This is a genomic window from Kribbibacterium absianum (genome assembly GCF_030067705.1).
Lineage (GTDB): Bacteria > Actinomycetota > Coriobacteriia > Coriobacteriales > Atopobiaceae > Kribbibacterium > Kribbibacterium absianum.
The window spans coordinates 1-230,686 of record NZ_JASJEX010000002.1 but is presented as its reverse complement, the minus strand read 5'-3'; the positions used below and the strand labels follow the sequence as shown (position 1 = coordinate 230,686).

Annotated in this window: 199 protein-coding genes, 8 tRNA genes, 1 other RNA gene and 1 pseudogene (1 of these 209 cut by a window edge); 142 read left to right on the top strand and 67 right to left on the bottom strand. The window is 67.3% G+C overall.

All coding sequences use genetic code 11. The features are described 5' to 3' along the window. A protein-coding gene (locus tag QJ043_RS04020) for a Fic family protein (RefSeq protein WP_283713942.1) crosses the window boundary here: on the top strand, positions 1–692 show its 3' portion. Its footprint begins 181 nt before the window's first position; the window shows 692 of its 873 coding nt (coding positions 182–873); its start codon lies off the left edge, out of view; the stop codon is at positions 690–692. After that, complete coding sequence (locus tag QJ043_RS04015) at positions 689–979, top strand: MarR family transcriptional regulator (RefSeq protein ID WP_283713943.1); 291 nt, start codon at positions 689–691, stop codon at positions 977–979. The genes QJ043_RS04020 and QJ043_RS04015 overlap by 4 nt, the downstream gene beginning before the upstream one ends. Positions 980–1,109: 130 nt before the next feature. On the opposite strand, the gene typA is transcribed toward QJ043_RS04015, so the two are convergent. The 11 genes and pseudogenes from typA to QJ043_RS03960 form a co-directional block, all read right to left on the bottom strand. Next, positions 1,110–2,948, bottom strand: coding sequence for a translational GTPase TypA (gene typA / locus QJ043_RS04010; RefSeq protein WP_283713944.1), 1,839 nt, complete (start codon positions 2,946–2,948; stop codon positions 1,110–1,112). Between the two features lie 94 nt (positions 2,949–3,042). Beyond that, positions 3,043–3,489: a hypothetical protein gene (locus tag QJ043_RS04005; RefSeq protein ID WP_283713945.1), complete on the bottom strand. Its 447-nt coding sequence runs from the start codon at positions 3,487–3,489 to the stop codon at positions 3,043–3,045. Positions 3,490–3,707: 218 nt separating this feature from the next. Further along, the gene (locus QJ043_RS04000; RefSeq protein ID WP_283713946.1) at positions 3,708–4,241 is read right to left on the bottom strand and encodes a PTS cellobiose transporter subunit IIC; all 534 of its coding nucleotides are present in this window, start codon (positions 4,239–4,241) and stop codon (positions 3,708–3,710) included. A 53-nt stretch (positions 4,242–4,294) separates the two neighbouring features. Further along, on the bottom strand, positions 4,295–6,793 hold the full coding sequence (locus QJ043_RS03995) for a beta-glucosidase (RefSeq protein WP_283713947.1): 2,499 nt from the start codon (positions 6,791–6,793) through the stop codon (positions 4,295–4,297). A 288-nt stretch (positions 6,794–7,081) separates the two neighbouring features. Next, complete coding sequence (locus QJ043_RS03990; RefSeq protein WP_283713948.1) at positions 7,082–9,562, bottom strand: glycoside hydrolase family 3 N-terminal domain-containing protein; 2,481 nt, start codon at positions 9,560–9,562, stop codon at positions 7,082–7,084. A gap of 222 nt (positions 9,563–9,784) precedes the next feature. Next, on the bottom strand, positions 9,785–10,258 hold the full coding sequence (locus QJ043_RS03985; RefSeq protein ID WP_283713949.1) for a hypothetical protein: 474 nt from the start codon (positions 10,256–10,258) through the stop codon (positions 9,785–9,787). Positions 10,259–10,625: 367 nt separating this feature from the next. After that, entirely contained in the window at positions 10,626–11,294 is a 669-nt protein-coding gene (locus QJ043_RS03980) for a glycoside hydrolase family 3 C-terminal domain-containing protein (RefSeq protein ID WP_347177803.1), read from the bottom strand. 477 nt (positions 11,295–11,771) lie between these two features. Next, positions 11,772–12,654: pseudogene (locus QJ043_RS03975) on the bottom strand (glycoside hydrolase family 3 N-terminal domain-containing protein); the annotation flags it as partial. Positions 12,655–12,723: 69 nt separating this feature from the next. Continuing rightward, the gene (locus QJ043_RS03970) at positions 12,724–13,020 is read right to left on the bottom strand and encodes a twin-arginine translocation signal domain-containing protein (protein WP_283713951.1); all 297 of its coding nucleotides are present in this window, start codon (positions 13,018–13,020) and stop codon (positions 12,724–12,726) included. A gap of 325 nt (positions 13,021–13,345) precedes the next feature. Next, positions 13,346–13,807 carry a HEPN domain-containing protein gene (locus tag QJ043_RS03965; protein ID WP_283713952.1) on the bottom strand — a complete coding sequence of 154 codons (462 nt, stop codon included), beginning with the start codon at positions 13,805–13,807 and terminating at the stop codon, positions 13,346–13,348. Further along, entirely contained in the window at positions 13,800–14,144 is a 345-nt protein-coding gene (locus QJ043_RS03960; RefSeq protein ID WP_283713953.1) for a nucleotidyltransferase domain-containing protein, read from the bottom strand. Before QJ043_RS03960 ends, QJ043_RS03965 begins: the two co-directional genes overlap by 8 nt. 396 nt (positions 14,145–14,540) lie before the next feature. Here QJ043_RS03960 and QJ043_RS03955 point away from each other — a divergent pair, with 396 nt between their 5' ends. From QJ043_RS03955 to QJ043_RS03945, 3 genes are read left to right on the top strand one after another with little or no spacing between them, the layout of a single operon-like run. Then, a complete protein-coding gene (locus QJ043_RS03955; RefSeq protein WP_283713954.1) occupies positions 14,541–15,089 on the top strand; it encodes a LytR/AlgR family response regulator transcription factor in 549 nt (182 codons plus the stop codon). Then, complete coding sequence (locus tag QJ043_RS03950) at positions 15,077–15,205, top strand: hypothetical protein (RefSeq protein ID WP_283713955.1); 129 nt, start codon at positions 15,077–15,079, stop codon at positions 15,203–15,205. The genes QJ043_RS03955 and QJ043_RS03950 overlap by 13 nt, the downstream gene beginning before the upstream one ends. After that, positions 15,205–16,668 (top strand): ATP-binding protein, encoded by a 1,464-nt coding sequence (locus QJ043_RS03945; protein ID WP_283713956.1) that lies wholly within the window; start codon positions 15,205–15,207, stop codon positions 16,666–16,668. The genes QJ043_RS03950 and QJ043_RS03945 overlap by 1 nt, the downstream gene beginning before the upstream one ends. Here the strand turns inward: QJ043_RS03945 and QJ043_RS03940 are convergent. The 13 genes from QJ043_RS03940 to QJ043_RS03880 all read right to left on the bottom strand — a co-directional run bounded on the left by QJ043_RS03940 (position 16,616) and on the right by QJ043_RS03880 (position 31,901). Continuing rightward, on the bottom strand, positions 16,616–17,260 hold the full coding sequence (locus tag QJ043_RS03940) for an HAD family hydrolase (protein ID WP_283713957.1): 645 nt from the start codon (positions 17,258–17,260) through the stop codon (positions 16,616–16,618). The two genes, QJ043_RS03945 and QJ043_RS03940, sit on opposite strands and share 53 nt — an antisense overlap. A 21-nt stretch (positions 17,261–17,281) precedes the next feature. Then, on the bottom strand, positions 17,282–18,028 hold the full coding sequence (locus QJ043_RS03935; RefSeq protein WP_283713958.1) for an amino acid ABC transporter ATP-binding protein: 747 nt from the start codon (positions 18,026–18,028) through the stop codon (positions 17,282–17,284). After that, on the bottom strand, positions 18,025–19,500 hold the full coding sequence (locus QJ043_RS03930; protein WP_283722738.1) for an ABC transporter substrate-binding protein/permease: 1,476 nt from the start codon (positions 19,498–19,500) through the stop codon (positions 18,025–18,027). The genes QJ043_RS03935 and QJ043_RS03930 overlap by 4 nt, the downstream gene beginning before the upstream one ends. 294 nt (positions 19,501–19,794) lie before the next feature. Beyond that, positions 19,795–19,870: transfer RNA gene (locus tag QJ043_RS03925), tRNA-Ala, on the bottom strand. A gap of 76 nt (positions 19,871–19,946) precedes the next feature. After that, positions 19,947–20,023: transfer RNA gene (locus QJ043_RS03920), tRNA-Ile, on the bottom strand. Between the two features lie 268 nt (positions 20,024–20,291). Then, positions 20,292–20,816: a bifunctional nuclease family protein gene (locus tag QJ043_RS03915; RefSeq protein ID WP_283713960.1), complete on the bottom strand. Its 525-nt coding sequence runs from the start codon at positions 20,814–20,816 to the stop codon at positions 20,292–20,294. A 241-nt stretch (positions 20,817–21,057) separates the two neighbouring features. After that, complete coding sequence (gyrA, locus tag QJ043_RS03910) at positions 21,058–23,853, bottom strand: DNA gyrase subunit A (protein ID WP_283713961.1); 2,796 nt, start codon at positions 23,851–23,853, stop codon at positions 21,058–21,060. 72 nt (positions 23,854–23,925) lie between these two features. Then, on the bottom strand, positions 23,926–25,878 hold the full coding sequence (gene gyrB / locus QJ043_RS03905; protein WP_283713962.1) for a DNA topoisomerase (ATP-hydrolyzing) subunit B: 1,953 nt from the start codon (positions 25,876–25,878) through the stop codon (positions 23,926–23,928). A 230-nt stretch (positions 25,879–26,108) separates the two neighbouring features. Then, positions 26,109–26,651: a hypothetical protein gene (locus QJ043_RS03900; RefSeq protein ID WP_283713963.1), complete on the bottom strand. Its 543-nt coding sequence runs from the start codon at positions 26,649–26,651 to the stop codon at positions 26,109–26,111. Further along, positions 26,635–27,744 (bottom strand): DNA replication/repair protein RecF, encoded by a 1,110-nt coding sequence (gene recF, locus QJ043_RS03895; protein WP_283713964.1) that lies wholly within the window; start codon positions 27,742–27,744, stop codon positions 26,635–26,637. Before recF ends, QJ043_RS03900 begins: the two co-directional genes overlap by 17 nt. Positions 27,745–27,746: 2 nt before the next feature. Next, the gene (gene dnaN / locus QJ043_RS03890; RefSeq protein ID WP_283713965.1) at positions 27,747–28,853 is read right to left on the bottom strand and encodes a DNA polymerase III subunit beta; all 1,107 of its coding nucleotides are present in this window, start codon (positions 28,851–28,853) and stop codon (positions 27,747–27,749) included. 219 nt (positions 28,854–29,072) lie between these two features. Beyond that, complete coding sequence (locus tag QJ043_RS03885; protein ID WP_283713966.1) at positions 29,073–30,671, bottom strand: chromosomal replication initiator protein DnaA; 1,599 nt, start codon at positions 30,669–30,671, stop codon at positions 29,073–29,075. 117 nt (positions 30,672–30,788) lie between these two features. Then, positions 30,789–31,901, bottom strand: a complete 1,113-nt coding sequence (locus tag QJ043_RS03880) for an ATP-binding protein (RefSeq protein ID WP_283722737.1) — start codon at positions 31,899–31,901, stop codon at positions 30,789–30,791. Positions 31,902–32,340: 439 nt separating this feature from the next. Here QJ043_RS03880 and rpmH point away from each other — a divergent pair, with 439 nt between their 5' ends. From rpmH to QJ043_RS03855, 5 genes are all read left to right on the top strand, one after another. Next, positions 32,341–32,487, top strand: a complete 147-nt coding sequence (gene rpmH, locus QJ043_RS03875; RefSeq protein ID WP_283713968.1) for a 50S ribosomal protein L34 — start codon at positions 32,341–32,343, stop codon at positions 32,485–32,487. 1 nt (position 32,488) lies between these two features. Further along, on the top strand, positions 32,489–32,818 hold the full coding sequence (gene rnpA, locus QJ043_RS03870) for a ribonuclease P protein component (RefSeq protein WP_283713969.1): 330 nt from the start codon (positions 32,489–32,491) through the stop codon (positions 32,816–32,818). Further along, the gene (gene yidD / locus QJ043_RS03865; RefSeq protein ID WP_283713970.1) at positions 32,815–33,060 is read left to right on the top strand and encodes a membrane protein insertion efficiency factor YidD; all 246 of its coding nucleotides are present in this window, start codon (positions 32,815–32,817) and stop codon (positions 33,058–33,060) included. Before rnpA ends, yidD begins: the two co-directional genes overlap by 4 nt. A gap of 48 nt (positions 33,061–33,108) precedes the next feature. Then, the gene (locus tag QJ043_RS03860; protein WP_283713971.1) at positions 33,109–33,870 is read left to right on the top strand and encodes a YidC/Oxa1 family membrane protein insertase; all 762 of its coding nucleotides are present in this window, start codon (positions 33,109–33,111) and stop codon (positions 33,868–33,870) included. A gap of 75 nt (positions 33,871–33,945) precedes the next feature. Continuing rightward, entirely contained in the window at positions 33,946–34,530 is a 585-nt protein-coding gene (locus tag QJ043_RS03855) for a Jag family protein (protein WP_283713972.1), read from the top strand. Positions 34,531–34,822: 292 nt separating this feature from the next. Here the strand turns inward: QJ043_RS03855 and QJ043_RS03850 are convergent, their stop codons facing one another. Further along, positions 34,823–35,287, bottom strand: a complete 465-nt coding sequence (locus tag QJ043_RS03850; RefSeq protein WP_283713973.1) for a GNAT family N-acetyltransferase — start codon at positions 35,285–35,287, stop codon at positions 34,823–34,825. A gap of 195 nt (positions 35,288–35,482) precedes the next feature. Between QJ043_RS03850 and rsmG the strand changes: the two genes are divergently transcribed. From rsmG to QJ043_RS03830, 4 genes are all read left to right on the top strand, one after another. Next, positions 35,483–36,286 carry a 16S rRNA (guanine(527)-N(7))-methyltransferase RsmG gene (gene rsmG, locus QJ043_RS03845; protein ID WP_283713974.1) on the top strand — a complete coding sequence of 268 codons (804 nt, stop codon included), beginning with the start codon at positions 35,483–35,485 and terminating at the stop codon, positions 36,284–36,286. 107 nt (positions 36,287–36,393) lie between these two features. Beyond that, positions 36,394–37,194 carry a ParA family protein gene (locus QJ043_RS03840; RefSeq protein WP_283713975.1) on the top strand — a complete coding sequence of 267 codons (801 nt, stop codon included), beginning with the start codon at positions 36,394–36,396 and terminating at the stop codon, positions 37,192–37,194. Then, positions 37,187–38,050, top strand: coding sequence for a ParB/RepB/Spo0J family partition protein (locus QJ043_RS03835; RefSeq protein ID WP_283713976.1), 864 nt, complete (start codon positions 37,187–37,189; stop codon positions 38,048–38,050). Before QJ043_RS03840 ends, QJ043_RS03835 begins: the two co-directional genes overlap by 8 nt. Positions 38,051–38,058: 8 nt before the next feature. Continuing rightward, on the top strand, positions 38,059–38,307 hold the full coding sequence (locus QJ043_RS03830; RefSeq protein WP_283713977.1) for a hypothetical protein: 249 nt from the start codon (positions 38,059–38,061) through the stop codon (positions 38,305–38,307). A gap of 85 nt (positions 38,308–38,392) precedes the next feature. On the opposite strand, the gene rlmN is transcribed toward QJ043_RS03830, so the two are convergent. After that, on the bottom strand, positions 38,393–39,427 hold the full coding sequence (gene rlmN, locus QJ043_RS03825; RefSeq protein WP_283713978.1) for a dual-specificity RNA methyltransferase RlmN: 1,035 nt from the start codon (positions 39,425–39,427) through the stop codon (positions 38,393–38,395). Between the two features lie 277 nt (positions 39,428–39,704). Here rlmN and QJ043_RS03820 point away from each other — a divergent pair, with 277 nt between their 5' ends. The 3 genes from QJ043_RS03820 (at position 39,705) to QJ043_RS03810 (ending at position 46,246) form a co-directional block, all read left to right on the top strand. Further along, positions 39,705–40,664, top strand: coding sequence for a D-alanine--D-alanine ligase family protein (locus tag QJ043_RS03820; protein WP_283713979.1), 960 nt, complete (start codon positions 39,705–39,707; stop codon positions 40,662–40,664). Positions 40,665–40,673: 9 nt separating this feature from the next. After that, a complete protein-coding gene (locus QJ043_RS03815; protein ID WP_283713980.1) occupies positions 40,674–43,655 on the top strand; it encodes a helicase C-terminal domain-containing protein in 2,982 nt (993 codons plus the stop codon). A gap of 218 nt (positions 43,656–43,873) precedes the next feature. Beyond that, positions 43,874–46,246, top strand: coding sequence for a M28 family peptidase (locus tag QJ043_RS03810; RefSeq protein WP_283722736.1), 2,373 nt, complete (start codon positions 43,874–43,876; stop codon positions 46,244–46,246). A gap of 87 nt (positions 46,247–46,333) precedes the next feature. Here the strand turns inward: QJ043_RS03810 and QJ043_RS03805 are convergent, their stop codons facing one another. Further along, the gene (locus QJ043_RS03805) at positions 46,334–46,570 is read right to left on the bottom strand and encodes a glutaredoxin family protein (RefSeq protein ID WP_283713982.1); all 237 of its coding nucleotides are present in this window, start codon (positions 46,568–46,570) and stop codon (positions 46,334–46,336) included. 24 nt (positions 46,571–46,594) lie between these two features. Next, a complete protein-coding gene (locus QJ043_RS03800; protein WP_283713983.1) occupies positions 46,595–46,873 on the bottom strand; it encodes a glutaredoxin family protein in 279 nt (92 codons plus the stop codon). Between the two features lie 133 nt (positions 46,874–47,006). Here QJ043_RS03800 and QJ043_RS03795 point away from each other — a divergent pair. The 4 genes from QJ043_RS03795 to QJ043_RS03780 all read left to right on the top strand — a co-directional run bounded on the left by QJ043_RS03795 (position 47,007) and on the right by QJ043_RS03780 (position 49,327). Next, a tRNA-Gly gene (locus QJ043_RS03795) sits at positions 47,007–47,081 on the top strand. A gap of 255 nt (positions 47,082–47,336) precedes the next feature. Continuing rightward, on the top strand, positions 47,337–47,849 hold the full coding sequence (locus QJ043_RS03790; RefSeq protein ID WP_283713984.1) for a hypothetical protein: 513 nt from the start codon (positions 47,337–47,339) through the stop codon (positions 47,847–47,849). Between the two features lie 100 nt (positions 47,850–47,949). Then, the gene (locus QJ043_RS03785) at positions 47,950–49,224 is read left to right on the top strand and encodes an aminopeptidase (protein ID WP_283713985.1); all 1,275 of its coding nucleotides are present in this window, start codon (positions 47,950–47,952) and stop codon (positions 49,222–49,224) included. Between the two features lie 27 nt (positions 49,225–49,251). Further along, positions 49,252–49,327: transfer RNA gene (locus tag QJ043_RS03780), tRNA-Lys, on the top strand. A gap of 644 nt (positions 49,328–49,971) precedes the next feature. Here QJ043_RS03780 and QJ043_RS03775 read toward each other — a convergent pair. Further along, the gene (locus QJ043_RS03775) at positions 49,972–51,168 is read right to left on the bottom strand and encodes an IS110 family RNA-guided transposase (RefSeq protein ID WP_283713987.1); all 1,197 of its coding nucleotides are present in this window, start codon (positions 51,166–51,168) and stop codon (positions 49,972–49,974) included. A 263-nt stretch (positions 51,169–51,431) separates the two neighbouring features. Between QJ043_RS03775 and QJ043_RS03770 the strand changes: the two genes are divergently transcribed. Beyond that, positions 51,432–51,698, top strand: a complete 267-nt coding sequence (locus QJ043_RS03770; protein ID WP_283713988.1) for a hypothetical protein — start codon at positions 51,432–51,434, stop codon at positions 51,696–51,698. A gap of 132 nt (positions 51,699–51,830) precedes the next feature. On the opposite strand, the gene QJ043_RS03765 is transcribed toward QJ043_RS03770, so the two are convergent. Together QJ043_RS03765 and purB are read right to left on the bottom strand one after the other, a co-directional pair. Further along, on the bottom strand, positions 51,831–52,754 hold the full coding sequence (locus tag QJ043_RS03765; protein ID WP_283713989.1) for an Ltp family lipoprotein: 924 nt from the start codon (positions 52,752–52,754) through the stop codon (positions 51,831–51,833). A 258-nt stretch (positions 52,755–53,012) separates the two neighbouring features. Continuing rightward, positions 53,013–54,356: an adenylosuccinate lyase gene (gene purB, locus QJ043_RS03760; RefSeq protein ID WP_283713990.1), complete on the bottom strand. Its 1,344-nt coding sequence runs from the start codon at positions 54,354–54,356 to the stop codon at positions 53,013–53,015. A 138-nt stretch (positions 54,357–54,494) separates the two neighbouring features. On the opposite strand from purB, the gene QJ043_RS03755 reads away from it, so the two are divergent. From QJ043_RS03755 to QJ043_RS03720, 8 genes are all read left to right on the top strand, one after another. After that, positions 54,495–55,409 (top strand): hypothetical protein, encoded by a 915-nt coding sequence (locus tag QJ043_RS03755; protein ID WP_283713991.1) that lies wholly within the window; start codon positions 54,495–54,497, stop codon positions 55,407–55,409. A 148-nt stretch (positions 55,410–55,557) separates the two neighbouring features. Next, entirely contained in the window at positions 55,558–56,958 is a 1,401-nt protein-coding gene (locus QJ043_RS03750) for a Sapep family Mn(2+)-dependent dipeptidase (RefSeq protein WP_283713992.1), read from the top strand. Positions 56,959–57,087: 129 nt separating this feature from the next. Further along, complete coding sequence (locus tag QJ043_RS03745; protein ID WP_283713993.1) at positions 57,088–57,360, top strand: TIGR03905 family TSCPD domain-containing protein; 273 nt, start codon at positions 57,088–57,090, stop codon at positions 57,358–57,360. A 2-nt stretch (positions 57,361–57,362) separates the two neighbouring features. Further along, positions 57,363–58,802 carry a Tat pathway signal protein gene (locus tag QJ043_RS03740; protein WP_283713994.1) on the top strand — a complete coding sequence of 480 codons (1,440 nt, stop codon included), beginning with the start codon at positions 57,363–57,365 and terminating at the stop codon, positions 58,800–58,802. 243 nt (positions 58,803–59,045) lie between these two features. Beyond that, on the top strand, positions 59,046–59,765 hold the full coding sequence (locus QJ043_RS03735) for a response regulator transcription factor (protein ID WP_283713995.1): 720 nt from the start codon (positions 59,046–59,048) through the stop codon (positions 59,763–59,765). A 4-nt stretch (positions 59,766–59,769) separates the two neighbouring features. Further along, positions 59,770–61,368, top strand: a complete 1,599-nt coding sequence (locus QJ043_RS03730) for a HAMP domain-containing sensor histidine kinase (protein WP_283713996.1) — start codon at positions 59,770–59,772, stop codon at positions 61,366–61,368. A 124-nt stretch (positions 61,369–61,492) separates the two neighbouring features. Then, positions 61,493–62,374 carry a phosphoribosylaminoimidazolesuccinocarboxamide synthase gene (locus QJ043_RS03725; protein ID WP_283714019.1) on the top strand — a complete coding sequence of 294 codons (882 nt, stop codon included), beginning with the start codon at positions 61,493–61,495 and terminating at the stop codon, positions 62,372–62,374. A 25-nt stretch (positions 62,375–62,399) separates the two neighbouring features. Further along, positions 62,400–63,011, top strand: a complete 612-nt coding sequence (locus QJ043_RS03720; protein WP_283713997.1) for an acyltransferase family protein — start codon at positions 62,400–62,402, stop codon at positions 63,009–63,011. Between the two features lie 94 nt (positions 63,012–63,105). Here QJ043_RS03720 and QJ043_RS03715 read toward each other — a convergent pair whose 3' ends face one another. From QJ043_RS03715 to QJ043_RS03680, 8 genes are all read right to left on the bottom strand, one after another. Then, complete coding sequence (locus QJ043_RS03715) at positions 63,106–63,783, bottom strand: alpha/beta hydrolase (protein WP_283713998.1); 678 nt, start codon at positions 63,781–63,783, stop codon at positions 63,106–63,108. A 447-nt stretch (positions 63,784–64,230) separates the two neighbouring features. Next, a tRNA-Arg gene (locus QJ043_RS03710) sits at positions 64,231–64,306 on the bottom strand. A 30-nt stretch (positions 64,307–64,336) separates the two neighbouring features. Then, positions 64,337–66,262 (bottom strand): Stk1 family PASTA domain-containing Ser/Thr kinase, encoded by a 1,926-nt coding sequence (gene pknB / locus QJ043_RS03705; protein ID WP_283713999.1) that lies wholly within the window; start codon positions 66,260–66,262, stop codon positions 64,337–64,339. A gap of 120 nt (positions 66,263–66,382) precedes the next feature. Next, positions 66,383–69,274: an FtsW/RodA/SpoVE family cell cycle protein gene (locus QJ043_RS03700; protein WP_283714000.1), complete on the bottom strand. Its 2,892-nt coding sequence runs from the start codon at positions 69,272–69,274 to the stop codon at positions 66,383–66,385. Beyond that, positions 69,271–70,491 carry a Stp1/IreP family PP2C-type Ser/Thr phosphatase gene (locus tag QJ043_RS03695; protein ID WP_283714001.1) on the bottom strand — a complete coding sequence of 407 codons (1,221 nt, stop codon included), beginning with the start codon at positions 70,489–70,491 and terminating at the stop codon, positions 69,271–69,273. The genes QJ043_RS03700 and QJ043_RS03695 overlap by 4 nt, the downstream gene beginning before the upstream one ends. 146 nt (positions 70,492–70,637) lie before the next feature. After that, positions 70,638–71,051 (bottom strand): FHA domain-containing protein, encoded by a 414-nt coding sequence (locus tag QJ043_RS03690; protein ID WP_283714002.1) that lies wholly within the window; start codon positions 71,049–71,051, stop codon positions 70,638–70,640. Then, complete coding sequence (locus QJ043_RS03685; protein ID WP_283714003.1) at positions 71,051–72,205, bottom strand: FHA domain-containing protein; 1,155 nt, start codon at positions 72,203–72,205, stop codon at positions 71,051–71,053. Before QJ043_RS03685 ends, QJ043_RS03690 begins: the two co-directional genes overlap by 1 nt. A gap of 3 nt (positions 72,206–72,208) precedes the next feature. After that, on the bottom strand, positions 72,209–73,945 hold the full coding sequence (locus QJ043_RS03680) for a serine/threonine-protein kinase (protein WP_283714004.1): 1,737 nt from the start codon (positions 73,943–73,945) through the stop codon (positions 72,209–72,211). Positions 73,946–74,070: 125 nt separating this feature from the next. Here QJ043_RS03680 and QJ043_RS03675 point away from each other — a divergent pair. Then, positions 74,071–74,157 (top strand) — tRNA-Leu (locus tag QJ043_RS03675). Positions 74,158–74,419: 262 nt separating this feature from the next. Here QJ043_RS03675 and QJ043_RS03670 read toward each other — a convergent pair. Next, positions 74,420–75,460 (bottom strand): hypothetical protein, encoded by a 1,041-nt coding sequence (locus QJ043_RS03670; RefSeq protein WP_283714005.1) that lies wholly within the window; start codon positions 75,458–75,460, stop codon positions 74,420–74,422. Positions 75,461–76,013: 553 nt separating this feature from the next. Here QJ043_RS03670 and pgi point away from each other — a divergent pair. The 10 genes from pgi (at position 76,014) to QJ043_RS03620 (ending at position 86,559) form a co-directional block, all read left to right on the top strand. Further along, entirely contained in the window at positions 76,014–77,711 is a 1,698-nt protein-coding gene (gene pgi / locus QJ043_RS03665; RefSeq protein WP_283714006.1) for a glucose-6-phosphate isomerase, read from the top strand. A gap of 454 nt (positions 77,712–78,165) precedes the next feature. Next, a complete protein-coding gene (locus QJ043_RS03660; RefSeq protein WP_283714007.1) occupies positions 78,166–78,777 on the top strand; it encodes a helix-turn-helix transcriptional regulator in 612 nt (203 codons plus the stop codon). Positions 78,778–78,951: 174 nt separating this feature from the next. Next, positions 78,952–79,554 carry a hypothetical protein gene (locus tag QJ043_RS03655; protein ID WP_283714008.1) on the top strand — a complete coding sequence of 201 codons (603 nt, stop codon included), beginning with the start codon at positions 78,952–78,954 and terminating at the stop codon, positions 79,552–79,554. A gap of 206 nt (positions 79,555–79,760) precedes the next feature. Next, on the top strand, positions 79,761–81,023 hold the full coding sequence (locus QJ043_RS03650; protein WP_283714009.1) for a DNA cytosine methyltransferase: 1,263 nt from the start codon (positions 79,761–79,763) through the stop codon (positions 81,021–81,023). Positions 81,024–81,122: 99 nt separating this feature from the next. Continuing rightward, positions 81,123–81,692, top strand: a complete 570-nt coding sequence (locus QJ043_RS03645; RefSeq protein ID WP_283714010.1) for a YcxB family protein — start codon at positions 81,123–81,125, stop codon at positions 81,690–81,692. 46 nt (positions 81,693–81,738) lie between these two features. Then, positions 81,739–82,485, top strand: a complete 747-nt coding sequence (locus QJ043_RS03640; protein ID WP_283714011.1) for a hypothetical protein — start codon at positions 81,739–81,741, stop codon at positions 82,483–82,485. Further along, on the top strand, positions 82,482–83,180 hold the full coding sequence (locus QJ043_RS03635) for a hypothetical protein (protein ID WP_283714012.1): 699 nt from the start codon (positions 82,482–82,484) through the stop codon (positions 83,178–83,180). The genes QJ043_RS03640 and QJ043_RS03635 overlap by 4 nt, the downstream gene beginning before the upstream one ends. 441 nt (positions 83,181–83,621) lie before the next feature. Then, on the top strand, positions 83,622–84,647 hold the full coding sequence (locus QJ043_RS03630; protein ID WP_283714013.1) for an ABC transporter substrate-binding protein: 1,026 nt from the start codon (positions 83,622–83,624) through the stop codon (positions 84,645–84,647). A 123-nt stretch (positions 84,648–84,770) separates the two neighbouring features. Then, complete coding sequence (locus QJ043_RS03625; RefSeq protein WP_283714014.1) at positions 84,771–85,745, top strand: ABC transporter permease; 975 nt, start codon at positions 84,771–84,773, stop codon at positions 85,743–85,745. Beyond that, complete coding sequence (locus QJ043_RS03620) at positions 85,735–86,559, top strand: ABC transporter ATP-binding protein (protein WP_283714015.1); 825 nt, start codon at positions 85,735–85,737, stop codon at positions 86,557–86,559. The genes QJ043_RS03625 and QJ043_RS03620 overlap by 11 nt, the downstream gene beginning before the upstream one ends. A 98-nt stretch (positions 86,560–86,657) precedes the next feature. On the opposite strand, the gene ade is transcribed toward QJ043_RS03620, so the two are convergent. Then, positions 86,658–88,475, bottom strand: coding sequence for an adenine deaminase (ade, locus tag QJ043_RS03615; protein WP_283714016.1), 1,818 nt, complete (start codon positions 88,473–88,475; stop codon positions 86,658–86,660). A gap of 208 nt (positions 88,476–88,683) precedes the next feature. Here ade and ffs point away from each other — a divergent pair. Together ffs and QJ043_RS03605 are read left to right on the top strand one after the other, a co-directional pair. Then, an RNA gene (ffs, locus tag QJ043_RS03610) (signal recognition particle sRNA small type) lies at positions 88,684–88,779 on the top strand. Positions 88,780–88,838: 59 nt separating this feature from the next. Continuing rightward, on the top strand, positions 88,839–89,522 hold the full coding sequence (locus tag QJ043_RS03605; protein ID WP_283714017.1) for a DedA family protein: 684 nt from the start codon (positions 88,839–88,841) through the stop codon (positions 89,520–89,522). Between the two features lie 324 nt (positions 89,523–89,846). Here QJ043_RS03605 and QJ043_RS03600 read toward each other — a convergent pair whose 3' ends face one another. Further along, on the bottom strand, positions 89,847–91,220 hold the full coding sequence (locus QJ043_RS03600) for an ISL3 family transposase (RefSeq protein ID WP_283722735.1): 1,374 nt from the start codon (positions 91,218–91,220) through the stop codon (positions 89,847–89,849). A 253-nt stretch (positions 91,221–91,473) separates the two neighbouring features. On the opposite strand from QJ043_RS03600, the gene dnaX reads away from it, so the two are divergent. Beyond that, positions 91,474–93,624 carry a DNA polymerase III subunit gamma/tau gene (gene dnaX, locus QJ043_RS03595; protein ID WP_283713900.1) on the top strand — a complete coding sequence of 717 codons (2,151 nt, stop codon included), beginning with the start codon at positions 91,474–91,476 and terminating at the stop codon, positions 93,622–93,624. 94 nt (positions 93,625–93,718) lie between these two features. After that, positions 93,719–94,096, top strand: coding sequence for a YbaB/EbfC family nucleoid-associated protein (locus QJ043_RS03590; RefSeq protein WP_347177750.1), 378 nt, complete (start codon positions 93,719–93,721; stop codon positions 94,094–94,096). A 580-nt stretch (positions 94,097–94,676) separates the two neighbouring features. Here QJ043_RS03590 and recR read toward each other — a convergent pair. Further along, on the bottom strand, positions 94,677–95,294 hold the full coding sequence (recR, locus tag QJ043_RS03585) for a recombination mediator RecR (protein ID WP_283713899.1): 618 nt from the start codon (positions 95,292–95,294) through the stop codon (positions 94,677–94,679). Between the two features lie 179 nt (positions 95,295–95,473). Here recR and QJ043_RS03580 point away from each other — a divergent pair, with 179 nt between their 5' ends. Beyond that, positions 95,474–98,212: a phosphoenolpyruvate carboxylase gene (locus QJ043_RS03580; RefSeq protein WP_283713898.1), complete on the top strand. Its 2,739-nt coding sequence runs from the start codon at positions 95,474–95,476 to the stop codon at positions 98,210–98,212. Between the two features lie 105 nt (positions 98,213–98,317). On the opposite strand, the gene QJ043_RS03575 is transcribed toward QJ043_RS03580, so the two are convergent. Both QJ043_RS03575 and QJ043_RS03570 read right to left on the bottom strand, forming a co-directional pair. Next, positions 98,318–98,776: a PIN domain-containing protein gene (locus QJ043_RS03575; protein ID WP_283713897.1), complete on the bottom strand. Its 459-nt coding sequence runs from the start codon at positions 98,774–98,776 to the stop codon at positions 98,318–98,320. Next, a complete protein-coding gene (locus QJ043_RS03570; protein ID WP_283713896.1) occupies positions 98,769–99,062 on the bottom strand; it encodes a hypothetical protein in 294 nt (97 codons plus the stop codon). Before QJ043_RS03570 ends, QJ043_RS03575 begins: the two co-directional genes overlap by 8 nt. Positions 99,063–99,736: 674 nt before the next feature. Between QJ043_RS03570 and QJ043_RS03565 the strand changes: the two genes are divergently transcribed. The 5 genes from QJ043_RS03565 to QJ043_RS03545 all read left to right on the top strand — a co-directional run bounded on the left by QJ043_RS03565 (position 99,737) and on the right by QJ043_RS03545 (position 109,254). Continuing rightward, positions 99,737–102,004 (top strand): InlB B-repeat-containing protein, encoded by a 2,268-nt coding sequence (locus QJ043_RS03565; RefSeq protein ID WP_283713895.1) that lies wholly within the window; start codon positions 99,737–99,739, stop codon positions 102,002–102,004. Continuing rightward, on the top strand, positions 102,001–105,864 hold the full coding sequence (locus QJ043_RS03560) for an MBG domain-containing protein (RefSeq protein WP_283713894.1): 3,864 nt from the start codon (positions 102,001–102,003) through the stop codon (positions 105,862–105,864). Before QJ043_RS03565 ends, QJ043_RS03560 begins: the two co-directional genes overlap by 4 nt. A gap of 60 nt (positions 105,865–105,924) precedes the next feature. Then, positions 105,925–106,437 carry a hypothetical protein gene (locus tag QJ043_RS03555; RefSeq protein ID WP_283713893.1) on the top strand — a complete coding sequence of 171 codons (513 nt, stop codon included), beginning with the start codon at positions 105,925–105,927 and terminating at the stop codon, positions 106,435–106,437. Between the two features lie 294 nt (positions 106,438–106,731). Next, the gene (locus QJ043_RS03550; protein ID WP_283713892.1) at positions 106,732–107,583 is read left to right on the top strand and encodes a PD-(D/E)XK nuclease family transposase; all 852 of its coding nucleotides are present in this window, start codon (positions 106,732–106,734) and stop codon (positions 107,581–107,583) included. A gap of 891 nt (positions 107,584–108,474) precedes the next feature. Beyond that, complete coding sequence (locus tag QJ043_RS03545) at positions 108,475–109,254, top strand: PD-(D/E)XK nuclease family transposase (RefSeq protein ID WP_283722734.1); 780 nt, start codon at positions 108,475–108,477, stop codon at positions 109,252–109,254. A gap of 102 nt (positions 109,255–109,356) precedes the next feature. Here the strand turns inward: QJ043_RS03545 and QJ043_RS03540 are convergent, their stop codons facing one another. Together QJ043_RS03540 and QJ043_RS03535 are read right to left on the bottom strand one after the other, a co-directional pair. Then, a complete protein-coding gene (locus tag QJ043_RS03540; protein WP_283713891.1) occupies positions 109,357–111,501 on the bottom strand; it encodes a lipase family protein in 2,145 nt (714 codons plus the stop codon). Between the two features lie 116 nt (positions 111,502–111,617). Next, positions 111,618–113,264: an alpha-amylase family glycosyl hydrolase gene (locus QJ043_RS03535; protein WP_283713890.1), complete on the bottom strand. Its 1,647-nt coding sequence runs from the start codon at positions 113,262–113,264 to the stop codon at positions 111,618–111,620. Positions 113,265–113,502: 238 nt separating this feature from the next. Between QJ043_RS03535 and QJ043_RS03530 the strand changes: the two genes are divergently transcribed. From QJ043_RS03530 to QJ043_RS03490, 9 genes are all read left to right on the top strand, one after another. Next, the gene (locus QJ043_RS03530) at positions 113,503–113,754 is read left to right on the top strand and encodes a nucleotidyltransferase domain-containing protein (protein ID WP_283713889.1); all 252 of its coding nucleotides are present in this window, start codon (positions 113,503–113,505) and stop codon (positions 113,752–113,754) included. After that, a complete protein-coding gene (locus QJ043_RS03525; RefSeq protein WP_283713888.1) occupies positions 113,747–114,133 on the top strand; it encodes an HI0074 family nucleotidyltransferase substrate-binding subunit in 387 nt (128 codons plus the stop codon). Before QJ043_RS03530 ends, QJ043_RS03525 begins: the two co-directional genes overlap by 8 nt. A 2-nt stretch (positions 114,134–114,135) precedes the next feature. Further along, the gene (locus tag QJ043_RS03520) at positions 114,136–115,008 is read left to right on the top strand and encodes a spermidine synthase (protein ID WP_283713887.1); all 873 of its coding nucleotides are present in this window, start codon (positions 114,136–114,138) and stop codon (positions 115,006–115,008) included. A gap of 50 nt (positions 115,009–115,058) precedes the next feature. Further along, complete coding sequence (locus QJ043_RS03515) at positions 115,059–115,334, top strand: AbrB/MazE/SpoVT family DNA-binding domain-containing protein (RefSeq protein WP_283713886.1); 276 nt, start codon at positions 115,059–115,061, stop codon at positions 115,332–115,334. Positions 115,335–115,413: 79 nt separating this feature from the next. After that, on the top strand, positions 115,414–115,641 hold the full coding sequence (locus QJ043_RS03510) for a hypothetical protein (RefSeq protein WP_283713885.1): 228 nt from the start codon (positions 115,414–115,416) through the stop codon (positions 115,639–115,641). Positions 115,642–115,748: 107 nt separating this feature from the next. After that, positions 115,749–117,161, top strand: coding sequence for an FtsX-like permease family protein (locus tag QJ043_RS03505; protein ID WP_283713884.1), 1,413 nt, complete (start codon positions 115,749–115,751; stop codon positions 117,159–117,161). Positions 117,162–117,230: 69 nt separating this feature from the next. Further along, entirely contained in the window at positions 117,231–118,910 is a 1,680-nt protein-coding gene (gene ettA, locus QJ043_RS03500; protein WP_283713883.1) for an energy-dependent translational throttle protein EttA, read from the top strand. 77 nt (positions 118,911–118,987) lie between these two features. Continuing rightward, positions 118,988–119,257, top strand: a complete 270-nt coding sequence (locus QJ043_RS03495) for a hypothetical protein (protein WP_283713882.1) — start codon at positions 118,988–118,990, stop codon at positions 119,255–119,257. Then, the gene (locus tag QJ043_RS03490) at positions 119,254–119,457 is read left to right on the top strand and encodes a hypothetical protein (protein WP_283713881.1); all 204 of its coding nucleotides are present in this window, start codon (positions 119,254–119,256) and stop codon (positions 119,455–119,457) included. The genes QJ043_RS03495 and QJ043_RS03490 overlap by 4 nt, the downstream gene beginning before the upstream one ends. Positions 119,458–119,605: 148 nt before the next feature. Here QJ043_RS03490 and QJ043_RS03485 read toward each other — a convergent pair whose 3' ends face one another. Together QJ043_RS03485 and QJ043_RS03480 are read right to left on the bottom strand one after the other, a co-directional pair. Beyond that, positions 119,606–120,094, bottom strand: coding sequence for a flavodoxin (locus QJ043_RS03485; RefSeq protein WP_283713880.1), 489 nt, complete (start codon positions 120,092–120,094; stop codon positions 119,606–119,608). A 103-nt stretch (positions 120,095–120,197) separates the two neighbouring features. Continuing rightward, positions 120,198–120,944, bottom strand: a complete 747-nt coding sequence (locus QJ043_RS03480) for a carboxymuconolactone decarboxylase family protein (protein WP_283713879.1) — start codon at positions 120,942–120,944, stop codon at positions 120,198–120,200. Between the two features lie 139 nt (positions 120,945–121,083). Between QJ043_RS03480 and QJ043_RS03475 the strand changes: the two genes are divergently transcribed. Beyond that, a complete protein-coding gene (locus tag QJ043_RS03475) occupies positions 121,084–121,965 on the top strand; it encodes a LysR family transcriptional regulator (RefSeq protein ID WP_283713878.1) in 882 nt (293 codons plus the stop codon). A gap of 99 nt (positions 121,966–122,064) precedes the next feature. Here the strand turns inward: QJ043_RS03475 and QJ043_RS03470 are convergent, their stop codons facing one another. Together QJ043_RS03470 and QJ043_RS03465 are read right to left on the bottom strand one after the other, a co-directional pair. Next, positions 122,065–123,285: a cation diffusion facilitator family transporter gene (locus QJ043_RS03470; protein ID WP_283713877.1), complete on the bottom strand. Its 1,221-nt coding sequence runs from the start codon at positions 123,283–123,285 to the stop codon at positions 122,065–122,067. Between the two features lie 78 nt (positions 123,286–123,363). Beyond that, positions 123,364–123,627 (bottom strand): hypothetical protein, encoded by a 264-nt coding sequence (locus tag QJ043_RS03465; protein ID WP_283713876.1) that lies wholly within the window; start codon positions 123,625–123,627, stop codon positions 123,364–123,366. A gap of 205 nt (positions 123,628–123,832) precedes the next feature. Here QJ043_RS03465 and QJ043_RS03460 point away from each other — a divergent pair, with 205 nt between their 5' ends. Together QJ043_RS03460 and QJ043_RS03455 are read left to right on the top strand one after the other, a co-directional pair. Continuing rightward, a complete protein-coding gene (locus QJ043_RS03460; RefSeq protein WP_283713875.1) occupies positions 123,833–124,573 on the top strand; it encodes a YaaA family protein in 741 nt (246 codons plus the stop codon). A 31-nt stretch (positions 124,574–124,604) separates the two neighbouring features. Then, on the top strand, positions 124,605–125,789 hold the full coding sequence (locus tag QJ043_RS03455) for an iron-containing alcohol dehydrogenase (protein WP_283713874.1): 1,185 nt from the start codon (positions 124,605–124,607) through the stop codon (positions 125,787–125,789). Between the two features lie 276 nt (positions 125,790–126,065). Here the strand turns inward: QJ043_RS03455 and carB are convergent, their stop codons facing one another. From carB to QJ043_RS03435, 4 genes are all read right to left on the bottom strand, one after another. Beyond that, complete coding sequence (gene carB, locus QJ043_RS03450; protein WP_283713873.1) at positions 126,066–129,269, bottom strand: carbamoyl-phosphate synthase large subunit; 3,204 nt, start codon at positions 129,267–129,269, stop codon at positions 126,066–126,068. Next, positions 129,270–130,514 carry a glutamine-hydrolyzing carbamoyl-phosphate synthase small subunit gene (carA, locus tag QJ043_RS03445; RefSeq protein ID WP_283713872.1) on the bottom strand — a complete coding sequence of 415 codons (1,245 nt, stop codon included), beginning with the start codon at positions 130,512–130,514 and terminating at the stop codon, positions 129,270–129,272. 178 nt (positions 130,515–130,692) lie between these two features. Further along, positions 130,693–131,337, bottom strand: a complete 645-nt coding sequence (locus QJ043_RS03440) for a GPP34 family phosphoprotein (RefSeq protein WP_283713871.1) — start codon at positions 131,335–131,337, stop codon at positions 130,693–130,695. A 136-nt stretch (positions 131,338–131,473) separates the two neighbouring features. Further along, a complete protein-coding gene (locus tag QJ043_RS03435) occupies positions 131,474–132,133 on the bottom strand; it encodes a hypothetical protein (protein ID WP_283713870.1) in 660 nt (219 codons plus the stop codon). A 236-nt stretch (positions 132,134–132,369) separates the two neighbouring features. Between QJ043_RS03435 and QJ043_RS03430 the strand changes: the two genes are divergently transcribed. The 13 genes from QJ043_RS03430 (at position 132,370) to QJ043_RS03370 (ending at position 143,506) form a co-directional block, all read left to right on the top strand. Further along, the gene (locus QJ043_RS03430) at positions 132,370–133,041 is read left to right on the top strand and encodes a nitroreductase family protein (protein WP_283713869.1); all 672 of its coding nucleotides are present in this window, start codon (positions 132,370–132,372) and stop codon (positions 133,039–133,041) included. 135 nt (positions 133,042–133,176) lie between these two features. Next, positions 133,177–133,662, top strand: a complete 486-nt coding sequence (locus QJ043_RS03425; protein ID WP_283713868.1) for a MarR family winged helix-turn-helix transcriptional regulator — start codon at positions 133,177–133,179, stop codon at positions 133,660–133,662. Positions 133,663–133,816: 154 nt separating this feature from the next. Continuing rightward, complete coding sequence (locus QJ043_RS03420; protein WP_283713867.1) at positions 133,817–135,643, top strand: magnesium transporter; 1,827 nt, start codon at positions 133,817–133,819, stop codon at positions 135,641–135,643. 205 nt (positions 135,644–135,848) lie between these two features. Next, positions 135,849–137,066 (top strand): Nramp family divalent metal transporter, encoded by a 1,218-nt coding sequence (locus QJ043_RS03415; protein WP_283713902.1) that lies wholly within the window; start codon positions 135,849–135,851, stop codon positions 137,064–137,066. Positions 137,067–137,228: 162 nt separating this feature from the next. Next, positions 137,229–138,104, top strand: coding sequence for a hypothetical protein (locus QJ043_RS03410; RefSeq protein ID WP_283713866.1), 876 nt, complete (start codon positions 137,229–137,231; stop codon positions 138,102–138,104). Between the two features lie 242 nt (positions 138,105–138,346). Then, a complete protein-coding gene (locus QJ043_RS03405; RefSeq protein WP_283713865.1) occupies positions 138,347–139,399 on the top strand; it encodes a type II secretion system F family protein in 1,053 nt (350 codons plus the stop codon). Between the two features lie 29 nt (positions 139,400–139,428). After that, on the top strand, positions 139,429–139,773 hold the full coding sequence (locus tag QJ043_RS03400) for a hypothetical protein (protein WP_283713864.1): 345 nt from the start codon (positions 139,429–139,431) through the stop codon (positions 139,771–139,773). Continuing rightward, positions 139,770–140,315, top strand: a complete 546-nt coding sequence (locus tag QJ043_RS03395) for a DUF4860 domain-containing protein (RefSeq protein ID WP_283713863.1) — start codon at positions 139,770–139,772, stop codon at positions 140,313–140,315. Before QJ043_RS03400 ends, QJ043_RS03395 begins: the two co-directional genes overlap by 4 nt. Then, positions 140,312–140,743: a hypothetical protein gene (locus QJ043_RS03390; RefSeq protein ID WP_283713862.1), complete on the top strand. Its 432-nt coding sequence runs from the start codon at positions 140,312–140,314 to the stop codon at positions 140,741–140,743. Before QJ043_RS03395 ends, QJ043_RS03390 begins: the two co-directional genes overlap by 4 nt. Then, entirely contained in the window at positions 140,740–141,240 is a 501-nt protein-coding gene (locus QJ043_RS03385) for a hypothetical protein (RefSeq protein WP_283713861.1), read from the top strand. Before QJ043_RS03390 ends, QJ043_RS03385 begins: the two co-directional genes overlap by 4 nt. A gap of 38 nt (positions 141,241–141,278) precedes the next feature. Further along, positions 141,279–142,352 (top strand): type IV pilus twitching motility protein PilT, encoded by a 1,074-nt coding sequence (locus tag QJ043_RS03380; RefSeq protein WP_283713860.1) that lies wholly within the window; start codon positions 141,279–141,281, stop codon positions 142,350–142,352. A 99-nt stretch (positions 142,353–142,451) separates the two neighbouring features. Further along, positions 142,452–143,009: a PAS domain-containing protein gene (locus QJ043_RS03375; protein WP_283713859.1), complete on the top strand. Its 558-nt coding sequence runs from the start codon at positions 142,452–142,454 to the stop codon at positions 143,007–143,009. 65 nt (positions 143,010–143,074) lie between these two features. Next, positions 143,075–143,506 carry a GGDEF domain-containing protein gene (locus tag QJ043_RS03370; protein WP_283722733.1) on the top strand — a complete coding sequence of 144 codons (432 nt, stop codon included), beginning with the start codon at positions 143,075–143,077 and terminating at the stop codon, positions 143,504–143,506. A gap of 20 nt (positions 143,507–143,526) precedes the next feature. Here QJ043_RS03370 and QJ043_RS03365 read toward each other — a convergent pair whose 3' ends face one another. Continuing rightward, positions 143,527–144,315 carry a ZIP family metal transporter gene (locus tag QJ043_RS03365; RefSeq protein ID WP_283713857.1) on the bottom strand — a complete coding sequence of 263 codons (789 nt, stop codon included), beginning with the start codon at positions 144,313–144,315 and terminating at the stop codon, positions 143,527–143,529. A 118-nt stretch (positions 144,316–144,433) separates the two neighbouring features. Here QJ043_RS03365 and QJ043_RS03360 point away from each other — a divergent pair, with 118 nt between their 5' ends. From QJ043_RS03360 to nifJ, 5 genes are all read left to right on the top strand, one after another. After that, positions 144,434–145,195 (top strand): DeoR/GlpR family DNA-binding transcription regulator, encoded by a 762-nt coding sequence (locus QJ043_RS03360; RefSeq protein WP_283713856.1) that lies wholly within the window; start codon positions 144,434–144,436, stop codon positions 145,193–145,195. A 340-nt stretch (positions 145,196–145,535) separates the two neighbouring features. Further along, the gene (locus QJ043_RS03355) at positions 145,536–146,414 is read left to right on the top strand and encodes a radical SAM protein (RefSeq protein WP_283713855.1); all 879 of its coding nucleotides are present in this window, start codon (positions 145,536–145,538) and stop codon (positions 146,412–146,414) included. Between the two features lie 289 nt (positions 146,415–146,703). Then, positions 146,704–149,007 (top strand): formate C-acetyltransferase/glycerol dehydratase family glycyl radical enzyme, encoded by a 2,304-nt coding sequence (locus tag QJ043_RS03350; RefSeq protein ID WP_283713854.1) that lies wholly within the window; start codon positions 146,704–146,706, stop codon positions 149,005–149,007. A 92-nt stretch (positions 149,008–149,099) separates the two neighbouring features. Further along, the gene (locus QJ043_RS03345; protein WP_283713853.1) at positions 149,100–149,762 is read left to right on the top strand and encodes a transaldolase family protein; all 663 of its coding nucleotides are present in this window, start codon (positions 149,100–149,102) and stop codon (positions 149,760–149,762) included. A 638-nt stretch (positions 149,763–150,400) separates the two neighbouring features. Continuing rightward, complete coding sequence (gene nifJ, locus QJ043_RS03340) at positions 150,401–153,964, top strand: pyruvate:ferredoxin (flavodoxin) oxidoreductase (RefSeq protein ID WP_283713852.1); 3,564 nt, start codon at positions 150,401–150,403, stop codon at positions 153,962–153,964. Between the two features lie 111 nt (positions 153,965–154,075). Here the strand turns inward: nifJ and QJ043_RS03335 are convergent, their stop codons facing one another. Then, complete coding sequence (locus QJ043_RS03335; RefSeq protein ID WP_283713851.1) at positions 154,076–154,252, bottom strand: hypothetical protein; 177 nt, start codon at positions 154,250–154,252, stop codon at positions 154,076–154,078. A 126-nt stretch (positions 154,253–154,378) separates the two neighbouring features. Between QJ043_RS03335 and QJ043_RS03330 the strand changes: the two genes are divergently transcribed. Further along, entirely contained in the window at positions 154,379–155,113 is a 735-nt protein-coding gene (locus QJ043_RS03330) for an NAD-dependent protein deacylase (protein WP_283713850.1), read from the top strand. Positions 155,114–155,283: 170 nt separating this feature from the next. Here QJ043_RS03330 and QJ043_RS03325 read toward each other — a convergent pair whose 3' ends face one another. Then, positions 155,284–156,780 (bottom strand): C69 family dipeptidase, encoded by a 1,497-nt coding sequence (locus QJ043_RS03325; RefSeq protein ID WP_283713849.1) that lies wholly within the window; start codon positions 156,778–156,780, stop codon positions 155,284–155,286. Between the two features lie 140 nt (positions 156,781–156,920). On the opposite strand from QJ043_RS03325, the gene QJ043_RS03320 reads away from it, so the two are divergent. After that, positions 156,921–157,943, top strand: a complete 1,023-nt coding sequence (locus QJ043_RS03320) for a YitT family protein (RefSeq protein ID WP_283713848.1) — start codon at positions 156,921–156,923, stop codon at positions 157,941–157,943. Between the two features lie 97 nt (positions 157,944–158,040). Here QJ043_RS03320 and QJ043_RS03315 read toward each other — a convergent pair whose 3' ends face one another. Beyond that, a complete protein-coding gene (locus QJ043_RS03315; protein WP_283713847.1) occupies positions 158,041–159,606 on the bottom strand; it encodes a C69 family dipeptidase in 1,566 nt (521 codons plus the stop codon). Between the two features lie 219 nt (positions 159,607–159,825). Between QJ043_RS03315 and QJ043_RS03310 the strand changes: the two genes are divergently transcribed. The 6 genes from QJ043_RS03310 (at position 159,826) to QJ043_RS03285 (ending at position 165,555) form a co-directional block, all read left to right on the top strand. After that, complete coding sequence (locus tag QJ043_RS03310) at positions 159,826–160,434, top strand: QueT transporter family protein (protein ID WP_283713846.1); 609 nt, start codon at positions 159,826–159,828, stop codon at positions 160,432–160,434. After that, the gene (locus QJ043_RS03305) at positions 160,431–161,780 is read left to right on the top strand and encodes a glycosyltransferase family 2 protein (protein ID WP_283713845.1); all 1,350 of its coding nucleotides are present in this window, start codon (positions 160,431–160,433) and stop codon (positions 161,778–161,780) included. Before QJ043_RS03310 ends, QJ043_RS03305 begins: the two co-directional genes overlap by 4 nt. A gap of 3 nt (positions 161,781–161,783) precedes the next feature. Next, complete coding sequence (locus QJ043_RS03300) at positions 161,784–163,133, top strand: histidine kinase (RefSeq protein WP_283713844.1); 1,350 nt, start codon at positions 161,784–161,786, stop codon at positions 163,131–163,133. Between the two features lie 92 nt (positions 163,134–163,225). Further along, complete coding sequence (locus tag QJ043_RS03295) at positions 163,226–163,945, top strand: LytR/AlgR family response regulator transcription factor (protein ID WP_283713843.1); 720 nt, start codon at positions 163,226–163,228, stop codon at positions 163,943–163,945. A 56-nt stretch (positions 163,946–164,001) separates the two neighbouring features. Further along, complete coding sequence (locus QJ043_RS03290; protein ID WP_283713842.1) at positions 164,002–164,619, top strand: metallophosphoesterase family protein; 618 nt, start codon at positions 164,002–164,004, stop codon at positions 164,617–164,619. A gap of 159 nt (positions 164,620–164,778) precedes the next feature. Next, positions 164,779–165,555: a phosphatase PAP2 family protein gene (locus tag QJ043_RS03285; protein WP_283713841.1), complete on the top strand. Its 777-nt coding sequence runs from the start codon at positions 164,779–164,781 to the stop codon at positions 165,553–165,555. Positions 165,556–165,575: 20 nt separating this feature from the next. Here QJ043_RS03285 and QJ043_RS03280 read toward each other — a convergent pair whose 3' ends face one another. Next, a complete protein-coding gene (locus tag QJ043_RS03280; protein WP_283722732.1) occupies positions 165,576–167,462 on the bottom strand; it encodes a BglG family transcription antiterminator in 1,887 nt (628 codons plus the stop codon). A gap of 365 nt (positions 167,463–167,827) precedes the next feature. Here QJ043_RS03280 and QJ043_RS03275 point away from each other — a divergent pair, with 365 nt between their 5' ends. From QJ043_RS03275 to QJ043_RS03250, 6 genes are all read left to right on the top strand, one after another. Next, positions 167,828–168,148, top strand: coding sequence for a PTS sugar transporter subunit IIB (locus QJ043_RS03275; RefSeq protein WP_283713839.1), 321 nt, complete (start codon positions 167,828–167,830; stop codon positions 168,146–168,148). Positions 168,149–168,247: 99 nt separating this feature from the next. Further along, positions 168,248–169,561, top strand: a complete 1,314-nt coding sequence (locus QJ043_RS03270) for a PTS sugar transporter subunit IIC (protein WP_283713838.1) — start codon at positions 168,248–168,250, stop codon at positions 169,559–169,561. A gap of 143 nt (positions 169,562–169,704) precedes the next feature. Next, the gene (locus QJ043_RS03265; RefSeq protein WP_283713837.1) at positions 169,705–170,034 is read left to right on the top strand and encodes a PTS lactose/cellobiose transporter subunit IIA; all 330 of its coding nucleotides are present in this window, start codon (positions 169,705–169,707) and stop codon (positions 170,032–170,034) included. Positions 170,035–170,110: 76 nt separating this feature from the next. Next, complete coding sequence (locus tag QJ043_RS03260) at positions 170,111–171,655, top strand: glycoside hydrolase family 1 protein (protein ID WP_283713836.1); 1,545 nt, start codon at positions 170,111–170,113, stop codon at positions 171,653–171,655. Between the two features lie 9 nt (positions 171,656–171,664). Then, positions 171,665–171,940 carry an HPr family phosphocarrier protein gene (locus tag QJ043_RS03255; RefSeq protein WP_283713835.1) on the top strand — a complete coding sequence of 92 codons (276 nt, stop codon included), beginning with the start codon at positions 171,665–171,667 and terminating at the stop codon, positions 171,938–171,940. Positions 171,941–172,154: 214 nt separating this feature from the next. Continuing rightward, positions 172,155–173,324, top strand: coding sequence for an ATP-binding protein (locus QJ043_RS03250; protein WP_283713834.1), 1,170 nt, complete (start codon positions 172,155–172,157; stop codon positions 173,322–173,324). A gap of 82 nt (positions 173,325–173,406) precedes the next feature. On the opposite strand, the gene tadA is transcribed toward QJ043_RS03250, so the two are convergent. Then, on the bottom strand, positions 173,407–173,919 hold the full coding sequence (gene tadA / locus QJ043_RS03245; RefSeq protein WP_283713833.1) for a tRNA adenosine(34) deaminase TadA: 513 nt from the start codon (positions 173,917–173,919) through the stop codon (positions 173,407–173,409). A gap of 57 nt (positions 173,920–173,976) precedes the next feature. Between tadA and QJ043_RS03240 the strand changes: the two genes are divergently transcribed. Beyond that, positions 173,977–174,066: transfer RNA gene (locus tag QJ043_RS03240), tRNA-Ser, on the top strand. Positions 174,067–174,098: 32 nt separating this feature from the next. Continuing rightward, on the top strand, positions 174,099–174,653 hold the full coding sequence (locus QJ043_RS03235) for a LemA family protein (protein WP_283713832.1): 555 nt from the start codon (positions 174,099–174,101) through the stop codon (positions 174,651–174,653). Positions 174,654–174,677: 24 nt separating this feature from the next. On the opposite strand, the gene QJ043_RS03230 is transcribed toward QJ043_RS03235, so the two are convergent. From QJ043_RS03230 to QJ043_RS03215, 4 genes are all read right to left on the bottom strand, one after another. Beyond that, positions 174,678–175,970, bottom strand: coding sequence for a DUF3825 domain-containing protein (locus QJ043_RS03230; RefSeq protein ID WP_283713831.1), 1,293 nt, complete (start codon positions 175,968–175,970; stop codon positions 174,678–174,680). 27 nt (positions 175,971–175,997) lie between these two features. Continuing rightward, positions 175,998–177,650, bottom strand: coding sequence for a protein kinase domain-containing protein (locus tag QJ043_RS03225; RefSeq protein WP_283713830.1), 1,653 nt, complete (start codon positions 177,648–177,650; stop codon positions 175,998–176,000). Further along, positions 177,647–178,480: a protein phosphatase 2C domain-containing protein gene (locus QJ043_RS03220; RefSeq protein WP_283713829.1), complete on the bottom strand. Its 834-nt coding sequence runs from the start codon at positions 178,478–178,480 to the stop codon at positions 177,647–177,649. The genes QJ043_RS03225 and QJ043_RS03220 overlap by 4 nt, the downstream gene beginning before the upstream one ends. Positions 178,481–178,556: 76 nt before the next feature. Beyond that, positions 178,557–179,273, bottom strand: coding sequence for a vWA domain-containing protein (locus QJ043_RS03215; RefSeq protein ID WP_283713828.1), 717 nt, complete (start codon positions 179,271–179,273; stop codon positions 178,557–178,559). Between the two features lie 319 nt (positions 179,274–179,592). Here QJ043_RS03215 and QJ043_RS03210 point away from each other — a divergent pair, with 319 nt between their 5' ends. From QJ043_RS03210 to QJ043_RS03115, 20 genes are all read left to right on the top strand, one after another. Continuing rightward, the gene (locus tag QJ043_RS03210; protein WP_283713827.1) at positions 179,593–180,975 is read left to right on the top strand and encodes a DEAD/DEAH box helicase; all 1,383 of its coding nucleotides are present in this window, start codon (positions 179,593–179,595) and stop codon (positions 180,973–180,975) included. Positions 180,976–181,030: 55 nt separating this feature from the next. Next, a complete protein-coding gene (locus QJ043_RS03205; RefSeq protein WP_283713826.1) occupies positions 181,031–182,329 on the top strand; it encodes a class I SAM-dependent rRNA methyltransferase in 1,299 nt (432 codons plus the stop codon). Between the two features lie 171 nt (positions 182,330–182,500). Beyond that, complete coding sequence (locus tag QJ043_RS03200; protein WP_283713825.1) at positions 182,501–183,286, top strand: hypothetical protein; 786 nt, start codon at positions 182,501–182,503, stop codon at positions 183,284–183,286. Next, a complete protein-coding gene (locus QJ043_RS03195) occupies positions 183,180–184,709 on the top strand; it encodes an SHIRT domain-containing protein (RefSeq protein ID WP_283722731.1) in 1,530 nt (509 codons plus the stop codon). The genes QJ043_RS03200 and QJ043_RS03195 overlap by 107 nt, the downstream gene beginning before the upstream one ends. A 93-nt stretch (positions 184,710–184,802) precedes the next feature. Next, a complete protein-coding gene (locus QJ043_RS03190) occupies positions 184,803–185,750 on the top strand; it encodes a transglutaminase-like domain-containing protein (protein ID WP_283713823.1) in 948 nt (315 codons plus the stop codon). 156 nt (positions 185,751–185,906) lie between these two features. Beyond that, the gene (locus QJ043_RS03185; protein WP_283722730.1) at positions 185,907–187,055 is read left to right on the top strand and encodes an HD-GYP domain-containing protein; all 1,149 of its coding nucleotides are present in this window, start codon (positions 185,907–185,909) and stop codon (positions 187,053–187,055) included. A 12-nt stretch (positions 187,056–187,067) separates the two neighbouring features. Next, a complete protein-coding gene (locus tag QJ043_RS03180; protein ID WP_283713821.1) occupies positions 187,068–187,418 on the top strand; it encodes an Hpt domain-containing protein in 351 nt (116 codons plus the stop codon). A 91-nt stretch (positions 187,419–187,509) separates the two neighbouring features. Then, positions 187,510–187,586: transfer RNA gene (locus tag QJ043_RS03175), tRNA-Asp, on the top strand. A gap of 171 nt (positions 187,587–187,757) precedes the next feature. After that, complete coding sequence (locus QJ043_RS03170) at positions 187,758–188,489, top strand: HAD family hydrolase (protein WP_283713820.1); 732 nt, start codon at positions 187,758–187,760, stop codon at positions 188,487–188,489. Between the two features lies 1 nt (position 188,490). Beyond that, positions 188,491–189,348 (top strand): HhH-GPD family protein, encoded by an 858-nt coding sequence (locus QJ043_RS03165; protein WP_283713819.1) that lies wholly within the window; start codon positions 188,491–188,493, stop codon positions 189,346–189,348. A 132-nt stretch (positions 189,349–189,480) separates the two neighbouring features. Then, on the top strand, positions 189,481–190,029 hold the full coding sequence (rbr, locus tag QJ043_RS03160) for a rubrerythrin (protein ID WP_283713818.1): 549 nt from the start codon (positions 189,481–189,483) through the stop codon (positions 190,027–190,029). Positions 190,030–190,537: 508 nt separating this feature from the next. Further along, positions 190,538–193,276, top strand: a complete 2,739-nt coding sequence (gene glgB, locus QJ043_RS03155) for a 1,4-alpha-glucan branching protein GlgB (protein WP_430538504.1) — start codon at positions 190,538–190,540, stop codon at positions 193,274–193,276. A 141-nt stretch (positions 193,277–193,417) separates the two neighbouring features. Continuing rightward, entirely contained in the window at positions 193,418–195,856 is a 2,439-nt protein-coding gene (locus tag QJ043_RS03150) for a glycogen/starch/alpha-glucan phosphorylase (protein ID WP_283722729.1), read from the top strand. A 75-nt stretch (positions 195,857–195,931) separates the two neighbouring features. After that, on the top strand, positions 195,932–197,080 hold the full coding sequence (locus QJ043_RS03145; protein ID WP_283713816.1) for a glucose-1-phosphate adenylyltransferase: 1,149 nt from the start codon (positions 195,932–195,934) through the stop codon (positions 197,078–197,080). A 2-nt stretch (positions 197,081–197,082) separates the two neighbouring features. Then, a complete protein-coding gene (gene glgD, locus QJ043_RS03140) occupies positions 197,083–198,180 on the top strand; it encodes a glucose-1-phosphate adenylyltransferase subunit GlgD (RefSeq protein ID WP_283713815.1) in 1,098 nt (365 codons plus the stop codon). After that, complete coding sequence (gene glgA, locus QJ043_RS03135; RefSeq protein ID WP_283713814.1) at positions 198,180–199,655, top strand: glycogen synthase GlgA; 1,476 nt, start codon at positions 198,180–198,182, stop codon at positions 199,653–199,655. Before glgD ends, glgA begins: the two co-directional genes overlap by 1 nt. A 30-nt stretch (positions 199,656–199,685) precedes the next feature. Next, on the top strand, positions 199,686–203,108 hold the full coding sequence (locus QJ043_RS03130) for a 4-alpha-glucanotransferase (RefSeq protein WP_283713813.1): 3,423 nt from the start codon (positions 199,686–199,688) through the stop codon (positions 203,106–203,108). Between the two features lie 353 nt (positions 203,109–203,461). Then, a complete protein-coding gene (locus QJ043_RS03125; RefSeq protein WP_283713812.1) occupies positions 203,462–203,839 on the top strand; it encodes a GntR family transcriptional regulator in 378 nt (125 codons plus the stop codon). 20 nt (positions 203,840–203,859) lie between these two features. Beyond that, complete coding sequence (locus QJ043_RS03120) at positions 203,860–204,747, top strand: ABC transporter ATP-binding protein (RefSeq protein WP_283713811.1); 888 nt, start codon at positions 203,860–203,862, stop codon at positions 204,745–204,747. Next, complete coding sequence (locus tag QJ043_RS03115; protein ID WP_283713810.1) at positions 204,744–205,457, top strand: ABC-2 transporter permease; 714 nt, start codon at positions 204,744–204,746, stop codon at positions 205,455–205,457. Before QJ043_RS03120 ends, QJ043_RS03115 begins: the two co-directional genes overlap by 4 nt. A gap of 83 nt (positions 205,458–205,540) precedes the next feature. Here QJ043_RS03115 and QJ043_RS03110 read toward each other — a convergent pair whose 3' ends face one another. Continuing rightward, the gene (locus QJ043_RS03110) at positions 205,541–206,392 is read right to left on the bottom strand and encodes a SurA N-terminal domain-containing protein (RefSeq protein WP_283713809.1); all 852 of its coding nucleotides are present in this window, start codon (positions 206,390–206,392) and stop codon (positions 205,541–205,543) included. 169 nt (positions 206,393–206,561) lie between these two features. Here QJ043_RS03110 and prfA point away from each other — a divergent pair, with 169 nt between their 5' ends. From prfA to QJ043_RS03075, 7 genes are all read left to right on the top strand, one after another. Next, a complete protein-coding gene (gene prfA / locus QJ043_RS03105; protein WP_283713808.1) occupies positions 206,562–207,629 on the top strand; it encodes a peptide chain release factor 1 in 1,068 nt (355 codons plus the stop codon). Between the two features lie 44 nt (positions 207,630–207,673). Next, the gene (locus QJ043_RS03100; RefSeq protein ID WP_283713807.1) at positions 207,674–207,925 is read left to right on the top strand and encodes a hypothetical protein; all 252 of its coding nucleotides are present in this window, start codon (positions 207,674–207,676) and stop codon (positions 207,923–207,925) included. Next, complete coding sequence (locus tag QJ043_RS03095; protein WP_283713806.1) at positions 207,912–208,232, top strand: type II toxin-antitoxin system PemK/MazF family toxin; 321 nt, start codon at positions 207,912–207,914, stop codon at positions 208,230–208,232. Before QJ043_RS03100 ends, QJ043_RS03095 begins: the two co-directional genes overlap by 14 nt. Before the next feature lie 88 nt (positions 208,233–208,320). Beyond that, positions 208,321–208,476 carry a hypothetical protein gene (locus QJ043_RS03090; RefSeq protein ID WP_283713805.1) on the top strand — a complete coding sequence of 52 codons (156 nt, stop codon included), beginning with the start codon at positions 208,321–208,323 and terminating at the stop codon, positions 208,474–208,476. Between the two features lie 42 nt (positions 208,477–208,518). Beyond that, complete coding sequence (locus QJ043_RS03085; RefSeq protein WP_283713804.1) at positions 208,519–209,583, top strand: N5-glutamine methyltransferase family protein; 1,065 nt, start codon at positions 208,519–208,521, stop codon at positions 209,581–209,583. Between the two features lie 95 nt (positions 209,584–209,678). Beyond that, positions 209,679–211,028: an ATP-binding protein gene (locus tag QJ043_RS03080; protein WP_283722728.1), complete on the top strand. Its 1,350-nt coding sequence runs from the start codon at positions 209,679–209,681 to the stop codon at positions 211,026–211,028. Positions 211,029–211,030: 2 nt separating this feature from the next. Beyond that, positions 211,031–211,660, top strand: coding sequence for an L-threonylcarbamoyladenylate synthase (locus QJ043_RS03075; protein WP_283713802.1), 630 nt, complete (start codon positions 211,031–211,033; stop codon positions 211,658–211,660). Positions 211,661–211,809: 149 nt separating this feature from the next. Here QJ043_RS03075 and QJ043_RS03070 read toward each other — a convergent pair whose 3' ends face one another. Then, positions 211,810–212,286 (bottom strand): hypothetical protein, encoded by a 477-nt coding sequence (locus QJ043_RS03070; RefSeq protein WP_283713801.1) that lies wholly within the window; start codon positions 212,284–212,286, stop codon positions 211,810–211,812. 109 nt (positions 212,287–212,395) lie between these two features. Here QJ043_RS03070 and QJ043_RS03065 point away from each other — a divergent pair, with 109 nt between their 5' ends. The 18 genes from QJ043_RS03065 to QJ043_RS02980 all read left to right on the top strand — a co-directional run bounded on the left by QJ043_RS03065 (position 212,396) and on the right by QJ043_RS02980 (position 230,400). After that, positions 212,396–213,280, top strand: coding sequence for a LysR family transcriptional regulator (locus QJ043_RS03065; RefSeq protein WP_283713800.1), 885 nt, complete (start codon positions 212,396–212,398; stop codon positions 213,278–213,280). A 225-nt stretch (positions 213,281–213,505) separates the two neighbouring features. Beyond that, entirely contained in the window at positions 213,506–214,987 is a 1,482-nt protein-coding gene (locus QJ043_RS03060) for an APC family permease (RefSeq protein ID WP_283713799.1), read from the top strand. 106 nt (positions 214,988–215,093) lie between these two features. Further along, complete coding sequence (locus QJ043_RS03055; protein ID WP_283713798.1) at positions 215,094–216,383, top strand: metal-dependent hydrolase family protein; 1,290 nt, start codon at positions 215,094–215,096, stop codon at positions 216,381–216,383. Between the two features lie 160 nt (positions 216,384–216,543). Next, the gene (rpiB, locus tag QJ043_RS03050; RefSeq protein WP_283713797.1) at positions 216,544–216,984 is read left to right on the top strand and encodes a ribose 5-phosphate isomerase B; all 441 of its coding nucleotides are present in this window, start codon (positions 216,544–216,546) and stop codon (positions 216,982–216,984) included. Positions 216,985–217,012: 28 nt separating this feature from the next. After that, positions 217,013–217,663, top strand: coding sequence for a uracil phosphoribosyltransferase (gene upp, locus QJ043_RS03045; protein ID WP_430538503.1), 651 nt, complete (start codon positions 217,013–217,015; stop codon positions 217,661–217,663). Between the two features lie 473 nt (positions 217,664–218,136). Next, complete coding sequence (gene atpB, locus QJ043_RS03040; RefSeq protein WP_283713795.1) at positions 218,137–218,937, top strand: F0F1 ATP synthase subunit A; 801 nt, start codon at positions 218,137–218,139, stop codon at positions 218,935–218,937. A 123-nt stretch (positions 218,938–219,060) separates the two neighbouring features. Beyond that, positions 219,061–219,252 carry an ATP synthase F0 subunit C gene (gene atpE / locus QJ043_RS03035; RefSeq protein ID WP_283713794.1) on the top strand — a complete coding sequence of 64 codons (192 nt, stop codon included), beginning with the start codon at positions 219,061–219,063 and terminating at the stop codon, positions 219,250–219,252. Between the two features lie 187 nt (positions 219,253–219,439). Continuing rightward, positions 219,440–219,985 (top strand): F0F1 ATP synthase subunit B, encoded by a 546-nt coding sequence (gene atpF / locus QJ043_RS03030; protein ID WP_283722727.1) that lies wholly within the window; start codon positions 219,440–219,442, stop codon positions 219,983–219,985. After that, positions 219,972–220,436, top strand: a complete 465-nt coding sequence (locus QJ043_RS03025) for a F0F1 ATP synthase subunit delta (RefSeq protein ID WP_283713792.1) — start codon at positions 219,972–219,974, stop codon at positions 220,434–220,436. The genes atpF and QJ043_RS03025 overlap by 14 nt, the downstream gene beginning before the upstream one ends. A gap of 66 nt (positions 220,437–220,502) precedes the next feature. Then, positions 220,503–222,125 (top strand): F0F1 ATP synthase subunit alpha, encoded by a 1,623-nt coding sequence (atpA, locus tag QJ043_RS03020; RefSeq protein ID WP_430538508.1) that lies wholly within the window; start codon positions 220,503–220,505, stop codon positions 222,123–222,125. 3 nt (positions 222,126–222,128) lie between these two features. Continuing rightward, the gene (gene atpG, locus QJ043_RS03015; protein WP_283713790.1) at positions 222,129–223,049 is read left to right on the top strand and encodes an ATP synthase F1 subunit gamma; all 921 of its coding nucleotides are present in this window, start codon (positions 222,129–222,131) and stop codon (positions 223,047–223,049) included. Continuing rightward, the gene (gene atpD / locus QJ043_RS03010; RefSeq protein WP_283713789.1) at positions 223,042–224,544 is read left to right on the top strand and encodes a F0F1 ATP synthase subunit beta; all 1,503 of its coding nucleotides are present in this window, start codon (positions 223,042–223,044) and stop codon (positions 224,542–224,544) included. Before atpG ends, atpD begins: the two co-directional genes overlap by 8 nt. A gap of 6 nt (positions 224,545–224,550) precedes the next feature. Beyond that, positions 224,551–224,982: an ATP synthase F1 subunit epsilon gene (atpC, locus tag QJ043_RS03005; protein WP_283713788.1), complete on the top strand. Its 432-nt coding sequence runs from the start codon at positions 224,551–224,553 to the stop codon at positions 224,980–224,982. Positions 224,983–225,258: 276 nt separating this feature from the next. Then, positions 225,259–226,527, top strand: a complete 1,269-nt coding sequence (gene murA, locus QJ043_RS03000) for a UDP-N-acetylglucosamine 1-carboxyvinyltransferase (RefSeq protein WP_283713787.1) — start codon at positions 225,259–225,261, stop codon at positions 226,525–226,527. A 57-nt stretch (positions 226,528–226,584) separates the two neighbouring features. Further along, the gene (locus QJ043_RS02995; protein WP_283713901.1) at positions 226,585–226,971 is read left to right on the top strand and encodes a metal-dependent transcriptional regulator; all 387 of its coding nucleotides are present in this window, start codon (positions 226,585–226,587) and stop codon (positions 226,969–226,971) included. Beyond that, entirely contained in the window at positions 226,961–227,830 is an 870-nt protein-coding gene (locus tag QJ043_RS02990) for a hypothetical protein (RefSeq protein WP_283713786.1), read from the top strand. Before QJ043_RS02995 ends, QJ043_RS02990 begins: the two co-directional genes overlap by 11 nt. Positions 227,831–227,992: 162 nt before the next feature. After that, positions 227,993–228,892, top strand: a complete 900-nt coding sequence (locus QJ043_RS02985; RefSeq protein WP_283713785.1) for a UTP--glucose-1-phosphate uridylyltransferase — start codon at positions 227,993–227,995, stop codon at positions 228,890–228,892. A gap of 107 nt (positions 228,893–228,999) precedes the next feature. Beyond that, positions 229,000–230,400, top strand: a complete 1,401-nt coding sequence (locus QJ043_RS02980; RefSeq protein ID WP_283713784.1) for a phosphohexomutase domain-containing protein — start codon at positions 229,000–229,002, stop codon at positions 230,398–230,400. Positions 230,401–230,686 lie beyond the last annotated feature (286 nt).

Below are 230,686 nucleotides of genomic sequence, written 5' to 3'. Positions count from 1 at the left end.
TCGTGCCCAGCGCGGACATGTACCTGACCATGTACGTGCGCAAGGAGGCGTTGCTCTCTTCCCAGATCGAAGGGACCCAATGCACCTTTGACGACATCCTCGACCCCGAGCGGGGCGAGGCAGAGGAGGTCGGGGAGGTCGTGCGCTACGTGGCCGCCTCCGATCGCGCCGTGGAGCTGATAGGGTCGCTCCCCCTCTCCACCCGCTTCTTCCGGGAGGTGCACCGGGTGTTGCTTGAGGGCGTGCGGGGCCAGGACAAGTCGCCAGGCGAGGTTCGCACGTCGCAAAACTGGATTGGCAGCGGAGCGAGCACCATTGCCCATGCTCCCTACGTGCCGCCAAACCCCGAGGACATGCAGCAGTCCCTTCGCGACCTGGAGGAGTTCATCAACGGGCCCACCGAGATGGATCCCATCGTGAGGGCGGCGCTCATCCACTACCAGTTCGAGACCATCCACCCCTTCTTGGACGGCAACGGGCGCATGGGGCGGTTGCTCATCACCCTCTCGCTCATGAACGACGGTGTGCTCACCAAACCGATCCTTTACCCCTCCTACCAGCTGAAACTGCAACGCGCCGACTACTCTATCGGCACCTCATGGACGTGCGCCTCAACGGGGACTACGAGGGCTGGGTGCGGTTCTTCTGCGAGAGCATCACGGCCTCCGCAGAGGACGCCGAGCGTTCCATGACGGCATTGGTGCGACTCAAGGAGACCAACGAGGGACGCGTGCGCGGCCTCGGAATCTCCGCCGCCAACGCCCTGCAGCTGCTGGCGCTCCTCGAGGGCCACCCCATCGTGAGCATCGGCTTTGTGACCAAGAAGCTGGGCGTGAGCCGGTCGACCGCGAGCGGGCTCGTGCAGCGGTTCGTGGACTTGGGCATCTTGGTGCAGCGCGGTGAGAAACAGCGCTATCGCACCTTTGCCTACGAGGACTATCTGGCGATCCTTCGCGAGGACGCGGAGCCACTGGAATAGGGTCGCGAACGAGACCGTCACGCCCCATCATCCGATCGGTGGGACGATCTTGTCTCTTTGATCTGTCTCACGGCAGAATCTCAGGCACCGTCGAGAAGGCCCCGGGCGTCGCGCTCGGGGCCTTTTTCGCCTACTTCTTCACGACGCCGCGACGGACGTTGTCCTTCTTGCGGTCGATCGCGTTCAAGATGCGCTTGCGCATGCGGATGTTCTTGGGCGTCACTTCCACCAGCTCGTCGTCCATGATGTACTCGAGCGCCTCTTCCAGCGTGAACTCGCGCGGCGGCGTGAGCTGCACGGCGATGTCCGCAGTCGAGGAGCGCTGGTTGCCCAGCGACTTCGTGCGCGCGATGTTCACCACCATGTCGCCCGGCTTGGACCGCTCGCCCACGAGCATGCCCTCGTAGCACTCGGTGCCCGGGCCCACGAACATCTGCCCGCGCTCCTGCAGCGTGCCGAGCGCGTAGCCCACGGCCTTCTCGGTGGACATGGAGATCATCGCGCCGTTGGGGCGCACGCCCAGCTCGCCGGCGTAGGGGCCGTACTCGGAGAACGTGTGGTAGAACACGCCCTCGCCGTGGGTGACGTTCAGGATGCGGTTCTTGAGGCCCATGATGCCGCGGGTCGGGATCTTGAACTCCAGGTGCGTGATGGTCTCGCCGGCATGCATCGAGACGAGCGTGCCGCCGGACTCGCCGAAGACCTCGATGACCTTGCCCGAGTACTCGTTGGGGCACTCGACCACGGCCAGCTCCACCGGCTCCAGCTTGTGGCCGCGCTCGTCCTCCTTGAAGAGCACGCGCGGACGACCCACCTGGAACTCGAAGCCCTCGCGGCGCATGCTCTCCATCAGCACCGAGAGGTGCAGGATGCCGCGGCCGGACACCTCGATGCCGGTCTTGTCGGGCAGCTCCTCGATGCGCATGGTCACGTTGTTCTCGGCCTCGCGCATCAGGCGCTCCTTGAGCTGGCGACCGCCGACGATGTCGCCGTCGCGGCCCACGAGCGGGCTGGTGGAAGGCTCGAAGACCACGGCGAGCGTCGGCGGGTCGATCTCGATGGGGTCCAGCTCCACAGGGTTCTCGGGGTCGGTGTAGACGTCGCCGATGTCGGTGCGATCGATGCCCACAACGGCGCCGATGTCGCCGGCGCGGATCTCGTCGCACTCGGTGCGGCCGAGGTAGTCGAAGGTGTAGAGCTGCTTGGCCTGCGCCATCGCACGGGAGCCGTCGTTCTTGACCACGAGGATCTTCTCGCCGGTGTGGATCGTGCCGGAGTACACGCGGCCGATGCCGATGCGCCCCACGTAGCTGGAGTGGTCCACGGTCACGCACTGCATGGCGAGAGGGCCGTCCGGGTCGCAGTCCGGCGCGGGCAGGCAGTCCACGATCATGTCGAGCAGCGGGAACATGTCGTCGTTGTCGTCGGCGGGGTCGAGGCGGGCGAAGCCGTTGACGGCGCTCGCGTAGACCACGTGCTCCATCGCGAACTCGAGCTGGTCGTCGGTGGCGCCGAGGTCCATCATCAGGTCGAGCGAGTCGTTCACGACCTCTTCCGGGCGCGCGCCGGGGCGGTCGATCTTGTTGACCACGATCATGATGGCAAGCCCGGCGTCGATGGCGTGGCGCAGCACGAAGCGCGTCTGGGGCATCGGGCCCTCGAAGGCGTCCACGAGCAGGAGCGCCGAGTCGGCCATGCGCAGCACGCGCTCCACCTCGCCGCCGAAGTCGGCGTGGCCCGGGGTGTCAATGACGTTGATCTTGATGCCCTTGTACTCGATGGAGATGTTCTTGGCCAGGATCGTGATGCCGCGCTCGCGCTCCTGGTCGTTGGAGTCGAGCACGCGGTCCTCCACCTGCTGGTTGGCCCGGAAGGCGTCGGTGGCGCGCAAGAGCTTGTCGACCAGCGTGGTCTTGCCGTGGTCGACATGGGCGATGATGGCGACGTTTCGCAGGTTCTCTTGCAGCATGGGGCTCTCTTTCCGAACGATCATGTGAGCGGGGCTCATGGCTCGCGGCGCTTTATACCCGCGCGGCGTGCGGAGCATCTCTATAGGGGACTTCTCAGAGCAACGGGTCGAGCTCTCCCGCCGGGGCCGGGTCGGTCCAGCGGAGGCGGTCGCCTCGACCGATGCCCTGCAGTTCCAGGTGCGCGGAGTAGTCGGTCTGGTTGCCGCGCTCACCGAACTCGACGATGAGGGCGTCCGCGTAGCCGCTGCCGAGGTCGACGGCGCCCTGGTAGGCCAGCGCGTAGCAGCGCGGCGCGCCGACCCCGTCCTGCTTCTTGGCGCCACGGCCAAGATCCGCGACCCATTGGCGCGCGCCATCGAGGCACTCCTCGGGGGAGTCTTCCTCGAAGGAGCAGGTGAAACGGGTGCGGTCGTCGTCCAGCACGGTGGCCACGACGCCCTCCAGGGGCCCTGCGGCCAGCACGTCGAGCGCCTCGCCGATAAGGTCGCAGGTCAACATGTCGAGGTCGGCCGATACCTGGCCTTGCGGCTCGCGCGCCATGACGCCTCCTTTGCACGACCCTTGAGGATAGACCCGCGCACGGCTCCGCACGGCCCCACTCCCTCAGATCCACAAGGACGCTGGCCAGCTGCAAAGTGAGACAGATCAAAGAGACAGAACTGTCTCACTCAGCCCGATGGGACACTTTCGTCTCTTTAGATTGTCTCACCCGGCATGAAAAAGCGCCCCGGAGGGCGCTGAGGGGCGGAGCCGTGGGGCTAGGCCGCAGCGGCGGTTCCGGCATCGTCCTTGCCCTGCGTGCTCGGTGTGATCCAGAACTTGAGCACCGGGAAGCTCACGATGACGGCGAGCACCGTGTTCACCACAGAGGCGACGGTGGCGGCAAGCTCGGCGCCCATGCCCCAGCCGATGCACCAGCTGGTCACGTAGCCTGGTAGCACCAGGTTCACGACCACGATCAGCACGGCGAGCACGGCGTACTTGGGCGCGGCGGTGGAGAAGCTGGCGTCGCTCTTGAACACGAACTTCATCTGCACGAAGAAGTTCACCACCTGGGCCAGCACCTCGGCCAACAGGAAGGTCAGAAAGCCGCCGAGGCCGTTGGAGCCGTCGCTCGTGTAGTTGAAGATCAAAAACGAGAACGGCTGCGTCATGGCCAGTGCGTTCACAAAGATCGCGGTGCCCACCCACGTGACGACGAAGCGCGTGGCGGTCGAGATGTTGGACAGAACATTGAACTTGATGAACTCCCAGAGGCTCTGGTGCTCTTCGGTCCAGGTTTTGAAGCTCATGGGGCGGCCTTTCTACGCGGCGATTTCGATGGTTGTGGCATGGAACGGGAGGGTCACGCGGGCACGGCGCCGCTCGGGGTGGGCGCGTCGCTCGGAGCGCCCGGCGTGGCTGCGGCCTGGAGCTTCCGGGCCATCGCGTTGTTGGCGAGCACGTTCTGTACGAAGCGCACGAGGCAGAGCACGAGGCCGATGACCCAGAAGCCGCGGAGCTCGAGCACCAGGGCGTCGACCATCCTCTGGTCCACCCAGCCGCCGGCGCCCTTGACGAGCACGTGAAGCGGCATGTTGTAGATGAACAGGGCGTTGAGGTTCGGGCGCCCCTTCTTGGTGGACGACTTCACGATCTGCGTCAGCACGAGCCACACGAGCCAGAAGATGGGGCTGCGCCCGTGGTTGAGGTCTCGGAAGCAGAGGTTGTCGTCGATCTTGAGGTCCGCCTTGGGCACCGGGCGCCCGAGGATGGCGGCCCACTGGACGTCGGGCACGTCCTGCACGTTGCCCGAGCGATAGCAGCCGAGGTCCTGGCCCGCATAGGGGTTCGCGGCGGCGGTGCCGGCCAGCGTCACGGTGGCGACCGAGCGCACGTCCTCGCAGCTGGCGGCCGCGCGCAGCTCGTAGGCGCCGTGCTCGATCTCCCAGCCGTCGGTGGCGATGTTGAAGTACGCGAAGGCGCGGCTACCGAGGTCGAAGGTCACCGTTGTCGTCTCACCGGGCTCGAGCCGCACCTTCTCGTAGGCGCGGAGCTCCTGGGCGGGACGGAAGACCTCCCCGTCGGGTTTCGCCACATAGAGCTGCACGACCTCGGCGCCGGCACGCTCGCCGGTGTTGGCGATGGCGACCGAGCAGCGCACGGAAACGTCGCTGCCGGCGTCCTTGACCACCTCGGCCTGCAGCGGCCCGTACTCGAACGTGGTGTAGCTGAGGCCGAAACCGAATGGGAACGCCACGTCCACGCCGGCCGTCTGGTAATAGCGGTAGCCGACAAAGAGGCCCTCGCGGTACTCGGCGATACGGCCGTCGGCCGGGAAGCGACCGGCGGTGGGGGTGTCGGCGAGCCTGCGCGCCCAGGTCTCGGTGAGCTTGCCGGAGGGGTTCACCGCGCCGGTCACGACGTCGAGCGCCGCGGACGCGCCCGCCTGGCCGCCGAGCGCTAGGTACAGCACGGCCTTGGCGTTCGCGACCCAGTCGCACTCCACCGCGGACCCGGCGGAGAGCAGCACCACGACGTTGGGGTTGGCCTCGGCCACGAGCTCGAGCGCGTGGACCTGCGCCGGGTCCATGGACATGTCGAGACGCTCGGCGCCCTCGGACTCGCGGGACTCGTCGAGGCCGAGGCACATGAGCACGACATCGGCGCGCCGGGCGAGGTCGGCGGCAGCCTGGGCCATCGCCTCGGTGGAACCGCCGTCGCGATTGAAGGCCGGCTCGTACCCCACGTACTCGAGCTCCGTGTCGGCAATGACACCGGTGAGCTTCTCGAGCTTCGTGCAGTTGACGAGCGAGGAGCCGGCGCCCTGGTAGCGGGGGTTGTCGGCGAAGTCGCCGACAAGGGCCACGCGCGTCGCGGGCGCGAGCGGGAGGATGTGGTCCTCGTTCTTGAGCATGACGATGGACTGTGCCGCGATGTCGTGGGCAATCTGGTGATGCGCCAGACGGTCGAAGGAATTGCCGGCGGCGCGCGTGGCGGCCGTGGTCGTGAGGATCAGCTCGAGGGCCTCGTCCACCTGAGCGTCCACCTCGGCCTCGCTGATGCGGCCCTCCCGCACCGCGCCCACGAGTTCGCGCACGGCGGGCATGCCGTGAGCCGGCATCTCGAAGTCTGAGCCGGCCTTGACGCCGGCCACGTGGTCCACGGAGCCCTGCCAGTCGGTGACGACGGCGCCGTCGTAGCCCCACTCGTCGCGCAGGACCTCGCGGAGCAGGTGCTGGTTCTCGTTGGCATAGGTGCCGTTGACCATGTTGTAGCTGCTCATGAGGCACTTGGGGCGCGCGTTCTTGACCACGCGCTCGAACCCGGCGAGGTAGAGCTCGCGGAGCGTGCGCTCGTCCACCTGAGAGTCGGACCCCTGGCGACGGGTCTCCTGGCTGTTGACGGCGAAGTGCTTGGGGCAGGCGCTCACGCCCTGGCTCTGGATGCCGCGCACGTAGCCGGCGGCCATGTCACCGGCCACCAGCGGGTCCTCGGAGAAGTACTCGAAGTTGCGGCCGCAGAGCGGGCTGCGCTTGATGTTGAGGCCGGGGCCGAGCACGACGTCCACCTTCTCGGCCAGGGCCTCCTCGCCGAGGGCGGTGCCCAACCTCTCCCCCAGGGACGGATCCCAGGAGTTGGCGACCGTGGCCGCCGTCGGGAAGCAGGTGGCCGGCACGGAGCCGCCGATGCCCAGGTGGTTGGCGCCGGCGGCTTGCAGGCGCAGGCCGTGGGGGCCGTCGGAGAACTGCATCGCAGGGATGCCATGGTGCGGGTACGCGCGGGTGGTGAAGGCAGTGTCGCCCGAGAGGAGCGCGCACTTCTCCTCGAGGGTCAGACGGTTGATGAGGTCTTGATGCTTCATCGCATCCTCCCGGAGCGGTGCCGATCGGTCGTTGCTGCCACCTTACGGGGCGGGAATTGGTTTCAGGACGCTTTGACGCAAACTGTCGCGTCGCTTGCGTGGATTGCGAACAGGGCCCGGAGTCTGGACGCTTCGGTCTGGACGCTTCGGTCAAAGCCATTTGTCCACGCTCCACCGGGCGACAGCGTGGACAAATGGCTCTCTCCCAAGCGTCCAGCGCAAAAAGGCGCAGGACCCCGCCACCGTCGGGTCCTGCGCCTTGCTCCGAAAGGGAAGCCGTGCTCGTAGCTAAGAGATGTAGGGAACCACCTCGGTCTCGGGCTCGGTCAGCGCCGGCACGTTGTAGGTGGCCACACGCTCGTCGTCAATCTGCCCGGACCAGTTGAGGCCGAACGTGAAGTCATAGGTGTTGCCTTCAGAGTCCGTGTGGCAGGTCATGTCACGCGGCACGTCGGCGTACTGCTCGTTGTAGACCGTCTCCATCGAGGCCGGCATCTGGAACGGCAGAAGACCACTCGGCTCCACCTCGCCGGTGATGATGCGGGCAAAGGGCTCGTCGCTCGTCTTGGAGAACGTGAGCAGGATCACGTCCGCCACATCCTCGAACTCCGAGAAAACCATCGGCTTGCTTGCGTCGATGCACACGATGAGCTTGGCGTCATCGGGAATCCGATCCTTGACGGCGAGCACGAGGTCGAGGTCGCTCTCGTTGGTGGCGTGGGTGCTCTCGCCGTTGACGGAGCGATCCTCGAGCACACCGTACTCGTCCTCCGGATTAAGGGACTTGAACCCGGACCAGTCCTGATCGGCCGTGAACGGACGGTACTGCAATGTGACGGGCTTGTAGTAGGGGCCGGGTTCCTGCTCGGCGCCCATAATCATCGAGGCAATGGACACGCCGCCCTGCGCACCGTCATAGGCGTCGGCGGGACTCTTGATTCCCACCACCGCATACTTGACACCGGCAGCCGTGAGCTCGTCCTTGATCTTGGCCGTGATGTCGTCCGCAGTAACCTCCTCGACGGTGGCCACGTCGTCAGTCACCACCTCCGAGAAGTACTGGGACGCAACCTCTTCGTCAAAAGCCATGGACACGGAGCCGCCGGCACCGCCCATCGCGTAGGAGGCCATACCTCCCTCGGAGTAGGACTGAGGGATGTACACGGGACCCTCGATGCCGGTCTCAGAGATCACGCCGCCCTTGTTCTTGAGCATGACAACGCACTTCACGGCCGCCTCGCGCCCGAACTCCACCGGCGCATCGCTGTCGAAGACCTTGGCACAATCGTCAACAGAACTGTACGGGTTATCCAGCAGGTCGACGTTGACCATGAGCTTGAACAGGCGCCGCACGTTGTCCTGCAGCTGCGCCAACGCCGCTTCCTCGCCCATCTCATCGCACATGAGGCCGTAGGTCTCCTCCGCCACGTCCGGTTGGAACGTGCCGCCGTGCATCGTCACCGTGTTGTTCATCATGATCTGGAAGCGCTCGGCCTCGGTCTTGTCGGACACGCCGTTGCACTGGTAGACCAGCACGGTCCAGTCAGTGCAGAGCATGCCATCCCACCCGGCGTTGCGCAGAATGCCCATGTTGTGGGAGCTGTAGGCGCTTCCCACGTGCTCACCGAGACCCTCAGGGTCGCTCGGGTCGTAGGCGATGCCGCAGCAGGGCATGATCGATGCCATCTGTTCGGTCTTCGAGTCCAGGTGCAGACCGCCATCCAGGAACGGGATCAGATGCGCCTTGAAGTTTGATCCCGGGAACACGTTCCACTTGCCCTGGGGAAGATGGTCGTTGCGGCCGCCGTCGGGCGCGCCCTCGCCCACGAAGTGCTTGAACATCACACCGCAGGACTGCTTGCCCCAGCCGAGGTCCTCGGTGGCCTCGTCGTCGCCCCACGTGGACCGCATGCCGCCACCGAAGGCCGCCGTGAAGTCACGGTTGACCGCAGGGTCCTCGCACACGGAGCCGCTGGTGCGGGTGCCGATGTTGCTGGAGTACACGTCAACCTGCGGCCCCAGCTCGCAGCGCACGCCGCTCGCGCGCCAGGCGCGGGCCTGCCACATGCCGGCCTTGCGCCAGATGTCCTTGTCCATGGTGGCCGCGAGGCCGATGGAGCTCGGGACGTTGAACAGGACGTACGGGTCGGAGTAGTTGAAGTACGGGATGCCCAGCTCGGACTCCTCGCACACCTGCTGCACGTTGTTGATCCACTCGACGTCCGTGGCATAGGAGTCGGCCGAGGAGGCGAGACGAGAGACGCCCGCGCGGGAGCCCCGCTCGATCCAATCGAAGGCGCTCGTGTCGGTGGAGGTGGAATCGGACTGCGTGCCACCGGCGAACATCAGCGGGAAGCACTGCTCGGCGGTGAGGGTCTTGGCCAGCTCGGCGGCGCGGGTGTCGGCGTCCTGGCGCCAGTCCTCCCAAGCGTCCAGCTTGCCGTTGCCGTTCATGTCGCGGAAGGCGAGGCCGTCCACCTGGATGATACGGGAGGCGTCCATCGCGCCCACCGTCGTGTGGCCGTCGGGGTTGGTGGCCTTCGTCCACTTGTCCTTGCGCATGGTCTCGGTGGTGTAGAGGGCCTCGACCCCCTCACCGTCGGGGTCGATGGGGTAGCTGGACAGGTCCGGCGCTGCGTAGATGTCGCCCGAGCCGGCCTCCGCCTGCGCGGTGGGCTCAGAGCCCGTGCTGCAACCGGCGAGGGCCACAGAAGCGGCAGCGACACCGGAGCCGGCGATGAAGCCCCTACGTGTGATCGGTTTGGTCATGGTCTCTTCTCTCTCCTCGCGGCGCAGAGCTGCGCCGAACAACTGGCTTCCCTTCATCGACCGGGCTCCGGCAGGAGGGCCCGATGGCCTTGGCCATGGGTCACCACCCGACGGGTTCTGACTCATGGCTGCGCGGCACGTCTCCCGACACCGCCGCCATGGCGCACAAAACCGTCGGGGCCCGGGGGTGCAGGCCCCAGGCCCCGACAGAGACAGGAGGGCTTAGTAGAGGACGAAGGTCATCTCGTCGAAGCCGTCGATGCCGAACTGCTTCGGGTCATCGGTGCGGAGCGTGGCGGAGTCCACGGTCTCCAGCGTGATGTCGCCGCTCTCGAGGTGAACGGTCACGGACTTGTCGTCGGAGGCCTCCCAGGTGCCGGTCTCGGTGAGCAGGTCCTCATGGTTCTTGCAGGGCTTGGTCTCGGCGGTGCCGTCCTCGTTGAGGATCACGTCGATCATCTGCTCGGAGCCGCCAGCGGTGCCGTAGATGGTCTCGCCGGTGGTCTCGACGGAGCCGCGCCACGTGCCGTAGTAGAAGGCCACGGCGTCGAAGTCGCTGCTGCTCTTGTCGTCAGCAGCCGTGGTGCCGGTCTCGGCCTCAGCGGCCGGAGCGGAGGTGTTGGTGCCACCGCAACCCACAAGGGGGCCGGCCAGCGCGAGCATCAGGGCAGAGGCGATAACGAGCTGCTTCTTCATGGTGGACATCCTTTCTTGCATCTTCCTGTCTCTTCAAGGGGCACCGGTCCGGGGCGCCCGTTTGTTCAGCCAGAACTCTACGGGGCAAAAACACCCTGAAGTATCAATTGACGTAGATTGCGCCCGCTTTGACGTGAACTGACACCCAACCGCTCACCGGCGGTTGAGCGGGCGGTGGCAAGCATCGCAACCAGTTACCAAAACCGCAGCTAGAAACTGCAGTCCGAGCTGGCGGGAAGCGCTCGACAGACGACTTGGGATCGCAATCCCGCGGCGCGAGCGGGCGCGCGAGAAGCGCGAGCGGCGAAGGCCCCGGGCCTTTTGCGCGCCCAGGGCCTTCGCCGTCACATCGAGACCGCCGTCTGCCTTACCACTCGGGCTTCGTGAGCACCGGCACCTTGTACGCGGTGACGCGGTCGTCGTCGATCACGCCGGACCAGTTGAGGCCGAACGCGAAATCGTAGGTGTTGCCGTCGGCGTCCGTGTAGCAGGTCATGTCGCGGCTCGTGTCCTCGGGGGACGCCTCGACGTCGAGCATGTCCTTCGGCATCTGCATCGGCAGCAGGCCGCTCGGCTCGTCCAGGCCGGCGACGATGCGGCAGGCGGCCTCGGTGCTCCCGGACATGGAGACCACGATGGCGTCCACCTGATCCTCGAACTCATGGACGCACATGGGCTGCATGATGTCGAGAACCACGACGCACGGGATGCCCACCTCTTTGGCCAGCGCCGCCGCTTCGAGAATCTGGTCGAGCTGGTACTCGTTGGTGACCTGCGAGGTGCGACCGTAGTAGCTGCGGTTCTCGCGGGTGCCGTCCTCAAGCAGATCGCCGGCCAGCGACACCTGCCGCACGTGCTCGTTGTCGGCGGTGTAGGGGCGGTACTGCACGGACAGCGGCACGAACGTGCCCTCTTCGCTCTTGCCGCCGCGGGCGCTCGCGTTGAACGGGGCGGCCGCACAGACCAGCACCAGGTCGCAGTCCTTGATGTCGTCGACGGTGCAGCGGGTGAGATCCTCGAGCGCCGGGGTCGCCATCGGCACGTCGCCGGACTCGTCGACCGGCCCGGTGAGCTCCTCGGCCAAGGTGTCGGTCACCACGTCGAAGTACTGGGACAGGATGCCCTCGGAGAGCGGCAGCGAGCAGCTGGCCGGGGTGTCCGTCCACGGAGCCGTGTCCATCGTGCCGGACTGACGGAAGGCCTTGATGAAGCGCATCGGCACGTAGGCCTTGAGCTTGCTGTCCTCGGCGCCGGCCTTGATCACGTTGCCGTGGTTCTTGAGCATGACGATGCCCTTGACCTGCATCGCAAGGGCCTCGGCCTCGATGGCCTCGTCCGCGAGGTCCACGGTCTTCTTCGCGACGTTCGGGTCCACGTAGGGGTCCTCGAAGAGCCCCGTGTTGAAGTAGCCGAGCAGCAGGCGCTTGGCCACCGCGCGGAAGTTGGCATCGGCCTCGGACTCGCCCACGCTCGCGACCTGGTCCTCGTAGGCGCTCATCAGCTGGTCGGGCTCATTGCAACCGCCCATCTGATCCACGCCCACCGCCACGGCCTTGGCGGCACGCTTGGCCGGGTTCCAATCGGAGCCCTCGAGGCCCCAGCAGCGATAGCTCTTGGAGCCGTCCTCGTACACGTCGCGGAGCACCGACCAGTCGGTGCAAGCGTCGCCCTCGAAGCCGTAGCGGTCGCGCAGCAGCTCCTTGACCTTGTACTCGGAGAACCCCGAGCCCACCGGCTCGCCGTACTTCCCGTCCTCAGACCAGGCAATGGTGTAAGAGGTCATGACGGCGCCGGTGCACCCCGTCTTGCCGTCCAGCTTGAAGGCGCCGTCCACGAACGGGATCATGCAGGCCTCGAAGTTGTCGTTGGGGTACACGGCGTACTTGCCGCCGTCCTGGTGCGCCTCGCGGCCGCCCTCGCCCGGGCCCTCGGCCGGCCAGTGCTTGACCATCGCGACGACGGAGCCCGTGCCCCAGCCCTGGTCCTCGCCGTTCTCGTCGTACGTGGACTGCACGCCGTCGACGAACGCGCGGGTCGGTGGCCACGTCGATCTGGGGGCCGAGGAACGTCGCGACGCCCATCTTGCGCAGGTCCTCCGCCTGGCCTTGTCCGGCGCGCTTGGCGTTCTCGGGGTCAAAGGTCGCGGCGAGGGCCAGGTTGCCCGGCCAGTCGTAGCAGTTGGAGCCTTGGCGCGGGTCCGAGGCGATATTGCACGGGATCTTGTTGTCGGAGGCCTCAACGAAGGCTTGGAGGTTGTTGGCCCAGCCCGCCTGCTTATAGGCGGGGTAGCCGGAAGCGGCGTTCAGCACGGCGCGCACGTGCTGGCCGAGGAACTCCTTCTGCTCGTCGGCGATCTCGGTGTCCTCGAGTGCGAACACGTGAGCGGAATAGCACATGAGGCCGGCGATCTGCTCGATGGAGAGACGCCCGGCGAGGTCCTCGGCGCGCTCGTCGGCCGAGAGGCGCTAGTCCTCGTAGGGCACCAGCTCGCCCGTGCCCTCAAAGTCCTTGAAGGGAAGGCCGTCCACGTCGATGATCTTCAGGCCGGAATCCGGCGAGTAGGAGAGCTGGGGGCCGTCCGGGTTCTCCACCACCACGTAGCCGTCCATCTCGGTCTCCGTGAAACCGGAGGTTTGATCGGCGGTCTCGGCATCGGCGGTGGGCTGGGAGCCCGCGTTGCAGCCGACAAGGGCCACAGAAGCGGCGGCGACGCCGGCCCCCGCCGTCGTCAAGAACTGGCGGCGGTTCACATTCATGCTCATGCTCTCTCCTTCGCGGCGCGACCCTGTGGCTCCTGGGCAGGAGAAACCTCAGGTCTGACGTCCGGACCTCGTCCAACGTCAGGTTTCTTTAAAGGCCGCTTTAGCGTACGAAAGAGAACGTCAGATTAATCTCAGGGAATCGCACATTGGCGCAAGCGCGGCGTAAACTGCGGGACATTGCCGTTCACCACCCCCCTCCGCGCCGGACGCTTCGGAGAGAGCCGTTTGTCCACGGTTGGACGCTTCGGAGAGAGCCGTTTGTCCACGCTGTCGCGGACTGGAGCGTGGACAAATGGCTTTGACCGAAGCGTCCAGACGGGCTTGGTCACTCCGACTCTTCGATCACCTTCGGACCCTCTGCAGCATTAGTGCCAAGTTCAATGCGCACACCCTCATAACCGGCTGCAATGAGCACATCGGCGATTTGATTGGCGTAGTCCACGGCCAAAGCGATATCGCCAACCGTCAGATCATGAGCCGTGTCATAGCGGGCCTCGGCCTCATAGCGGGTCAGGCGTCCGCCAGCGCGGAACACGTCGTCAGAGGGCTCAAAGAGACCCTCCCTTTTGCAAACACCAAGAAGAAGATCAATGTTGTGACGCGCAGGATACGTCAAACCCCGATACGCCAGTGCCGATTTGATCGATTTCTCCGCCGCTTGTTGTGCAAAAAAGCAAATATGGGATGCGTAGTATTCGCGATCTATATTATTAAGATCCTTCAAAGCTCGGGCGTCCTTCTGTGCCTGCTCGATGAGTGCCCGCGCCTCGCTCATTTCTTCACCCACTGATCAGCACCCCCTCGCGAGCCACACGCGCCTCGACAGCGTTAACTCCTTGGCTGCGATGAGCGAACTCGGACGCATGGGAGGACAACACATCCACGGGAATAGGCATGCAAATGAGTTCATCGCCAACGAGCATCGCGTTCTCTATGGCACGCCTCCCGTCGTTGTCCCTTGTGACCACATACAAATCGACGTCGCTGTCCTGCGCCTGCTCACCGCGGGCGTAAGAACCAAAAACGTAGGCCGAGACCGTCGAAACCGCTGAAAGAGATTCCACAAGACGGTCGAACACACCATCAGGTAGTGCCTGCTTCAAATGCTCAATGGTAACTGCCATGCTGCCCTCCCTTGCACTCACGGGACTCCATCATACTGGGCGCTGCGCCCTAGACCCCAAAGTGGACGCTTGAGAGAGAGCCATTTGTCCACGGTTGGACGCTTCGGAGAGAGCGATTTGTCCAACCCCGGACATTTGGCTTTGACCGAAGCGTCCAGACGGAGAGCGGGACACCAGAGCCCGCTGTCGCCTTCTGCAAACGAAACGACGCGGATCGCACCCACTGGCGCCGAGCGGTCAAAAACCACCGTTCGTCGCCGGCGTTTGCCTCATCGGCCCAGATGGATCACCGTTGGCCGGTTATCCATGAAGGTTCGGCACGTTTCCACCTATCCTCTATCAGGAAATCTTAAGATAGGCACAGGTGGATTTATGCTCGTGGCAGAGGGAGGGTCCATGCGCCGCATCGCCGTGGTTGAAGACAGTCCCGTGGAGCGCGACTCGCTGCTGCGCTTCCTTGACCGCTACGCAACCGACACCGGCGCCACCTTCGACGTGACCCCCTTTGAGAGCGGCGAGGAGTTCCTCACCGCCCACAAGGCCTTCGACCTCGTGTTCCTCGACATCGAGATGCCCGGTCTCGATGGCATGGAAACGGCGGCCATGTGGCGCAGCTACTGCCCCGACACGCCGCTCATATTCGTGACCAACCTGGCCCAGTACGCGCTGCGCGGCTACGAGGTGGACGCGTTCGGGTTCCTCGTGAAACCGGTGAGCTACCGAGCCTTCGCCCGGAACATGGACAAAATCTCCCGCCTGATGAACCTCCAGGACATGGAAGCGGTCCTCGTTCCCACCAAGAGCGGCGTGCACTCGATCCTGCGTCGGTCGCTTGTGTACATCGAGGTCTTCGACCACGACCTCATCTACCACCTGTCCGACGGACAAGAGGACATCCGCGCACGCGGATATCGAGCGGGTGCCTCGTCAACATGGACCACGTGACGCGGCTGTCGGGCAACGAGGTGACCATGTCCACCGGCGACGTCGTGTACTTCAGTCGCCCCCGGAAGAAAGAGGCCACCGAGCGCATCGTGTCGTACCTGGCCGGTGACGACTGATGGGGAGCCTGTTCTGGGAGACGGCCCTCACCGTCGCGCAGATTTGGATCGCCATCGCGATGTTCGTGTCGCGCATGCCGAGAAGACCCTCGTTCGGGCCTCGCGTCGCGGTGGTCGCCACGCTGTTGCTCGCAATCTGCACCGCGACCGATTGGTTCAACGCCACGCCGAGCGGTGCCTCCCTCTCCGAGCGCCTGCCCATCGAAGTGGAGTTCTGGCCGTTTGTGGCACTGCTCTGTTTTGCGATCCTCGCGGTGTGGTTCCTGTTCGAGGGCACGCTCTGGAACGCCGTCTTTTGCGCGACGATGGGCTACACGGTGCAGAACCTCTGGGTGGGCACCGACCGGCTCGTGACGGTCTCCCTGTTGCCCTTGGGCGTGTTCAACGTCATCGACGGTTGGGGCTCCGCGCTCATCGGCCTTGCGCTGATGACGTTCATCTATTCCGGTTGCTACTGGTTCTTCGCGCGGCGGGTCGATCGATACGGCCTTGCCCTCGTCAACGACCCGCGGCTCTTCCTGGCCGCAGTTCTCGTCGTGGTGTTCGACATCGCCTTCAACAGCGTGATCAACAGCCTTCCCCAGATCGGGCTGGCGAGCGCGTCGACGGGCGACTCGTTGATGCTCTTCTTCTCGCTGAGCCACGTGGTGATCTGCCTGCTCCTCCTGTTCTTTGAGCTGACGCTGCTCTCGTCGACGCGCCTGCAGGAGGAAGTGGAGACCATCAGTCGCGTGTTGGAGGGCGAGCGCCGCCAATACGAGCGGTCCCGCGAGAACATCGAGGCCATCAACCTCAAGTGCCACGACCTGCGGCACCAGATCCGCCACCTACAGGACGTCGGGCGCGTGGTGGACGACGCCGTGCTCCAGGACATCGCCAACGAGGTGAACGTCTACGACTGCACCTACCAGACCGGCAACGAGGCCCTCGACGTGATTCTCACCGAGAAGGCCCTGCTCGCGAGCAAACAGGGCGTGAGCCTCCAGTGCATTGTGGACGGGGCGGCCGTGGGCTTTATGGCCCAGAGCGATCTGTACTCGCTCTTTGGCAACGCCATCGACAACGCGCTCGAGGCCATGGCGAGGATCCCGGACGACGACAAGGGCGCCATCTCGATCAAGGTGCGGCACCGCGGCTCCATGGCCGCGATCCACGTGTGCAACCCCTACGTGGGGGACATCGTGTTCGTGAACGGGCTGCCGCGGACGAGCAAAAGGGACACACGCAGCCATGGGTTCGGCACGCTCTCCATGCGTGTGCTGGCGGAGCGCTACGGCGGGTCATTGGCCATCAAGGCCGACGACGGCAACTACCGGCTCAACATCCTGATCCCCGTGCCCGAGCCGGACCCTCCCCAGGTGCCACGCACCACAGGCGAAAACCTCCCAGGGTGCGTGGCACCACAGGAGGTCAGAGGCGTGCCAGCAAGTCCCGTTCCAGCTCCTCGGGAGTTCGCACGATAGCGCTGACCCGCTGGTTCTGCGTGTCCCAGGCCGGGTTCACCGAGTACTGCACCGTCGTGAGACCCGCCGCCACGGCCGCGTCGACGCCCACGGGCGAGTCGTCAACCGCAATCAGCCGCTCCGGCGCGATGCCCAACCGGTCGGCCGCCGCCACATATGCGTCCGGGGCGGGCTTCGCGTGCTCGATGTCATCGCCGGTGACAACCACGGTGAACACATCGTCCATGCCGGTCTCGTCGAGCATCCGCTCGACGTTGGCGCGAGCCGAGGAGGACGCGATCGCGCACCGGATGCCCCGGCACCGCAACGCCCGGGCAAGCTGCAGGTTCCCCTCGATGGCCAACTCGCCATAGCCAAACTGGTGCGCCGCGCACCACTGTTCCTTGAGGGGGGCGACCTCCTCCGGCGTCATGTCCAGCACGCGGCCGAGCACCACGTTCTCACGGGCGTCGCTGCAGCCGAACAGCTCCGTGCGGTCCTTTTCCGATAGCGTCTCGCCGTAGACGCCCACCATCTCATCGAAAAGCGCGATCCATGCCTGCTCCGTGTCTGTGAGCACGCCGTCCATGTCAAAGACCACGCCGTCGATCATCCAATCGCCTCCCTCGCTCGATCACAGCACTTTCGAGAGGAACGCCTTCAAGCGCTCGCTCTGGGGGTGGTTGAAGACCCGGTCGGGCATGCCCTCTTCCTCGATCACCCCCGCGTCGGTGAAGATCACCCGGTCCGAGACCTCGCGCGCGAAGCCCATCTCGTGCGTGACCACGAGCATCGTCATGCCCTCGTCGGCCAGGCGGCGCATGACGTCGAGCACGTCCTTCACCATCTCCGGGTCGAGCGCGCTCGTGGCCTCGTCGAAGAGCATCACGTCCGGTTGCATCGCGAGCGCACGGGCGATGGCCACGCGCTGCTTCTGGCCGCCGGAGAGGCTCTTGGGGCTCGCGTCGCCCTTGTCCGAGAGGCCCATCGTCCCCAGCAGCTTGTCCGCCAACGCGTCGGCGTCGGAGGCCGCGAGCCCCAGGTTGTTCATCGGCGCGAACGTGATGTTCTCCCGCACCGACATGTGCGGGAACAGGTTGAAGTGCTGGAACACCATGCCGATGCGCCGGCGGATCGCGTCGATGTCCTTGGCCGTCGCGATGTCCTGGCCCTCGAACAGCACCTGTCCGGTCGTGGGGGTCTCGAGACCGTTGCAGCAGCGCAGGAGCGTCGACTTGCCGGAACCGGAGGGGCCGATGATCGTGATGACCTCGCCCTTGCGCACGTCCATCGAGATGCCCTTGAGCACCTCGGTGTCCCCGAAGGTCTTGGTGACGTCCTTGACCTCGAGAATAATCTGGCTGCGCTCTTCGTCTGTCATTCCGCGAACCTCCTCGTGGCCCAGTTGGCCAGCATCGTGAGCAGGGAAATCGTGACCAGGTAGAACAGGGCCACGATGAAGAGCACCTCGGCCACGCGCAGGTTGGCCGCATAGATCTGCTGCGCCTGGTAGAGCAGCTCGCCAAAGCCGATGGCAAGGAGGATCGAGGAGTCCTTGACCATGATGATCAGCTGGTTGATGAGCGAGGGCGTGGCGATCTTGGCCGCCTGCGGCAGCACGATGGAGCGCATGGTGAGCCCCGCTGAGCACCCGAGGCAGCGAGCGGCCTCGGTCTGGCCCGGGTCGACGGACTGGATGGCGCCGCGGACGATCTCGGTGATGTACGCGCCCGCGTTGAGGGCCAGCGCGATGGCGCCCACGGCGAACACCGACAGTTTGATGCCGAACATCTGCGGCACCGCGAAGTAGAAGAAGAACGCCCAGATCAGGAGCGGCGTGCCGCGGAAGAGCCACACGTAAAAGCCCGCGATGGCCTTGAGCACCTTGCTATGGGCCACCTTGAAGAGACCGAAGACGATGCCGAGCACCATGGCGCCCGCGAAGGCGACCACCGTCACCAGGAGGGTGTTCTTCACGCCCTCGAGCAGCGCCGGCGCGGACTGGACGAGCAGCCCGATGAAGCCCGGCTGCTCGCTCTGGACGATGGCACTCGTGTCCAGGCTGTCCGACGTCCAGTTGTCGCCCAGGTACTGGGTCATGATCCGGTCGTAGGTGCCGTCGGCCTGTAGCTCGGCCAGGCCAACGTTGAAGGCGATGAGCAGGTCGCGGTTCTCGCCCTTCTTGACCACGGCGCCGTAGGAGTTGCCGGCCTCCTTCTCGGTCACGGCCTTCATGCCGTTCCCCTGGGCGATGCCGTAGGCCACGATGGGGTAGTCGTCGAACATGGCCTCGGCCTGGCCCGCCTGCACCATCTGCACCATCGTCGAGCTCTGGTCCACGGAGACCGTGCGGAAGCCGTACTTCTCGGCGATGGACTTGGCGAAGGTCTCGCCCTCGGTGCCGGTCTTCACAACCACGGTCTTGTCCGCCAGGTCCTCGTACCCGGTGATGTCCGAGGACTCCGACACCGCCATCAGCACGCCCGAGTCGAAGTAGGGGTCCGTGAAGTCGTAGGTCTGCTTGCGCTCGTCGGTGATGGACGCGCCGGCGATGCACAGGTCGGCGTTGCCCGAGTCCACAGCCAGCATGGCCGCGTTGAAGCCCAGGGAATCGATCTTGACCGAGAAGCCCATCTTGTCCGCGACGTCGCGGATCAGGTCCATGTCGATGCCCACCAGGTTGCCGGCCGTGTCGCGGTACTCGAAGGGCGCGAAGGTGGTGTCCGTGGCGACCACGTAGGTCTTGCCCCGGACGGCCTCGCAGGCCTCGCGCACCTCTTCCAGGGAAATGCCCATGGACCCAGCCACCTGCTGCTGAGCCGTCGCCTGCGCGTCGGTACTCTCGTCAGCCATAGCAGGGGACGGGGCGGAGAACAGGACAGCCGCGAACGCCAGAAGAACGGCGACAACGGCCATAGCACCGCGCACGGCGGATCGCCCGTCGCACGACGGCGACGGAGCCGGACGATTGAACGTCATAGCCTCACCTCGTTTGTAAACAGCGTCAGTCCATCGTAGGTGACGCGGCGGACACCTCGGTTTTTGTTAGCAACACGGAAAACCGGCTGCACGAGGGCGCCACAAGTGAAGAGGGGCGCCCACAACGCACAAGGCCCCCGCCGAGCTGGCGAGGGCCACCGTGAGTCCTGGTGGAGACAATGGGGTTCGAACCCACGACCTCAGGCTTGCAAAGCCCGCGCTCTCCCAGCTGAGCTATGTCCCCGTGCGCAAAGGCCATTCTAACGAATAATCGCCCCAGCGGCGACTCGGCTCACGCTGGGGCGACTATTGTCAAAAAGTGGTGGGCCCAACAAGGTTCGAACTTGTGACCTCCCGGTTATCAGCCGGACGCTCTGACCAACTGAGCTATGGGCCCAACGCGAAAACCAATACTACCAGCGTCGCCGAGCAAGTCAAGCAGAAAATGGCGGCGATTTCGGCCGCCTCTGCAGGAGGGCTGGCGGCTCGCGCACCCGACGGGTCGCTTCGGGGCAAGGACTCAAAAAGTTTGCACCTTATCGCCCAAAACACGGCACATCCGACAGGTTTTGCCGCGTTCAGGGTGATTGTGAGGCAAATCGCGCAACAGTTTACCCCGTATCGACAACCCGGCGCGAACCACCCGATGCGGGGCAGCCAGAGCGTCAGCCCTCGATGTCCCCCGTCAGGAAGTCCCCGGGAGAGAGCGTCTCGACGAACTTGCCGAACTCCTCGATGCTCTCCTCTTCCTCCTGGTGCCGCACGGCGCCGAAGTCCGGGCAGCCGGCCACCTCGAGCACACCGTCGTCGACAAAAACGGGGGACTTGGTGCGCACCGCCAGCGCCACGGCGTCGCTCGGCCGCGCGTCGAGCACCACGTGGCGCCCGGTGTTGGACGTGAGGTTCACCTGCGCGAAGAACGTCGTGCCCTCCACGCCGGTGATCACCACGCTCGTCACCGTGGCGCCGAGCACGGAGAGCGCCTGTTGCAGCAGGTCATGGGTCATCGGCCGCTCGGGCTTGCGCGCCTCGACGCCCATGCCGATGGAGGAGGCCTCAACGGCACCGAGGCGGATCGGGAGGCTCACCGCCGGCACACCGACGCGCGGACGGGGGCGTAGAACCAGAAGCGACGCGACCGGGCCCCCTCCGATCACGATGGTCTCGATATCGACGCGAGCCAATCCCACGGCGCCCTCCTTCCGCGCGTTCCTGAGCCGTTCCTTGAAAAACCCTCCGGTGCCCGGCATATACCCACGCACCACGCCCTCTGCCGGCACATCCCCGGTCATCTCGCCACCACACACCGCTGTGTTCCCTGAGTTTGGGCTGCAAGCATAGACCAAGCCCTCGCGAGAACTGTCGAGAACGAGGGCCGTCCGGGGAGCGTCCCGAACGGCCCTCGTCAAAGGCGCGGCTGTGTTGGGAGGGTTACTCCTCGTCGTCGAGCACCGTCTCGTCGAAGAGCTCCTCGCCGCCGATGTCGAGGGTCTCCTCCTCCGGCTCCGCACCAAAGTCGAGCATGCCCTGGCCGTCGGCCGGCTTCTTGGCCGCTGTGGGCTTCTTGGCCACCATGCGCGCCACCGAGGTGATCTTGTCGCCGTCGGTGACGTTCATGATCTTGACGCCCTGGGTGTTGCGGCCGAGGCGCGAGACCTCGGAGCTCTTGAGGCGGATCGTGGTGCCGTCCTGGCTCATAATCATGAGCTCGTGCTGCGGTCCCACCACCTTGACGGCCACGATCTCGCCCTTCTTGGCGGTCATCTGGATGGTGTAGACGCCCTGGCCGCCGCGCTTGTGCTCGGTGTACTCCGAGACCGGCGTGCGCTTGCCGTAGCCGTTCTCGGTGATCACGAAGAGGTCGCCCTTGCCGTTCGACACCTCCATGCCGAGCACCGACGCGCCGTTCTTGAGCGTGATGCCGCGAACGCCGGCGGTGGCGCGGCCCATCGGGCGCACCTCGGACTCGTCGAAGACGATGGCCTTGCCGTCGGTGGTGGAGAGGATGACCTTCTCGCCCGGCTTCACGCGGCGCACGGCGATGAGCTCGTCGCCGGCCTTGAGGTTGATGGCGATCATGCCGTCCCGACGGGAGCGGTCGTAGTCGGCCATCGAGGTCTTCTTCACCATGCCGTTCTTGGTGGCGAAGATCAGGAACTCGTCCTCCGGGAAGTTCCGCGTCGCAAAGATCGAGGTGGGGTGCTCGCCCTCGTCCAGCTCGAGCAGGTTCACGAGCGCGGTGCCGCGGGCCGTGCGGCTCTGGAGCGGCAGCTCGTGCACCTTGAGGCGGTAGATCTTGCCCTTGTTGGTGAAGAACAGCAGGTAATCGTGGGTGGAGGCCACAAAGAGCTCCTCCACGAAGTCGTTGTCCTTGAGCTTGACGCCCTGGATGCCCTTGCCGCCACGCTTCTGGGTGCGGTAGGTGGCCACCGGCAGCCGCTTGATGTAGCTGTCGTGGGTGATGGTGATCACCATGTCCTCGTCGGCGATGAGGTCCTCGACGTCGAGGTCGAGCGGCGCGTCGCTGATCAGCGTGCGGCGCTTGTTGGAGTACTTCTCCTTGATCTCGGTCATCTCGGCCTTGATGACGCCGAGCAGCTTGGTGCGGTCGGCGAGCAGCTCCTCGTAGTAGGCGATCTCCTGCTTGAGCTTCTTGATCTCCTCCTCGAGCTTCTCGCGCTCCAGGCCGGTGAGGCGCTTGAGGCGCATCTCGAGGATGGCGGCCGACTGCGCGGCGTCGAGGCCGAAGCGCTCGAAGAGCCGCTGCTTCACCTCGTCGTCGGAGTAGGAGCTGCGGATGATGTGCACCACCTCGTCGATGTTGTCGACGGCGATGAGCAGCCCCTCCTTGATGTGGAGCTCCTTCTTGGCCTTCTTGAGGCGGTACTCGGTGCGCCGGGTGACGACCTCCACCTGGTGGTCGATGTAGTGCTGGAGCATCTCGGGCAGCGTGAGCGTCTTGGGCACGCCGTCGACGAGCGCCAGGTTGATGGCACCGAACGTGGTCTGCAGCTGGGAGTGCTTGTAGAGGTTGTTGAGCACCACCTCGGGCACGGCCCCGGACTTGAGGTCGAACACGAGGCGCATGCCCTTGCGGTTGGACTCGTCGCGCATGTCCGAGATGCCCTCGATGCGCTTCTCGTTCACGAGCTGGGCGATCTTCTCCTGCAGCGTGCCCTTGTTCACCTGGTAGGGGATCTCGGTCACGACGATGCGCTGGCGGTTGCCGCGCATCTGCTCCACGTGGGCCTTGGCGCGCACGGTGATGGGGCCGCGGCCGGTCTCGTAGGACTGCCTGATGCCGTCGGTGCCCATGATGATGCCGCCGGTGGGGAAGTCCGGGCCGGGCATCACGGTCATGAGCTCGGCGACCGTGGCATCGGGGTTGTCGATGAGCATGCAGGTGGCGTCGATCGCCTCGCCGAGGTTGTGGGGCGCCACGTTGGTGGCCATGCCCACGGCGATGCCCTGGGAGCCGTTGACGAGGAGGTTGGGGAAGCGCGCCGGCAGCACGGCGGGCTCCATGATGGACTCGTCGTAGTTGGGCTGCCAGTCCACGGTGTCGTCGTTGAGGTCGCGGAGCATCTCCATGGCCGGGCGTGCCAGGCGGCTCTCGGTGTAACGCATGGCCGCCGGGGGGTCGCCGTCGATGGAGCCGAAGTTGCCGTGGCCGTCGACCAGCGGCAGGCGCATCGAGAAGTCCTGCGCGAGACGGACCATCGCGTCGTACACGGAGGCGTCGCCGTGCGGGTGGTACTTGCCGATGACCTCACCGACCGTCCAGGCCGACTTCTTGTGGGGCTTGCTCGGGAGCACGCCGGCGTCGAGCATCGCGTAGAGAATGCGGCGGTGCACCGGCTTCAGGCCGTCGCGGACGTCCGGCAGGGCGCGCGCGACGATGACGGACATCGAGTACTCGATGAAGCTCGTCTGCATCTCCTTGGAGAGGCCCACCGGCTTGAGCGTGCCGCCGTGGATGTCCGAGAGGTCCAGGCGGCTGCCGCCCTCGTCCGAGAGGAGACCGGTCTTCGAGTCGCCAAGGGAGAACTCCCCCTCGACGTCCTCGATCTGCGGCTCGCCCTCGTCGTTCTCGCCCATCACGACGTCGAGGTCGTAGTCGACGTCGTCATCGTCGGTGAGCTCGTCCTCGAGGTCCGCCCCGGAGTCGTCCGTGGGATCCATGGCCTCGTCGAGCTCGTCGTCGTGGGTGTGGTTGTCGTCTGCCACGTTCAACCTTTCTTCTGTGGCTTGGCTACACCGTTGATGTGCATTTGGGGACTGTCCCTAAATGCACATCGGTTAGATGTCGAGGAAGCGCGCGTCCTTCGCGTGGCTCTGGATGAACTCCTTGCGGCGCTCCACCTGCGTGCCCATCAGGTCCGACACGGCGCGCTCGGCGGCCGCGGCGTCCTCGACATGGCACTGGAGCAGGATGCGGTTCTTGGGCTCCATCGTCGTCTCCCACAGCTGCTCCGGGTCCATCTCGCCGAGACCCTTGTAGCGCTGCACGGAGTAGCTCTTGGGCGGCAGGTCCTTGACCTGCTCGGCCAGCTCCTCGTCCGTGTAGATGTACGTGCCCTTGCGCCTGCCCTTGGGCTTGAGCTGGAAGAGCGGCGGCTGCGCGATGTAGATGTAGCCGGCGTCGATCATCGGGCGCATGTACCGGTAGAAGAACGTCAACAGCAGGATGCGGATGTGCGCGCCGTCGACGTCGGCGTCGGTCATGATGATGATCTTGTGGTAGCGGGCCTTCTCGATGTTGAACTCGTCGCCCACGCCGGTGCCGATGGCCGTGACCAGCGACTGGATCGTGTCCGAGGAGAGGGCACGGTGAGGCCCCACACGCTCCACGTTGAGGATCTTGCCGCGCAGGGGCAGGATGGCCTGGGTGGAGCGGTCGCGCGCCATCTTGGCGGAGCCGCCTGCGGAGTCGCCCTCGACGATGAAGAGCTCGGTCATCGCCGGGTCGCGCACGGAGCAGTCGGCGAGCTTGCCGGGAAGGGACGCGCTCTCGAGGAGCCCCTTGCGCCGGGTGGCCTCGCGGGCCTTGCGGGCGGCCTGGCGGGCCTTCGCGGCGGAGGACGCCTTGTTCACGATGGCGCGGGCCTGCTTGGGGTGCTCCTCCAGGTACTCGGCGAGGCCGTCGGAGACGGTCTTCATCACGAGCGGGCGCATGAAGGACGAGCCGAGCTTGGCCTTGGTCTGTCCCTCGAACTGCGGGTCGGCCAGCTTGACCGAGACCACGGCCGACAGGCCCTCGCGGACGTCGGACCCCTCGAGGTTCTTGTCCTTGTCCTTGAGAATGCCCTGTTTGCGGGCATAGTCGTTGATCACGCGGGTGATGGCCGTGCGGAAGCCCTCCAGGTGCATGCCGCCCTCGGGGGTGTAGATGTTGTTGGCGAACGACATCACCGTCTCGCCGTAGCCGGCGTTCCACTGGAGCGCGACCTCCACCTCGCCGGTCCTCTCGACCGGGGCACCCTCCTCGGACCTGCCGCTCATGTAGATCGGCGTCTTGATGTCGCCGACAAGCTCCTTGCCGTCGTTCAGGAACTTGACGAAGTCCACGATGCCGCCGGAGTAGCAGAACTCCTCGACCCTGGGCGCGAGCTCGCGCTCGTCGGTGAGCACGATCTTGAGGTTGCGGTTGAGGAACGCCATCTCCTGCATGCGGTTGCGGAGGGTCTCGAAGTCGAAGGACGTGGTCTCGAAGATCTCGTCGTCCGGCCAGAAGGTGACCGTGGTGCCGGTGCCCTTGGCCTTGCCCACCACCTTCATCTTCTCGACGGTCGCGCCGCGGCTGAACTCCATCTCGTAGATGGAGCCGTCGCGCTTGACCTGCACCACGAGGCGCTTGGAGAGGGCGTTGACCACCGAGATGCCCACGCCGTGGAGGCCGCCGGACACCTTGTACGCGCTGTTGTCGAACTTGCCGCCGGCGTGGAGCACCGTGAGGACCACTTCCAGCGTCGGGATCTTGCGCTGGGGGTGCTTGTCCACCGGGATGCCGCGGCCGTTGTCGACCACGGTGATGGAGTTGTCCGGGTGGATGGTCACGTTGATCTTGGTGCAGAAGCCGGCCAAGGCCTCGTCCACGGAGTTGTCGACCACCTCGTACACCAAGTGGTGAAGTCCCGAGGCGCTCGTCGATCCGATGTACATGCCCGGACGCTTGCGCACCGCCTCGAGGCCCTCGAGGATCTTGATCTCATGCCCGTCGTATTCGGCGTTTGAGGTCTTCTTTCTTGCCACGCAGTCCTCCCAGGGTGCGATTTCACAACAGTGCACGATTGTAGGCGCATTTGAACCCCAAAAGAAGCGCGCCCGCCTTTGTCCGCCGGATAACTACGGACGCTCCCAGGGTCTGTATGGCCTTTGAAGACCAACTGCGCCCGGTGGACGGCCCGTTCGCGCCCGCTTCGAGGCCAGGGTCGTGACACGGCGCGAGCGCGCCTCTGAGGGGCTGTGAGCGAGCCTGCCGTTCAGTGTCCGAGGCCGGTCCGCCCGGCCGCCCGCTCCGCCGCATCCCGCCGGAGCGACGCCTCCATCGCCGAGCGGAACGCCTCGTCGAGCCCGTCGGAAAGCCCGGCGCCCGCCGCCGAGACCCGCGCCCGGGACTCCTCGTCCAGAGGCGGGAGCGGGTCGGCGACCTTCCTCGCCGAGACGGGAGCGCTCGCGCCCACCTCCGTCGCGACCGCGCCCCACACGCTCGCTTGACGGCTCAGCTCGAACCTCACCGAGCTCACCGGGAGCCCCACCTCGGCGAGGCGTCGCTCGTAGAGCAGATGGTCGGTCTGGTAGTCCTGGATAAGCGGAGAGGAGTCCAGGTACACATGGAGCACCGACGTGCCGTCCTGGCGCCGCTCGAGGTAGAGGCCCTGCGTGTGGCGCCTGCCGGCCTCGTTCACCACGCGGTTCCAGGCGTAACCGGCGCGAACCGAGCCGTCGGACAGCTCGGCCACGCTGCCGAGCAGCGACGACGACAGCTCGCCGATGCTGGCCGGCCCCTCACCCCTCGTCGCCATCGTCGCTCCTCTCGAAAGGCACGACCGACGCGCGCGCGAGCGTGGCCTCGTCGAAGTAGCCCAGGTGCGTGGTGGTCACCACGGTCTGGATGCCGCCGTCCACATAGGCCGAGACGGCCGCGCGACGGTGCTCGTCCAGCTCGCTCATCACGTCGTCGAGCAAGAGGAGGGGCCGGCGCCCCAGGTGCTCCTCGCAGAAGCGCACCTGCGCGAGCTTCCAGGCGAGGACCGCGGTGCGCTGCTGGCCCTGGCTCCCAAAGTCGCGCGCCGAGCGGCCGGACAGCGTGAAGCACGGGTCGTCCCGGTGGGGGCCGACCGTGGTCTGCCTGCGGGTGAGGTCGCGCTCGCGGCTCTCCGCCAGGGCTGCGCCGAGCAGTTCCTCCAGGTCGGCCCGCGTGGCGCCGGCGTCGACCGGGCCGATCGAGCTGTGGTACTCGGTCCCGAGCGGCTCGGCCGGCGCAAGCTCCGCGTACACCTCGCGGGCGCGCTCGCCGAGCTTCTCCCAGAGCGAGCGACGATGGGCGAGCAGGGCGCCCCCGAGCGACGCAAGTGACAGGTCCCAGGCGTCGAGGAGCCCAACGTCGAGGTCGTCCCCTTTGAGGACGCGGTTCCGCTGATCGACGGCCCGCCCATAGTCGCGGCAGAGGCGCCCGTAGGCCGGGCTCGCCTGGGAGCCGAAGCCGTCCAGCTCGTCGCGGCGCACCGACGCGGAGCGCTTCACGAGGTCCAGATCGTCGGGCGTGAAGAGCACCGAGAGCAGCTCGCCGGCCACCCCCGAGGGGCGCACCGGCTTGCCGTTTCTCGTGAAACGCCGCGAACCCTGGGACACCGTGCAGGTCACGTCCATCACCCGGCCGTCGCCGCCGGCCTCGAGCTGGGCGCGCCCGACCTCGGCCCCCTCCCGCACCAGCTGGGCGGGGGTCGGTCTCCTGAAAGAGACGCCCGCCGTCAACAGCTGGAGCGCCTCCACCGCGTTTGTCTTGCCGCACCCATTGGGTCCCACGAGGACCGTCATGGCATCGGACAGCTCCACCGTCCGGTCGCGGGCGTTGCGCCAGTCGACCAAGGAGAGCCGTTTGACCGTGAGCGCCACGGCTACAGGTGCACCGGCATCACGAGGTACAGGTAGTTCACCGCGCCGTAGGACTTGAAGACGGCCGGCTTCATGGAGCCCTGCAGCTCCAGGTCGAGCGACTCGTCGTCCGGTGCGGCCGTCAGGCATTCCTGCAGGTAGCGGTCGTTGAGGGCGATGCGCACGTTCTCGCCGGTGCCGGGGGCGTCCACCTCCACGCGGGCCTCGCCGGCGTCCACGGCGCCGCTCGACATCGTGATGAGCCCGCCGTCCACGTCCACGTCGAGCCGAACGCTCGGGTTGGTGGTGGCCATCGGCGCGACGCGCTTGAGCGCCTCGGAGAAGGCCTCCACCGGCAGTTTCACCGAGGTGGAGCAGGAGGCGGGGATCAGGCGGTTGTAGTCTGGGTAGTTGCCCTCGATGCGGCGGCTCACGAACGTCGTCGTGCCCGCCGAGAAGAGCACCTGGGTGCCGGTCACGCCCACGAGCACGGCCTCCTCGCCGGCCATCGCCGAGACGGCGTCCCGGAAGGCCTGGCCCGGCACGATGGCGTCGAAGGAACCGGAGAGCGACGAGGTCTCCACGTGCGCGTCCACGACCGCCAGGCGGTAGGAGTCGCAGGCCACGAGCCGCACGAGGTTCTCCTCCACGGTGAGGAGGATGCCGCAGAGCGCCGCGCGTGACGTGTCCTTGGAGGTGACGCGGAAGACGCTGTCCACCATGTCGGTGAGGATGCCGAGGGGCAGCTCGACGGAGCTCTCGGGCGCGACCTCCGGGAAGCTCGGGAAGTCCTGGGCGGGCAGGGTGTTGAGGGTGTAGCGGATGCTCCGGTCGCAGGACATCTCGAGCACGCTGCCGGCGCCGTCGAACGTGACCGGGGCGTCCGGGAGGTTCTTCACGATGCTGCTGATCATCTTGGCCGAGACCACGGTCTCGCCCGGCTCCTCAACGTTGGCTGCGACGGAGTGACGGATAGAGATGGCGAGGTCGGTGGTCTGGAGCTCGAGCGTGCCCTCGGACGCGCGGAAGAGCACGCCGGCGATGATGGGCATCGTGGTGTTGGACGAGGCGCCCTTGACCACGACGGCGAGCGCCTTTTGGAGGGCGCTCTTGCTGACGGTGAAGCGCATCACTATCCCTTTCTCTTTAAAAACCTCTTAGGTGAAGTAGTTGGACCTGTAGAAATGTCGAGAAACGTCCGTCGTCCCAGCTCTGCGTTGTCGATCCGAATTCCCGTTCTTGTTGGCGAGGGCGCCGGTTGTGGACCTGGGCCCGGACTGCGCCAGGGGATCCGACGATCGAGGGCGGTTTGTGAACCCGGTCCTTCGATCCTGTGGACGGAGGATCGTTCATGATCCCCCCAGCCGCTCGCGCATGATGACAAGTCGGTCGAAAAGCACGCGGTCCTCCTCCATCGCCTGCTCCACCCACGCGATGGAGTGCTTAACCGTGGCATGGCTTCTGCCGCCGAAATGCTTGCCGATCTCGGCCAGGGTCTGGTCGGTGAGCTCTCGACAGAGCCAGATGGCGATGTGGCGCGGCTGGGCGATCTCCTTGGAGCGCTTGGTGCCGACGAGGTCCTGGCGCGAGATCCCGTACTGGTTCTGCACCATGCGCTGGATGTCCTCGACGGTCACGCGCTTGCCCTCGTTGGCCCAGCGCTCGGCCGCCGCGGCGATGATGTCGGCGGACTCGATCCTCGAGCCGGCCGCCTCCAGGTGGCTCGCGCGGAACAGGCAGTCCTGCACGAAGGAGCGGATCGAGCGGATGTTGCCACCGGCTCGGTCGGCCATGAGGGTGAGGTCGTCGGGGGTGAGGGTGCCCTCGGAGCCGATGCCCCCTTCCGCCTTCATGCGCTCGTAGAAGGTCTCGATGAGCACGCGCTTGAACTCGAGGGTCGGCGACTGCACGGCCACCGAGAGGCCCTGGGACATGCGGCTCGTGATGCGCTCCGGCATGCCCAGCTGGCCGGGCGGCTCGTCGGCGGCGAGCACGATCTGCTTGCCGTGGCTGATGAGGTAGTTGAACGTGTTGAAGAAGAACTCGATGGTCTTGGTGGCGCCCTTGAGGTGCTGCACGTCGTCGAGGATCAGCACGTCGATGTCGTGGTAGTTGCGCTCGAGCGCCTCCATCATGCCGTGCTCGCGGTCCTTGATGGCGTTGGTGTAGTCGCCGATGAAGTCCGTCGCGATGCGGTAGGCGCAGGTGCGCTCGGGGTCGTTCTCAGCGATGTAGTTCTGGATTGCGCGGAGCAGGTGCGTCTTGCCGAGGCCCGAGCTGCCGTGGATGAAGAGCGGGTTGTACTGGTCGCTGACGCCGTTGGCCACCTGTTTGGCCGCCTGGAGCGCGAAGCGGTTCTCGTCCGCCTCGACGAAGGTGTCGAAGGTGAGGGTCGCGTCCTTTGCGGCGATGCGCTCGATGAGGGGATTGGGGAAGCTGCTCGCCGGTTTCGCGGCCGGCTGGGGCTCGGCGGCCGGAGGCTTGGCGCCCCCGCCCTGCACGGCGCGCTGGTAGGCCCGGAACTCCTCGAGGGTCATCGACGTCGCGGCGCCGTCCACACGCTGAGGTTTTCCTGCCACGACCATGCGCGTCGCCGGGTCGGGTGTGGCCGAGGCGGCCGGGGAGGCCGTGTGATGGGCGGGCTCGACAGGGGTGGGCACCGGAGCACTCTCGACGCGCTCTGCCGGCCGCGGCGCCGCGCCGTCCGAGAGCACGAGTGCGACCGGCTCGAAGGCGGCGTCTGAGAGCGCCTTCTCCACCGTCGCCGCCTCGCGTTGGAGCACGCGGGCCGCGAAGCCCGAGGGGGGCGTCACCGTGAGCGCGCCCCCTTCGAGGACCACGGGCGTCGCCGCGCGGGCCATCTTGGCCAGTTGCTCGAACTCCCCGGCCTCAAGGGCCAGGCAGGCATCGTCCCAGAGCAGCTGGGCATCGGAGGCGGAGACGTCCATGGGCCGGGTTCCTCTCAGTTCAGGTCAGGGTCTCCCAGTATAGGCACAGCGCTCCAGGGATGGTCGAAAAACCGGCTGGAAGGAAGACAAGTGGTTTTGTTTGTCGAAATCAGTTGCCTAGACCGCTAGGTGCCGTTCCGCCCAGATCCGGCCCAGCCGGGTGATCTGGTACTTCTGGCCGCTCTTTTGGACGAAGCCCTGGCTCGTGAGGTTCGAGAGGCACCGCGACCAGGTGGGCGCTGACGCCCCATAGGCGTCGGTGAGCTCTTTGGGGCCGCACTGCTCGTGGCGCTGGAGATAGGAGAGCACGCTCTTCTCGCGGCCCGAGAGGATCGCGTCCTCGTCGTCGGGCATTGAGCCGGTCCACGGGGTGGCCGTCGGTGCCGAGGTTGGTTGCGCCGCGGGGTCCGGCGCCGGCACGGCAGTGGTCTGCGGGTACGGCGGTTGGGGCGATGGCGCCGGCTGGTAGGTCGGCTGACCGTACGGCTGTTGGTACGGCTGCTGCGGGTAGGGCTGGGCGTACCCCGGCTGTCCATAGGGTTGCTGGTAGGGCTGGGCATAGGACGGCTGACCGTAGGGCTGTCCGTACGGCTGCTGGTATCCCGGCTGGTAGCTGGGCTGCGGGACGCCCTGGCCGTAGGGCTGTTGATAGGCCTGCTGGCCCATCGGGTCTGTCGTCGCCTGCGGCGCGGCCCGCTCGGCGAGCGAGATGGTCACGACGCACCCGCCGCCGATGTTGTCCTCGATGGTGAGGGTCCCGCCCTTGTCCTCCATGTATTGGGACGCGTAGGGAAGGCCCGACCCCACCCCGCGGATGTAGCGCTTCATCTCCTCCGTGGCCGATGACGTGCCGTACTCCAGGGCGAGCCGCTTGTCGCGGATGCCGGGGCCGAGGTCGGAGAAGCGGATCGTGTTGCCGTCGTCGAGGATCGAGACAGTCGGGGAGCAGAAGTACGCGTGGATGAGGTTCTCGACGCACTCGCGGATCACCGTGAACGGGATGGTGCCGCCCTGCTCGCGGGCCAGCTGGTTGACGGTCTTGGTGATCTCCTCGAGGTAGCTGCGGACGTCGGTGGGGGCGACCACCACCACGCGGGGCGCCGCCGCCGCGTCGTCGTACACGGCCACGCGGGCCGGGTAGTCGACTGTGAGCTGGGGTTCCTCGGCGTCTGGTGCGGCGTCGGGAGCCGCCGTGGGGTTCTCCACGAAGGGATAGAAGGAGTCGGCCATGGGGCTCTTGGGTCCGTTTCTTCGACGTGTTTTCACCGCGTGATGAAAGATTTCAGTCCGTTGCTTTCATGGCACGAAAAAGTTTTCAACACGCGGTGAAATCCTGTTGATAAGTGGTTTCTCGCCCATGAAATCGATTGGAACCTCATGGTATCTCAGGGACGCGTTCCACGCTGAACGAAATGTTTCTTTCACCAGCGGGCAGAGGATTTCGCGGCACGTTTCCCGAAGCGGCGGCGACGGGCCCGCAGGCGGATCTTCTGGTCTTCTTCCTCGTGCGATGTGACGGATCCGTGCTGCTGCCGCGTTCTGGCCTTTTGGGCTTCGTAGCTGTGGCGATAATTGACAGTCCGGCTCAGAGCCGCATACAATCGCTGAGTTCCGGCTCAGTTTCCCTATCGGCCGGGTCTGTGCTTGCACCGCCTAGGAGGTTTTACCGATGAAGCGTACGTATCAGCCCAACAAGCGGAAGCGCGCCAAGACGCACGGCTTCCGTTCCCGCATGGCCACCGCCAACGGCCGCAAGGTTCTCGCGCGCCGCCGCGCCAAGGGCCGCAAGCGCCTCACGGTGTCCGACCCCAAGTAAGTTGAGGACCATTAAGTCCGCCAAGGTCTTCGAGAAGGTCTTCAAGCGCGGGCGCCGGGTCTCGACGCCGCGGGTTCGCGTCACAGTCATGGAATGCTCGGATGAAGGCGGCTCTGGACGGGTCGCCTTCATTGCTGCTAAGCGCCTGGGCAACGCCGTGACGCGCAACCGCTGCAAGCGCCTCCTCCGTGCGGCCGCCCACGAGTGCGGGCTCCCCCTTTCCGGCCAGGCGATGCTCCTGTTCGCCACGCCCAAGACGTTCGACGCCTCCTCGCACGAGGTGGCGCGCGACCTTGAGCGCGCGCTGGTGAAGGCCGGCCTGCGGTCATGAGCGGGGACGGGAAGGGCGCCGCGAGGTCGCTGGGCGCCCGGGCTTTGCTTAAGATTTTCCAAGGATATCAGCGCTGGGTCTCGCCACTGTTTCCCCCGTGCTGTATCTATAGGCCTACCTGTTCGCAGTACGCGATCGAGGCGGTCGCCAAGTACGGTGCCCTCAAGGGAGGGTGGCTGGCCGTGAAGCGCATCTGCCGGTGCCATCCCTTTCACCAAGGGGGCTACGACCCAGTCCCCTAGCGCTGGCGCGCACGATCGTATTCGACCCATCGACGGAGGAACTCGCCCATGTGGGAGTGGTTTATCGGACTTCTGTCCACGATCCTTGGCTGGATCGCCGACTTTTGCGGCGACTGGGGTCTGGCCATCATGATCTTGACGATTATCATTCGTCTCTGCCTGACGCCCCTGCAGAACAAGTCGCTCAAGTCCTCGGCGCAGATGCAGGTCCTGCAGCCCAAGATGCAGGAGATTCAGCAGCTCTACGCCGACGACCCGATGAGGCAGCAGCAGGAGCTGCAGAAGATCTACAGCGAGCACAAGTTCAACCCGTTCGGTGGCTGCCTGCCGGTCATCATCCAGATGCCGGTCTTCTTCGCGCTGTTCTCGGTGCTGCGCGACCACCTTCCCGCCGATGCCTGCTTCTACGGCATCTTCCCCTCCCTTGCCGACTCCGTGTCCAACGTGCTGGCCACGAGCGGCTTCGCGGGCGCCTGGGTGTACATCCTCTTTGACATCCTCTTTGGCGTGTTCACGCTGATCCCGATGCTTCTGAACATGCGCAATCAGGCCCAGGGTCAGACTCCCCAGACCCTCATCATGGGCGTCATCATGGCCGGCATGATGATGTGGTTCGGCTGGTCGGTGCCGGTCGGCGTGCTCCTCTACTACAACGCCTCCTCCCTCTGGGGCATCGTGCAGCAGGTGTTCATCACCAACCGCATGATGGAGAAGTACAAGAAGGAGGAAGAGGCCAAGGTGGCCAACGGCCCCATCCAGGTGAACGTTGTCCGCAAGGAGCAGAAGCCCCGCCCCAAGAAGAAGAGCTAAGGCGTCTCACGACTATTGGATGAGGGCACAGCCGCGTCTGAGCGACTGTGCCCTTTGTTGAAGAAAGGGGCCGCCATGGCCACCGAGGAAGAGCGCGAGCAGGTGGAAGAGGCGCTGGTCGACGTGCTTGAGGAGGCTCCCGTCACGCTGGAGTCCCTGCAGGAGCACTATGCCGCCGGCACCGCGTTGAGCGACGGCGAGGTCGACCTCATCGCCGACGTCGCCGTGGGGCATTTGCGCGACATCCTGGCCTGCTTTGGCGAGGAGGACGCGACCATCGACGAGTTCGAGGGTGAGGAGGGCGAGCTGATCCTCGACGTGGCCGGTGGCGACTTGGCCATTCTCATCGGTCGCCATGGGCGCACCCTTGAGGCGCTGCAGCTGTTACTCAGCTCGCTCGTGAACCGTCAGCTGGGCTTCCATTTCCCGGTGACCGTGGACATCGAGGGCTACCGCGAGCGTCGTCGGAACGCCGTGACGAGTCAAGCGGTCCGAGCCGCCGCCCGGGTGAAGAAGACCGGCCGCGAGGTTGCGCTCTCCCCCATGAACGCGTACGAGCGCCGTTTGGTGCACTTGGCGCTCCGCGACGACGAGGAGGTCACGACGGTCTCTGAGGGAGAGGATCCCGACCGTCGTGTGGTGGTGCTGCCGGCGGAGTAAGTCTGCGTCAGGAGAGTCTGTTCTCAGAGGGGCGTCCGTGCGGGCGCCCCTTTTTTTGTGCCAGCGGAATCCAATGGAACCTGGGAAAGGGCGGTGTGCGACTGGTTGAACCATTGGCCGCCTCTCACTATCGCAGATTCTCTGGTGCACTGTCTTCCTGGTGTGCCAGGCTGGGCAAGGTCGTCAGAGCGGACATGCACGACGTGTCCGAGGTCTGAGCAGAGGGCTATGGTTTGGAGTCGGTTGCCTGCTCTGACGGACGTTCGATGGTACCGGGCCAGAGGTACACGATTCATGTTTCGTCTATGCCGAGGTTTTCGCTTCTGATGATGTGCCTCGCGAGGAGGGACTCCCACAGGGCTATCGCAGGTTTGTAGCGACGGCTGTAGTCGAGTTCCCAGGCTCCAGGCAGAAGCGTGAAGACCTCGGTGGCCGCTCTCTGCGCAAGCCCCTGGCCTCGAAACGATGGCATCACAAAGAACTCTGCCAGGCGATGGTTAGCCTGCGTGTCCCTCGTGGAGCAGTCCTCCACGAGGATGAGACCGGCTGGCTGACCTGGCTCTGTTTCGATGAGGAACGGGTGTCGGTCGGCGGCGTTCTCAAAGTACGCGTTGAACCACGGGTAGGGATACACGTCGGCCTGTCTGGCAAGGTTGTACGAGGGCGCAATCTCGTCAAGATACGTCTGGAGGAGACACCAGAGTGTGTTGCGGCCGATGACGGTTGCTGGCTTGAGTGTGAGATCTCTTTGTGACATATGTGACAGGAATCACCGAATCGATGATTCCTGTCACTGAAAGACAGTTGTTGAGCACGATGTTGCTTGCATAGTGTGGATGCTCTTGTCCGTGAGAGTTGTTTGGCCGTTGTGCCTGATGCTCCCTTGTTTCACGTGGAACACCGGCCAGCGCTGATGGTGCCATAGTGGGTAGCGTTTTCATCATCGAGAGAGGTGGACGTCACCATGATGGGATGTACGTTCGATCAGGCTCAGACGGCTGTTCCAAGTTTGACCCGGGAACTCTGGGATGATGTGGTCAACGAGGACCGGAGCCATCAAGTGGGTCAATGGCTCGAGGCCTATGGGATTGTCACATCCGATGAACAGCTCCGGACGCTCTTGGAGGCCCTGGCTTTGATGCTTGGGCAGAATCGCGTGCTCAACCTCACTGCGATTCGAGACGTCGACAAGGCGCTTGTTCTCCACCTGGTCGACTCCGCCCTCTTTGCACCTCCCGTGGGCGAGTATGCCGGACCTGTCTTGGATTTGGGAACCGGTGGAGGTTTCCCTGGACTACCTCTTGCGATTCTCTGTCCTGAGCACGAGTTCCTTCTGATGGACTCCGTGAAGAAGAAGGTCGCTGCTGTCCAGAAGTTTGCGGACGTCCTTGGGTTGGCCGCCCGGGTCTCGACGAGTTCTGATCGCGCCGAAGTGCTCGGCAGTACCATGCGGGGTCGGTTTGGGGTGGTGACCGCCCGCGCGGTGGCACCGACCAACGTGTTGCTCGAATATGCATCACCCTTGGTGAAGTCGTTTGGTGCCCTGGTTGCTGGCAAGGCCGAACTCTCTCATGAAGAGGAAGACCAGGCCAGCAGCGCTGCTCGTCAAGTGGGCATGGAGCTTGTTTCACGTGAAACGCTTGACTTACCGGATGGTTTTGGTCACCGCGAGATTCTGGTCTACGAAAAGGCCGGTAAGCCCCGCGTCAGTCTCCCGAGGGCAGTGGGCATGGCGAAGAGCAATCCACTCCATTGAGCATTGCCCCGCATGGAGCGACACGGGATCGTTCCACGTGAAACAGGAGCAGAGACACCTGCTTGATATACTCATCTGGCTGTGGCCCCAGAACTTCAGGAGGCGTTGTGTCCCAAACCACCGATAATCAAACCACCGAGGACACGAAGACCCAGGTCCTTGCCATCATCAATCAGAAGGGTGGCGTCGGGAAGTCGACAACCGCCGTCAATCTGTCTGCAGCGCTGGGAGAGGCTGGGAAGACCGTCCTCGTGGTCGACCTCGATCCGCAGGGGAACACCACCAGCGGGTATGGCATCGACAAGGATGACCTCGATGGGGACATCTACGACGCGCTCCTCAACGACACTGACTTTAGCGACGTCATCTATGAGACGGTCGAGGAGAACGTGCACCTGGTTCCTGCGACGATTCAGCTGGCGGGTGCGGAGATAGAGCTAGTCAGCAAAATGGCACGGGAGAACATCCTGAAGAACGCGCTCGGGGACATTCCTGAGTCCTATGACTATGTTCTCATCGATTGCCCCCCGAGTCTTGGGCTCTTGACCCTCAACGCCCTTGCGGCCTCGTCGGGATTGCTCATTCCTATTCAGTGTGAGTATTACGCCCTCGAAGGCGTGGCCAAGCTGCTCGAGACCATCACGATGGTTCAGAAGAGCCTCAACCCGGACCTCGAGATCTTCGGTGTCCTGATGACGATGTACGACAAGCGCACCACCCTCTCGAACCAGGTGGTGGACGAAGTGCGCGCCTACTTTGAGGAGCAGGTCTTTGACACCGTCATTCCTCGAAGCGTCAAGCTTTCGGAGGCTCCGTCCCATGGTCTCCCCATTACTCTCTATAGTCGGATGAACAAAGGCGCACTGGCGTACACCAGACTGGCGAGGGAAGTGATCCAGCGTGGCTAAGAAGGCAGGTCTCGGCAAGGGACTCAACGCACTGGTGGCAGAGACCACTGCAGAGGTGGGCGCGGAAAACGAGACCACGCTGCCGCTGAGCAAGATCAAGCCCAATCCCGACCAGCCCCGCAAGGACTTTGACGAGGAAGCCCTCGAGCAGTTGGCCGACTCCATCGCCCAGAACGGTGTCCTGCAGCCATTGCTCGTTCGCAAGAAGGGTCGTTCCTACGAGATTGTTGCTGGCGAGCGTCGCTATCAGGCCTCCAAGCGCGCCGGATTGACCGAGGTCCCGGTTCTCATCCGTGACATTGATGACAAGCAGGTGTTCCAGCTCGCTCTGATCGAGAACCTTCAACGCTCCGACCTCAACCCGATCGAAGAGGCGCGGGGCTATCGCCAACTGATTGACGACCAGGCGCTCACGCAAGAAGGGCTCGCCCAGATTCTCTCGAAGTCGCGTCCAGCCATCGCTAACACGCTGCGACTGCTCGACCTGCCCGACGAAGTGCAGGACATGCTCGCGAACCGCATGCTCACGCCCGGACACGCCCGTGCCATCCTTGCCGTGCCGAGCGAGGAAGGTCGCGTGACGCTGGCCCGCAAAGTGGTGGTGGAGAGTCTGACGGTCCGTCAGACAGAAAACCTCGCACCGCTGTTTTCTGGCGAGGGTGAGCCAAAACCGGTGCGTCAACCGGCTCCGCAGTCCTTCAAGCGCGCGGCCCGCTCCCTTCGTCAGGCGCTTGATGCCAACGTGAGGGTCAAGCAGGTGCGGGGCAAGAACAAGATAGAGATCGAGTTCAAGGACGAGGAGGACCTGGCGCGGCTCATGAGCTTGTTGCAGGCCTCCTCGTCCATCGAGGAGTAGGAGGGGCCATGACGAAGGCTCTTGGCGCGGCGGTTCGCTTGGGCGTGTTGGCTGCGGTGGCATACGTCGGATTCAAGACGCTGCTCACCCCCGAGGCACAGAAGAACGTGGTGACGACGGCAAAGAAGGCGTTCGCGGTGGGTGAGGCCGCAGCGGCACCGAAGGCTCCGACCGATGCGCAGGTGAAGGCTCAGCAGGAAAAGGTCGCGGCGAACCAGCAGTGGGTCGCCGAGCAATGGGCGAAGGTTGGCTACTGACGGCCTTTGCAGCAGACGTGAACAAAAGGGGCGCCTCGAGATGATTCCCGAGGCGCCCCTTTCCCTGCTATAGGGTGTGGCGTCACTATCCGCGCCGCTGCCGCAGCTGGCCGCACGCGGCGTCGATGTCGTTGCCGCGGCTTTCGCGGATTGTGGTCTCAACGCCGTAGGCGGTGAGGACCTTCTTGAAGCGCTCGATCTTCTCCTCCGAGGACGGCTTGAAGCGCGAGCCGGGAAGCTCGTTCAAGCGGATCAGGTTCACGTGGCAAAGGGTGCCCTTGGTGAAGTCGATGAGCGCCGTGAGGTCCTCCTCGGTGTCGTTGACCCCGGCAATCATCGCGTACTCGTAGGTGGGGCGCCGCTTGGTACGGTTCACATAGTCGGCCATGGCGTCGTGCAGTCGCTTGAGCGAGTGCTTCCTCACACCGGGCATCAGCTCGTTGCGCAGCTCCTGGCGCGCGGAGTGCAGCGACACCGCAAGGCAGAATTGCTCCGGCTCGTGCGAGAACGAGCGGATCTGGGGCACAAGCCCCGACGTGCTGACCGTGATGTGCCGCGCTCCGATACCGAGACCGTCGGGGCTGTTGAGGAGGCGCATCGCCTCAAGCGTGTTGTCGTAGTTGGCGAAGGGCTCCCCTTGTCCCATCAACACGACGCTCGTGGCGCGGTGCCCGAAATCCTCGGCCACGAATGCGACCTGGTCGTAGATCTCGGCTGGGGTGAGGTTCCGCTTGAAGCCGGACTTCCCCGTGGCACAGAAGAGGCAGCCCATGGCACAACCTGCCTGGGTCGACACGCAGACGGACAGCCGGTCCTTCGACGGCATGCCCACGCATTCCACTGAGACGCCGTCAGCGAACTTGAGCAGGTACTTGCGCGTGCCGTCCTCGGACTCCTGCTTCGTCGCCAAGGTGACGCCGCCGAGCGACGCGCGCTCGCTGAGCTTCGCTCGCAGTGCCTTGGAGAGATTGGTCATGTCGTCGAAGGACCGGACGTTCTTCTTGAGGATCCAGTCCTCCACCTGCTTGGCGCGAAACGACGGTTCTCCCAGCTCGGCCATGAACGCGACCAGCTCGTCATGGTCGAGGGCGCGCAGATTGACCTTCTGGGGCGTGCGCACGTGCGAAACAGCGGCTACCTCGCCCTCATGTGTCTCGTCAGCACGCAGCTTGTCTTCGCCAATGTTTTCACGTGAAACAGTGGTCACTTCAATAGTGGAATCGGTTCCCATGACGGGGTCTCCTCGCTGTCCGTTGTGGGTGCATTCCTCAGGGCTGGTATCTGTGTCAGAGGGGTGCGGTATTCTCGTCACTGGACTGATGCCCGGAACGCGTCGCCCGCGACGCGCCGGAGCCTCGACCATTGTATGCACGCCTTCTCGTGAGGAGCAAAAGCCCATGGACGTTTTCGATGTGACCGCCTCCCGCGTCGCCCTCCTGTGGGGCGGCTGGGCGGACGAGCGCGACATCAGCCACGAGTCCGCCGTCGCCTGCGAGCGGGCCCTGCGCGACGCCGGTTTCTCCGACGTGTCGCTGCTGGACGTCGCGGACCCCGGCTTCGTCACCACGCTCGCCCAGGGGCGCTTCGACGTCGCCTTCGTCGCGATGCACGGCGCCTACGGCGAGGACGGCTGCATCCAGGGCCTGTTGGAGGTCATGCACATCCCGTACACGTTCTCGGGGGTGCTCGCGAGCGCCATGGCGTCGGACAAGGAGGTCTCCAAGACGGTCTTCAAACAGGCCGGCATCCCGGTGCCCCGCGGCATTTGCGTCTCCCGAGAGGATCGCGACGACGTCGTGGAGCGCGTGCGACCGCTCGGCCTGCCGCTCTTCGTGAAGCCGGCGGTCAACGGCTCCAGCTACGGCGTCACCCGCGTGACGGACCTCGCGCAGCTGCCCGCTGCCCTCGACCTGGCCTTCGAGTCCTGCGACCACGCGCTGGTCGAGGAGTGCGTCGAGGGCACGGAGATCACCGTGCCGGTCATCGGCAACGACGATCCCGAGGCGCTCTCCGTGGTGGAGATTGTCACCGGCGCCGAGTTCTACGACATCAAGGTGAAGTACGAGCCGAGCGAGCTGCACCACGTGATCCCGGCGCGCCTGGACCCCGAGGTCTACGCCCGCGCCCAGGAGCTCGCCGTGGCGGCACACCTGGCCCTCGGCTGCAGCGGCGCCTCCCGGAGCGACTTCATCGTCACTGGGGACGGCACGCCGGTCATCCTCGAGACCAACACCATCCCCGGCATGACGGAGCGCTCGCTGCTGCCCGACTCCGCCAACCGCTCCGGCATCCCGTTCGCCGAGCTCTGCCGCCGCTTCGTGGCGTGGGCCTACGAGCGCCACGCCCAGGATCGGTAGAGGGACGCCGTGACACATCAGGAGAGTGCCGACCGCGTGACGGTGGACGACCTCATCGCCCCCGGCACGCCGTCGGCCATCGCGGACTGGTACCGGGGCCTCCGAGAGAAGGCCGACGGTTTTGATCTCGGTCTTCTCGGCGACGACGTCGTGATTCTCGACACCGAGACCACCGGCCTCAGCTTCCGGGACTGCGAGCTCATCGAGGTCGCGGCGGCGAGGCTCGAGGGCGGAGAGGTGAGAGAGCGGTTCCAGTCGTTCATCAAGCCCGTGAGGCCCATCCCGCCCGAGATCAGCGCGCTGACGCACATCACCCCCGGCGATGTTGTCGATGCCCCGCGCGCGGAGGAGGTCATCCGCGGGCTCGAGGAATTCGTGGGCGGCGTCCCCATCGTGGCGCACAACGCCACCTTCGACCGAACCTTTGTGGAGAAGGTCAAAGGGGGCTCAAAGGTCTCCGACCTGTGGATAGACTCGCTCGCGCTGTCGCGCATCGCGTTGCCGCGCCTGACCTCGCACAGCCTCAAGAACCTGGCCGAGGCCTTTGGCTGCGACGCGGTCTCGCACCGCGCGATGGACGACGTCGACGCCTTGGCCGGCGTGTGGCGCGTCCTCATCGCTGCGCTGGCGGATGCCCCCCAGGGCTTCCTGAGGCTCATGGCGGAGGCGCATCCCGAGGTGCAATGGCCCTATAGGCCACTCTTTGCGTATCTGGCGGCGGAGCGTCAGGACGGGCCATTCGACCTCGCGGGGCTCCGTCGCGACCTGTTGGCGAAAGCGCCGGCGCGGCCGCGAAAGGACGCCCGAGACCTGGTGGACGTGCTGCGGCCCGTCTCGAAAGCCGAGGTGGACGCTCTCTTTGCGCCGAACGGCCCGGTGGCCTCCGCGTTGGCGGGATCCGGCGGCCCCAGGTTCGAGCCTCGCCCTGGACAGGTGCACATGGCCGAGGCTGTGACGGAGGCCGTGGACAGCGGCAGCGACCTGGTGGTCGAGGCGCCCACCGGCGTTGGGAAGTCCCTCGCCTATCTGGGACCGCTGGCGCTCTATGCCCACAAGAACCAGGTGACCTGCGGCGTCGCGACCAAGACCAACGCCCTCACCGACCAGCTGGTGGGACACGACCTCCCGCTCTTGGCGCAGACGATGCCCGGCCTCACCTGGTCACACCTCAAGGGCTACGACCACTACCCATGCCTCTCGAAGGTGGAGCGCGCCCTGCTCCTCGACCTCCCCGAGGGGCAGGTGCAGGCCAATGGGCGCTCGGCCAACACCGTGCGGTCCGACATGCTCACCGCGCTCGCGGTCACCATCGCCTCCGTGGCCCAGTCGCCCGAGGGCGACCTTGACAGCCTCGGCATTCGCTGGGGCTCGGTGCCGCGCACGCTGCTCACGACTACGCCGCAGGAGTGCCGTCGACAGAAGTGCCGCTTTTTCAACGGCGGATGCCTCCTCCATGGGGCGCGTCGGCGGGCCGCTGCCGCCGACATCGTGGTGACCAACCACTCGCTGCTGCTCCGTGACGTCGCGTCCGACGGGCGCATCCTGCCCCCGATTCGCCACTGGGTCGTCGACGAGGCCCATTCGTTCGACGAGGAAGCGCGCCGCCAATGGGCGCTCGAGGCCTCCGCCGCCAAGGCGCGCCAAGGCTTCGAGCAGCTCGGCGACCTGCGCTCCGGCTCCATCAAAGCGCTCTGGGACGAGACCCGCGGGACGGACTCCGGCGAGCTGGTGGGTCGGTTGCTCAGCAAAACCGCAGCTTCGGCGGCACGTGCGAGCGTTGCGAGCAGTAGCTTCTTCGAGTCCGTGCGAGAGTTCGTCTCGAAGAACCGCGGATCGGGCGGTTACGACCTTGAGACCCTTTGGGTGGGCGCCGACCTGCGGCAACGTCCCGACTGGCAAGAGCTGGCCCAGCAGGGTCTCGCGCTCGCCGAGAAGCTCGAGGAGACCGTGCGCTTCGGTCGGGACGCCCAAACTCAGGCAGTGAGCGCGGCGGAGTCCGCGCCCGGTGACGTGGCGTCCCTCAAGACCGACCTCGGGCAGCCCCTTCGCGACCTCGAGGAGGTGCGCGACGCGTTGCTCGTGGTGCTCAACGGCTCCGAGGAGGGCTACGTGTGCTCGGTCTCGGCCAACCTGGGCAAGCGCCGCCAGGGAGAGGAGCGCCTGAGCGCTGAGCGCCTGGACGTGGGCGCCGAGCTGGCGCAACGCTGGTACCCGGAGACGATGAGCGCGACGTTCTGCTCCGCGACGATGGCCGTGGGCGAGGACTTCAAGCACTTCGACGAGAACCTCGGCCTCGACCGGCTGCCGGAGGGCGCGGTGCGCCATCTGCAACTGCCGAGCGGCTACGACTTCGACGACGCGATGGCGGTGCTCGTCCCCACGGACCTGCCGGACCCCTACGACCGCGCCTACATCCCCAAGCTCGCCGACGCGCTCTACGACATCCACGTGGCCATGGACGGCTCGGTGCTCACGCTCTTCACCAACCGTCGCGACATGGAGCGAGTCTTCGCGATCCTTGAGCCGCGCCTCCGTGACGCGGGGTTGACCCTCTACCAGCAAGAGCGTCGCTCGAACATGGCGCGGCTCCGCCGCCAGTTCATCGAGGAGGAGGCCTCGTCGCTCTTTGCGCTCAAGTCCTTCTGGGAGGGGTTCGACGCCGCCGGCGACACGCTGCGGTGCGTCGTGGTGCCCAAGCTGCCCTTCGCCAACCCCAACGACCCGCTCGTGCGGGAGCGCGAGGCCCAGGACCGTCGGTCGTGGTGGCGTCACTCGCTGCCCGACGCGGTGCTCGAGGTGAAGCAGGCGGCGGGACGGCTCGTGCGCTCGTCGACGGACGCCGGCATCCTTGTGCTGGGAGACAATCGCCTGCTCACAAAGCGCTATGGCAAGCAGTTCCTCAACTCGCTGCCCAGCAGGAACGTGACGACGCTCCAGGCGCAGCACCTCACGCCCTATATCGAGATGTGGCGTCGCTCGCATTCGCGCTGAAGCCTGCCGGCTGGGGGCCACGTGTCGCTTCTTCGCGCGTGGCTCCCAGCTGGCTCTCCTCGGTGCCGGAACCTTACGCATGTGGCCTCTTTCTGCGCCGGCGCGCGCCCTTCTCCGGCCGGCGCGGACAAGTGCGTATACTTTTTCATTACCATGGCCTCTAGCGGCCACAACGCGCATTAAACGAAACCGCCCCTCGGAGGATGACGCCGATGTCCATGAGCGACCGGTACCTCGCGTACCTCAACCAGCACGTCGAGATTGCCCCGGCGAACAGTGAGGAGGAGGTGCAGGCGGCCCACCTGCTGGAGCAGCTGCTCCAGAGCGGCGACCTGGAGACCTCCCAGCAGGACTTCGAGTGCCCCAACGACACGTCGCTCGTGGCGGGCATCCTCATGGTGGTCATGTTCCTCGGCGTGGTCGTGGCCGGCATCGGCGGCATCGCCTGCGCGGTTATCGGTTTCATCCTGGCCGTCGTGTGCTTCGCGCTCCTCGCCCTTCGTTACACCGGTCGCGACATCATCGCGTCGCTCCTTCCGCCCGCGCGGAGCCAGAACGTCATCGCCGTGCACCGCGGCTGCGGCCCCCATGCCGGCAAGGGCGTGCGTCCGATCGTCGTGATGGCGCACTACGACACCGGTCACGAGGACCTGCTCGCCAACCCATCGGTGGCGCGCTTCCAGGGGCCCATCTACACTGCCGCGCCAATCGGTGCGGCCGTCGCGGCCGTGTGCTCGCTGCTCGAGCTGTTCGTCGGGATGCCCGAGCCGTTCCTCCGCATCGTTTGGGTGGTGGGCATCGTGTGCTCACTGCCGATGCTCGTGGTCGGCGTCACCAACATCGCCTCGCGCTTCATGCCCCTCTCCGGTGCCGCGAACGACAACAACGCCTCGCTTGCTGCGATGCTCGGTGTTGCCGAGGACGTCGCGAGCTCCGATCCCGAGACCCAGGCGGCGCGCATGGCCGCCCTGCAGGTGGCCGAGGAGGAGCAGGCACTGGCCGACGAGGAGTTGGAAGAGCTGGGCATCGTCGAGACTCCGACCGTCGTCGATTCCACGGGCACCGTTGTGACCGAGCGGGTCGTCCCACAGCAGGTGGAGGGCGTCCGTCACGGCAAGGCGGTGCTCGAGGCCCTCGGCATGCTCCCGGAGACCTGCGAGATCGAGTACATCGAGCCCGAGCCCGTCGTGGTGGCCGAGGAGCCGGCTGTTGTGGCTGAGCCTGAGCCGGAACCAGAACCCGAGCCCGAGCCGTCCGTCGTGATTCCCGACTTCCTGACGTCGCCGCGTCGCACCACCGCGTCCGGCGCCCGTATCGTGTCGGTCTCCGAAGAGCAGGAGCCGTCGTCCGTTGGCGTGCCCACTCCGCGATCTGCTCGCAAGAAGGAGCACCCGCTGAGCGATCAGTTCCAGAGCACCGGCCGCGTGCTCCAGCGGGAGGCCGCGACGCGCCAGGACGCGAAGGCCACCGACGAGTCACCTGCCGCTCCGGCCCAGAACTCCCTCGACGCAGAAGCGGAGAAGATGTGGCAGGCCGTGAGCGTCGCCGCGAGGGCTGAGGACGTCTCCGAGCAGGACACCGCCGCGATGGCCACCGTGGGGGACTCCGACTCCACCGTCGAGATGCCGATGCAGGCGGCCGGAGAGGACGTCGCACCCGGTTGGGGCGAGAGCACCTTCACGCCTCAGGCCATGCGTCCCCAGGCGCGCGGCAACCGGGTGTCGCTCTTCGACCTTCCCGACCCGTCCTCTGTGGACGAGGACCCCTTGGGCCCTGTCTCGCGCCCGCAGCAGGTGCCCCAGCCACGCCCGCGTCCGGCCGTGATCGAGGCCGAGACGTTCACCGAGGACGAGGTTGTGGCCCCCGACCCCGCCGTGACCCACCACGACCCCGACGCCGGCAGGGCCGGCAAGAAGAGCCTCCGCGAGCGTCTGCACCTTGGGCGCCACAAGCAGGAGGAGGAGGAGTCGATGAGCGAGTGGCTCGGCGTCGACAAGGACTTCGACGCCAAGTCCGGGGGTGAGTCCATCGGCAGCTGGGACCACTTCGACGACGACAGCTGGAAGGGCGGCGCGGCCAAGGCACCGGATGCCGACGTCTCCGATGAGGAGCTCGAGGACGCCATCCTCGACATGGACTACGTGAACCTTGTGGCCCATGACATCTGGTTCGTCGCCACGGGCGCGAGCGAGCTGGACCACGCTGGTGCGAAGGCCTTCCTCGACGCTCACCGCAAGGACCTGCGCGGGGCGTTCCTCGTGAACCTGAGCTGCATCGGCGCCGGCGACCTGACGCTCCTCACCGAGGAGGGATTCGGCACCAAGCGTCACGTGGACCGCCGCTTGCTCCGCATGTTCGACAGGATCGCGCGCGACCTGCACATCCAGCTGGCCGAGGAGCCTCGCGGCTGGGCGGACACCGATGCGACGCCGGCCATGCGCCAGTCCATTCGCTCCGCGACCCTGATGGGCTGCGATTTCGGCACCGTCCCCGCGCTCTCGCACACCGCCCAGAACGTGCCCGAGAACGTGGAGCCGGAGAAGCTCGTGGAGGTCAACCGCCTCGTGAGCGAGCTGATCCGCCGGAGCTAGCACCGGCATGAAGAGGGCCGGGCGCGCTTCCTCAGGTGGAAACGCGCCCGGCCCGTGCACTCACGAGTGCCGCATCCAGCGGAAGCCTTACTGGTAGGTCTTCTCGAGCCACTCGATAATGGGCGTGTCACCCACGAGGCACGTGCCGTCGCCCAGCTGCAGGCAGGGCACGGAGTCCTGGCCGGAGACCTGCTCCAGCTCGGTGGCCGCCTCGTCGGACGCGCTCACGTCCACATAGTTGAACTTGTCGGTGATGCCGTGCCCCTCGATCCAGGTGATGACCTTGTGGCAATGGGGACAGGTGGGCAGATAGAACAGCGTCATAATCTCTCCCTTGGTTTGGGATGGCTATCGGGCGATGTCGTCGAACGGCTCGTGGCGGAGCTTGTCGAGGAACGCGATGATGTCGTTGCTCTCGTACATCGGCTGGCCGTCCACGAACAGGCAGGGCACCTGCTTCTTGCCGCCTTCGGCGACGAGGCGCTTCACGGCCTCGCTGTCGGAGGAGATGTCGTAGAGCGTCACGTTGTCGACGCCCTCGTTCTTCATCCAGGTGAGGACCTTCACGCAATAGGGGCAGGTGGGCCGGTAGAACAGCTCGAGCTGCGGGACCTTTTTCTCGGCCATGGCTCTCCAATCGATAGGCGCGAAAACCACGTACTGGTCGTTCTGTCCCCGAAAACCATCCCTCCCAACGACGGAGGCCCGGAGCGGCCCAATCGTCACCGAGGGTCCTTCTGCTATACTGGGCTCTCGCGTTGCGGGTGTCGCCAAGTGGTAAGGCTCCAGCTTCCCAAGCTGGCATCCGCGGGTTCGAGTCCCGTCACCCGCTCCAGCGCAAATACCGAGGTAGTGGCCGTAAATGGTCGCTACCTTTTTAATTGGCTCGATTGTGCGTCGCTGTGCCGGGCCACAGGTGTGCACGATGCTCTGTGTGCCCCGCTTAGAGGTTTGTTGCTCGGGGCCTCCTGCGTTTCTGTCGGCGTAAACTCGTGCGCGCGAAGGGAAAAGAGGAGAAGAATCGCCTCACAGATCCGCGATTTCGCGCGTTTGTTCTTCGGATGCCGTCGTGTTCGCAAAAGGAGTGTCGATGGCTCGCAAAGAGAGAATCAACCGCCCACTGGCTGAGGCCGTGCGTGCGATGCTCGTCCTCAATCGCGACGAGGAGGGCGCGTACCACCTGCCCCCCGCCGTTACGTCCGATGCCCTCATCAAACTCGCCCAAGAGGCCCTGGGTGACGAGCTGTCCTTCTATCCCGAGGCGGACCAGCTGGTGTGGAACGTCGCGCGACACCAGGGTTACGTGATTCCCGCGTGCCCCGTGGCCTCGCGCGGCGACGCCAAGGAGTTCCTCAGCGAGTACGGCGTCAAGAACGCAGAGGACTGGTATCGCCAGCGCGGCTTCGACGAACGCACGCTGCGGAGTTTCTACGCCACGTCCGCGCTGATGGCGCGCAACACCTCCTTCTGGCGTAAGGTCGTTCCTGTCCCCAAGTTGTCGGCGGCCAAGGCGGACTCTTTTGCGCCCTGCCTGGTCGAGGCTTTGGACTTTTGCTTGGGCTACGAGACCGCCGAGGACGACGGGACACTCTTCCGCTGCTAGGGTCGAGAGCGGCGACCTATGGCGCAGCGGTTCCAACTCAAACGACGAGTCGCCCGGCGGCATGGCCGTTGGGCGCTGGTGTGTGGAGGAGTGATGCCCTATGGCCAAGCCCATGGACTTCGACGAGCTGGGCGTGGTGATGACCGGCCTCAGACCGCGCCAACGCAAATACGCTGAGCTGCTGCTCCGTGAGGGCGTGAACGTTCAGCCCGGCCAAGAGGTGGCCGTCACCGCGCCGGCTGCGGCGCTGCCCTTTGTGCGCATGGTGGTCGAGGAGGCCTACAAGGCCGGTGCCGGTCACGTGACGGTGATGTGGAAGGACGACGAGCTCTCCCGCTTGGAGTACGAGAACGTCGAGACCTCGTGGTTCGAGAAGGTCCCGGAGTGGCGCCGGGTGCAGCTCAACGGCCTTGCCGAGAAGGGCGCCTGCTTCCTGTGGCTCGATGGCGACGACCCGGACGGCCTCAAGGGAATCGACCCGGTGAAGATCGCCACCGGGAGCCGGGCCGTCAACACCCAGTGCGACATCTGGCGGAGCGGCCTCGACTTCGGCCGCAACGCCTGGTCCATCGGTGGGGTGCCGACGCAGGCCTGGGCGACCAAGGTGTTCCCCGACAAGGAGCCGGGCGACGCGCTCCTCGCCCTGTGGGACGCCGTGCTCGAGGTGGCCCGCGTGACGAGCGACCCCCAGAGCGAGTGGGAGACCCACAACGCGATGCTCGAGAAGAGCAAACGGCGCCTGAACGCTGCGCACTTCTCGGCATTGCGGTATCAGGCGAGCAACGGCACGGACCTCACGGTGGGCCTCACGTCCAAGCACATCTGGGAGGGCGGCGCGGCCACCACGGTGGGCGGCGTGCGCTTCTTCCCCAACATCCCCACCGAGGAGATCTTCACCACCCCGGACCGCAGCAAGACCGAGGGCATCGTGCACTCCGCGCTGCCGCTTGTCCACGCCGGCAAGGTGGTGCGCGACTTCTGGTTCCGCTTTGAGGGCGGTCGCGTGGTGGAGTTCGACGCGGCGGAGGGGCGCGACGTGCTGGCGTCGATCATCAAGGCCGACGACGGAGCTGCCTACCTCGGCGAATGCGCCCTCATCTCCAAGAACACGCCCATCCGCGAGAGCGGGCTGCTCTTCTACAGCACGCTCTACGATGAGAACGCCAGCTGCCACCTGGCACTCGGCATGGGATTCCCCGAGTGCTTCGAGGGCGGGTTTGACCTGTCGCCCGACGAGCTGCTCACCCATGGCGTGAACCAGAGCTCGCAGCACGTGGACTTCATGATCGGCACGGACGACCTCGACATCACGGGCATCAAGCCCGACGGCAAGGAGGTGCCGGTGTTCACCCACGGCCAGTGGGCGTGGGAGTAGGCGCGCGGGTGCGTTAAGATGGTGCGCGGGCCCTTAGCTCAGCTGGCAGAGCAGGGGACTTTTAATCCCAAGGTCGTGGGTTCGAACCCCACAGGGCCCACCAGTGTGAAATGGCAGGTGGTTGCTGGTAAACGGCAACCACCTGCTTTTGTGTTTGGTGGTGCTTCTCGTTTTGCTTTGCATGTGCGGGGCGGTTAGCTTTGCATTTACAACACAGAGAGCCACGGGCGCTCGGGGCGCCCATGAACCCGCAGTTAGATTGATGGTTTGACGATTGAATAGCGATGGGTTTGCGAACACAACGCAAACTCAAGCCTCCGCCGTCGCGACTGATGACGGCACTTTTTTGTATTATAATATAGTACGACGAAAGGAAGAGGAGCCGTGCGAGTCGAGGTCCAGGATCGAGTGCAACAGCGCCACCCGGAAGTATCTAAGGCCGATGTCGTATGCGCCTGGAACAACGCGCGGGCGATGCGCACACGGGATTACGGGCCTCCCGATCTTGTGTGCGCGGCCGGCCCAGATACACACGGGCGGATGATAGAGATGATCGGCGTGGTGACGCTGGACGGGTTGGTGTCTGTGTTCCACGCGATGAGGCTGACGGAGAAGATGGCCCGCGAGCTAGATTTGATGTGAGAGGAGACCAGCTATGGGAAGTCAACCCCCGTGAGGATGGGCGCTCTTCCGGTTTTTGATTGCAACCCCCGATGAGCATTTGCACCTTGAGAGCCGAATACCGGATCATGCGGGCCGCGCGCCCACCCTCGAGCCGTCGTAGGGCTCCTGGTTCCTGAGCACGGCGTACACGACCGCTGCGGCCTTGCGCGCCGTGGCCACGAGCGCCTCCCGGTGCCTCTTGCCCTCGGACCTCTTCTTGTCGTAGAAGTCCCGGAAGGGGCCGGGGACGCGCAGGCTGGACATGGCCACGAGGTAGAGGGCGCGCCTCAGGTAGGGGGAGCCCTGCTTGGTTATGTGGGCGTCCGAGCCCTCGAACCTGCCGGACTGGGACACCGACGGGTTGAGCCCCGCGTAGCTGACGAGGGCCTTGGCGTTGCGGAACCGCGAGACGTCGCCCACCTCCGCCACGATCTGGGCGCCGGTGAGGACCCCCACGCCCGGGACGGTCAGCACCAGCGGCTCGATCTCCCGGAGCAGCGCCCCTATGCGCCCCTCGAGCTCGTCGCACTGGCCGCTGATGAAGTCCAGCTGGGCAACGAGCATGGAGACCTCCAGCGAGAAGGAGCCGAGCGCGAGCTTGACGCCGCAGGTGCCCTTGGCCGCCTCCCTGACCTGTCGGGCTCTCTCCTCGCCCAGCCGGCCGTGGCTGGCCCGGCGCAGCTCGGCGGCCAGGGTGGACTCCCGGGCGCGCGCCAGCGCGTCGGGGGTGCCCCAGCGCCTGAGCAGCGCCAGCGACGACTCGCCGAACGGGTCGCTGAACAGCGCCGCGTACTCGGGGAACACCTGGTCGAGGACGCACAGCAGCTGCCGCTTCAGGTCGCTCGCGCTCTCGCACATCGACTGGCGCAGCCGCACCAGCTGCCTGAGGGACAGCAGGTCGTCGTCCGCGAGCCGGCTGGGCTCGAAGGCGCCGATGCGCACGGTCTCGGCCACCAGCTCGCAGTCCACGGCGTCCGTCTTCACCTTGCCGAGGTTCCTGAGCCTGCGCACGGCGTTGGTCTGCATGGGGTCGATCGCGGCCGCCTCGTAGCCGGCCTCCCGGAGGGCGCGGAAGCAGGCCGGCCAGCAGTGCCCCGTGGCCTCCATGCCGACCTGCACCGATGCGGGGTCGCCCCCGAGCCCCTCGATGTGGGCCACGAGCTCCCCGAACCCCTCCCGGGAGTTCCGGAAGGGCGTCGGCCTCGCGGCGCGGCGCCCGTCGTCGCCCACGGCCCCGACCCAGTGGTCGTGCTTGGCTATGTCGATACCGACGTGCAGCATGGTGCCACCTCCTTGCAGACGGCAGGCACCCTGCCGGACCACCCGGGCCCACAACCTCCTACAAGAGAACCGGGGTGCGCCTCCGGCGCCCCCATCCAGCTAATCCGTGGACGGCCCCGAATGGGGCAGGCCGCCACTCTCCTTCTGCGGGGTCTCCTCGCCCCATCGGAAATGTCGGCGTGCCTGCCTCGCCAGTACTGCGTGCAGCCTGAATGACCCGGTATTCGGCACCCAAGTGCAACAACTAGAAGTTAGGAGCGGCAATGGCAGACATCATCACCAAGTCGGGTGCAGTGATCACCGACGAGGAGCTGGACCGAATGGCGGATGCCGCTGCCCGCGGCGATTATCCCGGCGAACCCGGTCGTTGGATTGTGCGCCCGCAGGGGCGCCCAGCCCTGTGCGACGAGGAGCTTGTGACGGTCACCTTCAAGGTGCCTGTCTCCATGGCACGGAAGATGGACGCCAAGGCTGGCCGTGGAAAGCGCAGCGAGTATCTGCGCTCTCTGGTGGAGCGCGACATCGCCTGACACCCTCTTGTGGCATACCGCGTGATGGTCGACCGCCCTTCTCTGTGTATCGGCGCTCTGGGGTTGAGTTTGCTTTGCAAATGAAGAGCAACGCGTTGCGGGCGCTCGGGGCGACCGCGGATTCGCTGGACCCTACGAGAAGAGCTTATCCACCGCGTACTGTGCCTCCTCGGGGGTGAACTGGTCACCGGTTTCGGAGGTCAGTCGGTCATAGAGCTCCTGCTTGGAATACGAACCGTAGGTGAGAATCGTCCCTCCTGCCCGGTATGCCTGCTCTTTCCAGTCCACGTTGAGATGGTCAACGGCGTATTGAGCGACGTCCTCCGGCAGACCCTCGCCATGCTCCGAGGTGAGCTGGTGGAGCAGCCGCTTCTTTGAGTAGCCCTTGACCCTCAGGTAGCCCTCGGCCAACTCCAGCGCCTGCTCTTGCTCTGGGGTGGCAGGGGCTGTTGGTTCCTGAGCCGAGCCCTCACTCTCGGTCTCACCGGCAGGTTTGAAGCTGGGCTTCTGGCCATCCTTTAGAGCGATGCTGCTCATCACCTTGAGCATCTCGTCCTTGTGGGCCTCGTACTCGTCGCCGGCGCAACCGATATGGACCACGTCGGCCCGGTCGCCAGACATAAGCACCGCAACGAAACCCCTGCTCTGCTTGTCGTCGGTCGCCTGGGTCTCACAAAGGAACGTCTCCGCTCCGGAAGGGAGCACCTCGGACGTCACCACGTCCCCAACGGAAGGGTCGAGGTACCTGAGGCTCTCCAGGCACTCGTCAGCGTTAGAAAACATGCTGAGGGGTCTGATCTTCGCGTTGTACATCAGATAGCCGTCAAACGTGTCTGGCGTGACGAGGACCGCAGAGACGTCGTAGGTCTCGTCCACGGTCCACGACGCGGGAACCTGCAGCGTGACTGCGTCCCCCTCGAGTTGCTGGAGCTGGGTCTCCTCCGCCTTGGGTGCCTGCGCGGTGGGGTTTGGCGTTCCCGCGCTCGGTATCGCCGAGCAGCCAACCATTCCGACGGACAGGGTCGTGGCAACGAGGAGCGTGAGCGCGCGCTTCATGAGGTCTCCCGGGGACAGTCCGGTGCAGGTCCTGCATGATGCTATCAGAAACAGTTTCTAAGATTAATTTTAGGTATCTGTTTCTCAGGGAGGGAGCCGGGGCGCGGGTGCCTTCCCGTCTAGCTTGCAAATGCAAAGCAAAACATTGCGGGCGCTCGGGGCGCCCGCAAAACCGCTGGTAAAGCGATGATTGCTTCCTTGAATCACGGTGAGTTTGCAAGCACCAAGCAAACTCACCGTGCCGGCCTGCGCCCGCCCCTAGAACTCCAACGCCTCCACCCGCTCGAACAGCTCGTCGATGCGGCCGAGGAACGCCCACGGGTCGAAGACCTTGTCGAGCGTTTCGGCGTCGAGCGGGCACGCCGGGTCCGCCTCCAGCTTCTCGCGCAGGGTGGGGCCGGGCACCGCGGCGTGCACGTCGTCCCACACCTCCATCGAGTTCCGCTGCACGACGGCGTAGGCGTCCTCGCGGCTCATGCCGGTGTCCACGAGCGCGAGCAGCGCCTTGGAGCTGTACACGAGCCCGCGCGTCTTGTTGAGGTTGGCGAGCATGCGGGCCGGATAGAGGATCAGACCGCCCACGATGCGGATGAGGCACTGCAGCATGTGGTCGAGGGCGATGAACGAGTCCGCCATGGCCACGCGCTCCGCGCTCGAGTGGCTGATGTCCCGCTCGTGCCAGAGCGCCATGTTGTCGAACTCCACCTGGGCGTTGGCCTTCACCACGCGCGCGAGGCCGCAGACTTTCTCGGCGGTGATGGGGTTGCGCTTGTGCGGCATCGCGGAGCTGCCCTTTTGCCCGGCACGGAAGGGCTCCTCGGCCTCAAGGGTGTCCGTGCGCTGCAGGTTGCGGATCTCGGTGGCGATGCGCTCGCAGGTGCCGGCGACCACTGCGAGCGTCGCGGCCAATGCCGCGTGATGGTCGCGGCTGATGACCTGCGTGGACAGGGGATCCGGGACAAGGCCGAGCTTCTCGCACACGTAGGCCTCGACGCCGGAGTCGATGGAGCTGTAGGAGCCCACCGCGCCCGAGATCGCGCCCACGGCCACGCCGTTGCGGGCCTCCTGCAGGCGCTCGAGGTCGCGCTCCAGCTCCCAGGCCCAGCTGGCGAACTTCATGCCAAAGGTCATGGGCTCGGCATGAATGCCGTGCGTGCGGCCCACGCACAGGGTGGCGCGCTCCTGGAGGGCGCGGTCCTTGCAGATCCGGCCCAGTTGCCGGACGTCCTCGATGATGATGTCCGTGGCCTGGACCAGCTGCAGGCAGAGGGCGGTGTCGCCGAGGTCGGAGCTCGTCATGCCGTAGTGGACGTGACGGCTCGGCTTCGGGCTGCCTTCCGGGACGTCCGCGTCGATGTGCTTGCCGAGGTCCGTGAGGAACGCGATCACGTCGTGGTTGGTGACGGCCTCGATGGCGTCCACCTCGGCGGCGTCGAAGGCCGCGTGCTCGCGGATGTAGGCGGCCTCCTCGGGCGTGATGTCGCCGATCCCCAGCTGCGCGCAGGCCTCGCACGCGAGCACCTCCACCTCTTGCCAGATGGCGTACTTGTTCTCGAGCGAGAAGATGTGGCCCATCTCCGGGCGCGTGTAGCGGTCGATCACAGGGCTCCCCTTAGTCGCGGTCGTGTCGGTTCCCTTTCAACGATTCTACCGAGAGCTGTGGCCGCTCCGAAACCGCACGGGAAACTCCAGGGGACAGCTAGGATGGTTCAGGAATCAGCTTGGAGAGAGGAAGGTGTCGTGGCCAAGAGCCCGGAGGAGCGCCTGACGGTCGCCGATGTCCCGCCATTGCGCCGCCGCCCCATCATGACTGCGGGCGTGGGGCTCATCGCCGTTGCCATTCTGTCGGTCATCGTGCTCATCCCCTCCGCCGTGCACGCTCGCTGGGACCTTGCCACGGTCGGCGCGTGGCCCCTGGCGGCGCTCATGGTGCTGTCGTTCTGCGTGCCCTGTGTGACGGCGATCGTGGTCGTCGTGATGGCCAACTTCGAAGTGCCGCGTCCGGTGCGCTACGCGCTCGCGCTGATCTCCTTGGTGGGGGCATCGGTGCCGTTCTGCATCATGTTCATGGCCTGCGTCTCCGAGACGGACAGTCAGGGCGCCCAGGTGGCCTATTCGGTGCTCAAGAACGGCGTCGGTTGGTTCTGCGGCGGTCTCGTGGTGCTTGGCGCGTGCCTCGGCCTCAGCCTGCCCGTCGCGGACACGCCCCATCCCGAGAAGCCACTCTGGGAGCGCCCGCGCCGTGCCCGCGACATTGCGACCGTCGGCGCCCTCGGTTGGGCCGGGTCCGTCTATCAGCTGGTCTACCTGCTCGCGCCGTACGTGGTGGGCCCCTACGCCCACGGCGCGCTCACCTATTTCATCTCGCAGTCCGTTGCGGCGCCCATGGCGGCCTTCTTTGTCACCGCTTTCGTTGCCGCGATCGGCTGGACCCAGGCGAGCTTCCCGGAGCACCAGTGGTCCCATCGGATTCTGGTCTGGGTGCCGCTCGGCCTGTTCCTGCTCACGATTGCCAACGCCTTCCTGGACACCCTCACGCTGCACGGCTCCTACAGCCTGTCCTACGCGACCTACCGGATCTCGGGCGTCTGGGTGCTCGAGATGTGCCTGCTCGGGATCCTCTATGGCATCGGGTTGAGCGGCATCCGCGATTAGCTGTCGACACCCGGATGCGGGGGCGCCCAACGGAGGCTGAACGCTTTCGGTGGGCCTGCCGCGTTTCCCGTGGCGCAGTGTGGGGCATCTACCAGCAGAAAAACAAAGGACTTTCGCTCGTCAGAGCGCGACCGATTGCGAGGACGCCGTGGACAAGACGCAGGTGCAGGCTTATGTCGACGAGGTGTGGCCCTACGTGGTGCACGACATCGCGTCGTTGGTGGCCATCGACTCCGTCGAGGACCCGTCCACGGCGGCGCCTGGCAAGCCCTGGGGCGACGGCCCTGCGGAGGCGCTTAAAGAGGCCATGAGGATCGCCCGGCGCCTGGGTTTCGAGACGCACAACCTGGACGGTGCCATCGGGTACGCCGAGCTGCCGGGTGAGAAGGCGGACGAGCCCCTCGCGACCATCGCCCATGTGGATGTGGTGCCGGGCGGCGACGGCTGGGACACCGACCCCTTTGACCTGCAGCAACGTGACGGCTACCTGGTGGGGCGCGGGGTGCTCGACGACAAGGGCCCCTGGGTGCTGTCGCTCTATGCCGCTGAGTTCTTCCGGCGCCAGGGCGCGCCGCTCCGGCACCCGATCCACGTGATCGCCGGCGCCAACGAGGAGACCGGCATGGGCGACGTCGAGACCTACCTGACGCAGGTGGGCGAGCCGTGGTTCCTCTTCACGCCGGACGCGGACTTCCCGGTGGGCCACGGTGAGAAGGGCACCTTCACGAGCGTGTTCTCCACGAGCGACATCGCCGGCGCGCCGCTTCTGGCGCTGACGGGCGGCACGGTGCGCAACGCGGTGCCGAGAAAGGCAGAGGCGCTGCTATCCGTTGCGCCGGAGAGCCTGGCAGGGCTCGAGATTCCGGACTGCATCGAGGTGCTCCCCGGGGACGAGCCGGGCACCACGCGCGTCGTGGCCACGGGCATCGGCGGGCACGCGGCTATGCCGGAGGGCACCGTGAACGCGATTGGGCTGCTCGCGGACTTCCTGTGGGAGAACCACCTGTACGGGCCGCACCAGGAGCGCTTCCTGGCCTTTGAGCGGCTGCTGTGCTCGGACACCACCGGCGAGCACCTGGACATCGCCTGCGAGGACGAGCGCCTGGGCGCCCTGACGACCTGCGCGGGCGTCGTGCGCACGGAGGACGGCCGGTTCACGCAGACCGTCGACATCCGCTATCCCGAGGAGACCACCGCCGAGCACCTGCACGCGAAGCTCTTCCGGGCGGCGGAGCTCCACGGGTGCACGATGGCGAGGCCGGAGGTGCAGGAGCCGTACTACCAGGACGCGGACAGCCCCTTTGTGGAGGCGCTGCTCGGCGCATACGGGGACGCGACCGGCGAGGCGGCCGAGCCGTACACGATGGGCGGGGGCACCTACGCGCGGCACTTCGCGAACGGCCTGAGCTTTGGCCCGGAGCGCCCGGACCCGGACGCGCCGGCGTGGGTGGGCGCGATCCACGGCCCCAACGAGGCCGTCTCCGAGGAGCGCATGAAAGAAGCGCTGGCCATCTACATCGACGCGATCGCGAGGCTGCAGCAGCTGTAGTCGTCAGGCGAACCATGGGTCAGCACCCGTCGGGTGCTGACCAATTTCTCAATTGATGGTATGTGACGGACCGCTGAATACTTGTTCGGCCATAAACGGGGTACAAGGCAGCGCCGTATACTGGCTGGCATGATTACGAGCACGTTCAAGCCCCGCGGCGTCTGCGCGCGGGAGATCTCCATAGCCCTGTCCGACGACGGTCGCACGGTCGAGTCCGTCTCGTTCGTTGGTGGCTGTAACGGCAACCTGAAGGCCATCGGCAAGCTGGTTGCTGGCCGGCCGGTGGACGAGGTCGTGAGCCTGCTACAGGGCAACACCTGCGGCCCGCGCCCCACCTCCTGCGCCGACCAGATGACCCGTGCGCTCATCGAGGCCCAGGAACGCGTCGGAGCCGCGGAGTGACCATGAACCGTTCCTCATCGCGTTCGCGCCGCCCGGGCTCTGCTCGGCGTGCCACCCCGCGCGCCTCGGCCACGCCGCGCACCACCGCAACCAAGAAGCCCGCAACGCCCGCGCCGGCCCACGCTGGATCCGGCCGGCCGCTCAAGGCGCGCCCCACCACGCCCGCCCGTAACGGCGCGGGGCGCTATGCGACGCCGACTATCCCGCGCCAGCCGAAGCCCAAGCCCTTCGCGAACGTGGACCGCCGCACGCTCTTCAAGGGCGTGGGGGCGGCCGGCGCCATCGGCGTCACGGCGAGCGCGCTGAGCTCGCTCCAGGGCTGCTCCTCCAGCGAGGAGGAGTCCGACGCCACGCCCACGGTGGTCGATGACAACCAGGCCACGAGCGTCACGGACTCCTACACCTACAACGAGCAGATGGCCGGCCTCACCGAGGCGGGCACCTGGACGCTCCCGTTGGGCACCGTGCTGTTCCCCGGCGAGGGCACGTGGATTCCGGCCTTGGCGGCCGGCGAGTCGGCCAACCCGGTGGTGACCGGCGCGGCCTTCTCGGTGTCCGACGGCTCGCTCGCCACGGTGGTCAAGGAGCCCGTGACCACCGGCACCAACTACGTGATCTACCAGACCCGCTGCTCGGACTCCCTCTACGCCTGGGTGGAGCTCGACACGGTGGCCGGCGACTGGGCCCTTTACGCCGCGCCGTTCTCGGCAGGAGCGCTCACTGGGGGCGTCTCCACGCTGGCCACCGGCGACGCCGAGTGGGACATCCCACAGGTGGCCGTCTCGGGCGACGCGGTGGTGTGGCTCGGCATGCCCACGGCCACCGGCTCCCACAGCGCGGAGGACTCCCACTGCTACCTGTGGCGGAGCGGCCAGTCGAACGCCACGGCCGTGGTGACGTCGCACGGGCGGTTCGCGTGCGAGCCCACCATCTCCGACGGCGTCGTCACGCTCGTGCCCCGCGTCCGCAACGAGGAGGGCATGTACTACGGCATCAGCTCGTACCAGCTGAGCGACAACCTGGCCACCCGCACGGCACAGCTCGTGCTGCCCCAGAGTGTGAAGCCGTTCTCGGCGGTGTCGATGGGCGGCCGGCTTGTGTTCCAGATCGAGGCCAATTACAGCTCGGGCGGCCTGCTCGGCCAGATGGGCACCTACGTGCAGATGGACGACGACAACTTTGTCGCGCTGTCCCGCGAGCCCATCGCCGCTCCGGCGGGCACGAGCGACCTCTTCCTGGTGAAGACCCGCGCCTCGTACCTTTACTTCGACATCCCGGACGAGGAGTACAACACGCTGGTGGCTGCGAGCCGCGCGGTGGACTACGGAGAGTACCCGGCGCGCGTGGGCACCTGCTCCACGTTCGTGACCTTCGCCACCGTGAAGGACCCCGCGACCACCTATCCCGCCTCGGTGCAGGTGCGCGCCTACAAGCTCGGCTGAGGCCGCATCGAGGGGCGCCGATTCTCGTGTGCGCGTCCCGGTATCGGCAACAGGTTGCGTTACGGTTCCTTGGTCTGCAAGAACTGACGATGTGACGAGGGCCGACGGTACCAGGGCGCGCCCTCTGCGGGGTCGGTGGCCCGCCTTTGCAGGGGAACGGCAGAAACTGGGGTAGACTCTGGAAAACGGGACATCTGTCACTCGACGCTGCCTCGGGAGCACAACGACAGTGGGGAGGCCTTTATGGCTTCAGACGCAAAGCGAATTCTATTGGTGGAGGACGAGAAGGTCATCCGCGACGCCGTGCAGGCCTATCTCGAGCGCGAGGGCTACTGGGTCCGGAGCGTCGGCGACGGCCAGAGCGCCGTGGAGGAGTTCGAGAAGCACACGTTCGACCTCATCATCCTCGACCTCATGCTCCCCAAGCTGTCGGGCGAGCGCGTGTGCCGCGCCATCCGCGACACCTCGGACGTGCCCATCATCATGCTGACCGCCAAGGGCGAGGTGGAGGACCGCATCATCGGCCTCGAGCTGGGCGCCGACGACTACCTGATCAAGCCCTTCAGCCCGCGCGAGCTTGTCGCCCGCGTGCGCGCCCTGCTCCGTCGTGCCCGCGTGGAGGCCGAGCCGCAGATCGAGGTGCTCGACTTCGGCGACCTCGTCATCGACATCTCCGGCCACAAGGTCATGGTGGAGGGCAAGGAAGTGGACCTCACCGCCTCCGAGTTCAAGCTGCTCACGACCCTCGCGCGGTACCCCGGTCGCGTGTACACCCGCATGGAGCTGGTGGAGAAGGTGCTCGGCTACGACTTCGAGGGCTACGAGCGCACCATCGACAGCCACGTGAAGAACCTCCGCGCCAAGCTCGGCGACGACCCGCGCAACCCCAAGTGGCTCTACACGGTGCACGGCGTGGGCTACCGCTTCGAGGCTTCCGAGAAGCCGGCGGACGCCGACAAGTAGCGCCGTGACGAAGGCGCAGGGTTCCGCGTCCCCCCAGGGCGGGCACGCCAAGAACGACCAAACGACCCAGGGCCGATCACCATCCAGCGCCAACGGGATCGGCCCTGGGTTCGATGCCGGCCAGACGGCCTCGTGGCAGACGCCCCGCGCGAACACCGGCCCCGTGCCAAGCTTCGCGAGCCGTCTGACCCTTTCCTTTGTGCTCGTGGCCGTGATGACGGCGGCGCTGCTCGTCGCGGTGCTCGCCATCGTGTGGGAGAGCCAGTTCCAGTTCTACACGCGCACCAACATGCAGAACCTCGTGACCAACATCGCGAACTCCCTCTCGATCGCCTACGAGGAGAACGGCGGCTGGACCGAGCAGACCCTCGCTGCCGCTGCCGCCGCGTCGTCGCAGGTCACCGACGTGGGCATCCAGGTGCTGAACGCGGACTCCGTGATCGTGTACGACGACACCTGGGCCACCGGCACCGATGCCGCGCCCCTCGGCACGCCGTCCGTCTCGCTGGCGCCGGTGGACCCGGACTCCCTTGTGCGCGCCAACATCACCGACGACGGCGTCAAGGTGGGAGAGGTGCGCGTGTGGGCCTTCGGCTCCGACGCGCTGCTCACCAAGAGCGATGCGGCCTTCCGCCAGAACTCCTACGGCGCCATCGCCGGCGCGGCAGGGGCCGCCGTGGTGCTCGCGTGCGTGATGGGCGTGTTCGTCTCCAAGTCGCTCACACGGCCCATCAAGAAGATCACCACCACCGCCCGGGCCATCAACAACGGCGACCTCACCGCGCGCACGCACCTCACCGGCGACGACGAGCTGGGCCAGCTGGGCGAGACCTTCGACGACATGGCCACCACGCTCGAGGGCGACCTCAAGATGGAGCACCGGCTCACGAGCGACGTGGCCCACGAGCTCCGCACTCCCCTGATGGCCATGCTCGTGAACGTGGAGGCCATGCAGGACGGCGTGCTGCCGGCGGACGACGAGCACCTGGCGCTCGTGGCGAGCGAGGTGCGGCGCCTGTCGCGCCTGGTGGACGCGATGCTGCGCCTCTCGCGCATCGAGAACGGCACGACGCAGATGAACCCTCGGGCCACGTGCATGGCCGTGCTGGTGGGCGACATCGTCGAGGCCCAGGAGCAGCTCTTCGAGGACCAGGGGCTCGACCTCAAGCTGCTGGTCAAGGCGCCTGATTCCGAGCTGTACTGCAACGTGGATCAGGACACGATGAAGCAGGTGGTGGTGAACCTGCTGTCCAACGCCATGCGCTACACGCCGGAGGGCGGCCACGTGCTCGTCACGGTGGGCCGCGACGGCAAGGACGTGGCCGTCTCGGTGAAGGACACGGGCATCGGCATCGCCGAGGAGGACCTGCCGCGCGTGTTCTCGCGCTTCTGGCGCTCGGACGCGAGCCGCGAGCGCGTGAGCGGCGGCCTGGGCGTGGGTCTCGCGCTCGTGAAGGAGATCGTGAACAAGCACGGCGGCTTTGTGGGCGTGGAGTCCGAGCTGGGCAACGGCACCACGTTCACGGTGCACATCCCCGCGACCCGCGAGCCGCGCCACCACACCGGCCATGCTCAGGAACCTTCCTCTACAATCAAAAGCTGACTGAGACAGGCGCAGGAGGACGGAGCGGTGTCCGTGGGCGCAGTCGTGCCTGTCGAGCCCGCATGGGCGCTTCGTCCCCGGGTGTAGGTTCCGATTGGTGTTCACGAGGGGGATTCCATTGGCTATGGAGATGCGTCCGGACAGCTCGGGCAAGGTGCGCGACATCTACGACTGCGGCGACACGCTGCTGATGGTGGCAAGCGACCGCATCAGCGCCTTTGACTACGTGCTGCCCGACGAGGTCCCGTCCAAGGGCGAGGTGCTCACGCGCCTCTCGGCCTTTTGGTTTGACAAGTTCGCCGACATCGTGCCCAACCACCTGCTGAGCCTCGACCCGGCGGACTTCCCCGAGCAGTTCCAACCCTACGCGGACTACCTCAACGGCCGCGCGATGCTCGTCAAGAAGGCCCAGCCGTTGCCGGTGGAGTGCATCGTGCGCGGCCGCCTCACGGGCTCCGGCAAGAAGACCTACGACGAGGACCGCACCGTCTGCGGCATCAAGCTGCCCGACGGCCTGCTCGAGGCCTCCGAGCTGCCCGAGCCCATCTTCACGCCGTCCACCAAGGCGGCCATCGGCGACCACGACGAGAACATCACCTTTGAGCAGGTGGTCCAGATCGTGGGCGAGGACGTCGCCGAGCAGCTGCGCGACCTGTCCGTCCGGCTCTTCTCGGAGGGGGCGGCCTACGCGGCGGAGCGCGGCATCGTGATCGCGGACACCAAGTTCGAGTTCGGCCTGCTCGATGGCCAGGTGATCCTGATCGACGAGTGCCTGACCCCGGATTCGAGCCGCTTCTGGCCCGCTCGTGGATTGCAGCCCGGCCAGGTGCAACCCAGCTATGATAAGCAGTTCGTACGCGACTGGCTGAAGGCCAACTGGGACTTCACCGGCGAGCCGCCGCACCTGCCTCAGGAGGTGCTCGATGGCACCTCCGAGCGCTACCAGGAGGCCTACCAGATCCTGACCGGCGAGCCGTTCGTGCCCGCCGCCGAGCAATCCGAGTAACCCGCACCACCCGCTAAGGAGCTTCATGAGCATTCGCAACCCGCAGAACGACCGCAGCCGCAAGCAGCAGACCGAAGGGCTGCCCGGCATGACCCGCAAAGGGGCTTCCCGCGCGAAGCCCGTCCGCGAGGCCGGCGGCTCCGTCCGCGTGGTCAAGGCCAACGCGACCGGCGGCGGCAAGCCGGCAGCTCAGATGACCAAGGAGGAGAAGAAGGAGCTCAAGCGCCGTGAGCGCGACGCCCGCGACCGTCAGGTCGTCGTGAGCAACATCCTCCTCAAGCAGAGCCCCGAGTACCGCAAGTACCGCCGCTTCTGGTGGGTCCTCTTGGGCGCCGGTCTCGTGCTGACGGCCGTCGCGTGGCTCTGCATGTTCGTGTTCCCGGGCGCGTCGAGCGACGTCACCGAGCCGCTCGGGATGGCATCGGTGGTCGCGCTCGTGCTGGCCTACGTGTGCATCATCGGCGCGTTCATCTTCGACTGGGTCAAGGTGCGCCCCTATCGCAAGCGCGCCGACACCGAGGTGGCCGGCATGACGGACAAGCGCATGCAGCAGGTGATCGACAAGGACTACGAGGAAGAGGCCGCCGCCCGCGCCGCCAAGGAGGAGGCCAAGAAGGGCAAGCGCTCCTCCAAGTAGCCGCGCTCGGACGCGCTCGTTCGTGCTCCGGATGCTCTCGACCAGGCCGTCTGTCCCTCCGGGGGACGGGCGGCCTTTTGCGTCACACCGTGCCTCACGGCGTGGGTCGTGCGAGCGCCCACGCGATGCCTGCCGCGAGTCGGCCGGTGGGGTTGTCGAAGTGGCCACCGGGGTTGAGCACAAAGGTCGCGTCCACGCCCTCGTCGACGAGCCGTCGGGCCAGCGCTTCGGTGGCGCCCTGCGTCTCTCGTAGCAGGGGGTTTCGCGACCGGCTCTCCTTCTTGCCGAGCGACAGGTACGCGCGCCGCGGTTTGCGCACAAAGGGCAGCCGCTCGCAGATCGCAAGGAACCCCGGGAACCACAACGAGCCCGACGCCGAGACCACCGAGCAGAACGCGTCCGTGTGATAGGGCGCCCAGAGCGCAAAGAGACCGGCGAGCGAGTAGCCCGCAGCGATGCGATGGCTCGTGTCGGGGGAGGGTAGCTGTTCCTCGGCGGTTGGGATGAGCCTGTGCTCCATCCAGCCGAGAAACTCCGGGGCCCTCCCTGCGAACGGAGGCTGTCCTTTGAAGACGTTCTCGGCAGGCCAGGGCGACAGCTCGGCGTCCCAGTCGAGTCCCGAGACACACACGAGCGAGAACCCCGGCGCCCCGAGGCCGTGGCACGCAGCGGCAAGCGCCTCGGCGTTGTCGGACACCGAGGGCACGTACACCACCGGGGCATTGGCCACCGGAGCCGGGACAACGGTGACGGTGCGTCCGTCCAGCTGCATGGCGCTCCTCTCGGCCGACGGCGCGTTCCACAGCGAAACCGTACTCCTTCGGGGCCGTGGGCGTTCTGGCGGCGCGTGGAGGCGCCTCTCCCTGCCTACGTTCGAAGGATTGTGCGGGGAATCGGCGACCGGGCTTTGCGGGGAAACGGTTCTCCGCAAAGACCTGCAACCGGATGCGGGGAAACGTCGGGCGCTCATGAGGTTGTCTCGCGCCCACCTGCGGTTTTGTCGTTAGGACACGTTGCGGGGAAACGGTTCCCCACAAACTGTCGCGAGAACTTGCGGAGAAACGGTTCCCCACAACGGCGACTGGGCGTGCGAGTTGGCCGCCCTTGCTGCGCGACGGCCCTGGCCGTGTCCCGCGCGAGAGCGTGCACCACGTGTGCCCCCTGAGCCAAAAAAAGAAGGTCAGAGGGCGCGTGCATACCCTCTGACCTGCGAAAAGTCTGGTGCCCCCGGGCGGATTCGAACCGTCGACACCTGCTTTAGGAGAGCAGTGCTCTATCCCCTGAGCTACGGAGGCTGATAGTCCGCCATTCTACCATCAGGCCCGTCAGGAGTTGGCCCTGCCCTCCGTATTGGGGTCGCCCGAGTCGCCCGCATCGCCGCCGGAGCCGGTGTCACCGCCGCCGGAGGGGTTGCCCGAGCCACCTGTGCCGCCATTGCCGCCCGTGTTGCCCGAGCCACCTGTGCCGCCATTGCCGCCCGTGTTGCCCGAGCCGCCCTCGTTGCCCGAGCCGTTCGTGCTGGGGGTCGTGGGCGTGTTGTTCGTGTTCTCCTCCGGCTTGGGGCCCAGGCTCACGATCAGGTAGATCGTGGTGCCCTTGGCCTGGGAGCCGTTCGGGCTGTAGGAGATCACGGTGCCCTCGCTGTAGGAGTCGCTGTACTGCTGGTCGCTCACCGACACGCTGAAGCCGGCGTTCTGCAGGATCGTCGCGGCGCTGCTCTGCGAGTAGCCCTGCACGTCGGGCACGTCCACGGCCTCGGTGCCGGTGCTGATGTAGTAGGTGACGGTGTCGCCCTCCTTGGCAGTGGTGCCGGCGGCCGGGCTCTGCTCGCACACGTAGCCCTTGGCCACCGTGTCCGAGGGCTTGGTCTGGGCGTCGCCCTTGAGGCCCGCCTTCGCGAGCGCCTGCTGCGCCTCGGTGGAGGACTTGTTCACGAGGTCTGGCACCGTCACCTCCTCGGCGGGCTTCTCGCCCTTGGAGACCACGAGGTTGATCTTCGTGTCCTTGGACTGCAGGGTGCCGGCCTCCGGGTCCTGGCTGATCACCACGCCCTTGTCCACGGTGTCGCTGTACTGCTCGGAGACGTTGCCCACCTGGAAGTAGTTGGTGGCCTCGATGGCCGCGACGGCCTCGTCCTGGGGCTTGTTCGTGAAGTTGGGCACCATCTGGGAGCTTGGGGTGCCCGTCGCGACGAAGTACACGACGGCGGCGATGGCCGCGATGGCCGCGAGCACGCCGATGACGACGCCCACCTTGCGGCCGGAGCGCTTCTCCTCCTCGGGCTCGTCGTCCTGCGGCACCTGCGTCTGCACGCGCGTGGAGCCGCTGCGCGGGGTGACCGGCTTGATGGCCTGGGTGGCGCCGTTGGCGCCCGGCTTGATGCGGCTCGTCGCGGCCATCATCTGGGTGGTGCCGTTGCTCGCGATGTTCACCACGCGGCCGGCCAAAAAGTCCGTGAGCGCGCGGCGCAGCTCGTCGGCCGTCTGGAAGCGCGCGCCCGGGTCCTTGGCCATGCAGGTGAGGATGATGGCCTCAAGGGCCGGGTCCACGTCCGGGTTGATCTGGCTCGGGGGAACCGGCTGCTCGTTCACCTGCTTGAGGGCCACCGAGATGGCGTCGTCGCCGTCGAAGGGCACCTTCCCGGTGGCGGCCTCGTACATCACGATGCCGAGCGAGTAGATGTCGGAGGTGGGGCCGAGGGGCTTGCCCTGGGTCTGCTCGGGGGAGACGTAGTGCGCCGTGCCGAGCACCGAGTTGTCGGCCGTCAAATGGCTGTTCTTGGCGCGCGCGATGCCGAAGTCCATCACTTTGATGTTGCCGTCCGGCTGCACCATGATGTTCTGCGGCTTGATGTCGCGGTGGATGATGTCGTGCTTGTGCGCCACGGAGAGCGCCTGGCAGATCTGCGAGCCGATCTGCGCCACCTTGCGGGAGTCCAGCGCGCCGTGGGAGCGGATGCCGCTCTTGAGGTCGGTGCCGCGGAGGTACTCCATGATGATGTAGTAGGTGTCGCCCTCTTTGCCCCAGTCGAAGATGCTCACGATGTAGGGGCTCTGCAGCGCCGCGGCCGCCTGGGCCTCCTGCTTGAAGCGCGCCGCGAACGACGGGTCGGCCGCGTACTGCGGCAGCATGGTCTTGATGGCGACGGTACGGCCGAGGACCTCGTCGGTGCCGCGGTACACGGTGGCCATGCCGCCGATGCCGATCTTTCCTTGGATGCGGTAGCGCCCGCCCAGGACCTGCTCTGGCATCTGTCTCTCCTATCTACAGCGCGTCTGCGCGCGCGTCGGTCCGTCTGCTCTCTCCTGCGGCCGTTCCTGTGGCCGGACATGTCCCGGTGGTTCTCGGCGCCGGGTCGCCCCTTCCCCTCATCAGGCGCCCGCCTGCACTGCGAGCGCCTGGGCCAGCACCTGGCCGGCGATCCGCGTGGCGACGCCCGAGACGTTCTCGCCGTTGCCCTCGATGCACACGGCGATGGCGAGCGTCGGGCGGTCGTACGGCGCATAGCCGATGAAGAGCGAGTTGATGGAGGAGCCGGTCTCGGCGGTGCCGGTCTTGCCGGCCACCCGGACGCCCGCGACGTCCGAGGCGGTGCCGGTGCCGGAGGTGGTCACCTCGAGCATGGCCTCGCCCACCTGCTCGGCGGTGGACTTGTTGATGGCCTGGCCGAGGGAGCGGGGCGTGGTGGTCGAGACGATCACGCCCTCCGGCGACAGCGTGTGGTCCACCACGTAGGGATTCATCGCGACGCCGCCGTTGGCGATCGCCGAGGCGATCACGGCCAGCTGCATGATGGTGGCCTGCGGACCCGCGGGGCTCTCGTGCTCGCCCACCGGCTGCCCGCAGCCGGCCCAGGCCGTCTCCCACTCGGTCATCTCGGAGGGGTTGGGCATGAGCGAGGAGACGCACGAGAAGTCCTGGCCGAGCGTGGACCCAAAGCCGAAGGCCTTGGCGTACTTGACGAGGGTGTCGGCGCCCTCCTGGGCCGCCACTTGGCCGAAGACCGTGTTGGCCGAGACGGCGAAGGCCTCGCGCAGCGTGATGGTGCCGTACTCGTTGTCGTTGACGTTGGTCACGGACGCGTTGCCGATGGTCATCTCGGCCGGGGCCTCGTAGGTGGTGTCGAGCGTGGCCGTGCCGCTCTCGAGCGCCGCCGCCAGCGTCACCGTCTTGAACGTGGAGCCGGGCGCGTAGAGCGACTGCGTCGCGCGGTTCACGAGCGAGGCCGTGGTGTTCTCGCCGGAGATGATCGAGGGCAGCTGGTCGTAGCTGTAGGTGGGCGCGCTCGCCATCGCGAGCACGGCGCCCGTGGAGGGGTCGAGCAGCACGATGGCGCCGGTGCGCCCGGAGAGCGCGTTCTCGGCGGCCTGCTGCATCTGCGAGTTGACCGTGAGCACCACGGAGTCGCCCGGCTGCTCGACACCGGCGAGCGAGTTCAGGGCGCTCATCCAGCTGGTGTAGTCGGTATGGCCGGTGAGCGTGGTGTTCATCGTGGACTCCACGCCCGTGGCGCCGTACTGCGTGGACAGGTAGCCCACCAGATGGGACGCCAGGGTGCCGGCGGGATAGCTGCGCACGAAGGTGCCGTTGTCCTGCTTCAGGGACTCGGCGAGGGTCACGCCGTCGCTCGTGATGATCGCGCCGCGCTGCACTTTGCTCGACTTGTAGAGCGTGTGGTTGTTGCTCGGCATGGACTGGTAGTCGCTCGCCTTGATCACCTGGATGTAGGTGAGGTTGGCGATGAGCAGGGCGAACAGGACCGTGAAGAAGGTCACGAGCACGGTGAGGCGGTTGGAGAGCGCCACGCGGCCGAGGACGCCGGACTCGGCGGAGCCCATGCCGAAGGACACCTTGGCGTAGGGGCTCGTCTTGAGCGCCTGGCTCTGCTGGGAGCGGCCGTCGGCGGCGAGGGCCGGGGTCACCGTGCCGTTGGCCACGCCGGAGCCGCTCATGAGGACATGGTGGCCGGTGCCCTGGTCGCCGCAGCGCAGGAGCAGGCCGATGATGATGAAGCTCGAGAGGAGCGATGAGCCGCCCTGGCTCATGAAGGGCAGCGTGACGCCCGTGAGCGGCATGAACTTGGTGACGCCCGCCACGATGAGGAAGGCCTGGAAGCACAGCGACGTGGTGAGGCCCACGGCGGTGAAGGCCGCCATGTCGCTCTTGGCGCGGGCCGCGGTGGCGAAGCCGCGAACTGCGAGCAGCATGAACAGCAGGAGCACCGCGGAACCGCCGAGCAGGCCCATCTCCTCGCCGATGGCGCTGAAGATGAAGTCGGACTCCACCACCGGGATGAGCTTGGGCAGGCCGTTGCCGACGCCCGCGCCGAAGAGGCCGCCGTCGGCGAGCGAGTAGAGCGACTGCACGATCTGCAGGCCGCCGCCCTGGGCGTCCGCGAAGGGGTCCACCCAGATCTGCACGCGCACGCGCACATGGTTGAAGAGCTGGTAGCACAGGGCCCCGCCGGCGGCGAGCAGCGCGATCGCGATGACCACGTAGCTCACGCGCCCGGTGGTGACGTAGAGCATCACGACGAAGATCGTGAAGAAGAGGAGCGCCGAGCCCAGGTCGCGCTCGAACACGACGATGAGCAGCGACAGGCCCCACATCACGAAGACCGGCAGCAGCATCTTGAAGCGCGGCACCGTGACAGGGCCGAACTTGCGGGAGGAGACCGAGAGCAGCTCGCGGTTCTCGGCCAGGTAGCTGGCAAGGAAGAGCACCACGCAGATCTTTGCCAGCTCGCCCGGCTGGAACGTGAAGCCGCCCACCTTGACCCAGAGCTTGGAGCCCGAGATCTCGGTGCCGATGATCATCGGCAGCACGATGAGGGCGATGCCGACGGCGCCGATCGTGTACTTGTAGTCCGCCAGCCGGTCGAGGTTCCGCACAAAGAAGAGCGTCGCCACCATCGCCACCACGGAGATGAAGAGCCAGAGCACCTGGTTCACCGCCAACGTGGGCGCGAGGCGCGTCACAAAGGTGATGCCGATGCCGGAGAGCACGAAGACGATGGGCAGGATGGCCGGGTCCGCGCCGGGCGCGAGCAGCCGGACGCCCACATGGGCGGCCGCGAACGCGCCGATGAGCCCGAGGGGCACGGCGAGGGTCTCGGCGGACAGGGCCGCGCCGGAGTTCACCACGTACATCGCGTAGATGAGGAGCACCGGCACGGCGCCGGCGATGAGCAGCAAAAGCTCGGTGGTGCGGCGGTCGGCTCCGCGCTCGGTGGCCTGCTTGTAGGCGGCGGCAACAGGGCTCATGCGGCGTCACCTCCGGTCTCGGTGCCGCTCGGGGCGCCGGCGGGCTGATCGGCGGCGGACTCGGCGGCGTCCTTGACGGACTCGGCGGTCTCGGCGGCCTTGGCCTGGGCGTCCGCGATCTGGGTCCGGTAGGACTGGATGGTGCTCTCGGCGTCCCGCTGGCTCGGCATCTGAATGCCGTCGCGGAGCTGGTTCTGGATCGTCTCGGGCAGGAGGCTCACATCCACGTCGGTGGTCTGTTCCAAATGGCCGAGGCCCACGTCTGGGATGCCGGAGTAGAGCGCCACCTTGCCGTCGCTCACCGAGAGGTAGCAGCTGGTGTTCACGATGAGCGCGACGATGCCCGCCACGAGCGCGACCACGGCCACGAGCGCGAGCGCCCAGGCGGTCACGTTGCGGCGCAGCGTGCGCCTGCGGACGACCTCCTTGCCGTCGTCGAGGATGTCCACGACGATCACCGTCGCGTTGTCGTGGCCGCCGGCGACGAGGGCCGCCGAGACGAGCGCGTCGGCGCAGACCTGCGGGCTCGCCGACGTGACGCAGATGTCCTCCAGCTCGGCGTCGGGGATCATCGAGCTGATGCCGTCCGAGCAGAGGATCACGCGCTCGCCGGCCTCCACGTCCAGGGTGAAGTGGTCCGCGTACATGTCCGGGTCCGAGCCCAGGGCGCGGGTGATCACCGAGCGGGACGGGTGCACGCGGGCCTCGTCGGGGGTGATCTCGCCGGCGTCCACGAGCTCCTCCACAAAGGAGTGGTCGTGGGTCACGCGCACGAGCGTGCCCTTGTGCAGCAGGTAGAGGCGCGAGTCGCCCACGTGGGCCACGGCCATCTTGTCGTTCTCGATGAGACAGGCGGTGAGCGTGCAGCCCATGCCCTCGCGGCCGCGACCGGTCTCGGGCGCGACGATGATGTCGGTGTTCGCGGCCTCGATGGCGGCGCCCAGGGCGGCGGAGTCCGCAGTGGCCGGCGCCTGCTGTGCGAGGGTGTGGATCGCGATGGAGCTCGCGACCTCGCCGGCGGCGTGGCCCCCCATGCCGTCCGACACCGCGAAGAGGGGCGGACGGATCAGGTAGGAGTCCTCGTTGTGGCCGCGGATCAGGCCGACGTCGGAGCGCGACCCCCAGGACAGACGGCCGTTGGAGCCCTCGTCGGAGTCCGAGTCCGGCCGGCTGGCGAGGTCGAGCAGCGCGCGGTCCGGCGCGATGGCCTGCGTCACGTCCGTCCTGTCCGGCGTTTCGGCAGGAATCGGCCCCGTGTGCGCGTCGACGGCCGCCGGCTGTGGCGCGGGTTGTGGCGAGGCCTCAGACACCGGGGCGGCGCTTGGCTCGGCCGTCTCGGGCTGAAGCTGATCGTGCTGGTGGGTCATCGGCGGCTCACCCGGAGCACGGCGTCGCCCACCTGCACGTCGTCGCCGTCGCGCAGCGTGACCGGCTCGACCACGGCGTGGCCGTTCACGGTGGTGCCGTTGGTGGAGCCGAGGTCCTCGAGCACGAGCGCGGGGCCCTGGATCGTCAGCCGCGCGTGGTTGGCGGACACGTAGGGCTCGTTGATTTGAATGTCGCAGCTGGGGGAGCGGCCGATCACGACCGGCCCGAGCATGTCGACGTGCAGGCCGCGGAGGTTGCGCGGGCCCTTCTCCAGGTCCAGCGTCCAGATCGCGGTGTCCTTTCGCTGGCCTTTCACCAGGCCGATCCCGGTCCGCATCACGGCGAACAGGAACAGGTACAGGATCACGACCAGCAGGATGCGGCCGACGAAGAGGACGATGTCGATCATCAGCCCTCCCGGAACTCGAGGTTCGTGAGACCGAGGGTGACGAGGTCGCCGTCACGGAGGGCACACTCGTCCACGTCCACGTCGTTCACGAGCGTGCCGTTGGTGGAGTTGAGGTCCGTGATGGTCCAGTACCCGTGGTGGCGCGTGAGCTGCGCGTGGCGACGGCTCACGTTGGGGTCGTGCAGCACGATGCCGCCGGTGGTGCGCTCGCGCCCGATGACCGTGCGCTCGCCGGCGCAGGGGTACGTGCGGCCGGTCTGGCGGTCGATGAGGAGCGCCGTGGCCTGGGGCTGGGGCGCTTGCTGACGGCTGCCGACGAGCGGCACGTTGCGCAGCTGCGTCTGGGGCTGCTGCACAGGTTGGGGGGCCGGCTGCGGCGTCATGGCCAGCTGGCGGTCGTCCTGCGCCAGGGCCTCCTCGCGGCTCAGGTGCTGGACCTGCTGGTAGTAGTCCGGGCGCGGGTTCACGAGCGGCACGTTGCCGGCCGGCATAGGCGCGGGGGCCGGGACGTGCGCGTTGTGCTGCACGGCGGGCTGGCTCGGCATCACGGGCTGCGGCGCGACGGCCTGCTGCTCCATCGCGAAGGCGTCCTGGATCACGTCGAGGGCCATGTCGGCCGGCATCGAGGTGAGGCCGGCGGAGTCCGAGGCGTCCGGCGAGCCGATGGGGCCGAGGCCCAGGTCGATGGGCTGCGGCGCCGGCTGAACGGACGGCTGGACGGGCGGCTGTGCGGCCCCGGAGGCGGTGCTCGCGTAACGGAGCTCCTCCTCGCGCAGGCGGTCGAGCGTGCGGGCGTCGACGTTCTCGGCAAAGACCGAGAACTTCCCGTGCTTCAGGGACGGGTCCACCATGAAGCGCACGAGCGGCTTGCCCACAAAGGTGTAGCCGCGGCGCTGCGCGTGGGCCTCGAGGAAGAGCGAGGTCTCCTCGGTGAGGTTCAGGTAGAGCGGGCGCATGGCCGCGTCGTCGTCTTGGGCCACGAGCACGGTGAACAGGGCGGGCGCGGTGTCCACGCCGTTGATCACGTAGGTCTCCTTCTCCATCTCGGAGGCGGCCTTCTTGGCCAGCTTCTTGAAGGAGAAGGGCGCCGCCGCAGAGGAGGCGGAGCCGAACACCCCGCTGATGCGCTCCTCGAACACGTTGAGGAAGTTCATGGCCTAACCCTCTTCCCAATCCCGCTCGGGCGCGCCGAACAGTCCAACGACAACAGTCATAAGTACCAACGAGCCTACTGCAACGGCCCAGGCGCCCCCGGAGCCGGACGACACGATCCCGTCATTCTCCAGAGCGGCGCGCACCGCGATGCCGCATCCAAGCAGGATAAACGCAACCACCTGCCCAATGAGCGCGCGAACTCGGGAGGCCTGGGAGTCAGGCGCGCCCGAGCTGCCGATCCTTGAGCAGGCGGCGGCGCCAAGGGTCGCGCCGGCCAGAAGGGCCCAGTTCCCCGGATTACTCAAAAGGTTCAGAAAACCTTGGGAAAAAGCCGGGGCGTCGAGCGAGGAGTGCGCGGTCGCGAGCAGCTCTGCCACCAGTGCCAGGAAGCACGCGAGGGCGCCCGTGGCCGCCGCGCGGGCGGGCGCGAAAGCGTACCCCGCGAGGCCCGGCGTGAACGTGGTCCACCCGAGGGCCGGGGCCGCGAGCAGAGAGGCCGCCGAGAGGCGCGAGCTTGTGGAGGCGCGGCCGAGCCACAGGCCTGCGAGGCCGCCGACCGCCACGGCGGCGAACACGCTGACCGGCGTGACATCGGGGGTCACTACGGCGAGCACGAGCAGCCCGGAGGCCACGGCGGCGCCGGCTGGTGCCCAGAGCGCGGCCGCACCGCCGGCGACGAGGACCGCGGCACCCTGGAGCACGAGCGACGAGAGGCCCACGGCCGGCGCGCAGTGCCATGCCAGGAGCGCGCAGGCGAGCCCGTTGGCGGCGCGCGTGCATGCGGGGGCGACCCACGGCGCGCGGCGCCCCGGCGGGTCCATCGCGCGCCAGGGGCTCTCGTCGAAGTCGTCCTGGGCGGAGGGCTCGTCGTTGATCAGCTGCGCGAGCGAGGCCTTGCCGTCGCGCGGGTCGCCGAGGCTCGGGAGCACCTCGCCCGCGAACTCCTCCGGCGAGCTCATGCGGCCGGCGGGGCTCGGGCTGAGCGCGCTCATGAACGCGAGCTCCACGGGGCCGGCAAGCTCGGGCTCCTTATCGGAGAGGGGCGCCGGGCCCTTCTCGATGAGCTTGAGCGACTGGGCGGCCGTGGACGCCGCGAACGGAGAGACGCCGGTGAGGGCCTCGTAGCACACGGTGGCGAGGGCGAAGACGTCCGTGCGCTCGTCCACCAGCTCGCCCGTGAGCTGCTCGGGCGGCATGTAGCCCACGGTGCCGCCGCGCGCCCCGCCCCAGCCGGCCGCGGACATGAGGGTGGCCATGCCGAAGTCCCCGAGCTTGACGGCGCCGGAACGGTCGATCATCACGTTGCCCGGCTTGATGTCGAGGTGGAGCACGCCGTTCTCGTGCGCGTAGGCGAGCGCGGAGGCCACGGAGTCCAGCACGTTCGCGACCTCGTCGTAGACCAGGACGCCGCCCTCCACACGGGCGATCAGCTCGGCGAGGGTCAGGCCGTCCACGTACTCCATCACGAGGTAGGCGAACTGCTCGTCCACCTCGAAGTCGTGGATCGTGACGATGTTGGGGTGCGTGAGGTTGGAGCTGGCGCGGGCCTCGGCGAGGGCCTCGTGGATGGCGGCCGTCGCGCCCTCGTCCACGTCGAGCGGCAGGCACTTGATGGCCACGCGCCGCTGCAGGCGCACGTCCCAGCACACGAGCACCGCGCCGAAGCCGCCGCGGTCGCGCTCTTCGATGGCGCGATAGCGGCCCAGCAGGAGCTGGGGCTGTGTGGGCTGGTTCACCATGGTGGTCCTCGGTGCTGCGTTTGGGGTGCGATCCTGGGTGCGAGTGGGTGCAGTGTAGCGCAGCGCAAGGAACTGAAGAATGGCCCTTGCGCCGCGCGGTCGGGAATGACAGAATGCTGACCTACGCGGGCGTGGCGGAATTGGCAGACGCGTACGGTTCAGGTCCGTATGAGGGTTCCCTCATGAAGGTTCAAGTCCTTTCGCCCGCACCATCGAATGTGAGAGGCCTCCGGCAACGGGGGCCTTTTTCGTTGCGGCGGCGGGGTCGCGCGGGCGTTGCGGCGGCGCTGGAGCCGAGGTCGGGGCGGCGCTGGAGCCGAGGCGTTGCGGGGAAACGGTTCTCCGCAAAGTCGTTGAACCGGTTGCGGAGAAACGTGCCCGTCTCACCCATTCGAGACACGCTCACCTGGGGTTTTGCGTCCTGGCGCGCTTGCGGGGAAACGTTTCTCCGCAACGAGCGTCCCCCCCCCGCAGCTAGGCCACCGCAGGACGCACGAGGTTCATCGCAACGGCGTGCAGGTCTCGGTACCTCTGCTCCCAGGCGGGGTCCTCGATCTGTGGGACCACCTGCAACTCCGCGGCGATGTTCAGCGCGTTGAGCTTGAAGCGCCGCCAGTTGGTCAGCTCCTCCCCGGCCAGATGGATGCGGGGGATCTTCTGGCGCTCCAGCTCGTTGTTCCTCACGGCGTCGCGGGCGGCCTGCTTCTTGCTCTTGGAGCCGCCGTGCCACGCGTGGCCGTCCACCTCGACGTCCAACGGAGGGTCCTCCCAATAGAGGTCCAGCTCCAGGCTCGCTTCCAGCGTGAGGGCGGCCGCGCGAGGAGAGAGCGGCACGGAGTGGTTGACGAGCGGCGCGGGGAGCCCGAATCCTCCCAGCTCGGGCGGCGCGCACAACAGAAACGCCACTGCGGCCTCCATCGGTGACCGCGCTCCGTCGCGCACATAGGTCAGGGCCTCGCGCGCCCGCTTGCTGCCGTACAGGCCGTTGGGCATGCTGCCGAGAAACCCTTGGAGCCGTTCCACGCGGGTGAGGGGGTCGCGCTTCTCGAACCCCTGGGCAACCAGCTCCTCGCGCACGTCGCCCTTCATGACCTTTCCGTAGCGACCGCAGAGCTCCCACCCGAGCAGCACGGTGCGCTCGAGCGTCAGGCGGCTTGCGGCCTGCACGAACAGCAGCTCCGGGGCCACGACGTAGATGGCCGGCGCCCCCTCGTCGAGGGGGAGGACGAGCCTTCGGAGGGGCGGGTCGGTCGGGCTCGTCCACTGGTGCTCGCGCACGAGCGGCTGATGCGGTCGAGTGTCGCCGGGCCGCACCAGGACGTCCAAGACGTGGTGCGCGTCCAAGAGACGGGCCTTCTCCAGAGCGGCGCGCGCCCTCCGGATGGCGGCAGCCGTCTCGCCGCGCGGGGGCCTCTCGGACGGCGCTGCCGGCACGTCCGCAGGGTTTGCGGGCGCCAGGCGGCCTCCACGGCGCAACAGCCGAAGCACACTTCCATGGGAGACAATGACGTGCATGGGCGCTCCTCTAACGATCGGCGCGCCGAGCGTGCCAGAGGGGCCTGGCCGATCGCTGACACCAATCTGACCCGCTGTCACAGACTCTGACCAGAGTTTTCGACCACGGGCTCTGAGCTGGATGAATGCTGTGGTTACAGCATCAAGCTAGCAATGAGATGGTGCGGCGTCCACGAATACTCCACGACCGCTTCGTGAAAGGAGCCGCCACGCGGGGCTGTGCGCGAACCCTTGCGGAGAAATCGTTGCGGGGAAGTGGTTCCCCGCAAAGGTTCGCAACCGCTTGCGGGGAAACGTGCGCCTTCTCGAGGAGCTCAGGAGGAACACCTGCGGTTTTGTCGTCGGAGGGTCTTGTGGGGAAACGTTTCTCCGCAACGACGCCGCCGGACATGTGGGGAAACGTTTCTCCGCAAGCCCCAGCAAGCCCTCGCGCTCCGCGAACCCCGCACCCCGTCCCGCAATCGCGCGCCAACCCCCATCACCCACACCAAACCCACGAGCGACGGTTACGCTAAAGACTCCTATGGCGCGCAATAAGAGAGAGGACCCGCCCATGGCACTGGAACACCCCGTCGACGCCACCCAGACGTCTGCGTGGAAGGCCCTGCAAGAGCATCACGACAAGCTTCAGCACGAGGGCATCAGCCTCAAGCGCTGGTTCGCCGAGAACCCGGACCGCGTGCCGTCGATGACCTTCGACCTCAACGACCTGCGCTTCGACTTCTCCAAGAACCTCGTCACCGACGAGACCCTCTCCCTGCTCGTCCAGCTGGCCAAGGACGTGCACCTCGAGGAGCGCCGCGACGCCATGCTCGCCGGCGTGCACATCAACACCACCGAGGACCGCGCCGTGCTGCACACCGCCCTCCGCCGCCCGGCGGACCAGGTCGGCACCGTGATGGTCGATGGCCAGGACGCGGTCGCGGACGTGCACGAGGTCCTCTCCCAGATCTACGCCTTCGCCGAGAAGGTCCGCTCGGGCCAGTGGAAGGGCGTCACCGGCAAGAAGATCGAGACCGTCGTGAACATCGGCATCGGCGGCTCGGACCTCGGCCCGGCCATGGCCTACGAGGCCCTCAAGCCCTACGCGGACGCGGGCATCACCGCGCGCTTCGTCTCGAACATCGACCCCAACGACATCGCCGAGAAGACCAAGGGGCTCGACCCCGAGACCACGATGTTCATCATCGTCTCGAAGACCTTCACCACCCTCGAGACCCTCACCAACGCCGGCGAGGCCAAGGCCTGGCTGCTGAGCGGCCTCGAGGCCCAGGGCGCCATCGACGGCAGCGAGGCCCAGGCCAAGGAGGCCATCGCCAAGCACTTCGTGGCCGTCTCGACCGCCCTCGACAAGGTGGAGGCCTTCGGCATCGACCCGGCCAACGCGTTCGGGTTCTGGAACTGGGTCGGCGGCCGCTACTCCGTCGACTCCGCCGTGGGCACGATCCTCGCCGTGGTGCTCGGCCCCGAGCGCTTCCAGGACTTCCTCGCCGGCATGCACGCGATGGACCACCACTTCGCCACCGCGCCGCTCGAGCAGAACGTCCCGGTGCTCATGGGCCTCATGAATGTGTGGTACGTGGACTTCTTCAAGAGCTACAGCCACGCGGTGCTGCCCTACAACCAGTACTTGAGCCGCTTCCCGGCCTACCTGCAGCAGCTCACGATGGAGTCCAACGGCAAGTCGGTGCGCTGGGACGGCACGCCGGTCACCTGCCACACCGGCGAGGTCTTCTGGGGCGAGCCGGGCACCAACGGCCAGCACGCGTTCTACCAGCTGCTGCATCAGGGCACCAGCATGATCCCCGCGGACTTCATTGCATTCGTGAACACGCCGAACCCCGCGCGCGAGAACGGCCAGGACGTCCAGGAGCTCTTCCTGGGCAACTTCCTTGCCCAGACCAAGGCCCTCGCGTTCGGCAAGACGCCGGACGAGGTGCGCGCCGAGGGCACGCCCGAGGAGATCGTCCCGGCCCGCGTGTTCCAGGGCAACCGTCCCACCACCAGCATCTTCGGCGTGAGCCTGACGCCGTTCGCGCTGGGCGAGCTCATCGCCCTCTACGAGCACATCACGTTCACCGAGGGCACCGTGTGGGGCATCGACTCCTTCGACCAGTGGGGCGTGGAGCTGGGCAAGCAGCTGGCCAAGCAGATCACGCCGGCCCTCTCCGAGAGCGACGAGGCCCTGGCGGAGCAGGATCCGAGCACCCAGAGCCTGATCGAGTTCTATCGCGAGAACCGCGTCTGGTAGCCGCGCCGTCAGCACGTCTGTGAGCCCCGGGGCTGCGAGCCGGCCCCGGGGCCTTTTCGTGCCCTGACGGAAGGGCGAAGGGCTTGCGGGCGCTCCCGAGGAACCGCCAGCGTGGAGGTCGGGGCTTCCGGGGCGCTCCATTGCCGGACACAGTTCGTGCCGTCTGGCAACTGTGCGTATGGCTCACGTTTTGAATGAGAACACGGCACCTTTGCCGTGGTCTAGGGCGCGGGCGGGGTGCACCGTGGCTCGACACCTTATGGATGCCGTTAATCGCGCCTTGCAGTTTTAAGATTCTGATTCAACAGTGGGAGGGTCATTGAAGCCCCGGTGGGGCTACGGAGAGGCTCGCCGATGACCCAGGCACATCAGATCAAAACCGGAATGACCCCGAAAAGATCGGGGGGAGGGGCGTCTATGCCCTGTCCCCGGCCCGAGCCTCTAAGGGACCGCGATGACGGGGCGGCCCTCTGCCTTTGGCCGACGGCTCGCGGGGGTGCTCGACGCGCGCGGGCTCAACAAATACGACGTGGCCGAACGGGCGGGCGTGTCCAGGAGCTCCATGATCTCGTACCTCAACGGCTCGCGACGGCCGTCGCGGGAAACGGCCGAGCGGCTCCGAGCCGTGTTGGGCTGCTCCGAGGAGGAGCTGCCGGACCCGCCCGGTGCGCGTCGGCATGTCTCAGAGACGCCCCGCCGCGTGCCGGACCACGAGGCCTTTCTCGCCTCGTTCGCCAGGCGTTTGCGCGCGGTCATGGACGAGCGGGGCCTCTCGGTGCACGGCGTCGCGGCCCGGTGCGGCATCTGCGCCCCCATGGTCTCACGGTACGCCGCCGGGCTGCGCGAGCCGCGCGCGTCGAGCCTCGCCGCGCTCTGCCAAGGGCTCGGGGTGTCGGCGGATCGGCTGCTCGGCATCGAGACGCCGGATGCGCTCGCGGACGGGCTTGCGGACCGGCTCGCAGACCGGCTTGATGAGTCGGTCCGGTCGGTGGTCGGCGGGGTCGACTCGTTGGACGAGGCCCAGTGCGCGATGCTGCTCGAGGCGCTCAACAGGAACCGTGGTTGAAGCCGTTCGGGGGCCGCGTCCCGTCCGTGGGCGCGCCGTCGCGCGGGGCGCTGTGTCCGGCCAATCGCGTCTGCGTTCAGTCGGTCTCAGGGTAGAATCCATCCCGGCAGACACCGACATCAGATGCAACGGCCGCGAACGACGGCCGAGAAGCCCCAATCGAGAAGAGGCACTGTGGCAGAGAATGAGACCCCCGCGACCGAGACCGTTTCCACCGGCATCGCACTGACCCCGCGCATCCTGGCCGGTATGCTGACCGGCGGCAACGTGCTCGGCGTCAACTGGGCGGCGCGCTTCGCGCAGATCGGCGACGGCGACGTCTTCGAGAACGCGTACATCCCCACGATCAAGGGCTCGCTGGGCCAGGGCGGCGACGACATCCTGGCCGCGCTGCTCCCGCCGCAGATCCTCTCCGAGATCACGGCCAACGAGGCCGACATCGACAAGATCCGCGACGGCGTGTGGCCCCGTGAGCTGCTCGAGACCGTCACCGCCCAGATGGCCGAGGACGAGGGCGACGCTTGCGAGGAGATCTACGCCCGCTGCCAGGCCCTGATGAAGAACGCCAACACCGTGGTGTTCCACTTCAACGCCAACTACATCATCCACATGCTGTCCGTCGCGAACCTCGACAGCCCGTACGTGCGCAAGGCGGTGCAGCTGTACGAGAAGTTCGCCGACACGGACGCCACGGGCGCGCTCTTCGGCCTGTTCATGCTGGCGCTGCTCGGGCCCGTGGGCTTCGACAAGGTCACGGCCCGCATCCTCGCCGACTGAGACACTGTAAAGAGACGAGATCGTCGCATCCCACGCCGCGAGACAGTTCAAAGAGACGAAAGTGTCTCATCGATGCCGTGAGACAGTCCTGTCTCTTTAGATTGTCTCACGGCGTTTCGTTGAGAACAAAAGTTCCTTTGCGCTGGCCCAGGGCCGAGGCTCGTGCTACCGTAAAGCCGCAAGACACGCAATCACGGGAGGCGCCGGTGGCGGAGTGGCAGACAGCCGAGCAGGTCGCGCAAACAACCGGCGTACCGGTGGCCACGCTGCGACGCTGGGGCAAGTCGTCGCTCGTCAAAACGCAGCGCAGCACCCGGGGCACCCGGCTCTACCAGCCGCACGAGGTCGCGACCGTCCGCGCCAAGCTCGCCGGCGAGCCGGACGACACCCGCTATCGCGTGCTTCTGGGCAACGGCCGCGAGCGGCCGGAGCAGGTGCTCCCGCCCGCCGAGACGCTCCCCGTCACGTGCATCGACCTGTTCGCCGGCGCCGGCGGCACCGCGCTCGGCTTCCACAACGCGGGCTTCCGCCACGGGCTGCTCAGCGAGTTCGACCCCGCCGCGGCCGCCACGCTGCGCGAGAACTCCGAGCGTCTCGGGCTGGGCTGGAACATCGCGGAGGGCGACGTGCGGAGGCTCGACTTCTCGGGCCTTAGGGCGGACGTGATCCAGGCGGGCTTCCCGTGCCAGGCCTTCTCGTACGCGGGCAAGTCCATGGGGTTCGAGGACACGCGCGGCACGCTGTTCTTTGAGTTCGCGCGCGCCATCGAGCAGGTGCGGCCGGCGGTGGCGGTGGGCGAGAACGTCCGCGGCCTCGAGAAGCACGACGGCGGCCGCACGCTCACGACGATGCTCAACACCCTCGACGAGCTGGGCTATCGAGTGGCCTACCGCATCCTGCGCGCCCAATACCTCGACGTCCCCCAAAAGCGCGAGCGCCTCATCATGATCGCCGTGCGCAAGGACCTCGACGCGCCGATCCTCTTCCCCCAGGAGCGCGACTACCTGATCTCGCTCCGCCAGGCCTTGGACGGCGTGCCCGAGAGCCCGGGCCAGCGCTATCCCGAGAAGAAGCGCCGCGTGATGGAGCTGGTGCCCGAGGGCGGCAACTGGCGCGACCTGCCGGAGGGCGTCGCGCGCGAGTTCATGGGCGGCTCGTGGACGCTGCCGGGCGGCCGCACCGGCATGGCCCGCCGCATGGCCTGGGACGAGCCCTGCCTCACCCTCACCTGCGCGCCGGCGCAGAAGCAGACCGAGCGCTGCCACCCCTCGGAGACGCGCCCGCTCACCGTGCGCGAGTACGCTCGCATCCAGACCTTCCCGGACGCGTGGGACTTCCAGGGCAACCTCGCGCAGCAGTACCGCCAAATAGGCAACGCGGTGCCGGTGAACCTCGGTTACCACGTGGCCCGCTGCGTTCTCGCGATGCTCGGCGCCGTGCCCCGCACGGACGACATGCTCGAGGCGTGAGCCGCCCGGCCGCCCCCGCAAACCAAGACACTAGTCACGGCACCTTGGCATAACCTAGAATCCTGCAACGTTTGCGCACCCCTTTGCCCAAGGAGCCCCATGGCCCGTCCCAAGAACCAAACCCCGGAGACCCCGGAGACCGACGCCGAGTACACCGCCACCTACGAGCTCACGAGCCTCATGACCGAGGAGTGCATCTCGCTCATCACCCCCGGCGGCGCGTCCAACCCGCCGTACCTGGCGTCCGCCGGCGTCCTCGTGGTGCTGATCCTCTACATCGTGATCATGGGCGACAGCGCCAACACGCTGGCGTGCCTCGCCGGCGCGGGCATCGCGTTCGCGCTCATCTATATGGGCTCCCACTATCGCGAGTCGCAGCAGAAGCGCCTCTACAACAACGGCCTCGACGCCGTGCGCCTGCCGAGCGACCGCCGCCGCTTCACGGTGAACGTCTGGAGCGACCGCGTGGAGGTGACCGACGGCTTCGGCGAGATGGAGGCCTACCCGCTCACCGACGTGAAGAAGATCCTCTCGAGCGACCAGATGATCGTCCTCTCGATGAAGGACGGCGGCCTCGTGATCATCCCGCGCAAGGCCCTCTCGCTCCAGCGGTTCACGGCCTGCAAGGCCCTGCTGCAGGAAGCGACGGGCAAGTCCCCCAAGCACTAGCGACAAGAAACCGGGCGCCCCGCCCGACCTCAGCGAAAGGACCCGTGTGGCCTCCACCAAGCAACGCAAGCGCAAGAAGAACGCCATCGAGCCCCTGATGCCCCCCGGCGTCCCGAGCGACGCCCTCTTCGTCAACCGCACCGAGCTCACCAACGCCATCGTCAAGAAGGGCTGCTCCATCACCGTCTCGAGCGTGCTGCGCGTTCTGTACTTCGCGATCGGCATCCTGATGGGCATCGCGGCCGTGGTCGGCCGCGTGTTCTTTGGCGTCGACACCCTCATCACCGTGCTCGTGCTGCTCCTCGGCCTCATGACCGTGTGGCAGGGCTCGCGCCTCCCGATGGAGAGCGCCCGCTCGATGATCAGCCAGCTGATGAAGGCCGAGAAGCAGAACCCCGAGGCCCGCACCCGCGTGACGTTCGCCACCGAGCAGGCCTTCGGCGTCGTGATGCCGGACGGCACCGCGCGCACGTTCCCGTGGGGCGACTTCTCGCGCGCCGTCGCGACGATGGACGTCATGTGCCTCACCACCGCGCAGCAGTCGGTGCTGTTCATCCTCGACAACAAGGGCTTCCTGCGCGGCACGCCGGGCGACTTCGCCGTGTTCCTCGCCGAGCACATCGCGCCCGAGGACCGCAACGGCTTCCAGAAGTGGTGCGACAAGACGTGCCGCACGCTCGACAACTGGTCGTCCATCCAGCAGCAGAAGAAGGCCGAGCAGGACGAGGCAAAGGCCGCGAAAAAGGCTGCCAAAGAGGGCGCCAAGAAGAGCGGCAAGGGGCCCCGCGCATGAGCGACCGAGCCGGCGCGCCCGTCCCGCGCCCTTCCGCGCCCGCCCCGTCCGCCGGCGACGTGCGCTTCGAGTCGACGTTCTCGATGGACGACGCCCTCTTCCAGGAGTACTTCGACGCCCGCGACCGCTCCCTCAACAGGCGCGACGGCCTTGTGTGGTCCGTCGTCTTCGGCGTCGTGATGCTCTGCTACATCTGGGGCACCGTCAGCGTGTGGCTCATGACCCCGTGGGGCATCGTGTGCGGGCTCGTCATCCTCGCCCTGCTGGTCTACGGCATCGTGCTGGCCGTCACCGGGTTCACGCTGCACTGGCCTCGCCGCTCGTGGGAGAAGACGCGGCGCCACTACTTCGCGCGCCACGGCTCCCCGAACGGCGAGCCGTTCACGCTCCGCACGAGCGCGTGCCTCTCGGAGGTGCGCGCCTGCGTGCTCCGCGACGGCCGCCCCAAGGAGTCCATCGCCAAGCGCTACCAGCAGTTCTCGCACGTGGAGGTCACCGAGCGCCTCGTGGTGCTCGTGGCCGGCGACGTGGAGGTGGGGAGCATCCTGCACAACCTGTTCTCGAGCAGCTACGCCGAGCGGCTCGAGCAGCGCGCGGACCTGGAGGACATGGTCTTCTCCAAGGCCGACCTCGCGGGCGGCACCCCGGATGAGCTGGTGGAGTTCCTGCAGCGCAAGCTGGGCCACCGCGCCTAGGCACAGGCGCCGCGCGGCCCCGTTGTGTTTCCCTCCGTTAAACGCAGTTCCGCGGCGGGTTGACGCTTCTCGGCCCGGAGGGGTAGGCTCCCCATCAATCGAATAGCTCGTCAAACCGATGAAGCGGAAGTAAAACCGAGTCCCGGCACCTACAGAGAGCTCGCGCGGCTGAGATGCGAGCGGTGGCCCCTCGGCATAATGGACCCGCTGAGGGCGCGGAGAAGCAGCGACGCTGCGGAAGCCGCGACGGAAGGCCCCGTTACCGGCCAGGGAGTGTCAGCTCCCGTAAAGTGGGCAACACACCGTTGCCAATCAAGGTGGCACCGCAGGCAATTCGCATCCACGAAGCGCTTGTCCTTGAGTCTCATCCAGACCAGGGGCAGGCGTTTTTTCATGCCGCGCCCCACCGGGGCGGCCGACCCCGGAGAAAGGAGCACCACCATGCAGCTCACCAACCGCCGTCAGTTCCTCTCGATCATGGGCGCCTCCGCCGCGAGCCTCCTTCTGGCCGGTTGCGGCAACTCCGGCGGCTCTGCGGACGTCACGGACACCACCGCCACGGGCGACACCACGGGCGACAAGAGCGCGCCGGTCAAGATCTGCTTCGTGGAGGTGGTCGAGAACGACGCCTTCGTCACGATGATGAACGGCTTCAAGGACGAGATGGCCGCCCAGGGCTACGACAACGTGACCTACGACGTCAAGAACGCCCAGGGCGACACGAGCACCCTCAACCAGATCGCCGCCGGCCTCAAGGGGACCGACTACGACGTGGTGGTTCCCATCGCGACGCCCGGCGCCCAGGCCTGCGCGAACGCCGGCCTCACGCAGCCGATGATCTTCATGTCGGTCACGGACCCCGTCGCCGCCGGCCTGATGGACGACCTCAACGCGCCGGACAAGGGCATCACCGGCACGTCGAACGTCTCGGACGTGCAGGCCATCTTCGAGTTCGGGCAGAAGCTGAAGTCCGACATGCTCGACCACAAGGTGGGCGTCCTGTACTGCTCCGGTGAGAAGAACGCCGAGGTCACGGCTAATGCCGCCGAGGAGTACCTCAAGGACAAGGGCTACGACGTCGTGATCAAGACCGTCTCCAATAGCTCCGAGGTGCAGCAGACCGGCGCCCAGCTGGCGAGCGAGGTGGGCTGCATCTACGTGCCGGTGGACTCGGTGGTGCAGTCGGCCATGACGCAGCTGACCGACACGGCCACCAAGGCCGGCGTGCCCGTGCTCGGCACCGACCCCGTGATGGTACAGTCCGGCGCGCTCGAGTCGGTGAGCTGCTCGAACACGACGCTCGGCGCCAAGTCCGCCGACATGGCCATCGAGTGCCTCAACGGCAAGAAGGTCGAGGACATGCCGGTCGAGGTGCTGGCGAGCGACGACTACGCGGTGAACAAGGCCACGGCCGAGGCGCTCGGCATCCCCGTGTCCGCCGACGGCGACTATCGCCTGATCGGCTAGCCTGGACGCTTCGGAGAGAGCCATTTGTCCGCACCTGGACGCTTCGGTCAGAGCCGTTTGTCCAACCGTGGACAATAAGCTCTCTCCGAAGCGTCCGATCCATGAAAGGAACCCGACCTCCCCATGACCCCGCAAGTCTTCTTCGACGCCGTGACGCTCGGCTTTGAGTACTCGCTCCTTGCCGTCGGCGTCTTCATCACGTTCCGCATCCTCGACATGGCGGACCTCACCGTCGACGGCTCCTTCGGCCTCGGCCTGGCCTGCTCGGCGGTCCTCACCGTCGCGGGCCACCCGGTGCTCGGCCTCGTCGTCGGCGCCATCGCGGGCGCCTGTGCCGGCTGCGCCACCGGCCTCCTCATCACCAAGGCAAAGATCAACCCGCTGCTCGCGGGCATCATCACGATGACCGGCCTCTACTCGGTGAACATCTACGTGCTCGGCGCGCCCAACGTGAGCCTGCTCGGCGTGACCCGCGTGTTCGACCCCATCATCGAGGCCACCGGCCTCCCCGACGACGTCGTCAAGATGGGCCTCGTCGTCCTCATCGCTGCTGCGGCCGTCGCGATCCTGGCCTGCTACTTCCACACCGAGAGCGGCCTCGCGGTCCGCGCCGTCGGCGACAACGAGGAGATGAGCCGCGCCAGCTCCATCAACACCGACGCCATCAAGGTGGGCGGCCTCGCCCTCGGCAACGGGCTCGTGGGCCTCACGGGCGCGATCCTCGCTCAGTACCAGGGCTTCGCGGACCTCTCCAGCGGCACCGGCATGGTGATGGTGGGCCTCGCGAGCGTCATCATCGGCGAGGTCTTCGGCGGCCACCGGTCCGTCACCTGGGGCCTTGCCTGCGCGGTGATCGGCTCGGTGGTGTACCGCCTGATCATCCAGTTCGCGCTCGCCATCAACCTGCTCGACGCCAACGCGCTCAAGCTGGTCTCGGCCGTTATCGTTGCCGTCTTTATGGCGCTCCCGGCCGTGCAGAAGGCCATGAGGGACCGCTCGACCCGTGCCGCCGCCAGAAACGTGATGGAGCGCCTGTTGGCCGAGGACGCCGAGGCGCTCGTGGGCGCCGGCCAGAAGGAGGCCGCCAATGACCGATAACAACGCGACCCCCACGCTCGAGGTCCGTGCCCTCTCCAAGACCTTCAACCCCGGCACCACCGTCGCGCACCGAGCGCTCGACGGCGTGGACCTCACCCTCGCGCCCGGCGAGTTCGCGTGCATCGTGGGCTCCAACGGCGCCGGCAAGTCCACGCTCTTCAACGCGGTGGCCGGCTCCGTGATCCCCGACGCGGGGCTTATCCGCATCGCCGGCAAGAACGTCACGTTCGACCCGGACTACCGCCGCGCCCGCTGCCTGAGCCGCGTGTTCCAGGACCCCCTCAAGGGCACCGCCCCGCACCTGACCGTGGCCGAGAACGTCTCGCTCGCCCTCGGGCGCTCCCAGAAGGGCGCGTCCTTGCGCTTCGCGATGCGCAAAGAGAAGCGCGACCTGATCCGCGAGCGGCTGGCGACGCTGGGCTTCGGCCTCGAGGACCGCATGGACGTCAAGGTGGGCGCGCTCTCCGGTGGCCAGCGCCAGGCGGTCACGCTGCTCATGGCCACCATCGGCCAGCCGCACCTGCTGCTGCTGGACGAGCACACCGCCGCCCTGGACCCGGAGGCCACCGAGCGCGTGCTCCAGCTCACGGACCGCGTCGTGCGCGAGCAGGGCATCGCGACCCTCATGGTCACGCACGACCTCGGCGACGCCCTGCGCTACGGGGACCGCACCCTCGTGATGCACGGGGGCAAGATCGTCGCCGACGTCTCCGGCCCCGAGCGCGACGCGATGGACGTGGACGGCCTGCTCGCCCTGTTCCGCGCCTCCGCCGGCGAGGACCTGGCCGACGACAAGGTGCTGCTCAAGGCCTGACGCCTCAGCGCCCCTCCCGCCGCGAACCGAGAAGAACCGCAGCGCCAGACCTCTGCGCTGCGGTTCTTCGCGTCAAGGGCGCGCCGGTGCGCCAAGGCCTACTCGCACACGAGCGGCACCGAGCAGAACGTGCGGCAGTCCACGTAGCCCTGGTTGGTCAGCCGCAGCTCCGGGATGCAGGCCAGGCTGATGCCCGACAGCGTCATGAACGGCGACGGCATCTGGCAGCCCATCTCCTCCCACACGCGCTCCAGGGCGCCCACCTCGTCGGACACCTCGGCCACGTGCTTGTCGCTCATGAGGCCGCACGCCGGCAGCTCCACGAGCCCCTTCACCTCTCCGTCGACCACGGCCACCTCGCCACCGCCGCAGCTGATCAGCGTGTTGGCGGCCAGCGCCATGTCGCCGTCGTTGTCGCCGATCACCACGAGGTTGTGCGCGTCGTGCCCCACTGTCTGCGCCAGCGCCCCGTGAACGCCAAAGCCCCTCACGAACCCGGAGCCCCAGGTCCCGGTCGCGTGGTGGCGCTCAAAGACAAAGGCCTTGAGCAGGTCGCGCTCCCGGTCCGCCTCGAGCAGCCCGTCACGCACCTCCATCGGCACGAGCAGCTCCTTCGTGATGGTCTGCCCGGGCGTCACCTCGATGGCCCGCACCGTCACAGGGCCATCCGGCAGCGTCTCACCGTGGGCGTCGCGGGCCGGCACCGCAAAGCTCTCCGGCGTGATTTCGCTGCCCACGTTCATCGTCGCGGTCATGAAGTCCGGCCACGAGAACTCGTCCAGCTCGAAGGTCACCGCGCCGGCGTCCGCCACCAGCTCGCCGTCGATCCACACCTTGAGCGCGCGGAAGTCCGTGAGGTCCTCCCACAGCACGATGTCCGCGCACTTGCCCGGCGCGATGGACCCGAGGTCGCTCTGCTGGCCGAAGCACGTGGCGGTGTTGATGGTGCACATCTGGACCGCCGTCACCGGGTCGAGCCCGAGCGCCACGGCCTCGCGCAGGTTGCGGTCCATGTGGCCGTCGGCCATGAGGGTGTGGGGGTGGTTGTCGTCGGTCACGATGCAGCAGAAGCGCGTGTCCAACGAGCCGTCCGCCACCGCCGGCACCAGGTCCGGCAGGTTGCACCACGCTGAGCCGCCCCGCAGCTGCGCGTACATGCCCAGGCGCATCTTGGCCAGCGCGTCCTCGGGCCGCACCGACTCGTGGCAGGCGGAGACGCCGCTCGCGATGTAGGCGTTGAGCCCGCGGTCCGTCTCCGGCACAGCATAGTGGCCGGTCACCGTCTTGCCGTCGGCCAGGGTCGCGGCGACCTCGCCCAGCGCGTTCTCGTCGCCGGCCAGCACGCCCGGGAAGTTCATCATCTCGCCGAGACCCACGCAGCAGTCCCACGCCATGGTCTCCTCGACGTCGCGGACGTCGATGCTCGCGCCCGTGTCCTCAAAGCCCGGCACCGCCGGCACGCAGCTGGGCGTGGTGAGCATGGCCTTGAGCGGGGTGCGGCGCGCGTCGTCCATCATCACCGAGACGCCGCGGAGCCCGCGCACGTTCGCCACCTCGTGCGGGTCCATGTAGATGCCAGTCGTGCCGTGGGGGATGACGGCCCGAGCGTACTCGGAGACGCCCACCATCGCGCTCTCCACGTGCATGTGGCCGTCGAGCAGCCCCGGCGTGGCGAAGGCGCCCGCGGCGTCCACCACCTCGGTGTCCGGGCCGATGCAGTGCTCGGCCGACGGCCCCACGTAGGCGATGCGCCCGGCCGCGACGGCGATGTCCGTGCCCTCGATGACCTCGGCCGTGTTGACGTTGATCCAGCGGCAGTCGCGGATCACGAGGTCGGCCGGCTCGATGCCCTGCGCCACCTTCACGAGCGTCCCGTGGCACTCCCAGAGCGGCGTTTTGCAAAAGGTGTTGATCATGGGGCGCCTCCTTGGCGGTCCGGTGCGGTCTCAAGGCATTGTTCAACGATTCTAAAGAACGCAGGGACGCCCGTGCCGCACCCGAGCGTCCCGATGGCGCAAGCGGCGTTTCGGTTATCAGGGGACGCAGGCCCTTCTAGGGATTGCACGGAAAACGGCGGCGCCCCGGGTCGCACCGCACGGCCGTGTATACTGGCCACGAGCGCGTTGAGCGGGTGTGGGCGACGTCATGTCCCGAACCTGGTCAGGACCGGGAGGTAGCAGCCATAAGGGGCCTCTGGCGGGCGCCCGCATCCGCCCAGCGCACTCAAAAAGCCCCCCGAGCGGGGGCTTTTTTCTCCAGCGCCAGATCCCGGAGGACCCATGGATCTGATCAACTTCCTTGTCACGTTGCTCCAGGACCCCATGGGCGTCATCCAGGGATGGATCGCCCAGGGCCCGATGGTCGCTGTGGGCCTCATCTTCCTTGTGATCTTCATCGAGACGGGCGTCGTCGTGATGCCCTTCCTCCCGGGCGACTCGCTGCTCTTCGCGGCCGGCGTGCTCTGCCACGGCGCGGCCGGCGAGGTGCTGCCGCTCTGGGAGCTGCTCCTGTGCGTGTGGGCGGCCGCGATTCTCGGCGACCAGTCCAACTTCATGATCGGGCACTTCTTGGGCCGCCGGATCGTCGACAGCGGCAAGATCCGCGCCCTCACCCCCGAGCGCATCCAGGAGTCCGAGAACTTCATGGCCAAGTGGGGTGGCCTCTCGGTCTTTCTCGGCCGCTTCTTCCCGTTCATCCGCACCTTCGTGCCGTTCCTCGCCGGCATGGGCGGCATGAGGTGGCACCACTTCTTCGGCTTCAACGTGCTGGGCGGCATCGTGTGGTCGAGCCTCTTCACCCTGCTCGGCTACTTCTTTGGCACCATCCCCGCCGTGCAGGAGCACTTCGAGCTGGTGGTGGTGGGCATCGTGGCCGTCTCGGTGGTGCCGGCGATCGTCGCCGCGGTCAAGGCGCGCATGAAGTCCAAGCGCGCCGCGGCTCAGCCGGAAGAGGTCGAGGACTAGCCGCGCTGGGGTCCAGCGGGTTCAGGCTGGTCCTTTAGTTTTGCAGGGATCGTTGACGGGGCATCTCGCGGCAGCGCCGTGAAATAACAAGGGACACCGCTGGTACAAGTCCGATAACAGCGCGCCCTGCAACCTCCCTTCTCCTCAGATATGGTCGCAGGCGCTCGGGGCCCGTCGAGGCACCGGCCCCGAGTTCCACGCATGCCCTCTCCTCGCAGGGCGCGCCCACTCGGCCGGACGGCCCTCTCCGCCGTCGGTCAAAAGGCGCTCTTCCCGGGGCGCCTTTTTCCGAGGCTTCGGTAGTTTGTGTGACAAGGGGCTAGCCTAGGCGGCAACGCTCTTCGCTCCCTTCACGCCCTTCTTCCTCGCCTTCACCGGGCGACCCGGGAGCTGGGGCTGGCAGTCGCCGCACCTGAGCATGAGCAGGGCCACGAGGTTGTCGGTGTTGCGGAAGCCGTAGCCCATCCTCACCGTCACCTTGATCTTGTTGTTGATGGCCTCTACGCGCCCGTTGCTGATGCCGAGCTCGACTGCGGCGATGATGTCGTCGCGCCGGCGGCGCACCTTCTTCTCCACGGCGACGACCTTGGCGATCTTGCAGTAGGCGGCCCTGTGCATCCAGTCGTCGAGCAGCTCGGCGGCCTCGGAGCCGTCGGCTGCCCGGAAGACGGCCCGCAGGTCCTCCTTGAGCTCCCAGGCCCCGACCAGCCGCGAGCCGGCCCTCTTCTTGAGCGCCTCGAGCCTCGCCCTCTGGCCGTCGGTGAGGTCCTCGGGGTTCTTCACGAGCGCGTAGCGGCTGCCCTTGATGGAGGCCGCCTCCTCCTCGAGCGCCCTGACCTCCTCGGGCGGCAGCTCGCCTTTGGCAGGCCTGCCGCGCTTGCCCTCGGGCCTGGGCCTGGCGGCCCTGGCGGCGGCCCTGGCGGCGTTCCACTCCTCGCAGCGCACGGCGTCGAGCGCGTCGTTCATCCACTGGACCACGTGGAAGGGGTCCATGACCCACCTCGCGTTGGGGCAGCGGCGCTTGACCAGCTGCCTTATCCACCTCGCGCCGTCGGCGGTCACCACCTCTACGGCGCGCCTCTGCTCGCGCGTGAGCTCGTCGAGGAACAGGTTGAGCACGTCCTTGCCGGTGCCCTCGTGCGCCCAGACGAGGCAGCCGCGGTCGTGGTCGACGACCACCGTGACGTACTTGTGGCCCTTCTTGTACGACGTCTCGTCGATGCCGATGCGGCGCACGCCGCCGAACCTCGAGGCGCCGCGCGCGGCCTCCAGCTCGGCGTAGACGCGCCTGCACACGCCGCCCACGCCGTGCCACTCGACGCGGGCGAGCTCGGAGACCGCCGGGGCGGTGCAGCGGACCGCCAGCCACGCCACCCAGTCCTCGAAGTCGCGCGTGAAGCGCGCCCCGTGCCGCGCCCAGGGGACGGCCTCGGTGCGCACGCCGTGCTCCGGGCAGCGCACCCTGCAGGGCGCGTACTCCAGGTAGCAGGCCGAGCGCGCCAGGTCCATCGCCCTCCACAGCCTGGGGGCCCCGCGGTTCGCCATGTCGTAGAAGTCGCAGGCCCTGCCGCATACGGGGCAGCGGCGCTGCTCGCGCTTGTAGGGCCGGACGCTCACGACGATGCGCTCGGCCTCGATGCGCGCGCCCAGGACGACCGTGCGGGCCAGACCGAGGGCGAGAAGCAGCAGACTCTTCATGCGCCACACCTCTTCGGTTGTCTGAATTTGGCTTAGCAGTCATAGGCGGATGACGCGGAAACGGCCCCTCCCGGGGCCGTTTCAGTTCCAGATCGTTGTTTTCGCCCGCTGAGCTGGGCCTATGCCGGAATCTCTCCCACAGAAACCACCGAAGAGCCCTTTTTCCTGCCCTGCCGCGCCCCGGCGGCGTGCGCGCTCGGTCGCGCCCGGAGGCCCCGCCTATACTGAAAGGCCCATCCGGACGGGAGGCCCCATGGAATCGCTCTACCGCACATACCGGCCCCAGACCTTTGAGCAGGTCGTGGGCCAGCGCCCGGTGGTCGCGACGCTGGAGCGCGCCGTCCAAGAGAACCGCGTGGGCCACGCGTACCTGTTCTGCGGGCCGCGCGGCACGGGCAAGACCACGATGGCCCGCCTGTTGGCCAAGGCGCTGCTCTGCGAGCAGGGGGAGGGGCGCCTGCCCGACGGCACCTGCGAGACGTGCCGCGAGGTGGCCCGCGGCGAGCACCCGGACGTCCACGAGCTGGACGCCGCGAGCCGCACCGGCGTCGACGCGGTCCGCGAAGAGATCATCGACCGCGTGGACTACGCGCCGGTGGCCGGCCGCCGCAAGGTCTACATCGTGGACGAGGTCCACATGCTGAGCACCGCCGCCTTCAACGCGCTGCTCAAGACCCTCGAGGAGCCCCCGGCGCACGTGGTCTTCATCCTGTGCACCACCGACCCGCAAAAGGTGCCGGCCACCATCCTGTCGCGCGTGCAGCGCTTCGAGTTCCATAGCATCTCGCAGGCAGAGATCCGCGAGCACCTGGCCTTCGTGTGCCAGCGGGAGGGCTTCTCGGCCGAGCCGGAGGCGCTGGACCTCGTGGCGCGCCACGCCCGCGGCGGCATGCGCGACGCGCTCTCCGCGCTGGAGCAGCTCTCGGTGTTCGGCGACGGGGCCATCACGGCCGCGGACGCGCGCGACCTGTTCGGCCAGGAGAGCGACGACGAGCTGGCGCTCATCACGGGCGCCATCGCGCGGCGCGACCCGGCGGCGCTGTTCGGGCTGGTGGCCGAGCGCTCCGAGGCGGGCCGCGACCTCACGGTGCTGGCCAACGAGCTCACGGCGCGGCTGCGCGACCTCTACGTGCTGAGCCTTGCCGGGGCGGCGCCCGGCGTGGTGTCCGGAACGTCGGACGAGGTGGCGGCCCTGGCCGAGGAGGCGCGCGCCTTCGGGTCTCCCGACCGGCTGGCCCGCACGTTGGCCACGCTGGGCGACGCCGCGAGCGCGATGCGCTTTGCGCCGAACCCGCGGCTCACGCTCGAGGTGGCCCTGACCAAGGTCGCGCGCCCGGCGGCGGATCTGTCGCTCGAGGGGCTGGCCGAGCGGCTCGGGCAGCTCGAGCGCGGTCTGGCGAGCGGGACGGTCGCCGTGGCGGCGGCAGCGAGCGTGGGGCCGGCCCCCGCGCCGGCGAGCGCTGCCGAGCAGCCGGCGGCTCCGGCTGCTGCCGACGAGCGGCCCGCGGGGTCGCGCCCGCAGCCCGCGCCGGTTTCGCCCGCCGTTGAGGACCGGCCTCCCGCCTCCGTGCCCCCGGCGCCCGAGCCCGTCACAGAGCCTGCGCCCCCAGCGCCCGTTCCCGAGGCGCCCGCTGCGAAGTCGGCGGGGGCGGGCCCGTCCCCGCAGCCTGCGGACGACGGCGACCTCACATCCCTGTGGCGCCAGGTGGTCCAGCGGGTCAGCGCCCAGGTGCCGATGCTCGCGATGCCGCTGGGCTCCACGCGGCTCGTCTCGGACGACGGCGCCACGCTCACGCTGGCCGTGGACGGCAACTCGGCTTTCATCAAAGGGCTGCTGCTGCGTCACGACGTGCGCGGGCCTTTGGCCGATGCAGTGAGCCACGTGATCGGCCCGCGCGAGGTGGTGACGCAAGGGGCTCCCAGCCCGACTCCCGCGCCCGCTGTTGCAGCAGCGCCAGCACCTGCGGCTTCAACGCCCGTCTCGGCGACAACGCCAGCGCCCGCAACGGCGCCAGCGCCAACGCCGACTCCGACTCCCGCGCCCGCGCCGGTCGAGCCGCCTGCTCCTGAGCCCGAGCCTCCCTACGACGACGCCCCACCCTACGACGACGTGCCGCCCGACCTCGAATCCTACGACGCCCCTTTCGCTGAGCCTCCCGCGCCGGTCGATGCGCCCACGCCGCCCTGGGAAGAGCCTCCCGCGCCCGACCCCGCGCCGTCCACGCCGGACGACATCGCATCAACGCCGCCCGCACCCGCGCCGCTGGATCCGGGCACCGAGGCCGCGCTCGGGGGCCTCGACGCCGCGCGCCGTGCAAAGGTCGAGGAGGTCCAAGAGGTGTTCCCGGGCGTGCGCGTGCTGGGCGTCGGGGCGCCGCCGGAGGATCCGCGCGCCAAGAAGTGAGCGCTCTGAGGGCCTCCTGTCCCGGACCTGCCGCAACCTCTAGAGTGAGTAGGACTCACGCGCCGTGCGGCGCACAGAAAGAAAGGCAGACATCATGGCGAAGAACCGCTACCCCCGCGGTAACCAGATGCCCGGCGGCATGGGCGGCATGAACATGAACCAGCTCATGGCGCAGGCTCAGAAGATGCAGCAGCAGCTGGCCGAGGCCCAGGAGAAGACCAAGGACATCAAGGTGTCCGCCAGCGCCGGCGGCGGCATGGTCAAGGTCGAGGCCACGGGCGAGATGCAGATCACGTCCATCCAGATCGACCCCGAGGCCGTGGACCCGGACGACGTGGAGCTGCTGCAGGACATGGTGCTCGCGGCCGTCAACGACGCGCTGACCATGGCCAGCGAGGCCGCGAACAAGGAGGTCGCGGACGCGACCGGCCTCGGTTCCATGGGCGGCATGGGTATCCCGGGGCTGTTCTAGGCGCACGTTTAGAGCAACGCGCAGGGGACCGCGGCCGATTTCGGCCGCGGGCCCCTTGTTTTGCGCCGCCGTTCCGCGCGAAGGCGCGCAAGCCCGCAGATCCACCCCGAATCGCGGTGCGTGGCACCCCGCACGCGCCGCCAACCCGCGCGAACACGCGCAAGCTCGCAGATTCACCTCGAAAGGCGGTGCGCCGAGAGCCCTAACCTGGCCGCGGGCCCCTTGTTTTGCGCCGCCGTTCCGCGCGAGCGCGCGCAGACCCGCAGGTTCGCCCCGAATCGCGGTGCGTGGCGCCCCGCACGCGCCGCCGTTCCGCGCGAAACTGCGCGGATTTGCAGATTCGCCCCGAATAGCGGCGCTCCGCAACCCCCAACCCCGCTCCAAACCCGTGAAAAACGTCCCGTCGAGTAGGGTTGGGGGGTGCCAGACCCTGGCACTACCCCCCAAACCCGCGAAACGGGGTCGGTTTCGCCGGTCCAAAGAGGGGTTGGGGGTTGGTGCCCCAGCAGAACAACCCCCAACCCTCCACGGAGGGCACCAAAACAGGGGTCACATGTAGGGTTGGGGGTCAAATCGCCCCCTACATCCCCCGGCGGGCCTCCATCGCGCGGGCAAGCGACCCCTCGTCGGCGTACTCCAGGTCCCCGCCGATGGGCAGCCCGCTCGCGATGCGCGTCACGTCCACGCCCAGCGGCTTGATGGCCCGCGCCAGGTACGTGGCCGTGGTCTCGCCCTCCACGTCCAGATTCGTGGCCAAAATCACTTCGCGCACCTCGCCGTCGGCCAGGCGCGCGATCAGCTCGCGCACGTGCAGCTGCTCCGGCCCGATCTTGTCCATCGGGCTGATCACGCCGCCCAACACGTGGTACAGGCCGTGATAGGCACCTGTGCGCTCAATTGCCGTAACGTCCCGGGGCTCGGCCACCACGCAGATCTGCGACCGATCGCGCCCCGCGTCCGCGCACACCTCGCACAGCTCGTCCGTCGCGTACGAGAAGCACACCGGGCAAAAGTGCACCACGCGCTTCACGTCCAGGATGGCCTGCGCCAGCCGGCGCGCCTCCTCGGCGTCCGCCTCTAGCAGGTGGTACGCGATGCGCTGCGCGCTTTTGGGCCCGATGCCCGGCAGCCGCCCCAGCTCGTCCAGCAGCCGCTGCAGCGCGTGGCGGTCGCTGTCCAGATGCGCGCCGTTCCCCATGCCCAGACCCCTCTCGCAACGCTCGAACCGGCCCACCATGATACCGCCCGGTCCATGTGACGTTTCTCGGGCGTAACGCACCATGGGCTACCCTAGTGGGCACCCAAAAGAAGGGAACAAGTTCCCTGCACTCTGCAGAAACCAGGCACATCGCCCGGGCCACCCCAAAAGGAGCGCACGTGCAGAACGAAACCCCCGCCAACCAACCCGTGCAAGCGTCGGCCGCGCCGGTGCTTGCCTCCGCGAACGAGGTCGTCTCGCGCCTCGACGTCCCGGACCAGCTGCGCGACAACCTCGCGTTCTTCCTGCGCCTGGTCCGCAAGGTGCTCGAGGAGCGCGACCCGCAGGTCCGCGCCGTCTTCGACAAGCTCCTCATGGACGGCATCCTCTTCAACACGCAGGGCCTCCCGGAGGAAGAGGCGCAAAAGGCGTTCACCCAGGCCGTCGACACCTTCGACGAGCTGGACCTGGACCAGGCCACGCTCGTGGTCCGCGCGTTCACCGTGTACTTCCACCTCGCCAACATCTGCGAGGAGAACTACCGCGTGACCTCCCTCGAGGAGCGCGAGCGCCAGGTGCCCACGGACGCCGTCTACGACCCCGTCAACGACCTCACCGTCGCCTTCCACGACCTCGTGGACGAGTGCGGCCGCGGCAAGGCCCTCGGCCTGCTCAAGCGCCTCGAGTTCCGCCCCGTCTTCACCGCGCACCCCACCGAGGCCCGCCGCAAGGCCATCGAGGGCAAAATCCGCCGCATCGCGGACCTGCTCGCGAAGCGCCCCCGCCTGGGCGGCACGTCGCTCGCGGAGAACGACCGCCGGATCCTCCAGGAAGTCGACGCGATGCTCCGCACGAGCCCCATCGCCATCAAGAAGCCCACGCCGGTGGAGGAGTCCGACACCGTCATCGACCTCTTCGACTCCACGCTGTTCGAGACCGTGCCCGACGTCTACCGCCGCTTCGACGACTGGCAGCTCGGCGACAAGGCCGGCACCGTCCCGCCCGTGTGCCCCGCGTTCTTCCACCCGGGCAGCTGGATCGGCTCGGACCGCGACGGCAACCCCAACGTCACCGCCAAGGTCAGCCGCCAGGTGGCCGAGAAGTACCGCGTCCATGTGCTGCGGGCCCTCTCGGAGGCCGTGCACCACGTGGGCCGCAACCTCACGCTCGACAGCCCCTCCACCACGCCGAGCCGCGAGCTCAAGGCCCTCTGGAACCACCAGGTGGAGATGTCCGCGGTCGTCACCGGCCGCGCCGCCGGCATCAGCGAGTCCGAGCCGCACCGTGCCGTGATGCTCGTGATGTCCGAGCGCCTCAAGGCCACCGTGACCCGCACCGCAGACCTCATGTACAACTCCTCCGACGAGCTGCTGGAGGACCTCCGCACGGTCCAGCGCTCGCTCGCCGAGGCCGGCGCCACCCGCGAGGCCTACGGCCCCGTCCAGCGCCTCATCTGGCAGGTGCAGACCTTTGGCTTCTGTCTCGTGGAGATGGAGTTCCGCCAGCACTCGCTCGTTCACACCCGGGCCCTCGAGGACATCCGCGAGCACGGCTTCCACGGCGAGAACGGCCCTCTGCAGCCCATGACGCGCGAGGTGCTCGACACCTTCCGCGCCATCCGCTCCATCCAGCGCAAGAACGGCTTCAACGCCGCGCGCCGCTACATCATCTCGTTCACGCAGTCCGCCCAGGACATCGCGAACGTCTACGAGCTGGACCGCCTGGCCTTCTCCAAGGCCTCCGACGTGCCCGAGCTGGACGTGATCCCGCTCTTCGAACAGATCGAGGACCTGGACAACGCGGTGCCCATCCTGGACGAGATGATCAAGATCCCCGAGGTGCAGGCCCGCATGGAGAAGACCGGCCGGCGCATCGAGGTCATGCTGGGCTACTCCGACTCGTCCAAGGAGGCCGGCCCCACCGCGGCCACCTTCGCGCTGCACCGCGCGCAGGCCACCATCGCCGATTGGGCCGAGCGCAACCAGATCGACCTCGTCTTGATGCACGGCCGCGGCGGCGCCGTGGGCCGCGGCGGCGGCCCGGCCAACCGCGCCGTGCTGGCCCAGCCGGCGGGGTCCGTGAACTGCGTCTTCAAGCTCACCGAACAGGGCGAGGTCATCTTCGCCCGCTACGGCGACCCGGTGCTGGCGCGCCGTCACATCGAGTCCGTCGCCGGCGCCACGCTCTTGCAGTCCAGCCCCTCCATCGAGTGGCTCAACACCGACACCACCGAGCGCTACGAGTCGCTGGGCGACGCCCTCGAGGCCGCGAGCGAGGTCAAGTTCCGCGAGCTGCTGAACACCGAGGGCTTCGTGGAGTGGTTCTCCACCGTCACGCCGCTCGACGAGGTGGGCCTGTTGCCCATCGGCAGCCGCCCGGCCAAGCGCGGCCTCGGTGCCACGTCGCTGGACGACCTCCGCGCCATCCCCTGGATTTTCTCCTGGAGCCAGGCGCGGACCAACCTGGCCGCCTGGTACGGGCTCGGCACGGCGTGCGAGGAGTTCGGCGACGAGGAGGCCCTCCGCGAGGCCTACCGCGAGTGGCCGCTCTTCACCACGTTCATCGATAACATCGAGATGTCGCTCTCCAAGACGGACCCGCGCATCGCGGCGATGTACCTGTCCATGGGCGACCGGCCGGACCTCACGGCCACCGTGCTGGACGAGATGGCCCTCACGCGCTGCTGGGTGCTCCGGATCACCGGCAACCACTGGCCGCTCGAGAACCGCCACGTGCTCGGCCCTGTGGTGCGCATGCGCCTGCCCTTTGTGGACGTGCTCTCCCTGGCCCAGGTGCAGGCCCTGATGCGCCTGCGCGAGGCCAAGGAGCAGCTGACGCCGGAAGAGAAGGCGCGCCTCACGTACCTTGTGCTGTGCACCGTCTCCGGCGTTGCGGCCGGCCTGCAGAACACCGGCTGATCGCGCAGGGGCCATATGGTGCGCACGAGGCCCCGCGACGGGATGGTCGCGGGGCCCTTTCTGTCGCGCGGGGCGCTTGCTTTGTGATCGCAACACAAAGTGGCGTCACTCTTCAAAGGCCAGCCTCAGAGCCTCCTCCAAGGAGACCGCCGGCACGGAAGCGTCTTTGAACGCCCTTGCATCGCTCGAGACGATGGCGTCCACGCCAGCCACTTCCGCACACGCGCGGACAAGTGCGTCTTCGAGGTTCTGTTCTGATCCGGACGCCGCATAGCCAAACCCGAGCTCGGTCATGGCGCCGGTAAGCGGGAGGGTCACCACAGAGTCGAACGCGTTCCGTGCACACTCGAAGGCTCGGGACTTGGCCTCGAGGGGACCCCAGCCCTCCCTCTTGAGACACGCTCGCACTATGTAATCCACGTCTTTATACGCCGCCGTGCACGCGCACAGCTGCACGTAGTCATCCTCTGCTGCCGCAAAGAGAGCCTCTGCCAGCTGGTTTCTGGGGCGTTCGGGCAGCTCGAGGTCGAGCAACACGTTGGTGTCCACGAGAAACCTAAGCATGGCGGTCCTCGAGGGCCTGTTCCAGCAGCTCCTTGTCACTTGCGCCTGGTGACCACGTCCGTCGCCCTTCGTGCTTCCAGGTTTCGCGCTGGCGTCGCGCGGCTGCAATGCGGGCCTTGCGCGCGGCCTCGGGGTTTTGTGCGGGTGCGATCACCACGTAGGGGGCCCCGTATCGCTGCACGGGGCGAGGAACGCCCGTCGACTGCACCTGGGCCGCAATCTGCGTGAAGCGGTTCTTGGCGTCTGCCACAGAAACGGGCTCCTCAAGCTCTAGCAGGTCTTCCACAGTCACTCCTTTCCAGCGTTATAGCTATTATAATAGCCATAACGCTGGATTGTATTCCGCTGCGGTGTCCATCTGGCACAACCCATTGGTGTCGGGCGCCCCGCCTTCGTGTGGGCGCCCGACACCCGCGAGGCTCCTCTTCGGTTGCTTACCACTGGTTAGCGATCCGCCTTCCCGCGCGCTTGCGGCACACCGCGAGGGGGCGCGGTGCCAGAGGCCGCAGCGTGACCCATGAGAAACGCAAGAGAGCGCCTGCCGAACAATCCACTAATAGGTGCAAAAAGAATTAATGAACGCAACGGTTTCTGAAGACCGAAATGGTTGCAAATGATGTATCAACTAGTTCAGGTCAATGGCGGTGAACCTGAAATCCCCACGGCAGGACATGCGCCAACTCTTTGGATTCCATCGCTTTGCCAACATAAAGTGGCATGTAGACGGACGGAAACCAAAGGGCTCGGCACCCCGCTCACCTGAGAACCGCGTTGAGCCACTGGTTGCGTATCGGAGGGCCACCCGGGCACCATTCGTGTGCCGTTTGTATTTCAGTTACGCTTAACTTTACCAATGTTACAACGCACCTGAGAATGCCAAAACAGTAAGAACAAGAATCGGCGACAGTTGTGCCCAGAGCCTCTGCGGGCACGGCGCCCAAAGCCGGAAAGTGAGGAGCAATGCCTAGCCTCTACGACCGCCATTCGATTCCGTATCGCGCTATCGCGTTCTCGCTGACGGCGCTCATGACGTTCCAGTCCGCGAACCCCGTCGCGATCGCAACCACGTTGAACGAGGCGCAGGAGGAGAAGCAGCAGCAGGAGACGGCCGAGCAGCCCGTCGTCGAGCAGCCCGCCGCGGAGGAGACCGCTCAGCCCGCCCCCGCGGAGCCCGCCGCCGTCGAGACCCCTGAGCCAGCGCCCGTAGAGTACACGGTGACTTTTGAGGCCGAGGGTTCCGAGGACCACAAGGAGAAGGTTGCCTCCGGCAAGAAGGTCTCCAAGCCCGGGGATCCCGTCCGGGACGGCTGGGTCTTCAAGGGCTGGTACCTCGTCGACGCCAACAACAACATCAACACTGCTGGCGACGCGTTCAACTTCGACACCGCCATCGACAAGGACACCACGCTGCGCGCGTGGTTCGAAGAGCAAGTGACCGAGCCCCAGGAGCCGGCCACCACGGAGCCCGCTGACAACACATCGGAGAACCCGAGCGATTCCGCTGCCCCGACCACGCCTGCCGAGCCGGAGATCCCCCAGGTCACCGAGCCGGAGACGCCGGAGGTCACCAAGCCCGAGGGGACCCCGAGCACCGGTGCGGACGATGCCGCGAACGTGGGCGATACAAAGCCGGCGGAGGGCTCCGGCGAGTCCGATGCAAAGGGCGAGCCTGCGGCCGACGAAGGCATGAAGGACCAGGGCGTCGACGATACGCAAGTCCAAGAGGAGAGCAGGAAGAGCCTCTTCGCCGATGCCAGCTCCGTTCCGGAGGTAACGACCTCCCTGGATTCCGGTCTGCGACCCTACGCGCTTGTGCCTGAGGACGATGCCCAGACGTATTACCGGACCTATGTGTTCCAAAACGATGAGGGCGACGTTCTCAGTCGGCAGATTGTTGCGAACGGCCAGGCTTTGATCCAGCCTGCGACTCCCACCAAGCAGAACTGCAAGTTCGCGCGGTGGACCACCGAGAATGGCACGCTGTTCACAGGCTTTGGCCAAACGGTGGAGGGCCTGACGAAGGACGAGACCGTGGTTCTTAAGGCCGTCTTCAACGAGGCTCAATACCTGTACTTCATGTCCATCGAGGATAACGGCTCTCGTTCCGTCGTGAACACGACGGTCTTCACGGCCGACGAGATGGCTGCGGGCAGCGTCTTGGCTTATGACGGCTACGAGCCTGTTGGCCGCAAGGTCACGGCCTGGCAGGACGGTGATGGGAAGTCCTACCCGGTGGGAAGCGCGATTGCTGACGTTGCCAACGGCACAGTGCTCTATCCCGAGACAGTCAGTTGCAGCTGGGTACGCTTCGACACGCAAGGTGGTTCGTCTGTGGCCTCCCAGAGCGTGACGGACGGCGGTTCTGTCGACGTGGACTCCTTCACCTCCGAGCGCAACCACTACACCTTCAAGGGTTGGGCGACTGATCCCGATGGCAGCAACATGGTCTCCGGCACCTTCACGCCTACCGGCGACACCACGCTCTATGCGGTGTGGGAGGGTGAGCCGGTGAGCTACACCGTTGTGTACTGGGGCGAGAACGCCGACGACAACGACTACTCCGTGCTTGCCACCGGGCAAATGGAGGCCTCGGCCTCCAGCCAGATTACGCTGGACGCGACCACCGGCGCGCTGCCGAAAGGCACGGCCGATGCCGAGCACTTCACGTTCAAGACGTCGTCGACTGCCACCATCGCCGAGAACGGCTCGTCGGTGGTGAACGTCTACTACTCGCGGATCACCTACACGCTGAAGTTTGTCCAGGGCTCGGGGTGGTATTCGAAAACGCTGTTCAACGCAGAGATGAAGTATGATGCCGACCTTTCGTCGGTTTGGGCACACCCGGAGATAAAAACGCAGACTGACCAGGGGTACACCTTCACGTCGAGCATCACCGGCAAGTTTTATGCGTACCTGGCGAAAATGCCGGGTCAGGATCTCACAATGACTCTGCGTACGAGTCGGGATAGCTCCAAAACCTGGTACTACTACGTGGAAACCATGGACGGTAGCGCCGCCACTGCACCCGCCGGAGCAGCGACGGTTATCCACGACGGGGTCTGCTACTACCAATACCGCCAAAGCTCGGCCCGTGGCGTCAGTTCCCTCACTTACGAAGAGGATTATTTCCCGATCACGGGTTTCTATCAGAAGAACCTCGTGAGCGTCGGTACGAAGTTCAGCTCTTGGGAGCCTGGACGAAGAAGTCCATCTCTACTAAAGGAATGACTCTCTACTACGGACGTGCTTCTTACGATCTCACTCTGAACAACTACGGCGTCGAGGACACGAGGTCTGTCAAATACGAGGCCTCCATCGCCGGTTACGGCGGCGAGCCGGGCCGTCCTGCGGATGTTTCCGAGAACGCTGAGTTCAAGGGCTGGTACACGGTCGAGCCCAAGCTCGTCACTGACGATCTCGAACCTTTCAGCTTCGAGGGTCAGACCATGCCGGCCAAGAATCTGGTGCTCTACGCCTACTGGGCCGAGCCGTATTTGACCATCACCGTCACGGTTCCGTCTGTCCTGGGCGAGAACCGCACGCTGACCATCCCCAAGGGCAGCTCCATCGCCGAGAGCGACGAGTACATGCAGCTGCTTTCCGATGTCGCTACTGCTGGCTACGAAATCGACTGCTGGTTGAACGCCGACGGCACCGTCTATGACGTCCACCAGAAACTCTACGACGATACGACCCTGGGTTTCCGTCTCAAGGGCGAGACGTACACGGTGACGTACAACATGGGCGACATTACTGCCGAGGAACCTGTTGACTCCAGGGCGTACGAACTCAACGCCAAGGCGGCCGCCCTCAACCCGGCTGCTCCTTCCGGCAAGGAGTTCCTGTACTGGACCGACGCTTCGGGTCAGCAATACTATGCGGGCGATAGCATCACGATGACCGCCGACGTGACTCTGACGGCGCACTGGCGTGACGTGGCTGAGACCACGACTCTCACCTATAAGGTGGGCGAAAATGCTTACACCGTTAGCGGAATCACCTTGAACTCCAAGGAGACCCTGCTCGGCGCAACCGACTCCAACATCAAGGAGCTTCTTGACCCCGTGGTTCAGGCTGACGGCAACAAGAGGGTGTTCGTCGGGTGGAGCACCGACGAGAATGCGACCTCGCCTACGCATTCCGTTGGTGGGACCTATCGCGTGAACAACGAGAATCCGCAGGAGAATGTGCTGTACCCGGTGTTCGTGACCGTGACGAAGCCGAATGACGTGACCTACAACGGCCTCGATCAGAAGCTGAAACCGCAATTCAGTTCTGAAGTGACAGGCAATTACACCCTTGACTACGGCAGCAGCAACACTAAGGACGCCGGTACGGTGACGATGACGCTGACTGCTACCGATCCTTCTCTCTATGGCACGGTGAAGGGTCTGTCCTATGAAATCAACAGGCGCTCCGTCACCATCACCGTCGACAGCAAGACCAAGGTCTACGGGGCCGACGACCCGGCCCTCACCGGCACCGTGGGCGACCTGGTGGCCGAGGACGACCTGGGCGACGTCGCCTACGGCCGCGCCGAGGGCGACGCCGACAAGGAGGACGTCGGCGACGACATCACGCTGACCGCCTCCTACCGGGAGAACCCCAACTACAACGTCAGCGTCAACACCGGCAAGCTGACCATCACGGCTCAGTCCGTCAATCCGGAGGATCCGGACTACGTCGGAATCCAGGTGGCCGGCCCGCGCGACACCGTCTACAACGGCTCCGAGCAGAAGCTGCTGCCGACCGTGACGGACAAGAACGGCAAGACGCTCCTGCTTGACAGCGAGTACACCGTCGCGTGGTCTGAGAACACCACCAACGTCGGCACCGTGACCATCACCGTCACCGGTCAGGGCAACTACACCGGCAGCACGACCGTGACCTACCGGATCACCCCGGCCACCGCGATTGTCTCCGCGAACGCGGCCACCAAGGCCTACGGCACACCGGACTCGGACGTGACGCTCGGCGCCACCGTCACCGGGCTGATCGGCAGCGACGCGGTGAAGTACGCAGTGGCCATCGCTGAAGGCCACGCGGAGACCCCGGGCGTGTACTACGACGCGGTCGTGGCCAGCGGCACCGAGGACCAGGGCAACTACACGGTGAAGTACCAGCCGGCCAACCTGACCATCACGCAGCAGTCCATCACCCCGACCGACCCGGGCACCGGCGAGGAGGACCCGCGCTACACCGGCGCCGAGGTCCAGGCCCCCGCTGACGTGACCTACAACGGCCAGAGCCAGCAGGAGAAGCCGGTCGTGACCGACGGCCAGGGCAACGTGCTGGTCGAGGGCACGGACTACGACCTCACCTACAGCGACGATACCGTGAACGTGGGCACCGTCGAGGTCACCGTCACCGCCAAGGGCAACTACACCGGCTCCGTGACCGTGAGCTACCAGATCAAGGCGGCCGAGGTCACCGTCACGGCCGACGACCAGACCAAGGAGTACGGCGCCGACGACCCGCAGCTGACTGCGAAGATTACCGATGGCCAGGTCTTCGGTGACGACCAGCTGGACTACACGCTGAGCCGCGAGGCCGGCGAGGAGCTGGGCGAGTACGCGATCACGGCCACGCCTGGCACCAACGGCAACTACAACGTGACCTACCTGCCCGGCACGCTGACGGTCACGCAGCAGACGCTCGACCCGAGCAACCCGACCGACCCGGTCGACCCGACCGACCCCGACGGCGCCAAGAAGGGCTACGGCGTCAGCCAGCCGAGCGACGTGACCTACAACGGCAGCGAGCAGAGGCAGGCCGTCCAGGTCTTCAACAAGGCCGGCGAGCAGCTGGTCGAGGGCACGGACTACACGGTGGAGTACTCCGCCGCGACCAACACCGGCACCGTCACCGTGACCGTGACCGGCACGGGCAACTACACCGGCACCGTCGAGCGCACCTACCGGATCCTGCCGGCCCAGGTGACCGTCACGGCCAACGACGCGGTCAAGGTGTACGGCGCCGAGGACCCGGCCTTCTCCGCCACGGTGGAGGGTCTGGTCAATGGCGAGAGCGCCTCGCTGATTAACTACGGCCTCGAGCGTGAGGCCGGCGAGGCCACGGGCACCTACGCCATCAACGCCAGTGGCGCTGCGGAGCAGGGCAACTACACGGTGAGCTTCGCCGCCGGCACGCTGACCATCACCGCCCAGTCCATCGACCCGACCGACCCGGTGGACCCGGACCCGGACAACCCGGACCAGCCGGTCTACAGCGGCGTGACCGTCACCGCCCCGGGCAATGTCACGTACAACGGCACGGCGCAGACCCCGGCGCCGACGGTGGTGGACCGCAACGGCAACCCGCTGGCTGAGGGCACCGACTACGAGTTGGTGTACTCGAACAACACCGACGCGGGCGCTGCGACCGTGGCCGTGCGCGGCATCGGCAACTACGCCGGCGAGTTCCAGACCGGGTTCCAGATCGCCCAGGCGCCGCTGACCATCACCACCGGCTCCGCGACCAAGGTGTTCGATGGCACGCCGCTCACCAGCGGCACCGTCACGAGCGACGGCTTCGTGAACGGCGAGGGTTCGCTGCTCACCATCACGGCCACGGGCATGCGCCAGACCGTCGGCACGTCCGAGAACACCGCCACGGTGAACGACCCGGACAACGTGCTCCGCAACTACGCGGTGACGTGGGTCCTCGGCGCGCTGACCGTGACCCCGGTGGCTGCGCCTGTGCCGCCGACCACGCCGCCGACGCCCGCCGCTCCGACGACGCCGACCGTGACTCCGGCTGCTCCGGCTGCTGCTCCTGCGGCGCCCGCTCCGGCGCCCGCGGCCCCGGCTGCCACCGAGACCATCGCTGACGACGCGACCCCGCAGGCCGCCGAGCCCGAGACCATCGGTGAGGACGCGACCCCGCTCATGAACCTGATCGAGCAGGAGTGCTGGGTGCACTGGGTGATGTTCGTGGGCATCGTCGCCACCGTGGTGAGCGGCGCGGTGCTCGTGGGCCGTCGCCAGCGTCTGGCGAGCCAGCTGAAGTCCGTGAAGAGCGACTTCGTGGACGGCCGCGACGTGGTGGATATGGACGCGGACACCGTCACCGAGACGCAGCACGTCTAGTACGTAAGTAACGCTGGGTGCCGGGGCTCGTCCCCGGCACCCCTCCCAAAGGAGAGACACATGTCAAAGGCAAGCACAGCGATCTACGCCCTCCTGGCAGTTGCCTGCGGCGTGCTGCTGTTCGTGTGGTATGCGACAGGCCTGTACCTGGTCGACGACCCGCTGGACCTGATCGTGGCCATCGCCTGGTGGGCGGTGATCGGTGTGGCCGTCTACCTCACCGTCCGCGCCGACAACACGCGCAAGGAGCGCGTGCGCACCGTGTACGTGGGCGAGGCCGGCGCCATGCCCGCCGTCTTCAATCCCGAGAAGGGCCTGGTGGAGATGGACGGCCGCACCGCGCAGGACACCACCTACGCGCTGCTCAAGGACCTGGACTATGGGTTCGGTCGCAAGGACTTCCCCGACGAGGAGGAGTTCACCCCCGAGTACATGGTCCGCACCCGTGAGTTCAAGGCCGACGGCGACGACACCACCTGGAAGGGCGAGGTCGTGAAGCCCGACGGCGATCAGGCACTCCGCTGGCAGTTCGACGATCCGCAGCAGCTGCAGCAGATCCTGGCAACGATCTAACCGTTCGCGGACATCCGCATCAAGCGCGCAATGAGTCAGCACCCGTCGGGCCCTGGCTCATTGCGCGTTTTCCGTTCCCGCTCCCGGACGCTTCGGAGAGAGCCATTTGTCCACGCCTGGACGCTTCGGAGAGAGCCATTTGTCCACGGTTGGACGCTTCGGAGAGAGCCGTTTGTCCACGCCTCTGAGTCGTACAAATGTTCTGTCAGTGTTTTGTGAAGTCCCTCAATTTGCGAACATAGACCCGCAATAGGAGCACAATTGTTCGCACCAGAGAGTGGGCGAGGGGACATCATGAGACAGACGGACGGAAAGAAAACTTCGAAGCCGGCGCGGTCCATTCAGGAGAATCTCCTGTTCTGCTGGGTCTTTGAGCAGGAGGATGTCTTTCGAGAGATCATCGAAGCCGCGTGGTCTATCAAGGTGCAGGACCTTGAAGTGGTGGTTCAAGAGAAGGTTTACAAGACCCCCGATGGAACCAAGGGCATTCGAATGGATGTTTGGGGCCGCGGCAAGGCTGTTCAGTGGGACGTCGAGATGCAGCGGAAAGAGCTCGTCGACTTCGATGCTCGTCTGGGCTTCTATCACACGCGCATGCAGGGCGGCGCCATCGATGCCGGCGAGGAGTATTCGGAGCTTGGGGACACGTACGTCTTGGTGTTCTGCGATTTCGACCCGTACGGCTTTGGTGACCCCGTCTACAACTGGCTCACGGTCTTGGACAACCATCGCGACTACTCCATCGATGACCGTCGACACACCATGCTCGTGAACATGAAGGCCTGGCGCCAGATGCCGGAGGGCCAGATTCGAGAGTTCGCACAATACGCCGAAGAGGACGAGGTGACCGGCCAGCTCTCCAGTAAGATTGATAGCTACGTGCAGCGATTCCGTAAGCACCCGACGGAGCGCATGGCAGAGGAGGCCGTCATGTTGGCATCGAGTTTCCAGTTCATGCTGGACGAGGAGCGCGAGGCGAGCCGGGCCGAGGGCGAGGCCTGTGGGCGCGACGAGATGGCCGCCGTCGCGAAGGCGCTGCTGCGCGCGGAGCGCTTCGAGGACCTGCGCGCGCTGAGCGAGCTGCAGGGGCGCGAGCTCGGGGACGCCGTCTCGCGGTACGCCGAGGAGCTGGGGCTGCGGGGCTGAGTTCGGGGACGCGGCCCCGCCGGGCCCGGTTCTGGTTGTCCGTCCAGGAGCCGACGCCACGCTGGCATGATCTGGACACCGGGCGTGGGCGCAGGGGTCTCGGCGGTCTCTGCGCCAGCCACCAGCGCTCCAGGCGCCGTGTCGAACTGCGTCATGGCAGCCTGGAGTGCCCGGACTTCTCGCGCCAGGGTCTTCTCGTTGCTTACGCCCCAAGAGACCTGAACCAGACTCAGCGGAGTCCCGGTCGCCGCGTCGCCGGTCGCAAAGTCGATCTTATAGCTGTCACTTGTGCGCAAAGGAGCGATGCTGCCGCGCCGGAGACCGATTGCCCGGCGAGGTAGCTCTAGGTACACGGCGTTCTTGAGCCGCTGGCCCGAGGCGCTGGTGGAAGCTCTGGCGTTCGCCGGCGTGATTCGCGGGTCCACCGCATGGATTTTGGGGGCGCGCCGCCCGACTCCGATAGGGCGCGCGCGAACTCTCTTGCGGCAAACAGCGGGCAGGCCTCCTGAAGGTCGTAGAACGCCTCGCCGAGGTAGCTCCGACCGGTTTTGAGGCTGCGGAGCGAAGGCCGTTCTCGATCCGCCGCAACGACAGTTGGCGCCCGCTGAGGCTGAGCGGGCGCTTCATGAGGGCCAGCGCCACCTGAGGTCGTGCGAGGTCGCGACGCTCCACGACGTTGCGAAGCACCACCTGCTGGGTCTAGGACTGCTCAGTCGGCGCAAGTAGAGAACAGTAGTTCTGTTCACTTTCTGTGAAGTCCCTTCATTAACCGAACATCCGACCGTATATAGAGCACAATTGTTCGCAACAGCAAGGGACAAGACGGAGGAGGGCGCCGTGCAAAGTTGGAACGAGAGGCAGTGGGAGAGCATCGGCATTCGCAACCACCATATGTTCAACACCGTGATGCGGAACGAGGTCGTGGCTCGCGCCGTGCTATCGGCCATTGAGGGCTATGACGTGGGCCCGACGGAGGACGCTGTGGGTGAGTTCGAGATTAACGAACCGGGGCCTTCTCGGGGTGTGCGCCTAGACACCCGACTGCGTCTGACGAGTGGGACCGTGTACGACGTCGAGCTTCAAAGAACAGACGACGGCGACCTGTCCGAGCGCACGACCCTGTACTCCGCTCGCATAGTGGTGAGCCTGCTGCATGAAGGGCAGAAGTTCTACGAGCTTCCAGGGGTCAACGTGGTGTGGATCTGCACCTTCGACCCGTTCAAGCTGGGGAGGGCGTCCTACACCTTCCGGCAGCGGTGTGACGAGGAGCCGGAGCTTGTGCTGAGCGAGCAGTACACGACCCGGTTCCTGTGCGCGAACAACGCGGAGCGGGCTGACTCCGAGGCGCTGCGTGACCTGCTCGCGTACATCGCCAGCGACCGTGCGGAGGGAGAGCTGTCCCGTATCATCGAAGAAGAAGTCGTGCGAGTGCGCGACGACGTGCGCTGGAGGGAGGATCACATGAGCTGGGAGTCAGCCATTGCCGACGAGCGTTTCGAGGCGCGCGAAGAGGGCCGCGAAGAAGGCCAGGCGCAGATGGCAGCAGTGACGCGAGCTTTGCTCGCGGCGCAGCGTTTTGAAGACCTACAGATGCTCAGCCAGCTACGGGGACGCGAGCTTGCGGACGCTGTCACGCGGTACGCCGAAGAACTCGGAGCACAACAGGGTTAGCAGCGGATGCGGCTCGCGCTCCGGTTTCCTGGGAGCACCTGCGCTGGAGCGACTTCATGGAGCAGGCCCTAGCCGAAGACCCCTGATTCCGCGACCTCGGTCTCAGTCGAACTCTGCCACGTATCGCTCGTACACGGCGCTGTTGTCGATGACCCACGGGTCTGCGGGCTGTGTGCCATCCGCTGCAGTGCCACCGCGAACTGGCAGCGAGCCCTTGTCAAGGTCGCCAGGGACGGGCACCACCAGGCGCTTGTCCTTGGAGACCAGCGCGCCAGGGTTGCCGCTGTCATCGAGGCGGTACCAGCCGCGGAAGCGATGGCCGGGCTGCTCGTAGGCACGCAGGTAGGCATGGTCGCCGGGCTGCAGGTTGTGGGAGCTGGTGACGTCGCCGCCGGCGGTGCGCGCCGGGACGGGCTCTGCCTCCACGCTCACTGTCTGTGGGAAGGCGCCCGTCTCGGCGTACGCGGCATAGGCAGCTTGGACGCGCTCATCGGGGAGAAGAGCGATGAGGTCGGCTCCGTCGAGCACAAGGCGCTCGTCCTGAGCCAGTCCAGGCTTGGTGAACGCCGTCTGTGCGTACACGGGGCCACCGGGATGCTGGGCGGCGACCGTGCCCTCGAGCTTCTCGAGGGGCTTGCGGGCCTTCAGCACGAGCAGGTAGTGACCTCCGACCGGGAGCCACACGCTGGTCTTGTGCGTGCGGTCGTCGTGGTGCACGGAGACGCAGTTGGGCGTGTCCCATAGGTCGGTGTTCACCTTGCCGCGGGTGACCTGGGAGACGATGCGCCCTTCCGGCACGCGGGGTTGGAGGCTCACACCCTCGGTGTTCACGACACCGTCGTTGTAGGTGTCCGTGGGCATCGGGGCATCCGAGCAGATAACGTCCACGTCCACGGGGCCATAGAGCTCGACGCGGCGCGTGTCCGGCAGCGTGCAGCCGGTGACGTCCAGCTGGAGGTTCTGCAGGGTCTGGAGTCGCGCGAGGTAATGCTGCTCGTTGTGGGCGATGGGAGAAAGGGGCTCGAGGACCTCGTCCTCCATGAAGTAGGTGAGGGCGTGCATGTAGGCGCCGTCGGCGAGCCGCACGAGCTTCGTCGCATCCTTGATAAGCGTGAGGCCCTTCACGCCGGCCACGGTGCAGAAGGTGTCGAAGAAGTCGGAGAAGGGCCGCCATTCCCCGGCGCTCTTGTGGGGGAGCCGGTACATCTCCTTGACGTCCGCGACGCAGTCGGCGGAGTCGCGGTCGAAGGTGTCGGGCCCCGCGATGCCGTGCACGGTGTTCGCGCGGGCGCCGCCCAGCACATGGAAGAGCTTGTCGGAGCCAGGCTTGGCTTCGTTGAATAGTCGGTAGCTGGTCGCGAGGGAGGGGAGGTACACGTCGCTGCCATAGCGGCGAAAGCCCCACGAGAAGAGGGGCACGAGGCCGATGAAGTCCTCCGGGTCGTTCACGTTGAAGATGTTGGCGTAGGCCGGTCCGTTGGCGTCCGTGTCCATCGTGGTCATGGAGCAGGCGATGCAGTAGCTGTACACGTGGTCGGCAGTGAAGGCGTAGTCGCTGCTGAAGCCCATCTCGTTGAGGTCCATGCCGAGAAGGTTGGCCACCGGCGCGCCGCGGCTGTGGCCGAGGTTCCAGATGCGGGTGCTCTGGTCGTCCAGATGGTGCTCTGTCAGGTAGCGCTTGAAGCTCTCGAGGCACTCCAGCTCGCTGGCGCGGAACCCGTGGTGCCAGCGCATCGTGAAGTCGTCGCCGTTCGGTTGGCACACGTCGGCGTTGCTGCGCCACTCGATGGTGTGACTGGTGCCGCGGACCACGAGCGCCACGAGCTGGCAGGGTCTCCCGTTCTCGTCGGCGATGGTCTGGTGCGCGAACGCATAGGCAACGAGGTTGCAGGTCTTGTCGAAGTCGCTGTCGTCCTCGGCGTTGCGGTGGTGGAAGCTCGTGATGTCGATGTCCTGGAAGCCCAGGTTCTGGAGCGAGCTGACGATGTAGCGGTAGCCGTTGCTCGGCAGGTTGCCGTAGGTGCAGCTGGCGATGCCCATGGACGCGGTGGCGAGATAGGGGTTGTAGCGGTCGTTCTCGAGCGTGAACCACATCGGGTCGAAGCCGAGCGTGGTCGAGAAGGGCTTGTAGCCGCTCTTGGCCTCGTGCTCCTCATGCTCGTCGTCGCTGCCGTAGTTGATCTGACACTCGCGAAGGGTGGGGCTTCTTTCGAGCCGATCGAACGGGATGGGGGTTTTGAAGCGCATGACGACTCCTGGAGCGGGACGAACGATGTCTGAGAGAGGTCTCTACCCATAAGAAAGAGGCCCCGAGAAAACCCGGGGCCCCTGGGACACGCGTGCACCTTGACAATCGCAGAGCGCTATCTGAAGGACTTGATCCAGTTCAGGAGCGAGTCGTGGTAGACGTTGTTCTCCACGTCCTTGCGCATCTGCGGGGTCACGGGGCCGTTGGCCGCCAGGTGCGCGAGGACGCCGGCCTGCAGCTCCTGGACGGTCCACTCCTCGAGCGGCTTGTCCTCGGGGATTTCGTCCGGAATGCCGATGGCCTCGCAGGCCTCGTCGAGCACCTCGGCGGCGTCGCCCTCGAGCGTCACGCCGGCAGACTGCGCCTCCGGGGTCGTCTCGGGCTCGAACGCCGGCACGTCGGGGACCTCCGGCACTTCGGTTCCCTCTGGCACCAGCACGTCGCCGGAGCAGGCGTCCAGCTCGATGGTGACGCGCCCGTCCTCGGCCGGGTACGCGGTCCCGGTGAGCGCGCCCACGTACCCGTCCGCGTCCAGGGCGTCGACGGTCACGGACGCCGGGCCCTCGTCGTTGTTCACGGCCACGATCACGGAGCTGCCGTTCAAGGTGCGCGCGAACGCGTACTGGCGGTTGGTGAGCGCGAGCTCCTGATACTCCCCGTAGGAGAGCTCCGGGCGCGCCTCGCGGACGGCCCCGAGCGCCGTCACCAGCGCCTCGAGCGGTTGGCGCTGCTCCTCCAGCTCCTCCAGGTCGAGCGCCGGGCGCAGCATGTCGTCGGCATGGGCGGTGCGCTTGCCCGGGACGGCGAACTCGCTGCCGTAGTAGATGCTCGGGACGCCCGGCAGCGTGTAGAGCAGCACGTGCACGGGCGCCAGGTGCGCCGGCTGGTCGAGTTTGCTGGCGATGCGGTCCACGTCGTGGTTGTCCACGAAGTTGTAGAGCTTGAGGCCGTCCACATGGCCGCCGCCCATGTCGAGGTTGCGCTTCACGGTGTGCGCGATCTCGAAGTAGTTGTGGTCGTTGTGGCCGGAGTAGAGTCCCTTGTGGAGCGAGTAGTCCGTGACCGCGTGGAGCGTGTCGCCGTTGACCCAGCGGCTGTAGTCGCCGTGGATCACCTCGCCCATGAGCCAGAAGTCCGGCTTCACGGTGTTGGCCAGGTGCCGGAGCGCGTGCATGCATTCGAAGTCCAGCACGTCGGCGGCGTCCAGGCGCAGGCCGTCGATGTCGAACTCGTCCACCCAGCCTTGCACGGCGTTCGTCAGGTGCTCGCGCACCGCCGGGTTCTTTTGGTTGAGCTTGACCAACGCGTCGACGCCGCCCCAGTTGTCGTAGCAGAGGCCGTCGTTGTAGCTGTTGTTGCCGCAGAAGTTCACGTTGCAGAACCAGTCGCGGTAGGGGCTGTTCTCGCGCTTCTCGAGCAGGTCCTGGAACGCGAAGAAGTCGCGCCCCACATGGTTGAAGACGCCGTCGAGGATCACGTGGATCCCGCGGTCGTGGGCCTCCTGGACAAGGGTCGCGAGGTCCTCGTTGGTGCCGAGTCGCGCGTCGACCGTGGAGTAGTCCACCGTGTCGTACCCGTGGGTCATCGACTCAAAGAGTGGCCCGATGTACAGGGCGTTCGCGTTGATGTCCCGCATGTGGTCGAGCCAGGGGATCAGGTCGAGCAGCCGGTGTTCGGGCTCGCCGTGCTCGTTGACCTTGGGCGCGCCCGTGAGCCCCAGCGGATAGATGTGGTAGAAGACCGCCTCGTCGTACCAGGCCATGGAACCTCCTAGGATGGGTCGTGCGTAGCGGGAAATATGCGCCGCCTATACTTGCAGAAGGCTTCCCATTTCAGGCCAACAAGAAGCCTGAAAGCGCGGGAGTGCATCGAATGTTATCGGTTGGACTCGTGGACTGCGGCCGGACGGAGAGATGTGAGGGTTTGTTCTGACCTTTCCTTTACCGGGATCCGCCCACAGGTGATTGACCAGATCCGAGGGCTGGCCCAGAAGCACGGGGGTGGAGCTCGTGGTGCTCTATGGCTCACGGGCGCGAGGCGACCAAGGGGAGCGGAGCGACATCGATCTGGCCTATCGAGGGGGCGACGGCGCGCGGTTCGCGCTCGACGTGGACGAGGAGACATCGACGCTCTTGATGTGCGACACCGTGGACCTGGCCCGACCCAACAACCCGGGCTTTCTGGCCGAGATTGAGCGAGACGGGGTGATCCTCTATGAGAAAGGTCGAGAACTTCGCGAGGGCCGTGGATAACCTACGCACCGTCGAGAGCCTCGGAGCTCCGTACACCCCGCTGCAGCTGGCCGGCATCGCCAACCTGTTCGAGATCGCGTTCGAGCTGTCGTGGAAGGCGATGAAGGAAACGCTGAGCCGCTACGGCTATGACACGGCCAAGCGCATGGGGTCGCCGCAGGGCGTCATCCAAATCGCGTATCAGGTGGGGATGGTCGACGACGAGGTCGGCTGGGTTCAGATGCTCGAGGACCGCAGCACACTGTCGCACGTCTATGACGAGAACATTGCCCTGGACGTGGTCGAGCGCGCACGGACCCAGCACCTGAGGCTCTTCGAAGTGCTGGCTGGAGAGCTGGCCGAGAACTGGCCCTTGGATCTTCCCGGTGAGGTGGGCTGACAATGGGCGTTCGCTCCCGTTTCCTTAAGACTGCTGGCGCCGTGGCCGTCGGGGCTACTGCGGCAGCGGTTTCCGCGTTCGCCGTGACTCGCGTGGCCGGCGCTCGTCCCCGCTTGTACTGCACGAAGTTCGGTACGGCCAGGGTGTTCTCGACGACGTCGCCAGACGAGGGGCGCAGGCCGATCCGCGTGCTGTCGCTCGGCGGCGGCTGGCAGACGGTGATGTACGAGGACGCGCCCGACGAGCCGGCGGCCGCCTACGCGCGGGCGTTCGACCTGGTGCTGGATCCCGCCGTCGCCCCGCAGCCGGGGCGCGTGCTGGTGATTGGCGGTGCGGGCTGTGCCTGGCCGCGGCATGCGGTGGCGGTGAATCCGGACGTGGCGGTGCTCGTCTCTGAGATTGACCCGGCGATGGTGGACATCGCGCTGCGCGAGTTCCGGCTGGGGCGCTCGATCACGGAGGCCGGCGAGCTGCCGGACGGAACGCCCCGCCTGGAGGTGCGCGCGCAGGAGGGCATGGACCTGCTGCGGGAGCTGACACGGGACCGCGCGACGCGAGGGGCGGACGCCGTCCCGCGCTTCACGGCGATCGTCGACGACGCCTTCGTGGGCCGCACGGCAGACGACGCGCTCACATCTCCAGACGGCCTTGCGCTCGTGCAGGTGAACCTCACGATGTACGGGGTGTTCGTGGTGAACGTCTCGGTGCCCAAGGAGGATCCGTCGGCCCTCTTGGCCTGTCGCAGGCGCCTGCTGACGGTGTTTCCCTACGTCGCTGTGGTGCCGGCCATCGACGACGCGCTGGCCGAGGAGGAGAACTACCTGCTCGTGGCGTCGTGGATTCCCAAGGAGGTCCCGGGCGCGGTCGAGGTGTGAGGCGTCGGTGGGTACTATTAGAGCTATTAATCAACTCTAAGGAGGCCGTCATGCCTGTCGCAGTCACGAGAGTCACGACAACAGGCCAGATCGGCCTACCCAAGCAGTTTCGAGAGATTCTTGGGGTCAAACCTCACGATCAGGTTGCTCTTCTCAGCGACGGAGAGCGCGTGGAACTGGTGCCTGTGCACGAGCCGACCTTGCAGCTTGGCACGCGAGAGGAGTTTCTTGCTCGCGTGGCCGGTGCAGAAGAGGACTATCGAGAGCATCGCTGCGTCGACGCGATGGACCATGTGCGCGAGTTGAGAGCGAAGTATGGTCTGTAGGGTGGTCGAAGGCCAGGGCTTTGCTGAACGTTTCGCGCTCGCATTGGCTCAGCGGGAGAGTGCGGCGGGAATTACGAGCGTGGCCAAGCTGCTCGACGACTATGAAACGCTGGTGCGCGACCTTGCCGCCTTCCCCGAGATGGGGGCGCCGGTGGACCTGGGCGATGGTTCCATCGGTCTTCGATGGCTACCGTTGCAAAACTTGATTGTGGTTCATGAGAGGCGGGGCTCCGACGTCCTGCTGGCCGACCTGTTCTTTGCGGGCGAGGACTGGACGGAGACGTTGCGTGGCAGGCCCGCCGACTAGCCGCGCGGCCCCTTACAGACACGTCACCGAGCCGTAAGCCGCGCCCGGGGCACCCTCCCGGCGGGCGGGCCACCATGGATCCACCCGTCCAAGGAGGTCTCGTTCCCATGTATCTCAAGCTCGCGCTCGGCAACGTGCGGCGCAGCGTCAAGGACTACTCGGTGTTCTTTGCCACCCTCGCCTTCGCCGCCTGTCTGCTCTACTCGTTCTCGTCGGCAGGGGACTATCTGTGGGCCATGGACCTCAGCGGCGAGCAGCGCGGCCTGGCCGAGTCTCAGCAGCTCAACACGGTCATGAGCGCCTTCTCGGTGTTCGTGGTGGTGGTTTTTGCGTTTCTGATGTCCTATGGCTTTCGGTTCATCGTGCGACGGCGCACACGTGAGTTCGCTCTCTACGGGCTGCTCGGCATGGACGGGCGTGGCGTGTCGGCCATCTTGTGCCTGGAAGGAGCCCTCGTGGGCGTGGCGGCTTGGGCCGTGGGGGTGGCCGTGGGCGTGCTGGCGTCCCCCGCGTTCATGCTCCTTGAGGCGTGGGTGTTCGGGGTGGGCTGGCGCCCGGCCGTCATCTTCTCCCCGGATGCGTTTCGCTGGACCCTCCTGTGCTTTGCCGCGCTCGTGGCGACGGCGTGCGCGGCGTCGGGACGCCAAGTGGCCCGTGCACCCTTGGCGACGCTGTTCGTTGCCGACAAGAAGCCCGAGCGTCTGCTTGCCATGGGAAAGCCCAGGCTCGCCTGGGCGCAGCTGGCGCTTGGCGTCGTCCTCGTGGGTGCGGTGTGGGCTGCAGTTCTTCTCCAGCCGGCCCTTTTCCTCGTGCTCCTCGTCCCCTTTGGCGCCATGGCGCTGGTGGGAACGTGGCTCGTGGCGCGGTTCTTGGCGTGGGCTGTGCCCCGTGCGCTTCAGCGTCGCCCTCAGCGCTACCTGCGCGGCCTCACGTGCTTCACCGTGCGCCAGACGCAGGCCACGGCGTCCAGCTCCTCGATGGCCATGGCCGTGGTTTGCGTGTTGATCGCGTGCGCGGTGTGCATGGTCGCTGCAGGCCTCGCTTTCACGGTGGGTGTGCGCGGCAGCGGGTCGCCAGTGTCCGCGGAGCTGGCGGACTCCCTTGCCCCGGTGGGGTTCATCGGGCTGCTCTACGGGCTGTCGTTCCTGCTTGCGGCCATGGCGGTGCTTGCCCTCCAGCAGCTCGCCGAGGCGGCGGACGGCACGCGGCGCTACCGGGTGCTGGCCGACCTCGGGGCTAGTCGCTCCCTGGCCGCCGGCTCACTGAGGACCCAGGTGGCGCTGTACTTTGGCGTGCCGCTGGCGGGAGCCCTGCTCCACGACGTGGTGGGTCTGACCATCGTGGCCGTGCTGGCCGAGGGCATCGGTGCCGTGTTCGGAACCATCGTGGCGGCGACCGTGGGGGTCACTGTGGCCGTCATGGTGTTCTATTACGTGGTCACGTGCCGGGGGTGCGCTCGCATCGTGCTCGCGCCGTGGGGGCGGCCGACGGGGGCGAGGACGTCCGAAGGCCGCAGGTAGCGCGCCTTCGGGGCGGCTCTGGTAGGCTGGTGGCCGATTCCTGTAGCCAGAACCCGAGCAAGGAGCCTCATGGCTGAGTTCGTGTACCAGATGTACGAGGCCCGCAAGACTGCGGGCGACAAGGTGATCCTGGACGACGTGTCCCTCTCGTTCTTTCCCGGCGCGAAGATCGGCGTGGTGGGCCCCAACGGCATGGGCAAGTCCACGCTGCTCAAGGTCATGGCCGGCATCGAGGACGTCTCCAATGGCGAGGCACGGCTCACGCCCGGCTACACGGTGGGCATCCTCGAGCAGGAGCCCCAGCTGGACGACGACAAGACCGTGATCGAGAACATCCGCATGGCCTTTGGCGACCTGCTGGCGAAGATCGACCGCTTCAACCAGATCGGCCTCGAGATGGCCGAGCCGGACGCGGACTTCGACGCGCTCATGGCCGAGATGGGCAGGCTGCAGGACCAGATCGACGCCGCCAACGGCTGGGACCTGGACAGCCAGCTCTCCCAGGCCATGGACGCGCTCCAGTGCCCGGACCCGGACACGCCGGTCTCGGTGCTCTCCGGTGGCGAGCGGCGTCGTGTGGCCCTCTGCCGCCTGCTGCTCGAGGCACCCGACCTGCTGCTCCTCGACGAGCCCACCAACCACCTGGACGCCGAGTCGGTGCTTTGGCTCGAGCAGTTCCTCAAGAGCTACCCGGGCGCCGTGCTCGCCGTCACGCACGACCGCTACTTCCTCGACCACGTGGCCGAGTGGATCTGTGAGGTGGACCGCGGCCAGCTCTTCCCCTACAAGGGCAACTACAGCACCTATCTCGAGACCAAGGCCGCCCGCATCGCGGCGCAGAACCAGCAGTCCGCCAAGCTCGCCAAGCGCATGAAGGCGGAGCTGGAGTGGGTGCGCTCGAGCCCGTCGGCGCGCCAGGCCAAGAACAAGGCCCGTCTCGACCGCTATGACCAGATGGAGGCCGAGGCCCGCAGCCACAAGGACGTCGACTTCACCGACATCCACATCCCGGTGGGCCCGCGCCTGGGCGCGAACGTCCTCGAGGTCTCGCACCTCAGCAAAGGCTTTGGCGACCGCGTGCTGATCGACGACCTCTCCTTCACGCTGCCGCGGAACGGCATCGTGGGCGTCATCGGCCCCAACGGCGTGGGCAAGACCACGCTGTTCAAGACCATCGTGGGCCTGGAGGAGCCCGACGCCGGCGAGGTCAAGCTCGGCGAGACGGTCAAGCTCTCCTACGTGGACCAGAACCGCGCCGGCATCGACGGCGAGAAGCGCGTGTGGGAGGTCGTCTCCGACGGCAACGACTTCATGCAGGTGGGCGAGACCGAGGTGCCGAGCCGCGCCTACGTGGCGGCGTTCGGCTTCAAGGGCTCCGACCAGCAGAAGCCGGCCGGCGTGCTCTCCGGCGGCGAGCGGAACCGCCTGAACCTGGCGCTGACGCTCAAGCAGGGCGGCAACCTGCTGCTTCTGGACGAGCCCACCAACGACCTCGACGTCGAGACGCTCTCCAGCCTCGAGGCCGCGCTGCTCGAGTTCCCCGGCTGCTCCGTGGTCATCAGCCACGACCGCATGTTCCTGGACCGTGTGGCCACGCACATCCTGGCCTGGGAGGGCGACGACGAGAACCCCGGCCGCTGGCACTGGTTCGAGGGCAACTTCGAGAGCTACCAGAAGGACCGCGAGAAGCGCCTGGGGCCGGAGGCCTCGAAGCCGCACCGTCTGCACCGCAAGCTGACAAGGGACTGATGCTGGACGCTTCGGAGAGAGCCGTTTGTCCACGGTTGGACATTTGGCTCTGACGCAAGCGTCCGCGAGGAGGGCCGATGAGGCTTGTGCCGATGAAGCAGGGGGTGGCGAGCGCGCTCGCGCTGTGCGGCAAGGGTGCGCGCGGCGGTCTTGAGCTGCGGACCTTCAAGAAGGACCGGGGCGTGCGCATCGTGGCGGCCGATGGGGCGGTGCGCCTCTCGGAGGACGGGTTCGTCACCGAGTCCCGTGAGCTGCCCTCTGGGTCGGAGGCCAAGCGGGCCGTGCGGGCGGCCGTGGCCCGGGAGTTCCCGCGCTCGAACAAGCTCTACGTACAGGAGGTGTCATGAGCGACCTGAAGGACAAAGTGGGAGCGAGCGTCACGCTCATCGTGCTCGTGGTGATTGGGATCGCGGCCCTCTGCCTGGTGCTGCGGTTTGCCGGCTGGATGCTCGGGATGTTCTTTGGCGGTGTGTTCCGGCTGCTGATCGTGGCCGGCGTGGTGTGGCTGGGCTACCAGATCTATCTGCGCCTGAAGCCGGGCCGCTGAGTCACCTGGGGTGCCACGCACCCCAGGCGGAAACCTCCCGAGATGCGTGGCACCTCAGGTGGTTGCGGTGGTTATGAGAAGACCTCCCAGGGTGCGTGGCACCTCGGGAGGTCTTTTGCGCGGGCGGCTGAACCGCTCGATGTGGCGGCTACTCCGCCATCTGCTGGGTCACGCTGTCCACCAGCGCCTGGGCCGTGGTGCGGCTGGCCGGGTTCATCATCCCGCCGCGGAGGGTCGTCGCGCCGGGCGCGTTGCCGGCGATGTTGCCCTGTGCCTGGCCGAGCGGGCTGCCACCGGACGTGGCGAACGGCACCACGGTCTTGCCATTGAGGTCGAGGGCGTCCAAGAACGTGTCGACGATGGGCGCCTCCTTGTACCACCAGATGGGGAAGCCCACGTAGATGACGTCGTAGCCGCTGACGTCCGGCACCGGCTGTCCCAGCGCCGGGCGGCATGCGGGGTCGCTGCACTCGACGGTCGAGCGGGACGCCTTGTTGTTCCAGTCCAGGTCCGCCTTGCTGTAGGGCTGGGCGGGGAGGATCTCGTACAGGTCCGCGCCTGCGGCCTTGGCCAGCAGCTCGGCGGCCGTCTCTGTGGTGCCCGTGGCGCTGAAGTACGCCACCAACGTGTGACTCATCATGCCTCCTTGGGGTGGGCGCTTTTCGCCGTACCGGGAGTGTAGACCGTTGTGGAAAAGGGGACGAAGCACTTTTGCACGTCGTTGCAGTGCTGATGATCTGCTACTCCAGCGCGCCGTACTGCTCGTCCGCCACGGCCTCCAGCCAGGTGGTGCCACAGCCCTCGCCCGGGGCCTCGAACGCGATGTGGCTCATCCAGCTGTCGCCCGCCGCGCCGTGCCAGTGCTTGACGCCGGCCGGGATGTACACGACGGTCCCGGGCGTGAGCTCCTGCGCCGGCTCGCCCCACTCCTGGTACCAGCCGCGGCCGTCGGTCACGAGCAGAATCTGACCGCCGCCGGACGTGGCCTCGTGCACGTGCCAGTGGTTGCGACAGCCTGGTTCGAAGGTGACGTTGGCGATGGACTGCGTCTGGGACGGGTCCGTGAGCGGGTTGAGCCACGAGCGGCCGTCGAAGTACTGCGCGAAGGCGTCGTTGGGCTGCCCGAGGCCGAACAGGCCGCCGTGGGCCTCCGGGCCGTCCTGCTCGTCCCCGTACACCTTCACGGCCTCGCGGAACGCGGCCCAGGCGTTGGGCCAGCCGGCGTAAAAGGCCACATGGGTGAGCGCGGCGGCCATCTCCTGCGCGGTGACGCCGTTGGCCTTGGCCGTGGCGAGGTGGTAGGTGAACGAGGAGTCGACGAGGCCCTTGGCCACGAGCGTGGTGATCGTGAGCAGCGAGCGGGTCTTGAGGGGGAGCGTGTCGTCGCTCCACACCTCGCCAAAGAGCACATCGTCGTTGTACGCGGCGAACGCAGGGGCGAAGTCGCCGAGGGAGTCTCGGCCGGCGGTCTGGACAATCTTGGGCATGTCGTTTCCTCTCTTATGAGCCAAACCCGACGGGTGATGACTCATCGGGACTGGCTCCATTGTGCTGCGAGGGCGCGCCCAATCACAGTGCCGGTTTCGCACGCTGCTATGCTGTCCATGCATACCGAGAGGATCGCCCATGACCTTTGACCAGCTGGAACAGCTTGTGGCCGTGGCGGAGCTGGGCACGGTGTCGGCGGCGGCCGAGCGCCTGCACATCTCCCAACCGGCCCTCTCGCGGTCGTTGCGGAGGCTCGAGCGGGAGCTGGGAGGCCCGCTCTTCATCCATGGCAAGAACCGGCTGGAACTCAACGACACGGGCCGCGTCGCGGTGGCGCAGACCCGTGCCACGCTGGCCGCGCAGCAGGAGCTTCGGCGCGCGGTCCGCGCGCATCTCGAGAGCCTCAAGACCATCGTCGTGGGCTCCGCCGGGCCGGCCCCGCTCTGGACGCTGCTACCGACCCTTGGCGGCCTCTATCCGGGCATGACCATCACGTCCCGCAACGAGGACGTGCCCGAGCTTGAGGCCGGCCTCAAGGACGGCACCTACCAGCTCATCGTGCTGCCCCGCCCGTCCGAGAACCCCGATGCGCTCTCGTTCCCCTACGTCCGCGAGCGCCTGTGCTTCTCGGTGCCGCCAGGACATCCGCTCGCGACGCGCGCGGGCGTGCGCTTCTCGGACCTCGACGGCGCCGACGTCCTGGTGCTGCCCAACCTCGGCCATTGGCAGCGGGTTCACGACGAGGGCATGCCGCGCGCGCACTTCATCGTCTCGCGCAGCCAAGAGGACCACGACGCCGTGGCGCAGAGCTCGGCGCTTCCCATCTTCACGACGGACCTCTCGCGCCGGTTCCGCGGCGACGGCGCGGCGGCCGGGCGCGTGCACGTGCCGATTCTGGACGAGGAGGCCCACCCGCTCTTTCATGTGGCGCTGCGCCGGGAAGACGCTGAGCGCTTCTCGGGTCTGGTTCGCGAGCTGGAGAAGGGCCAGCTCCTCGACGAGAGGGACCGGCCCCGGTGACCGACCGTGGACAAATGGCTTTGACCGAAGCGTCCAGGCGCGGACGCTTGCGTCAAAGCGATTTGTCCGCGCCGTTCCGCGCCCGCCGGCCCGCGCCCGCTAGCTCGCGTAGTCCACGTCGATGGCGATCTTGAACGTGTGGCCGGGGTGCTTCTCGGCCAGCTCCTTCTCCAGCTCGTCGCGCCAGGGCCCCGGGTCCTTCACGTCGAAGGACCGCACCACGTCGAAGCGCACCTCGCCGGTGTCCGGGTCCACAAAGAAGGCGTGCATCGAGGTCGCGCCCGGGTACGTCGCGACCTGGTCGCGCACGGACTTGAACAGCTGCTGGTACTCGGGGTCCTTGGAGACGATCCCGTACACGCCGCAGGTCAGAAGGATGTGGTGCTCGCGGTACACCTGCGCGGTGATCTGGCGCGACAGCATGTCGATCTGCGCGGCGGTGGTGTCGGCCTCGAGCGCCAGGTGCACAGATCCGATCATCTCGTTGGGGCCGTAGGCGTCGAGGTACAGGTCGTGCACGCCGAGGACGCCCGGGAAGGCCGCGATCTCGGTCTTCAGCTCCTTGGCGAGGCGCGGGTCGATGCGCTCGCCGAGGATCTCGTTCACCACGTCGCTCATCATGTCCCAGCCGGCCTTGGCCACCACGAGCGAGATGAACGCCGACACCCAGCCGTCGATGGACACGTGCCAAAAGACCGCGGTCGCGATGGCGAGCAGCGTGGTCGCGGACACCACGGCATCAAAGTAGGAATCGACGCCCGAGGCCACGAGCGCGTCGGAGTCCGTCTCCTTGCCCTGCTTCTTGGTCCAGATGCCGAGCCAGAGCTTCACGGCGATGGCGATCACGATGACCACCACGGCGACCCACGAGTAGTCGGAGATCACCGGGTGGAGGATCTTCTCGATGGAGTCGCGGAACGACACGATGCCCGTGGCCAGCACGATCACGGCCACGGCCAGCGCGGACAGGTACTCCACGCGCCCGTAGCCCATCGGGTGCTCCCGGTCGGCCGGGCGCGCGCCGAGCTTGACGCCCACGATGGTGATGATCGAGGCGCCGGCGTCGGCCAGGTTGTTGACGCCGTCCAAGATGATGGCGAGCGAGTTGGCGACAAGCCCGATCAGCAGCTTGGCGGAGGAGAGCAGCACGTTGGCGACGATGCCCACGAGGCCCGCGCGCACCACCTGCTTGTTGCGGGCCTCCATCTGCTGTTGGGCGTCCGGCTGCTGGGCGCCCACGGGCTGCTGACCCGCCGGGGACTGCTGGGCGTTGGGGGTCTTACGCGGATGTGTTGTGGCCGGGGCGGTCTGCGTGGCCATGGTGCTGGTTCCTCCTGTAGAAAAAGCGCCCCAATCGCAGGCGACAGGAGCGCAGGTCAATCGATATGGCTGGGCGCGTTACTCCTCGCCGGTCACGCTCTCCTTGACCTCGGCGTACTGGTGGCCGTTCTCGTCGGTGCCGACGGTGATGTTCTCGGTCACCCGCTCGTCCTCGGCGCCCTCGATGGCCTCGGCGACGGTCTGCTCGGGGTAGTTGCCCTCGATGTCGCAGTTGGGCTTGATGGAGACGTCCATCCTGTGGGTCTCGTCCTCGAGCTTGCCCTCGGCGATGACGTCGTCGATCAGGGTCTGCTCAGCCTGCTTGGAATCAATCTCGGCCATGGCGTGTCCTTTCATGGTGCGGCGCTTACGGCCGCTGTTCCTGACGCGGTGTCTTGGTACCCGGGTATCGCTGTCCCTTGATATGAGGACCTTGTTTTTGTGGGGAGTGAGTGGGGGGCTCCGGGCAGCGCCGGCGCCTCGCCTTCGCGCAATGCTGCAACAATGGGCAGTCCCGACCAGAAGCCACACGCGACCCGGAGCTGCCATGCCGCTGCGTCTCATCGTCTCGCCGGCCAAGAAGCTGGCCCCCACACCGGATTTCGCGCCCGAGGCGCAGCCGGCGTTCCTCGAGCAGGCCGAGCAGCTCACCGCGGCGCTGCGGGAGCGCTCCCGTGACGAGCTTCAGGCCCTGTGGCGCACGTCGGACGCCCTGACGGCCACGGCCTGCGACCACCTTGCCGCCTGGACGCCGCACGGCCGCGACGCTGCGGCGATGTCCTATCGGGGCATCCAGTACACGGCGCTCGCGCCGCAGGTCATGGACCGCGCGCAGCTGGCCTACACCCAGGAGCACCTGCGCATCCTCTCCGGCCTCTACGGGGTCCTTGGGCCCCTCGACGCGGTCTGTCCCTACCGTCTGGAGATGCAGGCCAAGCTGTCGGGCCCGTGGGGCGGCGACGTCTACGCGTTCTGGGGCGCTCGGCTGGCGGAGCGTCTGGCCCGCGAGTGCGACACGCTCGTGAACGTCGCCTCCGTCGAGTACGCCCGGGCCGTGCTCCCGCACCTCCCCGAGCGCACGCGCGTCGTGACCTGCCTCTTCGGCGAGCTTCGGGACGGGCGCCTCCGCCAGCGGGCCACCGAGGCCAAGCGTGCCCGCGGCATGTTCTGCCGCTGGTGCGCCGAGCAGGGCATCGAGGACTGGGAGCGGCTCTCGGGTTTCTCGGAGGCGGGCTACGCGCTCGACCGTGGGCTCTCCGCCCCGGACCGGCTCGTGTTCATCCGCTAGGCTCAAGGCCACCGCAATCAAGGGAGGTCCCATGAACGGCTTCGTGTACTCCGTCCCCACCACGGTCTACTTTGGCTCGGACGAGTTCCGCCACCTGGGGGAGGAGGTCGCGGGCCTCGGTCGCACGGTGCTTCTCTGCTACGGGGGCGGGTCGATCAAGCGCACCGGCCTCTATGACCGCGTGATGGGACAGCTAGCCGAGCAGGGCCTCCAGGTGGTGGAGCTGTCCGGCATCGAGCCCAACCCCCGCATCGGGTCGGTGCGCGAGGGCGTGCGGCTGTGCAAGGAGCACGACGTGGACGTGGTGCTCGCGGTCGGCGGCGGGTCCACCATCGACTGCGCGAAGTTCGTGTGCGCGGGCGCCCGGTCCGACCGCGACCCCTGGGACTGGTTCGCCGACAAGACCATCCCCATCACCGACGCGTTGCCGCTGGTCACCGTGCTCACCCTCGCCGCCACGGGCTCCGAGATGGACGACACGGGCGTGATCTCCAACCCCGAGCTGCAGGAGAAGCAGGGCCGGGGCGCCCGCGTGCTCCTACCCAAGGCGAGCTTCCTCGACCCCGAGAACAGCTACTCGGTGCCGCCCTCGCAGACGGCGGCGGGCTCGGCGGACATCATCGCCCACACCCTCGAGGTGTACCTGACCACGGAGGACGACCTCTTCTTCCTCGACACGTTCATGGAGGGGCTGCTCCGAACGGTCGTGAGGTTCGCCCCGGTGGCCATGAGGGACCCCACCAACTACGAGGCGCGCGCCAACCTCATGTGGGCCAGCTCCTGGGCCATCAACGGGTTCGCGGACGGCGGCAAGCGGCACGGTTGGTCGGCGCATCCGATGGAGCACGAGCTCTCGGCGTTCTACGACATCACGCACGGCCTTGGCCTCGCGATCCTGCTGCCGCGCTGGATGCGCCACTGCTTGGACAAGGACCCGGCGACCGCGGGCAAGCTGGCCCAACTGGCCGAGCAGGTCTTTGGCGTCACGGACCCGGCGCTGACCGAGCGCGAGAAGGCCGAGGCGGGGATCGACGCCTTGGCGGCGTTCTTCACCGACGAGCTGGGGCTCGCGTCGACGCTCGGAGAGATAGGCATCGGCGACGAGCACTTCGAGCGCATGGCGAAGAAGGCCTGCGACGGCAAGGGCGGCACGATCCACGGCTTCGTGGACCTGGAGCCTGCAGACGTGGTCGCCATCTTCGAAGCCTGTCAATGAGTTAGCGCCCGTCGGGCTTTGACTCGCGCCCGCTGGTCGATGCGACGGGACCTGGCGGGCGGATTCGTTTGTGCGGAAACGGTTCCCCGCAAGGATTTGCGGACAAACGATTCCCCGCAAGCGGCCTCGACGACAAAACCGCAGGTGGCCGAGAAGCGAAGCCCGCCGTTGCCCCCGTTTCTCCGCAAAACGGCCCCGAGATTTGCGGGGAAACGTTTCCCCGCAAGCCCCGAGCGCAAGCCCCGGTCGTCGAGCCGCAGCCCGCCGGGTCGTGACTCAAGCCAAATCTTGCAGCGCCACCGGCTCCGACGCCCCGCGCGTCGCCAGCGCCTGGACGAGCGCCGTCGCGCCGCTCATCGTGCTCACGAGGTCCACGCCGCGCGCCACGGCCTCGCTGCGGATCTTCTCGCCGTCGCCGCGCGCCGCGCCGCCATGGGGCGTGTTGATGAGGAACGCCGCCTCGCCGGACCGCAGCAGGTCCACACAGTTGGGCGACCCGTCGCGCACGCGGCGCAGCTCGGTCACCTCGATGCCCGCCGCCCTCAGCGCCTTCGCGGTTCCCGGGGTGGCGGCCAGCTCGTAGCCCATGGCCCGCAGCAACAGCGCCACCGGCCCGATGGCGCGCTTGTCCCGGTCGCACACGGAGATGGGCACCACGCCCGAGGTCGGCGTCGCGTAGCTGATCTCCTCGCGCGTCTTCGCGAACGCCTGGGGGAAGGTCGCGCCCAGGCCCATCACCTCGCCGGTGGACCGCATCTCGGGCCCCAGCACCACGGTCGCGCCGGGGAACCGGCTCCACGGCATCACCGACTCCTTCACCGCGTAGTGCCCCGGCTCGCGGCGCTCGTCGGGAAGGCCCATGTCCCGCAGCTTCTCGCCGGCGATCACCCGGGCGGCCACGCTCGCGAGCGGCACCCCGCTCGCCTTGGACGAGAACGGCACGGTCCGGCTCGCCCGGGGGTTCATCTCGATCACGAGCACGCGCTCGTCCTTGACGGCCAACTGCAGGTTCATCGGCCCCACCACGCCGGCGGCCAGCGCCAGCGTCCGGGTGATGTCGCGCACGCGCTCGAGCAGCGCCCCGGAGAGCGAGAACGGCGGGTAGCAGCAGGCCGAGTCGCCGGAGTGGATGCCGCACTCCTCGATGTGCTCGAGCACCGCGCCCACGTACACGTCCTCGCCGTCGCACACGGCGTCCACGTCCAGCTCCACCGAGTCCTCGAGGAACGCGTCCAGGTACACCGCGTGCCCGCGCGACACCGCGGTCGCCTCGTCCAGGTACGCCGCCAGCTCGTCCGGCCCGTACACGATGGCCATGCCGCGACCGCCGAGCACGTAGCTCGGCCGCACGAGCAGCGGGTAGCCCACGGTGCGCGCGGCCGCGAGGGCCTCGTCCACGGTGGACGCCACCGCCGAGGCCGGGTACTCCACGCCCAGCTCGTCCAAAAGGCCAGCGAACCGCTCCCGGTCCTCGGTGAGGTCGATGGCGTCCACGCTCGTGCCGAGCACGGTGAGCCCTGCCTCGCTCAGCCGCCGCGCCAGGTTGATCGGCGTCTGGCCGCCGAGCGTCACGACCACGCCCTGAGGCCGCTCGGCGTCGGCGACGTCCATCACGTCCTCAAAGGTGAGCGGCGAGAAGTAGAGCCGGTCGCTCGTGTCGTAGTCCGTGGAGACGGTCTCCGGGTTGCAGTTGACCATCACGGTCTCGAAGCCCAGCTCGTGCAGCGTGCGCGCGGCGTGGCAGCAGCAGTAGTCGAACTCGATGCCCTGGCCGATGCGGTTGGGCCCGGCCGCGAGGATCATCACGCGGGGGCGCTCTGCCGGCCGCCGCTCGCTCTCGCCGCCGGCGCGGTACGTGAGGTAGCTGTAGTTGGTGCGGGCCTCGAACTCGCCGGCGCAGGTGTCCACGTGCTTCACCACCGGGGTCACGCCGAGCACCTGCCGCAGGGCCCGGACCGTGTCCGCCCGCTGGCCGGTGAGTCGCGCGATCTGCTCGTCCGAGAAGCCCAGCTGCTTGGCGGCGAGCAAGAGCCCCCGGTCCAGGCCGCCTAGCCCGAGCTCCGCGATACGCTGCTTTGCCCGCGCGATGTCCTCCATGCGCGAGAGGAACCACGGGTCCACGCTCGACAGCTCCGCGACCCGCGCGACGCCCCAGCCCCGCTCGAGCGCCTCCTCCAGGTAGAAGACGCGCTCGGGCGTGGGCTGCGCCACGCGGTCGGCCAGCTCGTCGTCGCTCAGGCCCGCGCCGAGCGCGTCGAGCCCCTGGTGCCCCTGCTCGAGCGACCGCAGCGCCTTCTGCAGCGCCTCCTCGAACGTGGTGCCGATGGCCATGACCTCGCCGACGGCCTTCATGCGCGTGGTGAGCACGTCGCTCGCGCCCTTGAACTTCTCAAAGGCGAAGCGCGGCGCCTTGACCACGCAGTAGTCGATGGAAGGCTCGAAGCAGGCGGGCGTGGCGCCGGTGACGTCGTTCAGGACCTCGTCGAGGGTGTAGCCCACGGCGAGCAGCGCCGCGAACTTGGCGATGGGAAAGCCCGTGGCCTTGGAGGCGAGCGCCGACGAGCGGCTCACGCGCGGGTTCATCTCGATCACGACCACGCGGCCGTCCTCGGGGTTCACCGCGAACTGCACGTTGGACCCGCCGCAGGCCACGCCCACGCGGTCGAGCACCGCGAGCGAGGCGTCGCGCAGCCGCTGCAGCTCGTAGTCGTTCAGGGTCTGGCAGGGCGCCACCGCGATGGAGTCGCCGGTGTGCACGCCCATCGGGTCGAGGTTCTCGATGGAGCACACGACGATGCCGTTGCCGGCGCTGTCGCGCATGACCTCCATCTCGATCTCCTTCCAGCCGAGGAGGCTCTGCTCCACGAGCACCTGGCCCTCGGGGGAGAGGGAGAGCCCCTCCGCTGCGATGGCGCGCAGCTCCTCAGCGTTGTGCGCGACGCCGCCGCCCGCGCCTCCCAACGTGAACGCGGGGCGCAGCACCACCGGGTAGCCCAGGCGCGCGGCGACGGCCTCGCACTCCTCCACCGTGGTGCCGATGCCCGACTCCGCCGTGGCGAGGCCGATCTGACCCATGGCTTGGGCGAAGAGCGCGCGGTCCTCGCCCGTCTCGATCGAGTCGATGTCGCAGCCGATGACCTCCACGCCGTACCGCTCGAGCACGCCCTCCTGGGCCAGGGCCACCGCGCAGTTGAGCGCCGTCTGGCCGCCCATGTTGGGGAGCAGCGCGTCGGGTCGCTCGCGTTCGATGATGCCCGCGACGGACCGCGCGGTTATCGGCTCCACGTAGGTGCGGTCGGCCACGTCCGGGTCCGTCATGATCGTGGCCGGGTTGGAGTTGACGAGCACCACCTCGTAGCCCTCGCGGCGGAGCGCCTTGACGGCCTGGGTGCCCGAGTAGTCGAACTCGCAGGCCTGGCCGATGACGATGGGGCCGGAGCCCAGGACGAGGATCTTCTTGAGGTCGTTGCGGCGCGGCATCTACGCCCTCCCTTGCTCGAGGTACTCGGGGTCGCCGTCCATCAGGCGCACGAACGCGTCGAACGCGTAGCGGGCGTCCGTGGGGCCGGGGCGCGCCTCGGGGTGGTACTGGAGCGAGAAGGCCCGGGCGTCGAGGAACTGGAGCCCCTCGGGCGTGCCGTCGTTGAGGTTCACGTGGGTGAGCCGCACGCGTCCTACCTGCGGGTTCATCACCACGGGGGCGATGCGGCGCTCGCTCCAGACGCGAAGGTCGCCCGGGTGCTCGGCCACGCCTCCGGAGAGTTCCGGGACGAGCGGCCCCAGCGACGAGAAGACCGGCCCGTAGTTGTGGTTCTGCGCCGTGACCTCGGTGCGGCCGGTGAGGAGGTTCATCACCGGCTCGTTGCCGCCGTGGTGGCCGAAGGCGAGCTTCTCGATGGACGCGCCCGCGGCGGTGGCGAGCACCTGGTTGCCGAGGCAGATCCCAAAGAGCGGCACCTGGCCGAGAAGCTCGCGCGCGCAGGCCGTGACCTGTGGGATCGCGGCCGGGTCGCCGGGGCCGTTGGAGAAGAAGACGCCGTCCGGGTCGCGCGCGAGGATGCTTGTGGCCGGGGTGTCCCAGGGCACGAGCTCGCACTCGACGCCGGCCGCGGCCAGGCATTCCATGATGCCGGCCTTCTCGCCGCAGTCCACGGCGACGACGCGCCGGCGCGCGGCACCGCGGGCCGGAATGGTGCGGGGCTGCCCCCGGGAGACCTGGGCGACGAGGTCGCGCTCGCCGATGGGCCGGGACGCCCGCACGCGCTCCACGAGCGACTCCGGGTCCAGGTCCTCGGTCGAGACGGCCGCGCGCATGGCGCCCTCCTCGCGCAGGCACAGCGTGAGCGCGCGGGTGTCCACGCCCTCGATGGCCACGACGCCCTCCCGGGCCAGGTAGTCGCCGAGGGCCTCGTCGGACTGCCAGTGGCTCGGGGTGCGGCAGAGGTCGCCCACGACGAGGGCCTCGAGCGCCGGGTGCGGCGCCTGGCCGTCCCGCGCGTTCATGCCATAGTTGCCCACCTGCGGGTAGGTGAGGGCCACGACCTGACCCGCGTAGGAGGGGTCGGTGACCACCTCCTGGTAGCCGATCATCGAGGTGTTGAAGACGGCCTCGCCAAAGGCCTCTCCCAGAGCACCGCACGACCGCCCAAAAAAACACCGGCCGTTCTCGAGTGCGAGAAGGGCCGGTGCCGGTTGATTGCCTGCTGGCGCTGCCAATGGGTTCACGTGCCGCTCCCTCCTGTGGGTTCAAGCCACCATAGGGGTCGCGGCGCGGTGAGAATTCGTCCGGAGAGATTCGCAACAAACTGGATACTCATGCGTATCCTATGCAAAACACCGCAAAAAGCAGCGAGACGTCGCCGAATGGGCGACGTCTCGCTGCGACTGCTCCGGCTCGGGGCGCTTAGTGCTCGGCCACGTACTTCACCACGTAGGGCGCGAAGCGCTTCTGGATCTCGCTGAACGTGGACTCGAAGGCGTCCTTGGCCTCCGGGGCCATGAAGAGCTCGATCTTGCGGCCGTGGAGCTCCACCATGAGCTTGTCCTTGAGCTCGGCGCGGCCGAAGAGCTCGTCGCGGAGACCGGCGCCCAGGGCGAAGGTGAGAAGGGCCGCCTCGTCCTGTGTCATCGGGGCCTTGCCGTCCATGGCCTGAACCGCGTAGTCCTTGAACTCGCGCTTGGCCTCGGCGGTCGGCACGAAGACCACCTCGGACTGCTCGCCGAGGATGTAGCCGCCCTTGCGCAGCGGCAGCGCCAGCGCGGCGAGGAAGTCGCCGGCCTGGTCGCCCTCGACGAACTCGTCCATGATCGTCTGGACGGAGACCTCCTCGCGCTGCTCGATGAAGCGGTAGAGCGGCAGCAGGTACTCCTTGTCGGCCGGCAGCTCGCCCTTGATGCGGGCCTTGCCGTCCTTGAAGTCGGCGACGCCGTCGTTCTCCAGCTCAAAAAGGCCGCAGGCGACGATGGCCGCCATGGCCTCCTTGGTGGGGACGACGCCGTCATTGTTGAGTGCGAGGACCAGCAGCTGCTGGGTGGTTGAGACGTTCATGGAACACCTTCCTGAAACGCAAACTCGAATGGACGTGCTGCACCCGGGCTCTACCCATTTGTGCGGGAGGGGTCGATGCAAAGCCCCCGAGGCCCATCAAAAGACCGACCGTGCGGGGCGGCCGACGGCCGTTGGCTCACGCGCGGGGCCCCTTGTGGTGGCGCGCGCCGTCGAGGAGCCGCTGCTCACGGGACTCGTCGCGCAGCAGGCGACGGCCGAAGCCGCCCATGAGGCCGAGGCCGAGCGCCTCGAGGATGCCGAAGAGCCCGAGCTTGAGCAGGAAGGCGAGCGACTCGATGGGGCTGTGCGCCGCCGCGTAGAGGCCGCCCAACGCCGCGGCGGAGCCCGTGTCCACGCCGAAGAGGATCATGAAGCCCCAGGCCACCGCGAACGCGCCGCCGAGGAACCCGAGCCAGCTGTACACCTTGAACGCGCGGTCGCGGCCGAGCCGGTCCAGCTCGCGCTGGGTGCGCGCGGCCTCGCGGCTCTGGGGCCCGGGCGCCGCGTCGTCCGCCGGTGTCCTCGGGCGCGGCGGGGTCGCAGGCTTGGGCATCTGGGCGGTCCGGTCGGGCGCGGCCTGCTGCGCCGGTGCGGCCTGTTCGGCCACGACCGCCTCCTCGGCCGCGACTTGCGCCGTTAGCGTGGGGTCGTCCATCGTCTCGGCGTCCATCTCGAGCGCGCCGAGCTCGCTTTCCAGCTCCTTCGCGTTCTGTGCCGCGTCGCCGTCGCCGAACGTGCGCTCCACCTGCTCGTCCGCGTGCGCCTTTTCCTCCGGCGTGGGCTTGTCCTGGGCCATGGTGACCTCCTCGGGTTCGTTATTTCGATGTCTGCGGATGCTTGTACCCTCGCCTCGGAGCGCGTCCTGTCAGCGGGCCCTCAGCAGCGGACCCTCCACGGCGAGTCCCCCGCGGCCGTTGGCTCTCGGCCCTCGACACTCCCCTCGCTGCGCCGCTCGCCCGTGGCGCGGCCGTTTCCCGGGCACCGGGGCCGGGTATGCTGGGTGCGTCGACCCCTCGCAGAAAGGCGGCGCCCATGCCCCTTCTCGATGCCATCGCCCAGCGCCACTCCGTGCGCTCCTATCTCCCGGACCCCATCGGCCCCGAGGACCGCGAGCGCCTCTCCGCCCTCGTTGCGGACGCCAACCGCACCCCCGGCCTCTCGTTCCGCCTGGCCTTTGACGAGCCCCGGGCCTTCTCGTCGAGCCTCCCGGCCTATGGCGCGTTCAAGGGCGTGACCAACTACCTCGTCTGCGCCGGCGAGCGCAGCCTGCACCTGAGCCAGGACGTGGGCTACGCCGGCGAGCTCATCGTCCTCGAGGCCCAGGAGATGGGCCTCAACAGCTGCTGGGTGGGCCTCACCTACAAGCACGGCATCGTGCGCGGCGGCCTGGCCCCCGACGAGAAGCTCGTCTGCGTGGTGGCGCTCGGCCATGGCGCCGGCTCCGGGTCCACGCACCCGGTGAAGCCCCTCGAGAAGCTCTGCACCGTCGAGGGCGGCGTCGAGGCGCCGGCATGGTTCCAGGAGGGCATGTGGGCGGCGCAGCTCGCGCCCACCGCGATGAACCAGCAACGGTTCCACATCACCTACCGCGGCGGCACGGTCCGCGCCGAGGCGCTGCCCGCGCCCTATGCCGACGTGGACCTCGGCATCGTCAAGCGGCACTTTGAGCTGGGGGCCGGCGCCGAGAACGTGTGCTGGGCCTGACCTGCGCAGACGCCACCGCGCGTGCTTCGTCCCAGTCGATCGGGGCCGGTTCTCCTTGAACCGGCCCCCTTCTTGTGGGATAAGTTAACTGGTTGCTCTTTAGCCTTTTGCGGCTGGAATTGGAGGCGCACGCCCATGGGTGAGATCAAGGGACGCGACGAGCGCGAACAGCTGCTCAGCGCGTGGTTGCGCATCACCTCCAACATCTCCCAGCTCCAACGGTTCGACGACCTTCGTTACAACGAGGCGGTCATCTGCAACCTGCTCATGAAGAACAAGATGGAGAACCCCGGCACGATGCTCACGGCCACGGACCTCTGCCGCGAGTCGCACATCATGAAGTCCCAGATGAACCGAACCCTCCAGGCCATGGAGGAGAAGGGCATCGTGCGCCGGCACCGCTCCACCGAGGACCGCCGCCGGGTGTTCATGGAGCTCCGCGAGGACTCGGACCTCTACGACAAGCAGCACGCCCGGGTGCTTCGCACCGTCGACGCGCTGGCGGACCGCCTGGAGGGCCTCGACCTGACCCAGGTGGTGGCCGTGCTCGACGCCGTGAGCGAGGCGGCCGAGGACCTCGTGGCTGAGGACCGCCTGGAGAAGGCCCGGGCCACGGCCTAAGCGCTGGTTTTCAGCACGCAAGCTGTTAGAATGACCTGCGGCAATCTGTCCAGGGGCGACCGAAAGGATCGTGATGAAACCCCGACCTCACAGTCTCTGATCCCTGGGCGGCCTAACGCGTGCGCTCGGGGCGCACTCGTTAGGAGTCACAACCATGATTTACCTGTCCCAGATGCTGGGAATCCCCGTTATCGACTCGAACGGTGAGAAGATCGGCACCGTCAACGACCTGGGCATCGCCACCGGCGAGGTCTTCCCCCGGGTGACGAGCCTCGCGTTCGTGGGCCCCGGCAAGACGCCGTTCATGATCAGCTGGCGCAAGTACGTCGACTCGTTCGACGACGCCGTGCGTCTCAAGGTCCCCGCGACCGACATCCGCTTCTCGTACCTGCAGCCCAACGAGGTCCTCATCTCCCGCGACCTGCTCAACAAGCAGATCGTGGACACCCGCGGCCTGCGCGTGGTGCGCGTGAACGACCTCAAGCTCTCGGACTCCGGCACCAACCAGCTGCGCCTGCTCGGCGCCGAGGTGGGCGCCCGCGGCATCCTCCGCGCCCTGTCGCCCAAGGTGGAGCGCGCGGTGGTCAAGGCCGCGAAGGCCGTGGGCAAAGAGGTGCCTGAGAAGATCATCGCCTGGTCCTACATGGACCTGCTCGACCGCGAGCTCTCGGACGTGCAGCTCAGCGTCTCGCACAAGACCCTCGACGACATGCACCCGGCCGACATCGCGGACATCATCGAGCAGCTGGACCCGCGCCTCCGCGCCCAGGTCTTCGCGCAGCTCGACGACACCCGCGCCGCCGAGACCATGGCCGAGCTGGACGACGACGAGATGGCCGCCGAGATCATGGGCGACATGGACACCGCCGACGCCACGCGCCTGCTCACCGAGATGGACCCGGACGACGCGGCGGAGCTGGTGAGCGAGCTGGACTACGAGAAGGCCGAGACGCTCCTGCGCCTGATGGGCGTGAAGGAGGAGAAGGCCGTCCGCCAGCTGCTCGGCTACCGCGAGGACACCGCGGGCCGCATCATGACGAGCGAGTTCCTCTGGATCAAGCCCACGGCCACCGTGGCCGACGCCGTGCAGGCGGTCCGCGACCTCGATGACGAGGAAGTGGAGACCGTCAACTACCTCTACGTGGCCGACGAGGGCAAGAAGCTGCTCGGCGTCGTGACCCTGCGCGACATCGTGGTGCAGCCGATGACGGCCCGGATCCAGGACTTCATGGCCACCGACGTCATCACCTGCGACCCCGAGGACGACCAGGAGGACGTCGCCGAGGCCATCTCCAAGTACAACCTGCTCGCGATCCCCGTGGTGGACGAGCACAACCGCATCCTCGGCATCGTGACCGTGGACGACGCCCTCGACGTCATGGAGGAGGAGCACGAGGAGGACCTCGTGCTCGCCGGCGGCCGCGACAGCGACTCCGACCAGCCCTCCAACGACCTCCGATGGTTGCTGCTCGACCAGCTGTGGCTGTTCTTCTGGGCGCTCGGCGCGGCGATCCTCGTCTCGGCGGGCAACGCGCTCGGGCTGGGGGCCACGGGTCTCGCGCTGTGCGTGGGCCTGCCGGTGGCGCTGCTCACGGCGGACTCGATGGTGGACTACGTGATCGGATTCTTCATCGAGTTCGACGCGGACGACGAGGACGCCCCCTCCACCGCGAGCTTCTTCTGGCGCGGCCTCGGCATCAGCGTCGTGTTCCTGGCCCTGGTGCTGCTCGTGGCGGCGGGCCTCGGCAGCGCGCTCTTCCACGGCGAGCCGGCCCGGACGCTCTTCGTGTTCGGCTTCGTGGCCGCCGTGGTCGCGGGCCTCGGCCTCTTCCTCATCGCGCCCCTCTACCTCCGGGTGCTGCGCCGGCGCGACGAGAAGGGCGAGGAGACCTCCCGTCTCACGCTGCGCATCCTGGCGCAGCTGATCGCCATCGCCGTGTACGCGGTCGTGGCGTTCCTCACCTGCGGGCTGGGGGCGTAGCATGACGCCCCGCAAGGAGGAGAGGCTGCGCCGCGTGGGTGGCACCGCGTGGCGTGGGGCCTCCCAGAAGCCCGAGCGCGTGGGCCACAAGGCGCCCGCGCCCAAGCGGCCCGCCGAGCCCGCTGTCAAGAAGCGGCCCGCCGGCCCCGCTCTGCGCACCCGGCCCCAGACCGTGGACCAGGCCGAGCCCCACGCCAAGCCGCGGATGCGCTGGTCGATGGTGCTTGCCGCGATGGGCCCCGGCCTCATCGCCGCCCTTGCCGGCACCGACGCCGGCGGCATCGCCACCTACTCCAACGCCGGCGCGATGTTCGGATTCGGCCTTCTCTGGACCGTGCCCGTGATGTGCTTCCTCCTGGTGGTGGTGCAGGAGACGGCCGCGCGCATGGGCTGCGTCACCGGCAAGGGGTTCGCGAGCCTCATCCGCGAGCAGTTCGGCGTGCGGTGGAGCGCCGTGGCCATGCTGTCGCTGCTCGTCTCGAACACGATGGTCACGCTGTCGGAGTTCGCGGGCGTGGCGAGCGGCATGAGCCTCTTCGGCGTGCCGCCCTACGTGTCGGTGCCCGTCGCGGCCATCGCCGTGTGGCTGCTCACGATGAGCGGCTCCTACAAGCGCATCGAGAAGGTCCTCTTGGCCATCAGCTGCATCTTTGTGGCCTACGTGATCGCCGGCGTGATGGTGGGGCCCGACTGGGGCGAGGCCCTGGTCGACACCTTCGTGCCGCAGGTCCAGATGAGCCCGGAGTACCTGTCGCTGCTCGTGGCCCTCACGGGCACCACCATCGCACCGTGGATGATCTTCCTCGCCCAGTCCAACGTGGTGGACAAGAACGTCGGCACCGAGGAGATCCCCTACCAGCGCATCGACACCTGCACGGGCGCGGTGCTCGCGAGCGTGATCAGCTGGTTCATCATCCTGGCCACGGGAGCGACGCTGGCGGGCTCGGGCCTTGTGGTGGACGACGCCGCGACGGCGGCGAGCGCCCTCGCGCCGATCGTGGGCGATTACGCCGAGGCGCTCTTTGGCCTCGGCCTGGTGGGCGCGTCGCTGCTCGCGGCCTGCGTGCTGCCGGGCATCACGGCGAGCGCCATCTGCGAGGCGTTCGGCTGGGAGCACGGCGCGGACCATGGCTGGAGCGAGGCGCCCATCTACTGCGGCATCGTGACGGCGGTGATCGTGCTCTCGGCCGTGGTGGTGCTCGTCCCCAACGTGGACCTCTTTGGCGTGATGATGGCCGCGCAGGTGGTCAATGGCGTGCTGCTGCCGGTGCTGATGGTGTACATGGTGAAGATCGCGTCCGACAAGCGGGTGATGGGTCCGTACCGCAACGGACGCGTCTGGACCGGGGTGACCTGGGTGACCATCGTGCTCATCGTGATCCTGACCCTGATCATGTTCGCCCTGCAGCTCATGGGCTACTGAGAGGGCGGCCTCGTGCGCGCCCCGGGCGCGTCGCCGCGCGAGCGACCGCAGCCGGGGCGCTTCTGCTGTTCTTGCCAATGACCCTTACAAAACCGCAAGGACGTTTAAGATTGCTCCGTACGACCATCGACGCCCGGCTGGTCCGGGCCTTGTGGAGAGACCATGGCCACGAGCAACGACAACGGCACCCCTCGGCACTACGGCAAGCACGCGGCCTCGTCGGGCGCGAAGCCCACTGCCAAGCGCTTCAAGGGCGCGGGCACCTCGGCCGCGGGCCGCTCTGTCGGGAACCGCGTCGCCGGCGCCGCCCAGGCGTCGCCGCACATCTCCTCCGACGCCCCACGCCCCGTGCACGACACGAGCGCTTTCGACACCATCTCCTCTGGCGAGGGCGCCGTCCTCCACGACCGCGACTCCGCCTCCGAGGCCGCCCACGCCGCCCGTTCCAACTACCGCAGCGGCTCCGGCCAGCGCATCGCCGCCTCCAAGCGACCGCAGGTCAAGAGCCGCCAGAACCGCGCCAAGCTCAGCCGCCCCGTGATGATCGCCCTGGCTGCGGTGGCGGTGCTGCTCGTCATCGTGGTCGTGATCTTTGCGGTGGTGCTCCAGCCCTCCACGAGCCTCCAAACCGATGACACGACCCCTACGCGCGCCGAGCAGGTCCAGGCGGACGACCAGACCAAGGGCATCTCCTACGACGGCTACACCTATGCCTGCGCGCTCGACGACGACGGCGCCTCGTACTCCTTTGTGCGGTACGCGAGCGGCAGCTCGGACGCGATGGTGCTCTTCCAGCTGCAGGGCACGCCGGTGACCGAAGTGCTGTACAACGGCGCGTTCGTGATCCCGCAGAACCTCGGGAACACGTGGAACGTCGTCGCGTGGCACATCGGCGACGGCACGGCCTCCACGCAGCTCACCCAGGAGGACGGCTCGGCCCTTGAGGGCGACGGATCCATCTCGTCGGCCTCGCTCGACGGCTCCAACTTGGTCCTCAACTTCGACAACGGCGCCACGATGACGGTCCCCCTGGACTGACGCGGCCCGGCGCGCTTCTCTCGTGAGGTTCGGCGCTCACGTGACGCGGCGCTCACGTGACGCGCTGTTGTGGAGAAACGTTTCCGCGCAACCGCGCCCGCACCTGGGCAAGGGCGCCGCCGTCTCCCCGCACGCGCGCCGCTCGCGGCACGGCCCACGCGCCTATATCGCCGTCCCCGCATGTGTTCTCAAGCTTGGTCTAGACTGTCTGAAGGAATCACAAGCGAACCTGAGGAGACGCCATGGCTCAGACCACCGCCACCAGCGAGACGGTCAGTGCCTTCTGCAACGGCGTGGCCGTAATGCTCGCCGCCGGCATTCAGGTGGACGAGGCCGTCGGCATGCTCGCAGACGGCACCACGGACGCGTTCACGAGCCAGCTCTTCTCGGAGGTGTACGCCGAGCTCGCGGACGGCGCGTCCCTCGCGTTCGCCCTTGCGTCCACGGGCGCGTTCCCCGAGCACGCCGTGTCCATGGTCGATGTGGGCGAGAAGTCCGGCCGCTTGGAGCAGGTGCTCTCGAGCCTCGCCGCCTACTACGAGGAGGAGGGCCGCATGTTCGCGAAGATGCGCGCGAGCGTGGGCTACCCGGCGGCGCTCCTCTGCCTCATGTCCGTCATCGTCGCGTTCACCGTGTGGGCCGTGCTGCCCACGTTCGAGGGCGTGTACGCGAGCCTTGCCGGCAGTCTCACCACTGGCTCGTTCGGTGCGGTCGAGGCGTCCATCGTCATCGGCTGGATCGCGCTCGTCGCCACGCTGGCCTGCACGGCGGCGGCGCTTGCGACGGTCATCCTCGGCGCGACGGCCGACGGTCGCCAGCGGCTCGTGCGCGTCCTCGCGGTGCTCCCTTGGACCCGCGACGCGGTCTACGAGCTCGACCTCTCCCGCTTCGTCAGCTGCCTCGCCATCTACGTCGCCGCCGGCTCCAACACCGACGATGCGATGGGCGACGCCCTCGCCACCGTGACCGACCGGCGCCTGCGCGCCCAGCTGGCCCGCGCCCACAAGCTCATGCTCGACGTTTCCGAGCCTCGCTCCCTCACTCAGGCCGTTGCCGAGGTGGGGCTGCTCCAGCCGGTGTACGCCCGCATGCTGGCGGTGTCCAGCCGCTCCGGCTCGCTCGACCGGTCCCTCGGCGAGCTCTCCGCCCTGCTCTTCTCCGAGGCCGTGCAGGGCCTCGACGCGGCCATCGACGGTGTCGAGCCGGCCCTCGCGGCCCTTGTGACCGTCGCGGTGGGCGCCACGCTCGTGTCCGTGATGCTGCCGCTCGTCGGGATCATGGGGTCCATCGGCTAGCGCGTCGTCGGAACGGGAGGGGAGGTGCCATGAGGTCGAGGTTCTTGAGGGAGCGCCCGCATACAGGACCGTGGCTCGCTCTCGTCGTCGCGGTCGTCGCGGTCTCGGTGACGCTCGTGGGCCTCGGCATCTCTGCGACCGCGTCCCCCGACGAGCAGGCGGCGGCGTCCGTGCGCGAGGCGGTCCTTTTGGCGGCCGACCGTTGCCAGGCTGTCGAGGGTGCCTATCCGCCGTCGGTCGACTATCTCGTGGAGCACTACGAGCTCCGCGTGAACGAGCAGGACTTCCGGGTGGGCTACGAGTGGTTCGCCTCCAACGTGCCCCCCACGGTCTCTGTGCGCCCGCGCGGCACCCTGGTGGGGGCCGTGTCATGAGCCGCCGGAACCCGGCCGCCACGCTCGATGCCCTCGCCCGGACCGCGTCGCTGTTTCACGGACGGCGGGACGCCGGGCGCCTGTGGCACCTGTTCGCCGGCGTCCTCATGGCCCTCTTCGTGCTCACCGTGCTCCTTGCGCTCGTCGCCGGCGTGCAGGCGTACGGCGCCATCGTGGCCCGCGGGCACGACCAGGACCTCGAGCGCCTCTCGAGCGCGCTCATCGCCAACACCGTGATGGGCAACGACTACGCCGGCGCCGTCTCTGTCGGGCCCGGGCCCGAGGGTGACGCGCTCGTGCTGACACGGACCACCGAGACCGGCTCGTACCAGACGCGTCTCTATCGCTACCAGGGCGCGCTGCTGCAGGACTTCGTGCTGGCCGGCGCCGCGTACGACCCCTCCGTGGCCGACGAGCTGTTCCCCACCGAGGCCTTCTCGTTCACGGTGGACGGCTCGCTCGTCACGGTGACCACGGACGCAGGGAGCGTGTGCGTGGACCTCCGCGCCTCCCGGGCCGGTGCGATTGGGGGCGCGGCATGACCGGGCGGCCCTCTGTGTTCGGCGCCCTTGGCGCGCGGCGCGACGAGACGTCCGGACGCACCCGCGCCCTCATCGTCGAGGCGCTGTTGCTGACCGCTGTGCTCGCCTTTAGCCTCGCGGTGTTGATGAGCGCGTTCAGCCGGACGGCGCTGCTGTCCGCAAGCGCGAGCGACCTGACGCGCGCCTCGGCCGTCGCGCAGTCCGTGGCCGAGCGGTTCGCGGCGGACCCGGCGTCGGTGGTCGAGACGGCCTGGGAGCAGGACGGCCTTCTCGTGACCTGTGCCACCGAGGCCACCGAGCAGGACGCCGGCACGTTCTGGACGGCCGCGATCTCCGTGAGCGACGGGGGCGCCGAGCCGCTCGTCACGCTCTCCACCGCGCGGTTCGTGAAGGCCGCCGACGGAGCCGGGACAGGCGGTGCCTCATGAGCGCCCGTCGCGACGCCGGGGCCGTGCGTCTCGGCCCCGTGAGCGTGTTCGTGCTGGTCATGGGCGTGTGCCTTGCCGTGCTCGCGGTGCTCTGCCTGGCCACTGGGCAGGCGCAGCGGGCCACGGCCGAGCGCCAGGCCGCGACGCTCGAGGCCACCTACGCCAACGAGGCCGCGGCCAACGCGGTGCTCGCGCAGGTGGAGGGGTCGCTCGCCGAGTCCCGCGCCGCCGGGCTCGACCTCGACGCCGCGCTGGCGGCCCTCGACCGGGCGCTGGCGACGAGGCCCGAGGCCGCGGGGCCCCTTGTCGCCACCTATGGCCTGGAGCGCGACGGCGGCTCGATCGTCGGCACGTTCACCTGCGGCGGGACGCGAAAGTTGCTCGTGCGCCTCTCCGTGGACGAGCGCCTCGCCTGCACCGTCGACGCCTGGGTCGCCACGAGCGACATCCCGGAGGACGAGCCCCCGCAGGTCTGGCAGGGCCCCCTAGAGCCGTAGCCGCTTCGATTCACCGACACTCCCGAGAGGAAGGCACCATGGACATCAACGAGCTGCTCGCGCAGATGATCGAGGAGGGCGCGTCGGACGTGTTCGTCGTGCCCGGCCTGCCGTTGGCCTACGCGGTGGACGGCCACCAGCACCGCATGGACATGGCGCCGCTCGCGCCCGCGCACACCGAGGAGCTCCTCCGGCGGGTCTATGCGCTGGCGGGCCGCGACTTCGGCCCCTTCGAGGCCTCGGAGAACCACGACGACGACTTCTCGTTCGCCATCGCGGGCCTCGGGCGCTTCCGCATCAACGTGTTCCGCCAGCGCGGCTCGTACGCCGCGGTGATCCGCGTGATCCCGTTCTCGCTGCCGCGACCGGAGGACTACAACATCCCGCCCGAGGTCATGGCCTGCGCGGACTTCCAGAAGGGCCTCGTGCTCGTCACCGGCCCGGCCGGCGCGGGCAAGTCCACGACGCTCGCCTGTCTCATCGACCGGCTCAACCACACGCGCTCCGGCCACATCGTCACGATGGAGGACCCCATCGAGTTCGTGCACCGGCACGGCACGTCCATCGTGACCCAGCGCGAGGTGCCCACCGACGTCGCCACCTATGCCGAGGCGCTGCGCTCCGCGATGCGCGAGAGCCCCGACGTGATCCTACTCGGCGAGATGCGCGACGCCGAGACCATCGCCACCGCCGTGACGGCCGCCGAGATGGCGCAGCTGCTGTTCTCCACGCTGCACACCACGGGCGCGGCGACCACCGTGGACCGCATCGTCGACGCCTTCCCGGCCAACCAGCAGCGCCAGATCCGCATCCAGCTGGCGATGGTGCTGCAGGCGGTCGTGTCGCAGCAGCTCGTGCCCACCGTTGACGGCGGTGTCGCGCCGGCCTGGGAGATCATGGTGGCGAACCCGGCCATCCGCAACCTGATCCGCGAGGAGAAGACCCACCAGATGGACTCCGTGATCGCGGCGGGCGGCGCCCAGGGCATGCGGACCATGGACCAGAGCCTGTTCGACCTCGTGAAGGAGGGTCGCGTGACCCGCGAGACGGCGCTGCAGTTCTCGAACCACACGGAGGCGCTCGCCAAACACCTCGACGCGGCCTCCCTGTAGCCCGGTTGGCTCGGCGCCGGACGCATCAAAGGCTGGCGTTTCAGCGATGTGTCAGCTACCCTTGGGGCGTTCGGCACAGACGACCACGGTGAGGACCCCATGACCGTTTTCCATCGCATGGGCACGGACGGCCCGGGCGAGCAGATCGACGCCGAAGTCTCCCACGAGTTCCTCGACCGCATCCCCGGCGGCGTCTTCCGGTACCGCGCGGACGACGAGTGCGCCCTCGACTATGTGAACAACGGCCTGATCCGCATGTTCGGGTGCCGCGACTACGAGGAGTTCCTCGAGCTCACCGGCAACACCTTCCCCGGCATGGTGATGGAGGAGGACCGCGAGCGCGTGATGCGCGAGATCCAGGACCAGATGCGGCTCGAGTCCGAGGACCGCGTGCGCTTCCGCATCAAGCGCAAGAACGGCGAGGTGCGCTGGATCGAGGACAACGGCCACTACATCGTGGACTCCACCGGCGTGGGCTGGTTCTACGTGACACTGCTCGACGTCACCGAGGAGGTGCGCCTGCGCGAGGCCCTTGCCGAGGCCAACGAGAAGTTCGAGGTCATGGCCATGCTCGGCACCTACCAGCGCCGCGCGGAGATCGATGGCCTGACGGGGGTGCTCAACCGCACGGCCGGGGTGGCGAGGATCGTCGAGTAGCTCGAGATGGGCGGCAAGCCCTGCAGCTTCATCATCATCGACATCGACGACTTCAAGCCTGGGCGTTGGCCTTGGCTTCCGCAAGGCCGGGCAGCTTCATCATCATCGACATCGACGACTTCAAGGGCATCAACGACACGTACGGACACCCGATGGGAGACCGCGTGCTCGTGGCGCTGGCCCGGCACCTGCGCTCGACCGTGCGCTCCGGCGACGTAGTGGCGCGCTTCGGGGGCGACGAGTTCGTGGTGTTCGCACGCGGGCTACCGGCGGGCAAGGCGCTGGAAGGGCTCGTGGCGCGCCTGACGCAGAACACGTTCACCGGTCGCCGCTCCGACGACCCGGGCCTCGGCATCCCGCTGCCCTCGGTCTCCATCGGCGCCGTGACCAGCCCCGATGGCAGTGCTGGCTTCGAGGAGCTGTACGCCGCGGCCGACAAGGCCCTCTACCAGGCCAAAACGGGCGGCAAGAACCGCCTGCAGCTCACGTGCATTTAGGGACAGTCCCCAAATGCACGTCAAGCGAGCGCCACGTCGAGCGCGAGCATCAGGGTGAACCCGAGCGCGAACAGGATGGTCGGCAGGTTCGAGTGGCCGCCCTCGCCCTCGCTCATCTCGGGCACGAGCTCCTCCACCACCACGTACATCATCGCGCCGGCGGCAAAGCTCAGCAGATAGGGGAGCGCGGGGATCACGAGGTCGCTCAGCGCGATCGTGACCAGCCCGGCGACAGGTTCCACCACGCCGGACAGCGTCCCGAGCCAGAACGCCTTGCCCTTGCTCGCCCCCTCGGCGTGGAGCGGCATCGAGATGATCGCGCCTTCCGGGAAGTTCTGAATCGCGATGCCAAGCGCGAGCGCCAGGGCCCCGGCCGCAGAGATGTCGACCGCGCCGCTCAGCCAGCCGGCCACCACGACGCCGAGCGCCATGCCCTCCGGCACGTTGTGCAGCGTCACGGCGAAGACCAGCATCGTCGTGCGCTTGAGGCGCGACGCGTGCCCCTCGGGCGCGTCGGCCCCCGCATGGAGGTGCGGCACCGTCATGTCCAGCAGCAGCAGGAACCCGATGCCCAGCCAAAAGCCCACCACCGCCGGCACGAAGGACCAGGTGCCGAGGTGGGCGGACTCCTCGAGCGCCGGGTCGAGCAGCGACCAGATGGACGCGGCCACCATCACGCCCGCCGCGAACCCGGCCAGCGCGCGCTGCACCCAGCTCTTGAGGCCGTTCTTCAAGAACAGCACGCAGGCGGAACCGAGCGTGGTTCCCGCGAGCGGGATCAGCAGGTACAAAGCGACATCGGCCAACATGGGCGCTCCTCGGGTCGGGTTCTCTCGGGTTCCCTTATGCCCAGTCGTCCGTTTGCGCGGATCCTTTGGAAAGTGGAATAAAGTGGGACAGACCACGACCATTTGAGAGGGAGTCCCCATGTTCCTCAAAGAGCGCCAGGACGCCATCGCCGAGCAGATCCAGACGGACGGCCGCGTGACTGTTTCCGACCTCGCCCAGCGCTACGACGTCAGCGAGGACTGCATCCGCAAGGACCTCAAGACCCTGGCCGAGGAGGGCCGGTGCAAGAAGGTCTACGGCGGCGCGATCCGCGTCGAGGCCGCGCCGGACCGCAACATCTTCCACCGCATCGGTGTGCGCACGGACGAGAAGCGCCGCATCGCCGAGCAGTCCTACGAGCTGATCGGCGACGGCGACACGGTCTTCCTCGACGTCTCCACCACCAACATCGCGCTCGCCGAGCTGCTGGCCACCGGGACCAAGCGCTGCATCGTGGTTTCGAACATGATCGACCTGCTGCAGATCCTCGCGCAGAACCCCTTGCTCAAGGTGCTCTCCACGGGCGGCACGGTGAACCTCGAGCTCAACGGCTTCGTGGGCACGATGACGGTGGACGCGCTGGCCCCGATGCGCTTCAACAAGTCGTTCATCGGCGCCCTTGGCATCGATATGGAGACCGGCGGCGTGCTGACCTTCGACGTGGACGACGCCGCCGTCAAGCGCACGGCCCTCGCCCGCACCGAGACCCCGTACCTGGTGGCCGACCTGCAGAAGTTCGGCGCGCCCGGCAACTACGAGTTTGCCAGCGTGGCAGACTTCACCGCCCTGATCACCGACGAGCCCAACGAGGGCTTGGAGGCGGCCGTGGCGGACCTCGGCGGTCGCATCCTGGAGGGCTGAGTCGCCGGTATGGCGTGCGCTGCGCCGCCATTCGAGCCGAATCGGCAAGGTCTTGCAACTTTGCGCCGAAGGGCGGTGCGAACCGCTCCGCACGCGCCGCCCTTCGGCCTGAGCATGCAAGAGTGCTTATGACAAGGTGCGGGTTCACGCGGAATGGCGGCGCGTGGTTGGCCCCCTGCGCCGCCATTCCGCCCAAGCATGCAAAAACGCGCGGTTTGGTGCCGAATTGCGGCGCGTTCTCGTGGGCCGTCCGTGCAGGTGCAGCGCTCTGGTTTGGTCGCTTCTCAGACTTGCTATAAATCAATAGGAAATGCGACGAACTAAGCTCCAAGGAGCCGACATGAGCAACCCTACCGCGACCGTCACCAACGTCCAGCGCTACTCGCTCCATGACGGTGGCGGCATTCGTACCAATGTCTTTCTCAAGGGCTGCCCGTTCCGCTGCCCCTGGTGCTGCAACCCTGAGAACCTGTCCCGCGAGCCGGAGGTCTCCTTCAAGCCCAGCCTCTGCATGGGCTGCTCGCACTTCCAGCCCGGCGCGCGCCTCTGCGACACGCCGCCCGAGCTTTGTCCCAAAAAGGCCAAGACCCGCATGGGCGAGACGAGGTCCGTGAACGACCTCATGGACGAGATGCTCCGCGACGCCGCGTTCTACGAGGAGTCGGGTGGCGGTGTCACGGTCTCTGGCGGCGAGGCCCTCACCTGGCCGGAGTTCCTCGCTTGCTTCATGGCCCGCGCCAAGCGAGAGCTGCTGCAAACCGCGCTGGAGACCACGCTCGCGCTGCCACTGTCCAACGATGTCCTCGCCGAGCTTGCCCGGCATATCGACGTCTGGCTCGTGGACTTCAAGATCGCCGACGCCGCGCGCTCGCTCGAGCAGGTCGGCCTTGACCCTGGCATCCGCGACGAGAACCTCCGGCGGCTGCGTGCGCTTCTCGGCGACGACGCCTTTGCGGCCCGCGTGGTGGCCCGCATGCCGATCGTCCCCGGCTACACGGATCAGCCGGAGAACGTGGCGGCGAACCTGGACACGATCGTCGACCTCGGCCTTCGCCGCGTGGACGTGCTCCCGTTCCACCAGCTTGGCAGCGGAAAGTACGACTCCATGGGTCGTGACTACACGATGGGGGACGTGCCCCAGCTCGCGGACGAGGACGTCGCTTGGATCGTCGACGCCGCCGCCGAGAAGGGTCTCGACGCCCGTCTGCACGGGGAGTGAGCGCGTCTCCTTCGCGCTCAACTTCTGCACCAAGTTTTGCAACTAGCGCGCCCGACGCCGCTGCCGAAGTCGCCCAAATCCGGCACCGTCGGGTTCGTCGCCGAGAATCACGGTCTTCTGCAGCGGCCAGTTAGACCTTTTGCTGCAGAACTTGCGCCGAGCCCCGCCGCGCTCCCGTAGCCCTTTGTGCAGGAATCGTGCAGGTCGGCGTACCGCGTACTTTATCGCGCAATCCGACACAAATCGGATAAACTACGAGTAATCAATAGCCACGTCCGCTGGAGAAGCCATGCTCACCCCCCGCACCCAGGCCATCAAGGAAAGCCTCTTCGCGCAGGAGCGCCCCATCGACCTCGAGCGGGCCCTCCTCTACAAGGAGAGCTACGAGGCCACCGAGGGCGAGCCGGTCGTGGTCCGCCGTGCGAAGGCGCTGCGCCACCTGCTCGACAACCACCGGATCGTGATTGGCGAGGGCGAGCGCCTCCTGGGCAACCGCACCGCCGTGCCGCGCGCCGGTGTGGTCTCCCCGGAGATGAGCCCCTACTGGATCGAGGACGAGCTGGACCAGTTCGGCACCCGCCCGCAGGACCGCTTCGCCATCACCGACGAGGACAAGGCCACCTACCGCGAGGTCCTCAAGCCCTACTGGGCCGGCAGGTCCCTCAACGACTGGTACCGGGCCCACGTGGCGCCCGAGGTGGTCGAGGCCCAGAGGACCAAGGTCTTCGCCGTGGCCCAGACCGACAAGGGGCAGGGCCACATCATCCCGGACTTCGGCCTTGTGATTGACGAAGGCTGGGGCGCCCAGCTCGAGAAGGCCCGGGCGCAGCTGGCCGAGAACCCGAACAACGCGTTCCTCCAGGCAGCCGTCATCTGCCTCGAGGCCGTCATCTCTTACTACGGCCGCTACGTGGTGGAGTGCGGGCGCCTCGCCGCCGAGGCCCGCGAGGCCGGCAACGAGGCCCGTGCCCAGGAGCTCGACGAGGCCGCCGCCCGCATGGCGCGTCTCGCCACCGAGCCGGCCCGCGACTTCGTTGGCGGCCTCCAACAGCTCTGGATGACGCTGCTCGTGCTCCAGCACGAGTCCAACGCCAGCTCCATCTCCCTCGGCCGCATGGACCAGTACCTCTGGCCCCTCTACCAGGTGAGCGAGCGCGAGCTCTCCGCCGACGCTCTCCGCGAGTGGATCCAGGAGTTCTACCTCAAGTGCAACACGGTGGTCTTCGTGCGCTCCACCGAGTCCGCCAAGTTCTTCGCCGGCTTCCCCTCCGGTTTCACGATCACCGCCGGCGGCATCGACGCCCAGGGCAAGGACTGCTCCAACGAGCTCTCCGAGCTGCTCCTCCAGGTGCAACACGACACGCGCCTGCCGCAGCCCAACCTGTCCCTGCGCGTGCACTCGCTCACCCCGGCGCGCCTGCTCACCTGCGCTGGCGACGTGATCCGCCTCGGCGACGGCATGCCCCAGGTCTTCAACGACGAGGCCAACGTGCTCGCGTTCGTGAACCGCGGCGTCTCCCTCGAGGACGCCCGCGACTACTCCGTGGTGGGCTGCGTCGAGCTGTCGATCCCCGGCCGCATGTACGGCCTCCACGACATCTCGATGTTCAACATGGTCCGCTGCCTGGAGATCGCGCTCGAGGAGAACCCCGAGGGCTTCGAGACCTTCGACGGGCTGGTGGGCGCCGTCGAGGGCGTCATCGACCGCATGGTCAAGCTGATGGTCGAGGGCTGCAACACTTGCGACCTCGCACATCGCGCGACGGCTCCGACCCCGCTCCTCTCCTCGCTGATGGACGGCGCGATCGAGCGCGGCCGTGACATCACCGAAGGCGGCGCGAAGTACAACCCGTCCGGCGTCCAGGGCGTGGGCACCCCCAACCTCGCCGACTCCCTCGTGGTGCTCAAGCAGGCCGTCATCGAACAGGGCCTTCTCGACTGGGACGAGATGAGCGCGATGCTCGGGCGCGACTGGTCCGGCGACGGCGACGAGGTCTGGCGCCAGCGCTTCATCAACCAGTTCCCCAAGTACGGCAACGACATCGACGAGGTGGACACCCTCGGCGCGCGTCTCCTCAGCCACTACGGCCACGAGGTGGTGCGCTACGAGAACCCCCGCGGCGGCCACTTCCAGCCGGGCAGTTACACGGTGTCCGCGCACATCCCGCTCGGCGAGGCTTGCGGCGCCACGCCGGACGGCCGCCACGCCCACGACCAGCTGGCCGACGGCGGCCTCTCGCCGATGGTCGGCCGCGACCAGCACGGGCCCACCGCGTCGCTCAGGTCCGTGTCCAAGCTGGACAACATCCAGGACTCCAACGGCTCGCTGCTCAATGTGAAGTTCTCGCCGAGCACGCTCGCGGGCGACGAGGGCCTCAACAAGCTGGCCGCGTACCTCCGCGCGTTCTGCCGCCTGAAGATCCAGCACATCCAGTTCAACGTCGTCGACAAGGCCACGCTGCTCGACGCGCAGGCGCACCCGGAGAACCACAAGGACCTCGTCGTCCGCGTGGCGGGGTACAGTGCCATGTTCACCGAGCTGGCCAAGGGCATCCAGGACGACATCATCAATCGGTCGGAGCACACGCTGTAGCCAGTCCCGGTGCGCGTATGCTTCGGGTACCGGGAGAGCGACTCGCCAGGCACGTCGTGGGGCCTCGGGGCCCCGTTGAGAAAGGGAGTTTCATGGAACTGTTCCTCGACACCTCTGATGTGGACGCCATCGCCGAGCTCTGCGAGCTCTACAACGTGGCCGGCGTCACCACCAACCCCACCATCGTCACCAAGAGCGGCAAGCCCTTCGACCAGCTCATGGCCGAGATCGTCGATGTGCTCGACCCGGGCCAGAAGCTCTTCGCCCAGGTGGTCTCCACCGACTTCGACGGCATCATGGAGGAGGCCCGTCGCATCACGTCGCTCCGCGCCGAGAACACCTACGTCAAGATCCCGGTGACCCGCATCGGCATGCGGGCCATCAAGGCCTGCAAGGCCGAGGGGCTCGGCGTGCTCGCCACCGCCATCTATGCGCCCAACCAGGCCTTCATGGCCGCCCTCAACGGCGCCGACTACCTGGCGCCCTACGTCAACCGCATGTGCAACCTCGGCGACGGCATCGGCCAGGTGCTCCAGCTGCAGCAGATGCTCGACGTGCAAGGCGTGGACTCCAAGGTGATCGCGGCGTCCTTCAAGAACGTGCAGCAGGTGAACGAGCTGATCGCCGGCGGCATCGAGGCCGTCACCATCCCGGTGGACGTGGCCTACAACATGATCGACAACCCGAGCACCCCGATCGCGGTGGACGAGTTCACCGCCAACTGGGAGAAGGCCTACGGCACGACCGCACTCTGATGTGCATTTAGGGACAGTCCCTTTTTGCACATGCATGATGCAACCAGGGCGCCGCGTTTCTCGGAGACGAGGGCGCGGCGTTCTCGTGCGGAGCGGCGGCTCTTGCGGGGAACCGTTTCTGCGCAACCCGAGCGGGCTGCTTGCGGGCAAACGTTTCTCCGCAACCGGTTTCCCGAGCAAAACCCCAGCTGGCCGAGCCCGCGCCGCCGAGACGACGCCGGTTCTCCGCAACCGGTTCCATGGCTTTGCGGGGAACCGTTTCCCCGCAACGTGCGTCCGGGCCCGCGCGTCCGAGAGCGCCCCCTGCGCCGTCCAAAACGGCATGCCAACCGACCGCTCGCCGATAGCCGCCGTGGCCCCCTCGTGAAACCAAGGGAGGCTCCCGGGGTTGCCGGCTCCGGACGACGGCGCCCTACCCAGCGCAATCGCCGCTCTCGAAATACCTATCAACAAGGGGTATTTTTGCCCCTTCTACCAGCTACTTTGTGGTCGCCGATCCACGACCCTGCAAAGCACCTCAGCTTTTGCGATACTGCAAACTGTATGCGTCGAGTACGCGCGTTTTTGCGTGCCGCCGTGCCGGTCAGCCGGCCGTAAGCCATCTACACGCGGTGACGGATCGCGTCGAAGGAGAGGGTATGGAACGTAAATTCAAGTCAATGGACGGCAACGAGGCTGCTGCTTGGGTCAGCTACGCCTTCACGGAGGTGGCGGGCATCTACCCGATCACGCCGTCCAGCCCGATGGCCGACCATGTCGACCAGTGGGCGGCCCAGGGGCTGAAGAACATCTTCGGCACCACGGTCGAGGTCACCGAGATGGAGTCCGAGGCCGGTGCCGCGGGCGCCGTCCACGGCTCGCTGGGCGCCGGCGCGCTCACCACGAGCTACACGGCCTCCCAGGGCCTGCTCCTGATGATCCCGAACATGTACAAGATCGCCGGCGAGGGTCTGCCCAACGTGCTGCACGTCTCGGCCCGTACCGTCGCCACCCAGGCGCTCAACATCTTCGGCGACCACTCCGACGTCATGGCCTGCCGCCAGACCGGCTACGCGATGCTCGCCGAGGGCAACGTGCAGGAGGTCATGGACCTCTCGCCGGTGGCCCACCTCGCCGCCATCGAGGGCAAGGTGCCGTTCCTGAACTTCTTCGACGGCTTCCGCACCTCGCACGAGATCCAGAAGGTCGCCACCTGGGACTTCGACGACCTCAAGGACATGGTGGACATGGACGCCGTGCAGGCGTTCCGCGACCACGCCCTCAACCCGGAGCACCCCACCGCGCGCGGCTCCCACGAGAACGGCGACATCTTCTTCCAGCACCGTGAGGCCTGCAACAAGCACTACGACGCCCTCCCCGAGGTCGTGCAGTCCTACATGGACAAGATCAACGCCAAGCTCGGCACCAGCTACCACCTGTTCGACTACTACGGCGCCCCCGACGCGGACCGCGTGGTCGTCTGCATGGGCTCCTTCTGCGACACCCTCGAGGAGGTTATCGACTACCTCAACGCCCAGGGCGAGAAGGTGGGCCTCGTCAAGGTGCGCCTCTACCGTCCGTGGTCGGTGAAGGACTTCGTCGCCGCGCTGCCCGAGACCGTCAAGTCCGTGGCCGTGCTCGACCGCACCAAGGAGCCGGGCTCCATCGGCGAGCCGCTCTACCAGGACGTCGTCACCGCCCTCTACGAGGCCGGCAAGACGGACATCACCGTGATCGGCGGCCGTTACGGCCTCGGCTCCAAGGACGAGCCGCCCGCGGCCGCGTTCGCCGTGTACGAGGAGCTCAAGAAGGACGAGCCCAAGCGCGAGTTCACCATCGGCATCGAGGACGACGTCACGAACCTCAGCCTGCCCATGGACCCGAACGCGCCCAACACCTCCGCGGCCGGTACCATCGAGTGCAAGTTCTGGGGCCTCGGCGGCGACGGCACCGTGGGCGCCAACAAGAACTCGATCAAGATCATCGGCGACCACACCGACAAGTACGTCCAGGCCTACTTCCAGTACGACTCCAAGAAGACCGGCGGCGTGACGGTGAGCCACCTGCGCTTTGGCGACAACCCCATCCGCTCGCCCTACTACGTGAACCAGGCCGACTTCGTGGCCTGCCACAACCCCAGCTACATCATCAAGGGCTTCCCGATGGTCCGCGACGTCAAGCCGGGCGGCACGTTCCTCGTGAACTGCCAGTGGTCCGACGAGGAGTTCGCCAACCACCTGCCGGCCGTGGCCAAGCGCTACATCGCCGAGAACGACATCAACGTGTACCTGATCGACGCCATCGACCTGGCCGAGCAGGTGGGCATGGGCAAGCGCACTAACACCGTGCTGCAGTCCGCGTTCTTCGCGCTCGCCGACGTGCTCCCGCGCGAGGACGCCCTCCAGTACATGAAGGACGCCGCCACCAAGTCCTACTCCAAGAAGGGCGAGGCGATCGTGGCCGCCAACCACAAGGCCATCGACGCCGGCGCCACCGCCTACCGCAAGTTCGAGGTGCCGGCCGACTGGGCCGACGCCACGGACGAGCCGGTCGACGAGAAGCTCCGCGGCTACGAGGCCATCGTCAAGCAGGTCCAGGAGCTCATGGAGCCCATCAACCGCATGGACGGCGACTCCCTGCCCGTCAGCGCCTTCATGGACCACGTGGACGGCGGCTTCGAGCTCGGCGCCTCCGCGTACGAGAAGCGCGGCACGGCCGTCATGGTCCCGCGCTGGAACCCGGACCTCTGCATCCAGTGCAACAACTGCTCCTACGTGTGCCCGCACGCCGCGATCCGTCCGGTGGTGCTCACCGAGGAGGAGGCCGCGAACGCGCCGGAGTCCCTCAAGCACACCAAGATGAAGATGCCCAAGGGCAACCCGTTCGAGTTCGGCATCACCGTCTCGCCGCTCGACTGCCTCGGCTGCTACAACTGCCTGACCGCGTGCCCCAAGTCCACCCAGAAGGACGGCGGCGCCCTCACGATGGTCCCGCAGGAGGAAGAGGCCGCGCAGATCCCCGCGTGGGACTACGCCGTCAACGACGTCACCGAGAAGACCGAGCTGGTCTCCGACAAGAACACCCGCGCCAGCCAGTTCGCCAAGCCGCTGCTCGAGTTCTCCGGCTCCTGCGCCGGCTGCGCCGAGACCAGCTACGCGCGTCTCGTCACCCAGCTCTTCGGCGACCGCATGTTCATCTCCAACGCCACCGGCTGCTCCTCCATTTGGGGCAACCCGGCCGCCACGTCGCCGTTCTGCTGCGACGCCAACGGCCATGGCCCGGCGTGGAACAACTCCCTCTTCGAGGACAACGCGGAGCACGGCCTCGGCCTGCTGCTGGGCTACGAGGCGGTCCAGGACCTGCTCGCGCACAAGACCGAGCTGCTGCTCGACGAGGACGTGGCGCCCGAGCTGAAGGAGGCCGCGCAGGCCTGGCTCGAGCACAAGGACGAGAACGGCGTCTCCGGCCAGGTGTCCGAGACCTACGCCGCGCTCCTCAGCGAGTCTGACAACGCCATCGCCAAGGAGATCGCGGCCAACGCGAGCTACCTGTCGAAGAAGTCCTTCTGGATCTTCGGCGGCGACGGCTGGGCCTACGACATCGGCTTCGGCGGCCTGGACCACGTCCTCGCGTCCGGCAAGAACGTGAACGTGTTCGTGTTCGACACCGAGGTCTACTCCAACACCGGCGGCCAGGCCTCCAAGGCCTCCCGTCTCGGCCAGATCGCGCAGTTCGCCGCCGCGGGCAAGAACATCAAGAAGAAGTCCCTGTCCGAGATCGCGATGTCCTACGGCTACGTCTACGTGGCGCAGGTGGCCATGGGCGCCAACCCCAACCAGCTGCTCAAGGCCATCGTCGAGGCCGAGGCCTACGACGGCCCGTCCCTGATCATCGGCTACAGCCCCTGCGAGATGCACAGCATCAAGAAGGGCGGCATGATGCACTGCCAGGAGGAGATGAAGAAGGCCGTCGAGTGCGGCTACTGGAACCTCTTCCGCTTCAACCCGGCCGCCCCGCAGGGCAAGAAGTTCTCCCTCGACTCCAAGGCGCCCAAGGGCGGCTACCTGGAGTTCCTGGAGAACGAGAACCGCTACGCCGCGCTCGAGCGCGTCAACCCGGAGCGCGCGAAGGAGCTCTTCGCCGCTAACGAGGAAGCGGCCATGGAGAACTACAACTACCTGGTCAAGCTTCAGACGCTCTACAACGACAGCGACGCCGAGTAAGCCTCGCGAACCGTGAGCAGAAGGGCCGCATCCCGAACGCGGGGTGCGGCCCTTTCTTGTATGAGTCACCATTCGTCGGACGTTGACTCAGTGCCCGTCGTGGAGCCGTGGCTACTTGGCGGGGTCCTGCTCCAGCTGGTCGTCCTCGGCGCGGTTGGGGTCGATCTCGAGGTCGTCCAGCGCGCCCTCGACCTCCTCGGCCACCATGTTGGCGTTCTGCTCGGCAACGGTGACGGGATCCGCCGGCACGGCCTGTTCCTCGGCCTTCTTCTTATCGAGCTCAGTCATGGCTCCTCCTTCTTGCCCGCGCGCCTCGGCGCGACAGCTTGGTCTGCGTTGGTTCGTACCCACACCACACCCCGGGACTAGGATGGGAAGGGCGGTCGGGTCGGTTTTCTCATCAAGGGAGCGGTCATGAGGCGCATCACGGACGTTCGAGAGGCTCAGGAGGCCCTGCGCGAGGTCACCGGTCGCGGCGGCCGCACGGTGTTCTTTGGCGGCGCCGGTGTCTCCACGGCGAGCGGTATCCCGGACTTTCGCTCCGTGGACGGCCTCTATCACCAGCGCTTCGACTACCCTCCGGAGACCATGCTCTCCCACAGCTTCTTTGTGGCGCACCCGCGCGAGTTCTTCGACTTCTATCGGCAGCGCATGATCGCGCTCGACGCCAAGCCCAACCAGGCCCATCGCAAGCTGGCCGAGCTGGAGCGCGAGGGGCGCCTCTCCGCAGTGCTCACCCAGAACATCGACGGGCTGCACCAAATGGCCGGCTCCCGGCGCGTGCTCGAGCTGCACGGCTCGGTGCACCGCAACATCTGCCAGCGCTGCGGCCACGTGCACTCCGCCGAATGGATCATGGGCACCGAGGGCGTCCCCGCCTGCGAGGAGTGCGGCGGCCCGGTGAAGCCGGACGTGGTGCTCTACGAGGAGCCCTTGGACCAGGACACCCTCAACCAAGCGGCGATGGAGGTGGCGAACGCCGACACGCTCATCGTGGGTGGCACGTCGCTCGTGGTGTGGCCGGTGGCGGGCCTCATCGACCTGTTCCAGGGCGACCGGCTGGTCATGGTGAACCTGGGCGAGACGGCCGCCGACGCACGAGCGGACCTCGTGTGCAACGTGGACATCGCGCGGGCCTTCGATTTCTAAAGAAGCGGCCGAGCAAAGCTCGGCCGTAGCCATGTTCGCCCGCCTGTAGACATCCCGCAGTACCAGAAGCGCAGCCGGCGAGCCAGGGGGTGGAGCGTCCTCCGCAGGGTTCCGGCCATCCGGCCGGAACCCGAGGACAAGCGGAATCCCCTGGCTCGCCGGCGCCCGTGCTAGTGGTCCTGCATGTTAAACGCGTTCTTCATATGCAGCGACCGCGTGAACAGCACGCTCGCCAGCAGCTTCTGCGTCGCGTCGTTCACCGTGGCGCAGATCTCGTCGTTGGCCTTCGCCAGGTAGGCCTCGGCGTCCTTGTCGTCCACGGCGTCAAAGCCCGCGTCCGTCTTCCTCACGTGCGCGATGCCAGCGCCCAGCGTCGCCTGCTGGTACTCCATGAGGCCGGACACGTTGCTATAGAACTCCGGGTCCGCCATCGCGGCGATGAGGCGCACCTGCCAGTAGTTCTGCTCGCAGTTCACATTGGGCGCAGTCGCGAGGTACTTAGGCGCGACGTCCACGTTGGCGTACACCGGGATGAACGTGTTGAAGGGCCCCGACCCCATGGCCACCCAGTCCACGGCGCGCAGGGCCTCCGGAGCGTCGCCGCGGATCTCCACGGCGCTCGTCTCGCAGGTGCGGTTGATGCCGATCACGCGGAAGTGCGCGCGGGTCGCCTCGTCGCCGAGCGCGCCATAGGGGTCGTACTCGGTGTTCTGGTAGTGGCTGTCGAGCACCCGCTTGACGTCCACGAGCGTGATGCGCTTCTCGGGCTCGCGGCACCAGGGCAGGTCGGCGTCCTCGGGGCGCCAGTCGGCGTCCGGGCCCAGATAGCTGTCCATCGGGTTCAAGATACTCATCGCGTACCAGGCGCGCGGCGTGTTGTACACGTGGTCGCGCCAGGTGTCCGAGCCAAAGCACAGCCGCGGGTTGAACACCGCCGGGATGCCCTCGTAGAGCACCTCGCCCTCCATGGGGCCGTCCGGCACGAGGCCGTTGTCCTTCATCCAGTCCACGAGGTCCGCCGAGCACATGAACGCATCCTGGTCGCCAAAGGCGTCCGTGAGGTCGAAGTAGTCGATGCCCAGCTGGTTCGGCACGATGGCGTAGCAGCCGTCCGGCACGCGGCGCGCAATCCAGTGGTGGCCGCCGATGGTCTCGAGGTACCAGACCTCGTCCGCGTCGTTGAACGCGATGCCGTTCTCCTCGTAGGTGCCGTACTGCTGGAGCAGCGCCCCGAGGCGCTCGACGCCCTCGCGCGCGGAGTGGACGTACGGCAGGACGATAGTGACGAGGTCCTCCTCGCCGATGCCGCCGGGCGTGCCGGTGGCCGCGTCGTACGCCACAAGCGGGTCGGCGCCGAGCACCTGCGCGTTGGTGGTGATGGTCTCGGTGGCGGTCATGCCCACGTTGGCCGCGTTGGCGCCGGCCTCGCCCCACACGCCGGCGGACGGGTCCACGTTGGGGACGCACAGGTAGCGCATCGGGTCGTCGGGCAGGTGCATGGTCAGGTGGCTCGTGACGCCGGTGTAGAGCCGGGGCTGGTCCTCGGGTTCGACCACGACGAGCTTCTTGGGGTTGAAGGTGCCGTTCTCGCAGTCCTCGTTGCGGGCGACGATGGTGGAGCCGTTCGCGCTCGCGCCCTTGGCCACGAGCAGGGTCGTGCAGGCCATAGACCCTCCTTGTCTGGTTGGTGACGGGTCAAAGACGGTAGGTACCCGGCGTGGGCGTTCCTCTGGCGCCGCACGGGCCCGACGGGTCACGACCGTCGGGTAATGACTCATATGAGAGTTGATGACCATCGGGAGGGACCGTGTCCGAGCACAGCGACGACGAGCAGCGACCCGAGAGGTGCGACGACCTCGAGAGCACCCACCCCATCCCGGCGCAACGGGACGCCCAACGACGTCTCGCCGGTACGCCGATGGAGGAGCAGATGGACGAGCCGCACATCTACGCGGCCAAGCGCGTCGCTCGCGAGCGGGAGCGGGACTCCTTCGCGTTCGTCTTCCTCTGTGTGAACGCCGGCCTCATCCTCACGGCCCTCGGCGTGGACCTGTTCAAGGCGCCCAACCATTTCGCGCTCGGCGGCACCTCAGGCCTCTCGATCATCCTGGCCACGCTGTTCCCGACGCTCGACGTCGGCGCGTTCATGTGGATCCTCAACGGCGTCCTCGTGGCGCTCGGCCTCGTCTTCCTCGGCCGCAAGACCATGGGGTGGACCATCTTCGCCAGCTTCGCGCTGTCCTTTTACGTGAGCCTCTTCGAGTGGGTCTGGCCGGTGGTGGACCCCCTCACCTCCAACAAGCTGCTCGAGCTGTGCTTCGCGGTCCTTCTGCCGGCGCTCGGCTCGGCGCTGGTCTTCAACGTGGGCGCGTCCACCGGCGGCACGGACATCCTCGCGATGATCTTGAAGAAGTACACCACCCTGCAGATCGGCAAGGCGCTCTTTGTGGTGGACGGCCTCATCGTCGTGTGGAGCGTGTTCCTCTACGGCGCCGAGACGGGCCTGCTCTGCATCCTCGGTTTGCTCGCCAAGACCATGGTGGTGGACGGCGCCATCGAGTCCGTGAACCAGTCCAAGGTGTGCACGCTCATCTGCAGCGACCCGGGGGCGGTCGAGCGGTACCTCGTCGAGGAGATGCGCCGCACGGCGACCCTCACCCGGGTGGAGGGCGGGTTCTCCGGCAAACCGTACACGCAGGTCATGTGCGTGCTCTCTCGCACCGAGGCGGTCCGGCTGCGCAACTGGGTTCGGCAGACGCAACCCTCGGCGTTCATGACCATCGTGACCACGAGCGACATCGTGGGCCGCGGCTTCCGCGGCGCCAACTGACCCACCAACCGACCCGCAAGGCAGGGCCCGACCGAGCAACCCCGGCCGGGCCCTGTGCGTCAAACAAACAACGGGCGATCGCCCGACGGTTGCCGGCTCATCGGTCGGAGAGCGCGAAGGCGTCCTTCTGGTGGCAGGTGCGCACGTACAGCACCTGACCGAGCAGCGCGGTGGTCTGCGCCTTGACGCTCTCGCAGATCTCCTGGTTCGCCGCGTCGAGCGCCTGCGTGATGGCCGGGGAGCTCCAGTCGCTCGTTGTGAGGCCCTTTTGCTCGGCCAGATCGGCGAGCTTCTTGTCCGTCGCGGCCACGTGTGCGAGCCCGGCGGCGAGGGTGCTGGACTGGTAGCCCTCGATGCTCTCGAAGTTGGTGAGGTACTCAGGGTCGGCAAGGCCGGCGATGAGGCGGATCGCCCAGTAGAACTTGTGGCTGTCGGGCTCCGGCTTCACGTCCACGTAGTCCGGCACCACCGATGCGTTGACGTAGAGCGGGATGCAGGTGCTGTAGTTCATGTCGCTCATCGACAACCACTGCACGGCGCGGTAGGCCTCCGGCACGGAGGGGCGGATCTGGAGGATCGAGGTCTCGGAGTTGCGGTTGATGCCGATGGGACGGAACTTGCCCTGCTGGGCATCGTCCTGGCCGAAGCCGTACGGGTCGTACGGCGTCTCCTCGTAGTGTCCCTGCAGGCAGTACTTGACGTCCGTCACGCCCAGCTTGTGCGCCGGCTTGACCGCCCAGGGCAGGTCGATGTCGCCCGGGCCCACCTGGGGGTCCGGGCCGCCGCAGGGGCCTTCCGGCGACAGCGTGCGCTGCATGTACCAGGCGCGCGGCGTGTTGTAGATGTAGTCCAGGTAGTCGTTGGTGCCAAAGACCTTGCGCGGGTTGAAGGTGCGCGGCAGGCCGCGGAACTGCTCGTTCTCATCGGCCGGCAGCTCCATCGTCGTGTCGAGGTGGTACTCCTTCATCCAGTCCACGAGGCCCTGGTCGCACATGAACTCGTTCTGCTCGCCATAGGCGTCGGCCAGGTCGAAGTAGTCGTTGCCGAGGCGGTTGGGGTTCGCGACGTAGCAGTCGTCCGGCACGCGGCGGGCCATCCAGTGGTGGCCGCCGATGGACTCGAACCACCAGATGTCGTCGACGTCCGAGAAGCCGATGGCGTTGACCTCGTAGGTGCCGTACTCCTCGATCAGCGCGCCGAGGCGCTCGCACCCCTCGCGGGCGGTCTTGATGTAGGGGAGCACGAGGGTGGGCATGTTCTCCTCGCCCACGCCGCCGAGAACCTCCGGCTTGTAGCCCGGCTGGCCCGGCTCTCCGACGGCCGGCTGGTAGCAGACGAGCGGGTCGGCGCCGAGCGTGCGCTCGTTCACGGCGGTGGTCTCGGTGGAGCTCATCGCGACGTTGTGGGCGTTGATGCCGGCCTCGCCCCAGACGCCCTGGGAGGGGTCGGCGTTCGGGACGATCGTGTAGCGCACGGGGTCGTCCGGCAGCTGGTAGGTGCGGTGGCTGGCCACGCCGGTGTAGGTGCGCGGCTGGTCCTCGGGCTCGACCACCTTCCAGGTCTTGGGGTCGAAGGTGCCGGACCCGGTGTCCTCGTTGCGCGCGAGCAGTGTGGAGCCGTCGGTGGTGGCGGCCTTGCCGACCATAAGGGATGTGCAGGCCATGGTGTCTCCTCGAGAGATTGACGGACAATGCTGCGTTGATACCCCATGTGAGGGACACGGCCTGAGAGTCGGTTCTGTCTCACAACCTGCATACGCGGCGAGCGAGGGGCCCGGGGGTGCCGCGAATCTCCCATTCAGGATTTGATGGGATCTGCTCCCGGTTGCTGAAAGAGGCGCTACTATGTGGCCTACCAGTGCCGACGGAGAGGGGAGGGTGCCGTGAGCGCGGAGCGTATAGCCCGTGTCGCCACCTGCGCCGCCCTCTACGCGTCGGCCTCCGTGTTCTGCCTGCTCTTCCTGGGCAGTCTCGCCTGGGGGCCCGTGCAGTTCCGCGCGTCCGAGGCCCTCTGCGTGCTCGCCCTCTTCACGCCGGACGCCGTCCCCGGCCTCGCCCTCGGGTGCGCCATCGCCAACGCCGTGAACATCGTGCTCGGCGGCACGGGCACCCTCGGCCTTCTCGACGTGGTCTTCGGGACGCTCGCGACCGCCCTCGGCGCCGCCTGGACCTGGCGCTTCCGCAGCAGGCGCGCCGTCGCCCTGCTCGGCCCCGTGATCGCCAACGCGCTCATCGTCCCGGCCTACCTGCCGCTCATGCTCCAGGGCCTCGGCTTCTACACGGTCCCGTTCACGTCCGTGGCGCTCGACGGCGCCTGGCCGCTCATGTACGCGTTCGGTCTCGTTGCCACCGCCGTCGGCGAGGCGGTCGTGCTCGCTGTCCTGGGAGCCCCGTTCGCCCGGGCCCTCGCGCGCTCGCCGCTGCCGGGGCTCGTGGCGCCGGTCGAGACCCTTGCCGAGAACCCTGCACCCGTGTCGGAGAGCCGTCCATGAATCCTGTGATCGTCATCCCCACCTATTGGACCCAACAGGCAGGCCAGCCGGGCTCCTATGACCACGCGACGCCCGTGGACGCGCCCGATCCGGAGCTGGCGCGCTGCCTCGATTCCCTCGAGCAGGTGCGCGGCGTGATGCGCACCGTCGTGCTCGTCACCGCCCCTCCGGCGGCCCAGGCCGAGGCGCGCGCCCGCGTGGACGCCATCTGCGCCGAGCACCCCAACCTGTCGCCGCTCGTGGTGGGCGAGCCCGAGGCCCGCGTGATCAAGGACGCCGTCGCCGTGATGGCCCCGCGCTTGAGCGGCGAGGTGGTCTCGCTCCGCGGCTACGGTGCCATTCGCAACCTCGGCCTGGCCGTCGCGGCCGTGCTGGGCCACGACGTCGTGGTCTTCATGGACGACGACGAGGTCGCGCTCGGCCCCACCTTCCTCGTGGACGGCGTCTACGCGCTCGGCCAGCTCACCCGCCAGGGCACGCCCATCTACGCCAAGAGCGGCTGTTTCATCGACGCCGACGGCTCCGTCCTCGCCAACGAGCAGCTCCCGTGGTCCGACAGGCGCTGGGACAAGAACCTCGGGTTCAACCAGTGGATGCGCCGCGCCCAGAGCGCCGTGCGCATCTCGCGCTCCAACCACCTCTGCGGCGGCTGTTTCGCCGTGCACGCGGAGGCCTTCGCGCGCGTGGCGTTCGACCCCTACATCACCCGCGGCGAGGACCTGGACTACCTGTTCAACCTCCGCATGTACGGCCTCGAGGTGTGGTTCGACAACCAATGGCAGGTGCAGCACCTGCCGCCCGAGACCCCCAAGCCGGCCAGTCGCTTCCGCCAGAACGTCTACCGCTGGGTCTACGAGCAGGCGAAGCTCTCCGCCGCCGCCACCCGTCCGGACCTCGTGCAGGTCACGGCCTCGTCGCTGATGCCGTACCCGGGCTCGTACCTGCAGGAGGACCTCGGCTCCCGGGTGCGCTCCACGGCCCTGCGCCGCGCGCTCACCGCGAGGGTCGCCGTCGAGGACCGGCGCGAGTACCTCTCGGTCTGGAAGGACGGCCTTGCGGACGCCGTCGCCAACGCCCAGCGCCACGAGCGCTCCTACCTGCAGTTTCAGAGCTGGTGGCCCTCCATCGTCAGCGGCCTCTGGAAGGAGCCGAGCATCGCGGCGCTCCTTCTGTCCCTGGGGTCGCCGTGCGGCCTTCCGCCGACGCCCGACCCGACCGGCCCCATCGGCGACAGCGAGACGATCCCGGTGCAGGCCGAGGACGCTCTCGACGCCGACGCCGACGACACCGCGGCCGACGGCCTGCTCGTGGACCCGGACGACGTCGTGCCGCCCGAGGAGGGGTGAGCCGTGCCCCGCAAGCGTCGCAGCCGGTCCGAGCGGTTCGTGCTCGTGATCTTCTGGCTCTGCGTGCTCACGATGGGCGCCCTGCTCGCCTGGGGCATCAGCGAGCGCGAGCCGGTGGTGGTCGTCATCGCCGGCGTGGGCATCGCCGTGGTGATCCTCGCCGGGGCCCAGGGCGCGCCGGACTCCCTGCGCAGCCAGGCCACCGAGCGCACGCTCCGCACCGCCAGCTCCACTCTCGACTACCTGCGGCACGGCCTGGAGCCGGAGGGCTGCCGCGCCGTGTGCCAGCTGTTGCTTCCCGAGACCAACGCGATGTCCATCGCGATCACCGACCATGAGAAGGTCATCGCCTACGTGGGCGAGTACGCCGAGGAGTTCCCCGCCGGCATGCCGGTGCGCACCCAGGCCACCAAAGAGGTGCTCGAGTCCGGCCGCATGCAGACCTTCTCGCTCATGGACCCGGTGGACGCGGACGCCATGGGCGCGATGGGCCCGGCGGACCGCCTGCGCATGATGGGCTTCATGCCGGCGGGCATCGTCGTGCCGCTCATCGTCAAAGAGGAGACCATCGGGACCCTCAAGTTCTACTACCACAACTTCAGGGAGGCCGACCGCACCCAGACGGCCCTCGCCCGTGGCTTCGGCGAGCTCCTCTCCACCCAGCTCTCCCTCTACGAGCTGGAGCACCAGGCGCAGCTCACCGCCCAGGCGGAGGTCAAGGCCCTCCAGGCCCAGATCAACCCGCACTTCCTCTTCAACACGCTCAACACCATCGCGGCGCTCATCCGCACGGACCCGATGCGCGCCCGCACGTTGCTGCGCGAGTTCGCGACGTTCTACCGCCAGACCCTCGAGAACTCCTCGGAGTCCCTGATCCCGCTCGAGCGCGAGATGGAGCAGACGCGCCGGTACCTCACCTTCGAGTACGCGCGCTTCGGCGAGGACCGCATCGCCGAGCAGGAGCGCGTCGAGGAGGGCTGCGAGGACGTGCTCGTGCCGGCGTTCCTGATCCAGCCCATCGTCGAGAACGCCGTGCGGCACGCGATGCGCGAGGAGGGCGTGCTGCACATCGACATCCACGTGACCCGCGAGGGCGACGACATCCTCATCGCCGTGGCGGACGACGGCGTGGGCATGACGCCGGAGGAGGTCGAGCGGCTCACGAGCAAGGCGTCGGGTGTGTCCCACGAGGAGAAGGGCACCGGCGTCGCGCTGCGGAACGTGGCCCAGCGCCTGGAGCGGCAGTTCGCGCCGGGCTCGGGCCTCGAGGTCATGAGCCGCGAAGGGGAGGGCACGGTGATCACGCTGCACCTGAACGGCGCGACGAAGGGGCTGGTCGACGAGGGGCTCTGAGCCCCGATCTGGCCCCGACCGTTCCTGAAGCAACGGTATGATTGAAGGCACTGACTCTATGCAAGCGGATGCGAGAGGCGAGAGGTGACGCAATGCTCAGTGCGATGATCGTGGACGACGAGGCCCCGGCCCGCTCCGAGCTCCGGTTCCTGTTGGAGGAGACCGGGCGTGTGGACTCCATCGAGGAGGCGTCCGGCGCGCGCGAGGCCGTCGAGAAGATCATCGAGAACCGCCCGGACGTGCTGTTCCTCGACATCTCGATGCCGAAGACCTCCGGCATGCAGCTGGCCGAGGCCCTCCACAAGCTCAAGAACCCGCCGGCCGTGGTGTTCGTGACCGCGTACAGCGAGTACGCCGTGAACGCCTTCGACGTGGACGCCGTGGACTACCTGATGAAGCCGGTGGAGACCGAGCGCCTGGCCGTCGCGCTCGACAAGGTGGAGGCCCGCTGCCAGCCGAGCCAGCCGGCCAAGCCGCCGGCGGAGCGCATCCCGGTGGAGAAGGGCGGCCGCAAGGTCCTCGTGCCCATCGACCAGATTCGCTACATCGAGGCCAAGGACGACTACTCCTGCATCTACACGGACCAGGACCGGTACCTCTCCACGATCAGCCTCGCGCAGCTGGAGCAGCAGCTCGTGCCGCACGGGTTCTTCCGCGTGCACCGCGGCTACATCGTGAACCTGGAGCACGTGGAGGACGTCGAGGTGGTCTCGAGCGGTATCCTGCAGCTCGGGCTCGACGGCATCCCGGACAAGAAGGTCTCGGTGTCGCGCCGTCGCGTGGTCCAGCTCAAGCGGGCCCTCGGCATCTAGGACGGCGGCCTCCGGGTATGATGAGCTGCGTTTTCACCACATCCGGGAGGCGCCCCATGCGCGAGCTTCGCATCGACATAGTTTCCGACACCCACGGCCTGCTCACCGACGAGCTCAAGCGCGAGCTCCGCGGCGCGGACCACATCGTCCATGCCGGCGACATCTGCTCGACGGCCGACTACCAGATGCTCCGCACCATCGCGCCCCTCCATGCGTGTCTCGGCAACAACGACTACGCTGGCCAGTACGGGCCGGGCGTGGAGCGCCTCGTCACGTTCAACATCGACGGCGTGCGCTTCCAGGTGTGCCACCACAAGGAGCGCCTCAAGCCGGCGGGCGCCGACGTCTGCGTCTACGGGCACACGCACCGGCCGTCCATCGAGCGCGCCGACGTGGGCGGCAAGCGCGGCCGTCGCGCGGGGCGCAGCATCGCCGCGCGCCTCGGCGTGTCGGACTTCGGCGCCACGCCGTCGCAGCCGTACGACGAGACCCCGCTCGACGAGCCCGTGGGCGCGCTGCTCATCAACCCCGGCAGCCCATCGGCCCCGCGCACGTCGCTCGGCCCCACGATCGGGCGCCTGTGGATCCGCGACGGTGTGGTGGAGAACCCGCAGATCGTGCAGCTGCCGCTCTCGGAGGCGCAGCAGGCGAGCCCCTGGTTCATGAGCTTCTGACCCGGTGGGACGATCTAAAGAGACGACAGTGTCTCATTCAATACGTGATGACCAGGCAGGCCACGGTTCTGTAAGGAACGCGACCTGACGCCGCGCAGCGCCGGCGGCCGGGGCATACTGTGACACGTCGTGCAGGCTCCGACCGGAGAGAGGGAACCCGTGGCCGAACCCCGGCACAGCAAGAAGCAGTCCCTGGAGGACCCGAGGCGCCCGCGCCCCAACCCGAGCGGCACCTCCCAGTGGCTCGCCCAGGACATCGAGAAGCCCCACTACTGGCGGCGTTTCCTGCACCTCTGCCGGGACAACCTCAGCATCATCGCCCTCTGCGCGCTCGGCCTCGTGCTCATCTCCGTACTGGAGGGCCTCCTGACCCAGGAGTTCCGCCATTGGGACGCGCTCGGCTACCGCTACATCGTCGAGAACCGCCAGGAGTGGCTCACACCCTTCATGGAGCAGCTCACGATGCTCGCAAGCCCTGCGGTGCTGCTCGTGATGCTCGTGCTGGTGGCGGCCTTCGCGCCCGGCCGCCGGCCCGGCCTCTGCGCCGCGGTGAACCTTGTCTGCGTGGTGGCGCTCAACGTCCTGCTCAAGGACATCGTGCAGCGCCAGCGCCCAGACGGCTTTCGCCTCATAGCCGAGACGGGCTACAGCTTCCCGTCCGGGCATTCGATGGTGTCGATGGCGTTCTTCGGCCTGCTCATCTGGATGATCTGGCGCTACGAGCCGGACCGCCGGATGCGCTGGCTCTGGTGCGCCTTCCTGTGCCTCGTGATCCCTGCGGTGGGCATCTCCCGCATCTACCTCGGGGTTCACTACACGAGCGACGTGATCGCGGGGTTCTGCGTCTCCATCGTGTGGCTCATCTTCTACGTGCGCGTGGTGGCGCCCGTCTTCATGTGGAAGCCGGTCAACCCCGCCAAGCACACAAAGAAATGATGTGCATTTAGGGACTGTCCCTAAATGCACACGCCGCAGAGGGTCGACGCGAACTCGTCGAAGTCGCGCGTGCGCAGCAGCGCCAGCGTCGTGTCCATGTCGCTGAAGGCGTCCACCAACACCTCCATGGCGTCGGAGAAGTTCCCCCGCTCCTCTCGTGCGAGCCCCACGAGCAGCACAAAGCTCACCTCGTGCCGTTCCCACGGCACGGGCTTCTGAGCGTGCAGCACCGCCACAAAGGACCGTTTCGCAAAATGGTCCAACGTGTGCGGGATCGCCAACTGGTCCGTGAATGCCGTGCTGCTCAACCGCTCCCGCAAGAGCACGTCCTCCAAGAACCCCTCGTCTACAACGCCGATTCCCTGCGCCAGCTCAACGAGCCGCCGGATGCACTCCTCCGGGCTTCCCGGGCTCTCGCGCAGGTACAGGTTGGGCGACAGCATGTGCCGCAGGAACGCCCGGGCCTTCTCGCCCTCGCGCCGCTCCTCGATGGCGTCCAGCTCCCGGCGGATGCGGTGCACGTCGTGGCGCGTGAGGATCGGGCTCACGGCCACGCGCCCCGGAGCCGGCGGCAGGCTCGCGCTCGTGTCCACCACCAGCTCTGCCTCCGGCTGCTCCAGCTCCCACTCCGCCCGGCTCAGCACCTGCTTCACCATCACGCGGTTGTGGAAGTTGCTCTCGATCCCGGCCAAGAGCGTGTCCGAGAAGTCGTGGTACCGCTCGGTCACCACCACGCAGCTCGCGGGCGGGTGCTCGGCCTTGGACTGCTCCAGGTACGCGCCGATGTGGAACGCGATGAACCCCAGCTCGTCCTCCGAGAACTGCACGTGGAACAGCTGCGAGAACCGGTGGCAGAAGAACACTGCCATGTCGTAGACCGGCATGTGGTCGCGCTTGAGGTTGCCGGCGATGGGGTTGGGGCAGCTGATCTTGAGCACCGCCCGCTGGTAGGCATTGAACATGTGCAACGTGATGCGCAAGCAGAAGTCGTCGTCGAAGGGCTCGAGCCCGAAGCGCTCGGCGGTGAGCCCGAGGATTTGCGTCACCGCCTCGCGGAAGCTCGGGTCCATGAGGCCGGCGAGGTCCTGCTCGCCGCCGCCGGGGTCGATGGAAAGCGCGAGCAAGAGCGTCACCTGGCGGAAGTCGCGCTCCGGCACCTCCACGCCAAAGCGCTCCTGGAGCAGGCGCACGATGGCGCCAGCCCCGCGCAGCACCTCCTCGCGACGGTGCAGGGAGGCCAGCAGGGCGCTCGCGTTCACCGGGTCCTCGATGTCGTCCAGCCGGTGCCCGGAAGCGAGGCGCTCCATGATTACGAGCAGGTGCACGAGCAGGTTGTTGATGGCATAGTCGCTCGCGGCGAGGCCGCACTTCTCGCAGGTGCGGGCCAGCTCGGCGCGAAGCTCGGCCACGTTGATGCCGGGGAACATGAGCGCGATCGCCGGTTCCGACGTGAAGAACGCGCCGTCCGAGCGGCTCGCGAGGCTGCCCATGAGGCGCCGCTTGTCCTGCTCGGTGCCCTCGATGGCTAGCGTGAAGTCGTGGCTCACGAGGCGCATCTCAAAGGACGCGAGCATCGCGCGCCACCGCGGCAGCACAGTGTTGGACACGGTGCTCTCGGAGAGCGCCAGCGAATCGGACAGCTCGTACAGCGACACCGATTCCGTGGAGTCCAGCAGGCGAATGAGCACGGCCTCCGCGCGCGTCTGGTCGGTCTCGATGACGGGCTCGGGCACCGCGAGTAGGGGAGCGGGCGCTTCTCGCCGGATGCGGTAGCCGGCCCGCGATGACTCGATCGCCACGCCCTCGCCCATGAGCCGCGCGACGTAGTTGCGTACGGTGCGCTCGGAGACTCCGACGGCCTGAGCCAGCGTCGCGGTGCTGCACCAGTCCTGTGAGGCTTCGAGCACGCTCCTCAACTTGGCCGCGCGGTCCGTCTTCACAGGCGCCTCCCGGTGATAGCTCGCATTGTCCCCCGTTAACATGGCTTTCAGATTAGCGACAGTCGATAGTTGCCGCCACTGCGCTTTTGCCGGAAGGCGGCAAAACTGCCGTGTTTGCCGGGTCGCGGCAAGAAGTGAGTTTGGTCGGAGTTGCCGGATTTCAGAGACTCGTAAGCGAGCAAAGGAAGGGACTCCAAGCGGAGTCCAAGCCTCGGGAATTCCCAGCTCCGCACCTTGAAAACCGCATGACGCCACCCCTCAAGCACCACCCGCATCTATCCACCCCGACTGACACGCCCCCACCTGCTTCGCCCGTTCCCTAAGGAGGAACCATGGCTGACAACACCATCCGCATCCTGCTCGCCTGCGGCATCGGCGCCTCCACCGGCTTCATGGCCGCCAACATGCGCAAGTGCGCCAAGGCCAAGGGCATCTCCGCCGACATCCACGCGGTCAGCAGGTCCCAGGTCATGGACTACGCCGACAAGATTGACGTCCTTCTCTTGGGCCCCCACTTCGCCGGCGAGGTCCCCACGTACGCCGAGAAGCTTGAGCCCCACGGCGTCAAGGTCATGTCCATCAACCCCACCTACTACGCCAGCTTCAACAGCGAAGGGATCATCAACGACGCCCTGGCGCTGTACAACGCGTAACAACGTGGAGAAGGGTCTGTCCCCTTTCCACATAAATCTTCAGTCGCATTCGGAGAGGGGCTGTCCCCCTTTCCACATCTGCGTAGAAAAGAGACTCTCATGGCAGAAGCCACGGCCCAAAAACTGGGCTTCATGGAAAAGGTCCAGCAGTGGGTGGAGCAGAGCGTCGTGCCGCCCCTCAACAAGATCACCAGCAACTTCTGGTTCTCCCTCGTGGCCGACGCGGTCCTCGTCATCGTGCCCTTCACGATGGTGGCCGCGATTCCGAGCCTCGTGGCCGTCATCGGCAACTTCGTCGAGGGCGTGCCCGACCTGAGCCCCATCAGCACTTACTCGTTCGGTCTTATCGGCCTCTTCATCGCCTTCCTCATCCCCTATAACTGCATGGTCAAGGACGAGAAGAAGGAGCACGGCGTCCTCGCCGGCTTCACCGGCGTCGGCACCTACCTGCTCTGCATGTGCGCCCCGACCCTGGACACCGGCGAGACCGCCTTCACGATGGCCCGCTTCGGCGCCGGCGGCATGTTCACCGCCATCTTCCTCGGCCTCATGTGCGCCGCAATCTTCCACCAGACCGCCAAGCGCTCGTTCTTCTCCGAAGACTCCCTGATCCCAGACTTCGTCAAGAACTGGTTCGACAACATCATCGGCATCCTGAGCTGTCTGCTCATCGGCTGGCTCGTGGCCTACGTCGCGTCCATCGACATCTTCTCGCTGGTCACCTACGTGATGAGCCCGCTCACCGGCTTCGCTCAGACGCTGCCCGGTGTCATCTTCATGACCGTCGTGATGGACTTCTTCTACTTCTTCGGCGTTTCCGGCTGGGTCTTCACGCCGGTCACGTCCACGATTACCAGCTCCGCCATCGCCGAGAACGCCGCCGCCGTCGCGGCAGGGGGCGTCGCGACCAACATCAACGCCTACGGCTTCAGCCGCTACACGATGATTGGTGGTGAGGGCTCCACGCTCCCGCTCGCGATCATGATGCTCTTCTCCAAGTCCAAGAAGAACAAGGCCATGGGCCAGGCCACCATCGTGCCCTCGCTCTTCAACATCAACGAACCGCTGTTCTTCTCCACCGTCGTGGCCAACCCCTACATGTTCATGCCGATGATGCTCCAGGCCGTCGTGTGCCCCACGGTCGCTTGGTTGATGATTCACTTTGGCTTGGCCAGCACCCACTACGTGATGTTTGCGATGAACAACCTGCCCAACGCGGTCTCCGCCTTCGTTCTCTCCGGCGGCAACCTGGGCAACGTGATGATCGTGCTCGTCAACATCGTGTTGGCGACTCTGATCTGGTTCCCCTTCTGGCGCGCCTACGACAAGCACCAGTGTGAGGTTGAGGCCGAGATGGAGGCTCAGATGAGCCGGTCCGCCGACACCTCCGGCGCTACTCCCGCGATGGGCTAATGAGTCACCGCCCGTCGGGTTTTGGCTGATGTGACAGATCAAAGAGATGAGATCGTCTCAAGTATGTCCCTACCCTCGGGCACCCCGCCTTTGCCTCCTTTCCGACCGGAGCCCCTCCCTCATAACCACCAACGGAGAAATCAATGGACATCAACGAAGTCGCCATGGGCGTGATCATCAACGCCTGCAACGGCCGCGACAAGATCGACAAGGCCTTCGACGCCATGGGGCAGTTAGACTTTGACGCCGCCCGCGCCCTGCTCGAAGAGGCCGACAAGGATCTGCTGCAGGCCCACAACGCGCAAACCGAGACCATCCAGGCGCAGGCCGCCGGCGAGAACACCGAGTACTCGCTGCTCTTCACCCACGCGCAAGACACCCTCATGACCATCACTAGCGAGCACCGCATCGCGAAGAACCTGCTCAACGTGTTCGAGGCCATGAGCGCGCAAATCGAGACCCTCAGAGCCTAGCGTTCCTACTGTCGCGAAATGCGTGACAGCAAGCGACGACCCTCCACTCAAACAGTCATCCTGAAGGGATTGTCTTATGACCGAGATCACCCAAGAGATTCTTAACGGCGCTTTCCCCGAAGACTTCCTCTGGGGCGGCGCCACCGCCGCAAACCAGATCGAGGGCGCCTGGGATGAGGACGGCCGCGGCCCGGCCATCTCTGACTACGCGCCCCTCTGGGACCACGAGGCCCGTGAAGGCCTCGACATCCACTCGATGCCACCCCTGAACGGAGTGTCCCGGCAATCACTCCAGGACCGCATGGAGCACCCCGAGAGGTACGACTTCCCCAAGCGCCGCGGCATCGACTTCTACCACACCTACGAGCAGGACCTCGAACTGATGGCGGAGATGGGCTTCAAGGTCTTCCGCATGTCCATCAGCTGGAGCCGCATCTTCCCCAACGGGGACGACCCCGAGCCCAACGAGGCCGGCCTCGCCTTCTACGACCGCGTTTTCGACAAGTGCCGCGAGCTGGGCATCGAGCCCATGGTGACGCTGAGCCACTTTGACATGCCCCTGCACCTGGGCATGGAGTACGACGGTTTCATGAGCCGTCACACGGTGGACGCCTTCGCCACGTACTGCGAGACGGTCTTCAAGCGCTACAAGGGCAAGGTCAAGTACTGGATGACCTTCAACGAGATCAACCACGTGTACGCCAATCTCTGCACCTGCAACGGCGTGATCTGGGACGAGCCCGAGGGCGGCGGGAACCCCTATGCCGGGCGCTGGAACGACAAGTTCCAGGCCGCGCACAACATGCTCGTTGCGAGCGCCAAGGCCTGCATCCTTTGCCATCAGATCGACCCCGACGCGGTCATCGGCAACATGCTCTGCCGTCTCGAGAACTACGCCGAGAGCTCCAAGCCCGAGGACCAGCTGCAGGTGCTGTTCGAGGACCATTTCAACTGGTTCTTCACCGACGTCCAGGCCTTTGGCGAGTACCCCTACTACATCAAGCGTTTCTTCCGCGACTACGGCGTGGACATTAAGATGGAGCCCGACGACCTGGAGACTCTCAAAGAGGGCACCATCGACTATGTGTCCATCTCCTACTACATGACTTACATCATGCGGTACAAGGGCAAGGAGTCCCCGGAGCCGTCCGGCAGTCTGCTCACCCAGATCAAGAACCCGCACCTCGAGATGACCGAGTGGGGCTGGCCCATCGACCCCGTCGGCCTGCGCATCACGCTCAATCACATCTACGACCGCTACCACCTGCCGATCTTTATCTCCGAGAACGGCTCCGGCATCGCCATCGAGCCGGACGAGAACGGCCGCGTGCACGACGACGCGCACATCGAGTACATGAAGGGTCACGTGGAGCAGATGCACCAGGCCATCCTCGACGGCGTGGATGTCTTCGGCTACGCCTGGTGGGGGCCGATCGACCTGGTCTCCTCGGGCACAAGTGAGATGTACAAGCGCTACGGCCAAATCCATGTGGACCTGGACGACTACGGTCGCGGCTCCGGGAAGCGCACGCGCGCCAAGAGCTTCCACTACTACAAGAAGCTCATCGGCTCTCGCGGCCGCGACCTCGAGAACAACGTCCCCGACGATTTCGAGATCTAGGGAGCAACCATGGTGTATTCCAAGAAGACCATCGTGGTGAACCCCACCGGCATCCATGCGCGCCCGGCCTCCACGTTCGTGATGAAGGCGCGGGAGTACGAGAGCGAGGTGCTCGTCCGGAACGTGACCAAGGACGGCGCCTATGTGAGCGCGGTCTCCATCATGTCGGTGATGGCGCAGGGGCTCTCCTGCGGCACCGAGATCGAGGTCGCCGCCGAGGGCCCCGACGAGCAGGCGGCCGTTGACGGCCTGATCGAGCTCGTGGACTCCGGCTTTGGCGAGTAACTCTGCGCGGGGTTGAGCATGCAGGGCCTGTCCCGTCCGCGGGGCAGGCCCTTTTTCGTGCCCCGTGTGCATTTAGGGACAGTCCCCAAATGCACACGCCGCCCGCGTGCAAAACCACCAGTAGAGAAAGTGCAAAACCACTAGTAGGATAGGTGCAAAACGCACAGTAGTGATAGTGCAAAAACACCAGTAGCCCTGGGATCAAGGAGGCCCCGTGATACTCCGAGCCATCGCGCCCAAAGTTCTCGAGCTGAGTCAAAAGATGCCGGTCGTCTCCCTCTCCGGCCCTCGCCAGAGTGGCAAGACCACGCTTGCGCGGCATCTCTTCTCGGATTATGAGTACCTCAGCTTTGAGGACCCGGACACGCGCGAGCGCTTCGACCACGACCCGCGGGCGTTTCTGGGGGCCCACGACGGGCGCGTCATTTTCGACGAGGCCCAACGGGCGCCAGAGCTCTTCTCGTATCTCCAGGCCGCAGTGGACGATCGCCCCGACTACGGCCGCTTTGTGCTCACTGGCTCACAGGACTTTCTGATGATGCGCGGCATCACGCAGTCGCTTGCCGGGCGCGTGGCGTTGTTCAAGCTGCTGCCGTTGTCGTTTCGTGAGCTGAATGGAGCGGGCGAGGCGCCGCAAGACCGCGACCAGTGGCTTCTGCAAGGGGGCTATCCGGCCCTGTACGACCGCAACATCGATCCTGCGGACTACTACGGGCTGTACGTCAACACGTACCTCGAGCGAGACGTCCGTGCGGAGCTGGGCGTCCGCAAGCTGGCTCAGTTCAGCGTGTTTCTCCAGCTCTGTGCGCTTCGCACTGGCCAGCAACTCAACAAGACGGACCTGGCAACAGATGCTGGTGTCAGCGTGGGCACCGTGGGGGAGTGGCTCTCGCTCCTCGAGGCCTCCGGCATTCTGTTCCAGCTGCAGCCTTGGACCCGAAGCCGTGGCAAGCGCCTGACCAAGAGGCCAAAGCTCTATTTCTGTGACGCCGGGTTGGCAGCGCATCTCGCGGGTGTGGACTCGCTGGAGGGTCTCGAGGCATCAGGGCTGCGTGGGCATCTGTTCGAGACCGCCGTGATCTCTGACCTGCGCAAGGCGGAATATGCCCGGGGGCGCCGTCCGGAGATGAGCTTTTGGCGCGACGCCAAAGGCAACGAGATTGACCTAGTGGTCGAGAAGGGCCTGAGAGCGATCGCCGCCATAGAGATCAAGAGTGGGACCACGTTCCGTCAGAAGTACTTCCAACCGCTGGAGCGCCAGGCTGTGGGTCAGCTGGGCCTGAGCCCTGCCGGCTGTGCTGTGGTGAACGGCGGTGCTGAGACTAGCCTCAGCGACCAGGGCAGCTGGGTCTCGTACCGAGACCTGGAGATGCTCGAGCTGTGACTATCCCCGTGTGCATTTAGGGACTGTCCCTAAATGCACACGCCCGGCGCTGCGTGAGACAAAGTCGTCTCTTTAGATTGTCTCACTCCTGGTGGGACGAGGCTCGTGCCGCCTTGCGCTCGGCCCGGCGCCGTCGGAAGAACGACCGCAGCTCCCCGGCGCACTCGTCGGCCAGCACGCCGCTCGTGACCTCGAACTCGTGGTTGAGGCGCGCGTCGTGGCTCACGTCGTAGAGCGTCCCGAGCGCCCCGCCCTTGGGGTCCGGCGCTCCGTACACGCAGCGGTCGACGCGCCCGTTGACCATGAGCCCCGCGCACATCAAGCACGGCTCCAGCGTCACGTACACCGTGCAGCCGGTCAGCCGCCAGCGTCCGAGCGCCCGGCTCGCGGCCAGCATGGCCGAGAACTCCGCGTGGGCGCTCGGGTCCGCGTCCGTCTCGCGCCGGTTGTGCGCCCGGGCGATCACCTCGCCGTCATGCACCACCACTGCGCCGATGGGCACCTCGCCCTCGTCGGCGGCCGCCCGCGCCTCGTCCAGCGCCAGCGCCATGAAACGCTCGTCGTTCATGCGCTGCTCGTCGGTCTCGGCGCCCATCGCTTCCTTCCAAGGTTGAAATGCCCGGTGGCTCTTGCGGTAGGATATCCAACATGCGGGGAGATGGCAGAGCGGTTGAATGCGGCGGTCTTGAAAACCGTTAGGCGCGCCTGCGTCTCGAGGGTTCGAATCCCTCTCTCCCCGCCAGCCTGTCCTTCGGCCAACCCAAGGAGAGACCCATGGCCTTCGTCATCGTCATCCTCGTCATCAGTGTCATGATCATCGTCGCGCTCGTGTCCACCTACAACGGCATGGTGCAGAAGCGCAACCGCGTGGACAACGCCTGGCAGAACATCGACGCGAACCTCCAGCGTCGGAACGACCTCGTCCCCAACCTTGTCGAGACCGTCAAGGGCTACGCCGCTCACGAGCAGGGCGTGCTTCAGGCCGTGACCGAGGCCCGCGCGGCCGTTGCCGGCGCCAAGACCCCGCAGGAGGCCATGGAGGGCTCCGAGCAGCTCACCGGCGCGCTGCGCCAGCTCATGGCCGTGGCCGAGGCCTACCCGGACCTCAAGGCCAACACCTCCTTCATCAACCTGCAGGACCAGTTGGCCGACACCGAGAACCGCCTCACCTACGCCCGCCAGTCCTACAACGACTGCGTGCTCATGTACAACAACGCGATCCAGTCGTTCCCGGGCAACCTGCTGGCCGGCGCCGGCGGCTTCACGGCCAAGGACGGCTTCACGGTGAGCGACGAGTCCGTGCGGCAGACGCCCACGGTCAAGTTCTAAACCACCTGCCGGTCCGCCGGCCCCTTATCGGTTGGGCGTCAGCCAGTCGGAATCGGGCCGGCAGATCAGCCGCGCGTTCTTGTACGCCATCTCCATCGTCAGCACCGTCTGCCCTTGGTAGTTGCCGCTCTCCAACAGCTGCACCACCAGCGCGGCGTCCGCGTGGTCGTCGTCCGTCAGGCACAGCGGCAACAGCAGGCTCATCGCGTCCGCCTTGGGGTAGTAGCACGGGATTGCCGTCTTGAAGTTCCAGCTCACGCGCTTCTTGGCGATGTCGATGGCCGCGTCCACCCGGCTCTTGAGCCGGTTGAAGAGCCGGAGCTCGTCCTCGAGCACCTCGCAGAGGTCGCGGTAGAGCGCCGGCCGGTCCTCGTCGGCCGCGGCCGCGATCCTGTCCACCAGCTCGGTCGCCTCCTCGTCGACCCTGAGCTCGTCCGACACGAACCCGAGCGGCAGTCGCTCCGGATGCTCCAGCAGGATGTGCTCGTAGTCGGGGAACAGCTCGCGGTCCGGGTGGAACAGCAGGTCCTCGAGCCGGTCCACGTAGGTGGCGCGCTCGGGCCGGGGCATGAAGCAGCCGTTCACACGTTTGGTGAGGCGCCGGTTGCCCGCGCCGGCGAAGCCCACCCACACCCACGGCTGGGGGCCGCGCGGATTGGGCTCGAAGCACGCGAAGATGTCGTCGTAGTGCCGGTCCACCAGCCCGGTGTTGAACGCCGCGAAGGACCCGTCCGCGCTCACGCGCACCTTCCCCTGGGACTGCAGCCGATAGAACGTCGTCGTGATGAAGCTGCGGAGGATCTCGTAGGGGTGGCCATCGTCGGCCCCCGCGAAGTCCCAGGACTCCTTGAGCGCCAGGTCTGCCAGCTCGCTCAGGAAGCCCTCGAGGCGCCCGTGCCCGAGCCACGCCCAGTCCAGCAGTGCCAACGAGGGGTGCGGCTCCCGCCGCGTCGGCAGGAACACGTAGCAGACGAACCACGGCTTTCCGTGGGACCGTGCGGGGTCGCCCTCGCGCAGGGACACCTCGCCGCCGGCGCCGCCCATGACCACGGGGAAGACCACCTTGTCCTCGAACAGGCGGAGCGCCCCGGCCTCGCGGGCGAGCGTCCACGCCTCGGCGAGCGATTCCGCCACGTCGACGACGCCCGCGCCTTCGAGCTGCGCCCGCGGCTTGTCCGGCACGTTCACGAGACGGGCGAAGTCCTCGGGCAGGCGCGCGAGCACGTCGGAGGGCACCGGCGCCTTGAGATAGTCGGCGCTGCCGGCCGCATGCTCGGCCAGGGAGCGCGGCGTCACCGATCGGGCGGTCTCGACCATGGGGTCTCCTTGTCATTCAGTGGGCTTTCATAGTACGTGTGCCGACGCAGCGCTGGGGACATGTCGCCGCTCCCGTTTCAGCGCGTCCAAGAACGCCGTCAGAAGCCCCAGGACGATGAGCGCGATTGCGAGCCGGGGATGCCGCACCAGGCACCAGATGAAAAAGCCCATCGCCGCCATCAGGACGAGCGCGTCCGGATCGTCGAGGGCCGCCGCGCCGAGGGCGAGAAACGCGAGCACGACCCCGCAGCAGACGACGCCGAGGGCGGCCGCCTTGAGCTGGCTTTCGAGGGTGCGGTCGTCGTTCCAGAACCAGCCTCCGCAGAGCGCGCCGAGCCCGAGCGCGATCCCCAGCGTCGGGCCCACGAAGTCCGGCACCTCGCCCCACAGGTCCTGGAGCCACGTCATCGCAGGTCCGGACGGCCCCGCGAGCCAGAGGGCGAGCGCCGCCGCGCCGACGAGCAGCCCGAGCCAGTACCCCAGTTTGGACTGACCCGTGAGCACGGTGGGCGCCCCGCCCGTCGCGGACGCCACTGCCGCCACGGCGGTGCCGGCTGGCATCGGCGTGGCCACCGGCTTCCGGAGGCTCGGTGCGACACGCGGCGCGCCCCCGCCGCTGCCGCTCCATGCGCCCGCTGGCGCGAGTGCCCGCGACATGGCCGCATGGTCTGCCTTGCAGTAGGGGCAGGCGCGCAGACCCTGGTGGTAGGCGTGGGTCTTGTCGACGCGACAGGTCACCAGCTCGTGGCTGTAGCGCTCCAACAACGCCGCCCATTCCGCGCCGGTGGGTCGGGCGCTCGGCTTTCTCGCCCCGTCCACGAAGGCCCGCTGGAACGCCGCGCGCAGGTAGCCCGGGAGCGCGTCGTAGCTGGGCGCGAAGGGCGCGGTCGTCGCCCCAGCCACGTGCTTGAGGAATGGCGTCTCGCCCCGCTCCACGCGCTTCTCCAGCGGCAGCGGCGCGGGCACCGAGCCGTGCGCGGTGGGCAGCGCGGCGCAGTGGAACGGGTGCGCGCCGTTCATCAGCATGCGGAAGGCATGGACCGCCAGCGAGAAGTTGTCCGTCTCGGGCGTGAACGTCTTGTTCGGGCAGTGGGCGAAGTCCGTCCCGCGCACGGCACCGATCAGCTCCGGCGCCATGTAGCCGCTCATGCAGACGTCGCACCGGTAGGTGACGCCCGTCACGCAGGCGTGGAACGAGTCCACGTCCACGAGCCCCACGCGCCCGTTCGTGAGGAGGACCACGTTGCTGTCGTTGAGGTCGCCCACCACCTGCCCCAGGTCGTGCAGCGCCTCGACGGTGCGGCACAGGTCCGCCACGGCCAGGGCCTTCTCGCGGTGGGAGAGGGTCGCGCCGGCGCCCGGCGGATACTGGTACAGCTGGGCAAAGGTGCCCCGCACCTCCATCCGCCGCATGCCGAAGCCCACCAACTGCCGGCGCCCGGGGTCCGAGTAGAGGGCCGCCATGGGCCAGGCGACGCCCTCGAGGTCCGGGAGCTGCTCCACGCGCGGCCAGATGGACGCCATGGCCTCCACCTTGCGCTGGTGGGCGGGCGCGTCCGAGAGGTACACCTTGGCGACGCGGTTCGGGAAGCCGACCATGCCGAGCACCTGGCCTTCGCCGCCCTGTCCCAGTTTGCCGTCCAGCTCTAGCGTCGAGCCGGCGGCCGTGTAGACCTTCATCGGTACAGGGCGGCGATGGCCCGCGCCCGCACCTGCTCCCAGTCCGGGCCGTCGCAGTAGCCGGCCTCGCGCTCGCCGGGCGCGCGCTCGTCGTCAAAGAGGGCCACGAGCGTCATGTCGTCGTCCAAAAGCGACCGCGGGTAGTCGGCGAAGTAGGCGCTCGCCTCGCGTTCCACCTCGGGCAGGCGCTCGCCGTCTCCGGGCTGCGGGTGCAGGAACATCCGGGCGATGCGCGTGTCGATGGGGTCGAGCCCCTGGGCCGCCAGCGCCGGCGGGGCGAGGCACTCGAGCACCCCGTCGGTGGCGAGCAGCACGGACGCCGCCCGCCCCTGGCCGCCGAAGGTCCAGCGGTCGTCAAAGCACAAGGGGTACACGCGCCCCTCGTCGTCGCGGTCCTGGGCCGTCAGCGGCACGTAGGTGCCGTCCTCGAGCGCACAGAGGGCGCCCGAGTCGCCCGCGTTGCCCCAGGCCGCCGAGGACCCGTCGAAGACCGCGCAGCAGAGCGTGGTGTCCAGCTCTCCAGGGTCGACGCACCGCTCGGCCGCAGCGGCGAGAACGGCCTGCTCGGCCGATGCGAACGCCCGCTCGATGGCCGGCCGCCAGCGGGCTGGGACGGCGTCATCGGCCAGCTCCCGGGCCACCGCGTGCGCGCAGCTGTGGCTCGCGACGGCGCTGCCCACCTGCGACAGGCGGGCGCTCCCGAGCCCGTCGGCCACACAGGCCACGAGGGGCCCCGCGGCCAGCCGCAGGGCACAGAAGGCGTCCTGACAGGGGAGGCCGGCATCCCGGTGCGAGGCACCGGCCTCGTTCACGGCATAGAAGTGCAGCATGGCTGCCCCTTTCGCGCGTTGGCGGGAGGCCGCGCCGGCACCGCTCGCGCGCCGGCACGACCCCTCCGGGGTTGCGTTAATCGGACAGCCAGGAGTCGAGGTCCACGGTCTGGACGTTGGAGATGTCGCTGTTGATGTTCGTCGGGACGCTCACCCGCTCGCCGGGGGCCGAGACGCTCACGGCCTTGACCGAGTTGCCCACGAAGTCGAAGAAGTCGTGGAAGTCGAAGCAGCCGTCCCGCACCTGGAAGCACCAGCGGCCGTTGGCCTCGGTGAGCTGGGCGGCCGCCGTGCGGTCGTACGCGCCGTAGCCGAGGAAGAACAGCTTGAGCTTGCCCTCGTTCGTGCGGCGGGTGACGAGCGCCGCGGCCTCCGACACCGCGCCGGTGACGTTGTCCTGCCCGTCGGTCATCACGATCAGGTACGGCTTCTTCTCGAGCACGCCGTTGGCCGCGTACTCGCGACTGCGCTCGCGGAGCTTCTCGACGGCGAGCAGCACGGCGCCGTTGAGGTCCGTGAGGCCGCCGCTCGTGAGCTCGATGGGCTGCATCTGGCTCACGGGGACCCAGTCCTGGATCACGCGCGGCTCGTCGTCGAAGGCGATCACGCACACGTCCACACAGCTGGCGGCCACCGGGTCCTCGCAGACGCACTCCTTGAAGCGGTTGAGGTTGGCGTTGATCTGGCGGAGCGGCTCCCCGGCCACGGAGCCCGAGGTGTCCACCGCAAGGACCACGCTCATATGCTCGCGGTTCATGGCCTCGATGCGGGGGCGTTCTTCAAAGCGCGCCATGGCAATCCCCTTTCGGCACAGCCCCCTGGGCGGGGCCCTGTGCGCCTCGGAACAACAGGATTACTGACGTCGCGCAAGGTCGCAGCCCGGCCAACCAAAAAGGGCGGAGCCGCTCAAAGTTTGGGGGAGAGTATCGCACGCCGCGGCGGCAACGGTGCCCTGCGGTCGGTGAACGGCGTTAGGCCGGCCATCGCCCGACGTCTTCTCCCCGCCGCGCGGCCCCTCGGATGCCGCCCGCGTGTACAGGTTTTGGGGCGGAACCGGCCGGCGGCACCGGTCTCGCCGCAGGTCGCGGCGCTGTCGGCGCATACTGGGAGCCATGGTTACTTCATTTGCCGAGCTCGGGCTCAACGAGCAGATCCTGTCCGGCGTGGACGCCCTCGGCTTCACGCACCCCACCCCTGTGCAGGCGGACGCCATCCCCGAGGTGCTGCAGGGCCACGACCTCGTGGCCTCCGCCCAGACCGGCACGGGCAAGACCGCGGCCTTCGTGCTCCCGGTGCTGCAGCTGGTCGGCGCTGCGACCGCCGACCAGACCGCCCTGGTGGTCGCCGCCCCCGAGAAGGGCGGCAAGGGCGCCGAGAAGAAGCCGTCCGCGCGCGGGCGCAACCGCCGCGGCCGCCGGCCGCAGAAGCCGGAGGAGCCGCTGCGCGTCGTGCGCCCGGCACGCCCGTCAGCGCTCGTCGTGACGCCCACCCGCGAGCTCGCCGCCCAGATCGAGGAGGTCGCGACCACGGTCTGCGACAAGACGGGCCAGCGCGCCGTGATCCTCATGGGCGGGGCCCGCTTCGACCGCCAGCTCAAGGCCCTGGAGAAGGGCTGCGACCTGCTCGTGGCCACGCCCGGCCGCTTGCTGGACCTCATGGAGCGCGACGCGGTGGACCTCTCGTCCGTTCAGGTCTTCGTGCTGGACGAGGCGGACCGCATGCTCGACATGGGCTTCTGGCCCAGCGTGCGCCGCATCATCAACGCGCTGCCGGAGTCCAAGCAGACCCTGCTCTTCTCGGCCACGATCCCGCCCTCCATCAAGGGCACCATCGACGCGCTGCTCCACGACCCCGCGCTCGTGGAGATCGCCCATGTGGGCGAGACGGCCGAGACCGTGGAGGAGGCCCTCATGCCCGTGGTGCAGGGGCAGAAGATCGAGCTGCTCCAGGCCCTCATCGACCGTCACGACTTCGAGCGCGTGCTCGTCTTCGTCCGCACCAAGGTGCGCGCGGACCAGCTGGAGAAGTCCCTGCAGGGCGCCGGGCTCTCGGTGGACGTGATGCACTCCGACCGCCCGCAGAAGGCCCGCGAGCGCGCCCTCGAGAGCTTCCGCGAGGGGGGTGTCCGCGTCCTCGTGGCGACGGACGTGATGAGCCGCGGCATCGACGTCTCCGGCATCGACGCGGTGGTCAACTTCGACGTGCCGAGCGACCCCGAGGACTACGTGCACCGCATCGGCCGCACGGGCCGCGCCGGCCACGAGGGCCACGCCTACACGTTCGTGGCGCCGGACGAGATCACCCCCCTGCGCGAGATCGAGTACTTCACCAAGAAGCTGGTCCCCGTGCGCGACCTCGACGGCTTCACGTACGCGCAGGGGCGCATCGTGCCCAACGACCGGCGCTCCACCGTGAAGCCGCGCCGCACGATGTTCTCCGGCAGCCGGTCCCGTGGGCGCGGCCCCTCCGGCGGCCGCTATGGGCGCCACTCGTAGAACCGACAACGAGACACCGCCCGTCGGGTTCTGACTTATCGAAGGAGACGGATTCGTGAAGCAGCCGCGCCCGTACCCGCGCCTGACGGTCACCAAGAAGGGCGAGCGCTGGCTCTCCTCGGGTCACCTGTGGGTCTTTGAGAGCGACGTCGCCGAGCAGCCCCCGGCCGAGAACGGCGCCATCGTCGACGTGCTCGGCCCCGGTGGCGCCTACCTCGGCACGGGCCTGCTCTCCCACGAGAGCAAGATCCGCGCCCGCATCGTCTCCCGCAACGCGAACGACCGCTTCGACCAGGCCTTCTGGGACCGCAAGGCCGCCTGGGCCTGGGGCTACCGGCGCACGGTGCTCGGCCCCCGCTCTCTTCCCGGATGCGAGCCGGACACCGCCTGCTGTCGCGTGCTCTTCTCGGAGGCGGACGGCTTCCCCGGCATGACCGTCGACCGCTACGGCGACGTCCTGGTGGCCCAGCCCACCACGGCGGGCATGGACCGCCTGCGCCCGCAGGTCTATGCCGCCGTGCTCAAGGCCCTCGCCGAGGACCCGTCGGGCCCCGCCATCCGCGGCCTCTACGAGCGCGCCGACGGCACGGTCCGCGAGAAGGAGGGCCTCGACCGTCACCAGGGCTGGTGGCTTCCGGAGTCCGGCTCTCCGGCGGACGGGCTGCTCCCGTCGCACACGACCGCAACCCAGGTGCGCGTCCAAGAGAACGGCATCACCTACACCGTGGACCTGGCCCGCTCCCAGAAGACGGGCTTCTTCTTGGACCAAAAGTACAACCGCCGGGCGGTGGGTCGTCTCGCGCCAGGGCGCCGTGTGCTCGACTGCTTCTCCCATGTGGGCCCCTTCGGCCTCAACGCGGCCAAGGGCGGCGCTGAGTTCGTGCGCTGCGTCGACATCTCTCAGACGGCCTGCGACCTCGCCCTCGCCAACGCTCAGACCAACGGGCTCGTCGGCACGATGGCCTTCACCTGCGCCAACGTCTTCGAGTACCTGGACGCCCTCATCGCCGACAAGCGCCGCCTCCGCGAGGACGGAGGGCCGTTCGACCTCATCGTCCTCGACCCGCCCGCCTTCACCAAGAGCCGCTCCACGCAGGGCCGCGCCCTCCGGGGCTATCGCGAGATCAACAACCAGGCCCTCCGGCTCCTTCCCCGGGGCGGCTACCTGGCCACGTGCTCGTGCTCCCAGCACATGCCCGCCGAGCTGCTCAAGCAGGCCGTCGCCGAGGCCGCCCACGACGCCCGCGTCACGCTGCGGCAAGTGGAGGAGCGCCAGCAGGCCCCGGACCACCCGATCCTCCTGGACGTGCCCGAGACCCATTACCTCGACTTCCTGATCTTCCAGGCCGTTTGATCCCCGCACGGGTACAGGTGCATATCAGGGGGACAGTTCCTTGACAGCACCTTAAAAGCCTCGAAGAATGCCGGTAGCGGAAGCAACACCGACGGGCGCCCCGCCGTTCGCGGGCGGTGCGGTCGGCGCTTGGGAGCCGCCGTCATCCCCTCCGGCCAGAAACGAGAGCGCATGCCAGCAGCCAAGGAGACCCATCGCGCAGGGGCCGTCGCCCCGTGCGGCGCGGCGCTGCCCCGTGCTGCCGCGTTCTCCTTGGCCACGCTCATGGCTCTCAATGTGGTGACGCCTGCGGCGTGGGCGGAGGCGGCGCCGCGAACGGCATCGGCGGCGGGGGCGCCCGAGCTCTCCGCCCACGAGGTGGACGAGCACGTCTCGGTGCTCGACCCGCTGCTCACGGCTGCGGGGTCGGGTCTCGACGCGCTGGAGGAGGCCCTCGCGGGCGTTCTGGCGCCGGCGACGGCTGAGGCCGACGAGGCGCCCGCCGACGTCACGCTGCCCGAGCTGGAGACGGCCTTCGAGAGCGTGCCCGGAGGCGCGAACGCCCGGATCCTGCTCGACCTTCCCTGCGTTCGGGCCGCCTACGCCCACACCCTTCCCGGCGGCGGCTGGTCGCCGGTGCGCGAGAACTTCGGGTCCCGGGCCTATGCCTCCGGGCTCGGGGCCGAGGACGGCGAGGCCTCCGCGCTGCTGGCGCTCTTCGTCGCCCCGGAGGACGACAGCCTGTGGGTGAGCGCCCCGGAAAGCCCTACCGGTGCCGTCTTCTCCGTTGACGCCGCGCCGGCGACCCTGCCCCCCCTCGGTCGCGCGCCAAGCGGCCGAGCAGGGCTTCACGGCCGGCATCCTGTGGGACGTGCCTGCGCAGGGCGCGGTCGTCTCGGCGTCGGCCGAGGCGCGGCCGGTGCGCCTGGTCGCATCGCTCGAACGTGTGGACGGCACCGCTGCGGTGCGCCCCGGTGACGACGTGGCGTTCCGCGTGTCCGTGGGCTCGTTTCTCGACGGGGCGGGGCTCGAGGACTCCCTGGACGCCCGGCTCGCCGACGCTGACCTCGCGGTCTCCATCAACGGCGCGCCTGTGCAGCCAGACAGCCTTGTAGCGGGGGAGGGCCCGGGCGTCTACACGGTGTCGCACCGCGTCTCCGAGCAGGACGCCGCCCTCGGTGCGGTGGAGGCGGCCCTCGACGTGCGCGCCACCTATGAGGGCGTGCTCGCAGTACCCAACGGCGCGCCCCTGCGCTCGCGGGCCGCTGTGGCTGCGTCGCTCGTGGCCTCCGCGCCCCTCTCATCGCCCCATGGGGTCACCTACCGATTCGTCTGGGATGCCCCGACCACCGACGCGGCACCGGTCCCGCAGGGCCTGACGGCTCCCCGCGACCGGGCCGTCCACTGGCCCGGCGACACCGTGGCCGTTATGCAGCCCGAGGTCACGAGCGTGGCGCTTCGCGAGGGCACCTGGTCCTTCCGGGGCTGGACGCTCGACGGCGAGCCGGTGGGCGCGTCTGTGCCGATGCGCGACGAGGGGCTCGTCTTTCAGGGCTCCTGGGCCTTTGCGCCGGCCCCGCGCCACTCGGTCACGTACGGCTTCTCGGGCGACGCCCCCGCGGTCGCGCCTCCGGCGACGGTGCGGGCCTACGCTGGCGATGCCGTCGCGCTGCCGCAACTGGACCCGGTGCCCGAGACCCGCTTGACCGACCGCGGCGTCCTCAAGGACGGCACCTGGCGGTTCTGTGGCTGGACGGTCGACGGGGACGAGCCGGCCGCCACCGTCTCTGGCGACATGGCGCTAGAGGGCTCGTGGGCCTGGTCCGTCCCAGCACGCCCGGCAGAGGCTGCAGTCGCCCTGGCGGGCCACGAAGGCGTCTACGACGGCCAGGGCCATTCGGTGGCTGTCGATGGGCTGCTCTCGGGCGATGTGGCCTCGTACGCCTCGCTCCGCCATGTCTCGGGGCCGGTCCCGGCGCGGGCGCGCGTCTCGACGGAGCCCCCGTCGCGCTGCGATGCCGGCGCGACGTCCGTCTCGGTCACGGTGTCCAACCAAGGCTTCGCGGACGACGCCGAGGCGACGGCGCTCCTGACGGTTCGTCCCCGTCCGGTGCGCATCGCGGTGGACGATGCCACGTGGGTCGCCGGGGAGCCGGAGCCGGCCTACACGGGCTCCGTGGAGATGGCGCGATGGGGTAGCGCCGAGCAGCGCGGCCTGCTCGACCGCGCGCACCTGGGGCGCGTGTCGTTCCGCCGGGTCGTCGACACGACCCTGCCCGGCGTTTACGAGGGCGCCATCGGCGCTCGCTACGTCGAGAATCCCAACTACGACGTCGAGGTGCTCCCCGGCACGCTGACCATCGTGGCTCCGGCCGCGCGACCGCGAGGCGAGCGCGTCTGACAGCGGCGCCCCGGCGCGCCGCTGCGGTCTTCAGGCTACAATCAGTCGCACGTTCTGGTAGGTGACGGTCGGAGCCGGCGCGAAGGAGGCCTCATGGCGAACCGCCCGCGTCTGCGGCCCTGGCTGTGCCTCTTGCTCGTCGCCGCGCTGCTCGCCGGCTGTGGCTCGGCCTCGAGCTCTGGCTCTGGCTCGCCTCCTCACGCCGAGGCCTCGAGCGAGACGTCGGGCCCCGCCTACACCCTCCCCGAGCAGGTGTGCGCCCCTGTCTACGACGCCTCCTCCGCGCAGACCCAAAACGGCGCCACCATCGACGTCTCGCGCGCCCCGGAGGGGGTTGTCTTCGCCACGGTCACCAGCTCGGCGCGCTGCAAGTTCCAGGTGGCGCGGGGCGACGAGGGCTACAACTACGACATCCCCTCGGACGGCACGCCGATCTGCGTGCCCCTCAACCTCGGCAGCGGCGAGTACCGGTTCCGCGTGATGCATAACGTCGAGGGCACGAGCTACGTGGAGCTCATGCGCGTGGAGCAGACGGTGGAGCTCACGGACGGGCTGCTCCCGTACCTGCAGCCCGGCGTCTTCTGCGACTACGACGCGGACAGCGCCTGCGTCGCCAAGGCCCGGGAGCTGGCGGCGGGCGCCGAGAACTCCGGCGACGCGCTCGCGGCCGTCGTGACCTGGGTGGTGGACAACGTCACGTACGACGAGGACAAGGCCCGGGCGCTCGCCGACGCGACCGGCTACGTGCCGGACCCGGACGAGACGCTCTCCTCGAGGACGGGCATCTGCTTCGACTACGCGAGCCTCACCTCCGCGATGCTCCGCTCGCTCGGCATCCCGTGCCAGCTCGTGACCGGCTACGTGGACCCCGGCGACCTCTACCACGCGTGGAACATGGTCTACATCGACGGCACCTGGCACTCGGTGCGCTTCACCGTGGAGGCGGACACCTGGGCCCGCGTCGACACCACGTTCGCCGCCTCGGGTTCGCTCGACACGGTGGGCTCGGGCACGGGCTACGAGGACCGCTACGTGTACTGAGGAGCCCCCAGGGCGCGGCCCTCCCTCCTTTCACGTCATCCAAATACAGTGTAAGGTTGTGTTCAGACAGCGCTCGGTGCTCGAGCGGGGCGCCCAACGACATCGGGGGTGATCGCCATAGAGGCTGAGGAGCAGGCACGTCGAACGCTCCTGGTGGTGGATGACTCGCCCCTCAATCGCGCGATATTGGAAGAGATCCTCTGCGGCGAGTACTCGATCATCGAGGCCCATGACGGCGTGGAGGCCGTCCGGGCCCTCGAGGCCGACGAGGGCGACATCTCGCTCGTGATCCTCGACATCGTGATGCCGCGCATGGACGGCTTCGAGGTGCTCGCGAAGATGAACCGCGAGGGCTGGATCGAGCGCACCCCTGTGGTGACCATCTCCGCCGAGACGAGCCCCAGCTACATCGAGCGGGCCTACGAGCTGGGCGTCACGGACTTCATCACGCGCCCCTTCGACGAGCTCGTGGTGCGCAACCGCGTGGCCAACACCATCGCGCTGTACCAGAAGCAGCACGACCTCATGCGCATGGTGTCCCGCGAGATGTACGAGCGCGAGCGCAGGAACAACCTGATGGTCACGATCCTCTCGCAGATCGTGGAGTTCCGTAACGGCGAGAGCGGCCTGCACGTGCTGCACATCGGCGTGATGACGGACATCCTGCTGCACGAGCTGGTGCGGCACACGGACACGCACCCCGAGCTCACCGAGGCCGAGATCTCCACGATCGCGACGGCGAGCGCGCTGCACGACATCGGCAAGATCGCGATCCCGAGCGAGATCCTCAACAAGCCGGGACGCCTCACGCCCGAGGAGTACGAGGTCATCAAGACCCACTCCGCCATCGGCGCCGACATGCTCAAACAGCTGACCGAGAACAAGGACGACCGGCTGCTCCAGGTGGCCGAGGAGATCTGCCGATGGCACCACGAGCGCTACGACGGCGGCGGCTACCCGGACGGCCTCGTGGGCGACGAGATCCCCATCGGTGCCCAAGTGGTGGCCCTGGCGGGCGTGTACGACGCCCTCACGAGCGTGCGCGTGTACAAGCCGGCCTTCTCCCACGAGCGCGCGCTCGAGATGATCGCGAACGGGGAGTGCGGCGCGTTCAACCCGGTGCTGCTCCAGTGCCTCCTCTCGGCCGGCGACACGATCCGCGAGCAGCTCAAGGTGGAGTCCTTCTCGGGCATGTCCCGCCGGGAGCTGGCCGGCATCATCGCCGAGATCGAGGAGAACGACAGCCTCACCAAGGCCGACAAGGCCGAGATGATCCGGGACATTCACAGCATGCTGGACGAGTGACGAGGAGCGCCGATGGCGGACCTGCGAGCGTTCTACACGGAGGCGGACGGCGACCTGGACGAGGTGCTCGCGCGCCTGCGCTCCGAGGAGCGCGTCGCGAAGTTCGTGCGCCTCTTCCTGGCGGACGACAACCACGAGAGGCTGATGGGCGCCCTCGCGACGGGCGACGTGGACGCCGCGTTCCGTGCGACGCACACGCTCAAGGGCATTGCGGGGGACATGGGGTTCGGCGCACTGGCGGCGACGGCCTCCGAGGCCTGCGAGGCCTTCCGCGCCGGGGACTTTGCCCGCGGCGCCGAGCTGTCGCAACCCGTTGATGCAGCGTATATGCGCGTTGTCGAGGCCGCCGGGCGCCATTTGTAGCCAAAGTGTGAGGGGAGTCGCGCCGATTTTGGGTTGACCCCTTGCCAAGGTCGCGGCGGTTTGGTTATAGTAGCCCTCGCATTCGCGCAACGGGGTGTTAGCTCAGCTGGTTAGAGCGCCGGCCTGTCACGTCGGAGGTCGAGGGTTCAAGTCCCTTACATCCCGCCATTGCATCCTCCGGGAGTCCCGCACGGGGCTCCTTTTTTTGTTTCACGCGTTCCGCTCGCCCAGATGTGGCTTCAGGTTGGGTCGCTGCCCGTGCCGGTTACGTCATCGCAGTGGGCATAAGCACTCGCGTGGGGTACTGTGACCGCACAGGAGCAATCGGAGAGGGGAAGCATGGGCAATCCAGAGGCGTCGACTCAGGTCGAGCCCTCCCTGCCGACGCTCAACGAGCCGCGGCGTCTCGTGAAGATCGCCGTCTTCGATTACGACGGCACCCTCATCAACACCCAGAGCGGCTCGCAGTTCACCCGCTACCTGCTCGCCCGGGGCATCATCAGCCCCTGGAACACCGCCAAGGTCGTGTGGTGGGGCGCCCGCTACGTGCTGCACCTGCCGCACGACCAGGCCGCCGTGCGGCGTTACCTGGTGGACGACCTCGGGCACTTCTCTCGCGAGGAGATCCTCCAGATCATGACGGACTTCCACGACCAGGTGCTCACCAGATATTACCGACCGAGCGGCCTGCGCCAGATCGAGCGCTGCCGCGAGGAGGGCTGCGTCTGCGTCCTGGTCTCCGCGACCTTCTGGGGCATCGCGCGCAGGGCCTGCGAGTACGCCGGCCTCGACGCGTTCCTCGCCACGAAGATGGCCTGCGACGCCAATGGCAGCTTCACCGGGAACGTGGAGGGCGCCGTGATGGAGGGCCCCGAGAAGCCCAAGGCCCTCGCCGCGTGGGCCGACGCCACCTACGGGCCGGGCAACTGGGTCGTCGAGTACGCCTTCGGCGACCATCACTCCGACGAGGAGCTGCTCGAGTGCGCCCGCTGCCCGAGCGCGGTGAACCCCGGCCGCACGATGCGCTCCATCGCGAAGCGGCGCGGCTGGCCCATCTTGGAGTGGCGGTAGCGTGGCGTCCGAAAGCGACGAGCTCGCGCGGTTCATCGACAAGGTGCGCAGGGAGGGGGAGCGCCTCTACCGGGACCTGCCGTGGCGCCGCACGCGCGACCCCTACGCCGTGTGGGTGAGCGAGGCCATGCTCCAGCAGACGCAGGTCTCCCGTGTCGACGGTCGTTGGCAGCGATGGCTGGCGCGGTTCCCGTCCGTGGAGGCGCTCGCCGCCGCGGACCAGGCGGACGTTCTCGCGGAGTGGCAGGGCCTCGGCTACAACCGTCGGGCCCTGGCGCTCAAACGGGCCGCCGAGGCCGTGGCCGACCAGGGAGGCGAGGTCCCGAGCAGCGTGGACGCCCTCGTCAAGCTCCCTGGGATCGGCCCTGCGACCGCGGCCGGCATCCGCGCGTTCGCGTTCGACCTGCCCGCCGTCTACCTCGAGACCAACGTGCGCACGGTCTTCCTCCACGAGCTGTTCCCCGAGGCCGAGGACGTGCCGGACTCCGCCGTGCGCCCGCTCGTGGAGGCGTGCGTGCCGGACCGCGACGTGCGCGGCTGGTACTACGCGCTGCTCGATTACGGGGCCTGGCTCAAGAGGACCGTGCCCAACCCGTCGCGCCGCTCGCGCACCCACGCGAGGCAGTCGCGCTTCGAGGGCTCCCGCCGACAAAAGCGCGCCGCGCTCGTGCGCCTGCTGCTCGAGGCGCGCGAGGCGGGGCTCCCTGGACTGTCGCTCGACGATGCCGTGGCCGCGCTCGGGGCCCAGGAGACGGGCGCCGGGCGCCCGGAGCCCGCGCCAGCGGACGTCGAGGGGCTGCTCGACGAGCTGGCGGCAGAGGGATTCTGCCAGCGCACCGGCCTCTTTTGGGCCTGCTGAGCAGGAGCTGACGCGCCCACGAATTCCCTGTGCTCGATGGGTATGATGTGAGCTGTTGGGTTTACGGAGGCCGTGCCTTTGGGCACAACCCCGACAGTTCGGACGGAAATCGTATTCACGTAGGAGGAGAACATGGCCAAGGTCGACTTCAACGAGTCCCAGACCAAGAAGAACCTCGAGACCGCTTTCGTCGGCGAGTCCCAGGCGCACACCAAGTACGAGTACTACGCCAAGCAGGCCGTCAAGGACGGCTATGTGCAGATCGGCGACATCTTCGAGGAGACCTCCGGCAACGAGGCCATCCACGCGAAGGTGTGGTTCAAGTACCTGCACGGTGGCCACGTGCCCGACACCCTGACCAACCTCAAGGACGCCGCCGCCGGCGAGAACTACGAGTGGACCGAGATGTACTCCGAGTTCGCCAAGGTCGCCCGCGAGGAGGGCTTCACCGAGATCGCGGCCAAGTTCGACCTGGTCGGCGGCGTCGAGAAGGCCCACGAGGAGCGCTACAACATGCTGATCGAGCGCATCGAGAACGGCGAGGTCTTCGAGCGCGAGGGCGTCAAGGTGTGGCAGTGCCTCAAGTGCGGCTACCTGCACGTCGGCCCCTCCGCCCCGCAGGTCTGCCCGATCTGCGGCCACCCGCAGGCGTACTTCCAGCAGCAGGAGACCAACTACTAAGAGTTGGCCGCAGCTCGCACAGGAGCCCCGCTTCGGCGGGGCTTTTTTTGTGCCGCTCGTCCCCGATGGACCGTCGGCCACAGGAACGGCGGTGGGTCGCGTCTGTGGCGCGAACGCATGTGCACTGATGGGCGCCGTTCGGCAATCACCCGCCCCCAATGTCGCAAAAACGTTCGCATGAAAGCCAACACAGTTGCGCCCGAAGTACTTGATTCACCTTGTGAACCGCTCTCGACCTCTTGTGCCCAAGAAAACTCACAGTGGACGTGAGCTGGGAAAACGCTCTCTGCGGCGCCTTTTTCCCACAAGAATTCGATTGGACGGGCGCTTTTCTCTTGAAGGTCCCTTGAGAACCAGTTACCGTGTAGGCGCCTGTTGCACCTTTCCTGAACACATCGAAGGATGTCAACAGACCCCGCTTCGCGGGCACAAGACTGGCAGGAGGGCGCCGCATTTCCCAAGGGCGCTGCAAGGCGCCGACGCAGCGGCGCAGAGGAGGGAGTCATTCATGAGCTCCGACCAGCTGACCATCACCAACGATGACCTGTACTTGTTCGCCAAGGGCGACTGGCACCGCAGCTACGAGAAGATGGGCGCCCACAAGGACGTCGTCGACGGCGTGCCCGGCTACCATTTCGCCGTGTGGGCCCCGGACGTCCGCAAGGTGTCCGTCATCGGTTCCTTCAACGATTGGAACATCGACGCGAACCTCCTGACGGCCGCCGACCACGGCGGCGTCTGGGAGGGCTTCGTGCCCGGCGCCCAGGACGGCGACCTGTACAAGTTCTACATCCTGTGCAACGACGGTTCCGAGCAGTACAAGGCCGACCCCTACGCCTTCTACAGCGAGTGCCCCCCGGGGACCGCGAGCCGCCTTGCGGACCTCGACTCCTACACCTGGCACGACGGCCTCTACATGGGCCGTCGCGCGCACACCGACCACCGCAAGCGCCCGCTCAACATCTACGAGGTGCACCTGGGCTCCTGGAAGCGCCACGACGACGGCCTCGACGGCCTCGGCTTCGGTGAGGGCGGCGGCTCCTACCTCTCCTACGAGGAGCTGTCCCACGAGCTCGTCGACTATGTGGCCAAGATGGGCTACACCCACATCGAGCTGATGCCCGTGATGGAGCACCCCTTCGACGGCTCCTGGGGCTACCAGACCACCGGCTACTACGCGCCCACCGCGCGCTACGGCGACCCCCAGCAGTTCATGGCCTTCATGGACCGCTGCCACCAGGCCGGCATCGGCGTCATCCTCGACTGGGTGCCGGGCGGCTTCTGCCGTGACATCCAGGGCCTCGTGCACTTCAACGGCCAGAAGCTCTACGAGAAGGAGGAGCACCCCAACTGGGGCACCTACAAGTTCGACTTCTCCCGCGGCGAGGTGCGCACGTTCCTGATCTCCAACGCGCTCTTCTGGCTCGAGAAGTACCACGCCGACGGCATCCGCATGGACGGCGTGACCTCGATGCTCTACCTGAACTTCGGCGTCGACGACCCGGCGCAGAAGAAGTTCAACGACCGCGGCACCGAGGAGGACTTCGTCGCGATCGACTTCATCCGACACACCAACGACACCATCCACGAGTACCACTCGGACGTCATGATGGTGGCCGAGGAGTCCACCGCGTGGCCGTACGTCACGCGCCCCACCGACGTTGACGAGAAGGCCCTCGGCTTCGACTACAAGTGGGACATGGGGTGGATGAACGACACCCTCAACTACTGCCGGACGGACTTCCCCTGGCGCCCGGGCAACCACCGCCTGCTGACCTTCTCGATGATGTACGCGTTCGCCGAGAACTACGTGCTGCCGCTGTCCCACGACGAGGTCGTGCACGGCAAGGCCTCGCTGGTCCAGCGCCAGCCGGGCGACTGGTGGCGCCAATTCGCCGGCCTCCGCTGCCTCGCCCTCTATCAGATGACCCACACCGGCGCCAAGCTCAACTTCATGGGCAACGAGATCGCCCAGTTCATCGAGTGGCGCTACTACGAGGGCATCCAGTGGTTCCTCACGGACCAGTACGACACGCACCGCAACTACCAGCACTACATCGAGACCCTCAACGCCTTCTTCAAGGAGAACAAGGGCCTCTGGCAGAAGAACTACGAGCCCGAGGGCTTCGAGTGGATCGACGCCGACAACTCCGAGCAGTCCATCATCGTCTACACCCGCAAGGGCGACCGCCCGGTGGACGACCGCGTGGTCCTCATCAACTGGGACCCGGCCTGCTACGAGGAGTTCCGCATCGGCGTGCCGCGCGAGGGCGACTACGTGGAGGTCTTCAACTCCGACGCCACCGAGTTCGGCGGCTCCGGCGTGATCAACGAGGGCAAGCTCGTGTCCACCCCCGAGCCCTACGACGGCTGCGAGAACTCCATCGTGCTGCGCGTGCCGCCGCTGGCGGGCGTGGTGCTCAAGCGCGCCGGCAAGTCCAGCTACGTGCCGCCCAAGCCGGCCCGCAAGCCTGCGGCCAAGAAGACGACGGCCGCCAAGAAGACCACTGCCGCCGCCAAGAAGACGGTCGAGAAGGCCGCGGCCGACGTGAAGACCGTCGCCGCCAAGACCGCCGAGAAGGTGGCCGCCGCTGCCGAAAAGGTGGCCACCACCACTGCGGCCGCCGTCGAGGACGTGATGGCCGTCGCCGAGGTCAAGGCCGCCGAGGCCGCAAAGCCCGCCGCCGCGAAGAAGCCGGCCGCGGAGAAGCCGGCCGTGAAGGCTGCGGCCGAGAAGCCCGCCCCGAAGCCCGCCCCGAAGGTTGCCGCCAAGAAGACGGCCCCCAAGGCCGCTCCGAAGGCCGCCGCTGACGCCACCCCGGCCGCCACGGTGGACGCCGCGTCCGTCTCCGAGACCGTCGCCGCCGAGGCCAAGGTCCCGAGCACCCCGGCGATGAAGAAGGCCGCCCCGGCCAAGAAGGTCGCCGCCCCGGCGAACCCCGCCACGGTGGAGGACGCCGCTGCCGTCGCCGAGGTCAAGAAGGCCGAGGCCGCCGAGCCCAAGGCCACGACGGCCGAGACGCCGGCCCCGGCGAAGAAGCCGGCCGCCAAGGCCCCGGCCCGCAAGGCCGCGGTCAAGAAGGCCGCGCCCAAGGCCGCCGCGAAGGCCGCTACCCCGGCTGCCGCCGAGGACGCGAAGCCCGTCGCCGCTCCCAAGGCCACCGAGGCCAAGGCCCCGAGCAAGGCGGCCCCCAAGAAGGCCGCGGCCGCCAAGAAGCCGGCCAAGAAGGCCCCGCGCCGCAAGTAGCGCGACCTCACAAGCCCTTTCGGGTGCCCCCGGGTGTCACCGCATCCGGGGGCACCCTTTGGGACCGAGAGTCCCTTATTTCATGGATTTATGTAACGTGCCACAGGGGCCGGCGTGTCCCGCGACGCATTGGAGAATCACATGGAGAACATCTTCACGTCCACGGAGGACTTCAAGCGCAAGTACCGGCGCATGGTGGAGTCCGAGGTGGGCAAGGACTTCGAGGAGGCGGACGACAACGAGCGCCTCGCCACCCTGTGCAACCTCGTGGCCTTCCGCTCGCGCCCCATCCACGTGAAGAACGACGCCGAGATCCTCGCCGAGAAGAAGAAACGCGTCTACTACTTCTCCCTCGAGTTCCTGATCGGCCCCCTTCTCGAGAACTACCTGCTCAACCTCGGTGCGCTCGACACCGTGCGCGCCGGCCTCATCGAGATGGGCACCACGCTCGAGACCCTCGCGGCCTGCGAAGTGGACCCGGGCCTCGGCAACGGTGGCCTCGGTCGTCTCGCCGCGTGCTTCCTCGACTCCATGGCTCACGAGGGCATCGCCGGCTACGGCAACGGCATGCGCTACCGCTACGGCCTCTTCAAGCAACAGATCGTCGACGGCCGTCAGGTGGAGGTCACCGACAACTGGCTCGCCAAGGGCTATCCCTGGGAGGTGCGCCGGCCGGAGTCTGCGGTCGAGGTCACCTTTGGCGGCGACGTCGTGCGCCACCAGGAGGGCGACCGCTGCTGGTTCACCCTCGAGGGCGGCGAGCGCGTGAAGGCGGTGCCCTACGACATCCCCGTCGTGGGCTACGGCGGCAAGACCGTCAACAAGCTGCGCATCTGGTCCGCCGAGCCGGTGGAGGAGGCCTTTGACCTCGACGCCTTCAACGACGGCGCCTACGCCGAGGCGTCCAAGTTCCGCACGGACGTCGAGGCCATCTCCACGATCCTCTATCCCAACGACGCCGGCGAGCACGGCCGCATCCTGCGCCTCAAGCAGGAGTACCTGTTCGTGGCCGCGGGCATCGCCTCCATCATGCGCACCTTCAAGCGCGAGAACACCAACGCCGACGGCACCGTGAACTGGGCCGCCTTCCCGGACCGCGTCGCCATCCACACCAACGACACGCACCCGGCGCTCTGCGGCCCCGAGCTGCTCCGCGTCCTCGTCGACGAGGAGGGCCTCGACTACGACACCGCCTGGGACATCGTCACCCGCTCGGTCTCCTACACCAACCACACGGTGCTGCCCGAGGCGCTCGAGACCTGGCCCATCGACACGTTCCGGCGCCTGCTGCCCCGCATCTACATGTGGGTCGAGGAGATCGACCGCCGCTACCGTGAGGAGTTCACCCAGGAGCACGGCGACCGCATGGACCTGCTCCGCGACACGGCCATCCTCTGGGACGGCAAGGTGCGCATGGCGAACCTCTCGATCATCTGCTCCCACTCGGTGAACGGCGTGGCGAAGATCCACACCGAGATCCTCGAGCGCGAGGTGCTCAAGGACTTCTACCAGCTCACGCCCGAGAAGTTCAACAACAAGACCAACGGCATCTCGTTCCGCCGCTTCCTCGGCAACGCGAACCCCAGCTACAGCTCCCTCATCACGAGCGCCATCGGTGACGGCTGGCTGGACGACGCCTCCGAGCTGCGCCGCCTCGAGGCGTTCTACAACGACCCGGTCTTCCTCGATGCGATGAGCGCCTCCAAGCTGGAGAACAAGCAGCGCCTGGCCGCCTACATCAAGGACACCACCGGCGTCGTGCTCGACACCAACACGATCTTCGACGTGCAGGTGAAGCGCTTCCACGCCTACAAGCGCCAGCTGCTCAACATCTTCAAGGTGATGGACCTCTACAACCGCATCATCGCGGACCCTGGCTTCCGTCCGGTGCCCACGTCCTTCATCTTCGCGGGCAAGGCGGCCCAGAGCTACGTCTTCGCCAAGGAGGTCATCCGCCTCATCAACGCGGTGGCCGACGTCGTCAACAACGACCCGCGCGCCAGCGAGCTCATCAAGGTGGCCTTCGTGCCCAACTTCTCGGTGTCCAACGCCGAGCTCATCTACCCGGCGGCCGAGATCTCCGAGCAGATCTCCACGGCCGGAATGGAGGCCTCGGGCACGTCCAACATGAAGCTCATGGCCAACGGCGCCATCACCCTCGGCACCCTCGACGGCGCCAACGTCGAGATCGCGCAGATGGCCGGCGCCGAGAACATCCAGATCTTCGGCCTCACGGTCGACGAGGTGGAGGCCCTCAAGAACGGCTACTACCTGGCCTGGGACGTCTACAACGGCGACCGCGAGCGCCTCGGCCGCGTCGTCGACCAGCTGGTGGACGGCACCTACGCGCGCCTGTCCGGCGACTTCTCGATGATCCATGACGTTTTGATGCACCAGAACGACGCGGACTTCGTGCTCAAAGATTTCCGGAGTTATGTGGACGCCTTCGAGTGCCTCTGCGGCAAGTACGCGGACAAACGCGCCTGGAACCGCATGGCTCTTGCAAACACTGCGAACTCCGGATTCTTCTCCTCGGATCGAACTATCCGCGAGTATGCTGAAGACATCTGGCACGTTTAAGCTCCTATTGAGGAAGTAAGGGGGCCGGCGTCTGGAGCGCCGGCCCTTTTTCTGTTTTAGGGAGAGGGGAAACGCATGAGCAAGAAGGAGTGCCTCGCGATGCTCCTTGCTGGCGGTCAGGGCTCGCGCCTCGGCGCCCTGACGCGGTCCATCGCCAAACCGGCGGTGTCCTTCGGCGGCAAGTACCGCATCATCGACTTCGCGCTGTCCAACTGCGCGAACTCGGACATCAACACGGTGGGCGTGTTGACCCAGTACAAGCCGTACCTGCTGCACAGCTACATCGGCACCGGCGCGGCATGGAACCTCGACGAGCGCGGCGCGGGCATCTCCATCCTGCCGCCCTACGCCACCGAGACCGGCGGCTCCTGGTACGCCGGCACGGCGGACGCCATCTATCAGAACATCGGCTACATCGAGTCCAACGACCCCGAGTACGTGCTGATCCTCTCGGGCGACCACTTGTACTCGATGGACTACCGCAAGATGCTCGACGTCCACGTCAAGAACAACGCGGACCTCACGATCTCGGTCATGCCGGTGGCCTGGGACGAGGCCTCGCGCTTCGGCATCATCACCAAGGACGAGGACGACTCCGTCCTCAAGTTCACCGAGAAGCCGGCCCAGCCGGACAGCAACCTCGCGTCCATGGGCATCTACATCTTCTCGACGGACGTGCTGGTCAAGGCCCTCAAGGAGGACGCCGCCGACCCCGAGTCCGAGCATGACTTCGGCAACAACATCATCCCGCGGATGCTCGAAGAGGGCCGCCGCATCTTCTGCTACGAGTTCCACGGCTTCTGGCGCGACGTCGGCACCATCGCCTCCTACAAGGACACCGCGATGCTGCTGCTCGGCTCGGACCCGGAGTTCAACCTCTACGACAAGAACTTCCCGATCATGTCCAACGCCCCCACGCGTCGCCCGCACCTGATCGGCGCCAGCGCCTCCGTCGACGACAGCCTCGTCGCCAACGGCTGCGGCGTGTTCGGCACCGTCTCGCACTCCATCCTCTCCACGGACTCGTACGTGGGCCCGCGCGCCATCGTCGAGGACTCCATCCTGCTGCCCGGCGCCAAGGTCAAGGCTGGCGCGCACGTGGTGAACGCCATTCTCGGCGAGGGCGCCGTGGTCGAGGAGAACGCAAAGCTCGGCTCCGTTGACAAGGTCAAGGACACCGTGGTCGTCGGCGACGACGTGGTGGTTGGAAAGGGGGAGGAGTAAAGATGGATCGCGCCATCGGCCTCATCACGACGAACTACTCCACTAAGAATCCCAGCGTCCTCACCGCTGCCCGTCCGCCTGCGGCGCTGCCCGTCGCCGGCCGTTACCGCATGGTGGACTTCGTGCTGTCCAACATGGTCAACGCCGGCCTCCGCACGGTGGGCATGATCCTGCCGAGCAACTACCGCGCCCTGCTCGACCACCTCGAGAGCGGCAAGGACTGGTCGCTCGACCGCAAGCACGGCGGCCTCTTCATGCTGCCCGGCACCGCCTACGGGACCACCCGCTCGGGCGCCCGCTTCCTGATCCGCGACATGGTGCAGAACAAGGTCTTCCTCGACAAGGAGACCACGCGCCCCTACGTGATCGTGAGCGCCGCGAACATCATCTACAACATGGACTACCAGGCCCTCGTCGACGAGCACGCCAAGTCCGGCGCCGACATCACCGTCGTCACGCACAAGGCCGAGGAGACCAACATCTCGCTCATGGGCTTCCGCACCGACAACGGCCGCGTCGTGGGCGTCCACAACGGCGTCGAGTACGGCGACACCGAGTTCCTCGACTGCTTCGTCGTGTCCATCGACATCCTGAAGCAGCTGCTCTCCTGGTACCAGTCCATCGACTACCTGGACCTCTTCGAGGCCATGGTGCCGGACCTCGACCGCGTCAACGTGCAGACCTACGACTTCGACGGCCCCACGCTCGCGGTCTTCTCGTCCAAGTGCTTCTACAAGAACTCGATGAAGCTCCTGGACCCCGAGATGGACGACCAGATCTTCCAGGAGGAGCGCCCGGTCTACACCAAGGCGCACGACAACCCGCCCGCCAAGTACGAGCCGGGCTGCAAGGTCGTGAACTCCATGGTGGCCGCCGGCACGCGCATCGCCGGGTGCGTGGAGAACTCCATCATCGGCCGCGACGTCATCGTCGAGGCCGGCGCGACGGTGCGTGACGCCATCGTGATGCAGTCCTGCGTCATCGAGAGCGGCGCCAAGGTGGAGAGCGCGATCGTGGACCGCGACAACGTGATCCCGGCCCGCACCGAGCTCCGCGGCACGCGCGAGAACATTCTCATCAAGGGGAAGGGACGCGACTAGTGGCCACGCAACGCCGAGACCTCCGCGTGGTGTTCGCCTCCGCTGAGGCTGCCCCGTTCTGCAAGACGGGCGGCCTCGGTGACGTGGCGGGCTCCCTCCCCAAGGCCCTGGTCAAACAGGGCTGCCAAGTGGTGGTCATGCTCCCCAAGTACGGCACCATCAAGCAGGAGTACGTCGACCGCATGGAGCACGTGGCCGACTTCTACCTCAACCTCGGATGGCGCAACGAGTACTGCGGCCTTGAGCGCATCGTCGAGGACGGCGTGCAGTGGTACTTCATCGACAACGAGAAGTACTTCAAGCGCGGCAGCCTCTACGGCTACTTCGACGACGGCGAGCGCTTCGCGTTCTTCTCCAAGGCCGTCACGGAGTCGCTGCAGTACCTGCCGGACTTCCGGTGCGACGTCCTGCACTGCAACGACTGGCAGACGGCCCTGGCACCCGTCTTTCTGCGCGAGTTCTACCAGGGGCTCCCGCTCTACGACAACGTGCGCACCGTGTACTCCATCCACAACGCCAAGTTCCAGGGCCAGTACGGCGACACCGTGCTCGAGGACGCCTGCGGCCTGGCGGGCGTGCAGGCGGCCGTGGCGCAGCTCTACTGCGGCCCCAAGACCGTGAACTACATGCAGGGCGCGCTGATCTACAGCGACCTGCTCTCCACCGTGAGCCCCACCTATGCCAAGGAGCTCCGCACGCCGTTCTTCGGCGAGGGCATGGACGGCATCTTCCGCCAGCGTGAGGGCGCGATGGTGGGCATCCTCAACGGCATCGACATGGACGCCTGGAACCCCGCGACGGACCCCAACATCCCCGCGCGGTTCTCGGTGGACGACATGAGCGGCAAGGCCGAGTGCAAGGCGCGGCTCCAGGAGGAGCTGGGCCTCGAGGTGAACCCGCACCGGCCGCTCGTCGCGATGGTCACGCGCCTCACCAAGCAAAAGGGCCTCGACCTGGTCCAGTACGGCCTCGAGCGCGTGCTCGGGCGCTCCGTGCAGGTGGCCGTCCTCGGCACGGGCGACCGCTGCTACGAGGACTCCCTGCGCTACTTCGACTGGAAGTACCGGGGCTCCATGTGCGCGCGGATCGACTTCGACCTCGGCCTTTCGCAGAGGATGTATGCAGGTGCTGATCTTTTCTTGATGCCGTCGCTGTTCGAGCCTTGCGGACTGTCGCAGATGATGTCCATGCGATACGGTACGTTGCCGGTTGTGCGTGAAACAGGCGGTCTTAAGGACTCTGTGATCCCGTACAACAAGTTCACGGGCGAGGGCACCGGGTTCTCGTTCGCCAACTTCAACGGCGACGAAATGGTGGACTGCCTGATGAACGCCTGCGAGGTCTTCTGGACCGACCAGGCGGCGTGGCAGAACCTCCAGCGCCAAGCCATGTCTGTGGACTTCAGCTGGACAAAGGCGGCCAGTCAGTACATCGATATGTATCGACGGCTGCATCCTGAGGTAACACCCGTGTAGGAGGGTGCTACCGCGACCGAGAGGACACCTATGAGGGCCCTGCACGACAGTCGGGCCCTGGGGTACAGAACTCCCTACGGCGCCGCCCCTGTGGGCGGCGCCGTCACGTTGAGCGTGGACGTGTGGGACGACCCCGGGGCGAAAGCCAGCATCCGCACCTGGGCGGACGGCGTTGGCGAGCAATTCATCCCCATGGAGCGGACGGAGGAGGCCGACGGCCGCCTGCGCTTCACGGGTCAGCTGACCGCGGAGCCGCTCGGCCTTCTGTGGTACTGCTTCGTGCTCGAGGGCTCCGACGGCGTCGTGCGCTACTACGGCGCGCGCGAGGGCCGCACCGGCGGCGTGGGCCAGATGTACAACCACATGCCCCCCTCGTTCCAGATCACCGTGTATCACGAGCGCGCGGTGCGGCCCGATTGGTACCGCAACGGCATCGTGTACCAGATCTTCCCGGACCGCTACAAGCGCGGCGCCGACTGGGCGGACCGTGTGCACGACGCGTTCGCGTTCCACCGCAACGCGCCCGAGCGTCGCTCCTTCGTGGACGACTGGGACACCCCCGTCTGGTACAACCGTGACGCCAACGGCGCCGTCAACGACTGGAACTTCTACGGGGGCACCCTCGAGGGCATCCGCGAGGAGCTTCCGCGCCTGGCGGAGCGCGGCTTCACGGCCATTTACCTCAACCCGATCTTCGAGGCGCTGTCGAACCACCGCTACGACACCGCCGACTACCTCAAGGTCGACCCGATGCTCGGCGACGACGAGTCGTTCAAGCGCCTGTGCGCCGACGCCGAGAAGGTGGGCATCTCGATCATCCTGGACGGCGTGTTCAACCACACGGGCACCGACTCCAAGTACTTCAACAAGTTCGGCACCTACCCCGAGCCCGGCGCCTGGCAGGGGAAGGAGAGCCCCTACTACCCCTGGTACCTCATCAAGGAGGACGGCTCCTACACCTGCTGGTGGGGCGTGGACAACATGCCCGACCTCGACAAGCACAACCCGGAGTGGCAGCGGTTCGTGTACGGCGAGGACGGCGTCGTGGAGCACTGGCTCAAGATGGGCGCGCGCGGCTGGCGCCTCGACGTGGCCGACGAGCTCAACGACCAGTTCATCGCCGGCATCAAGGCCGCCGAGGACCGCGTCAAGCCCGACGCCCTGCTCCTCGGCGAGGTCTGGGAGGACGCCTCCAACAAGGTGGCCTACGGCGAGATGCGCCACTACCTGGACGGCTACGAGCTCGACTCCGTGATGAACTACCCCTTCCGCGAGGCGCTCCTCGAGTACCTCGCCGGCGCGTGGCCGGCGGAGGAGATGGTGGAGCGCATGGCCACCCTCAAGGAGAACTACCCGGCTCAGGCGTTCTACGAGACCCTCAATCTCCTGGGCAGCCACGACCGCACGCGCCTGTTCACGATTCTCGGCGGCGCGCCGGACCCGGCGTCGCTCACCGACCACCAGAAGCACTGGTTCCGCCTGAACCCGGGCGAGCGCGACCTGGCCAAGCACCGCATGTGGCTCGCCGTGCTCGTGCAGATGTGCTCGCCGGGCGTGCCCTGCGTGTACTACGGCGACGAGGCCGGCGTCGAGGGCTTCACCGACCCCTACAACCGCAGCACCTACCCCTGGGGTCATGAGGACGAGGACGTCCAGACGCTCTACGCGAACGCCATCAACCTGCGCAAACAGTTCCCGGTGCTCGTGGACGGCGACTTCAGGCCCTTCTCGGCCGGCCCGGACGTCTACGGCTTCTATCGCTACTACGCCGACGAGAACGGCAACCCCAAGCCGGGCGAAGAGGTCCTCTGCGTCGTCGTGAACCGCAACCTGGACCAGGGCCACGAGGTGTGGCTCCCGCGCCTCGGCGAGCAGGCCGACGAGCTGGTGGACGGGCTGCCGCTGCGCCTCGAGGAGAACCACGTGGTGGTCAACCTCCCGAACCTCGGCTCCGCGGTGATCCGCTTCCACGCGCCCTCCGCCCTGGCGAAGCCCTTCGAGCGCGGTGCCGGCGTGATGGCCCACATCACCTCCGTGCCCCGCACCGACGGCCAGGAGCCGGGCCCCGGCACCCTGGGCCCCGAGGCCTACCGGTTCGTGGACTTCCTCTCCGAGGCCGGCCAGCGCTACTGGCAGGTCCTCCCGGTGAACCCGGTGGACAAGCACGGCAGCCCCTATGCGGGTCTCTCGGCCTTTGCCGGCGAGCCGTCCCTCGTGGACCGCGACGGCGACAGCTGGGAGAAGCTCTACACCAGCTGGTGCGAGGGCAAGCCCATCCCCACCGGTCGCGGCCGCGAGGTGGTGCCCACGGCGACCTACACCGCGTTCGCGCGCAAGAACCGTCGCTGGCTCAAGGCGCACGCCACGTTCATGGCGATCCGCGACCTGCTCCGCGACGAGAAGGCCGCCGCGGAGGAGCTGGGCAAGCCGCTGCCCGCCATGTGGGACGACGTCGAGCCCGGCGACGTGCCGAGCTGGGCCGACTGGAAGGCGCCCTACAAGAACTGGTCGCCTGCGCTGGCCACCCGCAAGGAGCTCACGAGCCGCGTGAAGCTGCACCAGTTCCAGCAGTTCCTGTTCCAGATCCAGTGGGACAACCTCAAGGCCTACGCCAACGAGCACGACGTCCAGATCATCGGCGACATGCCCATCTACGTGTCGATGGAGTCCTCGGACGTCTGGTCCAACCGCACGATGTTCAACCTGGACGCCACCGGGCACCAGACCGAGGTGGCGGGCGTGCCGGGCGACGACCTCGCGCCGGAGGGTCAAATCTGGGGCAACCCGACCTACAACTGGCCGGCGCACAAGAAGGACGACTACGGCTGGTGGCTCGCCCGTCTCGGCCGTGCGTTCGACCTCTACGACCGCGTGCGCCTGGACCACTTCGTGGGCTTCCAGAACTACTACGTGATCCAAGAGGGCCAGAAGGCCTCGGAGGGTCGCTGGCTGCCCGGCCCGTCCCTCGACCTGTTCGAGACGGCCGCCAAGAAGTTCGGCCCCCTGCCGGTGATCGCCGAGGACCTCGGCACCATCACCCCGGTGGTGCGCGGGCTCATGAGCCAGACCGGTTTCCCGGGCATGGACGTCATCCCGTTCTACAAGGGCGGCGACATCCGCCAGGGCTTCACGCCCATCCGCGGCAAGGCGGCGTACACCTCCACCCACGACACCGACACCCTGATGGGCTCGCTGATGGAGCGGTTCTCCATCAGCGACTGGGGCTACGCGCGCCACCTGACGTGGTCCGTGGTGGCGATGGCGCTCCATTGCGCCGACGACCTGGTCATGGTCCCGTTGCAGGACGTGCTCGGCCTCGCTTCCGGTGCGCGCATGAACGTGCCGGGTCAGGAAGAGGGCAACTGGACGTGGCAGGCGGACTGGGAGTCCATTGACTACGCGAAGGCCGGCCTCCGCCACCTGACGGAGGAGAGCGGGCGCGCGACGCACTAGGCGCGTCCCTCGGACAACCGCATAACCGGCTAGCTGCGAGGGCCCCTGCACCTGCGGGGGCCCTCGCATGTGCATTTAGGGACAGTCCCCAAATGCACATCACGGGCCAGGTGTCACTGAAGCGACACTCCAGCCGGGCCCCTTGCTTCGCCACCTGGGGTTTTCTCGCCAGACCCCGGTGTTGGTGTCACTCAGGTGACACCAAAACCCGGCAGGGCCGGCGCGCCCCTTTTGTTGGACGAAGTCCTTGCGCTCCCGGCGCCTGCGTGTATAGTGTGTATATCGCGATATACACAGTCGCGGCGGGGACGCCCTCCGCGACTGGCCGGCAACACTACGACAAGGCGGATTATTTGGACATCGTCGTCTCCAATGCCAGCGCGAAGCCCATCTACCAGCAGGTGGCGGACCAGCTCAAGGCCGCCATTCTCGCTGGCGAGCTGGCTCCCGGCGAGGCGCTGCCCTCCATCCGAGGGCTCGCCAACGACCTGCGGGTCTCGGTGATCACCACCAAGCGCGCGTACCAGGAACTCGAGGCGGAAGCGCTCATCGACACCGTTCCGGGGCGCGGGAGCTTCGTGGCACAGGCGGCCGAAGGGCTGCTGACCGAGGAGCGCAACCGGCGCCTGGAGGAGCTTCTGCAGGCGGCGCTCGACTACGGGCGCGAGGCGGGCTTCTCGGACGGAGAGGTGCGCGAGCGCCTGGAGCTGCTGGCGGAGACGGACGACTAGTGCGACAGGAGGGTTCGGCCATGGCCGACCTGGCACGTATCGACGGCCTGGAGAAGTCCTACGGCGACTTCCACCTGGGGCCGCTGTCGTTGGCGGTGCCCGAGGGACAGGTCCTCGGGTTCATCGGCGCCAACGGCTCGGGAAAGACAACGACCATCCACGCGCTCTTCGGCGCGTACAAACGGGACGCGGGCACGGCGACGCTGATGGGCGTGCCGGTGGGCTTCGGACCGAGCGCGAACGAGAAGGCGCTGGCCGAGGCCAAGGAGGGCGCCGCCTTCGTGTTCGACACGCTGTCCTTTGGGGACATCCGGGTGGAGGACGTCGGGCGCTTCGGCGCGCTCGCGTACCAGGGCTGGGACGCGGCGCTGTTCCAGAAGGAGCTGCGCGACGCCGGCATCGCGCCGAGCCGAAAGACCAAAGAGCTCTCCCGCGGCATGGGCATGCGGCTGCAGCTGGCGTTCGCGCTGGCGCACCATCCCCGGCTGTTGATCCTGGACGAGCCCACGGCGGGCCTGGACCCGATGGCCCGTGAGGACGCGCTCGACAGGTTGCGGGCCTTCATGGGCGAGGACGGCCACGGCATCTTGATGTCCTCGCACATCACGACGGACATCGAGGACATCGGCGACCAGGTGCTCTGCATCGACCGGGGCCAGAAGGTCTTCGAGATGCCAATGGACGACATCCGCGACCGCTACGGCATCGCACGGTGCACGGCCGCACAGGCCCAGGCGCTCGCGGGCCGGTTCCCCGCAGGGTCGCTGCGGGTGTTGGTGAAGCCGCACCAGACGGACGTGCTCGTGCCGGACGCGGCCGCGTTCCGTGCGGCCGAGCCGACCATTCCGGTCGAGCGACCGTCGCTCGAGGAGTTCATGGTGCTCATGATCAAGGGAGAGAAGCGATGAGCGGCATCCGTGCGATGGTGGCGAGCGACGCGATGCGCTCGCGCGGCTACGTTGTCCAGGTGGCCTGGATGTGGGTGCTGATCGGCGTGGGCGTGAACCTGCTGCAGGACGGCCCGATCTTTGCGCTGATCGCCATCCCGGCCTCTACAGGGTTCTCGATGCTCCTCTCGAGCTTCGGCCAGGACGAGGCCGGCGACTGGCAGCTGTTCCGGCTCACCACACCGCTCGACCGGCGCGAGGTCGTGTGGGGGCGCATGGCCTTTGTGACGCTCGCGGTGGCGTTGTCCGCGGCGTTCGCCGTGGTGCTCGCGTTGGTGTCGATGGCCATCGGGCAGTGGGCCGGCATGGAGGGCCTCAACCTCGAGGGGAGGGGCATGTCGAGCTGGGACGTCGTGTGGGCCTCCCTGATGCTCACGGTGGGCGGCACGCTGGCGTGCGGCGCGCTCATGGCGCCCTTGGCGTTCAAGAGCGGCGTGCAGAAGAGCCTTCGCGCCATGCCGCTGCTCTTCGCGGGCATCGTGACGCTCGTCGCGTACCTGGTGAGCCCGGGCGGTCCGTGGGGCACGGCGCCGATGGAGGCGTTCGGGCGACTCATGGACGCGCTGGGCGGGGTCGCGGGTCTCGGCTGCCTGCTGCTCGGCGTTGGCGTGGCCCTGTGGGTCCTCGGCGGCGCTGTTGCGGCGCGCCTGTACGAGAGCCGCCAGTTCTAGCGGCGTGGCGCCGTTTCGTGCGAGACAAAGCGGGGGCAGGGCTGCCAAGCGGCCCTGCCCCCGCAACGGTTCTGGCGACGTGCCTAGTCCACCAGCTTGAAGCCCTTGTCCTCCGGCGACGGCTTGTCGCCCTCGTCGGACTCATCGGCCTGGGCCTGTTGGCGCATCATCTCGAGCATCGCGTGGTACTGCTCGGAGCGCACCTTTGCCTCCTCGGGCGTCTCGTGCGCATAGGTGCAGGTGGCCTCGCTCGCGGCCACGTTGGCGGCCTTGACGTTGCGGGCGTCGCTCATGAGGTCGTCCAGCTGCCCCAGCCCGCGGGCCTGCTCCACGACCTTCTCGGCGTCCTCCTTGGTCAGCTGCAGCAGGCGCGGCAGCTCGTCCTCCACCACCTTGAGCTTCTTCTCCTCCGCGTAGGCGGAGAGCGCGGCCTGCTCGCCGGCGGTTTGGGCGGCGCGGTCGTCGAGCATCGCGTCCATCGAGGCCTGGTTCACGCCCAGCTGCGCCAGGTAGTGGGAGAGGTCGATGCCCTGTTGCGCGGCCTCGAACGCCATGGACTGCTGCAGCTGGTTGCGGTACTTGGCGATCTCGTCCACCGGGACCGACTGGTTCAGGCGCAGCGCCAGCTCGCGGGCGGCCAAGGGGGCCTTGGACTCCTCGGCGTACTGGGAGTTCATGTGCTCCAGCTGGCTGTGCAGGGACTTCTTGAGGGCGTCGAGGCTCGGGGCGCCGAGGTTCTCCTGCACCCAGGCGTCGTCCACCTTGTCCCCGGTGGTTCCGTGCTCATGGGCGATGCTCTCGAGCGCGAACTCCACGTCCGCGTCGGTCACCGTGGGCACGGTGATGGTGATGCTCACCGGCTCGTAGCTGGAGAGCGTGTAGTGGTAGTGGGTGCCGATCTTGAGCGGCTCGGGCTTGTTGATCTCGATTGCCATGGGTCCTCCCGATACATGGTGTCGGTAACAGGTTAATTGTTCCCTAGCGCACGGCGTTGCCGACGAGGTTCTCGGTTGCTCGCGCCTCGCATATGAGGGCCACAAAAGCCCAGTGCTCGCGTGGTAGTATCGGAAAGCTTCTGTGAAATTTGCAAGGTGAGGAGCCATCATGCGGGACAAGCTCGAGGCCCTGTTGGCTGCCTATGCGGAGCTGACGGCCAAGCTCAACGACCCGGCCGTCTACAGCGACCCCAAGGAGTACGCGCGGCTGGCCAAGGAGCACGCTGCCCAGGCCGAGCTGGCCGCGAAGGCCGAGGCCTACCTGTCCGCGCTGGACGACATCGACGCCGCCAAGGAGCTGCTCCGCGAGGAGAGCGACCCCGAGGCCAAGGAGCTCTTGCAGGCCGACATCGCCGAGAACGAGGAGGCGCTGCCGGCCCTGGAGGACGAGATCAAGGTCATGCTAATTCCCGGCGACCCGAACGACGAGAAGGACACCATCGTCGAGATCCGTGGCGCGGCCGGCGGCGACGAGGCGGCCATCTTCGCGGGCGACCTCTTCAAGATGTACCAGCGCTTCGCCGAGGCCCATGGCTGGAAGATCGAGGTGCTGAGCTCGAGCCCGTCGGAGGCCGGCGGCTTCAAGACCATCGAGTTCAAGGTCACGGGCGACAAGGTGTACTCGCTGCTCAAGTTCGAGTCCGGCGTGCACCGCGTGCAGCGCGTGCCCAAGACCGAGAGCCAGGGGCGCATCCAGACCTCCACGGCCACGGTCGCGGTGCTGCCCGAGGCCGACGAGATCGACATCCAGATCGACCCCCAGGACCTGCGCATCGACACCTACTGCGCAAGCGGCCCGGGCGGCCAGTGCGTGAACACCACGTACTCCGCCGTGCGCATCACGCACCTGCCCACCAACACCGTGGTGCAGTCCCAGGACCAGCGCTCCCAGATCCAGAACCGTGAGGTCTGCATGCAGATGCTCCGCGCCCGCCTGTACGAGGCCGAGCTGGAGCGCCAGCAGGCAGAGCTGGGGGCCGAGCGCCAGAGCCAGATCGGGCACGGCAACCGTTCCGAGAAGATCCGCACCTACAACCAGCCGCAGGACCGCGTGACGGACCACCGCATCGGCTTCAACGGCACGTACAACGGCGTGCTGCTCGGCGACACGCTGGGCTCTGTGATCGAGGCGCTGGCGGCAGCGGACCGCGCGGAGAAGCTCGCGCAGGCGGTGTGACGGCCGGTTTCGCGGTACGCTGGGTGTCAACCGAGGAGGTCGTCATGGCTGAACTGGCCACCCACACAGAGGACAGGGATGCTCGGCGTTTCCGAGAGCTGACGGAGAGCCTCGGGCTCACCACGGAAGAGGCCCTGCGTGTTTTTGTGCTGGCCTTCAACAGGCGTCAAGGCTTTCCGTTCGCCGTGCGCATAAATGACGCGCCGACCGCCGACTGGGCTCCTTTCGACAGCGAGGAGGAGGCCGACGAGTTCGTGTACCGCCAGGCGGACAGGATGCTCGATGAAGCCTGGTGAAGTCTGGGTCGCCTGTGCCTCCGGCTATGCGTCCAAGCCTCGTCCCGTGGTCGTAGTGCAGGAGCAGGATCTTCCCTACGAGTCCACGGTGGTCTGCCTGATAACCTCGCATGACTCTTCGGGTATGCCGGCGCGGGTTTTGCTGGAACCGACTCCGGAGAACGGCCTGAGGGCTCGCAGTTACGTGATGGTCGACAAGCCGATGACGTTGTCGCGATCCCAACTGCAGCGCAGAATCGGCCATCTTGACGAGGCGGCGACGGGTCACGTTCGCCAGGCTCTGGCAGAGCTGTTCGGGCTTGCATGACAGGGGCTCGTGCCCTCGCCGAACCCGGTCGACCCTATAGCCGCAACACCCCCTACACTGGCACCAGACGTCAGGAAAGGGGTGTGCCATGTCCCAGGTGCAGGTGTGCTCGCTGGCCGCGCTGGACGCCCATGGCATGCGGCCGGTGGGCGACGCCTACGACTTCTGTCTGTTGGACGCGACCCATTACGACGCCGAGCACCATGAGGACCTCTGCGTGCTCCAGGCCCGCGTGGGGCTCTGAGGCTATGATGGTCCAGGCCTGACCTCGAAGAAGGGAACCTCCTTGGCTGAACCTTGGACCGTCAAGCGCGTGCTCGAATGGACGCGCGGCTATCTGGCGCGCAACGGAGACGAGCACCCGCGCCTGTCGGCCGAGTGGATGCTGTCCGCCGTCACCGGCAAGTCCCGCGTCGAGTTGTACCTGGCCTACGACGAGCCGCTGGAGAAGGCCGAGCTGGACCAAATGCACGCCGCTATCGAGCGCCGCGCCGCAGGCGAGCCCCTGCAGTATGTGACCGGCGAGATGGCCTTTCGGCACCTGGTAATCCGGTGCGAGCGCGAGGTGCTCATCCCGCGCCCAGAAACCGAGCTGCTGGTGGAGGAGGTGTTGGGCTACCTGGACGCGCTGCCCGAGCGAGCGGTGTCCCGCACCGAGGAGCCCGACCCCTCGACCACCGAGGAACCGAAGGATCCCGAGCCGCAGGCGGAGGAGGACGGCGCCGAGCGCTACGTGCCCCTTGAGGAGGAGTCCGAGCAGCCCGCCGCCGAGGAGCCGGGCCTCGCCGAGAGCCTGGTCGCCGACCGCGGGGACCTCTCCGACAACGGCCTTCGCGTGCTGGAGGTGGGTACCGGCACCGGCTGCATCGCGCTCTCTATCGCAAGCGAGCGCCCCGGCACGCGCGTGTGGGCCACGGACCTGTCCCCGGCGGCCGTGGCGCTGGCCACGCGCAACCGCGACTCGCAAGGGCTTGCCGAGGCCGTGGAAGTGATCCAGTGCGACCTGGCGGCCGGCGTTCCGGGCGACCTGCTCGGCACCTTCGACGTGCTCGTGAGCAACCCGCCCTACATCCCGACGGCCGTCATGGGGGAGCTGCCCCGGGAGGTGGCGGGCTTTGAGCCAAAGCTCGCGCTCTGCGGCGGCGAGGACGGGCTGGACGTGTTCCGTCGGCTGGTGGAGCTGGCGCCCGTCGCGCTTCGCCCCGGCGGCCTTTTTGCCTGCGAGCTGTACGAGGGCCATCTGGAGCAGGCCGCCGAGCTTGTGCGCTCGCAGCCGGGGTGGGCGAGCGTGGAGGTCAAGGAAGACCTGACGCACCGGCCGCGCATGCTGCTGGCCGTGCGGGAGGGCTAGGTTTGCCCGCAAAACAGCCGCAACTGTGCTGAATTTACCTGTATGTTTATCTATTCCGGGCTATTATTACAGGTAAATCAGTGTCAGGAGGTGCTATGCGCCGACGCGTTGAGAAGGACTTGGACAGCTGGCTCGAGTCGCCGCGCCGTAAGCCGCTGGTGATTCGAGGCGCTCGCCAGACAGGGAAGACATGGCTCGTGCGCGATCTTGCCGCGCGTCACGGCCTCGACCTGGTGGAGGTCAACTTCGAGCGCGACCCGGAGCTCGGCACCCTTTTCTCGCCGGGAGGGCCAGCCGAGGTGCTTCCCCGTTTGAGCGCGGCGCTGGGTCGGGAAATCGACTGGACCGGTGCGCTCCTGTTCCTCGACGAGGTGCAGGCCGCTCCCGAGGTGCTGGCGCGCCTCCGCTACTTTTACGAGGAGCGTCCCGACCTGCCCGTGGTCGCTGCAGGGTCCCTGCTGGAGTTCGCGCTCAAGGAATTCAAGCACAGCATGCCCGTGGGGCGGGTCTCTTACTTTTATCTCTGCCCCATGACCTTCGAGGAGTTCCTCTGGGCAGCGGGCGAGAAGCCTTTGGCGGACTTCCTGCAGGCTTCCGTGGAGACGGCCGAGGTCCCCGCAGCGCTTCACGAGAAGGCGCTCGAGCTGTTCCGCGCGTACACGGTGGTGGGAGGGATGCCCGAGGCCGTGGAGACCTGGGCCGAGACGCTCAGCCTGTTCGAGGTGCAAGACGTGCAGCAGACCTTGTTGGTCACGTTCCAGGACGACTTCAACAAGTACCGAGACCGAGTCCCGGCCGAGGCGCTGCGAGCGACACTGCGCGGCATCGTCCGACAGATGGGCGAGAAGTTCGTCTACTCCCACGTGGACGAGGCCATCTCCTATAAAACGGCTAAACGGGCGGTCGAGATGCTGGTGGACGCCCGTCTGGGCCAGAAAGTCAACGCCACGCACGCCAAGGGGCTGCCATTGGACGACGAGGTGGACGAGCGCGACTTCAAGGTGCTGTTTCTCGACCACGGGCTGGCTATGAAGATCTTGAGGCTCGAGCCCATTGACGCGACCCAGCTGGAGCGGTGCGTCTGGTCCAACAAGGGCGCCTTGGGCGAGCAGATGGTCGGGCAGTCTTTGCTTGCGGCGGCAACGCCCCGTGACAAGCGGCTCTTTTACTGGTCGCGCGGAGGCTCGGCCACGGCGGAGATTGACTTCGTAACCCAGCGGCATGGTGCGGTGTTGCCGATTGAGGTGAAGAGCGGGGCGGCCGGCAAGATGCGGTCGCTTCACCTGTTCATGCAGGAACGGGGGCTTGAGCACGCGTGGCGCTTCGACCTGAACCCTCCGTCCTCTCGGATGGTCGAGGTGGAGGTGCCCGGGCGAGGCCGGGCGTTCTATCGACTCGACAGCTGGCCGTTGTACATGGCCTGCTTTCTGGGGGAGGAGGGGTAGCAATGGGTGTCGTCCTGGCAACCGATCAACAGGCACCGGCGCAGGGGGTGCTCGACCGCGGGGCTGCGGTTCTCGCCGACGGCGGTGTGGTGGTCATGCCCACGGACTCCGTGTACGGCATCGGGGCGGCGGCCATCCCGGGCAACCCGGGCCACGAGCGGGTCTTTGCCATCAAGCAGCGCGAGCGCTCCCAGACCCTGCCGCTCGTCTGCGCGGACGTCGAGGACCTTGCCCGCTATGGCGCCGACGTCCCCGAGTGGGCCGTCACTGCGGCTCGGGCCTTCTGGCCGGGGGCGCTCACGTTTGTGGTCAAGGCCGGCGACGCCGTTCCGGACGGTTACGCGCAGGCCGACGGCACCGTTGCCCTCCGCGTCCCGGATTCCGAGGTGGTCCGCGGGCTCTGCCGTCGCGTCGGCGCCATCGCCCTGACCAGCGCGAACACGCACGGCGCGCCCAGTCCGGCGTCCTTCTCGGAGCTGGAGCCGGTCATTGTCGAGCAGGCGGACCTCGTCATCGACGGCGGGGCGTGTCCGGTGGGCCTCGCGTCCACCATCGTCGACGCCACAGGCCCCGCGCCCCGCATCCTGCGACAGGGGAGCGTCACGTTGGAGCAGATCGCCGAAGCGCGCTGACTCACATTGCAACTCTGGCTCAGAAAGCAGTTCTGAACTCAGAAGCCGAAAAGACCGCCATCTCAACGTCGAGATGGCGGTTCCAATGCCACGCGCCCTTCAGAGTTGCAATGCGAGTCCGGCTCCGAAGTGCAATCTGGACTCGGCTCCTACCCCAGCTTCTCCGGCTTGGCGCCGTTCCGAGCAACCCGCACGTCCAGCCCCGAGAGCGCCTCGAGCACCTTCTGCGCGTTCTTGGCCGCGTGGTCGACGCGCTCCTTCTTGAGGTCGCGCTCCTGCTCCACGGCCGTCACGGCCGCTGCGTAGTCGCCCTTGTGCTCGGCGTTCACCTGGTTCCAGTTGACGCCGGCGAACCAGCCGGCCACGCGCAGGTCCAGCGGCACCCTCTTCTCAAGCATCAGCATGCAGATCACCGGGTAGCCGGCGTAGCCCTGCCAGTAGGTGGCGCTGTCGTTGCTCTTGTACACCACGCCGTCCGGCGTCTCCTCGCGGATCACCGTGTACCGTTTGGCGCCGTCGCTCGACGTCACCACGCACCGGCTGCCGTCGTCCTCCAGCTGGGCACGGCCGTCCTCGATGGCCGTCCACGCTTCGTAGACCTTCTCAACAGGAGGCAGCTTCTCCATGGGGGTTCCTCTCGCTCGACGCTCGCATCGAGACACCTCCTACCCTCCGTGCGTGGAGCGGATGTGCGGTAACGTGCCAACCAGCCACTCCGAGAAGCGCGAGGCTCCCATGGACACCAACGTCAATAAGTACCGCGCCCTGCTGACCTCTGTGCGTCTGGGCAGTTTCTCGCGAGCGGCCGAAGAGCTGGGGCACACGCCGTCGGCAGTGAGCCGTATGGTGCGCGACCTTGAGCGGGACTGGGACGTGCGACTGGTCGAGAGGAGGCCGGGCGGCATCGTTCCCACTCCGGAATCCCACGAGCTCCTGCGCACGGCGGAGTCCATCTGTGCGGGCTTCGACCGCCTGGAACGCCAGGTGAGCTCGATGGCGGACCGCGAGGAGGGCACCGTCGCCATTGCGGCGCCGTCGAGCGTCGTGAGCTTTGCGCTGCCGGGGCCGGTGTCCCGGTTCCTTCGAGACCATCCGGGCGTTGGCATGTCCGTCACCGTCGGCACCTATGCGGGCGCGGCGCAGCTGCTGCGGCAGGGGAGCGTCGACTTCGCCTTCACGCCCGAGCCGCCTGAGGTTCCGGAGGTGGTGGCCCACCCCTTTTGGACCGACCGTCTCGTCGTGGTGATGCCACACGGCCATCCGCTCGAGGCCTGTTCCGAGATCCCAGTGGACGCGCTTGTCTCGGAGGCGTTCATCGCCGACGACGAGACGGCGCCGCTGCTCCTCGACCGTCTGGCCAACGTGCGCATGCGCTTCACGGCATCCGACATGTGCGGCCTCTTGGCCATGGTCGAGCAGGGCCTCGGGGTCTCGCTCGTGCCGATGATGGTGCTGGGCGGCAACACCTTCGACCTCTCGGTGCGTCCGCTCCAGGGCGCCGCCAGGCGCTCCTTGTACTTGGCCCATCGGCCTGCGGGGGCGCTCACGGCCATCGGCCGCGTCCTTCTCGGCCACCTTATGGCCGAGAAGGACGCCGGCATCGATTGGCGCAGAGCTTAGCCTCGTGCCGAGATGGCACGAGGCTGTTCCAAATCCGCATAGCTAACTGTGGCATTGATGCCGCTAATGGCGGGATTCCGGCCGCTCGAGCCGGGGCGTCCGTCGCGCTCGCGCCGTCGGGGCCCGTGGCGTCTGACACTCCTTCCGTGCGTCAGGACAAGGGTCGCCAAATGCCCCTCCCTCCTGGTGCAACTGTCATATACCAGCAGCTCAAGGAGGTCGTTCATGGCACGGAACCCGTCCGCGGAACCGGCGCGACAGGAAGGGGGCATGCAGAAGTCCCTGTCGCTCTTCAACTTCTTCACCATTGGCTTCGGGGCCATCATCGGCACCGGCTGGGTCCTCCTTGTGGGTGACTGGATGGTCCTCGGCGGTGGTCCGATTCCGGCCATGGTCGCCTTTGCCATCGGCGCCGTGCTCCTCGTTCCCATCGGCATGGTCTTTGGCGAGCTCACCGCTGCAATCCCCATTTCGGGCGGCATCATCGAGTACGTGGACCGCACCTGTGGGCGCAAGCTCGGGTTCCTCACCGGGTGGATGCTCCTGTTGGGCAACGCGCCCCTGTGCCCCTGGGAGGCCATCGCCATCTCGACGCTGCTCACCGACCGTTTTGCCGAGTTCCCCGCCCTGGCGTGGTTGCGCTCGGTCAAGCTCTACACGATCCTCGGGGCGGACGTCTACCTTTGGCCCACGGTCATCGCCCTGGGCTTTGCGACGCTTGTGATCTATCTCAACTTCCGGGGCGCTGGAGCCGCCGCCAAGCTCTCCAGCTTCCTCACCAAGGCGTTGCTCGCCGGCATGGTGCTCGCGATGCTCGTCTCCCTGTTCACCGGCTCCCCCGACAACGCCATGCCCTTCTTCTCGCAGGTGAGCGACACCGCGAACGGCATGACCACCGAGGCCACCAGCTTCGTGGGCGGCGTCGTGGCGGTGCTGGTCATGACGCCCTTCTTCTATGCCGGCTTTGACACCATCCCCCAGCAGGCCGAGGAGGCCTCCGAGGGCATCAACTGGAAGAAGTTCGGGCTGGTGCCCGCCATCGCGCTGCTCGCGTCCGGTGCCTTCTACCTGGTGTGCATCTATGCCTTTGGCACCATCGTGCCCTGGCACGAGTTCGTGCAGTCCTCCGTGCCGGCCCTGGCCGTGCTCGAGCGCATCAACATCTTCTTCTACATCGCGATGCTCGTGATCGCCACGCTCGGCCCTCTCGGCCCCATGAACGCCTTCTACGGCGCCTCGGCGCGCCTGATGCTGGCCATGGGCCGCAAGCGCATGCTGCCCGAATCCTTTGCCCAGATTGACCCGCGCTCCGGCGCGCCGCGCAAGGCCAACATGGTGCTGGCCGTGCTCACCCTCGTGGGTCCCTTCCTCGGCAAGAACATGCTGGTGCCGCTCACCAACGTGGCGTCGCTGGGCTTCATCTTCGCCTGCACCATGGCCGGCGTGGCCTGCCTGCGCCTTCGCTCCACCGAGCCCGACCTTCCGCGTCCCTACACCGTCGCCGGGGGCAAGGCCGGCATCTGCGCGGCCGTCGTGGCCGGTGCCGCGATCGTCGCGTTGATGGTCGTTCCGGCCAGCCCGGCCGCCCTCAACGGCGTGGAGTGGGCCATCACCCTCGCCTGGGTGGCCGTGGGCGCGGTGCTGATGGTGCTCTTTGGGCGCAAGGGGGCCCGCGGCGCCTCCCAAGGGGAGCCCAGCGCCGGCTGACCCGTCGGGTGTCCACCGCCCGCTTCGCTTTTCGGCTTCACGCGCCTTTGGGGCGCGGGCATTGCAAGAACGTTCCCCAGAGAACGCAGAGAGAAAGGACAAGAACATGGCAGAGACCAAGAAGACGGCTTTTTTGGGCGGCAAGCTCATCGTGGGCGACGGCACGGCTCCCATCGAGAACTCCCTCGTCCTCGTCGACGGTGACAAGATCGCCTACGCCGGCCCGTCGGACGGCCAGCAGGTGCCCGAGGGCTACGAGGTGCGCTCCATCGCGGGCAAGACCATCATGCCCGGTCTCATCGACACCCACCTGCACTTCTCCGGCAACCTCACCGACGACGACACCGACTGGGTCATGCAGCCGCTGCTCGAGAAGCAGGCCGTGGCGGTCAAGCAGGCCTACGACTGCCTGACCCACGGCCTCACCACCGTGTGCGAGATCGGGCGCTTTGGCATCCAGGTGCGCGACTGCGTGAACAACGGGGTGTTCCCCGGCCCCAGGATCCTGGCCACCGGTCTGGGCTTCTGCCGCACCGCCGGCCACGGCGACTCGCACTTGTGCACGCAGCAGCAGAACAAGGACAGCCACCCCTGGGGCGACCAGGTGGACGGCCCCTGGGACCTTCGCAAGGCCGTGCGACGCCGGCTGCGCGAGAACCCCGACGCCATCAAGATCTGGGCCACCGGCGGCGGCATCTGGCGCTGGGACTCCGGCCGCGACCAGCACTACAGCTCCGAGGAGATCAAGGCCGTGTGCGACGAGGCGGCCATGGTGGGCATCCCGGTGTGGAGCCACTCCTACAACTCCCACTCTGCGGCCTATGACTCGGTGCGCTTCGGCTGCGAGCAGCTCATCCACGGCTTCGATATCGACGAGCGCACCATGGACCTCATGGCCGAGAACGGCACCTTCTTCACGCCCACCATCGGCTTCCTGCCCACCTGGTACGCCACCTACCCGCCCGTGTACGTGCCCGAGATCCACGACCAGTACGAGGGCGATACGCTCGTGGAGAAGGAGCTGCAGCGCAACTACGCCTGCCTGCGCGAGGCCTGGAAGCGCGGCGTCACCTTCACCATCGGCTCCGACTCCTTCTCGTTCGTGACGCCCTACGGCTACGTCACCATCGACGAGATGTACGACTTCGTCGACAAGGTGGGCATCTCGCCGCTCGACACCATCACCTGCGCGACGCTCAACGGCGCCAGGATGGCCCACATCGAGGACGAGACCGGCTCGCTGGAGGCGGGCAAGCAGGCCGACCTCCTCGTGATCGACGGCGACCCGGCCACGAACGTCCACGACCTCAAGCCCGAGGCCATGGACGTGATCATGAAGGGCGGCGCCGAGGTGGTGCCCGGTTCCTTTGGCGAGCGCAACCGCTGGAGCGCGTGACCTGCCGCCCGTCCTTCTGCCAGGCGGGGGCGCGTCCCCGACGCGCGGGCGCGTCCCCGCCCCTTGTGTCTGGCTCGAATCCGCTCCTGCGGGCCGGTGCGTTCATCGATTCACAAACGTCTAGACTGGACGAGACTTATCTCGCCTGTCAGGAGGCACCATGCGCGTAGCGGTGGCATCGGACCATGCCGGTTTCTGTCAAAAGGCTTGCATCGTGGCCTACATCGCGTCGCTCGGGCACGAGGTCGCGGACCTCGGCCCGGAGACCGACGCCCGCGTCGACTACCCGGACTACGCCGACAAGGTGGCCGTGGGCGTCGCCGACGGCACCTACGACCGCGGCGTTCTCATCTGCGGCACCGGCCTCGGTATGGCCATGACGGCCGACAAGGTGCCGGGCGTTCGCGCCACCGCGATCCAGACCCCAGGCTTCGCCGCGCTCTGCCGCGAGCACAACAACGCCAACGTGATCTGCCTCTCGGGGCGCTTCGTCTCGGAGGAGACCAACAAGGAAGTGGTGAAGGTCTTCCTGGAGACGGAGTTCGGTGGCGGGCGCCACGAGCAGCGCGTCGCCAAGATGATGGCAGAGGATGAGCGCTGACAACGGCGCTCAAGAGAAAGGGGTACCCGTGACCGAGCAGTACTGGGACGACAGCCGCCTGACCGTGCTGGACCACCCGCTGGTCCAGCACAAGATCTCGATCCTGCGCTCCAAGGACACCACCACCAAGCAGTTCCGCGAGCTGGTGCGCGAGCTCGCGCTCTTCGAGGGCTACGAGGCCACCCGCGATTTCCCGCTGGAGCCGGTGGAGGTGGAGACCCCGCTCGAGACCTGCACCGCCCATCGCGTGGCGGGCAAGAAGGTGGCCATCGTGCCGATCCTCCGCGCCGGTCTCGGCATGGTGGACGGCCTTCTGGAGCTCGTCCCGTCCGCGCGCGTCGGGCACCTGGGCATGTACCGCGACCCCGTGACCCACGAGCCGCACGAGTACTTCGCCAAGCTCCCGCCCGACGTCGAGAGCCGCACCTGCCTCATCGTGGACCCGATGCTCGCCACCGGCGGCTCGGCCATCGCGGCGATCGACTACCTGCGCAAGGCGGGCGTGGCCGACATCCGTCTGCTCGTCCTCGTGGCGTGCCCGGAGGGCGTCTCCGCAGTGCTCGAGCACGACCCGGAGGTCCGCGTCTACGCCTGCCAGATGGACCGCGAGCTGAACGACCGCGCCTACATCCTGCCGGGGCTCGGAGACGCCGGAGACCGTATTTTCGGCACCAAGTAGCAACTGATGTGGGAGCTGTGCGCGTCGACACAAAGGCACAGCTCCGGTAGCAGCCGCTTTCACCGATTCTGCATAAGGCGCAGGTCAGAGGCGAGTTATACCGGAATGGTCGGGTCGCAGAGGGCGTACTATGTGCCCTCGATTGACTCGATGTCGCCCAGGGACGCAAGGGGAGTCGGTGACGCAGGCGGTGCTGCTTGGAGCGGTCGTGGGAGCGGTCGGGGCTTTGCCCGGCCTGCTGAGCGCCCGAGCCGCCCGCAAGGGTCGCCGACCGACCGTGGCACTGGGGCTGGGCCTCACGCTCAGCTCGTTCTGCCTGGTCTCTCTCGCGCTCGGGGTGGGGTACTTATACATGGGCTCTGGCTTTGGGGGCTTTGCCGCCGCGTGCGTGGCGACCTTCCTCGGGGCTTGGGTAGCTGAGACGATCGTCGCATGGCGGTGGATCGCCCGGGGGCATCGTTAAAGGAGGGGACGTGCCAGAGTTTGATGCGCTTCCTGAGGAAGTGAACGAGCTCGTCGAGAGCTTCATCGCCACCCCGGTCGTGGGTGACACGAACTTCGGCATCACGCAGTACACGTTCTTCATGTTCATCGCCGTGGCGATCATGGCCGTCGTGCTGTTCGTCTTCAAGAAGAAGCAGGCCGCGAGCCTCGTGCCGCAGGGCCGCTTCGTCAACGGCGTCGAGTACGTCATCGAGTTCTGCCGCAAGGACCTCGTGGAGGACATGCTGCCCAAGACCTGGCGCCAGCACTTCCCGTTCATCGCCACGGTGTTCTTCTTCATCCTCATCAACAATCTCATGGGCGTGATCCCCGGCATGCACCCGGGCACCGGCACCATGGGCGTCACCGTCGCCCTCGCGCTGATCTCGTTCATCTACTTCATTTACGTGGGCGTGAAGAAGGAGGGCGGCTGGGGCTACATCAAGAGCCTTAAGCCCAAGGGGGTGCCGTTCCCCATCGACTGGGTCGTCTGGCTCATCGAGCTCTTCTCCACGTTCCTGCGCCTGGTCACGCTCTCCGTGCGTCTGTTCTGCAACATGTTCGCCGGGCACGTGGTCATGGGCACGTTCGCGATCCTCGCATCGCTCTTCATCTCGCGCTTCGCCCAGGGCGTCACGCTGGAGGCCTTCACGGGCGCCGGCATATCGCTGCTCTGGCTGCTCGTTCTGATTGCCATCTACGCGGTGGAGATGCTTGTGGCCGTGATTCAGGCCTACGTCTTCTCCCTGCTCTCGGCCGTCTATATCCAGCTGGCCGAGGAGGACGAGTAAGAAGCGGGTATACCCGCGTGCGGGACTAAGGGACACCGGGGCGCATCAGGCCCTTGTGCATAGCAGGATCCCATAAGCAAGCAAGCGGCCGAGCAAGGGAACGGCCGCGACGAAGGAGGAATCGTGGGAGTCATCGGTTACGGCATCGGCGTCATCGGCGCAGGTCTCGGCATTGGCATCGCGGCGTACGGCGCGACGACGTCCATGGCTCGTCAGCCGGAGGTCCAGGGTCGTCTGTTCACGGTCTTCATTCTGGCGTCCGCGTTCGTCGAGGCCCTGGCGCTCATCGGCTTCGTCGTCGCCCTGCTCGGCTAGGCACCATCGGCCGGAGCACGGCACCTAAGAGCTGGCACGTCCGTGGAGGCGTCGGTCGCCGGCTCACGTTCTATTCATCCGCACGTTGGAGGTTCGTGCCATGAACACACGCTCTCGGGGGCGCGCCGGCGCTCTCGCCTTGGTCGGAGCAGGGGCGTTCGCACTCGCGATGACCCCGGCCCCCGCCATGGCAGAGGTCTCGGCGTTCGATGTCTTGATCCCTAAGCCGGCGGAGTTCGTCCCGGCGCTCGTCGCGTTCATCGTGATCTGGGTCATCTTGGCCAAGTTCATCTGGCCGAGCGTGCTCAAGACCCTCGACACGCGCCAGAAGACGATCCAGGACAACATGGACGCGGCCGAGCAGGCCAAGGTGGACGCCGCCAAGGCCCTGAAGCGGGCCGAGGCCACCATCGACGACGCGCAGGCCCAGGCCGACGACATCATCGCCGACGCCAAGAAGCAGGCCGAGGCGTCGAAGGCCCAGATCATCGAGCAGGCCAACGGCGAGGCCAAGCGCATCGCGGCCAAGAACCGCGAGAACATCGCCGCCGAGAGCCACGCTGCGATGGCCGAGCTCACGGACCAGGCCGCGGACCTCGCCGTCGCCCTCGCCGGTAAGATCATCGGCGAGAACCTCGACGTGGAAACGCAAAGGCGCCTCATCGAGCGCGCGCTCGCCGAGGCCGGCAACGCCGGCGACCCCAAGGCGGGAGACGCCAATGGCAACCAATAGCCGCATCCAGGACCAGAAGGTCGAGACCTACGCCCGGACGCTGCTCGAGGCCGCAAAGGCCGAGGGCCGCGAGAAGAGCGACCTGCGCGCCCTGCAGGGCCTCGCCTTCGTGCTCGGCGAGGTCTCGGACACGCTCAAGGTGATGCTCGAGGAGGGCGACGAGAGCCTCCTGCCAGAGATCGCGGAACGCTACTCGGACCTCTTCCACGCGGAGACCGACGTGATCGCCGTGGACGTGACCACCGCGATCCCGCTGGACGACGAGCTGCGCGACGAGGTCACCGAGTTTCTGCAGCTCGAGTACGACAAGCCGGTGTACGTGGTGGAGCATGTGGACCCGTCCATCATCGGTGGGATCATCTTCAACGCGCGCGGCGAGCGCCGCGACGCGTCGGTACGCACCCAGCTCGAGAACGCTCGACGGGTGCTCAAGGAAAAGGGAGGCGAGTGAGCAGTGGCGAACTCTGCCATCAACGCCGACACCATTGCGAGTGTTCTGCGCGGCAAGCTTGACGCCATGCACACCGCCATCGACACCCAGGACGTTTCCCGGGTCATCGAGGTGGGCGACGGCGTGGCCCGCGTGAGCGGTCTCCGCAGCGCGATGGCCGGCGAGCTGCTCGACTTCACGAGCTCGCTGACGGGCGAGCACGTGTACGGCCTGGCTCAGAACCTGGAGCAGGACGAGGTGGGCGCGGTGCTCTTCGGCAACGTGGCCGCCATTCGCGAGGGCGACGAGTGCCGCACCACCGGCCGCGTCATGGACATCCCGGTGGGGCCGGGCATGCTCGGCCGCGTGGTGAACCCGCTGGGCGAGGCCATCGACGGCAAGGGCCCGATGGACACCGTCGCCCGGCGCCCGGTCGAGTTCAAGGCGCCCGGCATCATGGCCCGCACCCCGGTGTGCGAGCCGGTGCAGACCGGCCTCATGGCCATCGACGCGATGATTCCGGTCGGCCGCGGCCAGCGCGAGCTGATCATCGGCGACCGCAAGACGGGCAAGACCGCGATCGCCATCGACACGATCATCAACCAGGCCGACAGCGACATGATCTGCATCTACGTCGCCATCGGCCAGAAGGCCTCGACGGTCGCCACGATCCGCCAGACGCTCGAGAAGCACGGCGTGCTCGACAAGACCATCATCGTGGCCGCGACCGCGTCCGACTCCGCGCCGCTCCAGTACATCGCGCCCATGAGCGGCGCCGCCATCGGCGAGTACTTCATGTACAACGGCGCCGACGGCAAGCCCGCCAACGAGAACAACCCCGGCCGCGCCGTGCTCGTGGTCTACGACGACCTCTCCAAGCAGGCCGTGGCCTATCGCCAGATGTCGCTGACGCTGCACCGTCCGCCCGGACGCGAGGCCTACCCCGGCGACATCTTCTACCTGCACTCGCGGCTCCTGGAGCGCGCCTGCAAGCTGGACCCGGCCCATGGCTCGGGCTCCCTCACGGCGCTCCCGATCATCGAGACGCAGGAGGGCGACGTCTCCGCCTACATCCCCACGAACGTGATCTCGATCACCGACGGGCAGATCTACCTGCAGTCCAACCTGTTCTTCCAGGGCCAGCGCCCGGCCGTTGACGTGGGCATCTCGGTGTCCCGCGTGGGCGGCGACGCGCAGATCAAGGCCATGAAGCAGGTGGCCGGCAACCTGCGCCTGGACCTGGCGAGCTACGCCGAGCTGCAGAGCTTCGCGCAGTTCGGCTCGGACCTCGACAAGTCCACCCAGTACCAGCTCAACCGCGGCGCGCGCATGACCGAGATCCTCCGCCAGAAGCGCTTCTCGGCCCTGGACGTCGCGGACCAGGTGGCGGTCATCTTTGCCGGCAACAACGGGTACCTTGACGACCTGCCGGTGGACGCGGTCATCGCGTTCCGCGACGGCCTGGTGGACTACCTGCAGGCGAGCCGCGGCGCCCTGCGCGCGAAGCTGACCGAGGGTCGTATCTCCGACGAGACCGCCGAGGAGCTCAAGGGGGCCATTGGCGCCTTCAAGAAGCAGTTCGTGGCCAGCCTGAAGTCCGCGCGCAAGCATGCGGACAACGAGGAGCTGGCCGAGGACGCCATCGAGAGTGCCGCTGTGGAGGAGAGCGTCATCGACTCCGCCGGCACCCCCGGGGACGGGGTCGCGTAAGCCATGGCGAACCTGCGGGACATCAAGCGGCGCATCAAGTCCGTTTCGAGCACCAAGCAGATCACCCACACGATGGAGATGGTCTCGACCACCAAGATCATGCGGGCGCTGCAGCGTGCGGCGGACGGCGCTCCCTACAAGGAGGCCATGACGCGCATGCTCGCCAACGTGTCCTCCGCCGGCGGATCGGAGGACCAGCCGCTGCTCGCCAAGCACGACGGCGTCAAGCGGGCTCTGGTCATCGCCGTCGCGAGCGACCGCGGCCTGGCGGGCGGCTTCAACGTGCAGATCGAGCGCGGCGTCGAGCGGCGCCTGCGCGGCTACGAGGCTCGCGGCATCGAGTGCGAGATCATCACCTGCGGCAAGAAGCCCACGGAGTACTTCCGCACCCGCGGCCGCAAGCCGGTGCTCTCGTTCCAGGGCATCAGCGCCGACCCCACGCTCGTCGAGGCCAACCAGATCGCGTCCTACGTGATGGACGGCTTCGTGTCGGGGCGCCTCGATCACATCGAGATCTGGTACCAGCACGCCAAGAGCCGCGTCGAGCAGGTGCTGACCACCGAGGAGTTGCTCCCGGTCACGCGCGACACGCTCAACCTGCCCAACGACCCGCGCTCGGCACAGGCGCTGCGCCACGTCGAGGCGGCGGAGGGGACGGACTTCGAGTTCGACCCGGCTCCGGACCAGGTGCTCGGGTACCTGATCCCGGCCTACATCCGCACCGTTATCTATCACGCGCTCATCGACTCGGCCGCCGCCGAGCATGGAGCCCGTCGTCGCGCGATGCAAGCGGCCACCGAGAACGCGAGCGAGATCATCTCCACCTTGAGCCGCGAGTACAACCGCATCCGTCAGAGCTCGATCACCACGGAGATCAACGAGATCGTCGGCGGAGCTTCCGCATTGGAGGAGAAGAATGGCTGACAGCACGAAGCTGCCCAACGTGGACCTCTCGTCCATCGATTTGGACAAGGTCTTCCGCGAGGCCTCCATCACCAAGCAGCCGGACCTCGACGAGGGCGTGATCGTCCGCATCGTCGGCCCTGTGGTCGACGTCAAGTTCGAGGGTCACATGCCGGCCATCTACACGGCCCTGCACGTGGACGCCGACACGCCCATCGGCGAGCTGGAGAACGTGCTCGAGGTGGAGAGCCAGCTGCCCGGCGGCGTCGTCCGCACGGTGGCCATGAGCTCCACCGACGGCCTGCAGCGCGGCCTGCGCGTCGTGGACACCGGCAAGCCGATGCAGATGCCCGTGGGCATGGACACTCTCGGGCGCGTGTGGAACGTGCTCGGCCAGCCGGTGGACGGCAAGCCGATGCCCAAGGACGTCAAGTACTACCCGATCCACCACGCCGCGCCGCGCTTCGACGACCTGTCCACCTCTGTGGACATCTTCGAGACCGGCATCAAGGCCATCGACCTGCTCGAGCCCTACATCCGCGGCGGCAAGACCGGCCTCTTTGGCGGCGCCGGCGTCGGCAAGACGGTGCTGATCCAGGAGCTCATCAACAACCTCGCCCTGGAGCACGGCGGCACGTCCGTCTTCACCGGCGTGGGCGAGCGCACCCGCGAGGGCACCGACCTCTTCATCGAGATGACCGAGTCCGGCGTCATCGACCGCACCTGCCTGGTCTATGGCCAGATGAACGAGCCGCCCGGAGCGCGCCTCCGCGTCGCGCTCGCCGGCCTGACCGAGGCCGAGTACTTCCGCGACCAGGGTCAGGACGTGCTGCTCTTCATCGACAACATCTTCCGCTTCTCGCAGGCGGGCTCCGAGGTGTCGGCGCTGCTCGGCCGCATGCCGTCCGCCGTGGGCTACCAGCCCACCCTGGCCACCGAGATGGGCGACCTCCAGGAGCGCATCGCCTCCACCAAGGAGGGCTCCATCACCTCCGTGCAGGCGGTCTACGTGCCGGCCGACGACCTGACCGACCCGGCGCCGGCCACGACGTTCACGCACCTGGACTCCACGACCGTTCTGTCCCGTAGCATCTCGGACCTCGGCATCTACCCGGCCATCGACCCGCTCGCGTCCTCTTCGGACGCCCTCGACGCCACCGTGGTGGGCGAGGAGCACTACCGCGTGGCGATGGCCGTGCAGGAGGCGCTCCAGGCCTACAGCGACCTGCAGGACATCATCGCGATCCTCGGCATGGACGAGCTGTCCGACGACCAGCGCAAGACGGTCCAGCGCGCCCGCAAGATCCAGCAGTTCCTGTCCCAGTCGTTCCACGTGGCGGAGCAGTTCACCGGCAACCCGGGCGTCTACATCAAGGTCGAGGACACCGTGCGCTCGTTCGCGGCCATCGTCGACGGCGAGGTGGACGAGATCCCCGAGCAGTGCTTCCGCTTCGCCGGCGACATCGACGACGTCAAGAAGCGCTACGAGAAGCTCCAAAAAGAGGGCGGGGTGTAGGCCGCCGTGGCAGGGAAGATCAGCTACCAGATCGTGCGCCCGGATCGGCTGATGCACGAGGGCGAGGCCAACTCGCTCGTGCTGATCGCCCATTCCGGCGAGCTGGGCGTCCTGCCCGGGCATGCCCGGGAGGTGTGCGCGCTCGGTGACGGCGTGGTGCGCATCAACCATGACCCGGACGAGGAAGGTGCGACCCAGCAGCGCATCGTGGTCAGCGGCGGGTACGCCGAGATCACCGGGGACAACGTGATCGTGCTGGCCGACCACGCCCGCGACATCAACGACATCTACCCGGACGACGTGGAGCGCACGAAGGCGGAGGCCCAGGTGGAGCTCGATAAGCTGCCCAAGGGCGACTCGCGCCGTGCGTACTTCGACAGCAAGATCGCGTGGTGTGACCTCTTGCTGGCCGAGAACGACAAGTGGGGCAAGCAGTAACGCTGCCCAATCGACGGTGCGAGCAAGGCGCCCGGCGATTCCCGACCCGCAGAGAGCGCGGCCCCGGGGACGTCGGGCGCCTTGTCGTTGGCCATCGTGCCGGCATCCGAGCCGGGCGACCCGGTGGTGCCGTCCGCTCTGAGCCTCCGCCGAATTCAGCGTTGCCGTGGTTTTTCTCGGACGCGGGCGGGCGCGTTGCAGCCCGTGCTCGCTGGCCTAGAATCAGTGGCACCTGTGAATCAATCGCCCGTGTCGGGCTTTCTCCTGGAGCGTGCATTGGACGTCATCCGTATCGAAGGCGGCTATCCCATCACCGGCGAGGTGCGTGTGGAGGGCGCCAAGAACTCGGCCCTCAAACTCATGGCCGCGACCCTTATGGCCCCGGGTGTCACCCGTCTCACCAACGTGCCCAACATCTCCGACGTGCACACGATGGGCAAGGTCATCGAGAACCTCGGCGCCCGGGTCACGGTGCTCGGCACCCATGAGCTGGAGATCGACACCTCCGGCGTGGACTCCTGGGTCACCTCCTACGACCTGGTGGCGAAGATGCGCGCCTCGACCGCCGTCCTCGGGCCCCTGTTGGCGCGCTTCGGCAAGGCCGTCGTTGCCATGCCGGGCGGCTGCAACATCGGGGCCCGCAAGATCGACATGCACATCCTCGGCCTTGAGGCCCTCGGCGTGCATTTCGAGGTGGACCACGGCAACATCCACGCGAGCGTCCCGAACGGCCTCAAGGGCGCGACGGTCACGCTCGAGTTCCCGAGCGTCGGCGCCACGGAGAACCTGCTCATGGCCTCCGTCCACGCCGAGGGCACCACGGTCATCGACAATGCCGCGCGCGAGCCGGAAATCGTGGACCTCGCGAACATGCTCAACGAGATGGGCGCCTCGATCACGGGCGCCGGCACCCCGACCGTCGAGGTCACCGGCGTCGGCGAGCTGCACCCGGTGGAGCACAGGGTCGTGGGCGACCGCATCGAGGCGGGGACGTTCCTTGCGATGGGCGGCCTCGTGGGCGAGCCGGTCAAGGTGACAGGGTTCGACCCCAACCACCTTGGCATCGTGCTCAAGAAGTTCGAGACCATGGGCCTCGATGTGGAGCGCGGCGAGGACTGGGCCTGCGTCTCCCGCCCGGGCCGCATCAAGCCGGCGGACATCCAGACGCTGCCGTTCCCCGGTTTTCCGACGGACATGCAGGCGCAGACGATGACGCTACTCGCCAACGCGGCCGGCGACGCCATCATCACGGAGAACGTGTTCGAGAACCGCTTCATGCTGGCGGCGGAGCTCAACCGCATGGGCGCCGATATCGTCATCGAGGGACACCACGCCATCGTGCACGGCGTCGAGGGCTTCTCGGGCGCGCCGGTGATGAGCCCGGACCTGCGCGGCGGCGCGGCGCTCGTGATGGCCGGCCTTGTGGCCGACGGTGTCACCACAGTGTCCGGCATCCATCACATCGACCGGGGCTACGAGGGCTTCGTCGACAAGCTGTGCTCTCTCGGCGCGCGCGTGGAGCGCGTGTCCGTCGACGACGAGTAGCCGCACACACCCAAGGAGGCGCCTGTGGAAGCGACCGTTGGCACCCACACGCTGTCCATGGCCAACGAGGACTACCTCGAGGCCATTCACCGCATCATGCTCCAGCATCCCGAGCCCGGCTCCGTCCGCTCTGTGGACGTGGCCGAGCTGCTCGGTGTCTCCAAGGCCAGCGTCAACAAGGCGTTGACCACGCTCAAGGACCGCGGCCTGGTGGAGCAGAGCCGCTACGGCCGCGTCACGCTCACGCGCGAGGGCCAGGAGTACGCGCAGCTGCTGTGGGACTGCCACCGGATGCTCCGGCACTTTTTGATTGAGGATCTCGGTGTGGACCCAGAGACGGCGGACGACGAGGCCTGCCGCATGGAGCACGCGCTCTCACGCGACACCATGGCCCGGTGGCGCGACTACCTGGCCCACGAGCACGGAGAGCCCGATGCCCAGTGACCCCCTTTCTCCCGAGGAGAGCCTGGCTGCCCTGATAGAAGGGCTGGAACTTGATGGCGAGGACGCCGATTCCGATGCCGGCGTCCAGGCAACGGCGGAGCTCGTCGCGCGACTTCGCGGCAACGGGGCGCCCCTCACGCTCTCTGCAGGGCTCGAAGAACGTCTGGCCGGTCTTGCCGGCGATGCGCCGGCGGCCGTGTGGACGCTGTTCGAGCCGGACACGGTGGCCCAGTGCCATGCCCTCTCTGTGGCATCGGGCGCGGACGTGGTGGTGGCCAACACGCTCGAGCCGCTGGACGCCCTTGTCTCCGACGAGGGCGTGGACCCCGAGGGGCTTCTGGTCACGGGTGCTTTGCTGGCCGCCCACGCGGCCGCTCCTTTCTCGCTCGGTGCCGTGCGGCTTGGCACCGAGGACCCAGCCTGCCTCGGGCGGCTGAGCTCGGAGGCGGCATGCCTGGGCATCAACGGCGTGTTGCTCGCCGGGGTCGCGACCCCAAAGGACGCCGCCCGGGCAGTGGCGGCCCTGACTCCCGGCCTCCCGGTGGTGTTGCTGCCGGATACCGACGGCTGGGAGGCCGCCCCGGATCCCGGCGCTTGGCGGGTCTCGGGGGACGTGGTCGCGCTCGGCGTGGAGGCGCCCCTGAGCGAGGCCCTCGGCATCACGGAGCGCGACGCGCCGAGCGTGCGCGACGCCGGGCTCGGCTGGGTGGTTCGTGGGGACGTCGCCGCCGTCGCGCCCGAGCAGTGCGCCGTTGCGCTGCGGCGCCTGTACGACGCCGGCGCCACGGCCGCAGGGCTGTCCGGCCCGGTGACACCCGCTCACTCCCTCGCGCTGCGTGACGCCTGCGACGCGTCCTGATGGGCGGCTCGCCGGACCTTACAATCAGCTCATCTACAGCTGTCGTTTGAATGAAGCCCCTTTGGGCCTCTCGGCACCATCGCTAGCATCGAGGGAGAAACCGTTCGGCAACCGTCCTATGGTCGGCTGCCTGTTCCTGTCGCGTGTAAGGAGCCCGTCACCATGAAGGCAGTCATCCCCGCCGCCGGCCTCGGCACCCGCTTCCTCCCCGCCACCAAGTGCAGCCCCAAGGAGCTGCTGCCGGTGGTGGACAAGCCGGTGATCCAGTACGTGGTGGAGGAGGCCCTGGAGCCGGGTTGCGTGGACGGCGTGGTCATCGTGAACTCCCACGCGAAGCCCCAGATCGAGGAGTACTTCTCCCCGGACCCGTCCCTGGAGGCCCACCTGCTCACCACCGGCAAGGAGGCCAAGGCCGCCGAGGTGCGCGACGCCGCGGACCTGCCGGTCTCCTTCGCCTACCAGGACGAGGCGCTCGGCCTCGGCCACGCGGTGCTCTGCGCCGCCGACGCCGTGGGCGACGAGCCCTTCCTGGTGCTCCTGGGCGACTACTTCGTGCCCGACCGCCAGATGTGCGTCCGCATGGCCGAGGTCTCCCGCGCCCACGGCGGCTGCTCGGTGATCGCCGTGGCGCCCGTGCCCCACGAGGACGTCTCCCGCTACGGCATCGTGGCCGGCGACGTGGTGCCCTCCCCGGACGGCGCCGCCCGCGGCGAGGAGGAGCCCGGCGCGGTGCTCAGGCTCACCGGCCTCGTGGAGAAGCCGGACCCCGACGAGGCGCCCACCAACCTGTTCATCGTCGGCCGCTACCTGCTCACCCCGCGCGTGATGGGGCTGCTCCGCACCCAGCGCCCAGGCGCCGGCGGCGAGATCCAGCTCACCGACGCCCTCCAGCGCCTCCTGGCCGAGGAGCCCATGTACGCCCTCGTCGTCGACCCCCGCGAGGGCTGCGACACCGGCACGCCCGCCGCCTGGGCGGGCACCAACGCCCGCATGTGCCTGGCGGACCCGGAGCTGCGCGCCGGCTTCGAGGAGGCCCTGGGCGGCACCTGCACGGTTCAGTGACACGCTCAAGGAAGGACCAAGCCGCCCCGGTGTCCCCGTCCGTGCGCCCCTGCGAGCGGGCGCCGACGTGGCGTCACACCCTTGAGAGTTCCCTTCGGGAGAGTCCCGTGCGCTATATACGTTTCACCAATGACGGGTGGTACGCACGCTACGACGACGGCCTCAATGAGGCCAACGTGCTGAGAATCGCCGACGCCGTCGGGGCGATGTGGGCCGACGAGCGACCGGGCGGCCACGTGTACGTGGGCTACGACACCCGGCGCGACGGCGCGTCGCTCGCCGAGGCTGTGGGCTCCGTGCTTGGCGGGTGGGGTCTCCAGGCTCGCGTCTCGGACATTTACTGCCCCATGCCGGCCCTCAACTTGGCGACGCGCCGCGACGACAAGGCGGTGGGCGCCCTCATGCTCACCGGCGACCATAGGAGCGCGGACTATCTGGGCGTGCGGGTGCGCAACGCCGACTCCTCCGCCATCACTCCGGAAGTCGCCGAGAGGATCGAGGACCTCGTCCCTCACGAGGCGACCAAGCCTTCCGCGCCCTTCACGCGCCAGGACTTCATCACCCCGTTCATGCATGCCGCCGCCGACGCCGTGGACCGAGAGCTCATCGGCGGCGCCGGGCTGCGCTGTGTCGTCGACCCGATGCACGGTACGGCGCGCGGGTACGCCGCGCAGTTGCTCCGCGTGATGGGCGTGGACGCGATCGAGATTCACGGAGAGGCTCGGGAGGACTTCGGCGGGCTGCACCCGGAGGTGACGGAGCCCTGGGTGGACGACTGCGAGATGGCCGTCGCCAAGACGCACGTGGACCTCGGCGTCTGCATCGACGGCCCGTCCAACCGTGCGGTGGCGGTGGACGAGCGGGGGGTGCTCGTGCCCACTCCGAAGCTGCATGCGCTGCTTATCTACCACCTCGCTGCGAACCGTGGGCTCACGGGCCGCATCGTGGTCCCCCGCTCGACCTCGACGTTGATCCGCCGTCAGGCGGAGCGCCTCGGCCTTCCCCTGACCGTGGTGGCCAACGGGCCCACCTGGGCGTTCGAGGAGTCGCGCCAGGGGGACGTCCTCACCTCCGGGGACGGATTGGGCGGCCTCTGCATTCCCGCCATCGACCCCGAGCGCAACGCCTTCGTGACCGTGCTCTTGCTCCTGGAACTCATGGCCATGGAGGGAAAGTCGCTGTCGCAGCTCGTCGCGTGCCTCGACGAGAAGCTCGGCGTCATGGAGTACGGTCAGCGAAACGTGCGCATGGATCCGGGCAGCTTTCAGGTGTTGCGCAACCTGTTGCCGGGGATCAACGCCGAGGGGCTCTTTCCCGAGGATCCCGTGGCCGTGAGCCACGCCGACGGCATCCGCGCGCAGTTCGCCGACGACTCGTGGGTGCTCGTGCGCCCGAGCGAGACGCAGCCACTCGTGCGCATCTACGCCGAGGGCCCCACGAAGGACAAGCGGGACGCGCTCTTGGCGGGGGCATCTGAGCTCTTGAAGTCCGTGTTGGTCGATCTCTAGGCAAGAGACAGCACTACCGAGCTGGAAAAGGCCGGTCGCATCGAGAGCGACCGGCCTTTTGCCTTCCTCTCCACAGACTTGTGGGCTGAATATTGCCTGTCAGTGAACAGTCGAGACGGCACCTGACCTGCGGATATAGTGTTTAAGAGACCTTCTCATAGATTGCCCGCCCCTGCCGATTTGTGAACAGAATGTGAACGCGGCCTTTCCCGGCCGCGGGCCCGGCGGGCCCGGCTATAGTTCTTTCTCGCGCCGCGCACCCGGCGCCCCGGGGAACCGGGGACGA

Coding starts and splice junctions, on each gene's coding strand:
- QJ043_RS03565 (WP_283713895.1), top strand. CDS start 99,737: ATGCCTAGCCTCTACGACCGCCATTCGATTCCGTATCGCGCTATCGCG.
- QJ043_RS03645 (WP_283714010.1), top strand. CDS start 81,123: ATGGCCCGTCCCAAGAACCAAACCCCGGAGACCCCGGAGACCGACGCC.
- tadA (WP_283713833.1), bottom strand. CDS start 173,919: ATGGGCGCCGAGACCGACGAGCAGCGCATGAACGACGAGCGTTTCATG.
- QJ043_RS03430 (WP_283713869.1), top strand. CDS start 132,370: ATGCCCCTTCTCGATGCCATCGCCCAGCGCCACTCCGTGCGCTCCTAT.
- QJ043_RS04015 (WP_283713943.1), top strand. CDS start 689: ATGACGGCATTGGTGCGACTCAAGGAGACCAACGAGGGACGCGTGCGC.
- QJ043_RS03480 (WP_283713879.1), bottom strand. CDS start 120,944: ATGCCCAAGATTGTCCAGACCGCCGGCCGAGACTCCCTCGGCGACTTC.
- QJ043_RS03660 (WP_283714007.1), top strand. CDS start 78,166: ATGACGGGGCGGCCCTCTGCCTTTGGCCGACGGCTCGCGGGGGTGCTC.
- QJ043_RS03485 (WP_283713880.1), bottom strand. CDS start 120,094: ATGAGTCACACGTTGGTGGCGTACTTCAGCGCCACGGGCACCACAGAG.
- QJ043_RS03055 (WP_283713798.1), top strand. CDS start 215,094: ATGGCAGAGACCAAGAAGACGGCTTTTTTGGGCGGCAAGCTCATCGTG.
- QJ043_RS03680 (WP_283714004.1), bottom strand. CDS start 73,945: ATGGTGAACCAGCCCACACAGCCCCAGCTCCTGCTGGGCCGCTATCGC.
- atpF (WP_283722727.1), top strand. CDS start 219,440: ATGGCAGAGGTCTCGGCGTTCGATGTCTTGATCCCTAAGCCGGCGGAG.
- QJ043_RS03950 (WP_283713955.1), top strand. CDS start 15,077: ATGGACCACGTGACGCGGCTGTCGGGCAACGAGGTGACCATGTCCACC.
- QJ043_RS03410 (WP_283713866.1), top strand. CDS start 137,229: ATGGCCACGAGCAACGACAACGGCACCCCTCGGCACTACGGCAAGCAC.
- QJ043_RS03560 (WP_283713894.1), top strand. CDS start 102,001: ATGACTCTCTACTACGGACGTGCTTCTTACGATCTCACTCTGAACAAC.
- QJ043_RS03385 (WP_283713861.1), top strand. CDS start 140,740: ATGAGCGCCCGTCGCGACGCCGGGGCCGTGCGTCTCGGCCCCGTGAGC.
- QJ043_RS03180 (WP_283713821.1), top strand. CDS start 187,068: ATGGCGGACCTGCGAGCGTTCTACACGGAGGCGGACGGCGACCTGGAC.
- QJ043_RS03960 (WP_283713953.1), bottom strand. CDS start 14,144: ATGGCAGTTACCATTGAGCATTTGAAGCAGGCACTACCTGATGGTGTG.
- QJ043_RS03540 (WP_283713891.1), bottom strand. CDS start 111,501: ATGCGCTTCAAAACCCCCATCCCGTTCGATCGGCTCGAAAGAAGCCCC.
- QJ043_RS03295 (WP_283713843.1), top strand. CDS start 163,226: ATGCTCAGTGCGATGATCGTGGACGACGAGGCCCCGGCCCGCTCCGAG.
- carB (WP_283713873.1), bottom strand. CDS start 129,269: ATGCCGCGCCGCAACGACCTCAAGAAGATCCTCGTCCTGGGCTCCGGC.
- QJ043_RS02995 (WP_283713901.1), top strand. CDS start 226,585: ATGGCCAACGAGGACTACCTCGAGGCCATTCACCGCATCATGCTCCAG.
- QJ043_RS03330 (WP_283713850.1), top strand. CDS start 154,379: ATGAGGCGCATCACGGACGTTCGAGAGGCTCAGGAGGCCCTGCGCGAG.
- QJ043_RS03455 (WP_283713874.1), top strand. CDS start 124,605: ATGAACGGCTTCGTGTACTCCGTCCCCACCACGGTCTACTTTGGCTCG.
- dnaN (WP_283713965.1), bottom strand. CDS start 28,853: ATGCGCTTCACCGTCAGCAAGAGCGCCCTCCAAAAGGCGCTCGCCGTC.
- QJ043_RS03805 (WP_283713982.1), bottom strand. CDS start 46,570: ATGACGCTGTTCTATCTGCCCACCTGTCCCCATTGCCACAAGGTCATC.
- QJ043_RS02985 (WP_283713785.1), top strand. CDS start 227,993: ATGAAGGCAGTCATCCCCGCCGCCGGCCTCGGCACCCGCTTCCTCCCC.
- ade (WP_283714016.1), bottom strand. CDS start 88,475: ATGATCAACACCTTTTGCAAAACGCCGCTCTGGGAGTGCCACGGGACG.
- QJ043_RS03930 (WP_283722738.1), bottom strand. CDS start 19,500: ATGGCTGACGAGAGTACCGACGCGCAGGCGACGGCTCAGCAGCAGGTG.
- QJ043_RS04000 (WP_283713946.1), bottom strand. CDS start 4,241: ATGAGCTTCAAAACCTGGACCGAAGAGCACCAGAGCCTCTGGGAGTTC.
- QJ043_RS03355 (WP_283713855.1), top strand. CDS start 145,536: ATGAGCAACCCTACCGCGACCGTCACCAACGTCCAGCGCTACTCGCTC.
- prfA (WP_283713808.1), top strand. CDS start 206,562: ATGCGGGACAAGCTCGAGGCCCTGTTGGCTGCCTATGCGGAGCTGACG.
- ettA (WP_283713883.1), top strand. CDS start 117,231: ATGGCTGAGTTCGTGTACCAGATGTACGAGGCCCGCAAGACTGCGGGC.
- QJ043_RS03270 (WP_283713838.1), top strand. CDS start 168,248: ATGGCAGAAGCCACGGCCCAAAAACTGGGCTTCATGGAAAAGGTCCAG.
- yidD (WP_283713970.1), top strand. CDS start 32,815: ATGAGCGGGGACGGGAAGGGCGCCGCGAGGTCGCTGGGCGCCCGGGCT.
- QJ043_RS03590 (WP_347177750.1), top strand. CDS start 93,719: ATGGCGAAGAACCGCTACCCCCGCGGTAACCAGATGCCCGGCGGCATG.
- QJ043_RS03470 (WP_283713877.1), bottom strand. CDS start 123,285: ATGGCCACGCAGACCGCCCCGGCCACAACACATCCGCGTAAGACCCCC.
- QJ043_RS03790 (WP_283713984.1), top strand. CDS start 47,337: ATGGCTCGCAAAGAGAGAATCAACCGCCCACTGGCTGAGGCCGTGCGT.
- QJ043_RS03405 (WP_283713865.1), top strand. CDS start 138,347: ATGGCTCAGACCACCGCCACCAGCGAGACGGTCAGTGCCTTCTGCAAC.
- QJ043_RS03855 (WP_283713972.1), top strand. CDS start 33,946: ATGGCCACCGAGGAAGAGCGCGAGCAGGTGGAAGAGGCGCTGGTCGAC.
- QJ043_RS03635 (WP_283714012.1), top strand. CDS start 82,482: ATGAGCGACCGAGCCGGCGCGCCCGTCCCGCGCCCTTCCGCGCCCGCC.
- QJ043_RS03740 (WP_283713994.1), top strand. CDS start 57,363: ATGAACCGTTCCTCATCGCGTTCGCGCCGCCCGGGCTCTGCTCGGCGT.
- QJ043_RS03880 (WP_283722737.1), bottom strand. CDS start 31,901: ATGGCCGACTCCTTCTATCCCTTCGTGGAGAACCCCACGGCGGCTCCC.
- QJ043_RS03745 (WP_283713993.1), top strand. CDS start 57,088: ATGATTACGAGCACGTTCAAGCCCCGCGGCGTCTGCGCGCGGGAGATC.
- QJ043_RS03490 (WP_283713881.1), top strand. CDS start 119,254: ATGAGCGACCTGAAGGACAAAGTGGGAGCGAGCGTCACGCTCATCGTG.
- QJ043_RS03150 (WP_283722729.1), top strand. CDS start 193,418: ATGGAGAACATCTTCACGTCCACGGAGGACTTCAAGCGCAAGTACCGG.
- QJ043_RS03235 (WP_283713832.1), top strand. CDS start 174,099: ATGGCCTTCGTCATCGTCATCCTCGTCATCAGTGTCATGATCATCGTC.
- QJ043_RS03465 (WP_283713876.1), bottom strand. CDS start 123,627: ATGGCCGAGATTGATTCCAAGCAGGCTGAGCAGACCCTGATCGACGAC.
- QJ043_RS03230 (WP_283713831.1), bottom strand. CDS start 175,970: ATGGTCGAGACCGCCCGATCGGTGACGCCGCGCTCCCTGGCCGAGCAT.
- atpA (WP_430538508.1), top strand. CDS start 220,503: ATGCACACCGCCATCGACACCCAGGACGTTTCCCGGGTCATCGAGGTG.
- QJ043_RS03435 (WP_283713870.1), bottom strand. CDS start 132,133: ATGGCCCAGGACAAGCCCACGCCGGAGGAAAAGGCGCACGCGGACGAG.
- QJ043_RS03990 (WP_283713948.1), bottom strand. CDS start 9,562: ATGACCAAACCGATCACACGTAGGGGCTTCATCGCCGGCTCCGGTGTC.
- QJ043_RS03095 (WP_283713806.1), top strand. CDS start 207,912: ATGAAGCCTGGTGAAGTCTGGGTCGCCTGTGCCTCCGGCTATGCGTCC.
- QJ043_RS03605 (WP_283714017.1), top strand. CDS start 88,839: ATGGATCTGATCAACTTCCTTGTCACGTTGCTCCAGGACCCCATGGGC.
- glgB (WP_430538504.1), top strand. CDS start 190,538: ATGAGCTCCGACCAGCTGACCATCACCAACGATGACCTGTACTTGTTC.
- QJ043_RS03145 (WP_283713816.1), top strand. CDS start 195,932: ATGAGCAAGAAGGAGTGCCTCGCGATGCTCCTTGCTGGCGGTCAGGGC.
- QJ043_RS03860 (WP_283713971.1), top strand. CDS start 33,109: ATGTGGGAGTGGTTTATCGGACTTCTGTCCACGATCCTTGGCTGGATC.
- QJ043_RS03980 (WP_347177803.1), bottom strand. CDS start 11,294: ATGGCGACCCCGGCGCTCGAGGATCTCACCCGCTGCACCGTCGACGAC.
- dnaX (WP_283713900.1), top strand. CDS start 91,474: ATGGAATCGCTCTACCGCACATACCGGCCCCAGACCTTTGAGCAGGTC.
- pknB (WP_283713999.1), bottom strand. CDS start 66,262: ATGCCAGAGCAGGTCCTGGGCGGGCGCTACCGCATCCAAGGAAAGATC.
- QJ043_RS03225 (WP_283713830.1), bottom strand. CDS start 177,650: ATGAAGGTCTACACGGCCGCCGGCTCGACGCTAGAGCTGGACGGCAAA.
- QJ043_RS03120 (WP_283713811.1), top strand. CDS start 203,860: ATGGCCGACCTGGCACGTATCGACGGCCTGGAGAAGTCCTACGGCGAC.
- QJ043_RS03620 (WP_283714015.1), top strand. CDS start 85,735: ATGACCGATAACAACGCGACCCCCACGCTCGAGGTCCGTGCCCTCTCC.
- QJ043_RS03290 (WP_283713842.1), top strand. CDS start 164,002: ATGCGCGAGCTTCGCATCGACATAGTTTCCGACACCCACGGCCTGCTC.
- QJ043_RS03090 (WP_283713805.1), top strand. CDS start 208,321: ATGTCCCAGGTGCAGGTGTGCTCGCTGGCCGCGCTGGACGCCCATGGC.
- QJ043_RS03380 (WP_283713860.1), top strand. CDS start 141,279: ATGGACATCAACGAGCTGCTCGCGCAGATGATCGAGGAGGGCGCGTCG.
- QJ043_RS03600 (WP_283722735.1), bottom strand. CDS start 91,220: ATGAAGAGTCTGCTGCTTCTCGCCCTCGGTCTGGCCCGCACGGTCGTC.
- QJ043_RS03335 (WP_283713851.1), bottom strand. CDS start 154,252: ATGACTGAGCTCGATAAGAAGAAGGCCGAGGAACAGGCCGTGCCGGCG.
- typA (WP_283713944.1), bottom strand. CDS start 2,948: ATGCTGCAAGAGAACCTGCGAAACGTCGCCATCATCGCCCATGTCGAC.
- QJ043_RS03690 (WP_283714002.1), bottom strand. CDS start 71,051: ATGATCGACATCGTCCTCTTCGTCGGCCGCATCCTGCTGGTCGTGATC.
- QJ043_RS03475 (WP_283713878.1), top strand. CDS start 121,084: ATGACCTTTGACCAGCTGGAACAGCTTGTGGCCGTGGCGGAGCTGGGC.
- QJ043_RS03100 (WP_283713807.1), top strand. CDS start 207,674: ATGGCTGAACTGGCCACCCACACAGAGGACAGGGATGCTCGGCGTTTC.
- QJ043_RS03885 (WP_283713966.1), bottom strand. CDS start 30,671: ATGGACGTCTCCGCCTCCGATGCCCAGCTGCTCTGGGACGATGCCTGC.
- QJ043_RS03200 (WP_283713825.1), top strand. CDS start 182,501: ATGCCAGCAGCCAAGGAGACCCATCGCGCAGGGGCCGTCGCCCCGTGC.
- rpmH (WP_283713968.1), top strand. CDS start 32,341: ATGAAGCGTACGTATCAGCCCAACAAGCGGAAGCGCGCCAAGACGCAC.
- QJ043_RS03715 (WP_283713998.1), bottom strand. CDS start 63,783: ATGCAGCTGGACGGACGCACCGTCACCGTTGTCCCGGCTCCGGTGGCC.
- QJ043_RS03305 (WP_283713845.1), top strand. CDS start 160,431: ATGAATCCTGTGATCGTCATCCCCACCTATTGGACCCAACAGGCAGGC.
- QJ043_RS03420 (WP_283713867.1), top strand. CDS start 133,817: ATGATTTACCTGTCCCAGATGCTGGGAATCCCCGTTATCGACTCGAAC.
- QJ043_RS03800 (WP_283713983.1), bottom strand. CDS start 46,873: ATGGCCGAGAAAAAGGTCCCGCAGCTCGAGCTGTTCTACCGGCCCACC.
- QJ043_RS03325 (WP_283713849.1), bottom strand. CDS start 156,780: ATGGCCTGCACGACCCTGCTCGTGGCCAAGGGCGCGAGCGCGAACGGC.
- QJ043_RS03940 (WP_283713957.1), bottom strand. CDS start 17,260: ATGATCGACGGCGTGGTCTTTGACATGGACGGCGTGCTCACAGACACG.
- QJ043_RS03535 (WP_283713890.1), bottom strand. CDS start 113,264: ATGGCCTGGTACGACGAGGCGGTCTTCTACCACATCTATCCGCTGGGG.
- QJ043_RS03515 (WP_283713886.1), top strand. CDS start 115,059: ATGCCTGTCGCAGTCACGAGAGTCACGACAACAGGCCAGATCGGCCTA.
- QJ043_RS03900 (WP_283713963.1), bottom strand. CDS start 26,651: ATGGCGACGAGGGGTGAGGGGCCGGCCAGCATCGGCGAGCTGTCGTCG.
- QJ043_RS03985 (WP_283713949.1), bottom strand. CDS start 10,258: ATGAAGAAGCAGCTCGTTATCGCCTCTGCCCTGATGCTCGCGCTGGCC.
- QJ043_RS03395 (WP_283713863.1), top strand. CDS start 139,770: ATGAGCCGCCGGAACCCGGCCGCCACGCTCGATGCCCTCGCCCGGACC.
- QJ043_RS03400 (WP_283713864.1), top strand. CDS start 139,429: ATGAGGTCGAGGTTCTTGAGGGAGCGCCCGCATACAGGACCGTGGCTC.
- QJ043_RS03735 (WP_283713995.1), top strand. CDS start 59,046: ATGGCTTCAGACGCAAAGCGAATTCTATTGGTGGAGGACGAGAAGGTC.
- QJ043_RS03970 (WP_283713951.1), bottom strand. CDS start 13,020: ATGAGCATGAATGTGAACCGCCGCCAGTTCTTGACGACGGCGGGGGCC.
- QJ043_RS03830 (WP_283713977.1), top strand. CDS start 38,059: ATGACGAAGGCTCTTGGCGCGGCGGTTCGCTTGGGCGTGTTGGCTGCG.
- QJ043_RS03065 (WP_283713800.1), top strand. CDS start 212,396: ATGGACACCAACGTCAATAAGTACCGCGCCCTGCTGACCTCTGTGCGT.
- QJ043_RS03720 (WP_283713997.1), top strand. CDS start 62,400: ATGAGCATTCGCAACCCGCAGAACGACCGCAGCCGCAAGCAGCAGACC.
- QJ043_RS03785 (WP_283713985.1), top strand. CDS start 47,950: ATGGCCAAGCCCATGGACTTCGACGAGCTGGGCGTGGTGATGACCGGC.
- QJ043_RS03130 (WP_283713813.1), top strand. CDS start 199,686: ATGAGGGCCCTGCACGACAGTCGGGCCCTGGGGTACAGAACTCCCTAC.
- QJ043_RS03810 (WP_283722736.1), top strand. CDS start 43,874: ATGAGCGACCGGTACCTCGCGTACCTCAACCAGCACGTCGAGATTGCC.
- QJ043_RS03060 (WP_283713799.1), top strand. CDS start 213,506: ATGGCACGGAACCCGTCCGCGGAACCGGCGCGACAGGAAGGGGGCATG.
- QJ043_RS03625 (WP_283714014.1), top strand. CDS start 84,771: ATGACCCCGCAAGTCTTCTTCGACGCCGTGACGCTCGGCTTTGAGTAC.
- QJ043_RS03520 (WP_283713887.1), top strand. CDS start 114,136: ATGGGCGTTCGCTCCCGTTTCCTTAAGACTGCTGGCGCCGTGGCCGTC.
- QJ043_RS03025 (WP_283713792.1), top strand. CDS start 219,972: ATGGCAACCAATAGCCGCATCCAGGACCAGAAGGTCGAGACCTACGCC.
- QJ043_RS03850 (WP_283713973.1), bottom strand. CDS start 35,287: ATGTCACAAAGAGATCTCACACTCAAGCCAGCAACCGTCATCGGCCGC.
- QJ043_RS03685 (WP_283714003.1), bottom strand. CDS start 72,205: ATGAACTTCCTCAACGTGTTCGAGGAGCGCATCAGCGGGGTGTTCGGC.
- QJ043_RS03725 (WP_283714019.1), top strand. CDS start 61,493: ATGGAGATGCGTCCGGACAGCTCGGGCAAGGTGCGCGACATCTACGAC.
- QJ043_RS03575 (WP_283713897.1), bottom strand. CDS start 98,776: ATGCTTAGGTTTCTCGTGGACACCAACGTGTTGCTCGACCTCGAGCTG.
- QJ043_RS03275 (WP_283713839.1), top strand. CDS start 167,828: ATGGCTGACAACACCATCCGCATCCTGCTCGCCTGCGGCATCGGCGCC.
- QJ043_RS03210 (WP_283713827.1), top strand. CDS start 179,593: ATGGTTACTTCATTTGCCGAGCTCGGGCTCAACGAGCAGATCCTGTCC.
- glgD (WP_283713815.1), top strand. CDS start 197,083: ATGGATCGCGCCATCGGCCTCATCACGACGAACTACTCCACTAAGAAT.
- QJ043_RS03995 (WP_283713947.1), bottom strand. CDS start 6,793: ATGAAGCATCAAGACCTCATCAACCGTCTGACCCTCGAGGAGAAGTGC.
- QJ043_RS03080 (WP_283722728.1), top strand. CDS start 209,679: ATGCGCCGACGCGTTGAGAAGGACTTGGACAGCTGGCTCGAGTCGCCG.
- QJ043_RS03945 (WP_283713956.1), top strand. CDS start 15,205: ATGGGGAGCCTGTTCTGGGAGACGGCCCTCACCGTCGCGCAGATTTGG.
- QJ043_RS03255 (WP_283713835.1), top strand. CDS start 171,665: ATGGTGTATTCCAAGAAGACCATCGTGGTGAACCCCACCGGCATCCAT.
- QJ043_RS03495 (WP_283713882.1), top strand. CDS start 118,988: ATGAGGCTTGTGCCGATGAAGCAGGGGGTGGCGAGCGCGCTCGCGCTG.
- QJ043_RS03700 (WP_283714000.1), bottom strand. CDS start 69,274: ATGAGCCCTGTTGCCGCCGCCTACAAGCAGGCCACCGAGCGCGGAGCC.
- QJ043_RS03765 (WP_283713989.1), bottom strand. CDS start 52,754: ATGAAGCGCGCGCTCACGCTCCTCGTTGCCACGACCCTGTCCGTCGGA.
- QJ043_RS03390 (WP_283713862.1), top strand. CDS start 140,312: ATGACCGGGCGGCCCTCTGTGTTCGGCGCCCTTGGCGCGCGGCGCGAC.
- QJ043_RS03345 (WP_283713853.1), top strand. CDS start 149,100: ATGGAACTGTTCCTCGACACCTCTGATGTGGACGCCATCGCCGAGCTC.
- QJ043_RS03415 (WP_283713902.1), top strand. CDS start 135,849: ATGCGCTGGTCGATGGTGCTTGCCGCGATGGGCCCCGGCCTCATCGCC.
- QJ043_RS03110 (WP_283713809.1), bottom strand. CDS start 206,392: ATGGCAATCGAGATCAACAAGCCCGAGCCGCTCAAGATCGGCACCCAC.
- QJ043_RS03075 (WP_283713802.1), top strand. CDS start 211,031: ATGGGTGTCGTCCTGGCAACCGATCAACAGGCACCGGCGCAGGGGGTG.
- QJ043_RS03220 (WP_283713829.1), bottom strand. CDS start 178,480: ATGCTGCACTTCTATGCCGTGAACGAGGCCGGTGCCTCGCACCGGGAT.
- pgi (WP_283714006.1), top strand. CDS start 76,014: ATGGCACTGGAACACCCCGTCGACGCCACCCAGACGTCTGCGTGGAAG.
- QJ043_RS03170 (WP_283713820.1), top strand. CDS start 187,758: ATGGGCAATCCAGAGGCGTCGACTCAGGTCGAGCCCTCCCTGCCGACG.
- QJ043_RS03460 (WP_283713875.1), top strand. CDS start 123,833: ATGCCGCTGCGTCTCATCGTCTCGCCGGCCAAGAAGCTGGCCCCCACA.
- QJ043_RS03425 (WP_283713868.1), top strand. CDS start 133,177: ATGGGTGAGATCAAGGGACGCGACGAGCGCGAACAGCTGCTCAGCGCG.
- rbr (WP_283713818.1), top strand. CDS start 189,481: ATGGCCAAGGTCGACTTCAACGAGTCCCAGACCAAGAAGAACCTCGAG.
- rpiB (WP_283713797.1), top strand. CDS start 216,544: ATGCGCGTAGCGGTGGCATCGGACCATGCCGGTTTCTGTCAAAAGGCT.
- QJ043_RS03550 (WP_283713892.1), top strand. CDS start 106,732: ATGAGACAGACGGACGGAAAGAAAACTTCGAAGCCGGCGCGGTCCATT.
- nifJ (WP_283713852.1), top strand. CDS start 150,401: ATGGAACGTAAATTCAAGTCAATGGACGGCAACGAGGCTGCTGCTTGG.
- QJ043_RS03360 (WP_283713856.1), top strand. CDS start 144,434: ATGTTCCTCAAAGAGCGCCAGGACGCCATCGCCGAGCAGATCCAGACG.
- QJ043_RS03440 (WP_283713871.1), bottom strand. CDS start 131,337: ATGAACGTCTCAACCACCCAGCAGCTGCTGGTCCTCGCACTCAACAAT.
- QJ043_RS03190 (WP_283713823.1), top strand. CDS start 184,803: ATGGCGAACCGCCCGCGTCTGCGGCCCTGGCTGTGCCTCTTGCTCGTC.
- QJ043_RS03770 (WP_283713988.1), top strand. CDS start 51,432: ATGGCAGACATCATCACCAAGTCGGGTGCAGTGATCACCGACGAGGAG.
- QJ043_RS03775 (WP_283713987.1), bottom strand. CDS start 51,168: ATGCTGCACGTCGGTATCGACATAGCCAAGCACGACCACTGGGTCGGG.
- recR (WP_283713899.1), bottom strand. CDS start 95,294: ATGGGGAACGGCGCGCATCTGGACAGCGACCGCCACGCGCTGCAGCGG.
- QJ043_RS03670 (WP_283714005.1), bottom strand. CDS start 75,460: ATGCACGTCATTGTCTCCCATGGAAGTGTGCTTCGGCTGTTGCGCCGT.
- QJ043_RS03365 (WP_283713857.1), bottom strand. CDS start 144,315: ATGTTGGCCGATGTCGCTTTGTACCTGCTGATCCCGCTCGCGGGAACC.
- QJ043_RS03350 (WP_283713854.1), top strand. CDS start 146,704: ATGCTCACCCCCCGCACCCAGGCCATCAAGGAAAGCCTCTTCGCGCAG.
- QJ043_RS03545 (WP_283722734.1), top strand. CDS start 108,475: ATGTTCAACACCGTGATGCGGAACGAGGTCGTGGCTCGCGCCGTGCTA.
- QJ043_RS03820 (WP_283713979.1), top strand. CDS start 39,705: ATGGACGTTTTCGATGTGACCGCCTCCCGCGTCGCCCTCCTGTGGGGC.
- QJ043_RS03375 (WP_283713859.1), top strand. CDS start 142,452: ATGACCGTTTTCCATCGCATGGGCACGGACGGCCCGGGCGAGCAGATC.
- QJ043_RS03315 (WP_283713847.1), bottom strand. CDS start 159,606: ATGGCCTGCACATCCCTTATGGTCGGCAAGGCCGCCACCACCGACGGC.
- QJ043_RS03265 (WP_283713837.1), top strand. CDS start 169,705: ATGGACATCAACGAAGTCGCCATGGGCGTGATCATCAACGCCTGCAAC.
- QJ043_RS03215 (WP_283713828.1), bottom strand. CDS start 179,273: ATGGCGCGCTTTGAAGAACGCCCCCGCATCGAGGCCATGAACCGCGAG.
- atpD (WP_283713789.1), top strand. CDS start 223,042: ATGGCTGACAGCACGAAGCTGCCCAACGTGGACCTCTCGTCCATCGAT.
- QJ043_RS04005 (WP_283713945.1), bottom strand. CDS start 3,489: ATGGCGCGCGAGCCGCAAGGCCAGGTATCGGCCGACCTCGACATGTTG.
- QJ043_RS03260 (WP_283713836.1), top strand. CDS start 170,111: ATGACCGAGATCACCCAAGAGATTCTTAACGGCGCTTTCCCCGAAGAC.
- QJ043_RS03070 (WP_283713801.1), bottom strand. CDS start 212,286: ATGGAGAAGCTGCCTCCTGTTGAGAAGGTCTACGAAGCGTGGACGGCC.
- QJ043_RS03630 (WP_283714013.1), top strand. CDS start 83,622: ATGCAGCTCACCAACCGCCGTCAGTTCCTCTCGATCATGGGCGCCTCC.
- atpG (WP_283713790.1), top strand. CDS start 222,129: ATGGCGAACCTGCGGGACATCAAGCGGCGCATCAAGTCCGTTTCGAGC.
- QJ043_RS03505 (WP_283713884.1), top strand. CDS start 115,749: ATGTATCTCAAGCTCGCGCTCGGCAACGTGCGGCGCAGCGTCAAGGAC.
- QJ043_RS03115 (WP_283713810.1), top strand. CDS start 204,744: ATGAGCGGCATCCGTGCGATGGTGGCGAGCGACGCGATGCGCTCGCGC.
- QJ043_RS03955 (WP_283713954.1), top strand. CDS start 14,541: ATGCGCCGCATCGCCGTGGTTGAAGACAGTCCCGTGGAGCGCGACTCG.
- QJ043_RS03935 (WP_283713958.1), bottom strand. CDS start 18,028: ATGACAGACGAAGAGCGCAGCCAGATTATTCTCGAGGTCAAGGACGTC.
- QJ043_RS03555 (WP_283713893.1), top strand. CDS start 105,925: ATGTCAAAGGCAAGCACAGCGATCTACGCCCTCCTGGCAGTTGCCTGC.
- QJ043_RS02990 (WP_283713786.1), top strand. CDS start 226,961: ATGCCCAGTGACCCCCTTTCTCCCGAGGAGAGCCTGGCTGCCCTGATA.